Here is a 164,394-nt window from a genome sequence, read left to right as displayed (position 1 = left end):
GGGTCACCTTCCCGCTCTTCCTGCTCATGTGCGCAGCCGTCGCCATCCTCTTCTTCGTCCCCGGCCTCGCCACATGGCTGCCCGCACAGATGATCGGGCCAGGCTGAGTTTCACGGGCTGAATTTTCGGAGTCTCCTGACATGCTGCCCATCCAGCGTTTCACCGGCACCGCGCCCGGCCGCAGCAGCGCCGTGGTCTACGGCAACCTCGTCTTCACCGTGGCGGTGGCCGACATCACCGAGATGGACATGCGCAAGCAGACGGCGGATGCGCTGGCCAAGATCGACCGCCAGCTGGCAAAGGCGGGCACCGACAAATCCCGGCTGCTGCAGGCCACGGTCTACATCACCGACATGGCGCTGAAAGCGCAGATGAACGAGATCTGGCTCGGCTGGATCGATCCGGACAATGCGCCGCAGCGCGCCTGTATCGGCGCGACGCTCGAAGGCCACCACATGCTCGAGATCGTCGCCGTCGCCGCGACGAAGGACTGACGGCTCAAAACTTCAGAAACTGGGCGGCGTGCAGGCGCTGACCAGTTCGCAGGGTTCGCTGCCGATGTTGCGGAAGCGATGCGGCTGGCTGCTCTCGAAATAATAGGCTTCGCCGGGGCCGAGCACGCGGACCTGGTCGGCCACCGTCACCTCGATGCGGCCGCGAATGACGATGCCGCCCTCCTCGCCCGCGTGCTTCAACAGCACGCGGCCGGTATCGGCACCAGGGGCATAGCGCTCGATCAGGATCTGCAGGGCGCGGCCGGCGAGATCGGCGCCGATCTGGCGATAGCTGATCTGGCCCTTGCCGACCTCGGTCAGTTCGGCCGCGGTGTAGAAGGCCTGGCGCGGCGTCGCGATATCCTGGGCGAAGAATTCCGCCAGGCTCATCGGGATCCCGTCGAGCACGCGTTTCAGTGCGCCGACGGACGGGTTCATCTGGTTCGATTCGATCAGCGAGACGGTGGCGTTGGTCAGCCCGGCGCGACGCGCCAGCTCGCGCTGCGACAGCTTGCGGGCCTGTCGCACGGCTTTCAGCCGCGCGCCGATGTCGATGTCCATCCCGAAGCTCCCTCCGACTGTTCAGATGTTAAGTATCCTGAACATTCTGCCATTCTCCCAAGCAAAATCAACAGGTTATGAAATGGAAGAAATAGAGTATCCGGCCGCCTGAAACTCACCGAAGATCGGCCGATCCTCAGGCTTGCCGCTTATCCATGGAGACCTCAATGGCCGTCGCTACCGCCGCCGTTCCGAACGATCTCGAATCCTTCTGGATGCCGTTCACCGCCAACCGCCAGTTCAAGGCCAAGCCGCGCCTGCTGGTCGGTGCCAAGGACATGCATTACACGACCCATGACGGCCGCCAGGTCCTCGACGGCAGCGCCGGCCTGTGGTGCGTCAATGCCGGCCACTGCCGCCAGCCGATCGTCGATGCGATCCAGAAACAGGCGGCCGAGATGGATTTCGCGCCGACCTTCCAGATGGGCCACCCCAAAGCCTTTGAGTTCGCCGCCCGTCTCGCCCATCTGGCTCCCGGCGACCTGAACCATGTCTTCTTCGCCAATTCCGGCTCGGAAGCCGTCGATACCGCGCTGAAGATCGCCATCGCCTATCACCGCGCCCGCGGCGAAGGCGCCCGCACCCGGCTGATCGGCCGCGAGCGCGGCTATCATGGCGTCGGCTTCGGTGGCATCTCGGTCGGCGGCATCGTCTCCAACCGCAAGGTCTTCGGGCCCCTGCTGGCCGGCGTCGACCACCTGCCGCATACCCACAGCCTGAAGGACATGGCCTTCTCGAAGGGCCAGCCCGCATGGGGCGCGCATCTGGCCGACGAGCTGGAGCGCATCGTCGCCCTGCATGACGCCAGCACCATCGCCGCGGTGATCGTCGAGCCGGTCGCCGGCTCGACCGGCGTGCTGATCCCGCCGCAGGGATACCTGCAGAAGCTGCGGACGATCTGCGACAAGCACGGCATCCTGCTGATCTTCGACGAGGTGATCTGCGGCTTCGGGCGCACCGGTTCGGCCTTCGGTGCCGAGACCTTCGGCGTGCTGCCCGACATGATGACCACCGCCAAGGGCTTGACCAATGCCGCCGTGCCGGCAGCCGCGGTCTTCACCCGCAAGCATGTGCACGAAGCCTTCATGAGCGGCCCGGAACACATGATCGAGCTGTTCCACGGCTATACCTACTCGGCCCATGCGCTCGCCTGCGCCGCCGGCATCGCCACGCTGGACCTCTACCGCGACGAGGGCATCTTCGAGAATGCCAGGGCACTGTCGCCCTACTGGGAAGATGCCGTGCACAGCCTGAAGGGCGTGAAGAACATCATCGACATCCGCAACATCGGCATCATGGCCGGCATCGAGCTCTCCGCCCGCGCGGACGGCCCGGGCAAGCGCGGCTACGATGTGTTCGTGAAAGCCTATGAGAACGGCCTGATGTGCCGCCTGACCGGCGACACCCTCGCGCTGTCGCCGCCGCTGATCCTCAACAAGGGCCATATCGACGAGATCTTCGACATCCTGAAAAAGACCATCGAAAGCGTCGACTGAGTCTGCCTCTCCTCCGCGGACGGTGTTCTCCATGGACCGGGCCCGGCAGCAATGCCGGGCCCTTTCTATTGCGACCAATCTTTCTATCGAGGCCAGACAGCAGTGCTGACCTCGCGATGCTCGGCGGTCTCGCTGAACCGGTCGAGCACCGCCCGTGCCGCCGGCTCGACGCGTGCCACGGCGATGTCGGTGCCGGCAAAGGCACGGATATCGTCGAGTGAGCGCCATAGGGTGATCGCGGTGATTTCGGTCTCCGCCCCGGCGACGCCCTCCAGCAGCAGGCAGCCGCAGAACCCCGGCAGTTCGGCGAGATGCGGCTGCACGATCTCTTCGAAATGCCGGCGATAGGCCGCGACATTCCCGCCCGTGGCCCAGCCGCGCCAGATGCGTGCGATCATGCTATCCTCCAGGTTCTACAAATACGAATTGCCAATACGCGCCGGCTTCCGCCGGTAAGATGCCGCCCGCACACTCAAGGAGGCCCGTCATGTATTTCGTCATCATCGCCCGCGACAAACCGACCGGTGGCCTGCGCGCGAAGCTGCGGACAGCGCATCTCGAATTCATCGCCGACAAGCAGCAGCTGTTCCGCTTCGGTGGCCCGCTGATCGACGACGCCGGCACTGTCACCGGCAGCCTGATGATCCTCGACCTGCCGGACCGCGCTGCCCTTGATGCCTATATGGCGCAGGACCCCTATTTCAGGGACGGCGGCATCTTCGAGACGGTGACGGTGCAGCAGACCCGCTGGATCGTGCCCGAGGCGACGCCCGGCGGCCTCGCCGCCGAAGTGGCGCGCCAGAAGGCCGCCGACGCGGCGCGCTGAGCTACGCCGCGGCCAGCGGGCCGAGCCCAACGAGGCCGAGACGGACCCGCCGGTTGTGCCGGCCCTTGTTGTCGATCTTGAGAATGCGGATGGCGCGCATTTCGCCGGTGGCATCGACATGGGTGCCGCCGCAGGCCTGGCGGTCGAGTCCACCGATCTCCACGATGCGCACCCGGCCATCCTCGGTCGGCGGCGGCGTCACCGAACGGCTGCGCAGCAGGCCCGGCACCGCAACGGCCTCGGTCATCGGAATGTACGTGCAGCGCACCGCGAGGTTCTGTCCGATCACATCGTTGATCGGCGCTTCCAGCGCGCGCAGGCGGTCATTGTCGGCGTCCGGCAGATCGAAATCGATGCGCGCCGTGCCGTCCTCGTTCATCTGCGCGCCGGTGACCAGCGCGCCGTCGAAGCTCTGGAACACCAGCGCATTCAGGATATGGGTGGCGGTGTGGGATTCACGCATCATCTGGCGGAACAGCAGATTGACCACGGCCTCGACCGCGCCCTGCATCTCCACCGGCGCATCCAGCAGATGCCACAACGCGCCATCGGCAACCTCGAAGCCGGTCACCCCGATGTCGCCGCCCTGCCAACGGATGGCGCCACGGTCGGGCAACTGGCCGCCGCCGCCCGGATAGAACGGTGTTTCGGCCAGCCGGACGCGGCCGGGCCGGGCGTCGACGACCGTGGTCTCCAGGGTCAGGGCATGGGGCTGGTCATGGCAGAACAGGTGCACGGGACTCTCGCGGCAGATCACAACGGACCGGCAGTATCCATACCTGTGACCCGGCCGTATTGGAAAAAATTGTGCCTGTCTGCGCGCGTCCTTCAGGCGCGGGCTTCTTCTTGCGCCCTTCAGGCGCGGGCATATTGCAGCGGTGTGATCCCGTAGGCCCGCTTGAAATGCCGGTTCATCGCGCTCTGGTCGTAGAAGCCGGTGTCCGCCGCCACTGTGGCCGGCGCCTCGCCGCGCTTCAGCCGGCTGCAGGCGGCGCGCAGGCGCAGCTGGGTCAGATAGGCATGCGGACCCATCCCGGTCGTGCGGTTGAACAGGGCGATCAGCTGGATCTTGCGCAGGCCGACTTCGGCACTCAGCTCGTCCAGCGTGATCGCCTCTCCGTAGCGATCGTCCATCACGGTGACCGCCTTTTTCAGCAGCGCGGCATCCCGCTGCATTGGCCGCGCCGCCCGGTGCCCGCTGCCATGGCGGCTGAACAGGCCGCCGAAAGACGCCAGCAGCCGTTCTTCCTCGCAGAGCGCATCGGTACCGTCCTGCAGCGACCGGTGCAGGGCGAGGAAGCCGTCGCGCAGCGCCGTATCGCGGATGCGGTTGCCGGTGAAATAGGGAATCTCCGGCAGGCCGAGACCGTCAGCCACCGCAGCGAGGGCGGATTCCGTGAGATAGAGCGAGCGGTAGCACCAGCGCGGACTGGCACCCATCTGGCCGGCATGGGGCTCGGCCGGATTGAACACGAAGAGCCCTGAGCAATCGGCCTGCTGCACCTCGCCGCGGCTGCGCACTTCGGCGCCGCCCTGTTCGGTGACGGCGATGACCAGCGCGTCATGGGAATGGACGGCGAATTCCTGGGTGGTGAAATCGGCACACAGCAGGGTCAGCCCCGGATGCCGCGGGTCCCGCCAGTATTGCGCCAGATTCCGGGTGTCGCGTCGTGCCATGGCCGGAGTCTAGGCGTCCGGCAGCCCGGGTCAAGGGCAGGCTACCGCTTCAGGTAGCGCTGCACCTCCGGCCGCGCCAGCAGCCAGCCGCCCCATTTGCGGAACACCTTGTCCATGCGCGCCGGCGCCACCCCGAGTTGGGCCATGGCGACGCCGCCATTGACCGATTCATGGTATTCGGCGATCAGCCCGCCCTGCAGGCGGAAGCGGCTGATGCCGTCGATCACCACCTGGCGACCGGCGAATTCGGGCACGGTGGACGTGAAGCGCGACAGCGACCAGGCGTAGCCGGCATCGCCCTCGCAGACCGCGTCGAAGAAGTGCCAGTGATAGTCGGCGGCATCGCGCAGGAAATAGCCGTCCAGCATATGGCGGATCTCGTCGCGGCCGCGATGATCGCCATAGATATAGTCGTGATAGAGGCCGTCCGGTGTAAACGCGGCGGCGAAACCGGCGCTGTCGCCGGCTTCCGCGGCGGCCGTCATGCGGTCGAGCAGGACCTGCAGTTCGCTGCTGGTGGTCATGGCGTCTCCCCATTGTGTCGTTGCCGGCAGTGTAGCAGCATTGCCAAAACACGAGGAGGAAACGCCAACCATGGCCTATACCGACATTCTCTACGATGTGACTGATGCCGTTGCGGCAGTCACCCTGAACCGGCCGGATCGGCTGAACGCCTGGACCGCGACCATGGAAGACGAGGTGCGCGACGCCATGGCGCAAGCCGCCGGCGATGACGGCGTGCGCGTCATCATCCTGACCGGGGCGGGGCGCGGTTTCTGCGCCGGCGCCGACATGGACCTGCTGAACACGATCCAGGGCGGCGGCGCGCGGCGCGGCCCGCCCGGCGCCTTCGATGCGACCGCGCGGCCCGACTACCAGATGCAGTATGGCTATTTCCCGGCCCTGCCCAAGCCGGTGATCGCGGCGGTGAACGGCCCGGCGGCAGGGCTTGGCATGATCATGGCGCTGTATTGCGACCTGCGCTTTGCCGCCGACAACGCCATGTTCACCACCGCCTTCTCGCGCCGCGGCCTGATCGCCGAGCATGGCGTGAGCTGGCTGCTGCCGCGCCTGGTCGGGCCGTCACGGGCGATCGACCTGATGTTCTCGGCCCGCAAGGTCGGTGCCGCCGAGGCCGAACGCATCGGCCTGGTCGACCGGGTACTGCCCGCCGCCGACCTGCTGGCCGAGACCCGGGCCTATGCCGCCGAGCTGGCGACGATGGTCTCGCCGCGCTCGCTGAAGGTGATGAAGCGGCAGCTGTGGGATGCGCAGTTCCAGACGCTGGCCGAAGCCACGGCGGTCGGCAACCGCGAGATGATGGACAGTTTCCGCAGCGCCGATTTCCGCGAGGGCGTCGCGCATTTCATGGAAAAGCGGCCGCCGCGCTTCACCGGCACCTGAGGCCGGCGCAAAATCCTGCACAAAAGATAAAGGGCCCGCGGTGACGCGGGCCCTTCCTGTTGTGCTGCGACGAAGCTTACTGGAACAGCTTCGCGGCGTTGCCGAGCGTCAGTACGACACCCCAGGCGAGCGGGATACCGACGATGGCCCAGACAATGATCAGGGCGAGCGGCGAGGTTTTCTCGTTCATACCGGTTTCTCCTTATTCCGCTGCGAGGGCTGCGCGGTGATGGTGACGGGCGTTCACTTCCTTCACCAGGTAGTTGCAGATGAAGCCGACGACCAGCAGGCCGGCCATGATGTACATGGTGACCGTATAGGCTTCGGCTTTCGGCACGCCATTGTCGATCTGGTACTGGCGGATGTAGTTCACCAGCACCGGACCCAGCACGCCGGCCGTCGACCAGGCCGTCAGCAGACGGCCGTGGATCGCACCGACATGCATGGTACCGAACATATCCTTCAGGTAAGCCGGCACGGTGGCGAAGCCCGCCCCGTACATGCTCATGATGATCAGGTAGCAGACCACGAACAGGGTGACCGAGCCGATATGACCGGTGGTCGGCACCGCGGCATACAGCGCGATACCCAGCAGGAAGTAGACGGCATAGATATTGCGCCGCCCGGTGTAGTCGGAGATCGATGACCAGACGAAGCGTCCACCCATGTTGAACAGGCTGAGCAGGCCGACAAAGCCGGCGGCCGTCACTGCCGTCACACGGCCGGGGAACATCTCCTGGATCATCGCCGAGGCCTGGCCGAGCACGCCGATGCCGGCGGTCACGTTCAGGCAGAGTACCGCCCAGATCAGGAAGAACTGCGGGGTCTTCATCGCCTCGTGCACCGAGACGTTCTCGTTGGTTACCAGCTTCCTGGCCCCTGCCGCCGGTGCGACCCAGCCTTCCGGTTTCCAGCCGACCGCCGGAACACGAACGATGATGACGCCGACCATCATCAGGCAGAAGTAGATGATACCCATCACCAGGAAGGTGTTGGCCACACCGATGTCGGTCGGGGTCTTGAAGTAGGACATCAGGGTGACCGACAGCGGCGAGGCAAACAGCGCGCCGCCACCAAAACCCATGATGGCCATGCCGGTGGCCATGCCCGGGCGGTCCGGGAACCACTTGATCAGCGTCGAGACCGGCGAGATGTAGCCGATGCCGAGGCCGATGCCGCCGAGCACGCCATAGCCCAGATAGATCAGGGCGAGGTTATGAATCTTGATGCCGAAATACGACACGATGAAGCCGCCGCCGAAGCAGCAGGCCGCCACGAACATGGCCTTGCGCGGCCCGTTTTCCTCGACCCAGCGGCCGAGGAAGGCAGCCGAGAGACCAAGGAAGACGATGGCGATGGAGAAAATCCAGCCAAGTTCGGTCAGCTTCCAGTCATCCGGCGCCGAGGCCGTGATGCCGATCAACTTGGTCATCGGCAGATTGAACACGCTGAAGGCATAAGCTTGGCCGATACACATGTGGATGGCCAGCGCCGCGGGCGGCACCATCCAGCGGCTGAAGCCCGGACCCGCGATCGTGCGCTCCCGGCCGAGAATACCGCCCCCCGAAGAGGCGTTCATACCTTGCGTAACCGTCATTGGTTTTGTCCTCCCAAAAATTTCCCACAATGGGTCTCGAATTCAGCTCGCCTGCTGCAAAACTCTCCCTTTTGCCTGCAGGCGTGCCACGGCCTCGCGAACCGGCGGATCGAGTCCGGCCCCCCCGGCCTCCAGATGCGCGACAATGGCGGCACGCATGCTTGGATCCCAGAATTTCTCGATGTGATCGAGGATGTCGGCCACCGGATCGGTCTTGCGCTGCGGCGCAAAGAACTTGCCGATCTGATTGGCCATCATCACCAGCTTGTCAGGCGACATGATGCCTTACTCCCTGCAGCACGCGATCGGGCCGCGTGAAAATCTCGAACTCGCTGCTGCGCGCCACCGCGATCAGCGTGATGCCGGCCTGGCGCGCCATCTCGATGGCCAGCGAGGTCGGCGCCGATACGGCGACCAGCACCGGCACGCCGAGCCGGGCCGCCTTCTGCACCATCTCCACCGACACGCGGCTGGTCAGCAGCAGCAGGCCGCGGGCGGCATTCGTCTCGCGCCGCGCCAGTGCGCCGGCCAGCTTGTCGAGTGCATTGTGCCGGCCGACATCCTCGCGGACCGCGACGAGGCCGGCGGACGGCTCCCAGTAGGCGGCGGCATGCACCGAGCGGGTCTCGGCATTCAGCCGCTGCGCCGGCGCCAGCGACGCCAGGGCCGCAATGATCTGTTCGGGCGAGAAGCGGGTTTCGCTGTTGACCACGGCCGCCGGCCGCACGGCTTCAGCCAGGCTTTCGATGCCGCAGAGGCCGCAGCCGGTCGGGCCGGCAATGGCGCGCCGCCGGGCGACATGGCGTTCGACCTTATCGTCGGTCAGCCAGATCTGCAGGTCGATGCCGGCCGCGGTCTCGACCACGTCGATCTCGCGGATGTCTGACGGGCTGTCGATCACGCCTTCCGACAGGCTGAAACCGATGGCGAAATCCTCGTAATCCGCCGGCGTCGCCATCATCACCGCATGGGTGCTGCCGTTATAGGTCAGCGCCACCGCCACCTCGGCCGGCACCGCGCGCTGGCCCTCGGCAAAGCCGCCGGCCGTGCGGGCCAGCCGGCTGACACGCAAGCTCGGCTGATGGCCGGGCTCGGTCATTCGGCAGCGTCCTTGGCGATGCGGCGACTGCGGTCGGACAGCTCCTGATAGCGTTCCTGCCACTCGCTGGGGCCGTTCGACGGCGCGATCTGTACCGCGGTGACCTTGTATTCCGGGCAGTTGGTCGCCCAGTCGGAATAGTCGGTGGTCACCACATTGGCCTGGGTCGCCGGGTGGTGGAAGGTGGTGTAGACCACGCCGGGCGCAACACGGTCGGTGATCACGGCACGCAGGCTGGTCTCGCCGGCGCGGCTCTGGATACGCACCCAGTCGCCGTCGCGCACACCGCGCTGCTCGGCGTCATGCGGATGGATTTCCAGCCGGTCTTCCTGGTGCCAGACCACATTGTCGGTGCGGCGGGTCTGCGCGCCGACATTATACTGCGACAGGATGCGGCCGGTGGTCAGCAGCAGCGGGAAGCGGGCCCCGGTGCGCTCGTCGGTCGGCACATACTCGGTGATCATGAACTTGCCCTTGCCGCGGACGAAGCCGTCCATGTGCATGATCGGGCTGCCCAGCGGCTTCTTGTCATTGCAGGGCCACTGCACCGAACCCAGTTCCTCCAGCTTGGCGTAGGAGACGCCGGCAAACGACGGGGTCAGATGCGCAATCTCGTCCATGATCTCGGACGGATGGCTGTACTGCATCGGCACGCCCATCGCATCGGCGATCAGCAGGGTGATTTCCCAGTCGGCATAGCCGTTCTTCGGCGGCATCACCTTGCGCACGCGGTTGATGCGGCGTTCGGCGTTGGTGAAGGTGCCGTCCTTCTCGAGGAAGGTCGAGCCCGGCAGGAAGACATGGGCGTAGTTGGCGGTCTCGTTGAGGAACAGGTCCTGCACGACCACGCATTCCATCGCGGCAAGGCCGGCCGCGACATGCTTGGTGTCCGGATCGGACTGCAGGATGTCCTCGCCCTGGATGTAGATGCCCCTGAAGGTGCCGGCCACGGCGGCATCCAGCATGTTGGGGATGCGCAGGCCCGGCTCATGGTCGAGCCCGGTGCCCCAGAAGGCCTCGAACATGTGACGGGTGGCTTCGTCCGAGATGTGGCGATAGCCGGGCAGCTCGTGCGGGAAGGAGCCCATGTCGCAGGAGCCCTGCACGTTGTTCTGGCCACGTAGCGGATTCACGCCGACGCCCTGGCGGCCGAGATTGCCGGTCGCCATGGCGAGGTTGGCGATCGCCATCACTGTGGTGGTGCCCTGGCTGTGCTCGGTGACGCCGAGGCCGTAATAGATGGCGCCGTTGCCGCCGGTAGCAAAAAGCCGGGCGGCAGCGCGGATTTCCTCGGGATCGACGCCGGCCATCGGGCCGACGACTTCCGGGCTGTTCTGCGGCTCGGAGACGAAGGCTGCCCAGTCCGAAAAATCATCCCAGTCGCAGCGCTCGCGCACGAAGGCCTCGGCGACCAGCCCTTCGGTGACGATGACATGGGCCAGCGCGTTGAGGATGGCGACATTGGTACCCGGCAGCAGCGGCAGGTGATGCGCCGCCTCGACATGCGGCGTGCGGACCAGATCGATGCGGCGCGGATCGATAACGATCAGTTTGGCGCCCTGGCGCAGGCGCTTTTTCAGCCGCGAGGCGAAAACCGGATGGCCGTCGGTCGGGTTGGCGCCGATCACCATGACGACGTCGGAATGCTCGACCGAGTCGAAATCCTGGGTGCCGGCCGAGGTGCCGAAAGCGGTCTTGAGGCCGTAGCCGGTCGGCGAATGGCAGACGCGGGCGCAGGTGTCGACGTTGTTGTTGCCGAAGCCGGCGCGGATCAGCTTCTGCACCAGGTAGGTTTCCTCGTTGGTGCAGCGGGACGAAGTGATGCCGCCGATCGAGCGCTTGCCGTGCTTGTCCTGCAGGCGCTTGAACTCGGAGGCGACGCGGCCGATCGCCTCGTCCCAGCTGACTTCCCGCCAGGGCTGGTCGATGCTGTCGCGGATCATCGGGTTGAGGATGCGTTCGCGGTGGTTGGTATAGCCCCAGGCGAAGCGACCCTTGACGCAGGAATGGCCGCGGTTGGCCTTGCCGTCCTTGTAGGGCACCATGCGCACGACCTCGTTGCCGCGCATTTCCGCCTTGAAGCTGCAGCCGACGCCGCAATAGGCGCAGGTGGTGACCACCGAATGCTCGGGCTGGCCGATCTCGATGATCGACTTTTCCGTCAGCGTGGCAGTCGGGCAGGCCTGCACGCAGGCGCCGCAGGAAACGCATTCGGAGGCGAGGAAATCCTCGGCCATGCCGGGCGAGACCTTCGAATCGAAGCCGCGCGCCTGGATGGTCAGCGCAAAGGTGCCCTGCACTTCCTCGCAGGCCCGCACACAGCGCGAGCAGACGATGCACTTCGACGCATCGAAGGTGAAATACGGGTTGGTTTCGTCCTTGCCCAGCTTGAGGTGGTTGTCGCCCTCGTAGCCGTAACGGACGTCGCGCAGGCCGACGGCGCCGGCCATGTCCTGCAGTTCGCAGTCACCATTGGCGGCGCAGGTCAGGCAGTCGAGCGGATGGTCGGAGATGTAAAGCTCCATGACGCCGCGACGCAGCTGCTTCAGCCGCGGGGTCTGGGTCGAGACCGACATGCCCTCGGCCACCGGCGTGGTGCAGGAGGCGGGCGTGCCGGCGCGGCCGGCGATCTCGACCAGGCAGAGCCGGCAGGAGCCGAAGGCATCGACCATGTCGGTGGCGCAGAGCTTGGGCACCTGGATGCCGGCCTCCATCGAGGCGCGCATCACCGAGGTGCCTTCCGGCACGGTGACGCTGATGCCGTCGACGGTGAGGGTGACGGTCTTCTCGGCCTTGCTGGCCGGGGTGCCGAAGTCGATTTCAGAGACGAGAGGCATGGGGCGCCCTCCTGTATTATTCCGCGGCGGCCGTCAGACGCGGCCGGCCGAAATCTTCGGGGAAATGCTTCAGCGCGCTCATCACCGGATACGGCGTGAAGCCGCCCAGCGCACAGAGCGAACCGAGCTTCATGGTCTGGCAGAGATCCTCCACCAGGGCGATATTGGCATCGCGGCCGGTGCCGGCGATGATGCGGTCGATCACTTCGACGCCGCGGGTCGAGCCGATCCGGCAGGGCGTGCATTTGCCGCAGGATTCGATGGCGCAGAATTCCATCGCGAAGCGGGCCATTTTCGCCATGTCGACGGTGTCGTCGAACACGACGAGGCCGCCATGGCCGATCAGGCCGTCCTTGGCGGTGAAAGCCTCGTAGTCATAGGGCGTGTCGAACAGGGCGCGCGGAAAATACGCGCCGAGCGGACCACCGGCCTGCACCGCACGCACCGGCCGGCCGCTGAGCGTGCCGCCGCCGATATCCTCGACGATCTCGCCCAGCGTCAGGCCGAAGGCCGCCTCGAACAGGCCGCCGTATTTCACGTTGCCGGCGAGCTGGATCGGCATGGTGCCGCGCGAGCGGCCCAGCCCCATGTCGGCGTAAGACTGCGCACCTTCCGCCAGGATGACCGGCACGCTGGCCAGCGAGATCAGGTTGTTGATCACGGTCGGGCGGCCGAACAGGCCCTTGTGGGCGGGCAGCGGCGGTTTGGCGCGCACCACGCCGCGCTTGCCTTCCAGGCTTTCCAAGAGCGCGGTTTCCTCGCCGCAGACATAGGCACCGGCGCCCATGCGCACTTCGAGATCGAAATCGTAAGCCGAGCCGCAGACTTTGGCGCCGAGGCAGCCGGCGTCGCGGGCGATCTCGATGGCGGCCTGCGTCACGCGGATGGCGTCGGGGTATTCCGAGCGGCAGTAGATGTAGCCCTTGGTGGCGCCCACCGCGATGCCGGCGATGGTCATGCCCTCGATCAGTACGAAGGGATCACCCTCCATGATCATGCGGTCGGCGAAGGTGCCCGAATCGCCCTCATCGGCATTGCAGACGATGTATTTGCGGTCGGCGGCGGTATCGGCCACCGTCTTCCACTTGATGCCGGTCGGAAAACCGGCGCCGCCGCGGCCGCGCAGGCCGGATTTGGTCACCGTCTCGACGATGCCGGCCGGACCAAGCGACAGGGCCTTCGTCATGCCGCGATAGCCGCCATGGGCCTTGTAGTCGTCGAGCGACAGCGGATCGACGATGCCGCAGCGGGCAAAGGTCAGGCGGGTCTGGCGCTTGAGGAAGGGCAGATCCTCGGGCCGGCCGATGCGCGAGGCATGCGGACCGCCCTGCAGCCAGCCGGCCTCGAACAGGCCAGGCACGTCGGCCGCCTTCAGCGGACCATAGCCGATGCGGCCAGCCGGGGTCTCGACCTCGATCAGCGGCTCGAGCCAGAACAGGCCGCGCGAGCCGGTGCGGACGATCTCGACAGCCTGGCCGCGCCTGGCGGCTTCGGCCTGGATGGCCTTGGCGACCTTTTCCACGCCGACGGCAAGGGCGGCGGCATCGCGGGGAATGAACAGCCGGGTCATGACGCGCGCGCCTCGCGGACGACGTCGTCCAGGGTCTCGGCATCGAGCCGGCCGACCACGCGGCCATCGATCATCGCCGCCGGAGCGCAGGCGCAGAGGCCGAGGCAGTAGGTCGCCTCGACGGTCAGCCGGTTGTCGTGGGTGGTGTGGCCCCAGTCGAGACCGAGGCGGTCGAGCGCGCCGCGGGCCAGCGCCTCGCCGCCCATCGACTGGCAGGCCTCGGCACGGCATAGCTTGAGCACATGCTTGCCGGCCGGCGCGCGGCGGAAATCATGGTAGAAGCTGACGATGCCGTGGATTTCGGCGCGCGACAGGTTCAGCGCAGCAGCCACGGCGAGCAGGGCCGCATCGGGCAGATAGCCGAATTCATCCTGCAACGCATGCAGCATCGGCAGCGCCGCGCCTTCCATATCGGAAAAGCCGGCGATGATTTCTTTCGCGCGGTCTTCGTTCCAACCCACCGTCATCGAGACGCTCCACCCTACTCAATCGCGACTGAACGGCCTTTAGTTTCACAGATTTACCGTCGCCATCAATAAAGGTGTCAGATGCTGCGATAGAACAAATCTATCAAAACGGCGCCATTGACCGTTCGCGACCGGAGTATTGCGACAGCTTTAATTGCTCTTGATACTTAAATGCAGAATGAAAACCCCTGCGCGAGTGTTAGGCCAGGGCGACCGCCAGATGCTTGGCTTCGGCCACCAGGGCGGCGGTCAGCGGGCTCATCGGCTCGCGGTTCGGTACAATCAGCCCGATCATGTGCACCGCTTCGGGCTCGACGATCGGGATCGACCGCAGCTTCTCGGTCAGGCCCAGCGTATTGGCCAGCTTTTCCGGCATCACGCTGGCCCAGCGTCCCGTGCGGACATGGGAAAACAGCACGATCATGGAATTCGATTCCAAGGTCGGTTCGGGCTCGCCGCCACCCGCCGTGCGCAACAGCCGGTTGATGATGCGCCGGTTCTGCATGTCGGGCGTCAGCAGGCAGAGCGGGATGCGGCTGACCTCGGCCCAGGTCACCTGGTCGCGGTCGCCATAGGGGCTGTCTTCCGAGGTCAGCAGGCGATACTGCTCCGGGTACAGAGAAACAGACCGCACCTTGCCGAGCGGTTCGTTGTCGAGATAGGTCAGCCCGGCATCGACCTCGAGATTCTCCAGCATCGACAGGATCTCGATCGAGTTGCGCGAGAGAATGGTGAATTTGACGTGCGGATGCTTCGCCCGGTAGGGGGTGGTGATCTCCGACACCATGGCGAGCGCGGTCGGAATCGCGGCGATCTTGATATGGCCGACCAGGCCGCGTTTGAGCGCATGGACCTCCTGCCGCATCGCCCGCGAATCGGCGACGATGCGCCGCGCCCAGTCGAGCACCCGCTCGCCCTCGGCAGTGAAGCCGAGAAAGCGCGAGCTGCGCTGCACCAGCATGACGCCGAGGATTTCCTCGAGGTGCTTGATGCCGGCGGAAAACGTCGGCTGCGTGACGCCGCAGAGTTCGGCGGCCTTGCCGAAATTGCGCTCCCGCGCCAGCGCCAGCAGAAACTCCAGCTTGTCGATCATGAATCCCTAATAGCCCAGTTTTTGGTCCAAGTATCGCCTTTTGCCGGATGAATCGTCACCGGCCCGGCGGCGGCACGACACCGGATTGCAACACCGGGCTGGCTATCGCCGGGAAAATTGCGCTAAGAAAATGGAAAGTCGTTTCAGGGGGACGCCACGGCATGGATGCAAAAGTCGAGCACCGCCGGCAGGACGAGGCCGATATTCTGGTCAGCCGGATTTCGGACGAGATCGGTCGCCTCAGTGTCGATATCGCCGATGTGGTCGGCGACGTGCAGCAGGTCAGTGCGCTGATCGACACCCAGACCGACCAGTTCCACGCCATCACCCAGGCGACGCGGGAAATCGCCGACAGCAACCAGAGCATCGCCGGCATGGCGGTGGAGACCCAGCGCGTCGCTGCCCGCGCCAACCAGGATGTCGGCAAATCGCACGCCGAGCTGAAGCAGGCCCTGACCGACATCGCCGAACTGGTCGACTCGGTCAACGCAATCAGCGAGCAACTCGTCATCTTCGAGCAGACCATGCAGAATGTCGCCCGGGTCTCCGGCGAGATCGCGCAGATCGCACGGCACACCAACATCCTGTCGCTGAACGCCACCATCGAGGCAGCGCGCGCCGGCGAAGCCGGCCGCGGCTTTGCCGTGGTCGCCCATGAGGTGAAGTCGCTGGCCAAGCAGACCAGCGGCGCCACCGACGATATCGGCCGCACGGTCGCCACGCTGACCGACCAGATGCGCCAGCTCGGCGAGCGCATGGGGGCCGGCTCGCAGCGCGCGGAACGCGTCAAGCACAGTGCCGCCACCATCAGCGCGGCAATGGAAACCGTCGGCGCCGCCGTGCAGCAGGTCGACGCCAATTCCACGGCGATCGCCACCTCGACGGAAACCATCGGCAAGCGCTGCACCGAATTCGTCGAGACGGTGACCGGCCTGAACGAAGGCGTCGACCGCTCGAACGAGGCCCTGAAGCAGGCGACCGACCGCCTCGACCGCACGCTGGTCGGCGCCGAGTCCATCATGATGCTGATGGCGACCTCGGACTTCGAGACTTCGGATACCAAGTTCATCGATAAGGCCGTCGAGGTCGCCGCGCAGATCGAGGCCTGCTTTGCCGATGGCATCGCACGCGGCGAGATCAGCATGGATGACCTGTTCGACAAGCAGCTGCGGCCGATCGAGGGCAGCAACCCGCAGCAGTTCATGACCCGCTACATCCCGTTCCTCGACAAGCATCTGCCGCCGCTGCACGATCCGGTGCTGGAGCTCGATTCGCGCATGGTGTTCTGCGCACCGACCGATCACAACCAGCTGATCCCCTGCCATAATCCGCAATTCCGCCATCCCCAGGGCCGCGACCCGGTGTGGAATGCCGCGCATGCACGCAACCGGCGCAAATACACCGACAAGACGGCGCAGGCAGTTGCCCATAACGAACAGCCCTTCCTGCTGCAGACCTATCGGCGCGACATGGGCGGCGGGGTGTTCGTGCTTATGAAGGATGCCTCGGCGCCGATCCGGGTGAACGGCCGGCTGTGGGGCGGCCTGCGCGTCTGCTACAAGGCGTGAGGCCGCGCCCCTAGCGATAGAAGATGTGGTTGCCGATGCGGGCGACCCGCTTCTTGTGGCGGATCCAGCCCGGCCGCACGCCGGCACTGTGGAAATACAGCGCATGGCCGCTCGGATCGGGGCCTCCGGCCATCGCCTGCCGCGCCACCGCAAGCGATGTCTGCCAGGCGGCAGCATCGGCCGGTTCGTCGCGCTTGCCGTCGCACCACCAGGAGAACTGGCAGGTCCTGCCGTCCTCGCTCTGCTGCGAAACCACGCCGCAGACGGTGCCGGGAAAGTCGCGGCTGTGCATCCGGTTGAGCACGGTATGGGCAATGGCAAGCTGGCCCTTGCGGCTTTCGGTCTTGCCCTCCCAGTAGACGGTGAGCGCCAGGCATTTGGTTTCCGCGTCGATGTGCGTGCCAACCGTCACATCGGCGACCGAGGCCTGCGCCATGGCGACCCCGGCAGCCAGCAGCGCCATGCCGGCGATGGCAATGGCGGGCAGCTGCCGGAAGCCCGCCACCCGCTCAGGCCTTCGCCAGGGCGCGTTCGAGAAAGTCGAGGCGGTCCTGGCCCCAGAACAATTCGCCGTTCAGCTCGAAGGTCGGCGCGCCGAAAATCTGAATCTCCATCGCCTTCTGGGTATCCGCCTCGTAGATCGCCTTCACCGCCGCGCCGTCGGCCGCGGCGAACAGCATTGCCGGGTCGAGGCTGCATTCGTTGAGGATTTCCTCCAGCGTCTCCGGATCGCTGATATTGCGCTCCTCGGCCCAGACCGCGCGGCCGAGCGCATAGGACAGCGCGAGGGCATCCTTCTGCGAGGCCTGCCGCGCGGCGATGATCAGCCGCGAGGACAGCGCCGCATCGCACGGAAAGCCCTTCGGCTGCAGGTTCAGCGGCATGCCGAGAAATTCGCGCCAGCGCTTCAGTTCCATCATGCGGTAGGCCTGGCGCTGCGGTGCCCGCTTGGCCAGCGGCAGGCCGCCGGAGACCGAGAAGACCCGGCCGAGATCGACCGGCATCACCTGCACGACAGCGCCGTATTTCTCCACCATGGCATTGAAGCGCGGCGCGCCGAGATAGGCCCAGGGCGAGACCGGTGTGAAGTAATAGTCGATATGCGCCGCCATGTGTCCTCCGTTCGATTGTCGTTTATGGTTGTTATTGCAGTCCGCGCAGCCGCTGGAACTGTTTCAGGGCGTAGGAATCCGTCATGCCGCTGATGAAGTCGGTGACGCTGAGCAGCCAATCGTAGCGCGACGCACCGGGCACCGGCGCCTGCGGCATCAGCCGCAGCAGGGCCCGCTGGCGCGGCGCGACATCCGCCTGGCTGCCGGCCCGCTCAAGCGCGAGATGCGCGTCGCAGAAGGCGTCCAGCAGGCTGGTCAGCACCTCGCCGCCCATCACTTCGGTCTGAAACCGCTCGCGGGTCTCGAAAATACGGCTGCGGGTGAAGCCGGCGATCTCGTCGAGCGCGCCGGCCACCGGCGTCGCCGCCAGCAGGTCGCCGGTGAAGCGGCCGTCCATGATCGCCGCCTCGCTGTCGAGGAACACCGTCACTGCCATCTCGATCAGGTCGCCGATCACCTTGGCGCGCAGGTAGGCGATCTTCCACGGCTCGTCGGTGATCTCGACATAGCGCGGCGGTACGCGCTGCAGCAGGCCATGCAGCCGTTCCTCGGCCTCGGCGAAGGCAATGCGGCCGAGCTTGAAGCCGTCCTCGATGTCGATCACCGAATAGCAGATGTCGTCGGCCGCCTCGACCAGCCAGGTCAACGGATGCCGCGCATAACGACCGTTGTCGAGCGGCACCAGACCGACCGCACGCACCATCTCGGCAAACAGCTCCGTCTCGGCGGCGAAATGGCCGAACTTGCGCTTCTGCGGATCGGCGGCGAGGCTGCCGAAGGGATATTTCATGAAGGTCGCCAGGGTCGCGCAGGTCAGTCGCAGGCCGCCGGCGTCACGCCAGTTCTGCAGCCGGCTCATTACCCGGAACCCCTGCGCGTTGCCCTCGAAATGATGGAAGTCGGCCTGTTGCGGCGCCGCCAGCGGCGCGACCAGCGCCGCGCCGGGGCCGGCGCGGAACCAGTGCTGGATGGTCGCCTCGCCGAAATGGCCAAACGGCGGGTTACCGATATCATGACCGATGCAGGCCGCGGCGACGATATGGCCGAACTCGGCCGCGGTCAGTCCGCCGAGATCGCCGCCATGGCGCGCGACCACGGTCTCGCCAACCTGGGCGCCGAGTGAACGGCCGACCGATGACACCTCGAGGGAATGGGTCAGCCGGTTGCGCACATAATCGCTTTCGGGCAGCGAATGTACCTGGGTCTTGTCCTGCAGGCGGCGGAAGGCCGAGCAGAACACCACACGGTCCCAGTCCTTCTGGAACGGATTGCGCGAGGGGGTCACCGGTTCGGCGCCCTGGTGGCCGAGGCGCTGGGCAGAGAGAAGCCGGGACCAGGTCATCGTCATGGCTGCACTCTGGAGAGAATGATTCGCGCTTTCAAGCGCTTGGCTTCGGCCATGCAGAGTGTCCGCACAGTTTTTGATTGAAAATAGACGGCCCGAATCCCAATGATAGCGGGAGCCGCAGGGGGGCGGCCGGTCGCATGATTGCTCCCGCCATTGCCATTGCCGCCATAGCCGCACCTGCGGTCGTGTCGCTGATCTGCCTGTTCACCTACCGCAAGCTCGGCGGCGGCCGGCATCTGCTGTTCTGGGCGGTGGCGCACGGGATGCTGGTACTGCCCTTCGGCATCATCGGCCTGACCGACTGGACGGCGCCAACCTGGTACATCACCCTGCCGGCCACCGCCGGCGTGCTGATCGCCGCGATCACACTGACGGCCGGCATCCGCGTCCTGATCGGCCGGCAGGATCGCCTGGCCACGGCGCTGATCGTCGGCCTTGCCGTCACCGCCTGCGTGTCGGTCGCCCAGCAGCTCGGCGACCTGCTGTATTTCACCGCCGCCAATTTCATCACCTGCATCGCCCTGCTCTATGCCGGCTCTCTGCTGCTGATGCATCGCCGTTCGGTGCTGTATACCGCCACCGGCCTGGTCCTGCTCGCCCGCGGTGTTCTCTCGGTCTTCTACACGGTCGAACTGCTGCACCAGAACACCGACCTCAGCCTCGCCTTCTCATTGTCGATCTTCACCAACATGCTGACCGGCCTCGGCCTGATCATGATCGAGTTCGACAACGCCCGGCAGCGCGAGCACCAGGCGCGCGAGGAAGAGCGCCGCACCCGTCTGTTCATCGAGACGCTGATCGATGCGATGCCGGCAACCATGACTTACAAGGACCGCGACCTGCGCTATCGCCGGATCAACCGGCGCATGCAGGAGTTCGCCGAACCGCTCATAGATATAGATGGCCTGATCGGGCGTACCTGGAGCGAGGTGGTCGGCCCGGAAACCGCCAGTGCGGTGGAAAACGAGGATCGCCGGGTGATGGCGACCGGCGAGCCGGTGTCCATGGAACAGGGCTGGGCCGGGCCGGACGGCCGGAAGACCATCATCTGGGCGATCAAGGTTCCTCTGCGCGATGCCGACGGTACCGTTCAGGGCATCATCACCTGCGGCATCGATATCAGCCGCCTGAAGGAAACCGAGATCCAGCTGATCGAGCAGCGTGAGGCCGCCGAAAGCGCCAGCCGCACCAAGACCGCCTTCCTTGCCAACATGAGCCATGAACTGCGCACGCCGCTGAATGCCATCATCGGTTTCTCGGAGATGCTGGCGGCCGGCTATATCGGCGACCTGACACCCCGCCAGCAGGAATATGCCGGGCATATCCGGCAGTCCGGCCAGCACCTGCTGCAACTGGTCAGCGACATCCTCGACCTGTCACGGCTGGAGACCGGGCGGCTGGAACTGGAGCCCGAACCCTGCAGCCTGGCCGAGATCGCCACTGCCGCGCTGGCCATGGTGGCGCCCCAGGCAAAGCGCGCCAGCGTCGCCCTGACGGGTCCGGCCGGCGACCTGCCGGTCCACGCGGACCGCCGGGCGCTGACACAGATCCTGGTCAACCTGCTCGGCAATGCCGTGAAGTTCAACCGGCCGGGCGGCAGCGTCAGCCTGTCGGCACGGGTCGATCCGCAGTTCGTGCAGATCACCGTGCAGGATACCGGCGTCGGCATGACCGACGAGGAAGTGCGCGCGGCAATGGCCGCCTTCCAGCGCATCGATGCCTACCGCAGTCGCAGCAACAGCGGCGCCGGGCTCGGCCTGTCGATCTGTCGCAGCCTGATCGACAGGCATGGCGGCCATATGGACGTCCGCAGCCGGCCCGGCGCCGGCACCACGATCGATGTCTTCCTGCCGAACTGACCACCGCCCTGCCATCTGACGGCCGCCGCCACAATCCGGCCGCAGACATGGCAGTTTTATGGCGCCCGCTGATTCGTGACCGTCATCACTGCGCGCTGGCCGGGCCGCCGCTATGTTCGAACCATGAAACGAGATTGATGTTGCAGCGTCTTCCCGTTTCTCTTTTCCTCTCTATGAATCCCCCCGAATTGAGGGACGGCTCCCCGCCGTCCCTCTTTTTTCGCCTGCCGTCCGGCGGCCATTGCTGCCGCTGCATGGCTTGCCTTCCGGGCGCGCATGGGTCATCACGGGGCGATGCCATCCCGTCGCAAACCCGCCGCCGTGCCACCCGGTTTTACCGTCCTGCCGCCGGTTTCCCGCTTCTTCGCCACGCTCGGCAAGGTCTATGTCCGGCCCGGCGCCGATGGCACTGCCCCGGTTTACGGCCTGCATGTCCGGCCCAAACATGCCAATCGCCATGGCACCGGCCATGGCGGCTTCCTGGCAACCCTGGCCGATACCTTCATGGCCGCCTTCGTGCACGAGACCCGACGGGATGTCGGCACCATGTGGACGGTGCGACTGGAGATGGAATACAAGCGGCCGGCGCCCATGGGCGGTTGGCTGGAGGGCCATTGCACGGGCATCGAGCGCGCCGGTAATTTTGTCACCGTGCGTTGCGAACTGCGCTGTGGCGAGACCGTCACCAACCGGGCGACCGCGGTCTTCAAGGTAAGCGACCGCGCGGTCGCCGGCGCCACAACGTCCGGATAGCTCTGGCCGGTTAGCGACTGCCGGTCAGTGACGGCTGGGCGGCAGCTACTGACGGGCGGGTGGTGACAGCGGCAATGGCGGTGCCGGCGGTTTTGGCATGCCGGGCATCGGATTGCCCGCCGAGGGCACGGCCGAGGGCGGCGCCGCAGCCGAGATCACCCCGCAGAACACCGAAGGGCCGCCCTGGCGGTCGAGCTTGACGGTGTCGCCGCGACGCTCGGCGCCCCAGCCGCCACCCATGTAATCGTAGGTGCCGCCCGGAGCCTGCTTGTCGAGCACCAGCGGCGCCTGTCCGGCCTTGTCGATCACCATGCGGTCGTCGGACGAGCCGATCAGCACATGCAGGCCGGTATCACAGCGGAAATCGATCAGGCCATCGCCGGCCAGCGCGCGGGCGGCATCGGAAGGCAGCGCATCGGGGGCCGGGATGCTTTGCATGCTGAAGCTCGAACCGCCGCCCTGGCCGCCAGTCTGGCCATCGGTCTGCCAGGCCGATCGCGTCGCCGCGACACGGTCGAGCGCCGCCTTCGACTGGGCCATGGCACCGCTGATATCGGGGTCGTCCAGTTCGGTGTCGATGCCGTCGATGGTCTTGGTGCCGGAGACAAACCGGCCGTTGGTGAAATTCAGGTTCAGCGCCACCCGGCGGAAACTGTCGGCCGCACCGGCCTGGCCGCCGCGGCGCTGGCTGCGCTCGCCGTAATGCATCAGCTGGCCATTGAAGAAATCGAAGACGATATTGGCGTTGCCGTATTCGCCGTAGTCGCGCCATTCAACGATGCGCTCGACCTTGTTGTTGCGCACCGCGGCTTCCCAGTCGGCCTGGATGTCGCCGGCGCGGTAATGGCCGCGCACCGTCTTGCTGCCGGCCGTCACGTCCTCCGTGGCGCCGGCATCGGGGCCGGGAACGCCCATCGGCAGGGTCTCGCTGCTCTGCGCCGCGGCGGCGGTGGCGCCAACGGCAAGCCAACCGCCCAGCGCAACGGCACCGGCGAGTCGCCGCAGACCACGGCCCGGCAGACGACCCGGCAGGCGGCAACGAAGGGGAACAATCGGCTTCCCGACCATGGTCACACTCCTCTCTCACTCTGGATGATGACCGGAGAAAGCGGCAAGAATCTGGCAACAAATCCGTCACCAGATCAATATTAACCTGTTGGCCGGGTGTATTTTTCCTCCTAGTCTGGCGGCGACCGACACTGGCAGGAGGCTGCGCCGTGCTGCTGCTTCGGGTCATCACCCTCGCCCTGCCCGGCCTGACCCTGCCTGGCCTGATCCTGTCCGGCATGATCCTGTTTGGCCCGATTCTGCTTGGCGGGCCGCCTTCCGCGCTGGCCGCCAGCCCGGCAACCGATGCCCGGCCGGACCTGATGCAGATCGTCAGCCCCGCACGGCCGCCCTATGTGTTCGACGATGACGGCATGGGCCGCGGGCCGGCGGCCGACCTGGTGCGGCGGATCGCCGAGGCGGCCGGCATCGATCCCGCCGTGCGCATCCTGCCGTTCCAGCGGGCGATCCGTGCCCTCGACAGCGGCAACACCCTGTATCCCGCGCTGCTACGCACGCCGCAGCGCGAGCCACGCTATCAGTGGATCGGCGAGGTCTTCGACGACCGCGCCGTGCTGTTCACCCGCGCCGACACCCCGGTGGTGGCCGATGTCGCCGGCGCCCGGCAACTGGAGCGGATCAGCGTGATGCGCGGCTCCGAACTGCAGGCCCTGCTGCAATCCTTCGACCTGCAGAATGTCGAAAGCAACATCGCCGAGTCCGACAATGCCCGCCTGTTGCAGGCCGGCCGCATCGACGGCTGGTTCACCCTGCGCACCGTCGGCCGCGCCACCTGGCAGCTGCTCGGCTTCGCAGCCCGGGACCTGCGGGCGGGCGAGCCCTTCGCCCAGATGTCATTCTGGATCGCCGCCTCGCACGACCTGCCGGCAGCCACCGTGATCCGGCTGCGCGCGGCTTACGACCGCCTGCGCAAGAGCGGCGAGTACAACCGCATCGTCGCGCCGCTCCGGGCGCTGCCATCCTGAGCGGACAAAAAGAAAAGGGCCGGGATTGCTCCCGGCCCTTTCGCATGTCCCGCCTTGCGGCGGAGGATCACTCGGCCAAGCCTATTCAGCCTGCGCGGCCTCGTCGGTCGGCTCGCCCTTGCGCAGCGACAGGTCTTCGCCGGTCTCCTGGTCGACGACCTTCATGGAGAGGCGCACCTTGCCGCGCTCGTCGATGCCGAGCACCTTGACGCGCACTTCCTGGCCTTCGGCGACGACGTCGCTCGGCTTGTTGACGCGCCGCGACGCCATCTCCGAGACATGCACCAGGCCGTCGCGGCTGCCGAAGAAGTTCACGAAGGCGCCGAAGTCGACGATCTTGACGACCTTGCCCTTGTAGATCACGCCGACCTCGGGTTCCGAGACGATCGACTTGATCCACTGGATCGCGGCATCCGCAGCGGCCGGATCCGACGAGGCGATCTTGATCGTGCCATCGTCCTCGATGTCGATCTTGGTGCCGGTCTTCTCGACGATCTCGCGGATCACCTTGCCGCCCGACCCGATCACTTCGCGGATCTTGTCCTTCGGCACCGTGATGGTGGTTATGCGCGGCGCGTTTTCCTTGACGCCGGTGCGGTTCTGCGAAATCGCCTTGGCCATCTCACCCAGGATATGGATGCGGCCGTCCTTGGCCTGGCCAAGCGCGACCCGCATGATCTCCTCGGTGATGCCGGCGATCTTGATGTCCATCTGCAGGGCCGTGATGCCCTCGTCGGTACCGGCCACCTTGAAGTCCATGTCGCCGAGATGATCCTCGTCGCCGAGGATGTCCGACAGCACGGCGAACCGCTCGCCCTCGAGGATCAGGCCCATGGCGATGCCCGCCACCGGCGCCTTCAGCGGCACGCCGGCATCCATCAGCGCCAGCGAGCTGCCGCAGACGGTGGCCATCGACGAGGAGCCGTTCGACTCGGTGATCTCCGAGACGACGCGGATCGTGTAGGGGAACTCTTCCTTCGCCGGCAGCAGCGGCCGTACGGCGCGCCAGGCCAGCTTGCCGTGGCCGATTTCGCGACGGCCGGGCGAGCCCATGCGACCGGCTTCACCGACCGAGTAGGGCGGGAAGTTGTAGTGCAGCATGAAGGCTTCGCGGTATTCGCCGTCGAGCGCGTCGATGATCTGCTCGTCGGTGCCGGTACCCAGCGTGGTGACCACCAGCGCCTGGGTCTCGCCACGGGTGAACAGCGCGGCGCCATGGGCACGCGGCAGCACGCCGACTTCCGACACGATCGGACGCACGGTCTTGGTGTCGCGACCGTCGATGCGCAGGCCGGTGTCGAGGATGTTGAAGCGCACGACCTGGGCCTCGAGATGCTTGAAGGCATCGGAAACGTCGACCGGGTTGGCATCAGTGTCCGCGAACAGGGCCTTGGCCTTGGCCTTCACTTCGCCGACCTTGGCGTAGCGGGCCTGCTTGACCTTCTCTTCATAGGCGACGCGCAGTTCGGCTTCGAGGCCCGAATCCTGCAGCTTCTTGAAGGCGGTTTCATAACCGGTGCGCTCGGACAGCGGCATCGCGTCCTTGGCGGCCCGCTCGGCGAGGCCGATGATCGCTTCGATGACCGGCTGGAAGCCCTTGTGGCCGAACATCACGGCGCCGAGCATGACGTCTTCCGGCAGCTGCTGGGCTTCGGACTCGACCATGAGGACGGCGTCGGCGGTGCCGGCGACGACCAGATCGAGCTTGTTGCCCGCTTCAGTCAGCTGGGTCTTGGTCGGGTTCAGCACGTATTCGCCGTTGACATAGGCGACGCGGGCGCCGCCGATCGGGCCCATGAACGGAATGCCCGAGATGGTGAGCGCGGCCGACGCGCCGATCATGGCGACGATGTCCGGATCGTTCTCGAGGTCATGCGACAGCACGGTGGCGACGACCTGGGTCTCGTTGCGGAAGCCATCGGCGAACAGCGGGCGGATCGGGCGATCGATCAGACGCGAGGTCAGCGTCTCCTTCTCGCTCGGCCGGCCTTCACGCTTGAAGAAACCGCCGGGGATCTTGCCGGCCGCGAACGTCTTTTCCTGGTAGTTCACGGTCAGCGGGAAAAAATCGACGCCGGGCTTCGGCGACTTGGCCGCCACGGCGGTGCACAGCACGATGGTGTCGCCATAGGTCACCATCACGGCGCCATCGGCCTGACGCGCCACCTTGCCGGTCTCGATGACCAGCTTGCGGCCGCCCCACATCAGTTCAGTCTTGTGGATGTTGAACATATCTAACCTTCTTCCTTCTAAGGTGCCGGCGTCCCTGACGCGCGGTACCCGGCGAGACGGCGCCCATCGCCTCCCGCCCGGCCGTTGCGACCATGAAGCGGTCGCTTTCGGCGAACCGGCATCGGGCCCATCCCGGATGCCGGCCTGACCGGACTACGCCAGAACGACCAACGCCCGCCGCCGGCTTTTGCGCCGGTGGCGGGCGTGACCTGTCGTGTCCGGAATACGGCTGCGCGCAGTACCTGTCGCGTCAGCCGCCATCCTGTTACTTGCGGAGACCCAGACGCTGGATCAGCGCGTCATAGCGCGGCGTCTCGTTCTTCTTCAGATAGTCGAGCAGGCTGCGGCGGCGGCTGACCATCATCAGCAGGCCGCGACGCGAGTGCACGTCCTTCTTGTGGGTCTTGAAGTGTTCGGTGAGGTTGTTGATCCGCTCGGTGAGCACCGCCACCTGGACTTCCGGAGAACCGGTATCGCCCTTCTTGGTGGCAAATTCGCCGATGAGCGCGGTCTTGCGGTCAGCAGTAATCGTCATGAGTTACGTCTCCGCGACATCATAGATTGAACAAACGCAACGGGCGAACCTCATCGGCGATACGCTCGGCCAGGCCGACGGCCTTGCCGTCGGCTTTCACCAGGAGCTCACCTTCCGGCGGAAGTCCGGGACCCGCGAGCGCGATCCGTATCGGCTGGCCGTGCCTGAGGCGGTCGGCCTGAGGGCCGGTCACAACCAGGGCCGGGATGTCGTCCAGCGCGGTTTCAACCGGCAACAGATACGCGTGCGCGGCGTCCTTTTGGCACAGTTCCGCCAGTGAATCCAGCGAAAACGCCCGGCTTTCGTCGAACCGGCCGACCCGGGTCCGGCGCAGGGCGACGACATGGCCGCAGGTGCCCAGGGCCTGGCCGAAATCCCGAGCCAGGGCACGGACATAGGCGCCTTTTCCGCAATCGACCTCGAAGACGGCATGGTCCGTATCCGGCATGTCCGCCAGGGCCAGCCGGTCGATCCGGATCGGCCGGGGGGCGAGATCGGGCGCTTCCCCCCGCCCCTGACTATGGGCCCGGGCGAGGTCATAGGCCCGGCGGCCGTCGATCTTCAGCGCCGAATAGGCCGGCGGCTTCTGCAGGATCTCGCCCTCGAAACCCGGCAGCATGGCGAGGATGGCGGCCCGGTCGGGGCGGATATCGGAGGTTGCGGTGACCTCGCCCTCGGCATCGTCGGTGGCGGTGGCAATGCCCCAGCGCACGGTGAACCGGTAGGTCTTGCCCGAGCCCATCACGTAAGCGACCGTCTTGGTCGCCTCGCCGAGCGCGATCGGCAGGATGCCCGAGGCCAGCGGGTCGAGCGTGCCGCCGTGGCCGGCCTTGGCGGCATCGGTCAGGCGGCGGACCTTGCCAACGCATTGCGTCGAGGTCAGGCCGAGCGGTTTGTCGAGGATGATCCAGCCGTTGACCGGCCGGCCTCGCGGTTTGCGGCTCATTCCTCGCCGGACTCGTCTTTCCGCAGGTCGGCCTGGACCTCGGGCCGCTGCAGCAGGCGGTTGACGTGGTCGGCCTCGTCGAAACTGTGGTCGGGCTTGAAGGACAGGCTCGGCGCGAAGCGCAGGTCGATGCGGCGTGCCGCCTCGCCGCGGATGAAGGCCTGGGCACGGTTCAGCGCGGCGATGATCTTGTCGGTCGCCTGGCCGCCCAGCGGCATCACGAAGGCGGTGGCCGCCTTGAGGTCGGGACTGACGCGGACTTCGGTCACCGTGACCGACATGCCGACGAGATCGGGGTCGCGGAAATGACCCTCCATCAGCACCTGGGACAGCACGTGGCGCAATTCCTCGCCGACCCGCAGCTGCCGCTGGGTGCGGCCGCCGGCCGCGTCTGCCGCCTGCTGCATGCGTACGCCGTCGCCGGCGCGTCTGCCCCGCTGCGCCATGATCCGTTCACTCCACCAGAATCAGACCGATGCCAGAATCCAGACCGAAAGGCTGCGCTTACAGTTCGCGCGCCACGGACTCGAGTTCGAAGCACTCGATCATGTCGCCCTGCTTGATGTCGTCGTAATTCTCGAACGACATGCCGCAATCCATGCCCTGCTTGACCTCGCGGACATCGTCCTTGAAGCGCTTGAGCGTCGACAGCGCGCCTTCGTGGATCACCACGTTGTCGCGCAGCAGGCGGACCTTGGCGCCGCGCTTGACCATGCCCTCGGTGACCATGCAACCGGCGACCTTGCCGATCTTGGTGATGTTGAAGACCTCGCGGATTTCCGCGTAACCGAGGAAATTCTCGCGGATCGTCGGCGCCAGCATGCCGCTGAGCAGCGCCTTCAGGTCATCGAGCACGTTGTAGATGATCGAGTAGTAGCGGATGTCGACGCCGTCGCGTTCGGCCAGGTCGCGCGCCTGCTTGGAGGCGCGTACGTTGAAGCCGATGATGGCGCCGCCCGAAGCCGCCGCCAGCGCGACGTCGGATTCGTTGATGGCGCCGACCGCCCCATGCAGGATGCGGACGGTGACTTCGTCGGTGCCCAGCTTCTGGGTCGAGCCGATGATCGCTTCCAGCGAGCCCTGCACGTCGGTCTTGACGACGATCGGCAGTTCCTTGGCCTCGCCGGCCTTGATCTTGGAGAACATCTGCTCCAGCGAACCGCGCGCCGACACGGCGGCCTTGGCCTCGCGCTGCTTGCGTTCGCGGAACTCGGCGACCTCGCGGGCCCGGCTTTCGTTCTCGACCACGACGAACTCGTCGCCGGCCTCCGGATTGCCCTGCAGGCCGAGCACTTCGACCGGCACCGAGGGGCCGGCGGTGGTAACGGTGTTGCTCTTGTCGTCGATCAGGGCGCGGACGCGGCCCCAGGCATTGCCGGCCACGAAGACGTCGCCGACGTTCAGGGTGCCGCGCTGCACCAGCACGGTGGCGACCGAACCGCGGCCGCGCTCGAGCTTGGCTTCGACCACCACGCCTTCGGCGCGGCGCGCCGGATTGGCCTTGAGGTCGAGGATTTCCGACTGCAGCAGGATGGCTTCCTCAAGTTCATCGAGCCCCTTGCGGGTCTTGGCCGAAACCTCGATCGACTGCACCTCGCCGCCCATCTGCTCGACCACGATCTCGTGGCTCAGCAGCTCCTGCCGCACCTTCTGCGGATTGGCCTGCGGCTTGTCGCACTTGTTGATCGCCACCACGATCGGCACGCCGGCCGCCTTGGCATGGTGGATCGCCTCGATGGTCTGCGGCATGACGCTGTCATCGGCCGCCACCACCAGCACGACGATGTCGGTGGCCTTGGCGCCGCGCGCGCGCATCTGGGTGAAGGCCTCATGGCCCGGGGTGTCGAGGAAGGTGATCGCCTTGCCCGACTTCAGGTGCACCTGGTAGGCGCCGATATGCTGGGTGATGCCGCCGGCTTCGCCACTGACCACATCGGTCTGGCGCAGCGCGTCGAGCAGCGAGGTCTTGCCGTGATCGACGTGGCCCATGACGGTGACGACCGGCGGACGCGGCAGCAGCGTCTCTTCGGTATCGGCTTCGCCGCTGAGGCCCAGTTCGACATCGGATTCAGAGACGCGCTGGATGCGGTGACCGAACTCGCCGATCACCAGTTCGGCGGTATCGGCATCGATGGTCTGGTTGATGGTCGCCATGACGCCCATCTTCATCAGTGCCTTGATGACGTCGACGCCGCGCTCGGCCATGCGGCTGGCGAGTTCCTGCACGGTGATGGTCTCGGGAACGACGACGTCGCGCAACACCTTCTTCTGCTCCGATCCGTCGTTCTGATGATGCATGCGCTTTTCGCGCTCGATGCGGCGGCGGAACGAAGCCACCGAGCGCACGCGTTCATTGTCGTCCAGCGCCTTGGTGACGCTGAGCTTGCCGCGGCGGCGTTCGGCGCCATCACGGCCCGGACGCGGCACCGGCTTGGCCGGCACCACCTTGGCGCCGGGACCGGCACGGCGCTTCGCGGCGCCATCGTCATCCTCCTCCATCACCCGGGCACCCGGGGCACCGGCCACGCCCGGCGCAGCTTCGGTGCCGGCGGTTTCCGGCGCATTCAGGCGACGGGCGGCTTCCGCCTCGGCTTTCTTGCGGGCGTCGTCTTCGGCTTTCTTGCGGGCCTCTTCCTCGGCCTGGCGGCGCATCGCCGCCTCGCGTTCGGCATGGGCCTTGGACAGGTCTTCCTGGCGCCGGCGCAGGTCATCCTCGGCGGCGCGGCGCATCTCGACGAAGCGGCTGCGCAGGTCGGCATCGCGGGTGCGGGCCTGCTTTTCCTCTTCCGACATCGGCTTCAGCACCATGCCGGTGGTGCGCTGCGGCCGCTGCGGCGCCGGGCGCTCGGTGCGGCTCTCGCTGCTGCGGCCAGGACGCACGTCACCGGTCGGCCGCGCGGTCATGCGCGGGCCGGGACGGGCGGCGGTATCGGCAGCCGGAGCGGCCGCGGCCTGCGGCGCGGCGGCACGGGGCTCGGCCGGGGCGGCGGCTTTCGCCGGCGGCGGCGCCTTGCCACTGGCCTCGGCGGCCTCGACGGCGCGCAGGGCGGCGACCGCGGCTTCCTCGGCGGCCTTCGCCGCCTCGTGTTCGGCAATCTTTTCGTTGACCGACTGCACATGCACGGTCGGTGCCGGCGCGGCGGGTGCGGCCGGTTTCGTCGCCGCCGGTTCGGCGGCAGCAGCCTTGGAGCCCGGCGGGACAATGGTGCGCTTCTTGCGCACCTCGACGGTCACGGCCTTGGTCCGGCCGTGGCTGAAGCTCTGGCGGACCTGTCCGGTCTCGACAGTCTTCTTCAGCTCCAGCCGCTTGGGCCGTGCTGCCGTCTTGTCCTTGTCCTGCTCGTTTACGTCGCTCATACTTGTCCGCTTCCGCCTACCGCTTCACAACTTCTTCATACCCGGCCCGACATCGGGCCACGCACTTGGCACCGCCGGGGGCGGGCCGTCAACCATCCATCGGCCCCAGCGCCGCGAGCAGCGCCAGATCGGCCGCCAGGCGCCGGGCGAGCGGCGAAGGCCGCAGCACCAGACGCCCGAAACCGAGCGCCGCCGCGTCCGCCGCCAGGACATCCGTCCCGTCGGCTGCGGCCGTCCCGGCCAGAACCAGCCCGGCACGCCGGGCTGCCGTCACCTGGGCCGCCGCATGAGCGATCCAGGCCTGCCAGGTGCGGCCGGCCAGATCGTCGGCCACCCGCACCTTGCGTTTCGCGCCGCGGGCAAACAGGCCCTTGGCTGCCGCCGTCGCCACGGCGCCGGGTGCCGGCATCAGCCACAGGCCACGCCCGGGCATCCGCCGTGCCGGGTCCGGCACCACCGCGCCCGTCGTATCGACGGCGAAACGCAGCAGCCGGTCCGGCATGGTCCGCGCGCCGGTCAGCAGACACCGGCGGCGCGGACCCTGGGGGGCGTCAGGCATCCGCCTGGTCGCCCTCCTGAGTCTCCGTCGCTTCCTCATCGGCGAACCAATGCTTGCGGGCCGCCATGATGATGGAATTCGCATCCTCGTCGGACAGGTCGCTGCCGACGATTTCCTGCAGCTCGTCAGCCGCCAGGTCGCCGAGGTCGTCGAGCGTCTTCACGCCCTTCTCGCCCAGCGCCACCAGCATGGCCGGGGTCACGCCCTCGATGGCGGCGACATCGTCACCGACACCCAGCGCGACGCGCTTGTCTTCCAGTTCCTTGTTGCGCTTCTCGATGAATTCGAGCGCGCGCTCCTGCAGCTCCTGCGCCACCTCGCCGTCGAAACCCTCGATCTCGGCCAGCTCCTCGAGCGGCAGATAGGCGAGTTCCTCGACCTTGGTGAAACCTTCGGTGACCAGCAGCTGGGCCAGGGTCTCATCGACATCCAGGGTGTCGATGAACAGCTGGCTGCGCTCGCGGAATTCCTTCTGGCGGCGCTCGCTCTCTTCTTCCTCGGTCAGGATGTCGATGTCGAAGCCGGTCAGCTGCGACGCAAGGCGCACGTTCTGGCCGCGGCGGCCGATGGCCAGCGACAGCTGGTCGGTGGGCACCACCACCTCGACCGAATTGGACTCTTCGTCGAGCACCACCTTGGCGACTTCCGCCGGGGCCAGCGCGTTGACGATGAAGGTGGCCGGATCGGGCGACCACTTGATGATGTCGATCTTCTCGCCCTGCAGCTCGTTGACCACCGCCTGGACGCGGCTGCCGCGCATGCCGACGCAGGCGCCGACCGGGTCGATCGAGTTGTCGTTCGAGAGCACGGCGATCTTGGCGCGGCTGCCCGGATCGCGCGCCACGGCGCGGATCTCGATGATGCCATCATAGACTTCCGGCACTTCCTGGGCGAACAGCTTGGCCATGAACTGCGGATGTGAGCGCGACAGGAAAATCTGCGGCCCGCGCGGCTCGCGGCGCACGTCGTAGATATAGGCGCGCGCCCGGTCGCCCTGGCGGAAGGTCTCGCGCGGCAGCAGCTCGTCGCGGCGCACGATCGCCTCGGCGCGGCCGAGGTCGATGGTGACATTGCCGTATTCGACGCGCTTGACCAGGCCGTTGACGATCTCGCCGATGCGGTCCTTGTATTCGTTGTACTGCCGCTCGCGCTCGGCCTCGCGGACCTTCTGCACGATCACCTGCTTGGCGGTCTGCGCGGCGATGCGGCCGAAATCGATCGGCGGCAGCGGCTCGGCGATCACGTCGCCGACCTGGGCGTCCGGATTGCGACGCTGCGCTTCGATCACGCCGATCTCGATGGCGTCGTTCTCGATCTTGTCGACGACCTGCAGATGGCGCTCAAGGCGGATCTCGCCCGACTTGCGGTCGATCTCGGCATGGATGTCGTTCTCGAGGCCATAGCGCGAGCGCGCCGCCTTCTGGATCGCGTCTTCCATCGCCATCAGCACGACGTCGCGGTCGATCGCCTTCTCGCGCGCCACCACATCGGCCACCTGAAGCAGCTCGAGCCGGTTGAAACTGGTTACCGTTTCCATCGATCCTGTTCCTCGAACCAATTACCTAAAGACTGTTGTCATCAAGGCTGTTGTCATTCCGCGGCGGCATCGCCGCCCATGGTTGCACCCTGCGCCACACCCTCGCGACCGGCCCGCAGCGCCGCACTGGCGGCGATCAGGTCGTCGGTCAGCATCAGCTTGGCGCCGGCGATCTCTGCATGCGGCAGGCGGTATTCCGCGCCGTTCTCCTCGTCACGCAGCACGATCGTGTCGCCCTCCAGGCCGACGATGCGGCCCTGGAAGCGCTTGCGCCCATCGAGCGGGCGGCCCAGCTCGACCTTGGCGGCAAAACCCTTGAAGCGCTCGAAATCGGCCGGCTTCATCAGCGGCCGGTCGAGGCCCGGCGAGGAGACTTCCAGGCGATAGGCACCGGCGATCGGATCCTCGACATCGAGCACGGCGCTGACCGCGCGGCTGACATCGGCGCAATCGTCGACGGTGACGCCACCGTCATGGGGGGCGCCGCCGCTGTCGCGTTCGAACATGATCTGCAGGGTCGGCCGCTGCGTGCCAACCAGCTTGACGCGAACGAGCAGAAAGCCCATCGCATCCAGCGTGGGCGCAATCATGTCCGCAATCCGAGCCATCGCATCCATGCGCCGGCCATTCCCCTCGTCAATCATCCGTCTGAAACAGGCCGGCCCGTGGACCGGGAGCAAAGTATCGGGAGCGAAGTGGTGGGTTCCCGCGCCGGCCAAATGAAAAATGGGCCGGCTGGCCCATTCGTAAATCCCCGATCCAAGTCTGGACCAGACCAGCAATGTCGGACGCTGTTATAGCGGCAAATCCATACGATGCAAGAGCTAGTTGCGGGATTCGCCCGCTCCGGCGCGGCCGGAACGCGGGGCGAACAGGACTGGGGTCCGCTGCCCCGTCCGCCCCCGGCGGCGGCTCAGCCGAACCGCTGGTAGAAATACCCGGTCAGGGCACCCAGTGCGGCCCAGAACAGCAGGCTGGTGGCGAAGGCGGTCTCGGCAAAGCGGTGGGCCAGCGCCTCGGGGGCCGCGCTGTGGAAATCCACCGGCAGCGGCGCACCGATCACATGGGGCAGCACCAGCAGGGCCACGGCCAGCACGGCCAGGCTGGCGCGGCGGCCGAACACCAGCAGGGCCAGGGCGGCTGCGGTGGCCAGCGCCGTCAGCAGCCACCAGATCTGCCGGTCGGCCAGCGGCGCCGCTTCCGTGCCGGGGATTTCCGGCCGCAGGCCGAGGCCCGGCGCCAGCGTGAAGACGGCAAAACCGGCCAGGCCCCAGAGCAGGCCCTGGCGCCAGCCGGTCTGGCGGCCGGTCAGGGTGCCGGTCAGCGCATAGCCGCAGACCAGCAGCAGGGCAAAGCCGATGCCGGTGAGAATATCGGCCAGCGCCGTGTAACCGGTGCGCTCGAGGCCGTCCCGCGGCTCCCAGGCCGTGGAATCGTGGTCGTGGGCCGCGGCGGCATGGTCATGGCCGGCCGCGCCGTGGTCGTGGGCAGCCGGCGCCGCAGCCGGGGCCTCGGCAGCCTGCTCGTAGACCTCGGCCTTCAGGATCACCGGCACGGTGCCGACCTGGTGCAGGGCGGTCACGAACAGGCCAGCGAGCAGGCCGGCCAAGGCGGCGACAAAGAAAATCCGGCGGAACAGGGCCATTTTCGCGCTGCCGCCCGGCTCAGTGGCAGGGGAAGGCGTTGGAATGGCGGGTGTCGTGGGCGGCGTTGTGCAGCACGTCGATATGCGAAAAACCGACGCCCCAGAGCAGGAAAACGCCGAGGAAAGCGGCGAGACCGATCTGCAGGACCTGGGTCAGCCGGCCGGTGCCGGCAGCGCTCTGGGTGGAGACGGCGGAAGTGCTGTGCATGGCAGTATGTCCCTGATTCTCTGTCGGAATACCATACGACGAGCGATCGCCTTGCGCCAAGGCCCTAGCTGGCCCGATGCACCACCCGGCGGGCCGCCAGCACCGAGGCGAGACCCAGCGCCAGCCAGAACAGCAGGTTGAGGCCCAGCATCAGCAGCATGTCGCCACCCGTCGTCATCGACAGCAGCGGATCGGTCTTCACATCGCCCGCGACCAGATCGCCCGGCAGCGGCGGCGCCGGCGCCAGCAGGCCGGGCAGCACCAGCAGCAGGCCGCCGAGCATGCGGGCGCGCGGATCGCCGCGCAGCGGGCCGCCGTCCCGCAACAGCAGCCACAGGCCGGTGCCGGTCAGTGCCACCGTGGTCAGCCAGAACAGCAGCACGGGGCCGTCATGCAGCGGCAGCACGCCGGCCGGCAGCTGCGGCAGCGCCAGCAGCGGCGCCACCACGGTGGCCGCGAAGCCGCCGCCGCCCCAGTTGAGGCCGCTGCGATACTCCGGCAGGTCGCCGCCGGCGAGAAAGGCGACCTGATAGACCAGCGCCGCGGCGGCGGCGAGCGCGAGATGCTGGAACAGGAAGGATTCGCGGCCGGCGATATCGGGCACCACCGGCGGGTCGACCACGGCACGCGCGACCAGCACGGCCAGCGTGGCAAGAATCGCCGCCATTACGGCGGCAGCGCCCAGACGGACCGCCATGCGACCTCCGCTTTCGGCCCGGGTCAGACCCGGCGCAGACGATACCCGCGCCGGCTTCTCGCCGGCGGAGGCGATACCCGCGCCGGCTAGAGCCGGCGGAGGCGATACCCGCGCCGGCTAGACCCGGCGCAAACGATAGTAGTGCGGGGTCCGCCCGGCGGCGATGGCTTTCTGCTCGTATTTGCTGGGCGGCCAGTCGGCCGGCCGCTGCAGCCAGTCGGCGCGGCCCGCCGCCTGCCAGTCGAACTGCGGCGCGCCGAGGATACAGCGCAGCATCCAGCGCTGGTAATCCGGCACGTCCGTCGCCAGTCGCAGTTCATGGCCCCGGGGAAGCAGCCGCGCCCAGTCGGCCAGCGTGTCGGGATTGACGATGCGGCGCCACTGATGGCGTTTTTTCGGCCAGGGATCGGGGAACAGCACATACCCACCGGCAAGGCTGGCATCCGGCAGGGCTTTCAGCAGCAGCCGCGCGTCGTCCGTCAGCACGCGGATATTGTCCGGCCCGCCGGCGGCGACTTTCGCGGCGATGCGGGTGACCAGCTTGGCGACGCCGTGCTCGTAGGGCTCGACGCCGATGAAGCCGATATCGGGATGCGCCTCGGCCAGCGCGAACAGATGGCTGCCGTCGCCGAAGCCGACCTCGACGCGATACTCGCGCATCGGCACGGCGAACAGCGAGGCCGGATCGAGCGGCTGACCTTCAGGCGGCAGCACGAAGCTGACGCGCGGCAGCCAGTCGGCCATGCGGCTTTCGCGGGCCGGAGAAAGCTTGCGGCCGCGCCGGCGCCCGTAGATCAGGCGCCGTGACGCGGCCGCGGACTCGTCGTCAGACACTTAGCGGACGTTGAAGGCCGACTTCAGGTCCTTGACCAGATCGGTCTTCTCCCACGAGAAGCCGCCGTCCTTCTCCGGCTTGCGGCCGAAGTGGCCGTAAGCCGCCGTGCGGGCATAGATCGGACGGTTCAGCTTGAGATGCTCGCGGATGCCACGCGGGCTGAGGCTCATCAGCTCCTGCAGCACCTTCGAGACCTTGTTCTCGTCGACCTTGCCGGTGCCGAAGGTATCGACATAGACCGACAGCGGATGCGACACGCCGATCGCGTAGGACAGCTGGATCAGGCAGCGCGAGGCGAGACCGGCGGCCACCACGTTCTTGGCCAGATAGCGCGCGGCATAGGCGGCCGAACGGTCGACCTTGGTCGGGTCCTTGCCCGAAAAGGCGCCGCCGCCATGCGGCGCCGCGCCGCCGTAAGTGTCGACGATGATCTTGCGGCCGGTCAGGCCGGCATCGCCATCCGGGCCGCCGATGACGAAGCGGCCGGTCGGGTTGACGTAGAAATGTTCGTCATCGCACATCCAGCCCTTCGGCAGCGCCTTCAGCACGTAGGGGCGCACGATGCGCTTGATGTCGCCGGCCTCGAGCATGCGGCCCTTCTTGTCCTTCAGCACATGCTGGGTCGAGACGACCACCGCGGTGGCGCCGGTCGGCTTGCCATTGCGGTACTGCAGGGTGACCTGGCTCTTGGCGTCGGGCGCCAGCAGCGGCTCCTTGCCGCTGTGGCGCGCATCGGCCAGCAGCTTGAGGATGTTGTGCGACAGCTGGATCGGCGCCGGCATCAGTTCCGGCGTGTCGTCGACGGCATAGCCGAACATGATGCCCTGGTCGCCGGCACCCTCGTCCTTGTTGCCGGCGGCATCGACGCCGACCGCAATGTCGGCCGACTGGCCGTGCAGCAGGATCTCGACCTTGGCGGTCTTCCAGTGGAAGCCGGCCTGCTCGTAGCCGATCTTCTTGACGGTGGCGCGGGCGACCTCTTCGATCTTCTTCTTGTTCACCTTGCCCGATTTCGACACCAGGCTCTGCGGGCCGCGCACTTCGCCGGCCAGCACGATGCGGTTAGTGGTGGTCAGGGTTTCGCAGGCCACGCGCGCATAGGGATCTTCCGTCAGGAAAAGATCGAGCACGGCATCGGAGATCTGATCACAGACCTTGTCCGGATGGCCTTCGGAAACCGATTCACTGGTAAACAGATAAGAGGAACGCGCCACGTCAAAGACTCCCCACGGCCGCGCCAACCGGCCAGAAGAATGTTCAGCCCGCACCGGCGCTTGGCGCGCACCGGGATTGGGATTACAGGAAAATTGCGGCAGAAGACCGGATTCGCCGGGAAAAGCGCCGCAGACCAGGGTCCGGTTATTTCGCAGAGCTTGCCCGGCGGGTCAAGGGCAATGGCCGGTTACCGCCCTGCGGTCACGCCGATTGCACAGTGCCGAGCGCGGGATTTTCCCTGGCTGAATCGCTGTCTGCCGTGGTGGCATCCGCCATGGCGCGCACCAGTTCGATAACCCGCCGGCGCAGCGCCGGACTCTGCAGCAGGTGGAAGGCACGCAGCAGGTCGACATCCTCGCGGCCGAAGGCCGGCGCCGGGATGCTGTCGGGCACGGCGGCCTGCAGGGTGATGCCGTTGCGGGACACCACCGCCTGGCCCTCGAGGCCGTCGAAGAAATAGGCCGGCGGCACGTCCAGGATGGTGGCGAACTGGTAGAGCCGGCTGGCCCCGATGCGATTGGCGCCCTTTTCGTATTTCTGGATCTGCTGGAAGGTCAGGCCGACAATCTGGCCGAGTTTGTCCTGACTCATTCCAACCAGGGCGCGACGCAGTTTCAGCCGGTTGCCGACATGAACATCGACCGGGTTCTTGGGCACTGGGACAATCCTTGTAATGACTGGTCCGGACGGCAATGGTTCCGGAGGGAACGGCATGGCGAGACGAACGGAGGCGGTCTGGGTAATGACAACAGTATGGTGCTGTCAACCGGCCGGTCAATCCTTGATCCGTCTGCGGCCTATCACGATGTTGACGAAAATCACCAGCAACGAGAATAAGATAGCGGGGATGTCGCCCCAGCGTACATAGAGGGTGGGCGGCAGGGCCACCGGCAGCGGGCCATCGACCACGCCGATCCTGTCGAGCCCCAGGCTGGCGACGATGCGGCCATAGGGATCGACGATGGCGCTGATCCCGGTATTGGCGTCACGCACCAGCGGCAGGCCCTGCTCGACCGCCCGCATGCGGGCCGAGGCGAAATGCTGGTAGGGGCCGGACGAACGGCCGAACCAGGCATCGTTGGTGATGTTGAGCAGGACGCCGGCGCGCATCTGGCCGGCAGGCGCGATCTCGTCGGGGAAGATCGCCTCGTAGCAGATCAGCGGCCGTACCGGCGGCAGGCCGGCGATCGCCAGCGGACCGCTTTCGGCGCCGGGCGAGAAATCGATGCCGCTGGCGGCCAGGGCGTCGAGGCCGAGCGGATGCAGCCAGTCGCGCAGCGGCAGATATTCGCCGAACGGCACCAGATGCACCTTGTCGTAAACGCTGGCGATCGTGCCGGTGCCGTTCAGCGCGAACAGGCTGTTGTAGACGGTCATATGGCCGGCGGCATCGAAGCTGCGGCGGATCGCGCCGGCGATCAGCGCGCCGCCCGGCGGCACGATATGGCCGAGCGCCTGTCGCAAGGTTCCGGCCTCGTCGATCAGATAGGGAATCGCCGTCTCGGCCCAGATGATATGGGTCGGCGTCCTTTCCGCCGGCTGAATGCTGAGCGCCACCTGCTGCTGCAGGTGGCGCTGGCGCAGCTCGTCCTGCCATTTCGCGGTCTGGGCGATGCTCGGCTGCACCAGCCGCAGCCAGACGCCGGGCACCATGTCATGGTTTGCCGCGGCCAGCCGCAGCGCGCCGCCCAGCACCGCCAGCGCAAAGCCGGCCGGCAGCAGCAGGGCGGCGAACCGCGCGCGCCGCGCTGCGCCCGGCCGCAAGGCCAGCGCGAAACCGGCCGCCGCCAGCAGGGTGACCAGATCGAGGCCATGGCTGCCGATCACCGACGCCATCTGCATCACCGCGGGATGATCGGCCCAGACATAGCCGACCAGGTTCCACGGGAAGCCGGTCAGCACATGGCTGCGCAGCCATTCGCCGATCGTCCAGCCGGCGGCGGCCAGCAGCATGCGCCAGACCGCGCCGTGCCCGCCCCCCCGATGCCGGCCGCCGATGCGGCAGGCGAGCCAGACGCCGCCGGCCGGAAACGCCGCCAGCAGCAGGGGCAGGCCGAGCACCGGCAGCGGCGACAGCCAGGCATAGCGCGCCGCATCGACAAAAAAGGCGATGCCCATCCAGTACAGCCCGGCGACGAAATAGCCGTAGGCGAAGAGATAGGTGGTGAAGAAACTGCGCCAGCCGCGCCCGGCCGCAGCATCGAGCAGCAGCAGGCCACCAAGCGTCACAAAGGCCAGCGGCCACACATAGAGCGGCGCCTGCGCCGCGGCCAGCAGCGCGCCGAGCAGCAGCAGCAGGGCGTGGCGGCGCCAGCCCGACAGCCGCTGCAGGCGGCCGATCACGCCATCGATCCGGCTCATGTCAGCAGACAGCCATGTCAGCGGAGAGGTGACTTACGCGGCATCGGCGCTGGATTCCGGCGGCCGGACCCGGATGCGCACCCGCTTGATCCGGCGCGGATCGGCGTCCAGCACCTCGAAGGCGAGGCCCGAGGGATGTTCGATCAGTTCGCCGCGATGCGGCACGCGGCCGATATGGGCGACGATCAGCCCGCCCACGGTATCGACATCCTCGTCCTCTTCCGGATCGATCAGGCGGCGCTGCAGCTTTTCCTCGAGGTCATCGACCGGGCAGCGGCCATGCGCCTCGAACAACCCTTCGCCCTTTTCGAGCAGCATCGGGCCTTCCGCCTCGTCATGCTCGTCGTCGATTTCACCGACGATCTGCTCGACCAGATCCTCGATGGTCACCAGGCCGTCCACGCCGCCGTATTCGTCGACGATGATCGCCATATGGGTGCGGGTGTCGCGCATCTCGCGCAGCAGGTCGAGCACCGACTTCGACGGCGGCACCACCAGCAGCTTGCGCAGGATGGTGCCGAGCGTGAAGCCCTGGCGACCGGCCAGATAGGGCAGCACGTCCTTCACATGGATCATGCCGATCACGTCGTCCAGCGTCTCGCGGTAGACCGGCAGGCGGGAATGCTCGGCCTCGATCAGGCGGCCGACCAGATCGTCGAAAGATATATCCTGCGGCACGCCGACGATGTCGGTGCGCGGCACGCGGATCTCGCCGACCCGCAGTTCCGCTACTTCCAGCACGTTGCGCAGCAGGGCGCGCTCGGCGCTTTCCTCCGGCGAGCCGGCATCGCCGCCATGCTCCTCCAGCAGTTCCTCGATGCTGTCGCGCAGGGAATCCTCGCCGCCACGGCCGCGCAGCACGCCGATCAGGCGGCGCCAGAAGCCGCCGCCATTGCCGTTACCATTACTCTCGTGCGGGTCGTTCATGCCGCCCTTGCCCGTTTCACGCTGGACACCTTTTTCCTGCTCACTGCCTTCTTACTCACTGGTTTTTTACTGACTGATTTTTTGCTCGCTGGCTTCTTCTTGGCAGCCGGGCGCACATAGGGATCGGCGATGCCGAGTCCGGCGAGGACCTGCACCTCGCGCGGCTCCATCGCCGCCGCCTCGTCTGCGGTCATATGGTCATAGCCGAGCAGATGCAGCACACCATGCACGGTGAGATGCGCGACATGGTCGGCCAGCGTCTTGCCCTGTTCTTTCGCTTCGCGCCGGCAGGTCGCCAGCGCCAGCGCGATATCGCCGAGATAATCCGGTGGCGCCGCCGGATCGATGGCCGCCTCGGCCGGGAAGGACAGCACGTTGGTCGGCTTATCCTTGGCGCGCCAGCCGGCATTCAGCTTGCGCATTTCGGCATCGTCGGTCAGCAGGATGTTGAGCCCGGTGACGCTGCCGCGCGGGAGTTCGTCCTTCAGCGCCGCGCGCACCGCCTTGCGGATCGCGGCGGCCGGATTGGCAAACGCCGCGCGCCAGCCCGCGGCGGCGACGCGGATGTCGATGTTAATGCGACCGGTGGTGCGACTGGGGCCAGGGTCATCGGGCATGATGGAAAACCGTCACTCAGCGCCGTGGCCGGCCCGAGGCATCGGGACGGGCCAGACCGAGCTCCTGCTCGTGCTGGGCATAGGCGCGCACGATCTTGGTGACCAGCGGGTGGCGCACCACATCGGCCTCGCCAAAGCGGATGAAGGAAATCCCCTCGGTGCCGTCAAGGATGTCGAGCGCATGGCGCAGGCCGGACGGCACGCCGATCGGCAGATCGATCTGCGACAGGTCGCCGGTCACCGCGAGGCGCGAATTCTCGCCGAGCCGGGTCAGCAGCATCTTCATCTGTACCGGCGAGGTGTTCTGCGATTCGTCGAGGATGACGAAGGCATTCGACAGCGTGCGGCCGCGCATGAAGGCCAGCGGCGCCACTTCGATCTCGCCGCTTTCGAGACCCTTGGCGACCCGCTCGGCCGGCAGCATGTCGTACAGCGCGTCATACAGCGGCCGCAGGTAGGGGTCGATCTTCTCGCGCATGTCGCCGGGCAGGAAGCCGAGCCGCTCGCCGGCCTCGACGGCAGGCCGCGACAGGATGATGCGGTCGACGCGGCCTTCCAGCAGCATCGCCACCGCCATGGCGACGGCCAGATAGGTTTTCCCGGTGCCGGCCGGGCCGAGGCCGAAGACCAGCTCGTGGCGGCTGAGCGCCGTGAGATAGTCTTTCTGGACCAGCGAGCGCGGAATGATCAGCCGTTTGGTGGTACGGACGGCGCCCTCTGGAACCGGGCGGTCGCCGGCGGCGCCGGCAGCATTACGGTCACGCGACTTGGTGATCACCGGAGCGTTCATCTGGCCTCCTTGTGCATCCTCGGCGCGCGCCATGCGGATGGCGCCGTCGACATCGCCCATTTCGATCATGCGGCCCTGGGCAAGACGGCCGTAGAGTTCGGTCAGCACGATACGGGCGCGCGCCTGCGCATCCGCCGCGCCGCTGATCATCAGCAGGTTGCCGCGCGGCGTCACCGCCACGCCGAACTGCTGTTCGATGCGGGCGAGATACCGGTCATGTTCGCCGGACAGCAGGGCGAGCAGGCGGTTGTCGTCGAATTCCAGGGTAATCGGTTGGCCGGAGGACTCCGGGCCGCGCGCGTCGCTCACAGGCTTCAGCCTTTCGATCTCGAGCAGGTCCCTGTGCCGCGCCCGCGTCACGCCGCCTCGCGGCTGCCGCCGGCCAGCGCGAGCTGTCCGGTCAGGGAGGTGGCCGAAGCGGCCGTGATCGTCACCGTCGCAACATCGCCGATCGCCAGCCCGCTGTCGGTGACCACCACCGGCTGCATCCAGGGCGAACGGCCGATCAGCTGGCCGGCATGCTTGCCCGGCCGCTCGAACAGCACATCCATCCGGCGACCGACCATCGTCTGGTTGAAGGCGGTCGACTGGTCCTGCAGCAGGGCCTGCAGCGCCTGCAGACGTTCGGCGGCGACGGCCTCGGGCACCTGGTTCGGCATCAGGCTGCCCGGCGTGCCGGGCCGCGCGCTGTAGCGGAAAGAATAGGCCGAAGCGAAGCCGACATCGCGCACCAGCTGCAGGGTCGCTTCGAAGTCGCGGTCGCTCTCGCCGGGAAAGCCGGTGATGAAATCCGACGACAACGCAATATCGGGCCGCACGGCGCGCAGGCGTGCGATGACGGCGCGATAGTCGTCGGCGCTATGGCCGCGGTTCATCGCCCTGAGGATCGCATCGGAGCCCGACTGCACCGGCAGATGCAGGAACGGCATCAGCGCGGCGATCTCGCCATGGGCGGCGATCAGGTCGTCATCCATCTCGCGCGGATGCGAGGTCATGTAGCGCCAGCGCAGGCCCGGATGGGCCGCGCCGAACCGGTCGTTGAGGGCGTGCAGCAGCCGGCCGAGCGACCAGGCGCCGCCATCCGGCCCGTCGCCATGCCAGGCATTGACGTTCTGGCCGAGCAGCGCGATTTCGCGCGCGCCGGCGGCGATCAGCCGGCCGGCCTCGGCAATCACGGCCTCGGCCGGGCGCGAATATTCGGCGCCGCGCGTATAGGGCACGACGCAGAAGGTGCAGAACTTGTCGCAGCCTTCCTGGATGGCGAGGAAGCCGACCGGGCCCGGCGGCGTCGCCACCTGGTCGGGCAGATGATCGAATTTCGATTCGACCGGAAAATCCGTGTCCATCACACCCAGGCCCTGCATGGACTGGCCCCGCATGGGCTGGTTCTTGCGGGCGGTTTTCGCCTGCTGCCGCTCGGCCCCCTGTTTTCTTGCCATCCGGGCCAGCAGCTCCGGCAGGCGGTGATAGGCCTGCGGCCCGACCACGAGATCGACGAAGGGGGCGCGGGCGAGAATTTCCTCGCCTTCGGCCTGGGCGACACAGCCGGCCACCGCGATGGTGACATCGCCGCCGGCGGCCCGCGCTGCAGCCTTGCGCAGGCGCCAGTGGCCGAGTTCAGAGAACACCTTTTCGGCGGCCTTCTCGCGGATATGGCAGGTATTGAGGATGACCATGTCGGCGTCATCGGGGGATTCGGTCTTGGCGTATCCCAGCGGGGCCAGAACGTCCGCCATGCGGGCGGAATCGTAGACGTTCATCTGGCAACCGTAGGTCTTGATAAACAGCTTTTTGGCCAAGTCCGTGTTTCAGCGGGGCAAAATTGCAGATCGCAGCCGCCCCTGACGCTCCTTTGAAGCAGATACCGACTATTGTTCAGACTATCATCTGGAGCGCGAGAATCAAGCGGCGCGATGCCCGGCCGCCGCTCTCGTCACGGATTCTTAACAGATATATCAAATGGTTATGCGTTTCGGGTGACGCGCCACACGGCTGAGGCTGTGGCCGCCGCCACAGTTTTCCGGGATCATGGTCCGACAATGACAGAGCAGGATCAGGCGGCCGCCGCGGCGCTGCAGGCCGCCACGCAGATACATACCAGCGGCCGGCTGGACGAAGCCGCCATCGCCTACGACGCCCTGCTGCAGGCCGGCCATCCGCAGACGGCGGACATCCTGCATCTGTTCGGTCTGCTGCGCGGCCAGCAGCAGCAGCATGCCGCCGCCCGTGTGCTGCTGAAACGCGCTTTCGCCCATGGCCGGCCGGTCAAACTGGTTTTCAGCTATGCCAAATGCCTTGAGAACCTGAAGCTGCACAAAGAGGCGCTGGCCCTGTTCGACGAGGTGGTCGCGACCCAGCCAAACCATATCCCGGCACATCAGGCCCGTGCCGCCATCCTGTTTGAGGCCGGCCGTTACCAGGAGGCGCTGCCCAGCCTCGACATCATCGTGGCGGCCAAGCCAAAGATGGTCGATGCGCGGGTGGCGCGGCTGTTTGCCGGCGGCATGACCTGCCGCTGGCTGCCAGACGAGGACAACGAGGTCAGCGCCCTGCTGGCTGCCGCGCCGCCGGATGTGGCAATCAATCCGTTCCCGCTCGCCTTCTTCACCACCAGCGCCGCCCTGCAGCGCGACTGGGTCGACCGCCGCAGCAGCACGATCGCCCAGCGGGCACGGCAGCAGGCGGCGCCCGCCGCCGCGGCGGCGCCTCCCGATGCCGCCGGCCGCATCCGCGTCGGCTATCTCGGCTACGATTTCCGCAACCACGCGGTCGGCCATATCATGGCCGAACTGTTCGAGCTGCATGACCGCGGCCGGTTCGACATCCGCATCCTGTCGTGCGGCAAGGATGACGGCAGCGCGATCCACCAGCGCTACACGAAGATCGACGGCTTCACCAACCTGCACGGGCTGTCGCGTGCGCAGCAGGAGGCTGCAATCCGCGCGGCGGGCATCGACATCCTGGTCGACCTGCAGGGCCACACGGTCGGCCACTTCAACGACATGCTGGCGCGGCGGCTGGCGCCGGTGCAGATACACTGGATCGGCTTTCCCGGCACCATCGGCGGCGGGCTGGTCGATTACATCATCGCCGACCATCGCGTCATTCCCGATGGTGCCGAATCCTTCTACACCGAGCGCATTATCCGCCTGCCGCGCTGCTACCAGCCGAACAACCGCCAGCGCGCGGTAGCGGAATCGCTCGGCCGCGCCGCCTACGGCCTGCCGGACAGCGGCGTGGTGTTCTGCTGCTTCAGCCGGCCGGTGAAAATCCGCCCCGCCCTGTTTGCCGCCTGGATGGACATCCTGCGCAGCGTGCCGGACAGCGTACTGTGGCTCTATGCACCGCAGCAGGACACCATCGACAACCTGCGCCGCGCCGCCGCCGGACATGGCATCGCGCCGGAACGGCTGGTCTTCGCCGGTTCGGCCGAGCAGCCGCAATATCTGGCGCGCTACCGTGCCGCCGACCTGATGCTCGATACCTATCCCTATGGTTCGCATTCCACCGGCAGCGACACGCTGTGGGCCGGCTGTCCGCTGCTGACCCTGCGCGGCGAGACTTTCCCCTCGCGGGTTGCCGGCAGCCTGCTGACCGCCGCCGGGCTGCCGCAGCTCGCCGTCGACAGCCTCGCCGACTACACGGCCACGGCGATCCGACTTGGCAATGATCCGGTCGCGCTTGCCGCCCTGCGCCGGCAGTTGCAGGAAACTCGCCTCACCATGCCCCTGTTCGATACGCCGCAGACAACGCGCGACCTCGAGGCGGCCTTCGCCGCCGTCTGGGACCTGCACCGGCGTGGCGAGCCGCCGCAGCATATTGCCCTGCCGCCGGTCACAGCAGCCTGACCGCAAGAACCGGGCAGCGACGGCCGGCCTGCGGCCCTATGCTGCGACCATGACGATACCGATCGACTGGACGGCGGCCGAGGCCGCACTCAACGAGCATGGCTGGGGCGCCCTCGGCCGCTTGCTAGCGCCCGACGACTGCGCCGCACTGGCGGCGATGTATGACGAGAATGCGCATTTCCGCAGCCGCGTGGTGATGGCGCGACACGGCTTCGGCCGTGGCGAATATCGCTATTTCGCCTATCCGTTGCCCGATCCGGTGGCACGCTTGCGTGAGGCGCTGTATCCGCCGCTGGCCACCATCGCCAACCGCTGGCAGGCCCTGCTCGGCGACACCGCGCGCTTTCCCGCCATCCATGCGGATTACCTGGCGCAATGCCATGCCGCCGGACAGACGCGGCCGACGCCGCTGCTGTTGCGTTACGGTACCGGCGACTACAACTGCCTGCATCAGGATCTCTACGGCGATCTGGTCTTCCCGCTGCAGGTGGTGATCCTGCTGTCGGAGCCGTCAGCAGATTTCCACGGCGGCGAGCTGGTGCTGACCGAACAGCGCCCGCGCATGCAGTCGCGCGCCGAGGTCGTGCCGCTGCGCCGCGGCGAGGCCGCGTTGATCCCGGTGCACCACCGGCCGGTCCGTGGCAGCCGCGGCATCTATCGGGTCAACATGCGCCATGGCGTCAGCCGGATGCATGGCGGCAGCCGCCATACGCTCGGGATCATTTTTCACGATGCGGGCTAGGCTGCTCAGTCGGCGGCGGCGGCCGTTGTGTGTGACACCGGCGCCGGCGTGCGCGGGCCGGGCGTGGCGCGGCCGGCATTGATGTCACTGAGGCCTTCCAGCACCCGCTGGTGGCACCAGGCGGCCATGCCCTTGCGCGAGGCGAAACTCTCCATGGTCACCGGCTGGTGGAATTCCACCACCGCTTCGCTCGGCCCGACCTTGAGGAAGCGCCACAGATGCGGCACCAGGTCCTCGTCGCCGACCCAGGCGAAGATGCGCATCCAGCGCCGGCCGACCGGCATGTGGTTGAGCTGGGAATAGCCGAGGCTGACCGGCTGCACGGTCAGCGGCCGGCCGCGTACCGGATGCTCGGCGGCGGCGAAGAAAGCCGACTTGAAACTCTGGATGCGCAGGCCGTCCGACGAAGTGCCCTCGGGAAACAGGATCAGGTTGTCGCCGCTTTCCAGCCGCTCGCGCATCTCGTCGCGATGTTCGACAGTGCGGTGACGCCGCTCGCGCTCGACAAAGACCGTGCGCTGCAGGCGGGCCAGCAGGCCGAAGAACGGCCAGTCATTGACTTCCTGCTTGGCGATGAAGCTGGCCGGCAGTGCGGCCGAGAGAACGACGATGTCGAGCCACGAGATATGATTGCAGACGAACAGCGTCGGCGCCGCGGCCGAAGGCTCGCCGATCTTGCGCACCTTGACCCGCAGCAGCCAGGCGAGGCTGCGATGATAGAAATGCGGCAGGGAACGGCGCAGCGGGCTGTGGATGCGGATCAGCACCATCTGCAGCGGGATGAGCAGCAGCGTCCAGGCCAAGAACAGGGCCAGGGTCGCGATGGCGCGAACGGTCATGGTCACGGCGGGGGGTCAGCCCACGTCCTTCTTGCCGGGGCTCTTCCTGCCGTCCGCCTTGTCGTCGAGCGGCACGCCGAACAGCTCGAGCCGGTGGTCGACCAGCCGATAGCCCAGCCGGGCGGCGATCTTTTCCTGCAGCGCCTCGATCTCCGGGTCGTTGAATTCGATGATCTTGCCACTGCGCGTGTCGATCAGGTGGTCGTGATGCGATTCAGGCATTTCCTCGTAGCGCGCCCGGCCGTCGCCGAGATCGAGCCGGCTGAGAATGCCGTTTTCCTCGAACATGCGCACCGTACGGTAGACGGTGGCGATCGAGATGCGCGGATCGATGGCGGCAGCGCGATGGTGCAGCTCCTCGACATCCGGATGGTCGTCCGACGCGCTCAGGACCTGCGCAATCACCCGGCGCTGGTCGGTCATGCGCATGCCGAGCTGTTCGCAAAGCTGTTCAAGACGGCTGCTCATGCGCCGGACGCCTCTTTATCGTTTCGTTTTATCGTTTCGCAACAGTGTCGCACCCACCGGCGGCCACGCCCGTGACCTACCCTCTGCCGGCAAACGAGGCAAGCCCCTCAGCGGCCGCGGCGACGGCCCTTGCCCAAGCCGATTTTCTTCGCCAGCACCTGCCGTTGCAAGGCATAATTGGGGGCAACCATCGGGTAATCCGCCGGCAGGCCCCAGCGCTCGCGATATTGTTCCGGCGTCATGTTGTAATGGCTCATCAGATGCCGCTTCAGCATCTTCAGCTTCTGCCCGTCCTCGAGACAGATGATGAATTCGGGCGTCACCGATTTCTTGATCGGCACCGCCGGCTGCAGTTTCTCCGCCGGCCCGGCAATACTGGCCGCGGCGGTGCCGTCGATACCGGCCAGCGTGCCATAGACCTGACGGATCAGGCCGGGCAGCTCGGCGGCTTCCAGCTTGTTGTTGGAGACATGGGCAGCGACGATCTCGGCCGTCAGGGCAAGCAACTCGGATTTGTCGGCGGCCTCGGCCATCACAGGCTCCCGTGCAGGACGTTAAGAAATAATGGCAGTAATATAGCGGCGACCGGTAATAAATCCAGATTCCCCGGGGCCTTATTATTCGGTTGTCACAGGATTCAGGGGCGGATTTCCCGCTTCATTACGATGGCGTCACGTCGTTTTACGTGCCCGGCGCCGTTTTCTTGTTTGCCGTCATAATAATCGCGGCGGCGGCCGATCTCGGCAAAGCCGAGCGCGGCATAGAGTGCCCGGGCCGGCCGGTTGTCCTCGGCTACCTCAAGAAAGCAGGCGGCGGCACCCCGGCTGCCGGCAGCGGCGAGGCCCTGCTGCAGCAGGGCGCGGGCCACGCCGAGCCTTTGCTGGCGCGGATGCACGGCGAGCGTGACGATCTCGGCCTCGTCGGCCGCGACCCGCAGCAGCAGGAAACCGGCCGGCTGGTCGCCGGCGGTGGCCAGCAGGGCAAGACCGCCGGGCATGGCGAGCAGCCGGGCCAGGCTGTCGGCCGACCAGCCGGCTTCCCCCGCAGCGGCAAAGGCCTCTTCATGCAGCGCGGCCAGTACCGGCGCCGCGGCGGCATCGCAGGGCGTGATGCTGACGGCCAACCGTGCCTGCGGCTGCGCCTGTTTCGGCAGGGCCGCATCGGGCGGCCGGATATACAGCGGACCCGGCGGCCGGTCCGGCACCGGCATCGCCATGGCAAGCCGCGCCACCAGCACCGGGTCGGGATCGGGATCCGCCGCCGACAGCTCAAGGTCGTCACGCTGCGCAGCGTTCCGCAGCAGGATGCTGCCACTGCCGACCAGCAGCAGCGGGCCGGCCGGCAGCCGCGCCGCAGCCGCGGCGACAGGCAGCAGCAGGGCCTCGCTCAGCGGTACCTGCGCCGCATCGAAGACCTGCATGTAGACCTCGCCGCGCCGCGCATCGATCACGGCGGCGACCGGCAGGCCGGACCGCGCGGCAATCGCCGCAGCCGCCAGCGCCGCCGTGGTGGTCACCCCGCGCACCGGCTTGCCGGTGGCGAGCGCCAGTCCGCGCGCGGTGGCCAGCGCCGTGCGGATGCCGGTGAACGAGCCCGGCCCGATGGTGGCGGCGAAGCCGTCGAGATCGGCCAGTACGAGGCCGGCGGCGGCTCGCGCCTGTTCCAGCACCGGCAGCAGGCGTTCGGCATTGCCCTTGCCGCCCGGCGAGACCACGCGGGCCAGCACGCGCCATTCGCCGTCCGGCGTGCCGTCGACGATGGCGACCGAGCAGGCATTCAGCGCGGTATCGATGGCGAGCAGCTTCACGGCGCGGCCCCGCAATGGTACGACAGCGGCAGCATCGTCATGGAGTATCCGTCATGGCCTCCCTCGCAGCCGGACTCGTCGCCATCGCTCCGCCGGACTTTCCGGTCCTGCTCGACCTGCGCTACGCCACCGCCGACAACCTGACCGGCGCGCCGATCTATCGCCGCGCCGCCTGCTACCTGAACACGGAAGCCGCCGGGCTGCTGACGCGCGCGATTGCGCTCGCCGCGCAGATGGACCTGCGCCTGCGGCTGTTCGACGGTTTCCGCCCCACCGAAGCGGCCTGGGCCCTGTGGAATCATAATCCCGATCCGAATTTCCTCGCCGACCCGCGCAAGGGCTCGCCCCATTCGCGCGGTGCCGCCATCGATCTCACCCTGGTCGATGCTGCCGGCAACGATCTCGACATGGGCACCGCATTCGATGCCTTCACGCCGCTGGCGTTCCACGGCGGCCTCGACATCACCCCCGCGCAGCAGCGCAACCGTGCCCTGCTGCTCGGCATCATGACCGCGGCCGGCTGGGACTTCTATCGCAATGAATGGTGGCACTACCAGCTTTTCCAGCCGCGGCGCTATCCGCTGCTGTCCGATGCCGAGGCCGGAACGTCGATGATGTGACCCGCCGCCCAGCGCGCCGTCGCCTCGACCTCTGCCTTCTCCAGCAGCACCGCTGCCAGCCGGGCGCCAATGATCGGCCCGAACTTGAAGCCGTGCCCGGACGTGCCGCAGAAGGCGAAGCCGCGCGGCCCCAGCGGCGTGAGCTGGAACCGCTCGTCCGCTTCCACATCGTAGAAGCAGGTCTTGGCCTGGGTGACGCGATACTGGTCGAGATCGGCAATCCGGTGCCGCGCATTGTCGAGGATGGCGTCGATCTCGTCCTGCCGCGGCTCGCGGTCGGCGCCGGGATCGGCGGTCGGCCCGAAGCGATGGTCGCCGATCTTGAGCCCGGTGCGCATGCCGTCGCGGGTCACCCGTGGCGGCACCAGATAGAAGCCCTTGGCGGCGGCATCATTCGCCGCGCCGATTTCCAGCAGCATCGGCGCCGCATGCCAGGCGGCAACGAGGTCGGCCGACGGTGCCAGATAGACCACCACCTGCCGGCTCGGCCGCGACACCGGCGCCAGATCGGGCAGCAGCTGCGACGTCCAGGCCCCGGCGGCGACCAGCACACGATCCGCCTCCAGCCGCGTGCCGTCGGCCAGTGTCACCGCGCCGGCGGCGGCATCGACGCCGCGCACGGCAGCGTTGGTCACAAAGGTCACGCCGCGATCGCGCAGGTGCACGGTCAGTGCGGCGACAATCGCCTCGGCGAACAGCAGGCCGCCGGACGGGCAGTAATAGGCCTCGCCGAGGCCCGCGCCGGCCAGCATCGGCCAGCGGCCCACGACCGTCTCGGCATCGAAGGCGAGATGTTCGACCTGTTCGGCGTCCAGCACGGCACGGCTCTGCGCCGCCCAGGCATCGCCGGGGCCGCTGAGCACCAGGGTGCCGGTCTCGCTGTAGAGCCGGGCGCCAAGATCGCGCCACACGGCTTCCCAGGCATGAAAGGCCTCGCGCACCATACGGCAATAGCCGGCCTGGGCGCCGTAGGCGTAACGGATCAGGCGGTGCTGGTCGACCGAACTGCCGAGCGGGTTGGGCAAAGACCCCTGCTCAACCACGGTGACTTGGGCGCCATGGCGGCGCAAAGCCCAGGCCGTCGACAGGCCGACGATGCCGCCGCCGACCACAATCACCTTCAGCATGGCGGCACCGTCATGATGCGAGGCCTTCCACCACCATCTCGGCGGCGGCAAGGTCTTCCAGCGCGGTGCCGACCGACTTGAACAGTGTGATCTCGCCGTCATCCTTGCGCGCGAAGGCGTCGTCGCGGCACAGCTCGAACAGGTCACCGCGCACGTCTTCCGGCCGCAGCAGGCCGTGCTTGAGCGGCTGCACCAGATCGCCGGCCTCTTTCAATGCGCCCTCGCGGGTATCGACCCAGACTTCGGCGCGGTCGAGCGTGGCATCGTCGGCCTCGCGCATCTCCGGCGTGAAGCCGCCGACGAGATCGACATGCATGCCGGGCCGGAGCCATTCGCCGCGCACCAGCGGTTCGCGGCTCAGCGTGGCGCAACTCACCGTATCGGCGACGCGCACCGCCGCCTCGAGGTCGTCGACCACGGCAATCGAGGCCTGCAGGTCGGTGAGTCTTTCAGCCATCTCTTCGGCGCGCGCACGGTTGCGATTCCAGATCTCGATGCGCCGGTAACGCCGCACCGCGCAATGGGCCCGGATCAGATGCGGTGCCAGCGAACCGGCACCGACCATGAGCAAATGCTGCGCATCCTTGCGCGCCAGATAATTCGCCGCCAGCGCCGAGGCGCAGGCGGTACGGCGCAGCGTCAGCGCCACGCCGTCGATCACCGCCTGCGGCCGGCCGGTATTGGCATCGAACAGAAGGTAGGCGCCGATCACCGAGGGCAGGCCGATTCTGCCGTTGTCGGGAAACACGCTGACCGCCTTGATGCCGATATGCCGCCCGGCCTGCCAGGCCGGCATCACCAGCAGGGTGCCGCCATGGGTCCCCGCCGGCGCATCGGGCGCGGGATCGATGTGGTAATGGCTGCGCAGCGGCACGGTACCGCCGCGGCGAAACGCCTCGCGCAGCGCCGCGACCAGGCGGCCATAGGGCAGGGCGGCATGAACACTGGCCGCCTCGACGATCCGCATCGTCTCGGTCATCGCATCGGTCCGATCATGGGATTCAGGCCGGCGGCGGCAGCGGCGGGCTGCCCGTACCGGTTGCAGCCGGGGTTTGCACCGCCGTGGTGCGCGCCGCGGCCTGCTGTTGCGCCCGGCGGCGGCGGCCGGCAGCCCAGGCAGTCCACTTCCCGGCCAGCACACCCAGCACGAGGCCGGCAAAAAGCGTCACGAAGACCAGCAGATAGAGCGGCAGGTCGACCGCAAAGGGCAGCGGATCGGTGTTAATCGTGACGGTCTGGCGGTTGCCGACGGCAAAAACCACCAGCAGGACAAGCAGGACGGCGCCGATCAGTCCGCGCAAAAAGCGCATGGCGCCCCCTCGGCTTAGTCTTCGCTGTCGTCGTCGCCGTCGTCGGGATGATCGACGCCGCCGTTCAGTTTCTGGCGCAGTTCCTTGCCGGTCTTGAAGAACGGCACGAACTTCTCCTGCACCTCGACCGCCGCGCCGGTGCGCGGATTGCGACCGGTGCGCGCCGGGCGCCGCTTTACTGAAAACGCCCCGAAACCGCGCAATTCCACCCGGTCGCCGCGCGACAGGGCGGTGGCGATTTCATCGAAGATGGTGCCGACGATGCGCTCGATGTCGCGTTGTGTCAGATGCTGATTGCGTTCAGCCAGGCGATTGATGAGTTCAGACTTGATCATCGGCTTTTCCCTGCGCAGCGGCGGCGGGCGCCCCCCTTGAGTGTCCTACTCAGGGTGCCAAAGGGAAATCAGGCCGTCAAGCCTAAGCCGTTCGGGGAAAAGGCTTTTTCCAAAGAGGGAAGAAACGGCCATGCTGGCCATGCCGCGCCAGCCCTCGGCCGGCGGCTCCGGCGGGATGTCGCGCAGCGGCAGGCCGGCCGGAATCGCCCGCGATTCGGCCAGCCAGGCCCGGGCCTCCTCCATGCCGCCGAGCTGGTCTATCAATCCCTGGTTGAGTGCATCGCGGCCGGTATAGACGCGGCCGTCGGCCAGCTTCAGCACCGTGTCGCGCGGCAGCTGGCGCCGCTCGGCGACCAGGCCGACGAACCAGTCGTAGGTTTCCATCACCATGCGGCGCAGTTCGGCGCGCCCCTCCGGGCTCAGCGGCTTGATCGGCGAGGGCTGGTCCTTCAACGGGCCCGAGGCGATGCTCTCGGCGGTGACGCCGAGCTTGCCGAGCAGCTGGGAGAATTCCGCGGTCTGGAACAGCACGCCGATCGAGCCGGTCAGCGAGGTCTCGCGGGCAAACACGCGGTCGGCGGCGATCGCCGTCATGTAGCCGGCCGAGGCGCCGAGCGTGCCGATCACCGCCACCACCGGCTTGTGCGCCGCCAGCTTGCGGATGTTGGTGTAGAGCTGCTCGCCGCCATAGGTGCTGCCGCCCGGGCTGTTCACATAGATGATCACCGCCTTCACATGCGGATCGTCGCCGGCTTCCTTGAGCTTTTTCGCCCACCAGGGATTCTCGCCGATCACGCCGGCGATCTCGAGCCGCGCCACATGATCCTCGCGCCGCCCGATCACATTGCCGGGGTCGAGCCACCACAGGCCGCCGAGGCCGGCCGCCAGCAGCGCGATCACGGCGATGAAACGCCACCAGTTGAGGCGACGGGACAGCTTGCGGCGTTCGAGCCAGGCATCGGTATCGAAGGACATGGCCGCAGGGTAAGCGCTGGCCTGCGAAATGCCAAGCTGCGCCGGCCAGGCAACAGCGATTGCCAGCCCGCCGGCGGCAGCGTAGGAACGGGGCCGGTGCCTTTGTCCCTCCCTGCCGCCGGGTTCCCGCCATGATGCTCCGCCGCCTTGCCGCCCTGTTGCTGACGGGCCTGACGCTGCTTGCTGCCGGTCCGGGCCGTGCCCAGCAGATCGGCGGCGCGGCACCGCGTTATACCGACCGCGCGCTGTCGGCCACGCCGCTCGACGGCGCGATCCGCTTGCGCCACTGGGCGCCGGGGCTGAACGACGGCTATGTGCCGCAAGGCCTGACCATCGCGCGCGGCACGCTGTTCGTCGGCGCGTATCACAGCACGGACAAGACCATCAACCGCGGCGCGGCGAAGGTCTTCGCCGTCGATCCGCAGAACGGCGCGGTGATCGGCGGCTTCGAGCTGCCCGCCGCCATCGGCCATGCCGACGGCCTGGCGGCAACCCCCGATGGCGGCCTGCTCTATGTCGCCGACAACAGCCGCGCGCTGTTCGTCTTCGATCTCGGCCGCTCGCTGCAGGCCGGCCGCGCGGTGCCCGCCGGCGAACCGCGCAGGCTCGCCGAAGGCGGCGGCCAGCCCGGCAGCAACCTGCTCGCCTTCGACGGCACCTATCTGTGGTTCGGCCGCTTCCACCGCGAGGGCCCGTCGCAGATCTTCGCCGCCGATCCGGCGAAAATCTTCACCGGCAGCAAGACGCCGATGACCGAGGCCGAGACGACGCGGCATATCGCGATCCCGGCCTTCGCCCAGGGCGCCACCTTCGATGCCGAAGGCCAGTTATGGATCAGCGCCAGCAACGGCAAGGGCGGACATCTCTACAAACTCGATGCGCATGACGGCCGCATCCTTGCGACGTACGATGCGATGGCCGGTATCGAGGATCTGGCCCATGACGCGCAGGGCCGGCTGTGGGCGGTTGCCGAAGCCGGCAGCCAGCGCTGGAGCGCCTGGGCGACGTTTTTCCCGCTGCTGTTTGCGATCGATCCCGCCGCACTGCCGCGGCCGTGATTGCGGCTATTCGCCGAGCAGGCCGCGCAGGGTGGCCTGCAGCACGCCCTTTTCCAGCGCCTCGGTGGCGATCAGATGCTGGCGCGGCCGCGGCGTCTCGCCCTGCTCGGTCCAGCCCGGGCTGTAGCTCTGTGCCGTCAGCACATAACCGACGCCGCCATGGCCGTCGCCGACCGGCAGCAGCAGACGCCGCACGCGGCTGCTGCCTTCCTTGGGCCATTGCCGCGTCGTTTCGGCATAGAGCGGCCGCGCCTTGGCAATCACGGCCGCATACAGGCCTTCGACATAGGCGCGATAGCCGCCCTGCATGACATCGGCGCTGGTCTTGCCGGTGGCATCGCGACCGATGCGCTGCACCAGTTCGGTGCCGACTAGGCGAAAGCGGATCGCCCCATCGCTGCCGCCGGCCGGTTCGGCCAGCGCCAGGTGCGGCAGCAGGCGGCGGGGCATGTCGAGCGGATCGATGTCGCTGCGCTGCGGCAGCACCTGGCCATTCCGCCGCGCCGACCAGTAGGCGGCCAGATTGAGCAGGATCCGGTCGTCGGCAAAGGGTAACTGGGTCGGAGATTTCACTGATACAGACATCACGAAATGGTGAACGGGACGGCGAACGAATCGGCAGGCGTTAACCATTGGGTATTTTTCGTTTTTGTTCAATCACTTGCAACTTAACGGGGAATATTTGAGGCCTGAAGTATCGCCCCCGTGTGCGCTTTCCGGCCATTCTGCGCGCCGGTCATTATTCGGCGAGGCGCCCCTTCAGTCTGGCGAGCGCCAGCCGGATGCGCGACTTCACGGTGCCGAGCGGCAGGCTCTCCCGCGCGGCAATGTCGCGATGGGACAGATCCTCGAAAAACGCCAGCTGCAGCAGCCGCATCTGGTCCGGCGGCAGGCTGTCGAGCGCCGACCGCATGCGGGCCTCGGCCTGGGCCGCATCGACGCCGCTGTCCGGCGCGGGCTCCGGATCGGGCACCAGCGCCGGATCGGCCGGATCGAAAGCCGGCCGCCGCTCGCGGCGCAGGCGGTCGATCCGTTTGTTGCGCGCGATGGTGAACAGCCAGGTCGCCGCCGAGGCCTGCTGCGGATCGAAGGTCGCCGCCCGGCGCCAGGCGGTCACCATGCTTTCCTGCACCAGTTCCTCGGCCACATCCTCGGGGGCGCCGAGGCGCATCAGATGGGATTTCAGCCGGGGCGCGAAATACGCATACAGGCTGGCAAAGGCGACACGGTCGGCAGCCTTTGCCACCGCCCGCATCAAGGCTGCCTGCTGCTCCCTGTTCATGCCGTCATGGTGCGTGAAGGTGGCCCGCAAGGCAAGCCGGGCCAAGGGCTTAGGGACCGCGACGGCAAACCGCACCGGGGCGGCGAATCCGGGGTGGAAATCCCCCGCCGGCGCCGCTATGTTCCGCCCATGACCGACAAGACGGACCATCGACCGGCAGCCGCCCTGCTCGCCTCGCTCACCCTTTTGGCCCTGCTGGCCGCCCCTGCCGCACAGGCAGCCGGCGGCAAATCCGACGCCAAGCCGGCGCCGGCCAGGCAGGCCACCTCCAAGCAGGCCACCGCGACGACGAGCGAGACCAGGCGGATCGGCGCGTATCAGCACTGGGATGCCTACGAGTATATGAATAACGGCACCAAGCTGTGCTATCTGCATTCCCAGCCGCAGAAAAAGGAACCCGCCGCTGCCAAGCGCGGCGAGATCTACATCCTGGTCACCCACAAGCCGAAAGAGCATATCCGCAACGAGGTCAGCATCTACTTCGGCTATCCGCTGAAGGAATCGCTGCCGGCCGAGGCGGTGATCGACGGCAATGCCATCGACATGTTCACCCATGAGGAAGCGGCCTGGGCCGCCGACTCCGCAACCGACCAGAAGCTGGTGCAGGCCCTGCAGAAGGGCCGCAGCCTGGTGGTCAAGGGCGTGTCGACCCGCGGCACCAAGACCACCGACACCTATGACCTGAGCGGCTTCACCAATGCGCTGCATGCCATCGACAAGGCCTGCAACATGGGCGGAGGCAGTTCTTGAGCGCACAGCTCGCCCATAGCCCGTCCTCTGCCGCGCCGATTGTGCCCGACGTGATGACGCGCGACCGTGTCGCGCCGACGGCCGCCGATGGCCGCGTTGACCTGCTCGGCCTGACGCGGGCCGAAATCGCCGCCGCGCTGACCGCCGCCGGCGAGCCGGAAAAAGGCGCGAAAATGCGCGCCAGCCAGCTCTGGCACTGGATCTATTACCGCGGCGCCACCGATTTCGCGGTGATGACGACCCTGGCCAAGGATATGCGCGAACGGCTGGCCGACCATTTCAGCGTCGGCCGCCCGCTGGCCAGCCGCGACCTGAAAAGCAGCGACGGCACCCGCAAATGGCTGCTGAAATTCGCCGATGGCGAAGAAGCCGAATGCGTGCATATCCCCGAAGATGACCGCGGCGCGCTGTGCGTCTCCAGCCAGGTCGGCTGCACGCTGACCTGCAAGTTCTGCCATACCGGCACCATGAAGCTGGTGCGCAACCTGAATGCCGGCGAGATCGTCGGCCAGGTGATGCTGGCCCGCGACCATCTCGAGGAATGGCCCTCGCCGAAGGACGGCCGCATGTTGTCCAACATCGTCATGATGGGCATGGGCGAGCCTCTGTACAATTTCGATACCGTCGCCAAGGCGCTGAAGATCGTGATGGACAACGAGGGCATCGCGATCTCGAAGCGGCGCATCACGCTGTCGACCGCCGGCGTGGTGCCGATGATCCGCCGCTGCGGCGAGGAACTCGGCGTCAACCTGGCGATCAGCCTGCATGCGGTGCGCGACGACATTCGCGACCAGATCGTGCCGCTGAACCGCAAATACCCGATTGCCGAGCTGCTGCGTGCCTGCGCCGAATATCCGGGGCTCAGCAACGCGCGCCGCATCACCTTCGAATACGTCATGCTGAAGGGCGTCAACGACACGCCGGCCGATGCGAAGGAACTGGTGCGGCTGCTGCAGGGCATCCCCGCCAAGGTGAACCTGATCCCGTTCAATCCCTGGCCGGACGCACCCTATGAGTGTTCGACCGACGAGACGATCCGCAAGTTCAGCGACATCGTGTTCAATGCCGGCTATTCCTCGCCGGTGCGCACGCCGCGCGGCCGCGACATCATGGCCGCCTGCGGCCAGCTGAAATCGGCCAGCGTCAAACGCAGCAAGGCCGACATCCTGCGCGAACAGGCGGCGAAGGAAGCCGCCGCCGCGGCCCTGCCGGTCTGACGGCCCTTTCCGCCATGCGTAACGCCCGCTCCGCCTTCCGCCTGCCCGCAATCCGGTGCGGGCTCCTGGCACTGCTGCTGGCTGCCGGCCTCGCACCAGCGACATGGGCACAGGGCACCATGATGCAGGCCCCGGTCCCGCCCAGCCCGCCGCTGTCGTCAGGCAATACGACGGCGGCACCGGCGCTGGCCGGCCCGCAGATCAATGCGGCCCTCCAGTTCGACAGGAGCGAACGCTGGTTGATCCCGCAATATTTTCAGAGTATCCGCGACCGGCAGCGCCGCGCGTCGCGCTACAAGATCTACCCGCGCGATCTGCCGGCCGGACTGACCCAGGCGCCGGCGACCGGCGACATCCTGCCGCCCGCGATCCTGGCGGAGATGACGCCGCTGCCCAAACCGCTGATCCGTGAATTGCCGCGGGTGCGGCCGGATACCAGCCGGTATATCGCCGGCAGGGATGTCCTGCTGGTGCAGCGTTCGTCGGGCAAGGTGCTCGATGTGCTGAGCGGCATCGTGCACTGAGTCGCCGGCGCGACGGCCGGCGTCAGTCGGCCGCGCCGGCGCAGTCGGCGCGCGGCGCCACCGGGGTCAGGCCGTTCATGGTGGCGATGTCGACCCAGTAGGGGCTGCGCGGCAGCCGGCATTCCATCAGGTCTTTCAGGAATGCCTCGCGCTTGACGCCGTAACGGTCGTTCCAGGCATCATCGAGGAAACGCCGCGCCAGGGGGTAGTTGCCGGCATAGATCAGCCGCAGCATGGTGCGCAGCAGATGCGGCGGCACCCGCCCGTCATCCGGCGCCTTTGCGGCACCTTCCTGCAGCAGCTTCGCCTCGGCCTCAAGGCGCGAGATCGGCGGCGGCGGCCGGCGCATCTCGGCCGCGGCGAACCGGTAATGCCCGGCCTGCGGGTCGTATTTCAGCACCACGCGCGGCAGTGCCGGCGGCGATACCATGGACCAGCCGGCATAGGTGGCATCCTCGACGACGATCTCGAAATCCGGATCGGCGTCATGCTGCACCAGGCGCGGCACGCCGTCGCGTGCCGCCACCTGGGCAAGGATGCGCGGTTCGGGGCCGAGTTCGATGATATGCAGGGTGAAACAGCAGCTGCCCTCGCCCGACCAGCCGAGCAGCACCACCTGGGGCTGGCCGGTGCCGGCCACATCGGTGCCCGGCGGCGGCAGGCGCAGGTCGACGTCATGGGCCGGATCGAGCCAGCGATCCTCGATATCCAGCATGATCTGGCCGCCACGGCGCAGCTCGAACCGCTGGCGCAGGATGGCGGTGCGGTCGGCGGCCGGGACGCCATGGCCATCGCGGGCTGCCACGCGGTCCTGGCTGCCGTCCGTCACCGCGCTCAGCATCACCAGCTGGTAGCCGGCGATATGCCGGTCCCATTCGACCCGTTCCCGGCAGTTGCCGCATTTCGCCCAGGCAGCGCGCGGCGCCATGGCATCGGCCGGCGGTGTCGCAAATGGCGCGACCGGCGGCACGACCGGCGGCGTGGCCGCGGTCGCGGCCATGCAAACCGCCGGCATGATGGCGGCAGCCAAGGCGATCAGGCCGAAGCGGAACAGGTGCAGCATGGTGGGCATTGTCAGTGCCACACCGTGGAAGCGCAATACGGCGGCAATGTGGCATCCAGTCGCGCCGCACCACCCCACTGCCGGCAGCAGCGGGGTGACGGGACCGGATGGCCGCTGTCAGGCGGAGCCGGGTAGCGCCTAGTAGCGTTTGCCTAGTAGCGCTTGTAGGGCAGGAATTTGCCGGACATGGTGATCTTGACGCGGTCGCCCTTCGGATCGGGCTGGCGCTCCATCTTCATGTCGAAATCGATCGCCGACATGATACCATCGCCGAAGTCTTCCTGGATCAACTCCTTGAAGGTGGTGCCGTAGACCTGGATCAGCTCATAGAAGCGGTAGATCAGCGGATCGGTCGGCGGGCCCGGCGGCAGCGATCCGCGGTAGGGCACCTCGGCCAGCAGCTTCTCTTCCATCTTGGTCAGGCCGAACAGCTTGGCGGCCTTGGCGGCCTGGCCGGGCTCCAGCTTCATTTGCCCGAGCAGGCCGGCCGTGGTGTAGAAGGGCGACTGCCTGGCGTCGATCTTCTTGGCGATGCCCGCCCAGTCCCAACCCTTCATGCGTTTGATATCGAGGATCTTCTCGGTGACTTCGCTGCGCTTCACGACGACCTCCTGTGGGATTTCCCTGCGCTGTGGTGATGGTGTTGGATGAACGGTTTCAGCAGGCCCGGCTCGCGGCGGCCGGCTTCTGGCCGGCACGTACCTGCGGCGGCCGGCGCGCCTCCCAGCCGGCCGGGGCTGTGAAGGCCCTGGAACGGCGGACCAGGAAATCGAGCAGGTGGTTGCGGATCGGGTAATAGTCGGGCTGTTCGTGCAGGGTCTCGCGCTGACGGTCGGCCGGCAGGGTGTTGACCAGCACCTCGGCGATCTTCGCCTGCGGGCCGTTGGTCATCAGCACGATGCGGTCGGCCAGCAGCATGGCTTCGTCGACGTCATGGGTGATCATGAACACCGTCTGGTTGGTCGCCGCGCGCAGGCGCAGCACCTCGTCTTGTAAAGTTCCTCTGGTCAATGCGTCCAGCGCCGAGAAGGGCTCATCCATCAGCAGCATCTTCGGCTCGATGCTGAGCGCGCGGGCGATGCCGACGCGCTGCTTCATGCCGCCGGACAGCTGCGAGGGCTTTTTCGCTTCCGCGCCGACCAGCCCGACCATGGTGATGTATTTGCGCGCATGGGCCACGGCCTGCGCCTTCGGCCAGGCCGGCCAGCGCGACTGCACGGCGAACAGCACGTTGTCCTGCACGGTCATCCATGGCATCAGGGCATGGCCCTGAAAGACCACGGCACGGTCGAGGCTGGGGCCCTCGACTGCCTTGCCATCGAAGATGATGGCGCCGTCGCTCGGCCGGTCGAGGCCGGCGAGTATGTTGAGCACGGTGGTCTTGCCGCAGCCGGAATGGCCGATCACGCAGACAAACTGGCCCTTGTCGACGCCGAGCCAGAAATCCTCGAACACCGGCGCGTCGGTGCCGGGAAAGCGGCGGGCCAGGCCCTCGATGGAAACGAAATGACTCATCGCGACATCCGCCTCATTCCGGATAAGTGACCAGGCGGGTGAAGAAACCGAGCAGTTGGTCGAGCAGCATGCCGATCACGCCGATGAACAGGATGGCGTTGATCACGTTGGCGATCGACAGGTTGTTCCACTCGTTCCACACGAAGTAGCCGATGCCGGTGCCGCCGACGAGCATCTCGGCGGCGACGATCACCAGCCAGGCGATCGACACCGAGATGCGCATGCCGGTGAGGATGGTCGGCGCCGCCGCCGGCAGGATGACGCGAAAGATCTTGCGAAAGGTGCCGACCTCGAGCGTGCGGGCCACATTCAGCCACTCCTTGCGCACGCCGGCCACGGCAAAGGCGGTATTCACCAGCATCGGCCAGATCGAGCAGATGAAGATGACGAAAACCGCCGAGATGTTGCTGTCCTTGATGGTGTAGAGCGCCAGCGGCATCCAGGCCAGCGGCGAGACCGGCCGCATGATCTGGATAAACGGATCGAGCGCGCGCCGGAACAGCGGCGACAGGCCGATCAGGAAGCCGAGCGGCACCGCCACGACGACGGCGGCGCCGAAGCCGATGGCGACCCGCAGGATCGAATAGGCCAGCTGGGTGCCGATGCCCTGGTCGTTCGGCCCCTTGTAGTAGAAGGGGTCGATCAGATGGGCCCAGAGCTTGCGGCCGACATCGAGCGGACCGGGCATGGCGGATTTGCCGCCCACCGCGGTCTGCCCCATCAGCTTGGCATATTCCGGGTCCACGTTGCTGGCGGCGCTGCCGTCCAGGGTCGCCAGCTGCCAGGCGAGGAGAAACGCCAGCAGCATGGCGACCGACAGGATGGCGGCACGCAGGCGGAACGACAGGGCCATCGGCTGTTCTCCCTGTCCCGCGTCAGACCCGCCTGATCTTGAACGAGTTGACATACTCGTCGGGCTTGGCCGGATCGAAGGTCTTGCCCATCACCTTGACCGAGGCATAGGTGGTCGACGGCGGAGTGAGGCCGACTTCCTTCATCAGCTTGGCGGCGTCGGTGGCGAGAAAGACCTGCTCGGCCACCTGCCTGTAGTTGACATCGCCCTTGAGCTGGCCCCAGCGCTTCATCTGGGTGAGGATCCAGACGGCGAAGCTGTGCCAGGGGAAGGGCGCGAAGTCGATGCGGTCGGGCACCTTCTGCACCTTGCCCAGCCCGTCGGCGAAGGTGCCGGTCAGCACCTGCTCGACCACGGTGACCGGCTGGTTCAGGTAGTTGGCCGGCGCGATCGCCTCGGCGATCTGCTTGCGGTTCTCCTGCTTGGTGGCATAGGCGGTCGCCTCGATGATCGCCTTGAGCAGCGCCTGGTAGGTATTCGGCATGGTGGTGACGAATTCCTGGCTGGCGGCGAAGGCGCAGCAGGGATGACCGTCCCAGATTTCCTTGGACAGGATGTGGATGAAGCCAACGCCGTCATAGACCGCGCGCTGGTTCACCGGATCGGGCGCCAGGAAGCCGTCGAGATTGTCGGCGCGCAGGTTGGCGACCATTTCCGGCGGCGGCACCGAGCGGATCTGCACGTCGGTATCGGGATCGATGCCATGCTCCGCGAGGTAATAGCGCAGCAGGTAGTTGTGCATCGAATAGTCGAAGGGCACACCGAACTTGAAGCCCTTCCAGTCCTTCGGGTCGCGCTTGTCCTTGTGCTTCATCGCCAAGGTGATCGCCTGGCCGTTGATGTTCTCCACCGCCGGCATGGTGTAGGGGATCGGGTTCGACCCGGTGCCGGTGGTGATCGCCAGCGGCATCGGCGACAGCATGTGGGCGGCGTCGTATTCCTTGTTCAGCGCCTTGTCGCGTACCACCGCCCAGCCGGCGGTCTTGATGACGTCGACGTTCAGGCCATGCTTGGAATAGAAGCCCATCGGATGCGCCATGATGATCGGCGTGGCGCAGGTGATCGGGATGAAGCCGACCTTGAGGTCCTTCTTCTCGATGGCGCCGCTTTTTCCTTGCGCAAAGACCTCGCGCGCAGTGGCCAGCGGGAAAATCTGCTCCAGCGCGCCGAGCAAAGTGGCGGCGCCGATCGCATGCAGCACCCGACGCCGGGTCGCATCGTCGGGCAGGATGGCGCGCACGACCGCCTGGTCGACGGCATTGGTCAGCCGCCTTTCCGCGTCGGCGGCGGTGACCAGTTCGGCCTGGCGCAACTGCGCCGAAGCCTCGGCATCATGCTCGAGCAGGCTGCGATGCTGGCCGCAGGGACAGGCATCGAGCGTGGCGTCGCGGTCGAACGGATTCTGGAACAAGGACATGGCGTCTGGATCCCCCGTCTTGGTTTGGTGCCTCGGTGTGCAATGCAGCAAGGAGCATGCCAGAGCATGCCAGCGCGCGACCTGGGCCGGGAAACCGCCAAGCATGCGGCTTTGAGGGGCGCCGAAGGGATTACGAAAAATCGTAGTATACGAAGTTTCGTAATGATGATTACTATTCTTCGTAATGGCCCTGACCGACCTCGCCCTGACACCCCCCGATCGCCCGCCGATGCTGACTGGCGGCGGCTTCGGCCGCGTCTTCGACGCCTGCGCCGAGGCGATGCTGGCGGTCGATCCCTGGGCCGGGCGGATTCTCGATGCCAATCCGGCGGCCGGCCGGCTGCTCGGCTATGACCGCGCGGTGCTGCGCGGCATGGCGATGAGCGACCTGCACCCGGGCCAGCTGCCGGCACTGATCGTCTTCACCGATGCGGTGCTCAGCCGCGGCAGCTTCCGCACCCGCACCCTGATGCCGCGCCATGCCACGGGTGCCGAGCTGAAGGTGGAATATGCCGGTGCCCTGCTGCCGCCCGAGCCGCGCGAGGCGGCGGACCGGCCACGCCTGCTGCTGGTGCTGACCGACCTGCAGGACCTGCGCCGGCGCAACGTCGATTCGGAAGCCGACGCCTACATGCGCGGCGGCATCGCCGAATGGCAGAAGGTCGAGCGCTTCTTCCGCGACGTCGAGCGCGAGAACCAGCTGATCCTGCGCGCCGCCGGCGAGGGCATCTACGGCGTCAATGCCGAAGGCAAGACCACCTTCGTCAACCCGGCTGCCGAACGCATGCTCGGCTGGTCGGCTGAGGATCTGGTCGGCAAGGACATGCACGCCATCGTGCACCACACCCACGCGGACGGCAGCCACTATCACCAGGAGGACTGCCCGATCTATACGGCGTTCCGCGACGGCGCCGTGCACAAGGTCGATAACGAGGTGTTCTGGCGTCGCGACGGCAAGCCCTTCTGGGTCGAATACACCTCGACACCGATCCGCGACCGTGGCCTCGTCGTCGGCGCGGTGATCGTGTTCCGCGACATCAGCCACCGCCGCGAGGCCGACGAGAAACTGCGCGCCGCACTGGAAGAAGTGCAGTCACTGCGTGCCCGGCTGGAGCTGGAAAACGCCTATCTGCAGGAAGAAATCCGCATCGAGGGCAACCATCGCGGCATCATCGGCAATTCGGCGGCGATCCAGAGTATCCTGCGCCAAGTCGACCTGGTCGCACCGACCGACGCCACCGTGCTGGTCACCGGCGAGAGCGGCACCGGCAAGGAGCTGATCGCGCGCGCCATCCACGAGGCCAGCCGGCGCAGCAGCCGGCCGCTGATCCGCGTCAACTGCGCGGCGATCCCGCGCGAGCTGTTCGAGAGCGAGTTTTTCGGCCATGTGAAAGGCGCGTTTACCGGCGCGGTGCGCGACCGCGTCGGCCGCTTTGAGCTGGCCGATGGCGGCACCCTGTTCCTCGACGAGGTCGGCGAGATTCCGCTGGAACTGCAGGGCAAGCTGCTGCGCGTGCTGCAGGAAGGCCAGTTCGAACGGGTCGGCGAGGAGCGCACCCGCAATGTCGACGTGCGCGTCATCGCCGCCACCAACCGCGACCTGCGCCAGGAAGTACGCGCCGGGCGGTTTCGCGAGGACCTGTATTTCCGCCTCAACGTGGTGCCGGTTGAATCTGTCAGCCTGCGCGAGCGGCGCGAGGACATCGCGCTGCTGGCGGCGCATTTCCTGCGCGGCATGAACCGCAAGATGAACACCGCCCACCTGCGGCTCAGCGAGGCCGACGCGCGCCGCCTGACGCAGTACGACTGGCCGGGCAACGTGCGCGAGCTGGAAAACGTCATCGAGCGCGCCGCCATCCTCGCCCGCAACGGCCGTCTGCATGTGGTGTTGCCCGACGCGGCGCCGGTGGCACCCCGGCGCAGCGGCAGCGCGCCGGCCGGCGAGGCCAGCCCCATCGTGCTGACCGACCAGGAGCGCCGCGACCGCGACCGCGCCAATATCCTGGCCGCGCTGGACAGCTGCGGCGGCAAGGTGTTCGGCCCCGGCGGCGCGGCAGAACTGCTCGACGTCAAGCCGACCACACTGGCCTCGCGCATCAAGACGCTCGGAATCCGCTACGAACGCGCCGCCCCCTGAGCACCCCGGCGGCTGGCACTCGCACCCTCTTGTCTGCCAGCCGGCTTCGGCATCCAATGGCGTCCCCGACTTGCGACCGCTCTCCTCCGATCCGGAAATGAGGCCCGCATGGACACCCTGAAACTGCACAAGGGCGGCAGACTGAGCCTGCCGCAGGACATGCTCGACAGCCATCACTGGCATGCCGGCACCGAATTCACCGTCGAGGACCGGCCGGAAGGCCTGCTGCTGCGCCCGTTGCAGCAGCGGCCGAAACGCGGCCGCGAGAAGACCCCCGGGCATAGCGCCGGCGATGGCAGCAGCGGCTGCGACCGCGCGCTGGCCGATGCCATGCGCGACCGCTACGCCCGCCTCGGGCACTGACCGGAGATTTGGGAAGGCTTATTCGGCGCCGCCGAGTTCCTGGCCGACCAGGTTGACCCAGTAGGCGGCGCCGGTCAGCAGGATGTCGTCGTTGAAGTCGTAGGTCGGCGTATGCACGTAGCTGCAGCCGCCCTCTTCCGCGCCGCCGTTGCCGAGCAGGATATAGGCGCCCGGCTTGCGTTCCAGCATGAAGGCGAAATCCTCGGCGCCGGTCAGCGCCTCGGCATCGCCGTCGACCAGCGCGTCGCCCACGGTCGCCTGCGCGGCACGGATCGCCGTCGCCGTCTGCTCGACGGCATTGACCAGCGGCGGATAGCGCCGCAGGTAGTCGAATTCGGCCGTGCAGCCATGCGCCGCGGCAATGCCCTGCACCAGTTCGCCAAGACGCCGCTGCAGCATGTCGCGGTCGGCCGGCGTGTAGCTGCGCGCGGTGCCGCGGATCGTCACCTGGGCCGGAATCACGTTCGGCGAACCATGGCTGCCGGCGGCGATATGGCCGACGCTGACCACGGCGGCATGCTGCGGCGAGATGTTGCGGCCGACGATGCTCTGGGTGGCGGTCACAAACGCGGCCGCCGGCATCACCGGGTCGGTGCCCTTGAACGGCATGGCGCCATGGCCGCCGGTGCCGCGGAAAACGGCTGTCCATGTGTCGGAAGCCGCCATCATCGGGCCGGTGCGGATGGCGAACTGGCCGGTGCGGATGCCGGGCATGTTGTGCATGCCGTAGACTGCGTCGCAGGGAAATTTCTCGAACAGGCCCTCTTCGATCATCACCCGCGCGCCGGCCTCGCCCTCCTCGGCCGGCTGGAAGATGAAATGCAGGGTGCCGGCGAAATCGGGATCGCGCGCCAGCTGCTGCGCCGCGCCGAGCAGCATCGCGGTATGGCCGTCATGGCCGCAGGCATGCATCTTGCCGTCATGCACCGAAGCATGGGCGAAGTCGTTCTTCTCCTGCAGGTTCAGGGCATCCATGTCGGCGCGCAGGCCGATGGCGCGCTGCCCCGGACGCTTGCCTTTCAGGGTGCCGACCACGCCGGTCCTGGCCAGGCCGCGATGCACCGGGATGCCCCATTCGGCCAGCTTCGCCGCCACCACGCCGGCGGTGCGGTTTTCCTCGAAGGCGGTTTCCGGATGCTGGTGGATGTCGCGGCGGATCGCCACCAGGGTATCGCGATGGGCCAGCAGGTCACGGGGCAGGATTTTGGTCATGGGGAACAGCTCGTCTGCAGGAGGGGGCTTGCCGCAAGGACAGCACTCCACCGCACATCTGGCAAGGCCGGCCGTGAATGCACCGGTACAATTTTCCCGCCTTGACCAGAAAGATGTCCTCTGGACTTGGCTTCGACGGCGCTCCATCATCCCGCCATAATCATAAACTGCCCGAGATCCCCGCCATGACCGCCCCAGCCGCTTTCCACCACCCGTCGCTCAGCCGGATGCAGAGCGTGTCGATCCTCGCCGGCGCCGCCATCATGCTGTCGCTGGCCATGGGCATGCGCCAGAGCCTCGGCCTGTTCATGCAGCCGGTGACCCATGACCTCGGGATCACGGCGGCCGACTATGCCTTCGCGCTGGCGGTGCAGAATATCGTCTGGGGCTTCAGCCAGCCGGTCGCCGGCGCGCTGGTCGACCGTTACGGCACCCGCTGGATCGCGGTCGCCGGCGGCGCCATCTATGCCGCCGGCCTTGTCGTTACCGCCTTTGCCACCAGCACCCTGATGCTGACGCTGGGCGCCGGGGTGATGATCGGCCTGGCGCTGTCCTGCTCGACATCAGGTGTCGCCGCCAAGGTCGCCGCCCGCGTGGTGCGGCCGGAACGCCGCAGTCTCGCCTTCGGGCTGGTCTCGGCCGCCGGCTCGATCGGCACCTTCTTTGCCGCGCCGCTGGCCCAGGAGATCATCCAGACGCAGGGCTGGCAGATGGCGATCTTCGCCTTCGTCGCGCTCGCCGCCGTGATGCTGCCCGCCGCCTTCATGGGCGGCCGCGCCGACAGCGTACCGATCGAGTCGCTGCGTGATACCGGCGAGACCATGCGTTCGACCCTGATCGAGGCGAGCCGCCATGGCGGCTATATCGTCATGGCCAGCGCCTTTTTCGTCTGCGGCCTGCAGCTCGTCTTCCTGACCACCCATCTGCCGACCTTCCTGGCCGATTGCGGCGTCAGCCCGATGGTCGGCGCCCAGGCGCTGGCGGTGATCGGCGCCTTCAACATCCTCGGTTCCTGGCTGTTCGGCTGGCTCGGCGACCGCTACCCGAAGCATTACCTGCTCGGCCTCGTCTACATGATCCGCTCGGTGGCGATCGCCGCCTATTTCGCCCTGCCGGTCGGCCAGGCCTCGACACTGATCTTCGCCGCCATCATGGGCACGCTGTGGCTCGGCGTCATCCCGCTGGTCAACGGACTGGTGGCGCAGATCTTCGGCATCCGCTACCTGGCCACCTTGACCGGCATCGCGTTTTTCAGCCACCAGCTCGGCAGCTTCCTCGGCGCCTGGGGCGGCGGCGTGATCTATGACCTGCTCGGCTCGTATACCCTGGCCTGGCAGCTGGCCGCCGGCGTCGGCTTCGCCGCCGGCATCATGCAGGTGTTCATGAACGACCGGCCGACCGCGCGCGTGCTGGCCGCCCAGGCCGCGGTCACGACGCCGGCACCTGCTCACTGAGTCTGGCCCACTGAGTCTGGCCCACTGAAGCTGGGGCACTGAAGCTGGGGCACTGAAACCGGCACGCCGAATACGCGCATAACCGCTTTTCCGGGCCGCTTTCCTGGGCGGGTTCTGTCCTGCCGCCTGCTGTGGCACACTGGCATCGTTGATTCGCCACAGGGTGATTGTCGCGTGCTGGACGACACCATCAGAAACGCCATGAGCGCCGAGCTGCGCGATCTGCTCGGCTACTGGGAGGCGCAATCCGCCCGCCGTGGCGGCGCGCTGCCCCATCGCAACAGCATGGTGGCGCTCGACCTCGCCGAACGCTGCCCGGCGGTGATGCCGCATGTCTGGATGCTGGATGTCGAACGCGACCCCTGGCGTTTCCGCTTCCGCATGATCTCGCGCTCGATCCGCCAGTCCGGCGCCGATGCCGGCATCGCGCAGGTCGGCCGCTATCTCAGCGACCTCGAGGGCAAGCGCGACTGGCATCCGCTCTATCTCGCCATGGTGCGGGTCTGCGAAAGCTGCCAGCCCGACTATCGCAGCGGCACGCCCAACATCACGCCGCAGCCGGGCATCATCCGGCTCGAACGCCTCAGCCTGCCGCTCGCCCATGACGGCCGCACTGTCGACGTGATCCTCAGCGCCACGCTCTATCGCCGGGCCGATGGCAGCATCGTACTCTGAAGGCCGGCCCGTTCCGAAGGCCGGCGCGATCATGCTGCATTGCGACCATCGACCGGCGGCGCACAAACGGCCCGCCCTGCCGTTTCCGGCCGCGGGCGCTGGATAGACCGCACCGGCATGCGCTATTGTCCCGGCCCGGCGCATCGCGCCAGCGCCGTCACGTCCAGTCTCCGTTAAAGTATCCGGGAGGAAATCGCCATGCTGTTCCCCGCCGCCGTTGCCGGCAGCCTGCCGAAGCCGTTCTGGCTGTCCGAGACCCACAAGCTGTGGCCGCTGTGGAAGGCCATGGGCCAGGAGCTCGAACTGGCCAAGCGCGATGCCACGCTGTTGTGGATCAAGCAGCAGGAAGATGCCGGGCTGGACACCATCGGCGATGGCGAACAAAGCCGGCAGCATTTCGTGCACGGCTTCCTCGAATTCGTCGACGGCATCGACTTCGAGCACAAGGTCGAGATGGGCATCCGCGCCGACCGCTACAAGGCGATGGTGCCGAAAGTCGTCGGCGCCCTGAAGATGAAGGGCCGCGCCCATGCGACCGAAGCGAAGCTGCTGCGCGGCCATACAAAGCGCCGCACCAAGTTCACCCTGCCCGGCCCGATGACCATCATCGATACCATCGCCGATGCCCATTACGGCGACCGCATCAAGATGGCGATGGCCTTTGCCGACCTGCTGAACCAGGAGGCCCGCGCGCTCCAGGCCGACGGCATCGACATCGTGCAGTTCGACGAGCCGGCCTTCAACGCCTATACCAAAGAGGCCGCCAGCTGGGGCATCGAGGCGCTGCATCGCGCCATCGACGGCCTGACCTGCACGACGGCCGTGCATATCTGCTACGGCTACGGCATCAAGGCCAATATCGACTGGAAAGAGTCACTCGGCAGCGAATGGCGGCAGTATGAGGATTTCTTCCCGGCGCTGGCGAAAAGCCGCATCGACCAGGTCTCGCTGGAATGCCGCAACAGCCGCGTGCCGCCCGACCTGATGAAGCTGCTCGACGGCAAGCAGGTCATGGTCGGCGTGATCGACGTCGCCACCGATCAGGTCGAGACGCCGGAACAGGTCGCCGACACCATCGGACTGGCGATGAAATACGTGCCGAAGGAAAACATCATTGCCTGCACCAACTGCGGGCTGGCGCCGCTCGACCGCGAACTGGCGATCGCCAAGCTGAATGCGCTCGGCGCCGGCGCCAAGCTCGCCCGCGAACGCTGGGGCTGACGGCCGCGCAGGCTTGCTGCGGCCTCAGGAAACTGCGGCAGCCACCTTCTTCGCGGCCGGCTTGCGCACGGGCGCAGGTGCGGGCGTGGCGCGGTCCTGCGCTTCCTTGGCCAGCCGCAGGCTGCGCAGCTTTTCGATCTTGGCCGTCTCGGCAATGCTGCGGGCCCGTTCGCTCTCGGCGGCCGCGCGGATCTCGTTCTCGCGCTGGGCGTTTTTCTGGAAGCGCATCTCGGCGCGGCGCTTCGCCTCTTCGGCGGTAATTCCGTGACTGGCCATGCCATCCTCATCGGTCGGTGCGGGAAATATGGAGCCGCAAAACCGTCAGGCGGAGCCACATGGGGAAGCCGCCATCATAGGGCATCCGCCTCCGGATGGATATGACGAGGCGGTAATCTTCCGGGTTACCGGCCGGATTATGCCGGTTTATCGCGATATTCCTCTGCCGATGCGCGCTGCCCCGCGCCGCCCAGACTGGCCACCAGCCGCCCGGCACGGCCGGCCAGCCACATCGCCGGCTGCTCCACCAGGCGGTGGAAGGCGAGCGCGGCGAGGCAGGCGACGGCGACCACGGCGAGGCTGGCGCTCAACGCCGCCGGCAGAGTGCCGAAGCGGGTCTCCAGCGGCAGGAAGGTCAGCCCGCCCAGCGACCACAGCACCGGCGCATGCAGCAGGTAGATGCCAAACGAAATCCGCCCGAGGAAATCCGACACCGCGTTCGACAGCAGCCGCTGGATGCCCGGCGACAGCATGACACCGGCCACCACCAGCGTGGCGCGCAGCATGCCCGGCATCAGATGCAGGCCGCTGGCGTCGGTCTCGCCCAAGCGCTGCAGCGTGCCGCCGGTATCGACATCAAGCACCGGGAACAGCACCGCGCCGGCGAGGATCAGCGACAGGCCGAGCGGCTCGTGCCAGTGCGGAAACCACGCGGCGCGGCTTTCGCTGCGGGCGATCTCGCGGAAGCCGACACCGATGGCGAACAGCGCACAGTAATTGAAGATCCAGAACGGCTGCACCAGCAGCACGACGGCCAGCGCGAAGGCCGCCAGCGCCGCCGGCCGGCCGCGCGGCACCAGCAGCTTGAGCGCGAAGACCAGCAGCGAGCCGGGGAATTCGATGCGGATGGTCCACAGCACCGGATCATGCAGCGGCGTCTGTGGCCCGATGAAGGCGCCGAGCGTCGCCTCGCGCAGCACGCCCCAGAGGTCGGGCCGGTAGCCGGCGGGGAAGAAATCGCGCATCCAGCCGGACGCCACGCTCCAGCCGAGCGGCGCGTTGAGGTCGAGGCCCATGGCGAATAGCGCCAGCACGACCAGGCCGGCGGCGAGGATCGGCAGCGCCAGCCGCAGCCAGCGTTTCACCACCAGGCCGGCAAAGCCCGCCCGGCCGCGCCAGCCCGGCGCGCGGTCGACGGCGGCATCGACGGCGACGGCGAGCACGATGCCGGACAGCACGAAGAAGATGCCGACCGCCAGCGGCCCGTCGGTGAGAAAGGAAAACGGTGCGAACAGCGGCGCCGCCGGGCTGCTGTGATCGTCGAAGGCCGGCGCGAAGGTCAGCAGCAGGTGGTGGAACACCACGAACAGCGCCGCCCAGCCGCGCAGGCCGTCGAGATGCGCCAGTCTTTGTCCCTTGGGCCGCCGGGATGACGAGGGCGGCACGGCTGCAGGCGACGGCACAGGCAACGGCGGCGGTGGCGAAGGCTGCATGACGGACCCCTGGCAGGCGGGTGCTGAAAAAAAGACGGCACCAGCCATATGAGGAGCGATCTGGCGCGGCGCATCGCGCGCGGCGGCCTTGTCACGGCGAGGTCAGGGCAATGTCACGGGAATGCTGCGGCCTGTTACAACGGGGCCTGCGACAACGCGCGCGCAGGATCGGCCGTCTTCCGCCGTATACTTGGCAGTCTTCTGTCCGAGAGTGTCACCGGATGCGTCCGCTCCTGCACCTGACTTTCCTGTCCGTCCTGCTGCTCGCTGCCGCGCCGGTGCTGGCGGCGCCGGGCCTGCACGATCCGCTGGATGACGGGCCGGCCGAAGCGGCGCCCGACCCGCCGCCGCCGCCGGGCACGCGCATCCTGCGCGACCTGGCCTATGGCGAGGCCCGCGCCCAGCATATGGATGTCTATATCCCCGCTCATGCCGATCATGCGCCAGCGATCGTGATGCCGGTGATCGTGATGGTGCATGGCGGCTTCTGGGCGCTCGGCGACAAGGCCTCGGCCGGTGTCGCCGGCGCCAAGATGGCGCATTGGGTCGGCCGCGGCATGATCTTCGTCTCGGTGAATTACCGCCTGCTGCGCGAGGCCGATCCGGTGACCCAGGCCGCCGATGTCGGCCATGCGCTGGCCGCCGTGCAGGCCCGCGCCGCCGGCTGGGGCGGCGATCCCGCCCGCATCCTGCTGGTCGGCCACTCCGCCGGTGCCCATCTGGTGGCGTTTCTCGCCGCCGATGCGGGATTCGCGAAACGCCAGGGCGCAAAGCCCTGGCTGGGCACCGTGTCGCTCGATTCCGCGGCGCTGGATGTCGTCGAGATCATGCAGCGGACCCATCTGCGCTTCTACAATCGCGTGTTCGGTGACAAGGCGAGCTACTGGCGCCAGGCCTCGCCGCTCTATCACCTGACCGCGGCGCCGGCGCCGATGCTGCTGGTCTGCTCGACGCGGCGGACCGATTCCTGCCCACCGGCCAAGGCCTTTGCCGCCAAGGCCGCGGCGCTCGGCGGCCGCGTCAGCCTGCTGCCGGTCGAGATGACCCACCACGACATCAATCACCGGCTGGGCGAGCCCGGCGCCTATACCGAAGCGGTCGACGGCTTCCTCGCCAGTCTCGGCCTGCCGTAAGGCGCCGTCACGTCTCGTAGATGCCGCCGAGCAGCATGTTGATCCGCTCGCCGTCTTCGGAGAGCGGCAGCAGCAGGCATTCGTAATGCCAGAAGGTATGGTCCTCGGCCAGCATCGTCACATGATCACAGCGTGGCTGGCGCGCGGCGACGATTTCGCGGTAACGCTGCTCCACCGCGGCGGCGACGTCTGCCGTGCGGATATGGCGCGGCGTCTTGCCGGTCAGGCTCTGGCCGTGGATTTCGTCGACATTGCCGCCGGACAGGCGGTAGCGGAAATGCGGCGCAGCCTCCAGCACATCGACCAGGAAGAGGTTGGGCAGCATCTGGCCAAGTTCGAGCGGATCGATATCGGCACGGGCCGGGAAAGCCCGGCCACGCCGCTTGCCATCCCAGTAATCGTAGAGATTCAGGAGCTGGTTGCGACAGCCGCGGCCGCGAACCGGGCAGCGGGCACAGAGCACGTCGCGGGCATCGTTCATCGCGGACAGGCGCTCAGCGACGGAAGAAGCCGACGATGCCGCCGAGCTGGCCGGCCTGGTCGGCCAGCGCCCGGGCCGCGGCCGAGGTCTCCTCCACCAGGGCGCCGTTGCGTTGGGTCATCTCGTCGAGGCTGGCGACGGCGGTGTTGACCTCGTCGAGGCCATGCGCCTGCTCGCCGCTCGCGGTCGCAATCTCGGCGACGATATCGACAACCTTTTTCACTGCCGCGACGATCTCGCCAAGCGAGTCGCCGGTGCGGTTGACCAGGGCGGCGCCGGTCTTCACCTGGGCGTTCGATTCGGTGATCAGCGCCTTGATGTCCTTCGACGCATTGGCCGAGCGCTGCGCCAGTGCACGCACTTCCTGGGCAACCACGGCAAAACCCTTGCCGGCTTCGCCGGCGCGCGCCGCCTCCACGCTGGCGTTCAGCGCCAGCAGGTTGGTCTGGAAGGCGATCTCGTCGATCAGGCCGACGATATCGGCAATCCTGCGCGCACTCTCCTCGATCTGCGTCACGGCCGTCACCGCATCGGCGACCACCGAACCGCCGCGATCGGCGGTATCGCGGGCAGCGACGGCGAGCTGGCTGGCGGCCTGGGCGTTGTCGGCATTCTGTTTCACCGTGGCGGTGATCTGGTGCATCGCTGCCGCGGTCTGCTCCAGCGTCGAGGCCTGGCTTTCGGTGCGGGTGGCGAGATTGCGGCTGCCTTCCGAAATTTCGGCGGCGGCGGTCTGCACCGCGGCGGCGCTGTCGCCGAGGCGGGCCGCCACGTCGCGCAGCGTGCCGATGGTACGGTTCACGTCGCCCTGCACCGCGGCGAAGATGCCTTCGTAATGGCCTTCGACGGTATGGCCGAGATCGCCGCGCGCCAGCCCGGCGATCACGCCGGCCACCCCGCTGCAGGCCTCGTGGGTGCGCGCGACCAGCGCGTTGATGCCCTCGGCGAGCTGGCGCATGAAGCCGCTGCGGCCGTCCAGCGGCAGGCGACCGCTCATGTCGCCGCGCGCGGCGGCGCCGACCAGGCCCGAGACCTCGCCTTCCAGCCGCGCGCTTTCCTCGGCGCCGGCCTTCATCGCCTCGCGGGCGCGGTTGATGGTGACGGCGCCCTGGCGGAAATGGCCGACCATGCCGGTCGGCAGGAAGGGCCGGTAGTATTTGCCATCCGCCGCGAAGGCCAGCGATGCGCCGGATTCACGGATATAGGCATCAGTCAGGTCGAGCATGCGGTTGAACCGTGCCAGCGTGGGTGCCAGCGTGCCGTATTGCCGGAGATGCAGGATGCGTCCGGAGAGGTCGCCCCGGGCCACCCGGGCGCAGACCGCGTCGATTTCGTCCAAGGCCCGCCTGTACTGCGATGCACCAAACATGCCTTCCCCTCCGTTGGCGTTTCCCTGCCGGCGGTCCGCCGCCGGCGCCGTCAGTCCATGGTGGCCAGACCAAGCACGAATTCGTCGTAACCCTGCTGCCGTTCGCGCAGCACGTCGTTCAGCAGCGCGGCGCCGGCCTGCATGCCCAGCTTGCGGTCGGCCTGGCGCTGCTCTTCGGCGAGCAGCCGCTTGTACAGCGGTTCGATAACCGCCAGCGCATTGCGGCCGGGCAGACGCCGGTTCGAATGGTAGCCGTCGACCTTGCCCTGCAGGTCGTGGCTCGGCGTCACATGGGCCAGTACCCAGTAGAAGTCGCCGTTCTTCGCCATGTTCTTCACATAGGCGAAGATCTCGGCGCCCTCCTGGATGCGCTGCCACAGCAGGTGAAAGACGGCGCGCGGCATGTCGGGATGGCGCAGGATGCTGTGCGGCTGGCCGAGCAGTTCCTCTTCCTCATAGAGGCCGACCTTGCAGAACACGTCGTTCACATAGGTCATCCGGCCCTTGAGGTCGGTCTTGCTGACGATGATCTCGTGCTCGGAAAAACTCCGCTCTGTGGCGGTCGGCTGTGGCCGCTGCATTCTTCCTTCCCCCCGGAGGTTGAACAACCGGCGATTACATTCTGCGGTTTTTCACCCGAGGCAAGGAATTATTTTCATTCTAAAATTCTTTTATCTTATTGAGTCGAAACCATGATTCACAAATTTGTGGCGTCAGCACCGACGATCTCCCGGGCTGCCGGGCCTTCCCCTGCGACACCGTCGCAGCAGGACCGGCCTGCCGGAAGGCCGCCTTCACATCTCCAGCAGCACCGAGCCGGTGGTCTGCCCCGCCTCCAGCGCACGATGCGCCTCGGCGGCGGCCGCCAGCGGATAGCGCGCGCCGATCTCCACCTGCAGGCCGGCCTGCAGCATGGCCAGCACCGCCTGCGCCGCCGGCTGGTAATGCTCCGGCAGGCTGCTGTAGGCCATGACGCTCGGCCGCACGAAACTGAGCGCGCGGCGCGGGCCGATCTCATGCACGTCGAGCGGCGCGACCGGGCCGCCGGCCTGGCCGACGCTGGCCACCGTGCCGAACAGCCGGGCGCAGTCGAGGCTCTTGCGCAGCATGTCGCCGCCGATGCCGTCGATCACGTAATCGACGCCACGGCCATCGGTGAGCGCCCGCGCCGTCGCCGCGACATCCTGCTCGCGGTACAGGATCACATGGTCGAGGCCGTGGCGTTCGGCCAGCGCCGCCTTGGCCGCCGAGCCGACGGTGCCGATCACCGTGGCGCCGAGCCGCTTCGCCCATTGCACGAGGATCAGCCCGAGGCCGCCGGCGGCGGCATGCACCAGCACAATGGTGCCCGGCCCGACCGGATAGACCTGTTGCAGCAGCATATGCGCGGTGATGCCGCGTGCCAGCACGGCGGCGGCCGTATCGAAGCCGACGTCGTCGGGCAGCTTCACCAGCCGCGCCGCCGGCAGCAGCCGCGCCGCGGCATAGCCGCCGACCGGATGGCCCATCCAGGCGACGCGATCGCCCGGCGCCACCGCGGTGACATCAGGGCCGACGGCCGCGACGATGCCGGCGCCCTCGATGCCGGGCACGGCCGGCAGCGGCAGCGGATAGAGACCGGTGCGGTGATAGGTGTCGACGAAGCTGACGCCGGCCGCCTGCTGGCGCAGTAGCACCTCGCCCGGCCCCGGCGCGGCCAGCCGGCGTTCGGCCGGCTGCAGTACCTCAGGGCCGCCGGTGCGGGCCATTTCAATCACCTGGGTCGTCACGTCGCTGGCCGTGCGCTGCATCGGTGCATTCATTGCCGGATCCTCCTGGGCATGTCTGTCGGCGGGGACAAACTAGCGCCTGCGAAAATCCACAGAAGATGATATTCCTGCAGAGTGAATGTGTGTTTTTGCACAATATGGCAGGGCGCCATGAGAGACTGGGACGACATCCGCTATTTCCTCGAACTCGGGCGCAGCCCGTCACTGTCGGCGGCAGCACGGCGGCTGAAGGTCGACCACACCACGGTGGCGCGGCGCATCGCGACGCTGGAACGGCGGCTCGGGCTGAAGCTGTTCGACCGGCTGGCGCGCGGCTATGCGCTGACCGAGGAAGGCCTGCGGCTGCTGACCGCCGCCGAACGGGTCGAGCAGGAGGCGCTGGCACTCGGCCGCCAGGCCGGCGGTGCCGCGGGCGATGCGGCCGGTGGCCTGGCCGGCAGCCTGCGCATCGCTGCACCGCCGGTGGTGGCCGCCGCCTTCATCGCGCCGCGCCTGCTGGGCTTCCGGCAGCGGCACCCGGGCATCAGCCTGGAGCTCGCCGGTGGCAAGGAGGCTGCCGATCTCGGCCGCCGCGAGGCCGACCTTGCCGTGCGCCTGAGCAAACCGGCCGACGGCCGGCTGGTGGCGCGCCGGCTCGGCACGCTTGGTTTCGGCTTCTATGCGGCGCGCAGCTATCGCGCGGCGTGGCGATCATCGGCGGCGCGCGACTATGTCGGCTATGACGACAGCCTGGAGGCGGTGCCGCAGCAGCGCCTGCTGCTGAAGCTGGCCGGCGGCCGGCCGCTGGCCTTTGCCGCCAACGACCTCGCCAGCCTGCACCAGGCGGCGCGGACCGGACTTGGCATCGCCGCCCTGCCGCATTTCCTCGCCGCGCAGGACCCGTTGCTGAGACTGCTGCCGCTCGATGCGGCGGCAGCCGACCGCGAGATCTGGCTGCTGGTGCATCCGGATCTGCGCCGCGCGCCGCGGGTGCGGGCTGGCATGGATTTCCTGATTGCGCTGTTCGAGAACGAGCGCGCCCTGCTCGCGGCCGGCACGGCGCGCAAGGCCGCGCGCCGGCGCTGATGCTCTCGGGCGCTCAGGCGAGTCCGGCGGCGGGGATATGGGTGATGGTGATGTCGGCTGCGGCGGGGTCGATGACCGGTATCGTCCAGTCGCATCGCGTGATGCCGATGAAGCCGGTGACCGGACCACCCGGGATTTCCGCCAGCGGCAGCATCAGCCGGCAGCCGCGGGCAAAGCGGTCGGCCAGCCGGTAGATCATGCCCTGCATGAACAGGATCTGCCCGGATTCCGCCAGCGGCCGCCAGCGTTCCATCACCAGCGGCAGGGCTTCGGGCGCGATCATGTCGTCGAGCCAGACATGGCGGGCACTGCTGCGCCCCATGCGGCCACGAAACACCTGCTCGATGGCCTCGCCGGCGACGCGATAGCGATAACGCCAGCGACCGCCATCAGCGCCCGGCCCGGCATCGGTGAGGCAGTCGACCAGATAGACGTAGGGCAGGGCCCAGGGCATGGCGGCCGGATCAATGTCGCGGCGCGACGGCATCGGGCGGCCCGTCCGCAGCGACAGCCAGTAGTCGCCCAGCCGGCGCAGCAGCGGATCGCCGATGCACTCGAACGTATCGGCGACGCGGCGCCGTTCCGTCATCACCACCCGGATGCCGGCGCGGTAGGCTTCGGGATCGTCGACCAGGGAAAAGGTGGCGTTCATGACGGACCCCAGTCTAGTGGAAGGTGAGCCGGCTGGAAGGCCCGGACCGCCACGGCGAATCCTGGTTCAGGCCAGCATGCCGGCGGGGATATAGGTGACGGCGATATCCGCCGGCATGGCCGTCGCGCTGTCGGCCGCCTTGCGGCATTCCCAGTCGCAGTCGGTGGCGCCGATCAGGCCGGTGACCGGACCGCCGGGCTCATCGGCCAGCGGCAGCATGATGCGGCCGCCGCGCGCCAGGCAGTCGGCCATGCGGTAGATCATGCCCTGCATGTAGACGATGCAGCCGTCGTCCGGCAGCGGCCGCCAGCGCGCCATCACCGGCGTCAGATGCTGCGGCTCGAGGATATCGTCAAGCCAGGCACCACGCAGGCTGTGGCGGCCGGAACTGGCACGGAACACCTTCTCGACCTCCTCGCCGGCCAGCCGGTAGCGATAGCGCCAGCGGCCGCCATCGGCGCCGCGGCCGGCGTCGCTGACGCAGTCGACCAGGAAAAGCTGCGACAGCGCCCAGGGAATATCGACCGGATCAATGTCGGCCCGGCGCGGCATCACCTGCCCGGCCCGGCGCGACAGCCAGTAATCGGCCAGCCGGCGCAGGGTCGGCTCGACGATCACGTCGAGCGTATCGGCGCGGCGCGGCCGGGTGCCGGAAGCGGGGCGGAGGAACGGGAAACGGGCCATGAGGCTGGTCCTGACGGAACCTTTGGTTGGACACTGCTGGTTCGAACCATAGGGGCCAGGGTTTCCGCCCGTCGCGTTACTATCCGGATATCCCCTTGGGACCATGCTTAAAAAACGGAAATGTCCGGGGCCGTTTTCGCCGGTTTGCCAGCGCCGTGCCCCGTGGCAGCCCGGTTTCAGTCGGCCGGCGCCAGCCAATGCCCCGCATCCTGCTCCAGGCCGATCAGCGCCAGGCCCGAGGCAATCGACTGCAGCTGGTCGCCGGTCGCCAGCCGCGCCGCGCCGAAGCGCGCCGCAAACAGGTCCTGCAGGGCCGGCACGAACGACGAACCGCCGGTCATGAACACCTGGTCGACGGCGGCCGGTGCGAGCCCCGCCAGGCTGAAAACCTGATCGAGCGCGGCATCGATCTGCGCCAGGTCGGGCGCGATCCAGCCTTCGAAATCCTTGCGGCTGATGCGCTCGCGGATGGTCACGCCTTCCATGTCGAAGCACAACTCCGTGCGCGCGGCGGCGGACAGCGCCGTCTTGGCGTCTGATACCGCGCGGTAGAGGCCGAAGCCCAGGTCCATCTCCACCACGGTGATGAAATCCTCGATCGCCGCCGGCGTGACGGCGGCCCTGGCCAGACGACGCAGGTCGGCCAGCACTTTCGGCGATTTCAGCATGGCGAGCTGATGCCACTGGGCGAACTGCGCGTAATACTGGCCGGGCATCGGCAGGTTCTTGCCGTCGCTCCGGTACAGGCCGCCCTTGCCGAGCCGCGGCGCGACCACATTGTCGATGATGCGGAAATCGAAGGCATCGCCGGCGACGCCAACACCGGCATGGCCGAGCGGCGTGGCGGTCATCCCTTTAGTGCCTCGTTCGAACCGCATCAGCGAGAAGTCACTGGTGCCGCCGCCGAAATCGGCCACCAGGATGGTGGCGGCCTGCTGCAGCCGGCGGGCGAAGAAAAAGGCGGCGCCGACCGGCTCGTAGGCGTAGCGCACGTCGGGAAAGCCGGCACGGGCGTAGGATGCATTCATGCGCCGGAGCGCCAGCGCCGGGTCCGGCGCGGCGCCGACGAAACGCACCGGCCGGCCGGCGATCACCGGCAGGGCCGCGATACCGGCCAGCGCGGCGCCGGCCTCGCGATGCAGCAGGCCGAGGAAGCCGCTCAGGATGTCTTCATAGGTGAAGCGCTTGCCGAAGATCTGCGTCGCGGTGAACAGCGGGCTGGCGGCGAAGGACTTGAACGACTGGATGAAGCGGTGGTCGTAGGGCGAGGTGAGGAACTGCTCGATCGCCCGCGCGCCGGCCGAGACGTCGATCCGGCGTGGGCCGCCGCCGCCCGCAACATCCTCGTAACACAGCGCCGAGCGGAAAATCTCCTGCACGACATCGCCATGGCTGAAGCGGACCGGCGTGACACCACCATCGGCATCGGCAATCGCCACGACGGTATTGGTGGTGCCGAAATCGATACCCACGGCGCGAGAGATGGCTGGCGCGGACTTTGCCATGGCGGGAGGAAATCCTGGGCGGCTTGCTGGAAGGGCGCCCCTTATAGGGGTTCGCATCCTGCGGCTCAACCCACAACGAAAAAGGCCCGGTCGCAAGACCGGGCCTCTCCGGAAACGGCTACGATCAGAATTTGTAGCTGAGCAGCAGGCCACCGGTCAGCTGGTTGGCCGATCCCTGGTCCTCGACCAGCGGGCTGTCGGCGGCATCGCCGAGCAGGCGCTTGTAACCGACCAGCCCGGTCAGCCCCCAATGGTCGGTCAGGCTGTAATCAAGGGCGAGCGACAGGCCGGCATCCTTGAAGCCGCCCTCGGCCTGGTACTGCCGCAGGCCGCTGCGCTGGGCCTGCAGCGCCGTGATGCCGAAGAAGGCCTCGGTATAGTTGTCATCGGCCCAGGTGGTCGAGACTTCCGTGCGCAGCCGCAGCCGCTGGCTGATGGGATAGGCATAGCCGCCCTTCAGTTGCGCAGTCATGCCACCGTCATAGGCATCGCTGACATCGCGGAACATCGTCAGCCCGGCCGACCATGGCCCGGCCCGGTAATTGACGAAGGCACCCAGATCGATGCCGCCATCGATATCGCCGAGGCCGCGCAGCGCATCGTTGCTGTCCTGGTCGCGGCCGAACTGGTAGCGCAGCAGCGGTCCGAACTGCAGCTTGTCGTTCGGCCCCGGTCCCCGCAGGGTGAAGACATTGGCACCGAGTGTCGTCGTTTTCTCGAGGAACACGATGTCGCGGTAATTCACGCTGAGCAGCGGCAGGGGCGCGACCTCGTAATCGTCGCTGCCCTCGTAGTCGGGTTTGACCAGCACGCCGGCGCCAAGCCGGATGTCCCATGTCTTGCTGTCGACGGCCTTGCTGTCCGTCGGAGGGCTTCCCGCCTGCTGGGCGAAAGCCGGGCCGGCCGTCAGGCCGATCAGCACAGGCAGCATCAGTGCCGGCAATACCAGCACCGGCAGGCCGGCGACGCGACGGGGGCGGCAGAGAAAGGAAAATCCGAACATGCGGGATCAGGCTCACTGTCTGGGGGAGGGGCAGGTGGCGGGCATGCTAGCGGCGGCCCGGTGCCGGCGGATTTCAGCGCCGTATCGGTATGTTTCAGAATGTTGCAATTTCCCGTCCGCGTCCGGCCGGGATGCTATCATGGCCGGAGCATGGAGATGTCACCGTGAGTGCAACCGGAGCGGGGCATGTGCTGATCGTCGACGACGACCAGCGCATCCGCGCGATGCTGGCCCGTTTCCTGACCGATCACGGCCTGCGGGTCAGCCAGGCCGCCGACGGCCGGCAGATGTTTGCCATCTGTGCCGATGCGCGGATCGACGTGATCGTGCTCGACATCATGATGCCCGGCGAGGACGGCCTGTCGCTGTGCCGCCGCATGCGGGCGGAGAGCCAGGTGCCGATCATCCTGCTGACCGCGATGACCGGCGACACCGACCGCATCGTCGGCCTTGAAATCGGCGCCGACGATTACGTGGTGAAACCGTTCAACCCGCGCGAGCTGCTGGCCCGCATCCGTGCCGTGACCCGCCGGCTGAATGCGGCCAGCACCAATACGGAGGCCGACGCGGCCATCCCCGCTTCCACCTATGAATTCGCCGGCTGGCACCTCAATGCCAGCCGGCGCACGTTGACCTCGCCCGACCGGATGCTGACCGACCTGACCTCCGGCGAATTCGACCTGCTGCTGGCCTTCCTGGAGCACCCGCAGCGCGTGCTGACCCGCGACCAGTTGCTCGACCTGGCGCATGGCCGCAGCAGCCAGGCCTATGACCGCAGCATCGACGTGCAGATCAGCCGGCTGCGCCGCAAGATCGAGGCCGACCCGCAGGACCCTGCCCTGATCAAGACGATCCGCAACGAGGGCTATTTCTTCACCGCAACGGTGACCGCTGTGCCGGACCGAAGCTAGGGAAATCCCGATGCGCATTCCCATCTGGTCCAACCTGCGCCTGGCGCCCCGCCTGATCCTGGTCATCATCGCCGGCCTGCTGGCGGTGAAAGCGGTCGACAAGGCGATGCCGCTGGTGATCCGGCCGCCCGACATCATGTTCTTCGACCGCGACTGGCTGCTCGCCACCCTGCGCGAGGCGCGCGACCGCAGCAACGCCGTATCCGCCGCCGACCGGCCGGGCGTGCTGCGGAACCTGCCGGCGCGGCAATGGCTGGACTTCACGCCGCTCGGCGCCAAGCCGGAGTTCCGCCATGCCCCGCATGGCAACGCCTTTGCCGAACTGCGCGCCGGCGCCTTTGCCGAGCTGCACCGGCAGATCGCCGACACCCTCGGCCTGGCGCCGCAGGACGTGCTGCTGATGGCCGACGACCTCGACGATCCGGAATATTCGGCACGCCCGCTGGTCATCATCCTGCCGCCGCTGCCGATCGTGATGCGCGATGCGCTTGATGACCGGCGCAGCAACATGCTGAGCAGCGACCTGCGCATCGCCTTTCGCATCGGCACCGACGACTGGCTGCTGGTGATGCCGAAAAGCGACGGACAGGAAACCCTGCGCATGGTCCGCAACGTAGCCTTGCCGCTGCTGGCCGTGATGATGATCGGCCTGCTGTCGATCTGGGTGACGCGCGGCGTGGTCCGGCCGCTGGACGAGCTCGCCGCCGCCGCGGACCGGCTCGGCCATGACCGCGAGCCGCGCCTGGTCGGTCGCTTCAACGCGCCGGAACTGCAGGCGATCGGCAACTCCTTCAACGAGATGCAATTGCGCCTGAAGCGTTTCGTCGACGACCGGCTGCAGATGATCGCCGCCATCTCGCATGACCTGCGCACGCCGCTGACCCGGCTGCGGCTGTTCGCCGAATACCTGCCTGACGCCGAACAGCGCCGCCAGGTGCTGGCCGATATCGCCGACATGGAGACGATGGTCAGCGCGACGCTCACCTTCGGCAACAGCCAGCTGCGCGACGAGCCCTCCAGCGGCATCGATCTCGCCTCGCTGCTGATCAGCCTGTGCGACACCGCCACCGATGCCGGCTGCCCGACCCAGTATGACGGGCCGGATCATGCCGCGCTGGTCTGCCAGCCGGTCGCCATCCGCCGCGCCTTCGGCAACCTGATCGACAATGCCTGCAAGTTCGGCACGGCGGTGCAGGTGGCGCTGCGGGCCGATGCCGATGCGCTCACCGTCACCATCGCCGATGACGGCCCCGGCATCCCGGCCGACCAGGTGGAGATGGCCTTCCGCCCGTTCACCCGGCTCGAGACCTCGCGCAACCGCGAGACCGGCGGCACCGGGCTCGGGCTGACCATCGCCCGCGACGCCATTGCCGCCCAGGGCGGCAGCATCGTGCTGTCCGCCGCGCCGCAGGGCGGCCTGCTGGCGACCGTGACCCTGCCGCGCCGCACCTGACGCCGGACAAAAAGAAAAGGCCCGGTCTTGCGACCGGGCCTCTCCGTAAACTTCCGGACGTTCGGAAGGCAGGACTTAGAAGTCCATGCCACCCATGCCGCCCATGCCACCCATGCCGCCGCCGCCCGGCATGCCGCCGCCGGCCGACTTCGGCTCCGGCTTGTCGGCAACCATGGCCTCGGTGGTGATCAGCAGGCCGGCCACCGAAGCAGCGCCCTGCAGGGCGACGCGCACGACCTTGGTCGGGTCGATCACGCCGGCCTTGACCAGGTCGGTGTATTCTTCGGTCTGGGCATTGAAGCCCCAGCTGGTGTCCTTCGACTCGAGCAGCTTGCCGGCCACCACGGCGCCATCGACGCCGGCGTTTTCGGCGATCTGGCGAACCGGAGCCTGCAGGGCGCGGCGGATGATCTCCACGCCATGCTTCTGGTCGGCATTGTCGACCTTGACCTTGTCGATGGCGCGCACCGAGTACAGCAGCGCGGTGCCGCCGCCCGGAACGATGCCTTCCTCGACCGCGGCGCGGGTCGCATGCAGCGCGTCATCGACGCGATCCTTGCGCTCCTTCACCTCGATCTCGCTGGCGCCGCCGACCTTGATGACGGCCACGCCACCGGCCAGCTTGGCCAGACGCTCCTGCAGCTTCTCGCGGTCGTAGTCCGAGGAAGTCTCCTCGATCTGCGCCTTGATCTGGCCAACACGGGCCTGGATGTCCTTGTTCTTGCCGGCGCCGGCAACGATCGTGGTGTTTTCCTTGTCGATCGTGACCTTCTTGGCGGTGCCCAGCATCTGCAGGGTGACCGACTCGAGCTTGATGCCGAGGTCTTCCGAGATCAGCTGACCACCGGTCAGGATCGCGATGTCTTCCAGCATGGCCTTGCGGCGATCGCCGAAGCCCGGCGCCTTGACGGCGGCGACCTTCAGGCCACCGCGCAGCTTGTTCACCACCAGGGTGGCCAGGGCTTCGCCCTCGACATCCTCGGCGACGATCAGCAGCGGACGGCCGGTCTGCACGACGGCCTCGAGGACCGGCAGCATGGCCTGGAGGCCCGACAGCTTCTTCTCATGGAGAAGAATGTAGGGGTTCTCCATGTCGCAGATCATCTTCTCGGCATTGGTGATGAAATACGGCGACAGGTAGCCGCGGTCGAACTGCATGCCCTCGACGACGTCCAGCTCGGTCTCGAGGCTCTTGGCCTCTTCCACCGTGATGACGCCCTCGTTGCCGACCTTTTCCATCGCCTTGGCGATCATGTTGCCGATTTCGGTGTCGCCGTTGGCCGAGATGGTGCCGACCTGGGCGATTTCCTTGGCGCCCGAGATCTTCTTCGAGCGGGTCTTCAGGTCCTCGACGATCTTCTCGACGGCGAGGTCGATGCCGCGCTTCAGATCCATCGGGTTCATGCCGGCGGCGACGGCCTTGCCGCCTTCGCGGACGATGGCCTGGGCCAGCACGGTGGCGGTGGTGGTGCCGTCGCCGGCCTGGTCGTTCGCCTTGGAAGCGACCTCACGCACCATCTGCGCGCCCATGTTCTCGAACTTGTCGGAAAGCTCGATCTCCTTGGCGACGGTCACGCCGTCCTTGGTGATGCGGGGCGCGCCGAACGACTTGTCGAGCACGACGTTACGGCCCTTGGGGCCGAGGGTGACCTTGACGGCATCGGCGAGGATATCGACGCCGCGCAGCATCTTGCCGCGCGCATCGGCGCCGAAACGGACGTCTTTAGCAGCCATAGCTGTTTCTCCTTGGAATTTTGACGGACGGGATCAGGCGACGCCGATCAGGCGGCCTTGGACTTCTTGGCCGGGGTGCCTTCGATGATGCCCATGATGTCGGACTCCTTCATGATCAGGAGCTCCTGGCCATCGAGCTTCACCTCGGTGCCCGACCACTTGCCGAACAGCACGCGGTCGCCGGCCTTCACATCGAGCGGCTGCACCTTGCCGTTTTCATCGCGGGCGCCGGCGCCGACGGCGACGATCTCGCCCTGCATCGGCTTTTCCTTGGCGCTGTCGGGGATGATGATACCGCCAGCGGTACGCTCTTCCTCAGCGAGGCGCTTCACCACCACGCGGTCATGCAGCGGACGAAACTTCATGCGATCCTCCATTATGTCTGTCGCATAGAGTTGAACCAGAATTCGGGTCAATCCAGCAAAATCAATAAGTTAGCCGGAATTCGCCGGACTGTTAGCACTCCCCCACGGAGAGCGCCAGACACCTAAGCACCCTCCGGCAGAGTGTCAAGGAGGGAGTGCCCGGATTCCGCCATAATTTTTCATGACAGGCCGCGGCCCGGGCCCGGCCGGACCATGACGGCGGCCGGGCCGGCCGCTAGGCTGGCGGCCATCCCGTGCGAGGGGGCGGGCCAAGATGATCACCGTGCATCACCTGAACAATTCGCGGTCCCAGCGCGTGCTGTGGCTGCTGGAGGAGCTTGGCGTCCCCTACGAGGTGGTGCGCTACCAGCGCCGGCCCGACATGCTGGCGCCGCCGGAGCTGAAGAAGGTCCATCCGCTCGGCAAGTCGCCGGTTATTACTGATTCTGGGATCACGGAAGATGGCCGCACCATTGCCGAGACCGGTGCCATCCTCGACTACATCCTCGAGAAACACGGGCAGGGCCGCCTGGTGCCGCCGGCCGGCAGCGACGAGAAGCTGCGGTTTACCTACTGGCTGCATTACGCGGAAGGCTCGGCGATGCCTTTGCTGCTGCTCAAGCTGATCTTCCTGCGCCTGCCGGGCCAGGTGCCGGGCCTGCTGCGGCCGATTGTCGGCATGGTGGCGAAGAAGGTGCAGCAGCGCCTGACCGATCCGCAGCTCGCCACCGCGCTCGCCTTCTGGAACGACGAACTGCAGCAACGCGGCCCGTGGTTCGCCGGCGCCGATTTCAGCGCCGCCGACATCATAATGAGTTTTCCCGTCGAGGCGGCGTCGAGCCGCATCGGCCTTGGCGATCACGCCGCTCTGAAAGACTGGCTGCAGCGCATCCATGCCCGGCCGGCGTATCTCAAGGCGCTGGAGACCGGCGGGCCTTACGAGTTGATGAAGTAACGAGGCCGTCATGGACATCGACCTGCCGTTTGCCAGCCTGATGGGCCTGAAGGTCCTTGAGGTGACGCCCGAGAAGGTGACCGCCGAACTGCCGGTGCGGCCCGAGCTGTGCACCCGGCCGGCCATCCTGCATGGCGGCGCGGTGATGGCATTTGCCGATACGCTCGGCGCCGTCGCCACCATCGCCAATCTCGGCGCGGGCTTCAGCACCACGACGATCGAGAGCAAGACCAACTTCTTCGCCGGCATCCCCGCAGGCGAGACGGCGCATGGCGAATGCACGCCGCTGCACCGCGGCCGCACCACCATGGTCTGGCAGACCCGGATCACCCGTGCCGATGGCAAGCTGGCCGCAATCGTCACCCAGACGCAGCTTGTGCTGGCGCCGCGCTAGGGTTATCGAGGCGGCATGACCCAGCTTCAGCTTGCCGACCTGCCCACCCCCGTCCTGATCCTCGACCGCGCCCGGCTGCTCGCCAATACCGCGCGCATGCGCGACCGCGCGGCGTCGCTCGGCCTGAGCTTACGGCCGCATATGAAGACGGCGAAATCCGCCACGGTCGCCATCCTCGCCCATGCCGGCACGAAAGGCCCGGTCACCGTCTCGACCCTGGTGGAAGCCGCCCATTTCGCCGCCGCCGGTTTCCGCGACATCCTGTACGCCGTGCCGGTGGCGCCGCAGAAGCTCGACCAGGCTGCCGCGATCATGCGCGACACGGCTTGCGACCTGAAACTGATCACCGACAATATCGCCGTGGCCGAGGCCATCGCCGCTGCCGGCCGGCGGCTCGGCGTCCGCTTCCGGACGCTGATCAAGATCGACTGCGGCCTCGGCCGCACCGGCATCGCGCCCGACTCGCCGGATCTGCTGCCGCTCGCCGCCGCTTTATCCGCGCCCGGCGCGGAACTCGCCGGCGTACTGACCCATGCCGGGCATTCCTACCACGCCCACAGCATCGCCGAGATCAAGGCGATTGCCGAAGACGAGCGGCTGGCGGTGGTCACCGCCGCCGGACGGCTGCGCGCCGCCGGTCATGCTTGCGCCATCGTCTCGGTCGGTTCGACGCCGACGGCACTGCATGCCGAATCTTATGCCGGTGTCACCGAGATGCGGCCCGGCAACTACATGTTCTTCGACCTGTTCCAGGCCGGCGTCGGTTCCTGCCGCATGGAAGACATTGCCGTCAGCGTGCTGGCCACCGTGGTCAGCCATCATCCGGGCCGCGGTCACCTGCTGCTCGATGCCGGCGGGCTGGCGCTGTCGAAGGATACCGGCGCCAACGAGCACAGCCCGGGCACCGGCTATGGCCTGGTCTGCCGGCCAGGCGATGCCGTGCCGCTGCCGGACCTCGCCGTGCGCGACGTGCATCAGGAGCATGGCTTGGTCGGCCGCCGCGATGGCGGCGCCGCCGATTTCCTGTCCGCCCATCCGCCGGGCAGCCGCCTGCGCGTGCTGCCCAACCATTCCTGCATGACGGCGGCGATGTACGACCGCTATTACGTCACCGACCCGGCCGTCGCTGGCGGCCTCGCCGTCGTCGCCGAATGGGACCGCGTGAACGGCTGGTGAAAGAATAGGTTGCGCCACGCTCCGGTTCGGGATTGAGTCGGCCGGGGGAACCACGCAGCAGAATGCACGACAGCGCAGACTCCGGGATAACAGGCGCCGATCCGACAGCCGAAACCGCCGCGGCACAGGCCCGCCGCCGCAACCCGGCGATGGCGGGCTTCCGACGCATCCTGCCGATCAACGCGCTGGTCACCCTGATCATCAGCGGCACCACCGGTGCCCTGCTGCTGACCCGGCTGCCGGCGCTGTGGGTCTGGACCTGGCTCGCCCTGCATGCCACCGGTGCGCTCTACATCCTGCTGCGCGGCCTGCAGCCGCCGCGACAGCGCAGCAAAAGCCGCCAGGCGCTGCTGCGCGGCATCGATACCGCCATCGCCGGCCTCGCCGGCCTGGTCTGGGGCGGCGGCGCGCTGTTCCTGCCGCATCTCGATCCCAATCATCAGGTGCTGCTGATCATGGTCACCGGTGGCATGATCGCCGGCAGTTCGGCCACGCTGGCCGTGGTGCCGAGCAATGCCATCGCCTACATGCTGGCCGCCGCGTTGCCCTATGTCGTGACTTTCCTGCTGTCGGGCACCACCTTGGGCTATGCGCTTGGTGCCATGGCGACCGCCTTTACCGCAGCGATGCTGATGACCAACCGCATCGTCTATGGCGTGATCCGGCGCAACCGCCGCCTGCGTGACGAGAATCTCGCCCTCTATGCCCGCATCCGCGGTGCCCAGGACGAACTGCTCGACATCGCCGAGAGCAGCGAGGCCTTTGCCTTTTTCGACGACGACGGCGGGCTGCTGCTGTGGAACCAGCGCTTTCCCGCCCTGCTCGGCCTCGACATGGCTGCCCTGCACCAGGGCGTCGCCCTGGCACCGCTGCTCGAGCGCGCCGGCCTGCCGGCCGACCTGACCGAGCGGCTGGAAGCCGCCGTCGCCGGCGCGCCGCGGCCGGTGCAGGAACTGGCCAACGGGCACTGGGTGCGCGCCAGCCTGCGCCGCACCGCCCAGGGCGACCGTGCCCTGGTGCTGGTCGACGTCACCGAACAGCAGACCGCCAGCGCCCGGCTGCGCGACCAGAACGAGCGGCTGGCCGAGCTGTTCCGCGAGGTCTCGGAAGCCCGCGATGCCGCGCTGCGCGCCAGCCAGGCGAAATCGACCTTCCTCGCCAACATGAGCCACGAGCTGCGCACGCCGCTGAATGCCATCATCGGCTTTTCCGACATCATGCAGCAGAAACTGTTCGGCGCCGCCTCGCCGCGCTACGACGAATACCTGCATGACATCCACGGCAGCGCCCTGCATCTGCTCGGCATCATCAACGACATCCTCGACCTTGCCCGCATCGAGGCCAACCAGATCGTGCTGACCGAGGAAGCGGTCTGCATTGCCGACGAGGCGGCGACCTGCATCCGGCTGGCCGACCTGCAGAGCGGACATGGCGCGTCGATGGTGCTGACCGCCCTGCCCGACGACCTGCCTGACCTGCGCGCCGATGCCCGGCTGGTGCGGCAGATCCTGCTCAACCTGCTCGGCAATGCGCTGAAATTCTCGCCGCCGGGCGCGCCGGTCGAGATCGGCGGCCGCCGCGCGGATACCGGCGAGATCGAGATCTGGGTGCGCGACCACGGCATCGGCATCGCCGCCGCCGACCAGGCCCGCATCTTCGAGCCGTTTGAGCAGGCCGACAGCCAGCACAGCCGCAAGTTCGGCGGCGTCGGCCTCGGCCTGTCGCTGGTGCGCGCCTTCGTTGCCGCCCATCAGGGCCAGGTCGCCATCGACAGCCGGCCCGGCCATGGCACCCGCATCAGCGCGGTGTTCCCCGCCGCGCGCACCATCGCCGCGGCCCGCCCGGCGCCGCCTGCGGTCTAGCCGACGGTACTGCCGGGGCGGGCATGGCGACGTGGAAAATCGCGCGGACGGTCTGATCCGCCGGCTTATCCACAGAAATCCTGTATTATCCGAAGGTCAGCATTGCGCCGGATGGCGGTTTTCCGGTTCAGTGGCGTGGGGAAGTCGCTGCACCGTATGTCCGTCACCGATCAGAATTCCGCCGCCACCGGCCGCAGGGCTGCGCCGTCCGAGCTTGTGCTGGACGCGGCGCGGCCGCCGTTTCCCAGCGGCTTCCGCCAGATCCTGCTGATCAACGCCATCGCCACCCTGTTCTGCGCCAGCGTGATCTGCCTGCTGCTGTGGCGCCAGACCATGGCGGACTGGATCGCCGGCTGGTGGCTGCTGCACCTGCTGGCCACCAGCCTGATCCTGATCGACTGGTACAGCCGCCGGCCACGGGCGGATGCACCGCAGCCCGATACGCCGCCCGTCGATCCGGCGGCGCCGCGGCCGCGCTGGCGCGCCGTCACCGATGTGGCGCTGGCCGCCTTCTGCGGCCTGGTCTGGGGCATCTCGGCCACGGCGATGCCGCAGCTCGACGATACTGCCCGCATGCTGCTGGTGGCGGTGGCCGCCGGCATGATCGGCGGCTCGGCGGCGGCGCTCGCCCTGATGCCGCTGGCCGGTGCCGCCTTCATTCTCGGCATCGCCCTGCCGTTCGCCGCGTATTTCCTGACCATGGACACGCTGATCGGCTATGGCCTGGCCGGCCTGACCATCGGCTATGTCGGCGCCATGGTCGCCGCCAACCATGTCGTCAACGGCATCGTGGTGCGCAACAAGCGGCTGCACCGCGAGAATATCGCCCTGTACGACCGCATCGGCGCGGCGCGCAGCGAATTGCTCGACATCGCCGAGAGCAGCGAGGCCTTCGCCTTCTTCGACGGCGCCGGCCGGCTGCTGGTGTGGAACCGCCGCTTTCCCGCCCTGCTCGGCATCGACGCCCCGAGCCTGCGGCCGGGCACCGCGCTGCCGCCCCTGCTCAGCGACGCCGGCCTGCCGGTCGGGCTGCTGAAGCGGCTGGAGAGCGCGGCGCCGGACAGCCTGCCGGTGCTGAAACTGGCGAACGGCCACTGGGTGCGCGCCGGCCTGCGCCGCAGCGGGCAGGGCGACCGCGTGGTGGTGCTGGTCGACATCACCGAGCAGCAGGCGGTCGCGGCGGCCCTGCGCGACCAGAACGAACGGCTGGCCGAGCTGTTCCGCGAGGTGTCGGAGGCGCGCGATGTCGCGCTGCGCGCCAACCATGCGAAATCCGGCTTTCTCGCCAACATGAGCCACGAGATGCGCACGCCGCTCAATGCCATTATCGGCTTCTCCGACATCATCCGGCACCAGATGTTCGGCGAGCAGTCGCCGAAATACCGCGACTATGCCGAAGACATCCATGGCAGCGGCCAGCATCTGCTCGGCATTCTCGACGACATTCTCGACCTGGCCCGCATCGAGGCCAGCCGGATCGTGCTCGACGAACAGCCGGTGCAGCTGGCCGGCGAGATCGCCACCTGCGCCCGGCTGGCCGGCCAGCAGTTCGGCCGCGGCGCCGGCAGCATCATCCCGCAGCTGCCCGACCGGCTGCCGCCGCTGCACGCCGATGCCCGGCTGGTGCGCCAGATCCTGATCAACCTGATCGGCAGCGCGCTGAAATTCTCGCCGCCCGGCCTGCCGGTCGAGGTCGGTGCGCAACGCAACACCGAGGGCGAGATCGAACTGTGGGTGCGCGACCACGGCATCGGTTTCGCGCCGGCCGACCAGGCGCGCATCTTCGAGCCCTTCGAGCAGCTCGAGCTGCAGCGCAGCCGCCGCTTCGGCGGCCTCGGTCTCGGCCTGTCGCTGGTGCGTGCCTTCGTCGCCGCCCATCAGGGCCGCGTCGCCATCGACAGCCAGCCCGGCCGCGGCACCCGCATCACGGCGGTTTTCCCGGCCGCGCGCACGCTGCCCCCGTCTGAATCAGGCGTCTGACCGCAGCGCCTACCAGAAAAACCCGAGCTGGTGCAGGAAGGCGTCGGCGGCCGACTGCCAGAGTTCCGGATGGTCGAGCAGGCGGTGGCCATCCTCGCCATCGAGCGGCGGGAACAGGTAGAGCTGCACCTCGCCGCCGCCGGCGGCATAGCCGTCCTGCCAGCGGCGGATCGCCGCCGCGCTGTAGTAGCTGTCGTTCTCGGCATAGAGCCACAGCGACGGCATGGCGGCACCGACCATGCCGGCCTGCACGAAGGCATCGCGGTTGAAGTCGCTGCCGCCGGCCGTATCGAGCGGGATGCCACCGGGATCGCCGATCCAGCCGCCGGCAAAGTTGATGCTGCCGACCACGCCGGCGGGCTGGCGGCCGGCATAGGCGACGCTGAGCAGGCCGCCGCGCGACTGGCCGGCGACCAGGATGCGGCGGCCGTCGATGCCGGCGGCGGTGCGCATGAAGCCGACCGCCGCATCGAGATCGTCGAGCGCGTGCCGGAGGCCCTCGGCCAGCCGCAGCGGATTGCGGTCGTAGCCTTCGACATACTCGCCTTCCGAGGCGCCGCGGCCGCGCCGCATCGGCACCAGGAAGGCGAAGCCGCGGTCGAGGAAATAGCGCGCCTGCATCTCGTAGCGCAGCGCCTGCTGCGGCGAGACTGCGCCGGGCCCGGTCGAACCGTGGCTGAACACCGCCAGCGGCGCCGGCGCACCGTCGGCCCGCGCCGGCGGCCGGTACAGCGTCGCGACAAGGTTGCTCGGCCGGCCGAGCGCGGCATTGAACACATGGGACGGGATCAGCAGCGTCTCGCCGCTGAGCGGCCGGTAGCGCGGCAGCGCGGCGAGCCGGGCCGCCAGCGACGCCGGCTCAATCGCCTGCAGACGGGCGCGGTCGCTCAGCGTGCCGCGCCGGTAGCTGCCGGCCAGCCGGCCCGCGCCGTCGGGACGGTAGCGGATGGTGACGGCATTCGAGCGGAAGACCAGCGTACCATCGGTATCGACGCGGCCCTGCAGGCGCATCCACTGACGCCGGATGGTGCCGTCGGGCGCATCGCCGAGGCCATAGACCGCCTGCACCGCGCCATCGGCGCCGACCCGTTCGACCGCCAGCAGATGCGGCAGTGCGGCGCCCCAGCGGCCGAGCCAGCAGCCGGCATAGCAGGCCAGCCCCTCGGGCAGCCCGTCCGGCAGCGGCGCAAACGACAGGTCCTCGGGCAACGGGATGCTCATGGCGTCCGCTGCGGTCAGGCCGCCATGCGCTGCGCAGCCTGGGCGCGCGACAGCCGCCGGCCGAGCCAGCGCAGGTCGGCGGCATCCCACAGCGCATGGAAGTCGACCAGAATGCGCTGGATCACGGCCTCGACAAAGAAGGCGCGGTCGGCGGCGCTCACCCCGTGATGCAGGCCGCGCGCCATGTCGAGCACCGCTTCCGCCATGTCGAGATGGCTGTCGGGCAGGCGGCAGCGCTGCCACAGCGCGGCCAGCCCGAGCTTGCCGGGGTCGTGGATCAGCCGCTGGGCATTGGCGAGCGGTATCCGCGCCATCTGCGCCAGCGCATGTTCGACGAAGTCGAGGTCGCCGCCGGCCAGCGCGCGCAGCAGCAGCCCGGCATCGAGCTGCCCCTGCGCCTGCAGGTCGGCGACCAGGTCGGCCAGTGCCGCCGGCGCGGCGCCCTCGCCGAGCATGCCGAGCAGCACGCGTTCGCGCACCTGCATCATCATCTCGGCCGCCTGCGCCGGCGGGATGCGGTAGCGTTCGATCAGGGTCTCGCGCAGCGCCGCCGAAACCTGGCCGATCAGGCGGGCGGCGAATTTCGGCGGCAGGCCGGGGCGATGCGCCACCGCCTCGCCGACCGCGCGGCTGTCGGGAAACCGGTCGAGCGCCCGGGCGACCAGCGGCAGGCCGACGCTGGCGCCGGCATTGCCCATCAGCACCGCCACGGCCGGCTCGGCCGCCTGTTCGACCAGCGCCTCGGCAAGATCGACCGAGACCCGGCGGCGGCCGGCGATCGCACAGTGATGGCGCGGCGACACGCTCTGCAGCAGTTCGATCAGGTCGGCATCGCCGAGCACCGGCGAGAACTGCAGGATCGGCACCGCCACCTCGGCGACATCGCGCGCCAGGCGCTGCGCGGTAGCATGGGGCAGGTCGGGGTTGTCGTACAGATGCTCGGCCAGCGCCCGGCGCACCGCCACTTCGGCATCACGGGCCAGCGCCGCGATGATCGCCTGCGCCAGCGCACGTTCGGACTCGCTGAGGCCGACGCCGCCATAGGCCTGCGCCACTTTCACAGCCGTGGCGGCACGCGCCGCCGGCGAAGGGTCCGCCAGCAGTGTCTCGACATCTTTGTTGGAAAGAAATGCGCCACCCGCCACCGATGAGCCCCGATCTCCTGGTTGCCGGTCGAATGTCGGGCGCGGACGTTAAGCAGCCGTCAGGCAATTGTCACGCGCAGAGTTTGGTAAACGCGACATCGTTTGTGCAGGGCACACTTTTGTATGTCGGCGAATGGCCCCCTGTCCTCGTGGTGCGTGGGCGCACCGTGAGTCGCTGCGCAAAATACCCGCGTTTTCGCTTCTTCCGCGCGGTGGCGGGAAAAATACCACTGTTGCGTCAGACCGTAGGCTTACATACGAAAATCCCCTGACGCGCACGTCAGCAGGTGGTTTGGCCGGCCGGACAGACCCGCGTCGCGCCCGATGGCGGCACCACCACGGTGCTGCCCGGCCCCGGCGGATTGACGATGACGGTTTTCTCGTCGCTGCCGCCGCAGGCGGCCAGCATCAGCGGCATCGCCAGCACGGCAAGCACAACAGGGATTTTCGACCGGGATCGGACAGGCATGGCGTCACCTCCTCGTTCTGGCAGATATCTGCCTCTGCACCCGAGATGGCGGCCACACCGCGACGCCGCAAGCGCCGTCGCGTTTATGTCATGGATGTCGGCGTGAAGTCACAGCCGGCAAAAATCATCGCCTACGCCATCCCGCGGCGGCTCAGCGCATCCTCGATGGCGTCCCAGATTTCGGCTTCCAGCTTCACGCCGTCGAAGCGGTTGATCTGCTGGAGTCCCGTGGGAGACGTGACGTTGATCTCGGTGAGATAGTCGCCGATCACGTCGATGCCGACGAAGATCAGCCCCTCGCGCTTCAGGTGCGGGCCGATGATCTCGCAGATTTCACGCTCGCGTTGCGTCAGGCCGATCTTTTCCGGCCGGCCGCCGACATGCATGTTGGAACGCGCCTCGCCGGCCGCCGGCACGCGGTTGACCGCGCCGGCCGGGCGGCCGTCGATCAGGATGATGCGCTTGTCGCCTTCGCGCACCGCCGGCAGATACTGCTGCACGATCACCGGCTCGCGCGCCACCTTGGTGAACATCTCGAGCAGCGAGCCGAGATTCTCGTCGTCCGGCTTGAGGTGGAACACGCCGGCGCCGCCGTTGCCGAACAAGGGCTTGAGGATGATGTCCCGGTGCTCGGCGCGGAAGGCCTTGATCGCCTCCATGTCGGACGAGATCAGGGTCGGCGGCATCACGCCGTCGAAATGGGTGACATAGAGTTTTTCCGGCGCGTTGCGCACGGCGACCGGGTTGTTCACCACCAGGGTCTTCGGATGGATATGCTGCAGGATATGCGTCGCCGTGATGTAGGCCATGTCGAACGGCGGGTCCTGGCGCATCAGCACCACGTCCATCTCGGCGAGATCGACGAATTCCGGCGCGCCCAGCGTGAAGTGGTTGCCGCGTTCGGCGCGCAGCTGCATGGCACGGCCGCGCGCCAGCACCTGGCCGTCACGGAAACTGAGGTCGCGGGCGAGGTAGTGGAACAGCGAATAGCCGCGCCGCTCGGCCTCGAGGCCGAGCACGAAGGTGCTGTCGCCATCGAAGTCGATGCTTTCGATGGGGTCCATCTGGATCGCCACCTTGAGGGCCATGGCCTAGTCCTTCCGCGAGAGGGTCAGTTCAACTGCCGGCGAATGTGGCGCAGGAAGGCTTCCGCCTCAAGGCTCGCCGCCTCATCGCCGGCCAGCATCAGATAGCGCTCGGTGGCGGCGATCGCCGCCCCGATCCGCCCGATGCGGCCCTCGACCACGCCGAGCTCGCGCCAGGCCGGGGCGAAATTCGGCGCCACCAGCAGCATGCGACGCAGGATTTCCGCCGCGCGCTCGACGTCGCCGGCGCGCCAGGCGCGGCCCTTGATGTTGTTCTGCTGGCGCAGCAGCACCTCGCGCACCGAAATCGGCCGCACATGCTCGGGCATCAGGTCCCCGCCGGCGCCGCTGCGGCGCAGCAGGGCGGCCATTTCCGGCGGCGCGGCGATGCGGCCGTGATGGAAGGGATCGAGCACCAGGGTGCCGTCCTCGCCGTCGAGGCGGATCAGGAAATGGCCGGGGAAATCGAGACCGCAGACCGGCCAGGACTGCGCGCGGGCGGCATGGATATAAAGCACGCCGAGGCTGACCGGCAGGCCCATGCGGCGGTCAATGACGCGCACGAGGTCGGCATTCTGCGGGTCGTCGTAGCTCTCGGTGTCGCCGTGGTAACCGAATTCCGCCGACAGCACGCCGGCCAGCGCGATGGCACGCGGCGCCACCTCCGGCCCGGCATCCATGCGCGCCAGCGCGCCGGACATGTCGTTGAGGTGCTGGCGGTAGGGCGCCAGGTTGATGCCGGGATGGTCGAGGGCGGCGAGCAGCAGGGCCGCCTCGGCGATGTCGAAACCGTCATCGGGCGCGGCACCCAGCGCCCGCAGTGCGGTCTCGATCGCCGCGCGTTCGGTCATGCAGCCTGTTCCGCCATTGCAATCACACCGGCTTGCGGCGCGGGTCGGTCTTCAGCCAGACATGGCTGATCACCTTCTTCACGCCCTTGATGGTGCGCGCATAATCGGTCACCCGGGTCAGTTCGTCCTCGCTCTGCGCCAGGCCGATCAGGTAGACGATGCCGTTCACCGTGTCGATGTTATAGTTGATGTCGACGATCTTCTCGTCGGTGGCGATCTTGAAGCGCAGCTGGCTGCTGATCCAGGTGTCGGAGGCGGAATCGAGCAGGCTGTCATTGGCATCGACCTGCAGCTCGTTGATCACCTCGTTGATGCGGTCCGATGCCGCCCAGGCCAGACGCGTCGCCTCGTCGCGCGAGAATTCGGTGCCGACCACGCCGGTCAGCAGCACCCGGCCCTCGTAGACGGTGACCGTCACCTTGCGGATCAGATACTGGTAGTGTTTGACATACTGGTCGTCGATCAGCAGCTGGATGCCCTTGTCATTGCCGGCATTCTTGATGCCGCGTTCCTCGGCGGCGGCCACGCCGCCGGCGGCGGCCCCGCCGACGGCGACACCGATGCAGCCGCTCAGCAGCGGCGCAGCGGCCGCCAGCAGCAACAGAACGGCCAGGCTGGCCCGAGAAGGCGCATGAAGGGAAAGCGCAGGGAGGGAAAACGCGCGGAAGGAAAACCGGCGGAAGAAAAACTGGCGCACGCGGAACGTCCTCTTTCTGGTCTCTGACGACATCGGCATCGGCAATCCACCCGTCCCGGCCGGCCGCTCAGCCCGCCGGCCCCTCATCGCTGGGCCGCCAGGCATCGGCGACATGGCGCGGCCAGCGGCCGGGCGCGAGCAGCAGCGCGTCGAAGCGCAGCGAAAGCCGCGCCGCGTCGGGCTGCCCGGCCAAGAATACCGCAGCGGCGCGCATGATGCGATGGCGCTGCCGCGTGCCGATGGCGTCCGCCGCCAGATCGATCCGGTCACGCCATTTCACTTCGATGACGGCGAGAATGCGGCCGCGCCGGGCCAGGATGTCGATTTCGCCGAGCGGATGGCGCCAGTTGCGCGCCAGGATGCGATAGCCCTTCAGCCGCAGCCACAGGCCGGCCAGCGCCTCGCCGCGCCGGCCACGCCTGTGCCGTGCGGCCCGCGCAGGGTTTGGCCGTGCCGGATCACGGCCCGCCGCCATGCCCCTCCCCATCGCGCAACTGCAGGGCGCGGGCATAGACCTGTTTGCGCGGCAGGCCGAGTTCGGCCGCCACCGCATCGACCGCCTGGCGCAAAGGACCTTGCCGCATGGCCGCGGCCAGCGCGGCGTCGAGGTCGGCTTCACTGGCGGCTTCCTCCGCCGGCGGACCGACCACCAGGGTAACCTCGCCCTTCGGCGGCCCGGCGGCGGCATAATGCGCCGCCAGCTCGGCGAGGCTGCCGCGGCGGACTTCCTCGAATTTCTTGGTCAGCTCGCGGGTCACGGCGGCTTCGCGGCCGCCGCCGAATACCTCGGCCATGGCGGCCAGGCTGTCAGGCAGGCGCTGGGCGCTTTCCAGCAGCACCAGGGTTGCCTGCACCGGCTTCAGCTCGGCCAGCCATTTGCCGCGCGCCACGGCTTTCGGCGGCGGAAAGCCGGCGAACAGGAACCGGTCACTCGGCAGGCCGGACACGCTGAGGCCCGCCAGCACCGCCGAAGCGCCCGGCAGGGCGGTGATGGCAACACCCGCGGCGATGCAGTCGCGCACCAGCTTGTAGCCCGGATCGTTGACCAGCGGCGTGCCGGCGTCGGACACCAGCGCCACCACGGCGCCGCCGGCCAGTTTCTGCAGCAGCTGGGGCCGCACTTTCGCCGCATTATGCTCATGATATGGAAACAGCGGCGTGGCGATGCCGTAGCGTTTCAGGAACGGGCCGGTCACCCGGCTGTCCTCGCAGCAGACAAGATCGGCCCGGCGCAGCAGGGCCAGCGCCCGCAGCGTGATGTCGGCAGCGTTGCCGATGGGGGTCGCCACCAGATATAAGCCGGGGGTGAAATGTGCCGCGTCCGCCTCCGGCGGGCTGGGTTCGGGCGGCGGCTGGATCGGGTCTGTCATGGTCATCGGAAAAAGCAGCGTCGCGTACCTTAGAATGGGGCTTTCCGCCCTGTCTATGCCCACCCTGTCTATACGTAGGGCCATCATTGTCCTGGCCCTGCCGCTGGCGCTGGCCGGCTGCGAGAGCGGCAGCACCGCCCAGGGCGGCCTGCCCGGCCTGCTCGACCGCGTGGTCACCGGCGCACCGCAGCGGGTGACTCCCGGCGTGGCACCGCCCGGCAGCCCGGCCGCCCGGCCCGAGGGTGTCCCCCAGGCCAATATCCCGCCCGCCAATATCCCAACTGGCGCGCCGCCGCCGCGCCCGGCCCTGCCATCGAATGCCATCGAGACCGAATCGCTGCCCGGCCTGCGGCTGACGCCGCCGACCGGCGCCGACGTGATCCGCATCGGCTTCCTGGCACCGCTCAGCGGCCCGAGCGCACCGCTCGGCCGCGCCCTGTTCGAGGCGGCGCAGCTCGCGCTGTTCGATCTCAACGACGATCACCTGGCGCTGCTGCCGCGCGACACCGCCGGCACCCCGGAGCAGACCGCGACGGCAACCCGCGAACTGCTCGCCTCGGGCGCGCAGATCATCATCGGGCCGCTGTTCTCGGCCGATACCGCGGCGGCCGCGCCGCTGGCCCGCGAACGCGACGTGCGCGTGCTGAGCTTCTCGACCGATCGCAGCGTCGCCGGCGGCGGCACCTATCTGCTCGGCTTCATGCCCGAGCAGCAGGTGGCGCGCGCCATCGGTTTCGCCCGCAGCCGCGGCATGAGCCGCTTCGCCCTGCTGGCACCCGATACGCCCTATGGCGATGCCATCGCCGCCGCCACCGAGAGCGCCGTGGCGCAGAGCGGCGGCCGGCTGATGAAGGCGGAACGCTATCCGAGCGACAGCAGCGCCGATCTCACCCCGATTGCGCGGCGCTTTGCCGCCGGCCTGCGGGCCCTGCCGCCGCGCGGCCCCGACGAGACCATGGCCGCCGGCATCGACCCGGCGCTCAGCCGCCCGGTCGACGCGCTGCTGATCCCCGAGGGCGGCTCGCGCCTGCGCGCACTGGCGCCGCTGCTGCCCTTCTTTGACATCGATCCGCGCGCGGTGAAATTCATCGGCACCGGCCTGTGGGACGATGCCAGCCTCGGCAGCGAGCCCGCCCTGCTCGGCGGCTGGTATGCCGGCCCGGCACAGGACGGCTTCGAGGCCTTCCGCAAGCGTTTCGAACAGGCCTTCAGCCATCGGCCGCCGCGACTGGCCAGCCTGGCCTATGATGCGACGGCGCTGGTCGGCATTCTCGCCCAGCGCGGTGGCGCGGCTGCCTTCAGCGATGCCGTGCTGACCAGCCCCGACGGCTTTGCCGGCTATGACGGGATTTTCCGCTTCCGCGCCGACGGCACGGTGGAGCGCGGCCTGGCCATCCTGGAAGTGCAGCGCCGCGGCAGCCGGGTGATCGATCCGGCGCCGGCCAGTTTCCTGCCGGCCGCCGGTGCCGCTGCGGCCGGCCAGCCGGCCCCGGCCACCAACTAAACACTGCCGGTTACTGGGAAATTAGTGCCGCCGGGCCGGCCGGCATGGTACGGAAAAGCGATTGTATGCACTACTTCTGCGGGCTTTTGAAACGCAGATTTTTCTAGTAGTGTTGCCGCAATCCCCTTGCCGGCAGGCGGTCCCGGAGGACCAAGCAGTGAGTGAAGCGACCATGGCCGATCAGGAACGTATCGATTTCTCGCGGGTGAGTTTTCTGATCGTCGAACCCAACCGCATGATGGGCCAGATGGTGCGTGACGTGCTGATGATGCTGGAGGCGCAGTATATCGACCGCGCCCGCGACCTCGCCAGCGCCGTCAACATCCTGCGGCTCGGCCGCATCGACGTGCTGATCACCGAATGGGCGCTCGGCACCGACGGCAACACCACCGGCATGGACATCGTGCACTGGGTGCGCAACGACGCCGGCTCGCCCAACCGCATGATGCCGATCCTGATGATGACGGCGAATTCCGAACAGGAATATGTCTGCCGCGCGCGCGACTGCGGCGTTTCCGAATTCGTCGCCAAGCCCTATACCGTGCAGTCCTTCTACACCCGGCTGGTCACCGCCATCGCGCGGCCGCGCCAGTTCGTGCGCATCGACGACTACTTCGGTCCCGACCGCCGGCGCCGCCGCGATGCCGCCTATCAGGGCCCCGAGCGGCGCGACGCCGCGGTCGCCCGCTAGCGGAAGGCGCCAGGCAGGCCCGTATCATGGCGAAAAAGGCAGTCTTCGTTCCGCCGCCGCAGGATCTGCGCCGCAAGGCGGTGAACTTCAAGAAGGGCTTCGCGCTCAAGCTGGCGCCCGAGGAACTGCGCCGGCTGGAAGCGGTGGTCGAGAAGGCCACCGACGATTTCACCCGCGAGGTCGCCGACAAGCTGCGCCAGCTGCGCACCGCCATCGCCGCGGCGGCCGAGGGCAGCGGCGATGCGGCAGCCGCCATCCAGTCGATCCGCGCCCTGTCGCTCGACATCAAGGGCATGGGCGGCATGTTCAAGTATCCGCTGCTCACCGCCTATGCCAAGTCGCTGAACGATTTCGTGGTGATGATGAGGACGCCGAATCCTGTCCAGCTCGACATCATCGCCGCCCAGATCGACGCGCTCTATGTGGTGATGGCCAACCGCATCACCGGCGTCGGCGGCCGGATCGAGCGCGACCTGCTGGAAGCGCTGAACATCGCCACCGAGAAATACGGCCCGGAATACTGAGGCTGCCGGCCTCTATAGCATCTTCCACAGCGGCAGGCCGACCAGCGCGGCGAAGGCGCACAGCCCGAGGGCAACGAGGCGGAATTGCCGGTCGCTCGCCCGCGCGAACAGCCGGCTGCCGAACCGCAGAAACAGCAGATAGGCCGGCACCAGCGGCAGCGACCCGACCAGGCCTTCCGCCGTCAGCAGCCCGCCGCCCCAGTAGGAAATCCCGGAGGCAACCGCCGTGAAGCCGAAGAAGGCGATCAGGTTGGCCCGCACCGTGACGGCACCGCCCTGGCCGCCGAGCCACAGCAGCACCACCGGCGGGCCCGGCAGCGCGGCGGCGCCGGCGGTCAGCCCGGCCAGCGCGCCGGTGCCCAGCGTCGCCGGCAGGCCGAGCCGGCCGAGGTAGCGCCAGCCCGAAGCCATCACCGCCACGGCGACCAGGATCACCAGGCAGATCGCCCAGCGCATCAGGTCGGCATCGACCAGCACCAGCAGGGCGACACCGACCGGCACCGCCAGCACGGCGCCGGCGGCCAGCGGCAGCACTTCGCGCCAGACGCACTGCCGCAGCGCGGCGGGCAGCATGGTCAGCGCAGCGATGTCATCGGCGACGAACAGCCAGACGGCAGCCAGTCTCGGTTCATAGAGCAGGCTGGCGATCGGCATGAACACCATGCCGCTGCCAAAGCCGGAAAAACCGCGCACCAGACCGGCCAGCGCCGCGGCGCCGACAACGACCCAGTAACGCGGATCGGCGAAAAGGCCGAGCAGCGCCTCAGCCAACGAGCAGGACGAGGCCGGCTGCCGCCACGCCGGCACCGGCGACGCGGGTCAGCACCGGCAGGGCGGCGCGCTGCGCCAGCCGCGCCAGCGCAATGCCGCCGGCATGCAGCAGGGCGGTCGCCGCCACCATGCCGGCGCCGAAGCTGAGCGCCGCCGCGGTCTCCGGCATCTCGGCGCCATGGGCATGGCCGTGGAACAGCGCGGCCGCGGTGGTGAACAGCATGGCGACCCACAGCGGCGGCCGGAACGAGAAGGCGACGACGAGACCGAGCGCCAGCACCGAAACGGCGATGCCGAGCTCGACGCCGGGCAGCGCGAGGCCGAGATAGCCGCCGAGGAAACCCAGCGCCATCGGCAGCACGAAGCTGAGCGGCAGCAGCCACAGCGCGCGGGTGTTACCCTTCGCGGCGAGCTGGATCGCCCACAGGCCGACCGCCACCATCGCCAGCATGTGGTCGAGGCCGCCGAAGGGATGGCTGAAGCCGGTGCCGAAACCGGCGCCGGAATCGACGCCGACATGGGCAAAGGCGGGCGCCGCCAGCAATGCCAGAACAGCGGACAGGGCCGGAATCCGGCCGGACTTCACAAACTTGCCGAACTTCACAAACTTGCTGGGGAACATGGCAAACCCTCTCTACGCTGCGTGATGATGTCAGCCCACCTGCCTGCATTTGTGCCGAACACGGCGGCATTTGGCAAGCCAAGCCGACCGGCAGGCTTGCCGGTTTGACAAGCCAGTTTGGCCGGCTTACGGTCCGCCGCGATGGTTCGCCCCGTCTGTTACACGTCGTGTCATGGCCGGGGCGATGAAAAGGGAACGCGGTGCGGAGCATGAGGACCTCATTCTCCAAGGCCGCGGCAGCCCCCGCTACGGTAGGCGGCGAGCGACGCGCAGCAGGCCACTGGATTTTCCGCCGGGTTTCCGGCCGGCGATCCGGGAAGGTGCGCGATCCGCGACGACCCGCAAGCCCGGAGACCTGCCATCAGTACAGTCGGAGCGGGACCATCGGACGGGGTGTGCCGGTGTCTGGTCGTCAGCAACTGCGGCAACCGCCGTGGCCGCCGGCGGCATTCCGTGACGGCGCAGGCAACCACAGGCGCTGACCCATGACCCTCTCGCAGAACACCCCGGTCCGCAAAATTCCCGCCACCGTGATCACCGGCTTTCTCGGCGCCGGCAAGACCACGCTGATCCGCCACCTGCTGGGCAACGCCAGGGGCCGCCGGCTGGCGCTGATCGTCAACGAATTCGGCGAGGTCGGCATCGACGGCGAGCTGCTGAAGGCCTGCGGCAGCCCCGACTGCACGGATGACGACATCGTCGAGCTGGCCAACGGCTGCCTGTGCTGCACGGTCGCCGACGATTTCCTGCCGACTTTGCAGAAGCTGCTCGACCGCGCCGATCCGCCCGACCATATTGTCATCGAGACCTCCGGCCTCGCGCTGCCCAAGCCGCTGGTGCAGGCCTTTGCCTGGCCCGGCATCAGGAACCGCACCACGGTGGACGGCGTGATCGCCGTGGTCGACGGCGCCGCCGTCGCCGAAGGGCGCTTTGCCGATGACGAGGCGGCGCTGGCCGCCCAGCGCGCCGCCGATCCCAATCTCGACCATGACAATCCGCTGGAGGAACTGTTCGAGGACCAGCTCGCCTGCGCCGACCTCGTCCTGCTGAACAAGGCCGATCTGCTCGATGATGCCGCCACCCTCCGCGTGCAGACCGATGTCGCCGCGCATCTGCGGCCCGGCGTCAAGACCATGCTGCTGCAGCATGGCGCCATCGATGCTGCCGTGCTGCTCGGCCTGCAGGCCGCCGCCGAGGACGACATCGCCGCCCGCCGCTCGCATCATGACAGCGAGGATGGCGAACACGACCATGACGATTTTGCCAGTTTCGCGGTCAGCCTGCCCGAGCAGGCCGATCCCCAGGCCCTGCTCAATCGGCTGGCGCCGGTGATCGCCCAGCATGATATCCTCCGCGTGAAGGGCTTTGCGGCGGTGGCCGGCAAGACCATGCGGCTGGTGCTGCAGGGCGTCGGCGCACGGCTGAGCCATTATTACGACCGCGACTGGCAGCCCGGCGAAAACCGCGGCACGCGGCTGGTGGTAATCGGCCGGGCCGGCCTCGACGAGGCGGCGATCCGCGCCGCCCTCGCTGCCTGACCGGCAGCGCGACGGACGGCAACGCGGCAAACGGGGGACAAAGCGGGTGCATCTGCTCAAGGCCATACCGGGCGGCACGGCAACGGCGGACGGCGCCGTCGACCTGAAGCAGTCGCCCGGCGATATCGTGGTCCTGAGTGCCGCCGACAGTGAGCTGGCCTGCCTGAGCACCGCCTGCGCCGCACTACCGGCGGATTTCCCGACCGTGCGGCTCGCCAACCTGCTGCAGCTCGGCCATCCCTATTCGGTCGATCTCTATGTCGACAGCGTGATCGCGCAGGCCAGGCTGGTGATCGTCCGCCTGCTCGGCGGCCAGAGCTACTGGCCCTATGGCGTCGAGCGGCTCAGCGACATCTGCCGCAGCAGGGGCATCCGGCTCGCCTTCCTGCCCGGCGACCGCCAGCCCGATCCCGGCCTCGACGGCTATTCGACGGTCGATGACGACGCCAGCGCCGCCCTGTTCAGCTATTTCCGCGAAGGCGGGCTGGCCAACCTGACCGAGGCGCTGAAATTCGCCGCCACGCTGATCGGCCACGACTGCGCAGTGGCGCCGGCGCGGCCGCTGCCGCCGGCCGGCATCTACTGGCCGGGCCAGGCCAACCCCGATCTTGAGCACATGCGGCTGCTGTGGGGCCAGCCGCGCCCTGTCGCCGCCATCGTCTTCTACCGCGCGCAGATGCAGGCCGGCGATGTCGCGCCGGTGGCGGCGCTGGCCGCGGCGCTGACCGAAGCCGGCCTCAACCCGCTGCCGGTCTTCGTCACCAGCCTGAAGGACCGGCTGTCGGCCGACATCGTCGCCAGCCTGCTCGACCTCGCGCCGCCCGACGTGATCCTCAATGCGACCAGCTTTGCCGTCGGTTCGCCGGCGCAGGACGGCACGCGCAGCGAGACCGACGATCCGCTCGGGCAATGCGACTGTCCGGTGCTGCAGGTGGTCTTCGCCAGCAATCCGCGGGAACAGTGGCAGGACGGCAGCCGCGGCCTGTCGGCGCGCGATCTCGCCATCAGCGTCGCCCTGCCGGAGATCGATGGCCGCATCATGACCCGCGCCGTCGCCTTCAAGGCCGAGGCCGAATTCGACGCCCGCACCGAATGCAGCATCGTGCGTCTGGCCGCCGATCCGGGCCGCGCGCGCTTCGTCGCCCAGCTCGCCGCCCGCTGGTCCAACCTCGCCCGCAAGGCACCAGGCGAACGCCGTGTCGGCCTGGTGCTGGCCAATTATCCGAACCGTGACGGCCGCATCGGCAACGGCGTCGGGCTGGATACGCCGGAAAGCGCCGTGCGCATCCTGCGTGCCATGAAGGATGCCGGCTACGACCTGAACGCCATCCCGGTCAGCGGCAATCGCCTGATCGAGGCTTTGCAGGCCGGCGTCACCAACGACCTTGCCGCCAGCGCGCTGCGCCAGGTGCGCGCGCTCTACCCGATCGACGCCTACCGCGAGGCTTTCGCCCGGCTGCCGGCCGCTGTGCAGCAGGCGGTGACCGGGCGCTGGGGCGACCCCGCGCAGGATCCGCAGCTGCGGCGCGGCGACGACGACGGTCAACCGGCCGGCTTCGCCCTGCCGGTGCTGCTGCTCGGTCATGTCGCAGTGCTGATCCAGCCGGCACGCGGCTATAACATCGACCCGGTGCGCAGCTACCACGATCCCGACCTGTTACCGCCGCATCACTATTTCGCCGCCTATTTCTGGCTGCGCGACCGCTTCCGCGCCGATGCGGTGATCCATTGCGGCAAGCACGGCAATCTCGAATGGCTGCCGGGCAAGGCGCTGGCGTTGTCGGAAGCCTGCATCCCGGAAGCGGTGCTCGGGCCGCTGCCGCAGCTTTATCCCTTCATCGTCAACGATCCAGGCGAAGGTACCCAGGCCAAGCGCCGCACCGCCGCGGTCATCCTCGATCACCTGACGCCGCCGCTGACCCGCGCCGAGATCTACGGCGATCTCGCCGCGCTGGAACAGCTGGTCGACGAATATTACGAGGCCGCCGGCCTCGACCGCCGCCGCCTGCCGCTGCTGACCGACCGCATCCTGGCCGAGGCGCGGCGCATCGGCCTCGATGCCGATTGCGACATCCGCATCGACGAGGCCGCCGACAGTGCCCTGCTGAAACTCGACAACCATCTCTGCGACCTCAAGGAACTGCAGATCCGCGACGGCCTGCATGTCTACGGCCGCACGCCGCAGGGCGAGCCGCTGATCGACCTGCTGGTGGCGCTGGTGCGGCTGCCGCGCGGGTCTGGCAAGGATGGCGATGCCTCGCTGCTGCGCGCGCTGGCCGCCGATCTCGGGCTGCAGTTCGATCCGCTCGATGTCGATTTCGCCCGCGACTGGCGCGGCGCCCGGCCGGCCGTGCTGCTCGACATGAGCAAGGCAGCCTGGCGCAGCCGCGGCGATACCGTCGAGCGGCTGGAACTGCTGGCCAAGCAGCTGGTCGGCGACCGCCGCCTGCCCGACGAGGACTGGCTGCAGACCCGCGCCGTGCTGGATACCATCGACGACCGCCTGCGGCCGGCCGTGCTGGCCTGCGGCCCGAACGAGATGGAAAACCTGCTGCGCGGACTCGACGGCCGCTTCGTGCCACCCGGCCCGAGCGGCGCGCCGACCCGCGGCCGGCCGGAAGTGCTGCCGACCGGGCGCAATTTCTATTCGCTGGATGCGCGCGCCCTGCCGACGCCGGCGGCCTGGACGCTCGGCTGGCGCTCCGCCGATGCCCTGCTGCAGCGCCACCGCCAGGACCACGGCGAATGGCCGCGCGCCATCCTGCTGAATGCCTGGGGCACCGCCAACATGCGCACCGGCGGCGACGACATCGCCCAGGCGCTCGCCCTGATCGGCGCGCGGCCGACCTGGGAAGGCGCATCCGGCCGCGTCACCGGCTTCGAGATCGTGCCGATCGACCTGCTCGACCGCCCGCGCATCGATGTGACCCTGAAGGTGAGCGGCTTTTTCCGCGATGCCTTCCCCGCCCAGGTGGCACTGTTCGATGCGGCAAGCCGCGCCGTACAGGCACTGGACGAGCCCGACCACCTCAATCCGCTCGCCGCCCATGCCCGCGCCGAGGCCGACCGGCTCACCGCCGGCGGCGTGCCGGCCGAAGCCGCAAAGCGCAGCGCCGGCTATCGCGTGTTCGGTGCCAAGCCGGGCGCCTATGGCGCCGGCCTGCAGGCGCTGGTCGACGAGGGCGGCTGGGAACACAGCGACGATTTCGCCCGCGCCTATATCGCCTGGGGCGGCTATGCCTATGGCGCCGACAGCGAGGGCCAGGCCGATTACGCCGGCTTCACCCGCCGGCTCGCCAGCATCGACACCGTGGTGCAGAACCAGGACAACCGCGAGCACGACCTGCTCGATTCGGACGACTATTACCAGTTCGAGGGCGGTGCGGTCGCCGCCGTGCGCCATGCCGCGGGCAAGGCGCCGGTGGCCTATCACAACGACCATTCGCGGCCGGAGAATCCGCGCATCCGCCGGCTCGAGGAAGAGATCGCCCGCGTCGTGCGCGGCCGCGCCGCCAATCCGAAGTGGATCAGCGGCGTCAAGCGCCATGGCTACAAGGGCGCCTTCGAGATCGCCGCCACGGTGGATTACCTGTTCGCCTTCGCCGCCACCACCGGCCTGGTGCGCGACCACCAGTTCGACCAGATCTACGATGCCTATCTCGGCGATGCCGAGACCCGCGCCTTCATCGAAACCAACAACCCCGCCGCCGCCCGCGAGATCGCCGCCCGCTTCCGCGAGGCGATCGCCCGCAACCTGTGGCGGCCGCGCGCCAATACCGCCGCCGAATTGCTCGACAGGATGACCGCCGCATGAAGATCAAAGAGCCCGGCCTGACGGAAGCCGAGATCAACGCCCGCGCCAACGAAAAGGCGAAGAAGCGCAAGGAAGTGCGCGACCGCATGCTGGCGACCAAGACCATCGAGAAGGGCCTGCTCATGGTCCATACCGGCAAGGGCAAGGGCAAGTCGACCGCCGCCTTCGGCCTGGTGACGCGGGCCATCGGCAACGGCTTTCGCGTCGGCATCGTGCAGTTCGTCAAGGGCAAGTGGCAGACCGGCGAACGCGTGGTGCTGGAGCATTTCCCCGACCAGGTGACGATCAAGGCGATGGGCGAGGGCTTCACCTGGGATACCCAGGATCGCGCCCGCGACATCGCCGCGGCGCAGGCCGCCTGGGCCGAGGCGAAACGCATGATCGAGGCGAGCCGCGGCGAGACGCCCCAGTATGACCTGCTGGTGTTCGACGAACTCAACATCGTGCTGCGCTACGACTATCTCGACCTCGCCGAGGTGGTCGAGACGCTGAAAGCCCGCCCGTCGCAACTGCATATCGTCGTCACCGGCCGCAACGCCAAGCCCGAACTGATCGAGGCCGCCGACCTGGTGACCGAAATGACCGAGATCAAGCATCCCTTCCAGGCCGGCGTGAAGGCCCAGAAGGGTATCGAATTCTGAGAGGCCCGCGATGAACAGGACCCATCACGATCCCGCCGCTGTCGGCGCCCCCGTCGGCGGTTACACGCATGGCTGCGAAATCGCCGAAGGCCGACGCATTCTGTTCATCAGCGGCCAGATCCCCGAGACGGCAGACGGCAGCGTCGCCGCCGATCTCGAGGGGCAGGCGCACCAGGTCTGGCGCAATATCGCGGCGGTGCTGGCCGCTGCCGGCATGTCGCTGGACAATCTGGTCAAGGTAACAACCTTCCTGACCGATCGCGGACAGGTGCCGGCCAACCGCAAGGTGCGCAACGAGGTGCTGGGCGACCGCAAGGTCGCACTGACCGTGATGGTGGCAACAACGCTGGAAGCGAAGTGGCTGCTGGAAATTGAAGCGATAGCGATGGATTGATGCCGATGTTCCAGAAACCAGACTTCCAGAAAACCGGCGTCATGCTCTGCGGCCATGGCAGCCGCGATGCCCGCGCGGTCGCCGAATTCACCGCACTGGCCACGCATCTGAAAAACCGCCTGCCGCAGTATGACGTCGATTTCGGTTTCCTCGAATTCGCCACGCCGATCATCCGCGACGGCCTCGATGCCCTGCGCGCCAAGGGCAACACGCGGATTCTGGCTTTGCCCGGCATGCTGTTCGCCGCCGGCCACGCCAAGAACGACATCCCGAGCGTGCTGAACCGCTACCAGGCCGAACACCCGGGGGTGACGATTTCCTATGGCCGCGACCTCGGCATCGACCTGAAGATGCTGCGCGCCGCCGGTGATCGCGTCCAGGCAGCGCTGGATGCCGCCGGCGACGACGTGCCGCGCCACGAGACGGCGCTGGTGGTGGTCGGCCGCGGCACCTCCGATCCCGACGCCAATTCCAACATTTCGAAGGTGATGCGCCTGCTGTGGGAGGGTTTCGGCTTCGGCTGGGCCGAGACCGCCTATTCCGGCGTCACCTTCCCGCTGGTGCAGCCGGCGCTGGAGCATGTGGCCAAGCTCGGCTACCGCCGCGTCATCGTGTTTCCCTATTTCCTGTTCACCGGCATCCTGGTCGAACGCATCTACGACTACACCGACCGCGTCGCCGCCGCCCATCCCGGGATCGACTTCGTCAAGGCCGGCTATCTCAACGACCATCCGCTGGTGCTGGAGGTCTTCGAGGACCGCCTGCGCGAGATCCTCGACGGCAGCAACAACATGAACTGCCAGATGTGCAAATACCGCGCCCAGGTGCTCGGCTTCGAGGACGAGGTCGGCCTGGCGCAAGCCAGCCATCATCACCATGTGGAAGGCATCGGCACCGGTCACGGGCATGATCACGGGCATGGCCATGATCATGGCCACAGCCACGACCACGGCCATCACCCCTATCCCCATGCCGACCATCCGCTCGGCCCCAAGACGCTGGCGGAATAGGGCCCGGACTGCATGCCGCCGCCCTACGAGTACCTGCGCGACCCGGACGCGATCTATCGCCGCTCGTTTTCGCTGATCCGCGAGGCCGTCGATCTTGCCGGGCTGCCGCCGGGGATCGACGCGCTGGCCGAACGGCTGATCCATGCCTGCGGCATGCCCGAGATCCTGCCCGATCTTGCCTGGACGCCGGACCTGCCCGCCGCCGTGGCTTCGGCACTCGCGGCCGGCAAGCCCGTGCTCTGCGATGCCGAGATGGTGGTACACGGCGTGATCCGGTCGCGCCTGCCGGCCGATACCCCGGTGCTGTGCTTCCTCAACGATCCGGCGGCGCGCGCGATCGGCCGGCGTGACGGCATCACCCGCTCGGCCGCCGCCGTCGAGCTGTGGCAGCCGCATCTCGACGGCGCCGTCGTCGTCATCGGCAATGCGCCGACCGCGCTGTTCCGCCTGCTGGAACTGCTGGCTGCGGACGCCGCGCCACGGCCGGCCGCCATCCTCGGTTTCCCGGTCGGCTTCGTCGGCGCCGCCGAATCCAAGGCGGCGCTGATCGCCGATGCCGACGGCATCCCCTATGCTACCCTGCGCGGCCGGCGCGGCGGCAGCGCCATGGCGGCGGCCGCGCTGAATGCTCTGGCGGGGGGGACTGGGGAATGACAGCGCAGGACAAATGGCTTTCCGTGGTCGGCATCGGTGCCGACGGCATGGCCGGGCTGGCGCCGGCGGCGCACGCGCTGGTCGCGGCGGCCGAACTGCTGGTCGGCGGCGAGCGCCACCTCGCTTTCGTGCCCGAACGGCCGGATCAGCAGCGCCTGGTCTGGGGCAAGCCGTTGCTGGAGACCATCGACCGGATTCTCGCCCAGCGCGGCCGCCGCGTCTGCGTGCTGGCCAGCGGCGATCCGCAATGGTTCGGCGCCGGCGCCACCCTGGCGAAGCGCGTGCCGGCCGAAGAGCTGATGATCCTGCCGGCGCCCGGCGCCTTCTCGCTGGCCGCCGCCCGCCTGGCCTGGGCCCTCGATGCCGTGGACTGCATCACATTGCATGGGCGCCCGCTGGAGCTGCTCAACCTCTACCTCTATCGCGGCGCCCACATCCTTGCGCTGAGCGAGGACGGTGCCATGCCGGCCGCCGTGGCGGCGCATCTGGCGAAAGCCGGCTTCGGCAGCGCCGAGATCACCGTGCTCGAGAACCTCGGCGGCGCGCAGGAGCGTATCATCAGCGGCCGCGCCGATGCCTGGAGCCACGCGCGCTGCGCCGACCTCAACACGCTGGCCATCGCAATCAGCGATGGTCCGGCCAATGCCCGCGTGCCCGGCCTCGACGACAATGTCTTCCTGCATGACGGCAACATCACCAAGCGCGAGGTGCGCGCGGTGACGCTGTCGCGGCTGGCGCCGCTGCCCGGCGAACTGCTGTGGGATGTCGGCGCCGGCGCCGGTTCGATCGGCATCGAATGGCTGCGCGCCGACCACCGCAACCGGGCGATTGCCATCGAAAGCCGCGAGTCGCGCCGCTACATGATCGCGCAGAATGCCCTGCAGCTCGGCGTACCGCAGCTCGACATCCGCGGCGGCGACGCACCGGCCGTGCTCGAGGGCCTGCCGGCGCCGGATGCCATCTTTATCGGCGGCGGCATCCTGACCGACGGACTGCTCGAGCGCTGCATGGCGGCGCTGCAGCCCTGCGGCCGGCTGGTCGCCAATGTGGTGACGCTCGAGGGCGAGGCCGCCATCGTGCAGGGCTGGCAGAAATTCGGCGGCGAGCTGTCGCGGCTCGGCGTCGCCCGCGCCGACCATGTCGGCCGCTTCCACGGCTGGCACGCGATGATGCCGGTGACGCAATGGAGCCTCGTCAAGGAATGACGGAACGCGCATGACCGGTATCCTGCCCATGACTGGTACCCTGTACGGCCTTGGCATCGGCCCCGGCGATCCCGAACTGATCACGCTCAAGGCGCTACGCCTGCTGCGCGCCGCGCCGGTCGTGGCCTGGCCGGCGCCGGAACAGGGCGACAGCCTGGCGCGCAGCATTGTCGCTAGCCACCTGCCCGGCGGCCAGACCGAGATCGCCATCCGCATGCCGCTGACCGTGGAGCGCTTCCCGGCCCAGGCGATCTATGACGGTGCCGCCACCGAGCTCGCCGAACATCTGTCGGCCGGCCGCGACGTCGCCGTGCTCTGCGAGGGCGATCCGTTCTTCTACGGCTCGTTCATGTATCTGTTCGCGCGACTGGCCAAGCGCTTCCCGGTCGAGGTGGTGCCCGGCGTCTCGTCGCTGACCGCCTGCGCTGCGGCGCTCGGCCATCCGATTGCCGCCCGCAACGACGTACTCACCGTGATCCCGGCGCCGCTCGACGACGCGGCGATTGCCGCAAGGCTGCAGGCCACCGATGCGGCGGCCATCCTCAAGCTTGGCCGCCACGGACCGCGCATCGTTGCCCTGCTGCAAAAACTTGGCCTGGCCGGTCGCGCGCACTACATCGAGCGGGCCACCATGGCAAACCAGCGCATCCTGCCGCTGGCCGAGGTCGACCCGCAGGCGATTCCCTATTTCGCCATGATCCTGGTGCACAAGCGCGGCGAGGCGCATGTGACGGAGTCCAACACATGAGTGCCACGCCGAGGGGCGGCCGTCCCGCCCTGGTCCTGCTGACTCCCAATGCGCGCAAGGCGGCGCAGCTGCTGATGGCCGCCTTTCCGGCCTGGGAGGTCTATGCCCCCGACGATGCCGCGCTGGTCCACGCGCTGCCCATAGCGCCTTCTGGCGGCAAGGCGACCGACACGATCGCCGATCTGTTCATGGCCGGCCGGCCGGTGATCGGCATCTGCGCCGCCGGCATTCTCATTCGCGCCGTCGCCCCGCGGCTCGCCGACAAGCACAGCGAGCCGCCGCTGATCGCGGTCGCCGCCGACGGCTCTGCCGTGGTGCCGCTGCTCGGCGGCCATCACGGCGGCAACCTGCTGGCGCGGCGCATCGCCGCCGTGCTCGAAAGCACCGCGGCGATCACCACCGCCGGCGACCTGGTCTTCGGCCTCGGCCTCGACGAGCCGCCCGAGGGCTACACCCTGGCCAATCCGGATGCCGCGAAAGGCTTCATGGCCGCCATGCTGCGCGGCGGCAAGATCCGCATCGAGGGCGACGCGCCCTGGCTCGCCGACAGCAACCTGCCGGTCGACGATGAAGGCGCGCTGACCATCGCGGTCAGCCATGAGGAACCGGCCGACGACAGCGAGCCGACGCGGCTGGTCTATCACCCCCGCAGCCTCGCCATCGGGGTCGGCTGCGAACGCGGCTGCTCGCCGGTCGAACTGATCCGCCTGGTGCAGACCACGCTCGCCGACCACAACCTCGCCCGCGACGCCATCGCCGGTATCTATTCCATCGACCTCAAGGCCGACGAGGCGGCGATGGGCGAACTGGCCCACTGGCTCGGCGTGCCGTTGCGCTTTTTCGATGCCGCGACCCTGGAGGCCGAGACGCCGCGGCTGGCCAATCCGTCGGATGTGGTCTTCGCCGAGGTCGGCGCCCATGGCGTCTCGGAAGCCGCCGCACTGGCCGCCGCCGGGCCCGACGCGACCCTGCTGGTGCCAAAACACAAGTCGCAGCGCGCCACCTGTGCCGTCGCGCTGGCGCCCGCACCCTTCGACGGCGCGCTGGCGGGCGTGATGCGCGGCGAACTGCTGGTGGTCGGCACCGGGCCGGGCGATGCGCAATGGCTGACCCCGGAAGCGCGAATCGCGCTGGCCGAAGCCACCGACTGGGTCGGCTACGGCCTCTATCTCGACCTCTATCCCGATCTCGCCACCGGCAAGACCCTGCATCGTTATGACCTCGGCGAGGAAGAGACCCGCGTGCGTGCCGCGCTCGACCTCGCCGCGCAAGGCAGGCGCGTGGCACTGGTCTGTTCCGGCGATCCCGGCATCTACGCCATGGCGACCCTGGTGTTCGAGCTGCTGGAAGCCGAGCCCGACCGCATGGACTGGCAGCGGCTGGCGATTGCCGTGGCGCCCGGCGTTTCGGCGATGCAGGCGGCCGCGGCGCGGGCCGGTGCGCCTTTAGGCCATGACTTCTGCACCATCTCGCTGTCCGACCTGCTGACGCCGCTCGATACCATCCTCCAGCGCGTCAAGGCCGCCGCCCAGGGCGACTTCGTCATCGCCTTCTACAATCCGGTATCGCAGCGCCGCCGCACCCAGCTGGCCATGGCGAAGGATATCCTGCTGCAGCATCGCGACGGGGCAACGCCGGTGATCCTCGCCCGCAACCTCGGCCGCGAGGGCGAGCGGCTGACGTTTACCACCCTCGCCGACCTCGACATCGAGACCGTCGACATGCTGACCGTGGTGCTGGTCGGTGCATCGGCCAGCCGCAGCATCGCGCTGCCGAACGGCCGCCGCTTCGTCTACACGCCGCGCGGCTACGAGAAGAAGAGAGCGCCGTGACCGTCCACTTCATTGGCGCCGGGCCGGGTGCTGCCGACCTGATCACCCTGCGCGGCGCGAAGCTGATTGAGGCCTGCCCGGTCTGCCTTTACGCCGGCTCGCTGGTCCCCGAAGCCGTGGTGGCGCTGGCGCCGAAAGGCGCGCGCGTCATCGACACCGCGCCGCTCAATCTCGACGAGATCATCGGCAAGATGGTGCAGGCCCATGACGCCGGCCACGATGTCGCCCGGGTGCATTCCGGCGATCCCTCGCTCTACGGCGCCATCGCCGAGCAGATCCGCCGGCTGAAGGCGCTGCATATCCCCTACACAATCACGCCCGGCGTGCCGGCCTTTGCGGCGGCCGCCGCCGTGCTGCAGACCGAGCTGACCCTGCCGGAGATCGCCCAGAGCGTGATCCTGACCCGCACGGCGATGAAGTCGTCCGACATGCCGGCCGGCGAGACGCTGGCGAACTTCGGCCGCACCGGCGCGACGCTCGCCATTCATCTCTCGGTGCGCAACATCCGCCATGTGGTCGAGGAGCTGACGCCGCATTACGGCGCCGATTGCCCGGTCGCCGTGGTCGTGCGCGCCACCTGGCCCGACCAGCAGATCCTGCGCGGCACGCTGTCGGATATCGCGGCCAAGATCCGCGCCGCGAAAGTCACCCGCACGGCGCTGATCCTGGTCGGCCGTGTGCTGGCCGAAGACGCCGCCTTCCGCGACAGCGCGCTGTATGACCCGCAGCATGTCCATGTGCTCCGGCCGGGCAAAAAGAAAAAGACGAAGCCGGCCTAGGCTTCAGGCGATCTCGATCACCACCTTGCCCTGTGCGGTGCGATCCGCGATGGCCTGATAGGCCGCCTCGATATCGCCGAGCCTGTAATGCTGCGGGGCGAGCCGCGGCACCAGCAGGCCGGCCTCGGCCATCCTGGTCGCCTCGCGCAGGATGTCGCCATGATGCGCCCGACCGATGCCGGTCAGCAGCGGCAGCAGGGTGAACACGCCGGAATAGCTCGCCGCGCGGAACGACAGCGGCGCCAGCTTGTGGCTGCCCCAGCCGAGGCTGCTGACCACATGGCCGAAGCGGCTGACCGCCGCGAAGGCATCGTCCAGCATACCGCCGGTGTCGTAGACGATGTCGAAACCGAGCCCGGCGGTATGGCGGGCAACGACCTGGTTGATGGTCTCGGTGCGATAGTCGATCGGCGTGGCACCGAGGCTGGCGATGTATTCGGCATGCGCGGCACTGGCGGTGGCGAAGACCTCGGCGCCGAAGCTACGCGCGATCTGCACCGCCATATGGCCGACGCCGCCGGAGCCGCCCAGCACCAGCACGCGCTGGCCGGCCTGGACATGGGCGCGGTCGACCAGACCCTCCCAGGCGGTGATGAAGACCAGCGGCAGTGCCGCCGCCTCGCGCATGGAAAAATTCGCCGGCTGCGGCGCCAGCAGGCTGGCGTCGACCGCGGCATATCCGGCCAGCGATCCCTGCACGCAGCCGACGCCGCCGGTCATGCCATAGACCGCGTCGCCCGGCCGGAAGCCGGTCACGCCGGGGCCGACGGCCTCCACCGTGCCGGCCATGTCGATGCCGAGGATGTTCGGCAGCGGATGCGCGGCATGAGAGGCGCTGCCGGCGCGGATCTTGAGGTCGAGCGGATTGACGCCGCTGGCGGCGATGCGCACCAGCACCTCGCCAGAGCCGGGCTCGGGCCGGGCGGCGACGGTATCACGGAAGGCGCCGCCCTGGGTTTCCAGTACCAGGGCACGCATGGTCTGGCTGCGGCTCTCCGGGGCAATCCCGGGAAGGGGTGTGACGAGGCTCATGGTCGGTCTCCTGGTCCCCGTGCGGGACGGCCTGGCTGGCACGGGAGGACTCTGGGAGCGATTTACCTGTTTGGGTACTAACGTTATTGTTCCGTCATCATGCATTTCTGCATGGCCGGCCAGTCGGGCCAGTTCGGGAGCACCGTCATGATGGAATGGAGCGACCTGCGGATTTTTCTCGCCATCGCCCGCACCGGTACCTTGGGCGCCGCCGCGCGGCAGCTCGGTCAGACCCAGCCCACCATGGGCCGGCGGCTGCGGGCGCTGGAGGCCGCCGTCGGCCAGACCCTGTTCCAGCGGACGCGCGACGGCTTCGTCCTCACCGAGGAAGGGACGGCCGTGCTCGGGCACGCCGAGCGCATCGAAGAAGAGGCGCTCGGCCTCGAGCGCCAGCTCGCGGGCCAGGGCCAGCATCTCGAGGGCAACCTCCGCCTGTCCTCGTCCGACTGGTTCGGCCTGCATGTGCTGAGCCCGGTGCTGGCGGAATTCGTAGACATTCACCCCGGCGTCACCGTCGAACTGCTGACCGATGCGCGGCTCTACAGCCTGCCGCGGCGCGAGGCCGACATGGTGTTCCGCATCGCCCGGTTTGACGAGCCGGAGGTGATTTCGCGCCGGCTTCTGCACATGCCCTACGGCCTCTATATCCGCAGCGGCCTGCCGCACCCGCGCCGCGGTGACGGTGCCGGCTGCCGGCTGGTCACCATGGACACCGCCTTCGACGGCATGCCCGATGTCGGCTGGCTGCGGCAGAACCTGCCCGGCGCCACCATTGCCTTCCGCAGCAACAACCGCGATGTGCAGGCCCGGCTCTGCGCCGCCGGCACCGGCCTCGCCGTGCTGCCCCGGCCGCTGGGCGATGCCACGCCCGGCATCGAGCGTGTCGATCTCGGCGCGGCACCGCCCGGCCGCGATACCTTCGTCGGCTATCACCGCGACCTGAAGCGGCTGGCCCGGCTGCGGGCCCTGCTTGACCTGGTGATCGACCGGCTGGCGCATTGAAGCCTCCTCCTCTGCCTATTCGGCGGCCTGGCCGTAGCCCATGTCGGGTGCCGGCACCGCGAACCGCGCCGGCGGCTGGATAAACGGCAGTGGCGCGGCGCTGTCCGCCGGCTCGGTCTTTGCCGGCTTCGGCAGGGCAAGCCGCGCCGCGGGCTGCGGCAGGGCCGGCGCCGGCGCAACCGTGCGGAAGAACTGCACCTGCCCGGCCAGCCGCTCGGCCTGATCGGCCAGTACCCGGGCAGAGGTCGCGGTCTGCTCGGCCAGCGAGCCGTTATGCTGGGTCGCCTGGTCCATCAGGTCGACCGCGGCATTGATCTGCTCGAGGCCGGTGGCCTGCTCCTGGCTGGCCGCGGCGATCTCGGCGACAATGCTGGAGACCTTGCCGACCGCGGCGACGATATCCTCGAGGCTGTGCCCGGCCTGCGCAACGCGCTGGCCGCCCTCGCCAACCTCGGCATTCGATTCGGCGATCAGCGTCTTGATGTCCTTCGACGCGGCGGCGGCGCGCTGGGCCAGCGAGCGCACCTCCTGCGCCACCACGGCAAAGCCGCGCCCGGCCTCGCCGGCCCGCGCCGCCTCGACGGCGGCGTTGAGCGCCAGCAGGTTGGTCTGGAAGCTGATTTCCTCGATCAGGCTGACGATGCCGCCGATGCGGCCGGCCACCGTTTCGATGCGCGTCATCGACTGGGTCACCGCGCCGATTGCGGTGCGGCCGCGGTCGGCGGCGGCATGCGCGGTGGCGGCGAGCCGGTCGGCGAAACCGGCGCTCTCGGCATTCTGCTTCACCGTGACGGTCAGCTCGTTCATCGACGCGGCCGTCTGCTCCACGCTGGCGGCCTGGCTCTCGGTGCGCTCGGCGAGGTTGACGCTGCCGCCGGAGATTTCCGCCGATACCGCCTGCACCTCGCGCGCCGCATCGCCCAGCTCGGTGATGATGGCGGCCAGCCGCGCCGCCATGCCGTTGGTGTCGTCCTTGATGCGGCCGAAGACACCGTCGAAATCGCCGTCGATGCGCCGGGTCAGGTCGCCGTCGGCCATGGCGCCGAGCACGTCGCCGACCTGGGTCATGATCCGCTCGATGGCGTCGGCCAACCGGTTGATGCCTTCGGCCATGGCGAGGAACATGCCGTCCTTGTCCGCCACCGACAGCCGGCGCGACACCTCGCCGCGCGACACCGCGGCCACTAGGTCTGCAATCTCCGCCCCGGCGAGGCGCTCGCGTTCGAGCTGCGTGCGGATTTCCGCGGTGCGCCGGCGCTGCGCCGCCACCTGCTCGTCATGCAGCCGGTCGGCTTCCTTCAGGCCGTCGCGGAACACCAGCAGGGCGCGCGCCATGGCGCCGATCTCGTCGCCCGCGCCGGTATAGGGCACCGCGGCGCCGTAGTCTTTCTCCGCCAGTGCTGCCATGCGCCCCTCCAGGCGACGCAGCCGCCGGCTGACCAGCAGCATCACCATGGCGACGGCGCCGATCACCACCAGCAGCGCCAGCGCCCCGGCCAGGCTCATCAGCAGCCGCGCATGGTCGTAGATCTCCTCGCCGTGGCTCGCCGCGTCCATGGTCTGTGCGGCGACCCTGTCATGCAGGCCAGACAGGGCGGAGAGCAGATCCTGGTAGGCGGTTTCGGACTGTCCATCGTAAAGCTGGCGCGCGGCGACATCATCGTTGCGCGACGCCAGGCCGCGCAGCACCCGGTCGGTCTCCAGATAGCTGGCCCAGCTTGGGGCGAGGCGGCCATAGGCAGTGCGCTCGTCCGGCGATGCCAGCAGCGTTCCATATTGCGTCACCAGCCTGCCGATCTGGGTCTCCTGCTGCTGCAGGGCAGTTTCCACGCCGGCCAGCATGGCGGGATCGTCTTCCAGGATGGCACGGGCCTCGCCGACACGGAACTGCGCCACCGCCGTGCCGAGCGCATCGGCGGCCTGCAGGGTCGGCAGGCGGTTAAGCCGGATGTCGGTGGCCGAGGCGTTCAGCCTGGACATATCCGTCATTGCCAGCAGTCCGTAGCCGGCGAAGACCGCAAGCAGGACGGCGAAGACGATGCCGAGCCTGGCGTTGATGCCGAACCGGATACCGGCCTGCTTCATGCCGGTCTGCCTCTGATCTGCCTGTGTCATGGTCTGTCGCTTTCTGCTCGCCGTGGCGGACGCTGTCTGGAGATGTCGGGGCGGGATTACGCGGCCAGTTGCACCCTGTAGGGTGCGGCGGCGGCGAGGAATTCACCGGCCGGCATGGCGCGGCCATAGTAATAACCCTGGATCAGGCGGATCCCCATGTCGGCCAGCCGCTCGACGGTGGCAGCATCCTCGACGCCTTCCGCCACCACTTCGAGGCCGAGCGAAAAGGCCAGACTGCGGCTTGCCTTGACGATCGCCCTGGCGGTCGGATCGGTGAGCAGGCCGGCGATGAACGAGCGGTCGAGCTTGATTTGCGAGAAGGGCAGCAGGTCGAGCACATGCATCGAGGCATAGCCGGTGCCGAAATCGTCCAGCACCAGCTGGATCGACCGGGCCGACAGCTTGGCGGCGGCGATCCGCGCCATATCGACCCGCTGCAGCGAATGGGTCTCGGTCAGCTCGACCTTGACGCGGTTCGGCGCGATGCCGGCGATCAGGCAGTAGGTCTCGATCTCGCTGGCCACGTCGATATTCTCGAAATCCTGCGCCGAGATGTTCACCGATACGTCGATGCTGAGGCCGGCGCGGTCGAAATCGGCGACGCTGCGCGCCACCTGGTCGAACATCGCCCGGGTCAGCACGGTCAGGCGGTTGGTCTTTTCCAGCAGCGGGATGAAGTCTGCCGGCGGACGCACCCGACCCGTGGCATCGACCCAGCGCACCAGCGCCTCGGCGGCAACCACGCGTTCCTCGTGCAGATCGTAGATCGGCTGGAAATACGGCACGAATTCGCCGTTGCGCAGACCGGCGTCGATCTCCTCGAGCAGCCGGTGTTCGGCGCGCGTCAACCGGTCGGCCCGGGCACGGCGAATCAGGCGCAGGCCAATGGCCAGCACACAGGCCATCAGCACCAGCAGGGCGAAACCGGACAGCACGTCGGCGCGCAGCATCGGCAGGCCGAAATCGCCGATGACGATATCCTTGAGTCCGTCCCAGGCCAGCGCCACCAGCGCCAGCACGCCCAGGGTGACGGGAATGCCGAGCGACAGGGATTCGATGGCCTGCACAGCCGGCCTGGCCGGTGCGGGCAGGGTCCGCGCGACATGCAGCTGGGTGATCTTGGTCATGGTGTCGTCTTTCCTTTCGGTCGGCCGCATCAGGACTGCGACAGGATGCCGATCTGCATCAGGCAAAGGGCGAGAACCTGGGTGGTTTCGGCACGCAGAAACATGTGGAGAGGAGAACGGCTGCCTGCGGCCGCGAGAACGGCAAGACCGCAGGCGGCCGAGCGGCCCAGGCGGATCGCCCGGGCCCTCGCGGCAGCCGGCCGGGCAGCGAGGGGGGCGGTTCGCTGGGGGAAGCCTGGCCGGCTGCCGGAGAATTGGAAGGAGGTTGTCATCACTGGCCCCACGCTTTGGGTCCGGCGGTCCGGGCCCGGTTCGGTCGCGATGCATCGGCGTCGCGCTGTCTGTGGGGATCAGGGTAAATATTTCCGGCGCCGCCTCCATTCTACGCAGGGATTTCCGCCTCCTGCGTTGGTGTGGAGCGCCTATACCTAGGTATGGTAATGGCGAAGACCGCTTCTCTTTGCGGCGGATATCTGCTTCTTTTCCCGCATGGCGCGGCGGCACAGCCGCACCGTCGCGGCCGTTGCGGGACGCAGCCTTCGGGGGAGCATCAGGTGTTGAGCAGCCCATCCATCACGGCACCGGCCGGATCCGTTCGCCCGCCGGCGCCCGACCGCCGCAAGCCCGGCACGCCGCGCGCGATGCCGCTGCTCGCCGCCCTGCTCACCCTCTGCATCTTCGTCACCGACACCTTCAGTCCGCTGAATTTCGCCGTCGCAGTGCTGTATGTCATCGTCGTGGTGATGGCCGCCGGGTTCTGCAGCCGGCGCGGCCTGCTGGCGGTATCGGCCGGCTGCGTGGCGCTCACCCTGCTCAGCTACATGCTGACGCATATGCTGTCGATCACCGACTCGGCCACCCTGCGCGGCCTGGTCAGCGTCGCCGCCATCACCGTGACCACGCTGCTGGTGCTGCGCAACCACGCCGCCACCACCGCGCTGTCGGAACAGGCCCGGCTGCTCGACCTGACCCATGACGCGATCCTGGTGCGCACGCTCGACGATACCGTGACCTACTGGAACCGCGGCGCCGAGGAACTCTACGGTTGGACGAAGGCCGCCGTCGCCGGCAGGACCGCGACCGACCTGCTGCAGACGCAGTTTCCGCTGTCGCGCGCGGCGGCAATGGAAACGCTGATGCAGACCGACCGCTGGGAGGGCGTGCTGGTGCATGCCCGCCGCGACGGCCCGCCGGCCACCGTCGCCAGCCGCTGGTCGCTGGAGCGCAACGAGCGCGGCCAGCCGGTCTCGATCCTCGAGATCAACACCGACATCACCGATCATGTCCGCGCCCAGGAAGCGCTCAATCGGGCGCAGGCCGAACTCGCCCATGCCAACCGTGTCATGACCATGGGCGAACTGACCGCGTCGATCGCCCATGAGGTGAACCAGCCGCTGGCGGCCATCGTCACCAATGCCGAGACCAGCCTGCGCTGGCTGGCCCGCGCCGAGCCGCAGATCGGCGAGGCCCGCGCGGCCATCGAGCGCGTCGTTAGCGACGGCCGGCGCGCCAGCGAGGTGATCTGGCGGTTGCGCGCCCTGTTCCGCAAGACCGACGAGACCAAGGCGCTGCTGACGCTGAACAGCGTGATCGAGGACACCCTGCCGCTGGTGGAGCGCGAGTTGTTCAGCCACCAGGTCATCCTGCAGACATCCTTCGATCCAGAACCGCCCGCCGTGCAGGGCGACCGCACCCAGCTGCAGCAGGTGGTGATGAACCTCGTGGTCAATGCCATGCAGGCCATGAGTCAGCAGGCGGGAGATCAGCAGACGGGGGATCACCAGACGGGGGGCCTGCCGCGCCGGCTCACGGTGCGCAGCCTGCGTCAGGAGGACGGCCAGGCCCGGGTCGAGGTGCAGGACAGCGGCCCCGGCATGCCGCCCGACGGCGCCGAGCGGCTGTTCGAGGCCTTCTTCACCACCAAGCCGACCGGCATGGGCATGGGCCTGTCGATCTGCCGCTCCATCGTCGAGGCCCACGGCGGGCGCATCTGGCTGGCCGAGACCTCGCCGCGCGGATCGGTGTTGGCCTTTTCGCTGCCGCCAGCAGAGGAGGAGAATGCCGCATGACCACGTCAGCCAAGGGCGCCGCCAGCGGCCCCGCCGATACCGCCGCCGGCCATGTGCTGGTGATCGACGACGACGCCCCGCTGCGCGCGGCGATGGACGGCCTGTTCCGCTCGGTCGGGCTGCAGGTCACCATGTTCGCCGCGACGGCCGATTTCCTGCGCAGCAAGCTGCCCGATGCGCCGAGCTGCCTGGTGCTCGACGTCCGCCTGCCCGGTGTCAGCGGGCTGGATTTCCAGACCCAGCTCGCCGCCGCCAATATCCGCATCCCGGTCATCATCATGACCGGCCATGGCGATATTCCGATGTCGGTGCGCGCCATGAAGGCCGGCGCGGTGGATTTTCTCGCCAAGCCGTTCCGTGACCAGGACATGCTGGATGCCGTCGCCGCCGCGCTGCGGCGCGACGAGGAGCGCCGCACGGCCGAACAGGCCACTGCGGCGCTGCAGAAGCTCTACCAGAGCCTGACCCCGCGCGAACGCGAGATCATGGACTGGGTGACCCGCGGCCTGATGAACAAGCAGATCGCCGCCGAGGTCAATCTCAGCGAGATCACCGTCAAGATCCATCGTGGCCAGGTGATGAAGAAGATGGCGGCAAAATCCCTCGCCGACCTCGTGCGCATGGCCGAGGCGCTCAAGGCCGCCGCTCAGGGTAACTGACCTAAACCTCTGTATGATTCCCCGCGGCATGGGGCAGCGGTAGGTTGCCCCCATCACACAGCGCGTGGCCTGGGCCGGACCGTCCGGCAGATCGCCCCCGCAGCGAGGACGAGTACCGTGTCGATCATAAAGATCATATCCATCGTCGACGATGATGCGTCTGTCCGCACCGCCACCGAAGGTCTGGTGCGTTCGCTCGGCTTTGCCGCCTATGGCTTCGCCTCGGCCGAGGCCTTCCTCGCCTCGCCGCTGATCGACGCCACCGCCTGCCTGATCACCGACGTGCAGATGCCGGGCATGAGCGGTCTGGAGCTGCAGGCGGAACTGGCCAGCCAGGGCCGCGACATCCCGGTCATCTTCATCACGGCCTTTCCGGAAGAGCGCCTGCGCCGGCAGGCCCGTGCCGGCGGCGCCATCGACTTCCTTGCCAAACCCTTCGACGGCAGCACCATGATCCGCTGCATCGAGACCGCCGTCGGCCAGAGCAGCTAGCGTCCCGGCTGCCCCCGTCTACAGCGCCGTCGTATTGACCCAGGCGAGCGCCGCGCCGGTGCTTTCCACGATATCGCCGGGCGGCAGCGGCGGCCGCTCGATCATCAGCACCGGAATATGCAGTTCGGCGGCAGCGGCGATCTTGCCCGCCGCGCCGCCGGCATTCTTGGTCACCAGCAGGTCGATGCGATGCTGCTGCATCAGCGCCTTCTCGTCATCGGGCGTGAACGGACCGCGCCCCAGAACCAGTTCGCCCGCCGGCAGCGCGATGTCGTCGGCCGGCGGATCGATCAGCCGGGTCAGGAACCAGCGCGATCCGTTGCGTTCGCCGGCCAGCGGCACGAAGGGACCGATCTCCTGGCGGCCGACGGTCAGGAAAATGCGGTGCGCCGGATGGAAGCGCAGGAACACCGCCGCCGCCGCCACGCTCGGCATCATGGTCCAGCGGTCGCCGGGCGACGGCGACCACGGCGGCCGCACCAGCTTGGCGCGCGGCAGGCCGAGCGCCCGGCAGGCCTCGAAGGCATGGCGCGCCATCTGTTCGGCGAAGGGATGCGTGGCATCGAGCACCAGGTCGATCTTCTCGCGCACCAGATAGTCGCTGAGGCCGGCGATGCCGCCGAAGCCGCCGACCCGCACCTCGCCCGGCGGCTGCACCGGCTGTTCGGTGCGGCCGGCCAGCGACGAGATGCAATGCAGCCGGTCGTTGCCATCGAGCTCGCGGGCCAGCCGCAAAGCCTCGCCGGTGCCGCCGAGCAGCAGGAGGCGCCGCACTTTAGCCATGGCGGCCGACGCCATAACGTCCAACAATCGTGCCGGCACGGTCGACGGCAACCACGTCGATGGCGATGGCGGCCGGCGCCACCAGGCTGGCCGCCGCATCGGCGGCGCGCCGCGCGACGAGATCGCCGAGCCGCAGGCCGGTCGCTTGCGCGATCTGCAGCACCTCGAGCGCGGTATTGGCACCACGCGCCTGTTTCACCTGCGCATTGCTGCCGCCCGCCTCGCCCAGCCAGCTCGCCAGCACATCGGCGTCGACCTGGCTGCGGCCGGAATGCAGGTCCATCTGGCCCTGCGCCAGTTTCACCAGCTTGGCGAAGCCGCCGCCGATGGTCAGCCGCGGCACCGGATGCCGCCGCAGGTATTTCAGCAGCGCGCCGGCGAAATCGCCCATGTCGAGCAGGGCCAGCTCCGGCAGGCCGTAGAGTTGCTGCACAACGCCCTCCGAGGTCGAGCCGGTACAACCGGCGACATGCGCAAGGCCGGCCGCCCGCGCCACATCGACGCCGCGCTGGATCGAATGGATCCACGCCGAACAGGAGAACGGCACAACGATGCCGGTGGTTCCGAGAATACTGAGGCCGCCGAGAATCCCGAGCCGGGGATTCCACGTCTGCTTCGCCAGATCTTCGCCGCCGGGCACCGAAATCTCGATCTCAACATCGCCGGCGACACCCTGTGCCGCCGCGACTTCGGCGATCACCGCCTGCATCAGGCGGCGCGGCACCGGATTGATCGCCGGCTCGCCCGGCGGCAGCGGCAGGCCGGCCTTCGTAATCGTGCCGACACCTTCGCCGGCGCGGAAAACCACGCCGCTGCCGGGCGCACCGCGGCGGAGGCGGGCGACGATCATTGCCTGGTGGGTGACGTCCGGGTCGTCGCCGGCATCCTTGACGATGCCGGCCTCGGCCCAGTCGCCGTGCGCATCGCGGCCCCTGCGTTCGACGGCCAGCGCAAACGCCGGCCGCTCGCCTTTCGGCAGCAGGATCTCGACCGGATCGGGAAATGCGCCGGTCAGCAGCGCCGTCCACGCCGCCTTGGTCGCCGCGGTAGCGCAGGCGCCGGTCGTCCAGCCGCGGCGCAAAGCCGCCGTCGCGCCCGTCCTCTCTGCAACCTGTTCCGACATGGCGCGCAGTATACACCGCCGGCAGCCCGGTGTACCTTGCCGCGATGCAGCTTCCGGCCCTTGATATGCCTGTATTTCCGGCCGGCCAGGTGTGGCTGGCGGGTGCCGGTCCCGGCGATCCGGGACTGCTGACCCTGCATGCGGTGAACGCGCTCAACCAGGCCGACATCGTGATCTACGACGCGCTGGTCGGCGAGGCGATCCTCGGCTGCGCGCGGCCCGGCGCGGTGCTGGAATATGCCGGCAAGCGCGGCGGCAAGCCCTCGCCGAAACAGCGCGACATCAGCCTGCGGCTGATCGAGCTGGCCCGCCAGGGCAAGCGCGTGCTGCGGCTGAAGGGCGGCGATCCCTTCGTGTTCGGCCGCGGCGCCGAGGAGGCGCTGAGCCTGCGCGACGCCGGCATCGCCTTCCGTGTCATCCCCGGCATCTCGGCCGGCATCGGCGGGCTGGCCTATGCCGGCATTCCGCTGACCCATCGCGACACCAATTCCTGCGTCACCTTCCTCACCGGGCATAACGCGGCCGGCGAAGTGCCCGACAGCGTCGACTGGGCCGCCATGGTGCGCGCCTCGCCGGTGCTGGTGATCTACATGGCGATCAAGCATCTCGACCTGCTGGTGGCGAAACTTCGCCATGCCGGCCTGCCCGCCGAGCGGCCGGCAGCGCTGGTCAGCCATGCCACCCTGCCGCAGATGCGGGTGCTGACCGCGACGCTTGGCAGCATCGTCGCCCGGGCCCAGACCGCGCAGGTCGCGCCGCCGGCATTGTTCGTGGTCGGCGAAGTGGTCGACCTGCATGCCGTCTTCGGTGCCAGCGACCTGCAGGCCACCCTGCAGAGCCTTCCGCTGACCGGTCCGGTGCCGTCATGTCAGCAGGCATCGTAATCGCCGCGCCGGCCTCGGGCAGCGGCAAGACCACCGTCACCCTTGCCCTGCTGCGCCTGCTGGCCCGCGAGGGCCGCATCGTGGCGCCGTTCAAGACGGGACCCGACTATATCGACGGCGCCTTCCATCGCGCCGCCAGCGCCGGCCGGCCCTGCTGCAACCTCGATGCCTTCGCCATGCGGCCGGCGACGCTGAATGCCGTGCTGGCCTGGGGCGCCGGCCAGGCCGAGCTGGTCGTCGTCGAGGGCGTCATGGGCCTGTTCGATGCCGCCGCCAATGACGAGGGCTCGACCGCCGATCTGGCCGCGCGGCTCGGCCTGCCGATCCTGCTGGTGGTCGATGCGGCGCGCCAGAGCCAGTCTGTTGCCGCCCTGGTGCATGGCTTCCGCAGCTTCCGCCCCGATGTGGCGATTGGCGGCGTGGTGCTCAACCGCGTCGCCAGCCCGCGCCACGAAACCCTGCTGCGCCGCGCGCTGGCGCCGCTCGGCCTGCCGATCCTCGCCGCGCTGCCGCCGCGCGAGGATCTGGCGCTGCCGAGCCGCCATCTCGGCCTGATGCAGGCGGAAGAGCGCAGCGGCCTCGACATGCTGCTCGATACCGCGGCCGACTGGCTGCACAACGGCCTCGACCGTGCCGCCTTCGACGCCCTGCTGGCACCGCTGGTGCTCGCACCAGATGTGCCGGTACCGCCCCCCGCGCTGCCGCCGCCCGCGCTGCCACCGCCCGCGCTGCCACCCTTGGGCCAGCGCATCGCGGTGGCCGAGGATGTCGCCTTCGCCTTCGCCTATCCACATCTGCTGGCCGGCTGGCAGGCCCAGGGGGCGACGCTGCTGCCCTTCTCGCCGCTGGCCGACGAAGCCCCCGATGCCACGGCCGATGCCGTCTTCCTGCCCGGCGGCTATCCCGAACTGCATGCCGGGCGGCTGGCCGCCAACCGCCGGCTGATGGCCGGCCTGCGCGCGGCGGCGGTGCGCGGCGCCGTCCTCTATGGCGAATGCGGCGGCTTCATGCTGCTGGGCGAGGGGCTGACCGATGCCGAGGGCCGGCGTCATGCCATGGCCGGCCTGCTGCCCATCGCCACCAGCTTCGCCACCCCCTGCCGCCACCTCGGCTATCGCCGCATCACCGCGCTGGTCGATATGCCCTTCGGGCCGGCCGGCAGCCGCTTCCGCGGCCATGAGTTCCATTATTCGGTGCAGACCGCCGGCGCCGATGCGCCGTCGCTGTTCCGCGCCGCCGATGCGGAAGGCGCCGATCTCGGCGCCATGGGAGCGCGCATTGGCAATGTGTGCGGCAGCTACCTGCACCTGATCGACCGGGCGGAGTAAGGTGCGGCCACAAAAAATGACTGTCATGGCCGGGCTTGACCCGGCCATCTACGATTTTATCTGATCATATCGTCAAGCATTATTGGTATTTCAGAATTTGATTCCGGTTTGATGTGGCCATAGTACTTTCCTGCATCTGGCCCCCAATCAAAATACAGCCCTTGCCCCGGCCTGGTTATTGACCGTGCTTCTTCGGGGCTAACCTCAAGATTGACTGCATGCAAGACCACATGCGTCGCTTTGCCAACAAGCTGAGCTAAAACCTCTACCGAATACTTCCCCGGTAGGAATTGGAAATTTGTTCCATCGGCAGGTAATAGAAAATGGTGGTTATATGCAGTCCCACTCTCTGGAACAAATAATCCGCTGCCGCGGCTCAACTGCTTTTCGCCATATACCCAGATATTGAAATTCTGCGTCGTCTCACCACGCTTGAGTCGCACATACATGCTTTCAATAACGCAACCGCGCTTCGAGGTCGCATAAAGTAAGCACCGGAAATATACCTTTAATGGCGCTTTATCTTTAAAACCGCCGTCGGGACCAAAGTAGATCACTGTCGGCCTCGTCATTTTTACGGTTCCGCGCCTGAGCAAGGTGAGCCATGCCGTTAGGGCAGAGAGCAATAAGGCAAAAGATGAAATGACAAGGCTTATGGTAGCGCTCATGAATCCCCCCCCGCCCACGCGACCTGAGTCGCTTGCTACATAAGATCATAAAGCTGATGTCTTAAGGGCGGTAAACAGCAAAAGCATGGATGGCCGGGTCAAGCCCGGCCATGACGATTGAGGGGGCCTGCGGGCCGGCTTTCCGGTTCGTGATGGGGGCTGCGGCCAGCTGGACAATTGTCTTGGGGGCCATACCTGCTACGATTCCGCACCGATTCGGTTAACCGAAATTTACCCCGTTTGCTGTAGTCCCGTCCGATGCCGACGCGTTTTGCCCTGTCCGCCGTTCTTGTGCTGGCTGCCGGCCTGCTGCCGCTGCAGCTCGCCCGCGGTGCCGATGCGGCGCCGGCCGCGCCGCTGTCCGCTGCGGCCGAAGCGCCGCCGCCGCCGGACAAGGGCTCGGATTCCGGCCTGCCGGTGCCCCGCTTCGTCAGCCTCGCCGCCGACAAGGTCAATGCCCGCACCGGCCCGGGCGCGCGCTATCCGATCGCCTGGCAGTACCAGCGCCGCCACCTGCCGGTCGAAGTGATCGCCGAATACGAATACTGGCGCCGCATCCGCGACCATGACGGCACCGAGGCCTGGGTGCACAAGAACCTGACCTCGGGCCGCCGCTACGGCCTGGTCACCGGCCATGTGCAGCCGCTCTACGACAAGCCCGACGAGGTCTCGGACGTGCTGCTGACCGCCGAACCCGGCGTGCAGGCGCGGCTGCGCAAATGCCCGAACCGGGTCTGGTGCGAGGTGGAAATCTCCGGCACCCGCGGCTGGATGCAGCGCACGGCGCTGTGGGGCGTCTATCGCGACGAGACCTTCGACTAAGCCATCGTTGCCGCGGCGCAGAAAACCGCAAAATCACAAAATTGATCCATCGATCCGCCGGTAATGCCGCAGGCTGGTCGCATTTGTGCGCGACCCTGCTGTCATCGCACAGGGCCGCCGGAACGCCATCGCGCGCGACAGCCGCCCGCCCTGCCGGCATCCAGGCCGATCTGCCGTATCGTTCCGGAGGGATGCCGCAACCGGCAGGCGGGCGATGCCGCGCTGCTGTCCGCCATGATGCTACGGGCAGCGGAAAGGATTGCGCCATGGCTTCGCTTGCCACCGCCCTCCATCTCGATGCCGTCCTTCATCCCGGCCGTCATCATGCCGGCAGCCGCAGCCGCGCGGGTTATCGCGTATCGGGTCGGCATTTCGACAAGCTGCCGGGCAGCGCCTATCTGCTGATCACCGGCGGCTACGCCGTGATGATGCTGTCGTTTGCCATCCTGTTCGTCACCGGGCTGGAAAGCGGCCTGTCGGTGCTGACCGGCATGCTGATCATGGCCATGTGCTTCGGCATCCCGCGCATCGTCACCCTGATCGGCAGCCGCCACCATCATGACCCGTTCGGCCGGCTCGCCGAATGGCGGGTGCCGCGCCGCACGGCGATGCGCGACTTTCTGGATGGCGAGATGGATACCGCCAGCGGCCCGCTCAGCGGCTGGAGCGCGCTGATCCATGTCGGCATGCTGCCGGTCGGCCTCGCCTGTGCCGCCATCGGCATCGGCATCGTCTTTGCCAGCATGCCGGGCTGACGTCCCCCGTCAGGCGAGCCGCCGCTAAGCCGTCCCGAGCAGGCGGCCGAGAGTGCGCGCGGTCGCCGGCGGCGCCGTCAGGTCGGCCAGCGTGTAGCCGTCGAGCACGCCAAGGAAGGCCTGCGCCGCCGCGGCCAGCGGCTGTTTCAGCCGGCAGCCCGGCGCGATCACGCAGGTATTGCTGGCCGCATCGAAACATTCCACCAGGTCGAAACTGTCCTCGGTCCTGCGCACCACGGCGCCGAGCCGGATCTGTTGCGGCGCCATGGCCAGCCTCAGCCCGCCGCTGCGGCCGCGCAGGCTGTCGACAAAGCCCTCGCGGGCGAGCGTCAGCGCCACCTTCATCAGGTGGTTGCGCGAGATGCCATAGGCGCCGGCGACCTCCTCGATGGTGCAGCGCCGGCCGGGCCGCAGTGCCAGATACATCAGCAGGCGCAGGGCGTAGTCCGTGTGGAGCGTCAGGTGCATGGCGGCTTTCGGCAGGAGGGCGAGGGTGCGACAAAAGATGCATCTATTATGCTTGATTTAATTCGGCCAGGCAATATTCTCGGGCAATATCCTGTTGCCGTCAGCAGACGCGGAACCGCATCATGGCCCATCACGACGATACCGACAGCACCTATGCCGAACGCGCCGGACGCCGCGCGAAGCTTGCGCCCGGCGCCCAGGCCGGCGTGACCGAAGACATCGTGCATGACGTGGTGCATGCCTTCTACGGCCGCATCCGCGCGGATGCGGAACTCGGGCCGATTTTCGAACGGGTTATTGGCGACCGCTGGGATGAACATCTCGCCAAGATGTGCGATTTCTGGTCGTCGGTGCTGCTGATGACCGGCCGTTATGCCGGCCGGCCGATGCCAGCGCATGTGCAGATCGATACCGGCACGGATGGCAAATCAGGCGCCGGGCTTGATGCGACGCATTTCGCCCGCTGGCTCGGCCTGTTCCGCCAGACCGTCGCGGAGCGGTGCACGCCGGAGCAGGCGGCCCTGTTCGAGGATCGCGCGCAGAAGATCGCCCAGTCGCTGCTGATGGGCATCCGCTTTGCCCGCGGCGAGACGCCCGACTGGCTCGGTGCTGCCAGAAGCGAGCCAGTCCGCAGCGAACCGGCGGCCTGACCGCCCGCCCTACACGTAATGCTTCAGCCGCTGCCCCGGCAGCAGATCGTAGGCCGAACGCCAGCCGGGCAATCCTGCAACCCTGTCCAGCCAGCCACGCACCGCCGGATGGCTGCCGCCGAAATCATAGCCGTGCTCGCCGGCCGGATACTGCAGATAGGCGATCATCGACAGGTCGGCGATGGTGGGCGTCATGCCGGTGACGAAAGCGCGGTCCTGCAGATGATTGTCGAGAATGCCAAGGAAATCGTCGATGCGCCGGCGCAGGAAAGCCAGCACCTGCGGATCGGGCGACGGCGTGAAGGTCCGCAGATAGCGGTAGGTCGCCATATAGCCGGAAAGCTTGTGGTTGTCCCAGAACAGCCAGCGCAGCACGTCATAGCGGCCCTCCGCCGTATCGCCGCCGAACCGGCCGTGGCGCTCGGCCAGCCGCAGCAGGATCGGCGCCGACTGGGTGAGGCGGACGCCGTCTTCCTCCAGCACCGGAATCTCGCCCATCTCGTTGACCCGCGCCCGCCATTCCGGCGTCCAGGTCACGCGGTTGCCGAAATCGGTCCAGACCGGCTCGAAGCCTTCGCCGCACAGGGTCAGCATCAGGGCGAGCTTGTAGCTGTTCCCGGATTCGGGAAAATAGTGCAAACGATAGGCCGGCATCGCGCCATCCCTTCACGGAACATCTGACCCGGAAAAAAGAACATATGTTCTGTATCCTGAAATTGGCGCCGGCGTCAACATGAGCGGCCCGGACACCGCATCCGAACGCCAGCGGCCGCTGATGGAAGCGACCCTGCGCATCATCGGCCGCAACGGCATCGACGGCGTCACCCACCGCGCCGTGGCCGCCGAAGCCGGCCTGTCGCTCGGCGCCATCACCCATCATTTCAAGAGCCGCGACGCGCTGGTCGAGGCCGCCCTGCATCATGCCCTGACACGCGAAACCGCACGGCTGCGCGCGCTGGCGCTCGGACTGCAGGATCGGACCTTCGACATGGAAGCCTGGCTCGACGGCCTGACCGGATGGTATGCCGACGAACTGAAGGACAACGCGGAGATTCACATCGCCTGCTACGAGGCGTTCCTCGCCGCAGCCCGCAATCCCCGCCATGCCGATGTGGTGCAGGCCTGGTTCGAGACCTGGCGGCAGAGCGCCGCGCTGGCACTGGCCGCCGCCGGTTCAGCCGCGCCGCAGCGGCATGCCGGGCTGTTCGTCGCCGTATTGATCGGCCTGGTCCTGCAGCAGCTGGCCGTTCCGCGCCGCGGTTTTCGCCGCGAGGCCCGCGCCGCGCTGGCGACACTGGCCGGCGGCCTGCTGGCGCAGGACGCCTAGTACAGCCGCGTCTTGTAGGCGTCTTCCAGATTGGCTTCCAGCGCCGCGGCTTCGACGCCGGCAACCTGGTCGGCAATGATGCGGCCGAGCGTCGGAAAGGCGCTGCGCGGCACATGCTTCTCCGGGTTCCACAATTCGGAGCGGATCAGCGCCTTGCCGCAGTGGAAGAAGACTTCCCGCACGCTGATCTCCAGCGCCGAGGCCGGCACCTTGCCCTGCATTTCCATCGGCGCCAGGCGTGCCGCATCGGTGACGATCCGCGCGCTGCCGTTGACCCGCAGGGTCTCGTTGATGCCGGGCACCAGGAACAGCAGCCCGACCGATGGCTGCTGCACGACATTGCGCAAGGAATCGATCAGGTTGTTGCCGCGCCGGTCGGGCAGCAGCAGCGTGCTGTCATCCTCGACGCGCACGAAACCCGGCGCATCGCCGCGCGGCGAACAATCGGCACCCTCCGGCCCGGCGGTAGCCAGCATGACCAGCGGCGACAGCCCGATGAAGGCCCGCGCATGCCTGTCGAGGCGGGAGAGAATCTTCTTCTGCACCGTCTCGTTGGGCGCGTCGTAGCAGTCGCGCAGATCGGCTTCGGATTCGAGGAGGGTCATGGCAGGCTCCGGCTGGGGGCCAGCCATGCTCCGATGCACGGGCCGCCCGGTCAACCGCAGGACGCGGACGCCCCGCAAATAAAGCGAGAATTGATCCTTTTGGTTTGCAACCGGGCCCGGCTTTGGCAGAGTATCGCGCCGTCCGGGGGGTTGCCGGACGGGATGGGGATTTTCCGCGTTGTTGCGCCGACCGATCTTGCTGGCCGTCCTCGGCCTTGCCGTTCTGCTGTTTCAGGGCCAGCCCGCCGCTGCCGCCGCGGGCGCGCCCGGCATTCCAGACCTGACGCTGCCGGAGACCGGCAGCCTCGACCTCGTCGAGCAGGCGGCGGTATTCGACGGCCAGCCGGCCGGCGCAGAAGACGCCGCCTTCCCGCCCGAGATCCACACTGCCATGGCCGCCGCCGCACCGCTGCCGCCGCCGTGGCCCGACTACACCATCCGCTGGTATGCCGTGCGGCTGCACAATCCGGCCGACGGGCCGACGGCACAGTGGATGCTGCGTATGGACTGCGATCCGCTGTACCTGCCGCAGGTGACCGTGCTGCGCGATGGCCATGTAGTATCGGACAGCCGGCGTCCCGATGCCCGCGCGGTCGGCGTCGCGACCGGCGCCGCACTCGCCGTCGGCCAGCGCTTTCCGATCGACATTCCGCCGGGCGAAAGCCGCGTCGTGCTGCTGCGGGTGACGGCGATCGGCTTCAGCGCGCTGGTCGCCGATATCCTGCCGCGCGAGGCCTGGACCGACTGGGCGGCGCGGCGCCAGGCCATCGTCATCTTCACGCTGGCCATGATCGCCGCCATCGGCCTCTATGCGCTGGTGATCGGCACCACCCTGCGCAGCAGCGCCTACCTGCTCTATGTCGGGCATTCGCTCAGCCTGCTGCTGTTCTGGTCGAACTATTACGGCCTGCCGGCCGACCTGTTCGGCTATACCGACCACAGCCGCTTCATCTACAAGGTCGCCGGCACCGCGGCGACCGCCATCGCGCCGCTGATGGCGCGCACCATGCTCGACATGCCGCGCGTCTCGCCCCGGCTGTCGCGCATCCTGCTCGGCCTCGGGCTGGCAGGCGTTGCCCTGCTGCTGCCGGCCGTGCTGCTGGCGCCCTGGCCCGAACTGCAGCGCGCCTGGCTGCGCGGCCCGGACTGGCAGTATCTGCTGGCGCCCGTCGTGCATGTGGCGATCATTGCCGCCGCGGTGCGCGCCCTGCCGCAGTCGGGCGCCGTCGCCGGCTTTTTCCTCACCGGCTGGTCGGTCTATATCGCCGGCACGCTGAGCGCGCTGGCCGCTTTCTACGGCCTGCAGGCCTTCACCGGCGTGGTGATGCTCGGCGCCTTCCTCGGCGCCGGCTGGGAGGCTTTGCTGCTGGCGCTGGCGCTGGCGATCCGGCTGCGGCGCCTGCAGCGCGAGATGACCGCCGCCGAGGCGCAGCGCAGCGCCCATCATGAGGTCATGGCGATGATCGGCCATGACCTGCGGCTGCCGCTGAACGCCATCCTGGCCGCCACCGGTGTGATCGAGGAAGGCGGCCTGCCCGATACCCTGCGCCGCCGGCTCGAGACCATCCGCCGCGCCGGCCGCATCCTGCAGGCGCTGGTCTCCGACCTGGTCGACCGCGCCAGCCTGAGCAGCGGCACGCTGACCATCAGCCACCGCACCGTGCCGCTGGCCGAATGCCTGCGCGAGGCCATCGAGCTGCTGCGCGACCGCATCGCCGAACGCCGCCTGCAGCTGCGCCTGCATATCGACCCCGAGCTGCCGCCATGGATCGAGAGCGACGAGCTGCGGCTCAAGCAGATCCTGTTCAACCTGATCGACCATGCGGTGCGCCATGCCACCGGCAGCGTCGTCTCGGTCACCGCCGCCAAGGGCCGTGGCCGCGACGGCAGCCGCCTGCTGGTCTCGGTGCATGACAGCGGCACGGCCGATGCGCCGCCCGAGCCGCCGCGCTCGGTGTTCCGCCGCCATCTGTCGAGCGTGGCCGGCGAACCGGCCGACAGCGGCTTCGGGCTCGCCATTGCCCGCGACCTCGCCCGCGCCATGCAGGGTGACATCGAAGCCGACCGCAGCGGCGAGGGCGGCAGCGGTTTTCACCTGTCGCTGCCGCTGCAACCGGCCAATCCGGCCGATCCGCCGCTGACCGGCCTGCTGGTGTTGCTGGTCGACGGCACGCCGGCCGACCGCGAGACGGAAGCCGCCCTGCTGCGCGGCGAAGGCCATCTGGTGCGCAGCAGCAATGCCGAAGGCGCGCTGACGCTGATCGAACAGAGCGGCCATGATGCCGTGCTGCTCAATCTCACCGCGGGCTATGACGGCGGCCTCGATCTGGTGCGCCGCATCCGCGCGCTGCCGCGCGACGATCTCGCCAACACCGCGGTGATCGTGGTGGCCGGCACCGCCGATACCGCGCTGCGCGAGGCGCTGGCGGCGCTCAACGTGTTCGACATCCTGGCCCGGCCGCCCGATGACGCCGCCCTGCGCGCAGCCCTCGCCCGCGCCGTCGATGCCGGGCCGCACAAGGTGAATTACGCGATGCAGAGCCGCGCGGTGGCCACGGTCGGTGCCGGCGCCTGGTCGGTCACCATCGAGGAATTCCGCGCGACCAGCCGCAAGCTGCTGCAGGATATTGCCGCGGCCGCCGGGCCGCAGCGGGCATCGCTGCTGCGCGAACTCGCCAGCATGGCCGGCGCGGTCGGCCTCGACGCACTGGCGGCGATGGCCGCCGAGCTGGCGCGGCGCCAGCAGGTCGGCATCGCCGTCGACACCGAGCTCGCGGCACTGCAGACCCTGTGGCAGGGCAGCCTGGAACGCAGCCGCGGCTGAAGCGCGGCGGCGGTTTCTTTATTTACGCGAAATCCTGCGCCAGGCTGTCGCGCACCGCTTCCGGCACCACGGCGATATGGCCGTAGTTGGGATGCTCGATCGACAGCAGCACGCGGTTGCCGGGCGCGCGGAAGGCGGCGACCTGCTCGGCCGTGAACGGGAAGCGCAGGAAATGCACCGCCGAGGTCTTGCCGTCCTCGCGGGTGCGTTCGGCATCGTCTTCCGGCACCGCGGCGACGCGATGGCCGGCGAATTCCAGCACGATCTTTCCGTCGATGCCGCCGAGCTGGGTCAGCACCGCCGGCCGCCGCTTGGCGTCGTCGACCTCGATCATGAAGGTGGCGACCAGCTCGCGGCCCTTGGGGATCAGCGGCGCATAGGCGGCCAGTTCGTCGGCGATCTGCTCCTCGCCGCCCTTCTCGATGTAGAGCATCTCGTGGATCTGCCACCACATGGTGGTGTAATTCTCGAAATAGAAGGTGCAGAAGGGGCCGACGCCGATGCGGCGGTTCTTCTTCACCGCGACCACCTCGGCGCGCTTGTCCTTGCGTACTTTGACGAAGTCGTCCATCGACAGGATGTCGGCGCGGGTGATGTCGGTCTTCAAAGCCATGTACATGATCCTCTCCTGAGTTGCCGGATGCCCCTCCGCCTACCCAGTCACTCGCTCATATAAGTCCGTAAGCCCTATAACAAACCATAAGCACGGGCGAACAGCTCCACCGGATGGTCGGCACGCGCCGGCAGGATGAAGCCGTCTTTATCCTTGCCCTCGCGCTCCATGCCCTGGCGGATATGGATCGCCGCCAGCGGGCATTCGGAGGCGATATGCGCCTTGTTTTCCTTCACGGCCGTCCGCGCCACCGGCTTGCCGACCTTCATGCCGACCTCGAAGAAATCCTTGCGCACGCCCCACGAGCCGCCATGGCCCGAGCAGCGCTCGATCACCGCAAGGTCGCCGCCCTTGTCGTAGCCGGGGATCAGCTTCAGCAGGTCGACCGCCTTGTTGCCCATGTTCTGCGCCCGCGCATGGCAGGCCAGATGCAGGGTCACGCCGCCGTCGAGCGGCTTCAGCCCGGGCGCGAGGCCGTCCTTCTTCGCGATGTCGACGATGTATTCCGAGATGTCGAAGGTCGCCTGGGCCAGCTTTTTGATCAGCGGATCATCCGGCAGGATCAGCGGCCATTCGAATTTCATCATCAGCGCGCAGCTTGGGACCAGCGCGATGATGTCATAGCCCTGGTCGATCAGCGGCGCATAGAAGGCCGCCACCGTCTTCGCCCTGGCGGCGACATCGTCGAGGTCGCCCTGTTCCAGCCGCGGCATGCCGCAGCAGCCGGGATAGTCGACCCGCAAGGAAACGCCGTTATGGGCGAGGATCTTCTGCGCCGCCACGCCGATGTCCGGGCTGTTGTAGTTGACGAAGCAGGTGGCGTAGATCGCCGCCTTGCGCTTGCCCGCACCGGGCGCCGCCGCATTGGCCGGGGCCGGATCGGCCTTGGCGCGGGCGACGAAGGTCTTGCCGTGGAATTCCGGCAGCACGGCGTCGTGATGGACGTCGGCAACCGCTTCCATCAGGCCGCGGGTCAGGCCGTTGCCGCGCGCGCTCGCCCAGTTGACCACCGGCGCGGCGAGGCCGGCCAGCTTGCCGTTGCGGTCGGTCTGGCTGAGCTGGTCGCCGATCGCATCCTTGTGGCCGGCCTTCCGCTCGGCGGCGCGGTAGCGCAGCATCAGATGCGGGAAATCGAGATTGAACTCGTGCGGCGGCACATAGGGACACTTGGTCATGTAGCACAGGTCGCACAGCGTGCAGGCATCGACGACCGGCTTGAAATCCGCCGACTTGACCTCGTCGAGCTCGCCGGTCGGCGAGGCGTCGATCAGGTCGAACAGGCGTGGGAAGCTGTCGCACAGATTGAAGCAGCGGCGGCAGCCGTGACAGATGTCGAAGACGCGCCGCAGTTCGGCGTCGATCTTCTCCAGGTCGTAGAAATCGGGGTTCTGCCAGTCCAGCGGATGGCGGGTGGGCGCGTCGAGGCTGCCTTCTCTCATGGCCGGTCTCCAGAAAGCACGCAGGGGAAAGCACGCGGGGTGCGTCTGACAGGCTGCCGCGAAAACGGGGCACGGGTCGGGGCTGGCAGCCGGGGCAGGAACAGCCGGAGGGCTGGCGGAAAACTCGCCGGCCCTCCGGGGTCGTCACGTCACCGAAACGATGACCCTTGGAACGACGGCTTACGCCATCGTGTCAAGGGCCTTCTGGAAACGGCCGGCATGGCTCTTCTCGGCCTTGGCGAGGGTCTCGAACCATTCGGCGATCTCGTCGAAGCCTTCCTCGCGGGCGGTCTTCGCCATGCCCGGGTACATGTCGGTGTACTCGTGGGTCTCGCCGGCGATGGCAGCCTTGAGGTTCTTGTCGGTCGAGCCGATCGGCGCGCCGGTGGCCGGGTCGCCGACTTCGGCGAGGAATTCGAGATGGCCATGGGCATGGCCGGTCTCGCCTTCCGCGGTCGAGCGGAACACGGCGGCGACGTCGTTGAAGCCTTCCACGTCGGCCTTCTGGGCGAAGTAGAGATAGCGGCGGTTCGCCTGGCTCTCGCCGGCGAAGGCTTCCTTCAGATTGTCGTGGGTCTTGCTGGTCTTGAGGGCGGGCATGACTGGTCCTCCTTGTTGCATATTGCCGCCTGCCTGATCCGGGTGACCCCGGATGCGCCGGGCGGCGGATTGTCCCGCTGTCGATCCGCGCTCCTGCTGTTCGGGCCACCTGTCCAAAATCAGGGCGGGGTCGGCAGCGGAACAGATATCCGGAAGGGATTCGGGACGGCGCCGATTATGCGCCGGCGCAGTCACAGGTCAAGATTTTTTGGAATGATTCTAAAGTTGATAACCGCTCGCAACGGGGCAGGGCCGGCGGCCGTGGCGGAATCAGTCTTCCAGCCGCACGATCACGTCGACGCGGGCGATTTTCGCCCCGGCCGGCGCGGCCGGCAGGCGGGCGACGGCAACATCCTGCTCCGGGATGTCGCGCAGCTCGCCCGAGCGCTCGTAATAGAAATGATGATGCGGCGCCAGGTTGGTATCGAAATAGGCGCGGCCGGCATCCACCGTCACCATGCGCAGCAGGCCGGCAGCGGTGAACTGGTGCAGGCAGTTGTAGACGGTGGCCAGCGACAGCCGACTGCCGCGCCCGGCCGCCTCGTTGTACAGGCTCTCGGCGGTGACATGGCGGTGCATGGGCACGGCCTCATCCTGGCCGAACAGGATTTCCGCCAGCACCAGGCGCTGGCGCGTGGTGCGCAGGCCGGCGGCCTGCAGCTGCGCGGCGGCGGCCTGGAAGCGGGGTTCGACGGGCTTGGTCATAATTTCGATATATAGCAGGGCGGCCCCGCCGGCCACAGGAATGTCGGACCGGCACCGCCGCCCCCGGGTTGCTGACCTTTTGCCACGCCTTTGCCGGTCACGCGGCGGGGTAGTGCCGGCCTCCGGGAAATATTCCCGCAAGCGCAATTTCTGGCTGTAATTCCAGAGGCTTGGCAGTGCACCGGATGATCGCACAGGTGTAACAAAATGCAACGAAACTGTTGCGGCTGGCGGCCGGATCACTACATTGTGCCGGAAGGCGACGAGAGGTCCATGACTCAAAAGGCAAAACGGACCGCGCGCCCCCTTCAGGCGTCAAAACGGGGTTGAGGGTTTCCCGCCGTGGAACGGAAGAACAGCTATACCTACGAAGATCTTCTGGCTTGCGCGCATGGCAAGCTGTTCGGCGAGGGCAATGCCCGGCTGCCGCTGCCGCCCATGCTGATGCTCGACCGGATCGTGAAAATCGTCAGCGACGGCGGCAAATACGGCAAGGGCGAGATCGAGGCCGAACTCGATATCAAGCCGAACCTGTGGTTCTTCCCCTGCCACTTCGAGAGCGACCCGATCATGCCGGGCTGCCTCGGCCTCGACGCCATGTGGCAGCTGGTCGGCTTTTTCCTCGGCTGGATGAAGGCGCCCGGCAAGGGCCGCGCGATCAGCGTCGGCGAGGTAAAATTCTCCGACATGGTCACGCCCGCCGCCAAGAAGATCACCTTCAAGATCGACATCAAGAAGGTGCTGATGCGCAAGTTCGGCATCGCCATCGCCGACGGCACCATGTTTATCGATGGCAAGCCGGCCTATGAATGCAAGGACATGCGCGTCGGGGTGTTCCCGGACGGCATGGCCCCGGCTGCCGCTTAAGGAAAGTTCCGCCATGCGTCGCGTCGTCGTCACCGGTCTCGGCATCACGTCGTCCATCGGCAACAATGCCGAAGAGGTCGCCGACAGCCTGAAGGCCGGCCGTTCCGGCATCGTGTTTGCCGAAGACTATGCCAGGCTGAATTTCCGCAGCCAGGTGCATGGCACCGTCAAGATCGACCTCGAGGCCGCCATCGACCGGCGCCAGAAGCGCTTCATGGGCGATGGCGCCGCCTATGCCTATCTCGCCATGGAACAGGCGATCGCCGACAGCGGCCTGGAAAGCGGCGACATCATCAACGAGCGCACCGGACTGATCGTCGGCTCCGGCGGCGCCTCGACCCGCAACCTGGTCGCCTCGGCCGACATCGTGCGCGAAAAGGGCGGCCCGAAGAAGATCGGCCCCTTCATGGTGCCGCGCACCATGTCGAGCACCTGCTCGGCGGTGCTGTCGACCGCCTTCAAGATCAAGGGCGTCAACTATTCGATCAGCTCGGCCTGCTCGACCTCGGCGCATTGCATCGGCAATGCCGCCGAACTGATCCAGATGGGCAAGCAGGACATCATCTTCGCCGGTGGCGGCGAGGAACTCGACTGGACGCTGAGCGCCCTGTTCGACGCCATGCCGGCGATGTCCTCCTCGTTCAACGCCACCCCGGAAAAGGCGAGCCGCGCCTATGACAAGGACCGCGACGGTTTCGTCATCGCCGGCGGCGGTGGCATCCTGATCATGGAAGAACTGGAACACGCCAAGGCGCGCGGCGCCAAGATCTACGCCGAACTGGTCGGCTATGGCGCCACCTCGGACGGCGCCGACATGGTGGCGCCGTCGGGCGAGGGCGCGGTGCGCTGCATGAAGCAGGCGCTGAACGAGGCCGGCGGCCACGGTCACAATGCACCGATCGACTATATCAACACCCACGGCACCTCGACGCCGGCCGGCGACATCACCGAGCTGAAGGCGATCCGCGAGGTGTTTGGCGAGCATGTCCCGAAGATCAGCTCGACCAAGTCGCTGACCGGCCATTCGCTCGGCGCCGCCGGCGTGCATGAATCGATCTACTCGCTGCTGATGATGCGCGACGGCTTCCTCGCGGCGTCGGCCAATATCGAGACGCTCGATCCCGGCGCCGAAGGCTTCCCGATCCTGCGCGAACGCGCGGACAACGTGACGGTCAACCGCGTGATGTCGAATTCCTTCGGCTTCGGCGGCACCAACGCCTCGCTGATCTTCCAGCGCTACGCCGCCTGACCGGCCGGCCGCGCGCCCATCCGAAAACAGAAACAACTCCCTCCCGGATTCTTGCATGACCGAAAATCCCGCAGTGATGAGTGGCAAGCGCGGCCTGATCATGGGGGTCGCCAATGACCACTCGATCGCCTGGGGCATCGCCGCGATGCTGCACAAGCACGGCGCCGAACTCGCCTTCACCTATCAGGGCGAGGCCTTCGAGCGCCGCGTCCGCCCGCTGGCCCAGAGCGTCGGTGCCAAGGCCATCGTGCCCTGCGACGTCGAAGACGAAACCAGCATGCACAGCGCCTTCGACGCGGTGGCCAAGGCTTTTAACGGCCATATCGACTTCGTGGTGCATGCCATCGCCTATTCCGACAAGGAAGAGCTGAAGGGCCGCTATCTCAACACCACCAAGAGCAACTTCGCCCGCTCGATGGCGATCTCCTGCTATTCCTTCACCGAGGTCGCCCGGCTAGCGCTGCCCTACATGAGCAAGGGCGGCTCGCTGATCACGCTGACCTATGAAGGCTCGTCGCGGGTGATGCCGAACTACAACGTGATGGGTGTCGCCAAGGCGGCCCTTGAGGCGAGCGTGCGCTACCTTGCGGTCGATCTCGGCCCGCAGAACATCCGCGTCAACGCCGTCTCGCCGGGGCCGATGCGCACGCTCGCCGGTTCGGCGATCGGTTCGGCGCGCGCCACCTTCAAGCTGACCGCCCAGCACAGCCCGTTGCGCCGCAATGCCTCGCTCGAGGAAGTCGGCGGCGCCGCGCTGTTCCTGCTGTCCGATCTCGGCGCCGGGGTGACCGGCGAGATCGTCCGCGTCGACAGCGGCTTCCATGTGCTCGGCATGCCGAATCCCGCCGATGTGAACGGGACCGGCGGCGGCAACGGCGACGCCTGATCCGCCGGGGGGCACGTCATGGAGCGCCCCCTGCATTCCCTGCTCGAAGACCTGCGGCTGCCCGGCCACCGCGCCGTCGCCGAACACTGGCTGGCGCTGCGCGCGGCGGCCGGCGGCGGCATCCCGCCGCTCGGCGCCATCGACCCGATGCGCTTCCCGAAAGCCCTGCCCGATATCTGGATCGTCGACGCCGAGGCCGACGGCCGCTTCCGGTTCCGGCTCTGCGGCGAGGCGCTGGTCGCCTGGTACGGCGTCAACCCGAAGGGCCGGCTGTATGACGACATCTTCCCGGCCAGCGTGATGCCGCAGGTGGTGGCGGAATCGCGCCGTATTCTCGCCACCCCGGCCATCGGCTACCAGAAACTGCGCAGCCAGGTGGCCGACGACCATGTGCCGGCCGCCTATGAGCGGCTGGTGGTGCCGCTGGCCGGCGAGGACGGCCGGCCGCGCCATCTGCTCGGCGTCAGCCGCTTCCGCAGCCATGCCGATCCGCCGCCGCGCCAGACACCGGAGCCCGAATTCAGCTACTGGTACGACATTCCGGCCTGACTTCCCGGCCAGGCTGAATCTCGTATGCACACGAACTTCTGGCTTGGCATGCACTACTTCTCATGGAATTATCTTTGAGATGAATCTCTCTCTGAACAGCCTGTGCGACGATGTCCCGGCCGGCGCCCTGCAGGCGCTGACGCAGCACTGGCTCGACCTGTTCCGCCAGGCCGGCCGCCAGGTGCCGCGGCTGCGCGCGGTCGATCCGCTGCGTTTCGCCGCCGCACTGAAGGACGCCTGGATCGTCGATGCCGGCGAGGACGGCCGTTTCCGCTTCCGGCTCTGCGGCGAGACGCTGGTGGAGTGGTACGGCTTCAGCCCGAAGGGCCGCAGCTTCGAAGAGGTGATCAATCCGCCGAGCCTGGCCACGGCCGTCGCGCAGGCGCGCGATGTGATGGACCGGCCGCTGGCGATCTACCAGCGCATGACGGCGGTGATCCCCGATTACAGCGCACCGGCCGGTTTCGGCCGCGTCGCCCTGCCACTGGCCGGCGATGACGGCCGTATCCGCCACATACTCGGCGCCACCAGCTTCGACGCGCCGGTCCTCAATGGCCGCGGCAGCATCGCCACCCGGCCGGAACTGGAACGCCGCTACGACATCTCCGCCCTGGCCGGCACTGCCAGCGCGGCCTGACCTGCGGCCGGCCCCTATCAATTCCGCAACCTTGGGGTTACCGTATTTTTAGCGGCGGCCCCGGCACCCACCCGCTAGGTTGCGGGCCGTTATTTCCGCCGCCCGGGACCTGCCGCCATGCTCTGCGACCTGGCCAACCTGTCCACCGATCTGCACCAGCCGGCCCATATGGCGCTGGCCGAGCACTGGCTCGATCTGTTTTACGGCGAGAGCCGCCAGATCCCCGGCCTGCAGGCGATTGATCCGATCCGGCTGGGCCGCCACCTGCCCGATATCTGCATCCTCGATCACGAGGACGGCGATGTCTTCCGCTTCCGGCTGGCCGGCGAAACCGTCATCGAACTCTACGGCCGCGACGTGCGCCGCCTGCGCCTCGACGAGGTGGCACCGCAGCCGAGCTTCGACCGCTATCGTGCGCTGGCGCATATGATCCTCGAGCGGCCGGCCGGCCTGCTGCACGGCCTGAGCGGCATGATCGCCGCCTGGAACTATTCCGTCGCCTTCGAGCGCCTCAGCCTGCCGCTGCTGGGCCGTGACGGCCGCATCCGCCATATCATCAGCGCCACCGTGGCCCGCCGTCAGGACGACGACCGCGTCACCGCCGAATACCAGCACATTTATGCGATCCCGCTGCGCCGCAGCGCCGGCGAGGCCCCCGCACAGCACCGGCCGCCGGCGTACTGACAGAAAGCATACTGACAGAAGGCGCATGGACCGCCGGCATGGTATAGTGCGGCGGCCATGAACCGTGCCGCCGTCTTCTACGCCCTCGCTTCCGCCATCCTGTTCGGCCTCTCGGCGCCGCTCGCCAAGCTGCTGCTCGGCAGCATCGATCCCTGGCTGCTGGCCGGCCTGCTCTATCTCGGCTCCGGCCTCGGCCTCGCAATCCTGCATCTGGCCGCGGCACCCTGGCGCAACAGAGCCGAGGCACCGCTGACGCGTCGCGACATGCCCTGGCTGGCCGCCGCGATCCTGGCCGGCGGCGTGATCGCCCCGGTCCTGCTCATGCTGGGCCTGGCCCGTACCGACGGCGCCACCGCCTCGCTGCTGCTGACCTCGGAAGGCGCGGCGACCGCCCTGCTGGCGTGGTTTGCCTTCCGCGAGAATGTCGACCGCCGCATCGCCGCCGGCATGCTGCTGATCGTGGCCGGTGCCGCGCTTCTCGCCTGGCCGACCGGCACCGATCTGGGGCATCTGACCGGCGCGCCGCTTGTCGTGGCCGCCTGCGTGGTCTGGGGCATCGACAACAACCTGACCCGCAAGGTGGCGCTCGCCGATCCGCTGCAGGTCGCCATGCTGAAAGGCCTGGTCGCCGGATCGGTCAATCTGGCGCTGGCGCTGGCCCGCGGCGCGACACTGCCGGCGCTGCCCGGCCTGGGCGCAGCCCTGCTGGTCGGCTTTCTCGGCTATGGCGTCAGCCTGGTGCTGTTCGTGCTGGCGCTGCGCCATCTCGGCACCGCCCGCACCGGCGCCTATTTCTCGACGGCGCCCTTCCTCGGCGCGATGCTGGCCGTGCCGCTGCTGGGCGATGCCGTGACGATCCAGCTTGTGGTTGCCGGCGGCCTGATGGCGCTGGGCGTCTGGCTGCATCTGACCGAGCGCCATGTGCATGAACACGACCATCCGGCGCTGGCCCACAGCCACCGCCATGTGCACGACCTGCACCACCGGCACGGCCACGACCCGCAGGACCCGCCCGGCGAGCCGCACAGCCATCGTCATGCCCACGTCCGGCTGCGCCATGCCCATGCGCATATGCCCGACAGCCATCATCGGCACGGGCATTAGGAACCGTCAGCCGAGCGCCGTCTTCAGCGCGCCGAACAGCCGGTCGACATCGGCATCGGTGTTGTAGAGATGCCCGGTGACCCGCACCGACCGGCCGCGCACGCTGACGAACACCTTGTCCGCCGCCAGCTTCGCCGGCAGGCCCGCCGGCACGCCATCGGGATAGCGCGGCCCGTCGAAGCGCAGGCCGAGGAAATGGCCGGCACGCAGATGGTCGGGCGCCACGTCGAGACCGAGTTCGGCGCGCGCCCGCGCGGCGATGCCGGCATTGCGGGCGGCGAGCGTCGCCTGCACGTTTTCGACACCCCAGCCGAGGATCATCTGCAGCGCCGCCATCGCCGCCGGGGTCAGCGCGAAATTGCTGCGCTCGCCGACATCGAAGCGCCGCGCGCCGGGCTGGTATTCGCTCTTGTAGTCGACCAGGCCGGCAAAATCCTCGGAGTCTTTGCGCGCGATCCAGTTCTGCTCGATCGGTATCGCCTGCTGCCAGCGCTTCGCCACATAGAGATAGCCGAAGCTGTAAGGCCCCAGCAGCCATTTGTAGCCGCCGGCAACCAGGAAGTCGGGATCGAGGGCGGCGACGTCGAAGGGCAACGCGCCGAGCGACTGGGTGGCATCGATCACCAGCGCGGCGCCGACGGTATTGCAGGCGGCGCGGATGGCGGCGAGATCGAGCAGGCCGCCATCGGTCCAGTGGCAATGCGGCAGGGCGACGATGCGCGTGCGGGCATCGAGGCGGGCGAGCACCGCCGCCGTCCAGTCGCCATCGGCCGGGCGCGGCACTTCCACATGCGCGGCATTGGCGGCACGCGCCTTTTCCAGCCACGGATAGACGTTGGAGGGGAACTGCTCGGCGAGCGTCAGCACGCTGTCGCCGGGGCCGAGCGGCAAAGCCTGCGCCGCCACCGCCACGCCGTAGGACGCCGCCGGGATCAGCGCGACATCCTCGGCGGTCGCATTGACCAGCCGGGCGAACAGCCCGCGCACGGCCTCGCTGTCGGTGAAGAAATCCTGCGGCGTCACCGCCCAGGGCTGCGCCTTGCGGCGCAGGCCGGCTTCGCCCGCCGCCACCACGGCTTTGGCCAGCGGCGACATATAGGCGCAGTTCAGGTAGGCGACATCGGCGGGGATGTCGAACAGATGGCGCTGGTCGGGCAGCAGGGTCGCCGGCAGATGTGCCGGCGGATGTGCCGGCAGATGTGGTTGTGCGGTCATGGCGCCAGCTTAGCCGCCAGGACCGTCACAACGGAAACGCCGGATTGTCGCCTGACAATATTTCCGCGGCCGGGGACCCTACATTTTTACGGCGAGGTCGCGGATCGCCGTGCGGCAGGCATCGGCGGTGCGTTCGAGATAGGCGCGCGCCTCGGGGCGCAAATCGTGCTGCTGCAATTGTTCGTTGATCGACGCGAGAATAGCGCGCAAGTGCCGAATACGGGCCGGCATATCCATCTCCCCCTCAGGCGAATCGCTCATGACCCGAGGGAGAGTGGCCGGGTTTGGTTAACAAACTTTGATGGAATGATGACCGCGCGGGACAGACGGTCGCGGTCCGGCCGCAGCTCAGACGCTGAGGTCGGCCTTGCGGCCCATGCCGCGCGGACGCGGATGGACGCTCTGGTCGGTCTGCGTCTCGGTGGCATCGGCGCCACGGTCGCTGTTGCGACCCTTTTCCTTCTTGGCCTTGTCGGAACCACCGGTATTGCCCGATGCCACGGCCGCGCCGCGCGTCTGGACCGCCATGGCCGCCGAGGCCGCCTGGGTCGCCTGCACCACCTGATTCTGCTGCGACAGGCCCTGCGCCGCGGAGCTGGGCTGCGGCGTCGGCAGGGAAGTGACGGGCGGAATGATAAACGTCATGTTATTGATGTATGATGTCGTAACATGGTTGACAAGGTGTAAAATGCCGGCGTCCGGTTGCACCGAATCGCGACCGATCCGCCAAAAAAGGAATTCCCCCTGAGCAAATCCGGCGCAAAACCCCCGGCAAAACCCGGCCTGATTGCACGGCTGCTCGGCGCCCCGGCGCCCAAGTCCGCAGCCCGGCCGGCACCGCCGCCGCGCCGCTATGACGGTCCGGCCAAGGATGCCAGCCGGGATGTCAGGGCCCAGCTCGCCGCGCAGATCAAGGCGGTGCGGGCCAAGCTGAACCCCCAGCTTTTGCGCATCGTCGAGAAAATCGCCCGTAAGGGGCCGCCGGCCAATGACCAGGAACGCGCCCAGCTCGCCATCGAGCTGTTCCTGCTGCAGAAGAAGGACGGCGGCGACTATGCCGCCAAGCTGAAGGCCAAGCTGGACGAACAGAAGCGCCGCAGCCACTGATAGCGGGCTGCTGCCGCTTATTCAGGCAAGCTTGCCCTTGCGGCAAGGCCGCCCCATCTTCGCCGCCATAATCAGAAACTCGCCTTCCAGTTTCCCCTCTCCGGACTGCAGGAGCTTCCTGTGCGTACACCCTCGCCTTCCGTCGCCATCGCGGCGCTGTCGGTCAGCGCCTTTGCGATCGGCACCACCGAATTCGTCATCATGGGCCTGCTGCCGCAGCTCTCCGCCGACCTCGGCGTGTCGGTGCCCGATGCCGGGCTGCTGGTCACCGGCTATGCGCTCGGCGTCGCCGGCGGTGCGCCGCTGCTGGCGGCACTGACCGGCCGGCTGCCGCGGCGCAGCCTGCTGCTCGGCCTGATGGCGCTGTTCACCATCGGCAACCTGCTCTGCGCGCTGGCGCCGGGCTACGGCTTCCTGATGGCGGCGCGCATCGTCACCAGCCTCGCCCATGGCAGTTTCTTCGGCGTCGGCTCGATCGTCGCCGCCGGCCTTGTCGCACCCGACCGCCGCGCGAAAGCCGTGGCCCTGATGTTCACCGGGCTGACGGTCGCCAATATCCTCGGCGTGCCGCTCGGCAAGCTGCTCGGCGATGTCGCCGGCTGGCGCGCCACCTTCTGGGCGGTCAGCGTGCTCGGCACCCTGTCGGTCGGCGCCATCGCCCTGCTGGTGCCGCAGGTGAAAAGCCCGCCGGCCGATTTCCGCCGCGAACTCGCCGTGGCGACGCGGCCCGGCGTGCTGCTGGCGCTGTCGACCACGATCTTCTCGTCCGCCGGCGCCTTTGCCGCCTTTACCTATATCGCGCCGCTGCTGCTGCAGGTTACCCATACCACCCAGGCCATGGTCACCGTCGCCCTGCTGCTGTTCGGCGTCGGGGTCACGGTGGGCAACATTCTCGGCGGCCGCATCGCCGACCGCAGCCTGATGCCCGGCCTGATGGCGATGTTCGCCGCCTTCATGCTGGGCCAGCTCGCGCTCGGGCTGGCGGCGCCCTGGCTGCTGCCGGCGCTGGCCGCCGTGCTGCTGTTCGGCATGCTGTGCTTCGGGCCGGTGCCCGGCCTGCAGACCCGCGTGCTCGACAAGGCGAAGGATGCCGCGGCGCTGGCCGCCACGCTCAATATCGGCGCCTTCAACATCGGCAATGCGCTCGGCGCCTGGGCCGGCGGCATGGTGATTACGGCCGGCTTCGACCTGCGCGCCACCACCGTGCTGGGCGCCGGCTTCGTCGCCATCAGCCTCGGCCTCGCCTGGCTTGGCCACAGCCTCGACCGCGCCCGGCGCGGCGCAGGCGATGCGGTGGTCGCGGCGGCGCCGGCGGACTGACGCGGTCAGCGGCGCCAGATCAGTGCAGGATGCCGGGCGGCGGCTCGGACGGTGCGTCGTCGCCGGCGGAGGCGCCAGGCGGCGGTGCTGCCGGATGGGCGGCACCGGCAGCGGCCGTGGCGGCGGCGGGTTTCGCCTCGCCGCGCTTCAGCCGGTCATGGGCGCGCATGGCGAAGGGGATCGAGCCGAGATAGACGAGTTCAACGGCGGCCAGCGTGTACCACGGCTGGCTCAGCATGCCGGCCGCGAGAATCCCGACGCCGAGCAGCACCAGGCCGACATGCTCGCGCTTGACCCGCACCCGCTTGAACGAGAAGGTCGGCACCCGGCTGACCATCAGGCCGCCGACCAGCAGCAGCCACAGCGCGTTCAGCACCGGCGAGCGGAAGACTTCGCTGTCGACCTCCTGGCTGAGGATCAGGAACAGCAGGCTGACGCCGGCGCCGGCCGGCGACGGGATACCGGTGAAGAAACTGCCGGTCCATTGCGGCTTGTCGGTGTCGTCGAGCGCGGTGTTGAAGCGGGCGAGCCGCAGCGCCGTGCAGATGGTGTAGGCCAGCACGCAGAGCCAGCCGGTGCTGCCATGGCCGCCGCCGAGATCCTGCAGGGTCCAGAAATACAGCACCATGGCCGGCGCCACGCCGAAGCTGACGAAATCCGACAGCGAGTCGAGTTCGGCGCCGAATTTCGAGGCGCCCTTCAGCAGCCGGGCGACGCGGCCGTCCAGCATGTCGAACAGCGCGGCGATGGCGACCGCGACCACGGCGAATTTCCACTGCTCCAGCAGGGCGAAGCGGATCGCCGTCAGCCCCGAGCAGAGCGCGATGATGGTCAGGATGTTCGGCGCCAGCATGTTGAGCGGCAGGTTGCGCAGGCGGCGCGGCGGCGTAAGCTTCATCGGCATGCGACCCTCCTTCGGCATCAGTCTGGCCTCCGGATCGCTGACAGTGGGTTAACGGGGCGCGCCACTACCGGACTTCGCCGGTCCGCGGCTGTTCGCTGGCACCGTCCTCGGCGATCACCGTCTCGCCGCCGACCATGGTCTGCCCGACGCAGACCAGCGGCACCATGGCATCGTCGAGATAGACGTCGACCCGGCTGCCGAAGCGGATCAGGCCGAAGCGTTCGCCGGCTTTCAGCTGCTGGCCCTCGCGGGCCTCGCAGAGGATGCGGCGCGCCACCAGGCCGGCGATCTGCACCACGGCGATTTCCCTGCCGCTGGCCAGCTTCAGCTTCAGCGACTGGCGCTCGTTGTCGATGCTGGCCTTGTCGAGGGCGGCATTGAGGAACTTGCCCGGCCGGTAGGCCAGCGCGGTGACGGTGGCATCGACCGGCGAGCGGTTCACATGCACGTTGAAGACATTCATGAACACCGAGATGCGCAGCAGTGCGTCGCCGCCCATGCCGAGTTCCTCGGGCGGCACCGCGCGCTCGATCATCTGCACCACGCCGTCGGCCGGCGAAATCAGCAGGCCGTCGCGCACCGGGGTGACGCGCGCCGGATCGCGGAAGAAGTAGGTGCACCAGGCGGTCAGGATGACGCCGAGCCAGCCGAGCGGCGTGGCGATCCAGAACAGCACGAGGGTCGCCACGGCGAAGATGGCGATGAATTTCCAGCCCTCGCGATGGATCGGCACCAGAACGGAACGGATGGTGTCCATGAAACTTGCGGCCCCTGCAAAGAAGTGTCGGGGGCAATGTAGCGATTCACCCCCCCGCCTTAAAGGGGTGCGCGACTGCTCAGCAGGCAGATTCCCGACGCGGAATCTTAACCTTGTCCCGCACCCGGCCGGACTAGAGGCCCTGGAACCGGTAGGTCAGGCCGATGCGGATGGCGTGGCTCTGCAGTTCCGCCGAATGGGCGAGAACCGGGTTGCCGCCGAATGTCTCGCTGACCGGGGAGGTTGAGGTGATCCGGCCGAGATCGGTGAACAGGTATTCGCCGCGCAGCGACCAGTTGTCACCCAGCGCATATTCGCCGCCGGCACCGATGCTCCAGCCGAGCTGGGTCTTGTCTTGCGAGCTGCGGGAAGACCCGCTGAAGCTGGTATCGGTATAGCTCGTATCCACCGACAGGCGCGCCACCGCCAGGCCGCCGGTGACATAGGCCAGCCAGTTGCCCTCGGCCCAGCCGAGTCGCGGCCGCACAGTCGCCAGCCAGTCCGCCTTGACCGACTGCCGGATGGTGAAGCTATTGCCGGGCGAGGAGGTGTATCCGACGGTGGTCGCGCGGTCGTCATCGAACAGCAGCGTCCCGGCATCCGCCTCGACGCCGAGGACGACATGGCCGTACTGCCGGCCGTAGCCGCCATACAGGCTGCCCGACGGGCGCCACTGTTTCAGCGTGCCGTCGCCCGCGCCAGCGATCTGGGCCGGATCGGTCGAGGTGAAGTAGCCGTCGGCTTTCGCAACCGACATGGCGGTATCGGCCTGGCTGCGCGTGGCGCCGACGGCGCCGCCGGCATAAAGCCCCGACCAGTCGATGGATGGCGCCGTCTGCGCCTGAACATTGCCGATGCAGGCCCAGCCTACTGCCAGGCCGATCAGATAGCGCCGCATTTTCGTCCCCATACTGAGTTCTTCGCGGAGCACAATATCTGGTTGTATATGACCAGTCAAATTGTCGGGCAGGCGCTATTTCACACTCACCGCCTGCGGCTTTGCATTCGGCCGTTCGGAGATCAGCGGCGCGCCGGCCTGCTGGGCCTCCTGCTGCTTGCGCCACAGCGCGGCATAGAGGCCGTCCTGCGCCAGCAGCGCATGGTGGCGGCCGCGTTCGGCGATACGGCCCTGGTCGAGGACGATGATCTCGTCGGCATCGACCACGGTGGACAGCCGGTGCGCGATCACCAGCGTGGTGCAGCCTTCCGCCGCGCGACCCAAGGCATCCTGGATCTCGCGCTCGGTATGAGTATCCAGCGCCGAGGTCGCCTCGTCGAACACCATCACCTTCGGCTGCTTGAGGAGCGCACGGGCAATGGCGACGCGCTGCTTCTCGCCGCCGGAGAGTTTCAGGCCGCGTTCGCCGACCATGGTGTTATAGCCGTCGGGCAGCCGGGCGATCAGCCCGTCGAGCTGGGCCAGCCTGGCCGCCTCGTCGATCTCGGCATCGGTCGCGCCGACCCGGCCATAGCGGATGTTGTAAGCAATCGTGTCGTTGAACAGCACGGTGTCCTGCGGCACGATGCCGATCACCCGGCGCAAGCTGAGCTGGTTGACGGTGCGGATATCCTGGCCGTCGATGGTGATGCTGCCGCCGGTGATGTCGTAGAAGCGGTAGAGCAATCGCGACAGGGTCGACTTGCCGGCGCCGGACGCACCGACCACGGCGACCTTCTCGCCCGGCGCGATCCGGAAGCTGACGCCTTTCAGGATCTCGCGGCGCGGGTCATAGGCGAAATGCACGTCGTCGAACACCACCTCGCCCGCCGGCACCGCGAGGTCGGGGGCGCCGGGGGTGTCGAGCACTTCCTGCGGCACGTCGAGCAGGCGGAACATCTGCTCCATGTCGATCATGCCCTGGCGGATTTCCCGGTAGGCGAAGCCGAGGAAATTGAGCGGCAGGTAAAGCTGGATCAGATAGGCGTTGACCATGACGATGTCGCCGATGGTCATGCTGCCGTCGCGCACGCCGATCACCGCCAGGCTCATCACGCCGATCAGGCCGACGGCGATGATGACGCCCTGGCCGATGTTGAGCAGGGCCAGCGTGGTCTGGCTTTTCACCGCGGCGTATTCATAACGCTCCATCGCTTCGTCATAGCGGCGTGCCTCGTGCTCCTCGTTGGTGAAATACTTCACCGTCTCGTAGTTCAGCAGGCTGTCGATGGCACGCGTATTGGCGCGCTGGTCCTCGTCGTTCATCTGGCGGCGGTATTTGGTCCGCCATTCGGTGATCGCCAGCGTGAACACGATATAGCCGACGATGGTGCCGACCGTGATCGCGGCGAAGCTCCAGCTGTACAGCCACCACAGGATGCCGCCGACCATGGCGATCTCGACCAGCGTGGGCAGGATATTGAAGGTCATGAAGCGCAGCACGAACTCGATGCCCTTGGTGCCGCGCTCGATGACGCGGCTCAGGCCTCCGGTCTGGCGTTCGAGATGGAAGCGCAAGGACAGCGCATGCAGGTGGCGGAACACCTCGATGGCGAGATTGCGGATCGCCGCCTGGGCGACCTTGGCGAAGACGGCATCGCGCAATTCGCCGAAGCCCTGGGCGCCGACGCGGGCCGCGCCATAGGCCAGCACCAGCAGCAGCACGGTGCCGACGGCGACGCCGGCGGCATCCACCGTGGTGCCGGCCGGCACGATGCCGCCATGCTGCAGCAGGTCGATGGCGCGCTTGAAGAAATACGGCACACAGACATTGATCAGCTTGGCGGCGATGAGGAAGACCAGCGCCACCAGCACGCGGGTGCGCAGCTCGGGCCGGCTGGCCGGCCACAGGCGCGGCAGCAGGATGGCAAGGAAGGGATTCTGGCGACGGGTCATACTGAGGGCTCGCTGGCGGCAGCTGGCAGATCGGGTGCGGTAATAAAGGGGTGCTGTTACAGGAAGGCGACGGACCGGCAGGCGATCGCGCAGCGCAGCAGAGGCTGCGCAACGCGGCGATTCTGCCTGACGTCCAGCCGGTTTAGAGGCCCTGCCGGCAGCTTGCAAGGCCACAGGGCCGGGCGTAACGTTTGCCCCCCAAACAATCCGTCCCCAACCCCGGCTAGGGAGCAGTTTGATGAAAGTGGTGAGCTTCGTCCGCAATGGCAAGAGCTCGTATGGCGTGGTGTCCGGCCCGGAAAGCAGCCTGGGGATCGTCGACATGGGCGCCCGGCTCGGCGGCAAGTATCCCGACCTGGTCGCCGTGCTGAAGGCCGGCGCGCTGGCTGAGGTCGCGGCGGCGGCCCAGGAAGCGCTCAAGGGGGGTGTGGCGCCGGACCTGAAATACGACGGCACCACCCTGCTGCCGGTGGTACCCAACCCGGGCAAGATCGTCTGCGTCGGTGTCAATTACGACGAACACCGCCGCGAGATGGGCCGCGAGCCGCCGGGCCAGCCGACCATTTTCGTGCGCTGGGCCGAGAGCCAGGTGGCGCATAACCAGCCGCTGCTGAAGCCGGCCGAATCCGACAAGCTCGACTACGAAGCCGAACTCGCCGTGATCATCGGCAAGACCGGCTACAAGGTTTCCGAAGCCGATGCCTACGGCATCATCGCCGGCTATTCCTGCTACAACGATGGTTCGGTGCGCGACTGGCAGACCCATACCAGCCAGTTCACCCCGGGCAAGAATTTCGTCGCCACCGGCGGCTTCGGGCCGTGGATGATCACCCCCGACGAGGTGGGCGATCCGCAGAAGCTCGACATCCAGAGCCGGCTGAACGGCCAGGTGATGCAGACGTCGAACACCGAGCTGATGACCTTCAACATCCGCAAGATCATCAAGTATGTCACCACCTTCATCCCGCTGCAGCCGGGCGACGTGATCGCCACCGGCACGCCGGGCGGCGTCGGCACCAAGCGCAACCCGCCGGTCTACATGAAGGACGGCGACCTGATCGAGATCGAGATCGAGAAGGTCGGCCTGCTCAGCAACCCGGTGAAGAACGCGTAAGCGGCGGGTAAACTGCCTGTTCAGAGACGGGGTGCTGTAGCGCCCCGTTTTTTTTCGTGGATGGCCGGGTCAAGCCCGGCCATGACGTTTGGTAAACAGGCCTTCAATACCAAAGACCGTCATGCCCGGACCTGATCCGGGCATCCACGCCTTCTTAGCGGTGATCCGCGCCGACCGCCTCGGCAACCGAGGCAAAGCCGTCGCGTTTCAGCAGCCGGGCCAGTTCGGCCTTGATGCGGCCGACCAGGCCGGGACCCTCGTAGACCAGCGCCGAATAGAGCTGCACGGCAGACGCGCCGGCGCGAATCTTGGCATAGGCCTGCGCACCCGAGGCGATGCCGCCGACGCCGATCAACGGGATGCGCCCGCCGGTCAGGCGATAGAGGTCCTTCAGCACCGCCGTCGAACGGTCGAACAGCGGCTGGCCCGACAGGCCGCCGGTTTCCCTGGAGTTGCGGCTCTGCAGCGTCGCCGGACGGGCGATCGTGGTGTTGGTGGCGACGATGCCGTCGAGGCGGAAATTCTGCGCGAGCTTCGCCACGTCGTTGAGGTCCTCGTCGGCAAGGTCCGGCGCGATCTTGACCAGCAGCGGTCGCTTCAGCCGGTCGCGCAGAGGCTGCAGCCGCGCCAGCAGGGCGTTCAGCTCATCGCGGCCCTGAAGATTGCGCAGGCCCGGCGTGTTCGGCGAGGAGACATTGACCACGGCGAAATCGCACAGCGGCGCCAGCCGCTCGTAGCCGATGGCATAATCGCCCGGCCGGTCGGCGCTGTCCTTGTTGGCGCCGAGATTGACGCCGACCAGACCGATGCCGTCGCGGCCGCTGCGCTGGGCTGCTTCGCGCCGTGCCTCCAGCCGCCGTGCCGCCGCCTCCAGGCCATTATTGTTGAAGCCCATGCGGTTGATCACCGCGCGATCCTCCTCCAGCCGGAACACGCGCGGGCGCGGATTGCCCGGCTGCGGTTTCGGCGTCACCCCGCCAACCTCGACAAAGCCGAAGCCGAAGCCGAGCATCACGTCGGGGACTTCCGCGTTCTTGTCGAAGCCGGCGGCGAGGCCGACCGGATTGCTGAGCGCGCGGCCGAACAGCCGGGTCGCCAGCACCGGGGCGTCGCGCCGCGCCGGGGAAGAAAAAAGCTGGGACGGCAGCAGGCCGCTGGCCAGCAGCTTCAAGGTCAGGCGATGCGCCGTCTCGGCATCGACATGGCGGACCAGAGGCCAGGCGAGGCAGCGATAGAGGTTCATGGCAGGCCCTTGGAAGTGAAGTCTGGCGGAAAGATGTGCCGGCCGGTTGCCGCGTCGAGCGGCAGCGGCAGCACGCGGGTGACGGCTGCCACCGGCAGCGCGCCGTAGAGATGCGGGAAGAGATCGTCGTTGCGCGACTTTTCCCATTTCAGCGGCGCCTCGAGCCTCGCCGTATCGACCGCCAGCAGCAGCAGGCCGGTCTGGCCGGCATAATGCTTGGCCGCCGTCTCCGCCGCCTGGGCTGCGGTCGAGAAATGGATGAAGCCGTCGCGGCGGTCATGAGCGGTGCCGGCGAAGGCGCCGGCTGCCTCTGCCGCCACCCAGTCGGCCGCGGCGATGATGCGGTAGATCGTCGTCATAATTTTCTTCACTCATCCTTCTTATAATTATCCCACCGCCACTGGAGTGCTTTCTTGTGCGGGAAACTATCCATCATGCGCAAATTATCCACTGTTAGACGAATCCGTTCTCGCGAAAACCCGCTTCGGGAAATGATGTCGAAGGAATCTGGATTGATAGAGAAAACATTCGCATCAAACAGTCTATGGTGCGTGGCGCAGAGCACTAGTCCATTTCGGGGATCATTAGATCCATCATTTTCGACAGGAATAATATGGGCCGCCTCCAATCCTGATAAAATATCGAAGTCGCAAACCGCGCATCTTGCCCCCTGGGCATAGAAAACATCCTTCCTGAATTTCTCCTGCTTCTCCCGAGCCTTCACCAACCTGTAGTGACTCACCAAATTATTGGCGAATGAACTAAAATCAGTTGCTTGATCGAAAGGATTCGAGCCCATCGTTACTGACAAATGTGCAATGAAATTTTCTTCAGTTTTATATTGTGAATTCTGAACTCTCTCACTGGAGAGAGACATTGTTGTCCCACGCATGTGATACTTCGGATTAAAGCCAAAGTTATCCACGAAGTCACTCCAGCCGTATGAGATCATCTCCCCTTGAAGCAATATGATTATTGGGAAACGATTCTCCCCCCATATACGGGCGGATAGCTCATGACACATACCTGAAGTGCGGTGCAATACTTGGCCGGCATATCTAAAATCCGTACTCTCAAGAAGCATAAGAAAGTCACCGGTTTTCATATTACGGAGCACAATCTCCGCCCCTGCCGGTATACCCCATATCTGAAAACCGGTCGGCGCCAAGTCATTTAGCTTTGCTCGAACATCTAGCAACTCATGCGGCGCTAAATGCTGAATATGGGATTCAATGTCTTCATATTTGAATCGCTTCAATCCTTCAGAGCTACTTCCCAAACTTTTTGGGAAATCTCTCGCCGTCATTCGTTCTCCTACGTGTTGGTAATAGATAGTCATAGTGCTTATTCCCTTTAATTTAGCAGGGTATATACACTATTTCGTCTTCCCCGTCGCCTTGTCGAAGCTGCGCAGGCCGGCCATGCCGAGCATGGCGAGCACCAGTTCGAACAGGCCGTCGGTCTGAATCTCCGGCGGCCGCACCCCGGGGAACCACAGCGCCGCCGCCCAGAGGAAGACCGGATGGCCGAGATAAGCCCAGCCGACGGCCGCCGCGCAGATCCAGCCGACCGCCGGGCGCCAGCCGGCGACGAAGACCGAACGGTGCGTCGCCTCGATCTTGTTCAGCTCGACCTGCAGTTCGGCGGGATGCTGCCTGAGGCGCTCCAGCACGGCCTGGGCCTGCAGGCGTTCATCGTCGGAAGTGAACAGCTCGACACTGAGATTCGAACGATCGAACTGCGCCTGCAGCAGCTCGGCGGCAGCATCGAGTTCGGCGGCTGCCGCACCCTGGTGCTCCGGCGCAATGTCACGGCCGGGCCGGAAGGCAAACCAGCGCGACCACGGCGGCGCCAGCTGCGCCAGCAGACTGGCGGCGAGCTGGTCGACCGCATCGGCGGCGGTCGCATCGTAGAGCTTGTCGCCGGCAGCCTGCTGGCCCGGCGCAGCCGCGGTCACGGCACTGCGCCGCACCGGCAGGGCATAATCGTAGCAATCCTGCCACAGGCCGGACCAGACCTGCTGGCGGCCGCGGGCGCGGCCGAGGCGCCGGCGCAGAGCGGCGGCATCGGGCTGAGCGGGAATGCGGGGATCGGTCATCGTCATGGCTGCCTCAGTCGCCGATCAGCCGCTTCGGCGCGCCGGCCCCGGCATTGGCATTGCCGGCCGCGCTGTCGAGGCCGCGCCAGGAGGTGGCGATGGTGTCGCCCTGGGCCCGCCGGCGCCGCTCGCGCGCCGCCTCGGCGGCCAGATCGGTCGCGCTCGGCTGCTCCGGCTCCGGCGGCAGGGGTGGTGGCGGCGCGGGCGGCGGAGGCGGCGGCGACGATCCGAACAGACCACCCATGACGGGGTTCCTTTCCTGCTGGCGCTGCGGTGGGCAGGCGCCCCGGCCGAAATCCGGCTCAGGCGGCCTTATCCACGAAATGTTCTGATGAGGTGGATTTATAGAACAAAAGAGGTTCATTGTCAAGGGAAATTTTCCGCAAATGCTGATATGGTTCCCATGGTGTTCTTATTGTCCAGCTTTGCAACCCGATCAGGCGTTTGACCGTCTCGACACAGGAAAACGGCAGCGGTGGCGCCAGCCGGCGCGGCGGTTCGACGACCGGCACAGTTAGTGCGCAATGCCCGGTCCGGCGCAGGTGCCCGGCCAAGTCGGCCTCCCGTGGCCAGGCCGGAAAAGCCCGCAAAACCAGCCAATGCGACAACGGATCGACGCCTATCCAGCCCTCCGGCAGCCGCAGGTAGGCACAGCAGTGGCGGAACCCCGGCTTGAGAAGCCGCAGCCAGGGCAGGGCCGTCTGGTCGGCGAAGACCACCACCGCCCGATCAGCACTCGTGGCGGCGCTGGCGGCCGCATCTGCCACTGGAACAAAGCGCGATATATCCGTATGCGCGAAAGAATGTTTCATGGGAGCGCCGGATGTCTGGAAGAACAGGGTGTAAATACCCGCGGCGATAGACCCTTATATTCCTATATTGTTCTTATGTCAAACACAAAATAAGTGAATATTCCTGTAGCCAAAACCCGGGAATTGCAAGACAATGTTCCCATGCTTACCCATAAGGCGATCTGGGCCGCGCTCGACGGCCTGGCCGAGAAATACGGGCTGACGGCGTCCGGTCTGGCCCGCAAGGCCGGGCTCGACCCCACCACCTTCAACCGCAGCAAACGGATTTCCCGCGACGGCAAGCAGCGCTGGCCGTCGACCGAGTCGATTTCCAAGGTGATCGACGCCACCGGCGCCAGCGTCGCCGAGTTCATGGACCTGCTGAGCGAGAATGGCGGTGGCAGCCGGATCGGCCACCGCATCCCGCTGATCGGTCTCGCTCAGGCCGGATCGGCCGGCTATTTCGACGACGGCGGCTTTCCGGTCGGCGAAGGCTGGGAGAAAATCCCCTTCCCAGATCTCGGCGATCCCAATGCCTATGCGCTGGAGATCAGCGGCGACAGCATGCTGCCGGTCTATCGCGACGGCGACATCGTCATCGTCTCGCCGGCGCAGAACAACCCGAGCCGCGGCGACCGCATCATCGCTAAGACCATGCAGGGCGAAGTGATGTGCAAGATCCTGACGCGCAAAACCCTGACCCGCATCGAGCTGAGTTCGTTCAACCCGGCGCATCCCGACCGCAGCTTTGACACCCAGGACCTCGCCTGGATGCACCGCGTCGTCTGGGCGTCGCAGTAGCATCTTTATTGTTGTCGTCATGGCCGGGCTTGACCCGGCCATCCACGGGCGAGGAGTCTCGCTGGCATTGCAAACGAGATCACCGGCTTTTTCGTGGATGGCCGGGTCAAGCCCGGCCATGACGCCGGTTTTCTGGTAGACGTGAACCCATGACCGACACACCCGATCTCTCCGCCGCCCTGGCCCGGCTGCCGGCCCTGGTGGCCGGCGGCGGCGTGGCCTGGTGGGCGGAAGCCGGTCGGGTCGAGAAGATCACGCCTGATGCTGCCGCGCGCCGCGCCCGGGCGACACCGCCCCTGCTGGTGCACGGCAAGGCGACGGCGGCGCGGCTCGGTGTCGAACCCTTCCCGTCGCTCGACCTGCTCGACCTGTTTGCCTTCGTGCGCCCGGCGCGTTTCTGCCTGCCGACCGCCCATGGCCTGCTCGACCGCGTCGGGCTCGATGCCGCCGACGACGAGGAGGCCGCGCAGTATCTGCACGAGGCCGCCGCCATCCTGCTGGCCGAACTGCCGCAGCAGCAGCCGCGCAGCCTACGTCGTGCCGCGCGGCTGGCACAGACGCTCAACAAGGCCGGCTGGTCCTGGGCGCCCTGGCTGCTCGACGCCTTCGGACCGGTGCTTGCCAATGTGCCGGCCGGCGGCGCCGGCGGCCTCGACATCTGGCAGGAACTGCCCGAATGGGTCGACTATGCGCCGCCGCCGCCGCCCGATACCCAGAGCGTGTCGGCCGCTGAAGCGCGCGAACGGCTGGCCCGCCTGCTCGGACGCAATCCGCAGGGACCGGCCGCGGAGCTGCGCGAGGCCCAGGCCGATTATGCCGCGACCACCGCGCAGGCCTTCGCGCCGCGCGAGGCGGTCGGCATGCCCGAGATGGTGCTGGCCGAGGCCGGTACCGGCATCGGCAAGACGCTCGGCTATATCGCGCCGGCCAGCGTCTGGGCCGAGAAGAACGGCGGCAGCGTCTGGCTGTCGACCTATACCAAGAACCTGCAGCGGCAACTCGACCGCGAACTTGACCGGCTGTTCCCCGATCCGGCCGAGAAGGCCGCCAAGGTCGTCATCCGCAAGGGCCGCGAGAATTATCTCTGCCTGCTGAATCTGGAAGATGCCGCCCAGGGCGGCGCGGCTCGGCCGCAGGACCTGGTGCCGCTGGCGCTGGTGGCGCGCTGGGCCGGGGCGACGCGAGACGGCGATCTGGCCGGCGGCGACTTTCCCGCCTGGGCCGTCGACCTGCATGGCCGGGCACGCACGGTCGGGCTGACCGACCAGCGTGGCGAGTGCATCCATGCCGGCTGTCCGCATTACCGCAAATGCTTCATCGAACGCAGCGTGCGCAAGTCGCGCAAGGCCGAGATGGTGATCGCCAACCATGCGCTCGTCATGATCCAGGCCGCGATGGGAGAAGACGACAGCCAGAAACCCCTGCGCTACGTCTTCGACGAGGGCCATCACCTGTTCGAGGCCGCCGACAGCGCCTTTGCCGCCCATCTGACCGGACAGGAAGCGATCGAACTGCGCCGCTGGCTGCGCGGCCCCGAGGGCGGGCGGCGCAGCCGCGCCCGTGGTCTTGCCAACCGCATCGGCGATCTGGTCAACGACAACGAAGCCGGCAAGGCCGCGCTCGAAGCCGTCACCGAGGCCGCCCGCGCCCTGCCCGGCGATGGCTGGCTGCCGCGCCTGACCGACGGTGCGCCGAACGGCAGCGGTGAAATCTTCCTGGCGAAAGTGCGCCAGCAGGTGCTGGCCCGCGCCCGTGAACCGGACTCACCTTACGGCCTCGAATGCCCGACACGCGAGCCGGTCGACGGTCTGATCGAGGCGGCACGGATCTTCGCTACCGGCATCGCCCGCATCCTTGAGCCGCTCAACAAGCTGGCCAAGGCGCTGACCGACATGCTGGCCGACGAGACTGCCGAGCTGGAAACCGCGACGCGCAGCCGCATCGAGGGCGCCCTGCGCGGCCTCCTGCGCCGCAAACTCACATTGGAAGCCTGGCGCAGCATGCTGCTCGATCTCGAGACCGGCACGCCGGACGCCTTCGTCGACTGGTTCGCGCTGGACCGCATCGAGGGCCGTGATTTCGACCTCGGCCTCTACCGCCATTATCTCGATCCGATGCTGCCGTTCGCCGGTGCCGTGCTGAAGCCCGCCCATGGCGTCGCCGTCACCTCGGCGACCCTGCGCGATCTCGCGCCGGGCAAGAGCGACGCGGCACCGGAAGCCGCCTGGGGCACGGCGGATATCCGCAGCGGCGCCCGCCATCTGCCGATGCCGGCGCGCCATGCCGCCTTCCCCTCGCCTTTCGATTACGGCGGCCGCACCCGCGTGCTGGTCGTCACCGACGTGCGCCGCGATGCCATGGACCAGGTGGCCGCCGCCTACCGCGAACTCTTCCTCGCCGCTGGCGGCGGAGGCCTGGGCCTGTTCACCGCGATCTTCCGCCTGCGCGCCGTGCAGAAACGCATCCTGCGGCCGCTGGCCGAGGCCGGCCTGCCGCTCTATGCCCAGCATGTCGATCCGCTCGACAATGCGACGCTGGTCGACATCTTCCGCAGCGAGGAGCATGCCTGCCTGCTCGGCACCGATGCCATGCGCGACGGCGTCGATGTGCCCGGTGCAAGTTTGCGCCTTGTCGTGTTCGACCGCGTGCCCTGGCCGCGGCCGGACCTGCTGCACAAGGCACGCAAGGCGGCCTTCGGCGGCCAGGCCTATGATGACCTGCTGACCCGGCTGAAGCTGAAGCAGGCCTATGGCAGACTGCTGCGCACGGCCAATGACTATGGCGTCTTCGTCGTGCTGGATGCGCAGCTGCCGTCACGGCTGCTGTCGGCGTTTCCGTCCAGTGTCGAGGTGCGCCGCGTCGGCATCGCCGAAGCCGTGGCCGAAACCCGTGGCTTTCTCACGCAGATGCGCAGCGGCGCGGCAACGGCGGCGCAGGACGGGTTTTAGTCCCGGACCTGGACCCTACTCCTTCATCACCGCGTCGATCACGGCGCGCTGGGCTTCGTCATTGAAGATCATGTCCATATGCGACAGGCCGGGCAGCACGGTGACCATGGCATCGTTGCGCAGGCCGGTGACCAGCGGCGCATAGGCATCGGCAACCATCAACTCGTCCTTGCCGCCGACGAGGATCACCGGCGGACTCGGCGCCGTGCGCAGATCGGCGGCGTAATCGTCATGGGGCTTGAAGTTGCGCCACAGGCGCCAGGAATAGGTATAGGCATGGCCGCCACCGTCGCGCCGCGCGAACGCCAGCACCGGCAGATCCTGGAACCACGGCAGGCCGATGCGGTCGAGCAGGCTGAGACCGA

At 67.8% G+C, this 164,394-nt stretch carries 166 protein-coding genes, 1 pseudogene and 1 riboswitch (1 of these 168 running past the window's edge); of the genes and pseudogenes, 65 read left to right on the top strand and 102 right to left on the bottom strand.

Features of this window, described 5'->3' with window-relative positions; translation table 11 throughout:
- The first annotated feature begins 140 nt into the window (after window positions 1–140).
- Window positions 141–494: a RidA family protein gene (locus ACFOOQ_RS09995; protein ID WP_379725271.1), complete on the top strand. Its 354-nt coding sequence runs from the start codon at window positions 141–143 to the stop codon at window positions 492–494.
- Between the two features lie 12 nt (window positions 495–506).
- On the opposite strand, the gene ACFOOQ_RS09990 is transcribed toward ACFOOQ_RS09995, so the two are convergent.
- On the bottom strand, window positions 507–1,055 hold the full coding sequence (locus ACFOOQ_RS09990; protein WP_379725268.1) for a cupin domain-containing protein: 549 nt from the start codon (window positions 1,053–1,055) through the stop codon (window positions 507–509).
- Between the two features lie 167 nt (window positions 1,056–1,222).
- Between ACFOOQ_RS09990 and ACFOOQ_RS09985 the strand changes: the two genes are divergently transcribed.
- Window positions 1,223–2,551, top strand: a complete 1,329-nt coding sequence (locus ACFOOQ_RS09985; protein ID WP_379725265.1) for an aspartate aminotransferase family protein — start codon at window positions 1,223–1,225, stop codon at window positions 2,549–2,551.
- Between the two features lie 83 nt (window positions 2,552–2,634).
- On the opposite strand, the gene ACFOOQ_RS09980 is transcribed toward ACFOOQ_RS09985, so the two are convergent.
- Complete coding sequence (locus tag ACFOOQ_RS09980; RefSeq protein ID WP_379725262.1) at window positions 2,635–2,949, bottom strand: antibiotic biosynthesis monooxygenase; 315 nt, start codon at window positions 2,947–2,949, stop codon at window positions 2,635–2,637.
- A gap of 89 nt (window positions 2,950–3,038) precedes the next feature.
- Between ACFOOQ_RS09980 and ACFOOQ_RS09975 the strand changes: the two genes are divergently transcribed.
- Window positions 3,039–3,377 carry a YciI family protein gene (locus ACFOOQ_RS09975; protein ID WP_379725259.1) on the top strand — a complete coding sequence of 113 codons (339 nt, stop codon included), beginning with the start codon at window positions 3,039–3,041 and terminating at the stop codon, window positions 3,375–3,377.
- 1 nt (window position 3,378) lies between these two features.
- Here the strand turns inward: ACFOOQ_RS09975 and ACFOOQ_RS09970 are convergent, their stop codons facing one another.
- From ACFOOQ_RS09970 to ACFOOQ_RS09960, 3 genes are all read right to left on the bottom strand, one after another.
- Window positions 3,379–4,113 (bottom strand): alanyl-tRNA editing protein, encoded by a 735-nt coding sequence (locus ACFOOQ_RS09970; RefSeq protein ID WP_379725257.1) that lies wholly within the window; start codon window positions 4,111–4,113, stop codon window positions 3,379–3,381.
- A gap of 119 nt (window positions 4,114–4,232) precedes the next feature.
- Window positions 4,233–5,054 (bottom strand): AraC family transcriptional regulator, encoded by an 822-nt coding sequence (locus tag ACFOOQ_RS09965; protein ID WP_379725254.1) that lies wholly within the window; start codon window positions 5,052–5,054, stop codon window positions 4,233–4,235.
- A gap of 41 nt (window positions 5,055–5,095) precedes the next feature.
- Window positions 5,096–5,578: an ester cyclase gene (locus ACFOOQ_RS09960; protein ID WP_379725251.1), complete on the bottom strand. Its 483-nt coding sequence runs from the start codon at window positions 5,576–5,578 to the stop codon at window positions 5,096–5,098.
- A 70-nt stretch (window positions 5,579–5,648) separates the two neighbouring features.
- Between ACFOOQ_RS09960 and ACFOOQ_RS09955 the strand changes: the two genes are divergently transcribed.
- Window positions 5,649–6,458: an enoyl-CoA hydratase gene (locus ACFOOQ_RS09955; protein WP_379725248.1), complete on the top strand. Its 810-nt coding sequence runs from the start codon at window positions 5,649–5,651 to the stop codon at window positions 6,456–6,458.
- A 76-nt stretch (window positions 6,459–6,534) separates the two neighbouring features.
- Here ACFOOQ_RS09955 and ACFOOQ_RS23295 read toward each other — a convergent pair whose 3' ends face one another.
- The 8 genes from ACFOOQ_RS23295 to ACFOOQ_RS09920 form a co-directional block, all read right to left on the bottom strand.
- Window positions 6,535–6,648, bottom strand: a complete 114-nt coding sequence (locus ACFOOQ_RS23295; RefSeq protein ID WP_449265802.1) for an MFS transporter small subunit — start codon at window positions 6,646–6,648, stop codon at window positions 6,535–6,537.
- 12 nt (window positions 6,649–6,660) lie between these two features.
- On the bottom strand, window positions 6,661–8,055 hold the full coding sequence (locus ACFOOQ_RS09950) for an L-lactate MFS transporter (protein ID WP_379725245.1): 1,395 nt from the start codon (window positions 8,053–8,055) through the stop codon (window positions 6,661–6,663).
- Window positions 8,056–8,097: 42 nt separating this feature from the next.
- Window positions 8,098–8,334, bottom strand: a complete 237-nt coding sequence (locus ACFOOQ_RS09945; RefSeq protein WP_379725242.1) for a formate dehydrogenase subunit delta — start codon at window positions 8,332–8,334, stop codon at window positions 8,098–8,100.
- Entirely contained in the window at window positions 8,324–9,154 is an 831-nt protein-coding gene (gene fdhD, locus ACFOOQ_RS09940; RefSeq protein ID WP_379725239.1) for a formate dehydrogenase accessory sulfurtransferase FdhD, read from the bottom strand. Before fdhD ends, ACFOOQ_RS09945 begins: the two co-directional genes overlap by 11 nt.
- Entirely contained in the window at window positions 9,151–11,991 is a 2,841-nt protein-coding gene (gene fdhF / locus ACFOOQ_RS09935; RefSeq protein WP_379725236.1) for a formate dehydrogenase subunit alpha, read from the bottom strand. The genes fdhD and fdhF overlap by 4 nt, the downstream gene beginning before the upstream one ends.
- Before the next feature lie 16 nt (window positions 11,992–12,007).
- On the bottom strand, window positions 12,008–13,561 hold the full coding sequence (locus ACFOOQ_RS09930; RefSeq protein ID WP_379725233.1) for a formate dehydrogenase beta subunit: 1,554 nt from the start codon (window positions 13,559–13,561) through the stop codon (window positions 12,008–12,010).
- Window positions 13,558–14,028: a formate dehydrogenase subunit gamma gene (locus ACFOOQ_RS09925; RefSeq protein WP_379725229.1), complete on the bottom strand. Its 471-nt coding sequence runs from the start codon at window positions 14,026–14,028 to the stop codon at window positions 13,558–13,560. The genes ACFOOQ_RS09930 and ACFOOQ_RS09925 overlap by 4 nt, the downstream gene beginning before the upstream one ends.
- A gap of 199 nt (window positions 14,029–14,227) precedes the next feature.
- Window positions 14,228–15,121, bottom strand: coding sequence for a LysR family transcriptional regulator (locus tag ACFOOQ_RS09920; protein WP_379725226.1), 894 nt, complete (start codon window positions 15,119–15,121; stop codon window positions 14,228–14,230).
- Window positions 15,122–15,282: 161 nt separating this feature from the next.
- On the opposite strand from ACFOOQ_RS09920, the gene ACFOOQ_RS09915 reads away from it, so the two are divergent.
- A complete protein-coding gene (locus ACFOOQ_RS09915; protein WP_379725222.1) occupies window positions 15,283–16,689 on the top strand; it encodes a methyl-accepting chemotaxis protein in 1,407 nt (468 codons plus the stop codon).
- Between the two features lie 10 nt (window positions 16,690–16,699).
- Here ACFOOQ_RS09915 and ACFOOQ_RS09910 read toward each other — a convergent pair whose 3' ends face one another.
- From ACFOOQ_RS09910 to ACFOOQ_RS09900, 3 genes are read right to left on the bottom strand one after another with little or no spacing between them, the layout of a single operon-like run.
- A complete protein-coding gene (locus ACFOOQ_RS09910; RefSeq protein WP_379725219.1) occupies window positions 16,700–17,194 on the bottom strand; it encodes a cell wall hydrolase in 495 nt (164 codons plus the stop codon).
- Between the two features lie 4 nt (window positions 17,195–17,198).
- Window positions 17,199–17,801, bottom strand: a complete 603-nt coding sequence (locus ACFOOQ_RS09905) for a 2-hydroxychromene-2-carboxylate isomerase (RefSeq protein ID WP_379725216.1) — start codon at window positions 17,799–17,801, stop codon at window positions 17,199–17,201.
- Window positions 17,802–17,832: 31 nt separating this feature from the next.
- Window positions 17,833–19,149 (bottom strand): deoxyguanosinetriphosphate triphosphohydrolase, encoded by a 1,317-nt coding sequence (locus tag ACFOOQ_RS09900; protein ID WP_379725213.1) that lies wholly within the window; start codon window positions 19,147–19,149, stop codon window positions 17,833–17,835.
- A 137-nt stretch (window positions 19,150–19,286) separates the two neighbouring features.
- On the opposite strand from ACFOOQ_RS09900, the gene ACFOOQ_RS09895 reads away from it, so the two are divergent.
- The gene (locus ACFOOQ_RS09895; RefSeq protein WP_379725209.1) at window positions 19,287–21,008 is read left to right on the top strand and encodes a sensor histidine kinase; all 1,722 of its coding nucleotides are present in this window, start codon (window positions 19,287–19,289) and stop codon (window positions 21,006–21,008) included.
- Window positions 21,009–21,302: 294 nt separating this feature from the next.
- Window positions 21,303–21,761: a PaaI family thioesterase gene (locus tag ACFOOQ_RS09890; protein ID WP_379725206.1), complete on the top strand. Its 459-nt coding sequence runs from the start codon at window positions 21,303–21,305 to the stop codon at window positions 21,759–21,761.
- 45 nt (window positions 21,762–21,806) lie between these two features.
- Here the strand turns inward: ACFOOQ_RS09890 and ACFOOQ_RS09885 are convergent, their stop codons facing one another.
- On the bottom strand, window positions 21,807–22,829 hold the full coding sequence (locus ACFOOQ_RS09885; protein WP_379725203.1) for a hypothetical protein: 1,023 nt from the start codon (window positions 22,827–22,829) through the stop codon (window positions 21,807–21,809).
- 149 nt (window positions 22,830–22,978) lie between these two features.
- Here ACFOOQ_RS09885 and ACFOOQ_RS09880 point away from each other — a divergent pair, with 149 nt between their 5' ends.
- Entirely contained in the window at window positions 22,979–23,794 is an 816-nt protein-coding gene (locus ACFOOQ_RS09880) for a substrate-binding periplasmic protein (protein WP_379725200.1), read from the top strand.
- A gap of 81 nt (window positions 23,795–23,875) precedes the next feature.
- On the opposite strand, the gene pnp is transcribed toward ACFOOQ_RS09880, so the two are convergent.
- From pnp to miaB, 19 genes and pseudogenes are all read right to left on the bottom strand, one after another.
- Window positions 23,876–26,026, bottom strand: coding sequence for a polyribonucleotide nucleotidyltransferase (gene pnp, locus ACFOOQ_RS09875; RefSeq protein ID WP_379725197.1), 2,151 nt, complete (start codon window positions 26,024–26,026; stop codon window positions 23,876–23,878).
- A gap of 265 nt (window positions 26,027–26,291) precedes the next feature.
- Window positions 26,292–26,561 carry a 30S ribosomal protein S15 gene (gene rpsO / locus ACFOOQ_RS09870; RefSeq protein ID WP_379725194.1) on the bottom strand — a complete coding sequence of 90 codons (270 nt, stop codon included), beginning with the start codon at window positions 26,559–26,561 and terminating at the stop codon, window positions 26,292–26,294.
- Between the two features lie 19 nt (window positions 26,562–26,580).
- Window positions 26,581–27,507, bottom strand: a complete 927-nt coding sequence (truB, locus tag ACFOOQ_RS09865; protein ID WP_379725191.1) for a tRNA pseudouridine(55) synthase TruB — start codon at window positions 27,505–27,507, stop codon at window positions 26,581–26,583.
- Window positions 27,504–27,953 (bottom strand): 30S ribosome-binding factor RbfA, encoded by a 450-nt coding sequence (gene rbfA / locus ACFOOQ_RS09860; protein WP_379725188.1) that lies wholly within the window; start codon window positions 27,951–27,953, stop codon window positions 27,504–27,506. Before rbfA ends, truB begins: the two co-directional genes overlap by 4 nt.
- A 58-nt stretch (window positions 27,954–28,011) precedes the next feature.
- Window positions 28,012–30,864 (bottom strand): translation initiation factor IF-2, encoded by a 2,853-nt coding sequence (gene infB, locus ACFOOQ_RS09855; protein ID WP_379725185.1) that lies wholly within the window; start codon window positions 30,862–30,864, stop codon window positions 28,012–28,014.
- Between the two features lie 88 nt (window positions 30,865–30,952).
- Window positions 30,953–31,423: a DUF448 domain-containing protein gene (locus ACFOOQ_RS09850; RefSeq protein ID WP_379725182.1), complete on the bottom strand. Its 471-nt coding sequence runs from the start codon at window positions 31,421–31,423 to the stop codon at window positions 30,953–30,955.
- Window positions 31,416–32,960: a transcription termination factor NusA gene (nusA, locus tag ACFOOQ_RS09845; protein ID WP_379725179.1), complete on the bottom strand. Its 1,545-nt coding sequence runs from the start codon at window positions 32,958–32,960 to the stop codon at window positions 31,416–31,418. The genes ACFOOQ_RS09850 and nusA overlap by 8 nt, the downstream gene beginning before the upstream one ends.
- A 53-nt stretch (window positions 32,961–33,013) precedes the next feature.
- Entirely contained in the window at window positions 33,014–33,568 is a 555-nt protein-coding gene (gene rimP / locus ACFOOQ_RS09840) for a ribosome maturation factor RimP (RefSeq protein ID WP_379725177.1), read from the bottom strand.
- A gap of 305 nt (window positions 33,569–33,873) precedes the next feature.
- Window positions 33,874–34,605, bottom strand: a complete 732-nt coding sequence (locus tag ACFOOQ_RS09835; RefSeq protein WP_379725174.1) for a CbtA family protein — start codon at window positions 34,603–34,605, stop codon at window positions 33,874–33,876.
- Window positions 34,606–34,624: 19 nt separating this feature from the next.
- Window positions 34,625–34,813: a CbtB domain-containing protein gene (locus ACFOOQ_RS09830; RefSeq protein ID WP_379725171.1), complete on the bottom strand. Its 189-nt coding sequence runs from the start codon at window positions 34,811–34,813 to the stop codon at window positions 34,625–34,627.
- Window positions 34,814–34,877: 64 nt separating this feature from the next.
- Window positions 34,878–35,510 (bottom strand): hypothetical protein, encoded by a 633-nt coding sequence (locus ACFOOQ_RS09825; RefSeq protein WP_379725168.1) that lies wholly within the window; start codon window positions 35,508–35,510, stop codon window positions 34,878–34,880.
- Between the two features lie 117 nt (window positions 35,511–35,627).
- On the bottom strand, window positions 35,628–36,254 hold the full coding sequence (trmB, locus tag ACFOOQ_RS09820) for a tRNA (guanine(46)-N(7))-methyltransferase TrmB (protein WP_379725165.1): 627 nt from the start codon (window positions 36,252–36,254) through the stop codon (window positions 35,628–35,630).
- Window positions 36,255–36,344: 90 nt separating this feature from the next.
- The gene (gene metK, locus ACFOOQ_RS09815) at window positions 36,345–37,559 is read right to left on the bottom strand and encodes a methionine adenosyltransferase (protein ID WP_379725162.1); all 1,215 of its coding nucleotides are present in this window, start codon (window positions 37,557–37,559) and stop codon (window positions 36,345–36,347) included.
- A gap of 202 nt (window positions 37,560–37,761) precedes the next feature.
- On the bottom strand, window positions 37,762–38,217 hold the full coding sequence (locus ACFOOQ_RS09810; protein ID WP_379725159.1) for a helix-turn-helix domain-containing protein: 456 nt from the start codon (window positions 38,215–38,217) through the stop codon (window positions 37,762–37,764).
- Window positions 38,218–38,334: 117 nt separating this feature from the next.
- Window positions 38,335–39,921 (bottom strand): apolipoprotein N-acyltransferase, encoded by a 1,587-nt coding sequence (lnt, locus tag ACFOOQ_RS09805; RefSeq protein ID WP_379725156.1) that lies wholly within the window; start codon window positions 39,919–39,921, stop codon window positions 38,335–38,337.
- A 33-nt stretch (window positions 39,922–39,954) separates the two neighbouring features.
- Window positions 39,955–40,848, bottom strand: a complete 894-nt coding sequence (locus tag ACFOOQ_RS09800) for a hemolysin family protein (RefSeq protein ID WP_379725153.1) — start codon at window positions 40,846–40,848, stop codon at window positions 39,955–39,957.
- A 116-nt stretch (window positions 40,849–40,964) separates the two neighbouring features.
- Window positions 40,965–41,465 (bottom strand): annotated as a pseudogene (gene ybeY, locus ACFOOQ_RS09795) (rRNA maturation RNase YbeY); the annotation flags it as partial.
- A gap of 16 nt (window positions 41,466–41,481) precedes the next feature.
- Window positions 41,482–42,564: a PhoH family protein gene (locus ACFOOQ_RS09790; RefSeq protein WP_379725150.1), complete on the bottom strand. Its 1,083-nt coding sequence runs from the start codon at window positions 42,562–42,564 to the stop codon at window positions 41,482–41,484.
- Window positions 42,565–42,611: 47 nt separating this feature from the next.
- Complete coding sequence (gene miaB / locus ACFOOQ_RS09785; RefSeq protein WP_379725147.1) at window positions 42,612–44,054, bottom strand: tRNA (N6-isopentenyl adenosine(37)-C2)-methylthiotransferase MiaB; 1,443 nt, start codon at window positions 44,052–44,054, stop codon at window positions 42,612–42,614.
- Window positions 44,055–44,294: 240 nt separating this feature from the next.
- On the opposite strand from miaB, the gene ACFOOQ_RS09780 reads away from it, so the two are divergent.
- Together ACFOOQ_RS09780 and ACFOOQ_RS09775 are read left to right on the top strand one after the other, a co-directional pair.
- A complete protein-coding gene (locus tag ACFOOQ_RS09780) occupies window positions 44,295–46,103 on the top strand; it encodes an O-linked N-acetylglucosamine transferase, SPINDLY family protein (RefSeq protein WP_379725144.1) in 1,809 nt (602 codons plus the stop codon).
- Between the two features lie 49 nt (window positions 46,104–46,152).
- On the top strand, window positions 46,153–46,845 hold the full coding sequence (locus tag ACFOOQ_RS09775; RefSeq protein WP_379725141.1) for a 2OG-Fe(II) oxygenase: 693 nt from the start codon (window positions 46,153–46,155) through the stop codon (window positions 46,843–46,845).
- Window positions 46,846–46,850: 5 nt separating this feature from the next.
- Here the strand turns inward: ACFOOQ_RS09775 and ACFOOQ_RS09770 are convergent, their stop codons facing one another.
- The 4 genes from ACFOOQ_RS09770 to tsaB form a co-directional block, all read right to left on the bottom strand.
- The gene (locus tag ACFOOQ_RS09770) at window positions 46,851–47,684 is read right to left on the bottom strand and encodes a lysophospholipid acyltransferase family protein (protein WP_379725402.1); all 834 of its coding nucleotides are present in this window, start codon (window positions 47,682–47,684) and stop codon (window positions 46,851–46,853) included.
- Between the two features lie 15 nt (window positions 47,685–47,699).
- Window positions 47,700–48,152 carry a Fur family transcriptional regulator gene (locus ACFOOQ_RS09765; RefSeq protein ID WP_379725138.1) on the bottom strand — a complete coding sequence of 151 codons (453 nt, stop codon included), beginning with the start codon at window positions 48,150–48,152 and terminating at the stop codon, window positions 47,700–47,702.
- A gap of 107 nt (window positions 48,153–48,259) precedes the next feature.
- On the bottom strand, window positions 48,260–48,685 hold the full coding sequence (locus ACFOOQ_RS09760; protein ID WP_379725135.1) for a MucR family transcriptional regulator: 426 nt from the start codon (window positions 48,683–48,685) through the stop codon (window positions 48,260–48,262).
- 104 nt (window positions 48,686–48,789) lie between these two features.
- Window positions 48,790–49,959: a tRNA (adenosine(37)-N6)-threonylcarbamoyltransferase complex dimerization subunit type 1 TsaB gene (tsaB, locus tag ACFOOQ_RS09755; RefSeq protein WP_379725132.1), complete on the bottom strand. Its 1,170-nt coding sequence runs from the start codon at window positions 49,957–49,959 to the stop codon at window positions 48,790–48,792.
- Window positions 49,960–50,012: 53 nt separating this feature from the next.
- Here tsaB and ddpX point away from each other — a divergent pair, with 53 nt between their 5' ends.
- The gene (ddpX, locus tag ACFOOQ_RS09750; protein WP_379725129.1) at window positions 50,013–50,579 is read left to right on the top strand and encodes a D-alanyl-D-alanine dipeptidase; all 567 of its coding nucleotides are present in this window, start codon (window positions 50,013–50,015) and stop codon (window positions 50,577–50,579) included.
- Here ddpX and ACFOOQ_RS09745 read toward each other — a convergent pair.
- From ACFOOQ_RS09745 to sppA, 5 genes are read right to left on the bottom strand one after another with little or no spacing between them, the layout of a single operon-like run.
- The gene (locus ACFOOQ_RS09745) at window positions 50,534–51,706 is read right to left on the bottom strand and encodes an NAD(P)/FAD-dependent oxidoreductase (RefSeq protein WP_379725126.1); all 1,173 of its coding nucleotides are present in this window, start codon (window positions 51,704–51,706) and stop codon (window positions 50,534–50,536) included. The genes ddpX and ACFOOQ_RS09745 overlap by 46 nt on opposite strands.
- A 10-nt stretch (window positions 51,707–51,716) precedes the next feature.
- A complete protein-coding gene (locus ACFOOQ_RS09740) occupies window positions 51,717–52,685 on the bottom strand; it encodes an ornithine cyclodeaminase family protein (protein WP_379725123.1) in 969 nt (322 codons plus the stop codon).
- A 22-nt stretch (window positions 52,686–52,707) separates the two neighbouring features.
- Window positions 52,708–53,016 (bottom strand): lipopolysaccharide assembly protein LapA domain-containing protein, encoded by a 309-nt coding sequence (locus ACFOOQ_RS09735; protein ID WP_379725120.1) that lies wholly within the window; start codon window positions 53,014–53,016, stop codon window positions 52,708–52,710.
- 14 nt (window positions 53,017–53,030) lie between these two features.
- Window positions 53,031–53,351, bottom strand: coding sequence for an integration host factor subunit beta (gene ihfB / locus ACFOOQ_RS09730; protein ID WP_379725117.1), 321 nt, complete (start codon window positions 53,349–53,351; stop codon window positions 53,031–53,033).
- A gap of 45 nt (window positions 53,352–53,396) precedes the next feature.
- Entirely contained in the window at window positions 53,397–54,326 is a 930-nt protein-coding gene (gene sppA / locus ACFOOQ_RS09725) for a signal peptide peptidase SppA (protein WP_379725114.1), read from the bottom strand.
- A 131-nt stretch (window positions 54,327–54,457) separates the two neighbouring features.
- Here sppA and ACFOOQ_RS09720 point away from each other — a divergent pair, with 131 nt between their 5' ends.
- On the top strand, window positions 54,458–55,384 hold the full coding sequence (locus ACFOOQ_RS09720) for a hypothetical protein (protein WP_379725111.1): 927 nt from the start codon (window positions 54,458–54,460) through the stop codon (window positions 55,382–55,384).
- Window positions 55,385–55,390: 6 nt separating this feature from the next.
- On the opposite strand, the gene ACFOOQ_RS09715 is transcribed toward ACFOOQ_RS09720, so the two are convergent.
- Window positions 55,391–55,957, bottom strand: a complete 567-nt coding sequence (locus ACFOOQ_RS09715) for a PAS domain-containing protein (protein ID WP_379725108.1) — start codon at window positions 55,955–55,957, stop codon at window positions 55,391–55,393.
- A 166-nt stretch (window positions 55,958–56,123) separates the two neighbouring features.
- The gene (locus tag ACFOOQ_RS09710; protein ID WP_379725105.1) at window positions 56,124–56,666 is read right to left on the bottom strand and encodes a sigma-70 family RNA polymerase sigma factor; all 543 of its coding nucleotides are present in this window, start codon (window positions 56,664–56,666) and stop codon (window positions 56,124–56,126) included.
- A gap of 129 nt (window positions 56,667–56,795) precedes the next feature.
- Here ACFOOQ_RS09710 and ACFOOQ_RS09705 point away from each other — a divergent pair, with 129 nt between their 5' ends.
- The 3 genes from ACFOOQ_RS09705 (at window position 56,796) to ACFOOQ_RS09695 (ending at window position 59,157) form a co-directional block, all read left to right on the top strand.
- Complete coding sequence (locus ACFOOQ_RS09705; protein ID WP_379725102.1) at window positions 56,796–57,416, top strand: invasion associated locus B family protein; 621 nt, start codon at window positions 56,796–56,798, stop codon at window positions 57,414–57,416.
- Window positions 57,417–57,469: 53 nt separating this feature from the next.
- Window positions 57,470–58,633: a 23S rRNA (adenine(2503)-C(2))-methyltransferase RlmN gene (gene rlmN, locus ACFOOQ_RS09700; protein WP_379725399.1), complete on the top strand. Its 1,164-nt coding sequence runs from the start codon at window positions 57,470–57,472 to the stop codon at window positions 58,631–58,633.
- Window positions 58,634–58,752: 119 nt separating this feature from the next.
- Window positions 58,753–59,157, top strand: a complete 405-nt coding sequence (locus ACFOOQ_RS09695; RefSeq protein WP_379725099.1) for a hypothetical protein — start codon at window positions 58,753–58,755, stop codon at window positions 59,155–59,157.
- Window positions 59,158–59,179: 22 nt separating this feature from the next.
- Here ACFOOQ_RS09695 and ACFOOQ_RS09690 read toward each other — a convergent pair whose 3' ends face one another.
- From ACFOOQ_RS09690 to ACFOOQ_RS09670, 5 genes are all read right to left on the bottom strand, one after another.
- Window positions 59,180–60,220 (bottom strand): hypothetical protein, encoded by a 1,041-nt coding sequence (locus ACFOOQ_RS09690; protein ID WP_379725096.1) that lies wholly within the window; start codon window positions 60,218–60,220, stop codon window positions 59,180–59,182.
- Between the two features lie 152 nt (window positions 60,221–60,372).
- Window positions 60,373–60,822 carry a cyanase gene (cynS, locus tag ACFOOQ_RS09685; protein ID WP_379725094.1) on the bottom strand — a complete coding sequence of 150 codons (450 nt, stop codon included), beginning with the start codon at window positions 60,820–60,822 and terminating at the stop codon, window positions 60,373–60,375.
- Between the two features lie 55 nt (window positions 60,823–60,877).
- The gene (locus ACFOOQ_RS09680) at window positions 60,878–61,735 is read right to left on the bottom strand and encodes an ABC transporter ATP-binding protein (protein WP_379725091.1); all 858 of its coding nucleotides are present in this window, start codon (window positions 61,733–61,735) and stop codon (window positions 60,878–60,880) included.
- Between the two features lie 13 nt (window positions 61,736–61,748).
- Window positions 61,749–62,588: a nitrate ABC transporter permease gene (ntrB, locus tag ACFOOQ_RS09675; RefSeq protein WP_379725088.1), complete on the bottom strand. Its 840-nt coding sequence runs from the start codon at window positions 62,586–62,588 to the stop codon at window positions 61,749–61,751.
- Window positions 62,589–62,610: 22 nt separating this feature from the next.
- The gene (locus ACFOOQ_RS09670) at window positions 62,611–64,005 is read right to left on the bottom strand and encodes a CmpA/NrtA family ABC transporter substrate-binding protein (protein ID WP_379725085.1); all 1,395 of its coding nucleotides are present in this window, start codon (window positions 64,003–64,005) and stop codon (window positions 62,611–62,613) included.
- 184 nt (window positions 64,006–64,189) lie between these two features.
- On the opposite strand from ACFOOQ_RS09670, the gene ACFOOQ_RS09665 reads away from it, so the two are divergent.
- The gene (locus tag ACFOOQ_RS09665) at window positions 64,190–66,142 is read left to right on the top strand and encodes a sigma 54-interacting transcriptional regulator (RefSeq protein WP_379725082.1); all 1,953 of its coding nucleotides are present in this window, start codon (window positions 64,190–64,192) and stop codon (window positions 66,140–66,142) included.
- Between the two features lie 108 nt (window positions 66,143–66,250).
- Window positions 66,251–66,505: an AbrB/MazE/SpoVT family DNA-binding domain-containing protein gene (locus tag ACFOOQ_RS09660; protein WP_379725079.1), complete on the top strand. Its 255-nt coding sequence runs from the start codon at window positions 66,251–66,253 to the stop codon at window positions 66,503–66,505.
- 18 nt (window positions 66,506–66,523) lie between these two features.
- On the opposite strand, the gene ACFOOQ_RS09655 is transcribed toward ACFOOQ_RS09660, so the two are convergent.
- Window positions 66,524–67,717 carry a M20 aminoacylase family protein gene (locus tag ACFOOQ_RS09655; RefSeq protein WP_379725076.1) on the bottom strand — a complete coding sequence of 398 codons (1,194 nt, stop codon included), beginning with the start codon at window positions 67,715–67,717 and terminating at the stop codon, window positions 66,524–66,526.
- Between the two features lie 185 nt (window positions 67,718–67,902).
- On the opposite strand from ACFOOQ_RS09655, the gene ACFOOQ_RS09650 reads away from it, so the two are divergent.
- The 3 genes from ACFOOQ_RS09650 (at window position 67,903) to ACFOOQ_RS09640 (ending at window position 71,067) form a co-directional block, all read left to right on the top strand.
- The gene (locus ACFOOQ_RS09650) at window positions 67,903–69,171 is read left to right on the top strand and encodes an MFS transporter (RefSeq protein ID WP_379725072.1); all 1,269 of its coding nucleotides are present in this window, start codon (window positions 67,903–67,905) and stop codon (window positions 69,169–69,171) included.
- Window positions 69,172–69,345: 174 nt separating this feature from the next.
- Complete coding sequence (locus tag ACFOOQ_RS09645; protein ID WP_379725069.1) at window positions 69,346–69,846, top strand: hypothetical protein; 501 nt, start codon at window positions 69,346–69,348, stop codon at window positions 69,844–69,846.
- A gap of 198 nt (window positions 69,847–70,044) precedes the next feature.
- The gene (locus ACFOOQ_RS09640; protein ID WP_449265801.1) at window positions 70,045–71,067 is read left to right on the top strand and encodes a methionine synthase; all 1,023 of its coding nucleotides are present in this window, start codon (window positions 70,045–70,047) and stop codon (window positions 71,065–71,067) included.
- 24 nt (window positions 71,068–71,091) lie between these two features.
- On the opposite strand, the gene ACFOOQ_RS09635 is transcribed toward ACFOOQ_RS09640, so the two are convergent.
- Entirely contained in the window at window positions 71,092–71,343 is a 252-nt protein-coding gene (locus ACFOOQ_RS09635; RefSeq protein ID WP_379725066.1) for a hypothetical protein, read from the bottom strand.
- Window positions 71,344–71,480: 137 nt separating this feature from the next.
- Entirely contained in the window at window positions 71,481–72,776 is a 1,296-nt protein-coding gene (locus ACFOOQ_RS09630; protein ID WP_379725062.1) for an acyltransferase family protein, read from the bottom strand.
- A 221-nt stretch (window positions 72,777–72,997) separates the two neighbouring features.
- Here ACFOOQ_RS09630 and ACFOOQ_RS09625 point away from each other — a divergent pair, with 221 nt between their 5' ends.
- Window positions 72,998–73,909 (top strand): alpha/beta hydrolase, encoded by a 912-nt coding sequence (locus tag ACFOOQ_RS09625; protein ID WP_379725059.1) that lies wholly within the window; start codon window positions 72,998–73,000, stop codon window positions 73,907–73,909.
- Between the two features lie 7 nt (window positions 73,910–73,916).
- Here ACFOOQ_RS09625 and ACFOOQ_RS09620 read toward each other — a convergent pair whose 3' ends face one another.
- From ACFOOQ_RS09620 to ACFOOQ_RS09605, 4 genes are all read right to left on the bottom strand, one after another.
- Window positions 73,917–74,390, bottom strand: a complete 474-nt coding sequence (locus tag ACFOOQ_RS09620; RefSeq protein WP_379725056.1) for a PAS domain-containing protein — start codon at window positions 74,388–74,390, stop codon at window positions 73,917–73,919.
- A 13-nt stretch (window positions 74,391–74,403) separates the two neighbouring features.
- Window positions 74,404–75,759: a methyl-accepting chemotaxis protein gene (locus ACFOOQ_RS09615; protein ID WP_379725053.1), complete on the bottom strand. Its 1,356-nt coding sequence runs from the start codon at window positions 75,757–75,759 to the stop codon at window positions 74,404–74,406.
- Between the two features lie 50 nt (window positions 75,760–75,809).
- Window positions 75,810–76,340 carry a PAS domain-containing protein gene (locus tag ACFOOQ_RS09610; protein ID WP_379725050.1) on the bottom strand — a complete coding sequence of 177 codons (531 nt, stop codon included), beginning with the start codon at window positions 76,338–76,340 and terminating at the stop codon, window positions 75,810–75,812.
- Window positions 76,341–76,553: 213 nt separating this feature from the next.
- A complete protein-coding gene (locus tag ACFOOQ_RS09605; protein ID WP_379725047.1) occupies window positions 76,554–77,561 on the bottom strand; it encodes a quinone oxidoreductase family protein in 1,008 nt (335 codons plus the stop codon).
- A gap of 117 nt (window positions 77,562–77,678) precedes the next feature.
- On the opposite strand from ACFOOQ_RS09605, the gene ACFOOQ_RS09600 reads away from it, so the two are divergent.
- Window positions 77,679–78,593, top strand: a complete 915-nt coding sequence (locus ACFOOQ_RS09600; RefSeq protein ID WP_379725044.1) for a LysR family transcriptional regulator — start codon at window positions 77,679–77,681, stop codon at window positions 78,591–78,593.
- A gap of 13 nt (window positions 78,594–78,606) precedes the next feature.
- Here ACFOOQ_RS09600 and ACFOOQ_RS09595 read toward each other — a convergent pair whose 3' ends face one another.
- The 4 genes from ACFOOQ_RS09595 to ACFOOQ_RS09580 all read right to left on the bottom strand — a co-directional run bounded on the left by ACFOOQ_RS09595 (window position 78,607) and on the right by ACFOOQ_RS09580 (window position 82,437).
- Window positions 78,607–79,245, bottom strand: coding sequence for a PAS domain-containing protein (locus tag ACFOOQ_RS09595; RefSeq protein WP_379725041.1), 639 nt, complete (start codon window positions 79,243–79,245; stop codon window positions 78,607–78,609).
- A 66-nt stretch (window positions 79,246–79,311) separates the two neighbouring features.
- Entirely contained in the window at window positions 79,312–79,929 is a 618-nt protein-coding gene (locus tag ACFOOQ_RS09590) for a PAS domain-containing protein (protein ID WP_379725038.1), read from the bottom strand.
- A 176-nt stretch (window positions 79,930–80,105) separates the two neighbouring features.
- Window positions 80,106–81,434 (bottom strand): Hsp70 family protein, encoded by a 1,329-nt coding sequence (locus ACFOOQ_RS09585; RefSeq protein WP_379725035.1) that lies wholly within the window; start codon window positions 81,432–81,434, stop codon window positions 80,106–80,108.
- Window positions 81,435–81,558: 124 nt separating this feature from the next.
- Window positions 81,559–82,437, bottom strand: coding sequence for a MipA/OmpV family protein (locus ACFOOQ_RS09580; RefSeq protein ID WP_379725032.1), 879 nt, complete (start codon window positions 82,435–82,437; stop codon window positions 81,559–81,561).
- 164 nt (window positions 82,438–82,601) lie between these two features.
- Here ACFOOQ_RS09580 and ACFOOQ_RS09575 point away from each other — a divergent pair, with 164 nt between their 5' ends.
- Both ACFOOQ_RS09575 and ACFOOQ_RS09570 read left to right on the top strand, forming a co-directional pair.
- Complete coding sequence (locus ACFOOQ_RS09575; RefSeq protein WP_379725031.1) at window positions 82,602–83,348, top strand: response regulator; 747 nt, start codon at window positions 82,602–82,604, stop codon at window positions 83,346–83,348.
- 10 nt (window positions 83,349–83,358) lie between these two features.
- Window positions 83,359–84,801, top strand: coding sequence for a sensor histidine kinase (locus ACFOOQ_RS09570; RefSeq protein ID WP_379725028.1), 1,443 nt, complete (start codon window positions 83,359–83,361; stop codon window positions 84,799–84,801).
- A gap of 75 nt (window positions 84,802–84,876) precedes the next feature.
- Here the strand turns inward: ACFOOQ_RS09570 and groL are convergent, their stop codons facing one another.
- Entirely contained in the window at window positions 84,877–86,535 is a 1,659-nt protein-coding gene (gene groL / locus ACFOOQ_RS09565) for a chaperonin GroEL (protein WP_379725025.1), read from the bottom strand.
- A 47-nt stretch (window positions 86,536–86,582) separates the two neighbouring features.
- On the bottom strand, window positions 86,583–86,900 hold the full coding sequence (gene groES, locus ACFOOQ_RS09560) for a co-chaperone GroES (protein ID WP_379725022.1): 318 nt from the start codon (window positions 86,898–86,900) through the stop codon (window positions 86,583–86,585).
- 274 nt (window positions 86,901–87,174) lie between these two features.
- On the opposite strand from groES, the gene ACFOOQ_RS09555 reads away from it, so the two are divergent.
- The 5 genes from ACFOOQ_RS09555 (at window position 87,175) to ACFOOQ_RS09535 (ending at window position 93,267) form a co-directional block, all read left to right on the top strand.
- A complete protein-coding gene (locus tag ACFOOQ_RS09555; RefSeq protein WP_379725019.1) occupies window positions 87,175–87,855 on the top strand; it encodes a glutathione S-transferase family protein in 681 nt (226 codons plus the stop codon).
- Window positions 87,856–87,865: 10 nt separating this feature from the next.
- Window positions 87,866–88,249 (top strand): PaaI family thioesterase, encoded by a 384-nt coding sequence (locus ACFOOQ_RS09550; RefSeq protein WP_379725016.1) that lies wholly within the window; start codon window positions 87,866–87,868, stop codon window positions 88,247–88,249.
- A gap of 15 nt (window positions 88,250–88,264) precedes the next feature.
- Entirely contained in the window at window positions 88,265–89,425 is a 1,161-nt protein-coding gene (locus tag ACFOOQ_RS09545; protein ID WP_379725013.1) for an alanine racemase, read from the top strand.
- A 62-nt stretch (window positions 89,426–89,487) separates the two neighbouring features.
- Window positions 89,488–91,287, top strand: coding sequence for a sensor histidine kinase (locus tag ACFOOQ_RS09540; protein WP_379725010.1), 1,800 nt, complete (start codon window positions 89,488–89,490; stop codon window positions 91,285–91,287).
- 156 nt (window positions 91,288–91,443) lie between these two features.
- Complete coding sequence (locus tag ACFOOQ_RS09535; RefSeq protein ID WP_379725007.1) at window positions 91,444–93,267, top strand: sensor histidine kinase; 1,824 nt, start codon at window positions 91,444–91,446, stop codon at window positions 93,265–93,267.
- 9 nt (window positions 93,268–93,276) lie between these two features.
- Here ACFOOQ_RS09535 and ACFOOQ_RS09530 read toward each other — a convergent pair whose 3' ends face one another.
- The 8 genes from ACFOOQ_RS09530 to rsmI form a co-directional block, all read right to left on the bottom strand.
- On the bottom strand, window positions 93,277–94,488 hold the full coding sequence (locus ACFOOQ_RS09530) for a dienelactone hydrolase family protein (protein ID WP_379725004.1): 1,212 nt from the start codon (window positions 94,486–94,488) through the stop codon (window positions 93,277–93,279).
- Window positions 94,489–94,502: 14 nt separating this feature from the next.
- On the bottom strand, window positions 94,503–95,633 hold the full coding sequence (locus ACFOOQ_RS09525; RefSeq protein ID WP_379725001.1) for a DUF2336 domain-containing protein: 1,131 nt from the start codon (window positions 95,631–95,633) through the stop codon (window positions 94,503–94,505).
- Window positions 95,634–95,913: 280 nt separating this feature from the next.
- On the bottom strand, window positions 95,914–96,102 hold the full coding sequence (locus ACFOOQ_RS09520) for a hypothetical protein (RefSeq protein ID WP_379724998.1): 189 nt from the start codon (window positions 96,100–96,102) through the stop codon (window positions 95,914–95,916).
- A 131-nt stretch (window positions 96,103–96,233) separates the two neighbouring features.
- Window positions 96,234–97,190, bottom strand: a complete 957-nt coding sequence (gshB, locus tag ACFOOQ_RS09515) for a glutathione synthase (RefSeq protein WP_379724995.1) — start codon at window positions 97,188–97,190, stop codon at window positions 96,234–96,236.
- Between the two features lie 23 nt (window positions 97,191–97,213).
- Window positions 97,214–98,038, bottom strand: coding sequence for a SirB1 family protein (locus ACFOOQ_RS09510; protein ID WP_379724992.1), 825 nt, complete (start codon window positions 98,036–98,038; stop codon window positions 97,214–97,216).
- A 22-nt stretch (window positions 98,039–98,060) separates the two neighbouring features.
- Window positions 98,061–98,735, bottom strand: a complete 675-nt coding sequence (locus ACFOOQ_RS09505; protein ID WP_379724989.1) for a BON domain-containing protein — start codon at window positions 98,733–98,735, stop codon at window positions 98,061–98,063.
- A 67-nt stretch (window positions 98,736–98,802) separates the two neighbouring features.
- The gene (locus tag ACFOOQ_RS09500; RefSeq protein WP_379724986.1) at window positions 98,803–99,210 is read right to left on the bottom strand and encodes a YraN family protein; all 408 of its coding nucleotides are present in this window, start codon (window positions 99,208–99,210) and stop codon (window positions 98,803–98,805) included.
- Window positions 99,194–100,111, bottom strand: coding sequence for a 16S rRNA (cytidine(1402)-2'-O)-methyltransferase (gene rsmI / locus ACFOOQ_RS09495; protein WP_379724983.1), 918 nt, complete (start codon window positions 100,109–100,111; stop codon window positions 99,194–99,196). Before rsmI ends, ACFOOQ_RS09500 begins: the two co-directional genes overlap by 17 nt.
- A gap of 49 nt (window positions 100,112–100,160) precedes the next feature.
- Here rsmI and ACFOOQ_RS09490 point away from each other — a divergent pair, with 49 nt between their 5' ends.
- From ACFOOQ_RS09490 to ACFOOQ_RS09480, 3 genes are all read left to right on the top strand, one after another.
- A complete protein-coding gene (locus ACFOOQ_RS09490) occupies window positions 100,161–101,609 on the top strand; it encodes a penicillin-binding protein activator (protein ID WP_379724980.1) in 1,449 nt (482 codons plus the stop codon).
- A 157-nt stretch (window positions 101,610–101,766) separates the two neighbouring features.
- Entirely contained in the window at window positions 101,767–102,300 is a 534-nt protein-coding gene (locus tag ACFOOQ_RS09485) for a response regulator (RefSeq protein ID WP_379724977.1), read from the top strand.
- Between the two features lie 26 nt (window positions 102,301–102,326).
- On the top strand, window positions 102,327–102,824 hold the full coding sequence (locus ACFOOQ_RS09480; protein WP_379724974.1) for a transcriptional regulator: 498 nt from the start codon (window positions 102,327–102,329) through the stop codon (window positions 102,822–102,824).
- Window positions 102,825–102,836: 12 nt separating this feature from the next.
- Here the strand turns inward: ACFOOQ_RS09480 and ACFOOQ_RS09475 are convergent, their stop codons facing one another.
- Entirely contained in the window at window positions 102,837–103,595 is a 759-nt protein-coding gene (locus tag ACFOOQ_RS09475) for a sulfite exporter TauE/SafE family protein (RefSeq protein ID WP_379724971.1), read from the bottom strand.
- Window positions 103,588–104,217 carry a HupE/UreJ family protein gene (locus tag ACFOOQ_RS09470; protein ID WP_379724968.1) on the bottom strand — a complete coding sequence of 210 codons (630 nt, stop codon included), beginning with the start codon at window positions 104,215–104,217 and terminating at the stop codon, window positions 103,588–103,590. Before ACFOOQ_RS09470 ends, ACFOOQ_RS09475 begins: the two co-directional genes overlap by 8 nt.
- Window positions 104,218–104,342: 125 nt before the next feature.
- Window positions 104,343–104,594: riboswitch (cobalamin riboswitch) on the top strand.
- A gap of 108 nt (window positions 104,595–104,702) precedes the next feature.
- On the opposite strand from ACFOOQ_RS09470, the gene cobW reads away from it, so the two are divergent.
- Genes cobW through cobM form a run of 10 tightly spaced genes read left to right on the top strand, consistent with a single transcriptional unit; the run spans window position 104,703 to window position 116,832 of the window.
- Window positions 104,703–105,755 (top strand): cobalamin biosynthesis protein CobW, encoded by a 1,053-nt coding sequence (gene cobW, locus ACFOOQ_RS09465; protein WP_379724965.1) that lies wholly within the window; start codon window positions 104,703–104,705, stop codon window positions 105,753–105,755.
- Between the two features lie 46 nt (window positions 105,756–105,801).
- Window positions 105,802–109,569: a cobaltochelatase subunit CobN gene (cobN, locus tag ACFOOQ_RS09460; protein WP_379724962.1), complete on the top strand. Its 3,768-nt coding sequence runs from the start codon at window positions 105,802–105,804 to the stop codon at window positions 109,567–109,569.
- On the top strand, window positions 109,566–110,210 hold the full coding sequence (gene cobO, locus ACFOOQ_RS09455) for a cob(I)yrinic acid a,c-diamide adenosyltransferase (protein ID WP_379724959.1): 645 nt from the start codon (window positions 109,566–109,568) through the stop codon (window positions 110,208–110,210). Before cobN ends, cobO begins: the two co-directional genes overlap by 4 nt.
- 10 nt (window positions 110,211–110,220) lie before the next feature.
- The gene (locus ACFOOQ_RS09450; protein ID WP_379724956.1) at window positions 110,221–110,604 is read left to right on the top strand and encodes a RidA family protein; all 384 of its coding nucleotides are present in this window, start codon (window positions 110,221–110,223) and stop codon (window positions 110,602–110,604) included.
- Window positions 110,605–110,609: 5 nt separating this feature from the next.
- Window positions 110,610–111,614, top strand: coding sequence for a sirohydrochlorin chelatase (locus tag ACFOOQ_RS09445; protein ID WP_379724953.1), 1,005 nt, complete (start codon window positions 110,610–110,612; stop codon window positions 111,612–111,614).
- 12 nt (window positions 111,615–111,626) lie between these two features.
- A complete protein-coding gene (locus ACFOOQ_RS09440; protein WP_379724950.1) occupies window positions 111,627–112,268 on the top strand; it encodes a precorrin-8X methylmutase in 642 nt (213 codons plus the stop codon).
- Window positions 112,265–113,473: a precorrin-6y C5,15-methyltransferase (decarboxylating) subunit CbiE gene (gene cbiE, locus ACFOOQ_RS09435; RefSeq protein ID WP_379724947.1), complete on the top strand. Its 1,209-nt coding sequence runs from the start codon at window positions 112,265–112,267 to the stop codon at window positions 113,471–113,473. The genes ACFOOQ_RS09440 and cbiE overlap by 4 nt, the downstream gene beginning before the upstream one ends.
- 28 nt (window positions 113,474–113,501) lie before the next feature.
- Window positions 113,502–114,221: a precorrin-2 C(20)-methyltransferase gene (locus ACFOOQ_RS09430; RefSeq protein ID WP_379724944.1), complete on the top strand. Its 720-nt coding sequence runs from the start codon at window positions 113,502–113,504 to the stop codon at window positions 114,219–114,221.
- The gene (gene cobJ / locus ACFOOQ_RS09425) at window positions 114,218–116,053 is read left to right on the top strand and encodes a precorrin-3B C(17)-methyltransferase (protein WP_379724941.1); all 1,836 of its coding nucleotides are present in this window, start codon (window positions 114,218–114,220) and stop codon (window positions 116,051–116,053) included. Before ACFOOQ_RS09430 ends, cobJ begins: the two co-directional genes overlap by 4 nt.
- A complete protein-coding gene (cobM, locus tag ACFOOQ_RS09420; protein ID WP_379724938.1) occupies window positions 116,050–116,832 on the top strand; it encodes a precorrin-4 C(11)-methyltransferase in 783 nt (260 codons plus the stop codon). Before cobJ ends, cobM begins: the two co-directional genes overlap by 4 nt.
- 3 nt (window positions 116,833–116,835) lie before the next feature.
- Here cobM and ACFOOQ_RS09415 read toward each other — a convergent pair whose 3' ends face one another.
- Window positions 116,836–117,864, bottom strand: coding sequence for a zinc-dependent alcohol dehydrogenase family protein (locus tag ACFOOQ_RS09415; protein ID WP_379724935.1), 1,029 nt, complete (start codon window positions 117,862–117,864; stop codon window positions 116,836–116,838).
- Window positions 117,865–117,975: 111 nt separating this feature from the next.
- Here ACFOOQ_RS09415 and ACFOOQ_RS09410 point away from each other — a divergent pair, with 111 nt between their 5' ends.
- Window positions 117,976–118,866, top strand: coding sequence for a LysR family transcriptional regulator (locus ACFOOQ_RS09410; RefSeq protein ID WP_379724932.1), 891 nt, complete (start codon window positions 117,976–117,978; stop codon window positions 118,864–118,866).
- Between the two features lie 15 nt (window positions 118,867–118,881).
- On the opposite strand, the gene ACFOOQ_RS09405 is transcribed toward ACFOOQ_RS09410, so the two are convergent.
- Both ACFOOQ_RS09405 and ACFOOQ_RS09400 read right to left on the bottom strand, forming a co-directional pair.
- On the bottom strand, window positions 118,882–120,981 hold the full coding sequence (locus ACFOOQ_RS09405) for a HAMP domain-containing methyl-accepting chemotaxis protein (protein ID WP_379724929.1): 2,100 nt from the start codon (window positions 120,979–120,981) through the stop codon (window positions 118,882–118,884).
- A 56-nt stretch (window positions 120,982–121,037) separates the two neighbouring features.
- Entirely contained in the window at window positions 121,038–122,108 is a 1,071-nt protein-coding gene (locus ACFOOQ_RS09400; protein WP_379724926.1) for an EAL domain-containing protein, read from the bottom strand.
- A gap of 557 nt (window positions 122,109–122,665) precedes the next feature.
- Between ACFOOQ_RS09400 and ACFOOQ_RS09395 the strand changes: the two genes are divergently transcribed.
- The 3 genes from ACFOOQ_RS09395 to ACFOOQ_RS09385 all read left to right on the top strand — a co-directional run bounded on the left by ACFOOQ_RS09395 (window position 122,666) and on the right by ACFOOQ_RS09385 (window position 125,328).
- Window positions 122,666–124,177, top strand: coding sequence for a sensor histidine kinase (locus ACFOOQ_RS09395; RefSeq protein ID WP_379724923.1), 1,512 nt, complete (start codon window positions 122,666–122,668; stop codon window positions 124,175–124,177).
- Entirely contained in the window at window positions 124,174–124,836 is a 663-nt protein-coding gene (locus ACFOOQ_RS09390) for a response regulator transcription factor (protein ID WP_379724920.1), read from the top strand. The genes ACFOOQ_RS09395 and ACFOOQ_RS09390 overlap by 4 nt, the downstream gene beginning before the upstream one ends.
- A gap of 117 nt (window positions 124,837–124,953) precedes the next feature.
- A complete protein-coding gene (locus ACFOOQ_RS09385) occupies window positions 124,954–125,328 on the top strand; it encodes a response regulator transcription factor (protein WP_379724917.1) in 375 nt (124 codons plus the stop codon).
- Window positions 125,329–125,346: 18 nt separating this feature from the next.
- Here ACFOOQ_RS09385 and ACFOOQ_RS09380 read toward each other — a convergent pair whose 3' ends face one another.
- Together ACFOOQ_RS09380 and ACFOOQ_RS09375 are read right to left on the bottom strand one after the other, a co-directional pair.
- Window positions 125,347–126,111 (bottom strand): cobalt-precorrin-6A reductase, encoded by a 765-nt coding sequence (locus tag ACFOOQ_RS09380; RefSeq protein ID WP_379724914.1) that lies wholly within the window; start codon window positions 126,109–126,111, stop codon window positions 125,347–125,349.
- Entirely contained in the window at window positions 126,104–127,234 is a 1,131-nt protein-coding gene (locus tag ACFOOQ_RS09375; RefSeq protein WP_379724911.1) for a cobalt-precorrin-5B (C(1))-methyltransferase, read from the bottom strand. The genes ACFOOQ_RS09380 and ACFOOQ_RS09375 overlap by 8 nt, the downstream gene beginning before the upstream one ends.
- A 65-nt stretch (window positions 127,235–127,299) precedes the next feature.
- Here ACFOOQ_RS09375 and cobA point away from each other — a divergent pair, with 65 nt between their 5' ends.
- Complete coding sequence (gene cobA / locus ACFOOQ_RS09370; RefSeq protein WP_379724908.1) at window positions 127,300–128,118, top strand: uroporphyrinogen-III C-methyltransferase; 819 nt, start codon at window positions 127,300–127,302, stop codon at window positions 128,116–128,118.
- The gene (locus ACFOOQ_RS09365; protein ID WP_379724905.1) at window positions 128,100–129,446 is read left to right on the top strand and encodes a cobyrinate a,c-diamide synthase; all 1,347 of its coding nucleotides are present in this window, start codon (window positions 128,100–128,102) and stop codon (window positions 129,444–129,446) included. Before cobA ends, ACFOOQ_RS09365 begins: the two co-directional genes overlap by 19 nt.
- A gap of 56 nt (window positions 129,447–129,502) precedes the next feature.
- Here the strand turns inward: ACFOOQ_RS09365 and ACFOOQ_RS09360 are convergent, their stop codons facing one another.
- Complete coding sequence (locus ACFOOQ_RS09360) at window positions 129,503–130,114, bottom strand: hypothetical protein (protein ID WP_379724902.1); 612 nt, start codon at window positions 130,112–130,114, stop codon at window positions 129,503–129,505.
- Window positions 130,115–130,372: 258 nt separating this feature from the next.
- Between ACFOOQ_RS09360 and ACFOOQ_RS09355 the strand changes: the two genes are divergently transcribed.
- Together ACFOOQ_RS09355 and ACFOOQ_RS09350 are read left to right on the top strand one after the other, a co-directional pair.
- Window positions 130,373–130,936 carry an SH3 domain-containing protein gene (locus ACFOOQ_RS09355; protein ID WP_379724899.1) on the top strand — a complete coding sequence of 188 codons (564 nt, stop codon included), beginning with the start codon at window positions 130,373–130,375 and terminating at the stop codon, window positions 130,934–130,936.
- Between the two features lie 266 nt (window positions 130,937–131,202).
- Window positions 131,203–131,691, top strand: a complete 489-nt coding sequence (locus tag ACFOOQ_RS09350) for a hypothetical protein (RefSeq protein ID WP_379724896.1) — start codon at window positions 131,203–131,205, stop codon at window positions 131,689–131,691.
- Window positions 131,692–131,715: 24 nt separating this feature from the next.
- Here the strand turns inward: ACFOOQ_RS09350 and ACFOOQ_RS09345 are convergent, their stop codons facing one another.
- A complete protein-coding gene (locus ACFOOQ_RS09345; RefSeq protein WP_379724893.1) occupies window positions 131,716–132,159 on the bottom strand; it encodes an Rrf2 family transcriptional regulator in 444 nt (147 codons plus the stop codon).
- Between the two features lie 122 nt (window positions 132,160–132,281).
- On the opposite strand from ACFOOQ_RS09345, the gene ACFOOQ_RS09340 reads away from it, so the two are divergent.
- The gene (locus tag ACFOOQ_RS09340; RefSeq protein WP_379724890.1) at window positions 132,282–132,809 is read left to right on the top strand and encodes a group III truncated hemoglobin; all 528 of its coding nucleotides are present in this window, start codon (window positions 132,282–132,284) and stop codon (window positions 132,807–132,809) included.
- Window positions 132,810–132,818: 9 nt separating this feature from the next.
- Here the strand turns inward: ACFOOQ_RS09340 and ACFOOQ_RS09335 are convergent, their stop codons facing one another.
- Window positions 132,819–133,463 carry a glutathione S-transferase family protein gene (locus tag ACFOOQ_RS09335; RefSeq protein WP_379724886.1) on the bottom strand — a complete coding sequence of 215 codons (645 nt, stop codon included), beginning with the start codon at window positions 133,461–133,463 and terminating at the stop codon, window positions 132,819–132,821.
- A 79-nt stretch (window positions 133,464–133,542) separates the two neighbouring features.
- Between ACFOOQ_RS09335 and ACFOOQ_RS09330 the strand changes: the two genes are divergently transcribed.
- Entirely contained in the window at window positions 133,543–134,136 is a 594-nt protein-coding gene (locus tag ACFOOQ_RS09330) for a TetR/AcrR family transcriptional regulator (protein ID WP_379724882.1), read from the top strand.
- Here ACFOOQ_RS09330 and ACFOOQ_RS09325 read toward each other — a convergent pair.
- The gene (locus tag ACFOOQ_RS09325; protein ID WP_379724879.1) at window positions 134,133–134,741 is read right to left on the bottom strand and encodes a pyridoxamine 5'-phosphate oxidase family protein; all 609 of its coding nucleotides are present in this window, start codon (window positions 134,739–134,741) and stop codon (window positions 134,133–134,135) included. The two genes, ACFOOQ_RS09330 and ACFOOQ_RS09325, sit on opposite strands and share 4 nt — an antisense overlap.
- Window positions 134,742–134,922: 181 nt before the next feature.
- On the opposite strand from ACFOOQ_RS09325, the gene ACFOOQ_RS09320 reads away from it, so the two are divergent.
- Window positions 134,923–137,565: a 7TM diverse intracellular signaling domain-containing protein gene (locus ACFOOQ_RS09320; RefSeq protein WP_379724876.1), complete on the top strand. Its 2,643-nt coding sequence runs from the start codon at window positions 134,923–134,925 to the stop codon at window positions 137,563–137,565.
- 22 nt (window positions 137,566–137,587) lie between these two features.
- On the opposite strand, the gene ACFOOQ_RS09315 is transcribed toward ACFOOQ_RS09320, so the two are convergent.
- The 4 genes from ACFOOQ_RS09315 to irrA form a co-directional block, all read right to left on the bottom strand.
- Window positions 137,588–138,178: a DUF3501 family protein gene (locus ACFOOQ_RS09315; RefSeq protein WP_379724873.1), complete on the bottom strand. Its 591-nt coding sequence runs from the start codon at window positions 138,176–138,178 to the stop codon at window positions 137,588–137,590.
- Window positions 138,179–138,252: 74 nt separating this feature from the next.
- Window positions 138,253–139,617 (bottom strand): (Fe-S)-binding protein, encoded by a 1,365-nt coding sequence (locus tag ACFOOQ_RS09310; protein WP_379724870.1) that lies wholly within the window; start codon window positions 139,615–139,617, stop codon window positions 138,253–138,255.
- Between the two features lie 180 nt (window positions 139,618–139,797).
- Window positions 139,798–140,217 carry a rubrerythrin family protein gene (locus ACFOOQ_RS09305; protein WP_379724867.1) on the bottom strand — a complete coding sequence of 140 codons (420 nt, stop codon included), beginning with the start codon at window positions 140,215–140,217 and terminating at the stop codon, window positions 139,798–139,800.
- A 270-nt stretch (window positions 140,218–140,487) separates the two neighbouring features.
- Window positions 140,488–140,922: an iron response transcriptional regulator IrrA gene (irrA, locus tag ACFOOQ_RS09300; protein WP_379724863.1), complete on the bottom strand. Its 435-nt coding sequence runs from the start codon at window positions 140,920–140,922 to the stop codon at window positions 140,488–140,490.
- A gap of 342 nt (window positions 140,923–141,264) precedes the next feature.
- Here irrA and fabA point away from each other — a divergent pair, with 342 nt between their 5' ends.
- The 7 genes from fabA to ACFOOQ_RS09265 all read left to right on the top strand — a co-directional run bounded on the left by fabA (window position 141,265) and on the right by ACFOOQ_RS09265 (window position 146,898).
- Window positions 141,265–141,789 carry a bifunctional 3-hydroxydecanoyl-ACP dehydratase/trans-2-decenoyl-ACP isomerase gene (fabA, locus tag ACFOOQ_RS09295; RefSeq protein WP_379724860.1) on the top strand — a complete coding sequence of 175 codons (525 nt, stop codon included), beginning with the start codon at window positions 141,265–141,267 and terminating at the stop codon, window positions 141,787–141,789.
- A 13-nt stretch (window positions 141,790–141,802) separates the two neighbouring features.
- Window positions 141,803–143,038: a beta-ketoacyl-ACP synthase I gene (gene fabB / locus ACFOOQ_RS09290; RefSeq protein WP_379724857.1), complete on the top strand. Its 1,236-nt coding sequence runs from the start codon at window positions 141,803–141,805 to the stop codon at window positions 143,036–143,038.
- A 55-nt stretch (window positions 143,039–143,093) separates the two neighbouring features.
- On the top strand, window positions 143,094–143,924 hold the full coding sequence (locus ACFOOQ_RS09285) for an enoyl-ACP reductase FabI (RefSeq protein ID WP_379724854.1): 831 nt from the start codon (window positions 143,094–143,096) through the stop codon (window positions 143,922–143,924).
- An 18-nt stretch (window positions 143,925–143,942) separates the two neighbouring features.
- The gene (locus ACFOOQ_RS09280; RefSeq protein WP_379724851.1) at window positions 143,943–144,473 is read left to right on the top strand and encodes a PAS domain-containing protein; all 531 of its coding nucleotides are present in this window, start codon (window positions 143,943–143,945) and stop codon (window positions 144,471–144,473) included.
- Window positions 144,474–144,552: 79 nt separating this feature from the next.
- Complete coding sequence (locus tag ACFOOQ_RS09275) at window positions 144,553–145,110, top strand: PAS domain-containing protein (RefSeq protein WP_379724848.1); 558 nt, start codon at window positions 144,553–144,555, stop codon at window positions 145,108–145,110.
- A gap of 117 nt (window positions 145,111–145,227) precedes the next feature.
- On the top strand, window positions 145,228–145,794 hold the full coding sequence (locus ACFOOQ_RS09270) for a PAS domain-containing protein (protein ID WP_379724846.1): 567 nt from the start codon (window positions 145,228–145,230) through the stop codon (window positions 145,792–145,794).
- A gap of 57 nt (window positions 145,795–145,851) precedes the next feature.
- Window positions 145,852–146,898, top strand: coding sequence for a DMT family transporter (locus ACFOOQ_RS09265; RefSeq protein ID WP_379724843.1), 1,047 nt, complete (start codon window positions 145,852–145,854; stop codon window positions 146,896–146,898).
- 6 nt (window positions 146,899–146,904) lie between these two features.
- Here ACFOOQ_RS09265 and ACFOOQ_RS09260 read toward each other — a convergent pair whose 3' ends face one another.
- The 3 genes from ACFOOQ_RS09260 to ACFOOQ_RS09250 form a co-directional block, all read right to left on the bottom strand.
- On the bottom strand, window positions 146,905–148,113 hold the full coding sequence (locus tag ACFOOQ_RS09260) for an aminotransferase class V-fold PLP-dependent enzyme (protein WP_379724840.1): 1,209 nt from the start codon (window positions 148,111–148,113) through the stop codon (window positions 146,905–146,907).
- 78 nt (window positions 148,114–148,191) lie between these two features.
- Complete coding sequence (locus ACFOOQ_RS09255) at window positions 148,192–148,344, bottom strand: hypothetical protein (RefSeq protein WP_379724837.1); 153 nt, start codon at window positions 148,342–148,344, stop codon at window positions 148,192–148,194.
- 117 nt (window positions 148,345–148,461) lie between these two features.
- Window positions 148,462–148,758 (bottom strand): hypothetical protein, encoded by a 297-nt coding sequence (locus ACFOOQ_RS09250; RefSeq protein ID WP_379724835.1) that lies wholly within the window; start codon window positions 148,756–148,758, stop codon window positions 148,462–148,464.
- A 57-nt stretch (window positions 148,759–148,815) separates the two neighbouring features.
- On the opposite strand from ACFOOQ_RS09250, the gene ACFOOQ_RS09245 reads away from it, so the two are divergent.
- Window positions 148,816–149,220 carry a hypothetical protein gene (locus tag ACFOOQ_RS09245; protein ID WP_379724833.1) on the top strand — a complete coding sequence of 135 codons (405 nt, stop codon included), beginning with the start codon at window positions 148,816–148,818 and terminating at the stop codon, window positions 149,218–149,220.
- A gap of 120 nt (window positions 149,221–149,340) precedes the next feature.
- Entirely contained in the window at window positions 149,341–150,540 is a 1,200-nt protein-coding gene (locus tag ACFOOQ_RS09240; RefSeq protein WP_379724830.1) for an MFS transporter, read from the top strand.
- A 19-nt stretch (window positions 150,541–150,559) separates the two neighbouring features.
- On the opposite strand, the gene pssA is transcribed toward ACFOOQ_RS09240, so the two are convergent.
- The 4 genes from pssA to ACFOOQ_RS09220 all read right to left on the bottom strand — a co-directional run bounded on the left by pssA (window position 150,560) and on the right by ACFOOQ_RS09220 (window position 155,034).
- Window positions 150,560–151,444 carry a CDP-diacylglycerol--serine O-phosphatidyltransferase gene (gene pssA, locus ACFOOQ_RS09235; protein WP_379724827.1) on the bottom strand — a complete coding sequence of 295 codons (885 nt, stop codon included), beginning with the start codon at window positions 151,442–151,444 and terminating at the stop codon, window positions 150,560–150,562.
- A 64-nt stretch (window positions 151,445–151,508) separates the two neighbouring features.
- Window positions 151,509–152,291, bottom strand: coding sequence for a phosphatidylserine decarboxylase (locus ACFOOQ_RS09230; protein ID WP_379725393.1), 783 nt, complete (start codon window positions 152,289–152,291; stop codon window positions 151,509–151,511).
- A 43-nt stretch (window positions 152,292–152,334) separates the two neighbouring features.
- The gene (locus tag ACFOOQ_RS09225; RefSeq protein ID WP_379724824.1) at window positions 152,335–153,099 is read right to left on the bottom strand and encodes an outer membrane protein; all 765 of its coding nucleotides are present in this window, start codon (window positions 153,097–153,099) and stop codon (window positions 152,335–152,337) included.
- A gap of 75 nt (window positions 153,100–153,174) precedes the next feature.
- Entirely contained in the window at window positions 153,175–155,034 is a 1,860-nt protein-coding gene (locus ACFOOQ_RS09220) for an ABCB family ABC transporter ATP-binding protein/permease (RefSeq protein ID WP_379724821.1), read from the bottom strand.
- A 238-nt stretch (window positions 155,035–155,272) separates the two neighbouring features.
- Here ACFOOQ_RS09220 and ACFOOQ_RS09215 point away from each other — a divergent pair, with 238 nt between their 5' ends.
- Window positions 155,273–156,148: a fumarylacetoacetate hydrolase family protein gene (locus ACFOOQ_RS09215; RefSeq protein WP_379724818.1), complete on the top strand. Its 876-nt coding sequence runs from the start codon at window positions 155,273–155,275 to the stop codon at window positions 156,146–156,148.
- A gap of 154 nt (window positions 156,149–156,302) precedes the next feature.
- On the opposite strand, the gene ACFOOQ_RS09210 is transcribed toward ACFOOQ_RS09215, so the two are convergent.
- The 6 genes from ACFOOQ_RS09210 to ACFOOQ_RS09185 all read right to left on the bottom strand — a co-directional run bounded on the left by ACFOOQ_RS09210 (window position 156,303) and on the right by ACFOOQ_RS09185 (window position 160,301).
- A complete protein-coding gene (locus tag ACFOOQ_RS09210) occupies window positions 156,303–157,391 on the bottom strand; it encodes a quinone-dependent dihydroorotate dehydrogenase (protein WP_379724815.1) in 1,089 nt (362 codons plus the stop codon).
- On the bottom strand, window positions 157,388–157,750 hold the full coding sequence (locus ACFOOQ_RS09205) for a DUF952 domain-containing protein (protein WP_379724812.1): 363 nt from the start codon (window positions 157,748–157,750) through the stop codon (window positions 157,388–157,390). Before ACFOOQ_RS09205 ends, ACFOOQ_RS09210 begins: the two co-directional genes overlap by 4 nt.
- Before the next feature lie 8 nt (window positions 157,751–157,758).
- A complete protein-coding gene (locus tag ACFOOQ_RS09200; protein WP_379724809.1) occupies window positions 157,759–158,697 on the bottom strand; it encodes an HNH endonuclease in 939 nt (312 codons plus the stop codon).
- Between the two features lie 69 nt (window positions 158,698–158,766).
- Window positions 158,767–159,495 (bottom strand): portal protein, encoded by a 729-nt coding sequence (locus tag ACFOOQ_RS09195; RefSeq protein WP_379724806.1) that lies wholly within the window; start codon window positions 159,493–159,495, stop codon window positions 158,767–158,769.
- A gap of 7 nt (window positions 159,496–159,502) precedes the next feature.
- Window positions 159,503–159,733 carry a hypothetical protein gene (locus ACFOOQ_RS09190; protein WP_379724804.1) on the bottom strand — a complete coding sequence of 77 codons (231 nt, stop codon included), beginning with the start codon at window positions 159,731–159,733 and terminating at the stop codon, window positions 159,503–159,505.
- A 58-nt stretch (window positions 159,734–159,791) separates the two neighbouring features.
- Complete coding sequence (locus ACFOOQ_RS09185) at window positions 159,792–160,301, bottom strand: hypothetical protein (protein ID WP_379724801.1); 510 nt, start codon at window positions 160,299–160,301, stop codon at window positions 159,792–159,794.
- 141 nt (window positions 160,302–160,442) lie between these two features.
- On the opposite strand from ACFOOQ_RS09185, the gene ACFOOQ_RS09180 reads away from it, so the two are divergent.
- Together ACFOOQ_RS09180 and ACFOOQ_RS09175 are read left to right on the top strand one after the other, a co-directional pair.
- Window positions 160,443–161,081: a S24 family peptidase gene (locus ACFOOQ_RS09180; protein ID WP_379724798.1), complete on the top strand. Its 639-nt coding sequence runs from the start codon at window positions 160,443–160,445 to the stop codon at window positions 161,079–161,081.
- A 149-nt stretch (window positions 161,082–161,230) separates the two neighbouring features.
- On the top strand, window positions 161,231–164,029 hold the full coding sequence (locus tag ACFOOQ_RS09175) for an ATP-dependent DNA helicase (RefSeq protein WP_379724795.1): 2,799 nt from the start codon (window positions 161,231–161,233) through the stop codon (window positions 164,027–164,029).
- A 15-nt stretch (window positions 164,030–164,044) separates the two neighbouring features.
- Here the strand turns inward: ACFOOQ_RS09175 and ACFOOQ_RS09170 are convergent, their stop codons facing one another.
- Window positions 164,045–164,394 carry the 3' portion of an alpha/beta hydrolase gene (locus tag ACFOOQ_RS09170; protein ID WP_379724792.1) on the bottom strand. The gene runs 628 nt beyond the window's last position, so 350 of the gene's 978 nt are visible here — the last part of the coding sequence; its start codon lies off the right edge, out of view — the gene reads right to left on this strand; it ends in the stop codon at window positions 164,045–164,047.

Source organism: Ferrovibrio xuzhouensis (assembly GCF_042648965.1).
Taxonomy (GTDB): Bacteria; Pseudomonadota; Alphaproteobacteria; order Ferrovibrionales; family Ferrovibrionaceae; genus Ferrovibrio; species Ferrovibrio xuzhouensis.
The sequence above is the reverse complement of the archived record's forward strand: the minus strand, read 5'-3'. Positions and strand labels throughout refer to the sequence as shown.

Excerpts from the sequence above, each read along its gene's own strand:
- ACFOOQ_RS09995 (WP_379725271.1), top strand. The coding sequence starts at position 141 with ATGCTGCCCATCCAGCGTTTCACCGGCACCGCGCCCGGCCGCAGCAGC.
- ACFOOQ_RS09990 (WP_379725268.1), bottom strand. The coding sequence starts at position 1,055 with ATGGACATCGACATCGGCGCGCGGCTGAAAGCCGTGCGACAGGCCCGC.
- ACFOOQ_RS09985 (WP_379725265.1), top strand. The coding sequence starts at position 1,223 with ATGGCCGTCGCTACCGCCGCCGTTCCGAACGATCTCGAATCCTTCTGG.
- ACFOOQ_RS09980 (WP_379725262.1), bottom strand. The coding sequence starts at position 2,949 with ATGATCGCACGCATCTGGCGCGGCTGGGCCACGGGCGGGAATGTCGCG.
- ACFOOQ_RS09975 (WP_379725259.1), top strand. The coding sequence starts at position 3,039 with ATGTATTTCGTCATCATCGCCCGCGACAAACCGACCGGTGGCCTGCGC.
- ACFOOQ_RS09965 (WP_379725254.1), bottom strand. The coding sequence starts at position 5,054 with ATGGCACGACGCGACACCCGGAATCTGGCGCAATACTGGCGGGACCCG.
- ACFOOQ_RS09960 (WP_379725251.1), bottom strand. The coding sequence starts at position 5,578 with ATGACCACCAGCAGCGAACTGCAGGTCCTGCTCGACCGCATGACGGCC.
- ACFOOQ_RS09955 (WP_379725248.1), top strand. The coding sequence starts at position 5,649 with ATGGCCTATACCGACATTCTCTACGATGTGACTGATGCCGTTGCGGCA.
- ACFOOQ_RS23295 (WP_449265802.1), bottom strand. The coding sequence starts at position 6,648 with ATGAACGAGAAAACCTCGCCGCTCGCCCTGATCATTGTCTGGGCCATC.
- ACFOOQ_RS09950 (WP_379725245.1), bottom strand. The coding sequence starts at position 8,055 with ATGACGGTTACGCAAGGTATGAACGCCTCTTCGGGGGGCGGTATTCTC.
- ACFOOQ_RS09945 (WP_379725242.1), bottom strand. The coding sequence starts at position 8,334 with ATGTCGCCTGACAAGCTGGTGATGATGGCCAATCAGATCGGCAAGTTC.
- fdhD (WP_379725239.1), bottom strand. The coding sequence starts at position 9,154 with ATGACCGAGCCCGGCCATCAGCCGAGCTTGCGTGTCAGCCGGCTGGCC.
- fdhF (WP_379725236.1), bottom strand. The coding sequence starts at position 11,991 with ATGCCTCTCGTCTCTGAAATCGACTTCGGCACCCCGGCCAGCAAGGCC.
- ACFOOQ_RS09930 (WP_379725233.1), bottom strand. The coding sequence starts at position 13,561 with ATGACCCGGCTGTTCATTCCCCGCGATGCCGCCGCCCTTGCCGTCGGC.
- ACFOOQ_RS09925 (WP_379725229.1), bottom strand. The coding sequence starts at position 14,028 with ATGACGGTGGGTTGGAACGAAGACCGCGCGAAAGAAATCATCGCCGGC.
- ACFOOQ_RS09920 (WP_379725226.1), bottom strand. The coding sequence starts at position 15,121 with ATGATCGACAAGCTGGAGTTTCTGCTGGCGCTGGCGCGGGAGCGCAAT.
- ACFOOQ_RS09915 (WP_379725222.1), top strand. The coding sequence starts at position 15,283 with ATGGATGCAAAAGTCGAGCACCGCCGGCAGGACGAGGCCGATATTCTG.
- ACFOOQ_RS09905 (WP_379725216.1), bottom strand. The coding sequence starts at position 17,801 with ATGGCGGCGCATATCGACTATTACTTCACACCGGTCTCGCCCTGGGCC.
- ACFOOQ_RS09900 (WP_379725213.1), bottom strand. The coding sequence starts at position 19,149 with ATGACGATGACCTGGTCCCGGCTTCTCTCTGCCCAGCGCCTCGGCCAC.
- ACFOOQ_RS09895 (WP_379725209.1), top strand. The coding sequence starts at position 19,287 with ATGATTGCTCCCGCCATTGCCATTGCCGCCATAGCCGCACCTGCGGTC.
- ACFOOQ_RS09890 (WP_379725206.1), top strand. The coding sequence starts at position 21,303 with ATGCCATCCCGTCGCAAACCCGCCGCCGTGCCACCCGGTTTTACCGTC.
- ACFOOQ_RS09885 (WP_379725203.1), bottom strand. The coding sequence starts at position 22,829 with ATGGTCGGGAAGCCGATTGTTCCCCTTCGTTGCCGCCTGCCGGGTCGT.
- pnp (WP_379725197.1), bottom strand. The coding sequence starts at position 26,026 with ATGTTCAACATCCACAAGACTGAACTGATGTGGGGCGGCCGCAAGCTG.
- rpsO (WP_379725194.1), bottom strand. The coding sequence starts at position 26,561 with ATGACGATTACTGCTGACCGCAAGACCGCGCTCATCGGCGAATTTGCC.
- truB (WP_379725191.1), bottom strand. The coding sequence starts at position 27,507 with ATGAGCCGCAAACCGCGAGGCCGGCCGGTCAACGGCTGGATCATCCTC.
- rbfA (WP_379725188.1), bottom strand. The coding sequence starts at position 27,953 with ATGGCGCAGCGGGGCAGACGCGCCGGCGACGGCGTACGCATGCAGCAG.
- infB (WP_379725185.1), bottom strand. The coding sequence starts at position 30,864 with ATGAGCGACGTAAACGAGCAGGACAAGGACAAGACGGCAGCACGGCCC.
- ACFOOQ_RS09850 (WP_379725182.1), bottom strand. The coding sequence starts at position 31,423 with ATGCCTGACGCCCCCCAGGGTCCGCGCCGCCGGTGTCTGCTGACCGGC.
- nusA (WP_379725179.1), bottom strand. The coding sequence starts at position 32,960 with ATGGAAACGGTAACCAGTTTCAACCGGCTCGAGCTGCTTCAGGTGGCC.
- rimP (WP_379725177.1), bottom strand. The coding sequence starts at position 33,568 with ATGGCTCGGATTGCGGACATGATTGCGCCCACGCTGGATGCGATGGGC.
- ACFOOQ_RS09835 (WP_379725174.1), bottom strand. The coding sequence starts at position 34,605 with ATGGCCCTGTTCCGCCGGATTTTCTTTGTCGCCGCCTTGGCCGGCCTG.
- ACFOOQ_RS09830 (WP_379725171.1), bottom strand. The coding sequence starts at position 34,813 with ATGCACAGCACTTCCGCCGTCTCCACCCAGAGCGCTGCCGGCACCGGC.
- ACFOOQ_RS09825 (WP_379725168.1), bottom strand. The coding sequence starts at position 35,510 with ATGGCGGTCCGTCTGGGCGCTGCCGCCGTAATGGCGGCGATTCTTGCC.
- trmB (WP_379725165.1), bottom strand. The coding sequence starts at position 36,254 with ATGGCCGACTGGCTGCCGCGCGTCAGCTTCGTGCTGCCGCCTGAAGGT.
- lnt (WP_379725156.1), bottom strand. The coding sequence starts at position 39,921 with ATGAGCCGGATCGATGGCGTGATCGGCCGCCTGCAGCGGCTGTCGGGC.
- ACFOOQ_RS09800 (WP_379725153.1), bottom strand. The coding sequence starts at position 40,848 with ATGAACGACCCGCACGAGAGTAATGGTAACGGCAATGGCGGCGGCTTC.
- ACFOOQ_RS09780 (WP_379725144.1), top strand. The coding sequence starts at position 44,295 with ATGACAGAGCAGGATCAGGCGGCCGCCGCGGCGCTGCAGGCCGCCACG.
- ACFOOQ_RS09775 (WP_379725141.1), top strand. The coding sequence starts at position 46,153 with ATGACGATACCGATCGACTGGACGGCGGCCGAGGCCGCACTCAACGAG.
- ACFOOQ_RS09770 (WP_379725402.1), bottom strand. The coding sequence starts at position 47,684 with ATGACCGTTCGCGCCATCGCGACCCTGGCCCTGTTCTTGGCCTGGACG.
- ACFOOQ_RS09765 (WP_379725138.1), bottom strand. The coding sequence starts at position 48,152 with ATGAGCAGCCGTCTTGAACAGCTTTGCGAACAGCTCGGCATGCGCATG.
- ACFOOQ_RS09760 (WP_379725135.1), bottom strand. The coding sequence starts at position 48,685 with ATGGCCGAGGCCGCCGACAAATCCGAGTTGCTTGCCCTGACGGCCGAG.
- ddpX (WP_379725129.1), top strand. The coding sequence starts at position 50,013 with ATGGCCTCCCTCGCAGCCGGACTCGTCGCCATCGCTCCGCCGGACTTT.
- ACFOOQ_RS09745 (WP_379725126.1), bottom strand. The coding sequence starts at position 51,706 with ATGCTGAAGGTGATTGTGGTCGGCGGCGGCATCGTCGGCCTGTCGACG.
- ACFOOQ_RS09740 (WP_379725123.1), bottom strand. The coding sequence starts at position 52,685 with ATGACCGAGACGATGCGGATCGTCGAGGCGGCCAGTGTTCATGCCGCC.
- ACFOOQ_RS09735 (WP_379725120.1), bottom strand. The coding sequence starts at position 53,016 with ATGCGCTTTTTGCGCGGACTGATCGGCGCCGTCCTGCTTGTCCTGCTG.
- ihfB (WP_379725117.1), bottom strand. The coding sequence starts at position 53,351 with ATGATCAAGTCTGAACTCATCAATCGCCTGGCTGAACGCAATCAGCAT.
- sppA (WP_379725114.1), bottom strand. The coding sequence starts at position 54,326 with ATGTCCTTCGATACCGATGCCTGGCTCGAACGCCGCAAGCTGTCCCGT.
- ACFOOQ_RS09720 (WP_379725111.1), top strand. The coding sequence starts at position 54,458 with ATGATGCTCCGCCGCCTTGCCGCCCTGTTGCTGACGGGCCTGACGCTG.
- ACFOOQ_RS09710 (WP_379725105.1), bottom strand. The coding sequence starts at position 56,666 with ATGAACAGGGAGCAGCAGGCAGCCTTGATGCGGGCGGTGGCAAAGGCT.
- ACFOOQ_RS09705 (WP_379725102.1), top strand. The coding sequence starts at position 56,796 with ATGACCGACAAGACGGACCATCGACCGGCAGCCGCCCTGCTCGCCTCG.
- rlmN (WP_379725399.1), top strand. The coding sequence starts at position 57,470 with ATGACGCGCGACCGTGTCGCGCCGACGGCCGCCGATGGCCGCGTTGAC.
- ACFOOQ_RS09695 (WP_379725099.1), top strand. The coding sequence starts at position 58,753 with ATGATGCAGGCCCCGGTCCCGCCCAGCCCGCCGCTGTCGTCAGGCAAT.
- ACFOOQ_RS09690 (WP_379725096.1), bottom strand. The coding sequence starts at position 60,220 with ATGCTGCACCTGTTCCGCTTCGGCCTGATCGCCTTGGCTGCCGCCATC.
- ACFOOQ_RS09680 (WP_379725091.1), bottom strand. The coding sequence starts at position 61,735 with ATGAGTCATTTCGTTTCCATCGAGGGCCTGGCCCGCCGCTTTCCCGGC.
- ntrB (WP_379725088.1), bottom strand. The coding sequence starts at position 62,588 with ATGGCCCTGTCGTTCCGCCTGCGTGCCGCCATCCTGTCGGTCGCCATG.
- ACFOOQ_RS09670 (WP_379725085.1), bottom strand. The coding sequence starts at position 64,005 with ATGTCCTTGTTCCAGAATCCGTTCGACCGCGACGCCACGCTCGATGCC.
- ACFOOQ_RS09665 (WP_379725082.1), top strand. The coding sequence starts at position 64,190 with ATGGCCCTGACCGACCTCGCCCTGACACCCCCCGATCGCCCGCCGATG.
- ACFOOQ_RS09660 (WP_379725079.1), top strand. The coding sequence starts at position 66,251 with ATGGACACCCTGAAACTGCACAAGGGCGGCAGACTGAGCCTGCCGCAG.
- ACFOOQ_RS09655 (WP_379725076.1), bottom strand. The coding sequence starts at position 67,717 with ATGACCAAAATCCTGCCCCGTGACCTGCTGGCCCATCGCGATACCCTG.
- ACFOOQ_RS09650 (WP_379725072.1), top strand. The coding sequence starts at position 67,903 with ATGACCGCCCCAGCCGCTTTCCACCACCCGTCGCTCAGCCGGATGCAG.
- ACFOOQ_RS09640 (WP_449265801.1), top strand. The coding sequence starts at position 70,045 with ATGCTGTTCCCCGCCGCCGTTGCCGGCAGCCTGCCGAAGCCGTTCTGG.
- ACFOOQ_RS09635 (WP_379725066.1), bottom strand. The coding sequence starts at position 71,343 with ATGGCCAGTCACGGAATTACCGCCGAAGAGGCGAAGCGCCGCGCCGAG.
- ACFOOQ_RS09630 (WP_379725062.1), bottom strand. The coding sequence starts at position 72,776 with ATGCAGCCTTCGCCACCGCCGCCGTTGCCTGTGCCGTCGCCTGCAGCC.
- ACFOOQ_RS09625 (WP_379725059.1), top strand. The coding sequence starts at position 72,998 with ATGCGTCCGCTCCTGCACCTGACTTTCCTGTCCGTCCTGCTGCTCGCT.
- ACFOOQ_RS09620 (WP_379725056.1), bottom strand. The coding sequence starts at position 74,390 with ATGAACGATGCCCGCGACGTGCTCTGTGCCCGCTGCCCGGTTCGCGGC.
- ACFOOQ_RS09615 (WP_379725053.1), bottom strand. The coding sequence starts at position 75,759 with ATGTTTGGTGCATCGCAGTACAGGCGGGCCTTGGACGAAATCGACGCG.
- ACFOOQ_RS09610 (WP_379725050.1), bottom strand. The coding sequence starts at position 76,340 with ATGCAGCGGCCACAGCCGACCGCCACAGAGCGGAGTTTTTCCGAGCAC.
- ACFOOQ_RS09605 (WP_379725047.1), bottom strand. The coding sequence starts at position 77,561 with ATGAATGCACCGATGCAGCGCACGGCCAGCGACGTGACGACCCAGGTG.
- ACFOOQ_RS09600 (WP_379725044.1), top strand. The coding sequence starts at position 77,679 with ATGAGAGACTGGGACGACATCCGCTATTTCCTCGAACTCGGGCGCAGC.
- ACFOOQ_RS09595 (WP_379725041.1), bottom strand. The coding sequence starts at position 79,245 with ATGAACGCCACCTTTTCCCTGGTCGACGATCCCGAAGCCTACCGCGCC.
- ACFOOQ_RS09590 (WP_379725038.1), bottom strand. The coding sequence starts at position 79,929 with ATGGCCCGTTTCCCGTTCCTCCGCCCCGCTTCCGGCACCCGGCCGCGC.
- ACFOOQ_RS09585 (WP_379725035.1), bottom strand. The coding sequence starts at position 81,434 with ATGGCAAAGTCCGCGCCAGCCATCTCTCGCGCCGTGGGTATCGATTTC.
- ACFOOQ_RS09580 (WP_379725032.1), bottom strand. The coding sequence starts at position 82,437 with ATGTTCGGATTTTCCTTTCTCTGCCGCCCCCGTCGCGTCGCCGGCCTG.
- ACFOOQ_RS09570 (WP_379725028.1), top strand. The coding sequence starts at position 83,359 with ATGCGCATTCCCATCTGGTCCAACCTGCGCCTGGCGCCCCGCCTGATC.
- groL (WP_379725025.1), bottom strand. The coding sequence starts at position 86,535 with ATGGCTGCTAAAGACGTCCGTTTCGGCGCCGATGCGCGCGGCAAGATG.
- groES (WP_379725022.1), bottom strand. The coding sequence starts at position 86,900 with ATGAAGTTTCGTCCGCTGCATGACCGCGTGGTGGTGAAGCGCCTCGCT.
- ACFOOQ_RS09555 (WP_379725019.1), top strand. The coding sequence starts at position 87,175 with ATGATCACCGTGCATCACCTGAACAATTCGCGGTCCCAGCGCGTGCTG.
- ACFOOQ_RS09550 (WP_379725016.1), top strand. The coding sequence starts at position 87,866 with ATGGACATCGACCTGCCGTTTGCCAGCCTGATGGGCCTGAAGGTCCTT.
- ACFOOQ_RS09545 (WP_379725013.1), top strand. The coding sequence starts at position 88,265 with ATGACCCAGCTTCAGCTTGCCGACCTGCCCACCCCCGTCCTGATCCTC.
- ACFOOQ_RS09540 (WP_379725010.1), top strand. The coding sequence starts at position 89,488 with ATGCACGACAGCGCAGACTCCGGGATAACAGGCGCCGATCCGACAGCC.
- ACFOOQ_RS09535 (WP_379725007.1), top strand. The coding sequence starts at position 91,444 with ATGTCCGTCACCGATCAGAATTCCGCCGCCACCGGCCGCAGGGCTGCG.
- ACFOOQ_RS09530 (WP_379725004.1), bottom strand. The coding sequence starts at position 94,488 with ATGAGCATCCCGTTGCCCGAGGACCTGTCGTTTGCGCCGCTGCCGGAC.
- ACFOOQ_RS09520 (WP_379724998.1), bottom strand. The coding sequence starts at position 96,102 with ATGCCTGTCCGATCCCGGTCGAAAATCCCTGTTGTGCTTGCCGTGCTG.
- gshB (WP_379724995.1), bottom strand. The coding sequence starts at position 97,190 with ATGGCCCTCAAGGTGGCGATCCAGATGGACCCCATCGAAAGCATCGAC.
- ACFOOQ_RS09510 (WP_379724992.1), bottom strand. The coding sequence starts at position 98,038 with ATGACCGAACGCGCGGCGATCGAGACCGCACTGCGGGCGCTGGGTGCC.
- ACFOOQ_RS09500 (WP_379724986.1), bottom strand. The coding sequence starts at position 99,210 with ATGGCGGCGGGCCGTGATCCGGCACGGCCAAACCCTGCGCGGGCCGCA.
- rsmI (WP_379724983.1), bottom strand. The coding sequence starts at position 100,111 with ATGACCATGACAGACCCGATCCAGCCGCCGCCCGAACCCAGCCCGCCG.
- ACFOOQ_RS09490 (WP_379724980.1), top strand. The coding sequence starts at position 100,161 with ATGCCCACCCTGTCTATACGTAGGGCCATCATTGTCCTGGCCCTGCCG.
- ACFOOQ_RS09480 (WP_379724974.1), top strand. The coding sequence starts at position 102,327 with ATGGCGAAAAAGGCAGTCTTCGTTCCGCCGCCGCAGGATCTGCGCCGC.
- ACFOOQ_RS09470 (WP_379724968.1), bottom strand. The coding sequence starts at position 104,217 with ATGTTCCCCAGCAAGTTTGTGAAGTTCGGCAAGTTTGTGAAGTCCGGC.
- cobW (WP_379724965.1), top strand. The coding sequence starts at position 104,703 with ATGACCCTCTCGCAGAACACCCCGGTCCGCAAAATTCCCGCCACCGTG.
- cobO (WP_379724959.1), top strand. The coding sequence starts at position 109,566 with ATGAAGATCAAAGAGCCCGGCCTGACGGAAGCCGAGATCAACGCCCGC.
- ACFOOQ_RS09450 (WP_379724956.1), top strand. The coding sequence starts at position 110,221 with ATGAACAGGACCCATCACGATCCCGCCGCTGTCGGCGCCCCCGTCGGC.
- ACFOOQ_RS09445 (WP_379724953.1), top strand. The coding sequence starts at position 110,610 with ATGTTCCAGAAACCAGACTTCCAGAAAACCGGCGTCATGCTCTGCGGC.
- ACFOOQ_RS09440 (WP_379724950.1), top strand. The coding sequence starts at position 111,627 with ATGCCGCCGCCCTACGAGTACCTGCGCGACCCGGACGCGATCTATCGC.
- cbiE (WP_379724947.1), top strand. The coding sequence starts at position 112,265 with ATGACAGCGCAGGACAAATGGCTTTCCGTGGTCGGCATCGGTGCCGAC.
- ACFOOQ_RS09430 (WP_379724944.1), top strand. The coding sequence starts at position 113,502 with ATGACTGGTACCCTGTACGGCCTTGGCATCGGCCCCGGCGATCCCGAA.
- cobJ (WP_379724941.1), top strand. The coding sequence starts at position 114,218 with ATGAGTGCCACGCCGAGGGGCGGCCGTCCCGCCCTGGTCCTGCTGACT.
- ACFOOQ_RS09415 (WP_379724935.1), bottom strand. The coding sequence starts at position 117,864 with ATGAGCCTCGTCACACCCCTTCCCGGGATTGCCCCGGAGAGCCGCAGC.
- ACFOOQ_RS09410 (WP_379724932.1), top strand. The coding sequence starts at position 117,976 with ATGGCCGGCCAGTCGGGCCAGTTCGGGAGCACCGTCATGATGGAATGG.
- ACFOOQ_RS09405 (WP_379724929.1), bottom strand. The coding sequence starts at position 120,981 with ATGACACAGGCAGATCAGAGGCAGACCGGCATGAAGCAGGCCGGTATC.
- ACFOOQ_RS09400 (WP_379724926.1), bottom strand. The coding sequence starts at position 122,108 with ATGACCAAGATCACCCAGCTGCATGTCGCGCGGACCCTGCCCGCACCG.
- ACFOOQ_RS09390 (WP_379724920.1), top strand. The coding sequence starts at position 124,174 with ATGACCACGTCAGCCAAGGGCGCCGCCAGCGGCCCCGCCGATACCGCC.
- ACFOOQ_RS09380 (WP_379724914.1), bottom strand. The coding sequence starts at position 126,111 with ATGGCTAAAGTGCGGCGCCTCCTGCTGCTCGGCGGCACCGGCGAGGCT.
- ACFOOQ_RS09375 (WP_379724911.1), bottom strand. The coding sequence starts at position 127,234 with ATGTCGGAACAGGTTGCAGAGAGGACGGGCGCGACGGCGGCTTTGCGC.
- cobA (WP_379724908.1), top strand. The coding sequence starts at position 127,300 with ATGCCTGTATTTCCGGCCGGCCAGGTGTGGCTGGCGGGTGCCGGTCCC.
- ACFOOQ_RS09365 (WP_379724905.1), top strand. The coding sequence starts at position 128,100 with ATGTCAGCAGGCATCGTAATCGCCGCGCCGGCCTCGGGCAGCGGCAAG.
- ACFOOQ_RS09360 (WP_379724902.1), bottom strand. The coding sequence starts at position 130,114 with ATGAGCGCTACCATAAGCCTTGTCATTTCATCTTTTGCCTTATTGCTC.
- ACFOOQ_RS09355 (WP_379724899.1), top strand. The coding sequence starts at position 130,373 with ATGCCGACGCGTTTTGCCCTGTCCGCCGTTCTTGTGCTGGCTGCCGGC.
- ACFOOQ_RS09350 (WP_379724896.1), top strand. The coding sequence starts at position 131,203 with ATGGCTTCGCTTGCCACCGCCCTCCATCTCGATGCCGTCCTTCATCCC.
- ACFOOQ_RS09345 (WP_379724893.1), bottom strand. The coding sequence starts at position 132,159 with ATGCACCTGACGCTCCACACGGACTACGCCCTGCGCCTGCTGATGTAT.
- ACFOOQ_RS09340 (WP_379724890.1), top strand. The coding sequence starts at position 132,282 with ATGGCCCATCACGACGATACCGACAGCACCTATGCCGAACGCGCCGGA.
- ACFOOQ_RS09335 (WP_379724886.1), bottom strand. The coding sequence starts at position 133,463 with ATGCCGGCCTATCGTTTGCACTATTTTCCCGAATCCGGGAACAGCTAC.
- ACFOOQ_RS09330 (WP_379724882.1), top strand. The coding sequence starts at position 133,543 with ATGAGCGGCCCGGACACCGCATCCGAACGCCAGCGGCCGCTGATGGAA.
- ACFOOQ_RS09325 (WP_379724879.1), bottom strand. The coding sequence starts at position 134,741 with ATGACCCTCCTCGAATCCGAAGCCGATCTGCGCGACTGCTACGACGCG.
- ACFOOQ_RS09315 (WP_379724873.1), bottom strand. The coding sequence starts at position 138,178 with ATGGCTTTGAAGACCGACATCACCCGCGCCGACATCCTGTCGATGGAC.
- ACFOOQ_RS09310 (WP_379724870.1), bottom strand. The coding sequence starts at position 139,617 with ATGAGAGAAGGCAGCCTCGACGCGCCCACCCGCCATCCGCTGGACTGG.
- ACFOOQ_RS09305 (WP_379724867.1), bottom strand. The coding sequence starts at position 140,217 with ATGCCCGCCCTCAAGACCAGCAAGACCCACGACAATCTGAAGGAAGCC.
- irrA (WP_379724863.1), bottom strand. The coding sequence starts at position 140,922 with ATGACCAAGCCCGTCGAACCCCGCTTCCAGGCCGCCGCCGCGCAGCTG.
- fabB (WP_379724857.1), top strand. The coding sequence starts at position 141,803 with ATGCGTCGCGTCGTCGTCACCGGTCTCGGCATCACGTCGTCCATCGGC.
- ACFOOQ_RS09285 (WP_379724854.1), top strand. The coding sequence starts at position 143,094 with ATGACCGAAAATCCCGCAGTGATGAGTGGCAAGCGCGGCCTGATCATG.
- ACFOOQ_RS09280 (WP_379724851.1), top strand. The coding sequence starts at position 143,943 with ATGGAGCGCCCCCTGCATTCCCTGCTCGAAGACCTGCGGCTGCCCGGC.
- ACFOOQ_RS09275 (WP_379724848.1), top strand. The coding sequence starts at position 144,553 with ATGAATCTCTCTCTGAACAGCCTGTGCGACGATGTCCCGGCCGGCGCC.
- ACFOOQ_RS09270 (WP_379724846.1), top strand. The coding sequence starts at position 145,228 with ATGCTCTGCGACCTGGCCAACCTGTCCACCGATCTGCACCAGCCGGCC.
- ACFOOQ_RS09265 (WP_379724843.1), top strand. The coding sequence starts at position 145,852 with ATGAACCGTGCCGCCGTCTTCTACGCCCTCGCTTCCGCCATCCTGTTC.
- ACFOOQ_RS09260 (WP_379724840.1), bottom strand. The coding sequence starts at position 148,113 with ATGACCGCACAACCACATCTGCCGGCACATCCGCCGGCACATCTGCCG.
- ACFOOQ_RS09255 (WP_379724837.1), bottom strand. The coding sequence starts at position 148,344 with ATGCCGGCCCGTATTCGGCACTTGCGCGCTATTCTCGCGTCGATCAAC.
- ACFOOQ_RS09250 (WP_379724835.1), bottom strand. The coding sequence starts at position 148,758 with ATGACGTTTATCATTCCGCCCGTCACTTCCCTGCCGACGCCGCAGCCC.
- pssA (WP_379724827.1), bottom strand. The coding sequence starts at position 151,444 with ATGCCGATGAAGCTTACGCCGCCGCGCCGCCTGCGCAACCTGCCGCTC.
- ACFOOQ_RS09225 (WP_379724824.1), bottom strand. The coding sequence starts at position 153,099 with ATGCGGCGCTATCTGATCGGCCTGGCAGTAGGCTGGGCCTGCATCGGC.
- ACFOOQ_RS09220 (WP_379724821.1), bottom strand. The coding sequence starts at position 155,034 with ATGACCCGTCGCCAGAATCCCTTCCTTGCCATCCTGCTGCCGCGCCTG.
- ACFOOQ_RS09215 (WP_379724818.1), top strand. The coding sequence starts at position 155,273 with ATGAAAGTGGTGAGCTTCGTCCGCAATGGCAAGAGCTCGTATGGCGTG.
- ACFOOQ_RS09210 (WP_379724815.1), bottom strand. The coding sequence starts at position 157,391 with ATGAACCTCTATCGCTGCCTCGCCTGGCCTCTGGTCCGCCATGTCGAT.
- ACFOOQ_RS09205 (WP_379724812.1), bottom strand. The coding sequence starts at position 157,750 with ATGACGACGATCTACCGCATCATCGCCGCGGCCGACTGGGTGGCGGCA.
- ACFOOQ_RS09200 (WP_379724809.1), bottom strand. The coding sequence starts at position 158,697 with ATGACGGCGAGAGATTTCCCAAAAAGTTTGGGAAGTAGCTCTGAAGGA.
- ACFOOQ_RS09195 (WP_379724806.1), bottom strand. The coding sequence starts at position 159,495 with ATGACGATGACCGATCCCCGCATTCCCGCTCAGCCCGATGCCGCCGCT.
- ACFOOQ_RS09190 (WP_379724804.1), bottom strand. The coding sequence starts at position 159,733 with ATGGGTGGTCTGTTCGGATCGTCGCCGCCGCCTCCGCCGCCCGCGCCG.
- ACFOOQ_RS09185 (WP_379724801.1), bottom strand. The coding sequence starts at position 160,301 with ATGAAACATTCTTTCGCGCATACGGATATATCGCGCTTTGTTCCAGTG.
- ACFOOQ_RS09180 (WP_379724798.1), top strand. The coding sequence starts at position 160,443 with ATGCTTACCCATAAGGCGATCTGGGCCGCGCTCGACGGCCTGGCCGAG.
- ACFOOQ_RS09175 (WP_379724795.1), top strand. The coding sequence starts at position 161,231 with ATGACCGACACACCCGATCTCTCCGCCGCCCTGGCCCGGCTGCCGGCC.